Source organism: Streptomyces sp. CNT372 (assembly GCF_000377145.1).
In genome coordinates this window covers 41,969-270,364 of the sequence record NZ_KB897784.1, presented here as the reverse complement: position 1 = coordinate 270,364, position 228,396 = coordinate 41,969, and the positions used below count along the sequence as shown (strand labels likewise).

Sequence of the window (228,396 nt, the reverse complement as noted above, 5' to 3'; positions counted from 1 at the left end):
TGCGGCGGCCCGGCCGACGAACGAGGAACGGACTTCATGAACGACCAGCACGACCACGGAGCACTCGGTGACACCGAGTACGCGGAGTTCATGGAGCTCGCCGCGGAGGAAGGCTTCGACGTCGAGGACGTCGAGGGCGCCATCGAGGAGGCCGGGCACGGCCCGCTGCCCGTCCTGGCCGTCGTCGGCCGCCCGAACGTCGGCAAGTCGACCCTGGTGAACCGGATCATCGGCCGCCGCGAGGCGGTCGTCGAGGACAAGCCGGGCGTCACCCGCGACCGGGTCACCTACGAGGCCGAGTGGGCCGGCCGCCGCTTCAAGGTCGTCGACACCGGCGGCTGGGAGCAGGACGTACTCGGCATCGACGCCTCCGTCGCCGCCCAGGCCGAGTACGCGATCGAGGCCGCCGACGCGGTGGTCTTCGTGGTGGACGCGGTCGTCGGCCCGACCGACACCGACGAGGCCGTCGTCAAGCTGCTGCGCCGCGCGGGCAAGCCCGTGGTGCTGTGCGCCAACAAGGTGGACGGCCCCAGCGGCGAGGCCGACGCCACCGCCCTGTGGTCCCTCGGCCTCGGCGAGCCCCACCCGGTCTCCGCCCTGCACGGCCGCGGCACCGGCGACATGCTCGACGCGGTCCTGGAGGCCCTGCCGGACGCCCCCGCGCAGACCTTCGGCACGGCGCCCGGCGGCCCGCGCCGTATCGCGCTGATCGGCCGCCCGAACGTCGGCAAGTCCTCCCTGCTGAACAAGGTCGCCCGGGAGGAGCGCGTCGTCGTCAACGAACTGGCGGGCACCACCCGCGACCCGGTGGACGAGCTGATCGAACTCGGCGGCGTCACCTGGAAGTTCGTCGACACGGCCGGTATCCGCCGCCGGGTCCACCTCCAGGAGGGCGCGGACTACTACGCCTCGCTGCGGACCGCCGCCGCCGTCGAGAAGGCGGAGGTGGCCGTCGTCCTGATCGACGCGAGCGAGTCCATCAGCGTGCAGGACCAGCGCATCATCACCATGGCCGTCGAGGCCGGCCGCGCCATGGTGATCGCGTACAACAAGTGGGACACGCTGGACGAGGAGCGCCGCTACTACCTGGAGCGGGAGATCGAGACCGAGTTGGGGCAGATCGCGTGGGCGCCCCGGGTGAACGTCTCCGCCCTCACCGGCCGGCACATGGAGAAGCTGGTCCCGGCGATCGAGACCGCCCTCGCGGGCTGGGAGACCCGGGTGCCGACCGGGCGGCTGAACGCCTTCCTCGGCGAGCTGGTCGCCGCGCACCCGCACCCGATCCGGGGCGGCAAGCAGCCGCGCATCCTCTTCGGCACCCAGGCGGGCACCAAGCCGCCGCGGTTCGTCCTCTTCGCCTCCGGCTTCCTGGAGCACGGCTACCGGCGCTTCGTGGAGCGCAGGCTCCGCGAGGAGTTCGGCTTCGAGGGCACGCCGATCCACATCTCGGTGCGGGTGCGGGAGAAGCGCGGCCGCAAGAAGTGACGTGACGTCCGGCGGCGGACGGATGCCCGGACCGGTTCACCGGTCCGGGCATCGGCGCGTTCGGCCCCCGTGGAACGTCAGAGCCCGCGGCGGGGCGCCGGCGGCAGGGCGGCGTGCTGTCCGTGGTGGGGGCGGACGACCTGGTGGTACGGCTGCCAGTTGTTGCCCTGGTGGGCCACCGGGGCGAACTGGCCCGGGTGCCCGTCCGCCCGCCGCGCGTGCGCGCCCCGGCTGCTGTGCAGCCCCGTCGCTCCGAACGCCCGGAACCCGAGGTGCTCCTCGCCGCTGCGGTCGCCCGGGAGCGTCTTGAACGCTCTCAGGTACTCCGAGTACAGGGCGTCGTAGATCGGCGTCGGGGATTCCCCCGACGAGCCGTCACGCGCGAGGCGCATCGAGGGGATCGGGTTCTGGTACGGCTCGCGGGCTGGGTCGTATGTGTGCACGTACCTGCAACGAAGCGGGCGGCCCTGCGGATGCGGGCTGGGGGCGGTCGCGTTGTGGCGGGCGCGGTCAGCGCCCGGCGGGCACAGGGGCAGGGGCCCGGGAGCACACCGGCCGGACGCGGGGAACGCGCCGTGAAATGCCGCGATGCGCCACGGCCGCGCGGGAACTCCCGGGACACGCCCGCCTCATGGGGAGCCCGGCGCGCACGGCAAGGCGGCACGGGTGGCGCCGGGAGGGAGGGGGCTCCCGGCACCGCCCGTGCCGCCGGTCCGGGCAGACGGGGTGTCGGTCAGGTGCCGGCCAGCGGCATCGCCGCGGCCACCAGGCGGCCGTTCGCCGCCGCCTTCTCCAGCGCGTCCCGCAGCAGGTCCTCGCGGGGCTGCTGGCCGATGGAGCCGACCGGGGCCGCGAACACCAGGACCGTGTGGGTCCGGTTCGCCGCGGTGCGCCAGCCGTCGGTGACCTGGAGCGGCTGGTGCGCCTGCCACCAGGCGACCGGGCTGCCACCGGCCGTCCCCGGCTGGAGCACCGCGTGCAGCTGCCCCATGGCCACCAGCACCGACCAGCCCGGCAGCTGCGCCGGGACCTGCTCGACGTCGGAGACCGGGTGGAAGCCGTGCTCGATCAGCAGCGGCAGGAAGTCGTCCCCGCCGTTGCCCGCCGTGCCCGGCCGGGCGATCGGCGCGGTGGGCTCGACGACCAGCGCCGGGTGCAGATCGCCGTCGATCAGGACGAGGCCGCTGGTGACACCCAGCACCGCCTGCTGCGGAGCGGCCCCCGGAACCTGCGGCTCCTCGCCCGTGATGGAGCGGACGGCGCCCTGGAGCTGCTCCTCGGCGACATGGACCACCTGCGAGGGGATGCAGGTGGCGTGGGCGAAGGCCAGGACCGCGGTCTCGTCGCCCACGAACAGCACCGTGCTGGTGCGCTCCTGCTCCGAGTCGCCCGGAGTGCGGCAGGACGTGCAGTCGTAGCTGCCCGGTGCGTTGTGGCCGGCGAGCAGGCGCTCGGCCTCTTCGTCGCCGATCTCGGCGCGTACGTCCTCGCTGACATCGAGCATGCGCGGCACGGGTGGCTCCTCGGACTTGATGACGGGCGCCGGGCGGGTCCCGGCTCACAGAGGTCAACGGGGGACAGGGGGGAGGGGTCACGCGTCGGGGGCGACGATTCCCGGCCGATCGTGTCCGGCCCGCTCCGCCCGCGGGCCGCGCGGCCGTGGCGGGGGGCGCGCCGACCCGGGCCGCGCGGGCTCGTCGGACCGCGTCCGCCGCGCGGGCGGCGGGCGCGCGGGACCGGCGCGTGCGCGGGCGCCCGAGGGCGGGCCCTGCCCCGGCTCCCGGCCGGGGGCCGATCGGCGAGTACAGTCCTGGCGGGAACTCCCCCCGTGACCAAGGGGGGGCCACCGCTCGACGGAGTACCGCGCACCGCGTACCGGGACGTACGGCGCGCGACGGGACACCCGGCAACAGACGCACCACACCACACGCACGACACCAGGGGGATGCGGCGACGCATGCGTATGTCATTTCTGCTGCACAACGCGTACGGCATCGGGGGCACGATCCGCACGACCTTCAACCTCGCCGAGGAGCTGGCCAAGCGGCACGAGGTCGAGATCGTCTCCGTCTTCCGCCACCGTGACGACCCCACCATGGGAGCCCCAGCGGGTGTGACCCTCCGTCACCTCGTCGACCTTCGGCGCGACAGCCCCGGTTACGACGGGGACGACCCGCTCGCCGCCCGGCCCGCCAAGGTCTTCCCGCGCGGCGACGGCCGCCACCGCCAGTACAGCCGCCTCACCGACCAGCGGATAGCGGCCCATCTCGCCGCCCTCGACGCCGACGTGGTCATCGGCACCCGCCCCGGGCTCAATGTCCACATCGCCCGCCAGGCTCCGCGCGGGGTGGTCCGCGTCGCGCAGGAGCACCTCACCCTGGACAGCCACGGCTACCGCCTCAAGCGGGAGATCGGGCACCGCTACACCGTGCTCGACGCCGTCACCACCGTCACCGAGGCCGACGCCCGCGCCTACCGGACGCAGCTCTCGCTGCCGGGTGTGCGGATCGAGGCGGTGCCCAACAGCGTGCCCGCGCCCGTGGTCGAGCCCTCCGACCAGAGCGCCAAGTGGGTCGTCGCCGCCGGCCGGCTGACCCGGGTCAAGCGCTACGACGTCCTGATCGAGGCCTTCGCCCAGGTGGTCGCCGCCCGCCCCGACTGGAAGCTGCGCATCTACGGCAGCGGCGACGCGACCGGCAACGAGAAGGACGGCCTGCGGGCCCTGATCGCCGAGCGCGGACTCGACGACCACGTCTTCCTGATGGGCACGGCCCACCGGCTGGAGGCGGAGTGGGTGAAGGGCTCCCTCGCCGCCGTCACCTCCAGCCTGGAGTCCTTCGGCATGACCATCGTCGAGGCCATGCGCTGCGGCCTGCCGGTGGTGTCCACGGACTGCCCGCACGGACCGGGCGAGATCATCGAGGACGGCGTGGACGGGCGGCTGGTCCCGGTCGGGGACGCGGACGCGGTCGCCGGGGCCCTGCTCGAACTCATCGGGGACGACGCACTGCGCCGCCGCACCGCCCGCGCGGCCCTCGCCTCGTCGGCCCGGTTCGACCCCTCGGTGATCGCCCGGCGCCACGAGGAGCTGTACGCCGCGCTGGTGGCGGCCGGGGCCCGGGCCGGCGGGGCCGGAGCGGTCCGCGAGGCGTGGCACCGGGGCCGCAGCTCGCTCTATGACGCCGCCTACTCCCTGCGTTATGTTGCCGCGGAGGTGATCCGCCGGAGGAAGCGGCGGGGGTGATCCTCGCAGGCCCGGGGCTTCGCGGCCCCGGAGCCCCGCGCAGCCCCGGAGAAGGAAGAGCACATGAGCACGTCCACGACGACGGTCGGCCGTCTCACCGCCCGCGCCGACTGCGCCGCCGACGCGACCGGCGGCATAGCCTTCCGGGTCTCCGGCACCGGCGGGACCACCGCGCTGCTGCTGAGGCGGCTCGGCCCCGGACCCGCCGAGGAGCTGCGCCTGCCGCTGACCGCCGCCGGGGGCGGCACGGCCACCGCCCTGCTGGGGCCGGAGGACCTTCTGCCGGAGGGCCACTGGGAGGTGCTCACCGAGGACGGCCGGGCCGTCGTCCCCGGCGTCCGGGACCTGCGGGTCCTCGTCGACGGGCCGGCCCCGGACGCGGGCCGCGCGGTGATCCGGGTGCCCTATCCGCTCGCCGAGGACCGCCTCGCGGTCCGTTCCTGGGTCCGCACTCCGCACGCGGAGGCCGGGGCGCTCCGCGTCGACCGGGACCGCGGTGCCGTGACCGTCACCGGGCGGCTGCACGGCGCCGCGCTGGGGCCGGGCGCGACGGCCGAGGTCCGGCTCGCGGCCGCCGCCACCGTGCCCGGCCTGCCCGGCGGGGACTCCTTCCCCTCCGCCGTTCCCCTGGTGTCCGTGCCCCGGCAGCCTTCCCGGGCGGCGGCTCCCGCGGGCCGCGTCCACGACGCCTCCCCGGCCCCGGTCCACGAGCTGCCCGCCGACGGCGAGGGCGACGCCTTCTCCTTCACCGTCCCCTACGCCCCGCTGGTCCCGGCGGACGGCGAGGACCTGTACTGGGAGCTGTGGCTGCGTCCCGCCGAGGGCGCGGCCGCCGTGCGCGTCGCGCGCATCCTGGACGACGTGTGGGACCGGGCGGCCGTCTTCGTCTACCCCGAGCACCGCACGGGCTCCCACCGGGCGGCGCCCTGCTACACCCAGGACAACGACCTCTGCGTCCGCGTCCTGGCCGTAGCCGACTGAGCGATCCGGCTCGGCCCCGGCGGATCCCCCGGGGAGGAATAGGGCGATGCTGTGCTGAAAATGTGAATAGCCCGCGCGTGTCAATTCGTTCTGCCGGGGTATACGGGGAAATTTCTCCGTCAGGAATTTCGCATGATCGCGGAAAGTCCGGCAATTGTCGGCCGAACGAGTGCGGACAGCCCGTTCGGGTGAACGAGTTCGAGTCCGGAGGCGGCCGGAGGGCTGTCGAGATCCTGTGACACAAGCGTGACCGCCAGGGTACGCGATCATGCTCCGGGTGATCGGCCGCCCGCTTCCGTCACCGTCCGCTGCCGCCTACGGTGGGGTGCATGGCACCCATACCGACCCCGTCCGACGAACCCGGCGACGTCCCCGACTCCTATGTGGGACTCGGCGCCGAAGCGGCCGAGCGGCAGGCCCGTGAACGCGGCTGGTCGACCGTCAGGGCGCTCCCGCCCGGCTCGATCATCACCATGGAGTACCTGGTCGGCCGGCTGAACTTCGAGGTCCGGGACGGCATCGTGATCCGCTGCTGGAAGGGCTGACGCGCCCCGGTACCCGCTGAGGGCCCGGCACGACGGTGCCGGGCCCCCTGCGCGTGCCTGTGGTCCCGCCCGCTCAGCCGAACGTCAGCCGCCCGTCAGCGGCCGGGAGTGCGGCGGCCGGCGGCTCCCGGCCGGCGTCACCGGGGAACGCTCCGAGCGCGCGTGCGGCCGCGCCGGGTGCGTGCTCGTCCGCGTCGTACCGCCGCCGGACCGGGGCCCGCCCGCCACCGCGACGTGCTCCGGCGCGGGGCCGCCCTCCGGCTGCGGCATCCGGTCCGGCTGCGGCACCAGCCCGGGGCGCGGGCCGCCCGCCGCGACCGGCCGGGACGGCGTGAGCGTCCCACGGGCCCGCCAGCGGGCCCGCAGACCCAGGACCCACGCCTCGGTGCGCCCGATCAGCGGCTCGCACCAGGGCAGGCCCAGCAGGATCAGCAGCCCCGCCGCCCAGCCGAGGAGCACATCGCTCAGCCAGTGCGTGCCGATGTAGACGGTGGTGAGGCCGACGCCCAGGGACACCACGGCCGACAGGGCCGACAGGTAGCGGCGGGCCCTCGGCGTGGTGGCCAGGTAGGCCAGAATGCCCCAGGTCACCACGGCGTTGGCGGTATGTCCGGAAGGAAATATATCGCCGCCCGCGAAGAGCTCGGCCGAGCCGATCTCCGTCGCGTAGTGGGGGCCGAGGCGGCCCAGTCCGAGCTTGACCGCGCCCACCGTGACGTTCAGCAGCAGCAGGGCCGCGCCGAGCACCAGCAGGGGCCTGAGGGTGTGCTGGCGCCAGGAGCGCCAGCCCAGCCATGCCGCGACCATCACGGCTGTGGGACCGCGCTGGCCGAGCACCACGAAGTAGTCGAGAAACGCGTGCGGTTCGGGCCACTGCTCGTACGGCCGGAAGAGCATCAGCTTCCAGTCGAGGGTCACGAGCCACGTCGACGCCAGCACGGCGACGACGATGACCGCGTAGAACGCGGACGTCCCGCCGAAGAGGGCGAGACGGGTGCGGCTCATCCGCGGGATCTCTATCTTCGGCGGTTCCGGCTCCCGGTCCAGCCGGGCAAAGATGTCGGTACGCACCCAATCGACGTTACAGCGAGTGAGTGTGTGGTCCGGTCGATCCACTCCATTCGTGATGCCTATGTGATGTGGAGTCGGTCTCAGGTCCACGTGAATTCCCGGCCCGGCGGGAAAACGCCGAGGCGGATGTCCCTATTCGCCGCACGGGTGGTCCGGCCACGATTTCCGGGGTCCTCCGGGAAATGGTTCACCGGCCTCCCGCGCGGAATTCGTGTGCCGTTCAGCCGCCCCGCGCCGGCCGCCGGACCGCCGGGGGAGTGGCGTACGCCACACCGGGGCCGGTGACGCGGTGAGAGATCGACCACGCGCACCAGGCGGGAACTCGCGTACGCTGACGGCTCACTCGCCCGTCGATGCCGGGTGGCCAGGGGATTCCCCAGCAGTACGTCCCGGGCCGGTCCGCCGAGCGCGAGGAACTACGGGAGGTTCGTACATGTCCGTGACGACCACGGCCGGGGCACGCCTGCGCGCCGCCGGCGGCGGTGCCAACCGCTGGGTCGTCCTCTTCGTCCTCTGCGTCAGCCTGCTGCTGGTCGCCCTCGACGCGACCGTGCTGCATGTCGCGGTGCCCGCCGTCACGGAGGACCTGCGCCCCAGCGGCGTCGAGCTGCTGTGGATCGTGGACGCCTATCCGCTGGTCTGCGCCTCGCTGCTGATCATGTTCGGCACGCTGGGCGACAAGGCCGGCCGCCGCAGACTCCTGCTTCTCGGCTACGCGGTCTTCGGCGTCGCCTCCGCGTTCGCCGCGTTCGCGCCCGGCCCCGAGGTGCTGATCGCCGCACGCGCCCTGCTCGGCCTGGGCGGCGCCATGATCATGCCCGCCACCCTGTCGATCCTGCGGGACGTCTTCCCCGACCGGCGCGAGCGCGCCACCGCCATCGGCATCTGGACCGCCGTGGCCGCCGTCGGCGCGGCGACCGGACCGGTGCTCGGCGGCTTCCTCGTCGAGCACTTCTGGTGGGGCTCGGTCTTCCTGATCAACATCCCGCTGATGGCGCTGGTGCTTCCCGTCGGCCGGTGGCTGCTCCCGGAGTCGCGCGGCGGGACGGACGGCCCCTGGGACGTGCTCGGCGCACTGATGGCCGCGGGCGGCGTCCTCGGCCTCGTGCTCGGCGTCAAGCGCTTCGGCGCGGGCGCCGGACTCCTCGACGTACGGGCCACCGGGCCGCTCCTCCTCGGGGCCGTGCTGCTCGTGCTCTTCGTCCGGCGGCAGAAGCGGCGGCCGCATCCGCTGATCGACATGCGCCTGTTCTCCCGGGCCGCCTTCTCGACCTCCGTCGGCTGCATCGTCCTCGCGATGCTCGCCCTGGTCGGCCTGGAGCTCATCGCCGTCCAGTACCTCCAGCTCATCCTGGGACTGAGCCCGCTGGAGACCGGGCTGCGGCTGCTGCCCCTGACCTTCGCCGCGATGGCCGCCGGTGCGACCGGTTCGTACACCCTGCGCCGGGTCGGGCCGCGCCGGATGGTCGGCTGGGGCTTCGTCCTCACGGCCTGCGCCGTGCTCCTGCTGGTCCTGATGGGCCAGCACGACCGGCCGCTGCTGCTCACCACCGGCTTCGTGCTCCTCGGCTTCGGCCTGCAGACGACCCTGTTCGCGGCCTACGAGTCGATGCTCAGCGAGGCCCCGCCGGAGCAGGCGGGCGGCGCGGCGGCGATCGGCGAGACCTCGTACCAACTCGGCGCGGGCATGGGCATCGCACTCCTCGGCAGCGTGATGAACGCGGCCTACGGGCCGTCCGTCGCCTCCCTCGCCGGGGTGCCCTCCTCGGCCGCCTCCGCGGCGGCGAACTCGCTGGGCGAGGCGTACCAGGAGGCGGAACGGCTCGGCGGCGCGGCGGGGGAACTGCTGCGCACGACCGCCCGGCACTCCTTCGTGGACGGACTGCATCTGACCCTCGTGGTCAGCGCGGGTCTGCTGCTGCTCGGTGCGCTGGCGGCGGTGCGGCTGCCGCGCCGGATGGAGTCGGTGACGGCGTGCGCGGCGGCGGAGGCGTCGGCGCCGGGTGCGCCGGCCGCCGCCGGGACGGCGACCGGGCCGGTCCCGGCGGGCACCGCGCGGGAGGCCGTGCGCGTCCCGCCCGCCCGGGAGTCCGCGGCCCCGCACCTGCCGGGCGGCCACGGCGCCGGGCAACAGGCCACCGCCCCGGCCGCGGATCGTGCCGTGCGGGATCGTGCCGTGCCGGACCGCGCCGCTTCCGAACGCGCCGTCCCCGATCGCGCCGTCCCCGATCGCACCGTCCCCGGCGTCCGGAAGCCGGACGAGGCGCCGGTTGCGACCCGGTCCCGCGCGTGACACGGCGACGGGCTCCGCGCGGCGGCCAAGCCGCACCGCCCGGTGCGGCGGCCGGACCGCGACGGACCCGGTGCGGGGGCCGGAATGGCGACCGGCCCGGTCTGGACGCGCCGCACACTGAGCCGTAACGTCGAGTGCCGTAACTAGCACTGCTAGTTTTCGTCCGTCAGAGCTGCCGGAGGCCCCTCACCATGTCCGCACCCTCGAAGCCCCCGTCCTTCGACCCCGCCGACCCGCTGGGCATCGACGATCTGCTCGCCCCCGAGGACCTGGCCGTCCGCGACACCGTGCGCGCCTGGGCCGCCGACCGGGTCCTGCCGCACATCGCCGAGTGGTACGAGAAGGGCGAGCTGCCCGGCATCCGGGAGCTGGCGCGCGAGCTCGGCTCGATCGGAGCGCTCGGGATGTCGCTCGCGGGGTACGGCTGCGCGGGCGCCACCGCCGTCCAGTACGGGCTGGCCTGCCTGGAGCTGGAGGCCGCCGACTCCGGTATCCGCTCCCTGGTCTCCGTGCAGGGCTCCCTCGCCATGTACGCGATCCACCGGTTCGGTTCCGAGGAGCAGAAGCAGCGCTGGCTGCCCGGGATGGCCGCGGGCGAGCTGATCGGCTGCTTCGGCCTCACCGAGCCCGACCACGGCTCCGACCCGGCCGGGATGCGCACCCACGCCAAGCGCGAGGGTTCCGACTGGGTGCTGACCGGCCGCAAGATGTGGATCACCAACGGCTCGGTCGCCGCCGTGGCCGTCGTCTGGGCCCAGACCGACGACGGCATCCGCGGCTTCGTCGTACCGACCGACACCCCCGGCTTCTCCGCCCCGGAGATCCGGCACAAGTGGTCCCTGCGCGCCTCGGTCACCAGCGAACTGGTCATGGACGGGGTCCGGCTGCCCGCAGACGCGGTGCTGCCGGAGGTCCGCGGGCTGCGCGGTCCGCTGAGCTGTCTCAACCACGCCCGCTACGGCATCGTCTGGGGGGCGATGGGCGCCGCGCGCGCCAGTTTCGAGTCCGCCCTCGACTACGCCCGCACCCGCGAGCAGTTCGACCGCCCCATCGGCGGCTTCCAGCTCACCCAGGCGAAGCTGGCCGACATGGCCGTCGAGCTGCACAAGGGGATTCTGCTCGCCCATCACCTGGGCAGGCGCATGGACACCGGACGGCTCCGCCCCGAGCAGGTCAGCTTCGGCAAGCTGAACAACGTGCGCGAGGCCATCGAGATCTGCCGCACCTCGCGGACGATCCTGGGGGCGAACGGGATCTCGCTGGAGTACCCGGTGATGCGGCACGCCACCAACCTGGAGTCGGTGCTCACCTACGAGGGCACCGTGGAGATGCACCAGTTGGTGCTGGGCAAGGCGCTCACCGGCCTGGACGCCTTCCGCTGACCGCGCTGCCGGACGGCATTTCGCCTGCGGACGGACGGACGGAAGGTCGGAGGGACCGGCGGGTACGGCCGGCTCCGCGTCCGTCGGGGCCGGCTCCCGAAGACGCGGGGGCCGGCGGGGCACCCTGCTCAGCTCTGGTTGAAGAAACCGTCCTGCGAACGGCCCGCCGGGTCGCCCGTGACGATCTGCGTGTCCGCCGGGGTCAGCAGGAACACCCGCTGGGCCACCCGCTCGATCGAGCCGCGCAGGCCGAAGGCCAGACCGGCGGCGAAGTCCACGACGCGCTTGGCGTCGCCGGCCTCCATCGCCGTCAGGTTCACGATGACGGGTACGCCGTCGCGGAACAGCTCGCCGATGCCGCGGGCGTCGCGGAAACCGTCCGGGGAGACCGTCGCGATCCGGCGGCCCTCCTCCGCGGCGGACTCGGAGGCCACGCGCACACGGGGGTCGGTGACCCACGCGTCACCGTTGTCCGCACCCTCGGTGTACTCGTCGTCGTAGTAACGCCCGTCGTTGTCCTCGACGAGTCCCAGCCAGGCGCTCGCCTTGCGTACCGAACCCATGGACGCCTCCTTCCGCTGCTGCAGTGGTCCCACTGCGGTCTCTGTCGTATCCGCACCCCTATGGTCGTCCATAATGCGGATCGCGCGCCAAGTGGATAGTCGCCGCGCAGGGGATTCGTGACGGTACTGGTGCAGAAGATGTGGCGATTCGTCAAGGTTCTTCCTGTGTAGGGGGCATGGGGGGATCAAAATATAAAAGTCGGACCAGACGGGTGAGGCCGGGGGCGTACGGGTGAACGGGCACGTCGATACGATGCCCCCGATCTGTCGAACGACTCACGGGGGGCCGACTTGTTCGGAATCGTCAGACCGTGCGCGCACCGGCTCGGTGAGCGCCTGAAGGCCGAGTGGATGGCGCATTTGTGCGGGCTCTGTCTGGCGCTGCGCGCCGACCACGGACAGTTCGCCCGTATCGTGACGAACTACGACGGCCTGATCGTCTCGGTCCTGACGGAGGCTCAGGCCGCACGTGCCCCCGGGCAGCGGCGCACCGCCGGTCCCTGCCCGCTGCGGGCCATGCGCACCGCGCCCGTCGCCACCGGTGAGGGCGCCCGCCTCGCCGCCGCCGTCTCCCTGGTCCTGGCCTCCGCCAAGGTGCGCGACCACGTCGCCGACGGGGACGGGATGTTGGCCCGCCGGCCGGTCGCCGCGGCGGCCCGCCGGGTCGCGGCCGGCTGGGACCGGGCCGGCGCCCGCTCGGGCGCCGCCCTCGGCTTCGACACCGGCGTCCTCGTCGACGCCGTCGACCGGCAGGGCGGCATCGAGGCGCTCGCGGGCCCCGGCACCCCGCTGCTCGCCGTCACCGAACCGACCGAGACGGCCACCGCGGCCGCCTTCGCGCACACCGCCCGTCTCGCCGGGCGTCCCGCGAACGCGGCTCCCCTCGCGGAGGCCGGCCGCCTCTTCGGCCGGCTCGCGCATCTGCTGGACGCCGTGGAGGACAGGGAAGCTGACGCCGCGTCGGGTGCCTGGAACCCGCTCTCCGCCACCGGCACCTCCCTCGCCGAGGCGCGCCGCCTCGCCGACGACGCCCTGCACGGCATACGCCTGGCCCTGCGCGACGCCGACTTCGCCGACGACCGGCTCGTGCACGTCCTCCTCGCGCACGAGCTGCGCACCTCGGTGGACCGGGCCTTCGGCACGACGACCTGCTCCCACCAGCCGGGGCCGTACGCGCCCGGCAACCCCTACGCGCCCGGCGGACCGGGCGGCCCCGGCGGGCCGCTGCCCCCGGAGCCCCCGCGCCGCGACCGGCGCGGGCTGATCGCCGGCTGCCTGGTGTGGGCCGGACTCGCCTGCACCTGCCAGATGTGCTGCGGCACCTTCGAGGACCCGTGGAGCGGGCAGCGCCGCGAAGGGCTCTGCAACAGCTGCGACTGCGGAAGCTGCTGCGACTGCTGCTCCTGCTGCGGGGACGGCTGCTCCTGCTGTGAGGGCTGCGACTGCTGCGACTGCTGAGGTGGCGCGGGTGGGCGCGGGTGGGCGCGACCCGAGGCGATCGGCGCAGGGGGCGGGCCTCGGCTGCCTCGACCGGAGCGAGCGGCGCGCGAAGGCCGGCGGAGGATGGTCGGCGTCCATGTGCTTTCGGCGGGTGAACGGTCCCTTGCCGAAGAGTCGTTGGGGTCGTTTGGCGGTGAGGAACGCCCTCCGGCACACCTGCACACATCTGCACATCGGGCCCCCGTCCGGCTCCCCGGGCGGGGGCCCCGATGTGTGGCGGGGGCGTTTACTCCGAGGCCGTGCGGGGTTCCGGCGGGCGGCCGGAGCGTCCCGTGAACCTGTGAAGGCGCTGTGAACGGGGACGCGTCGTCGTGTGCGCGTCCGCTGCTCGGCCTTGTGTGCGACTGTGACGCGTCGCAATAGTGGGCCGCGTCATCCTCCGTGACGGGACACCCCACTTGTCCTGCCACGGCCCCCCACAGGAGGTCACTTTGAAGCACCGTCGCATACCCAGGAGAAAAGCTGCCGTCGCGGGTGGCGCCGTCGTCGCCCTGGTCGCCGCGGGCGCCACGTTCCAGTCTGCGAACGCCAGTGACAACACCGAGCAGTTCAGCGTCACGTCCCTCTCGGCCCCGGCGGCCACCTCGCTCGCCGTCTCCCTGGAGGCGGACCTCGGCGCGGACGGGGCCGGTGCCTACTACGACACCGAGGCGAAGGCCCTCGTCGTCAACGTCGTCTCCGAGGACGCGGCCCAGACCGTGCGCGAGGCGGGCGGCAAGGCGCGCGTCGTCCAGAACACCCTGAAGGAGCTGACCGGCGCCCGGCAGACCCTGACGGAGAAGGCGACCATCCCCGGCACCTCCTGGGCCACCGACCCGGTCACCAACAAGGTCGTCGTGACCGCCGACCGCACGGTCGAGGGCGCCGACTGGGCCAAGCTCCAGGACGTGGTGAAGGGCCTCGGTGCCAAGGCCGAGCTCAAGAGGACCGCGGGCGAGTTCAAGCCGTTCGCCTCCGGCGGCGACGCGATCCACTCCGGCGGCGGCCGCTGCTCCCTCGGCTTCAACGTGGTCAAGGACGGTGCCCCGCACTTCGTCACCGCCGGCCACTGCGGTGCGTCGGGCAGCTCCTGGTCCGACTCCGCCGGCGGCTCCGCGATCGGCACGATGGTCGACTCGAAGTTCCCGGGCGACGACTACGCGCTGGTCAAGTACGACGGCGCCGCCGAGGCCCCGAGCGAGGTCAACCTCTACAACGGCAGCGCCCAGGCCATCACCAAGGCCGGCGACGCCACGGTGGGCATGCAGGTCCAGCGCAGCGGCTCCACCACCCAGGTCCACGACGGCGAGGTCACCGGGCTCGACGCGACGGTGAACTACGGCAACGGCGACGTCGTCGAGGGCCTCATCCAGACCAACGTCTGCGCCGAGCCCGGCGACAGCGGGGGCTCCCTCTTCGCCGGTGACACGGCGATCGGCCTCACCTCCGGCGGCAGCGGCAACTGCTCCTCCGGCGGCGAGACCTTCTTCCAGCCGGTGACGGAGGCGCTGTCGGCGTACGGCGCGACGATCGGCTGACGTCACCCGCAACGCCGGTGCCCCACCCGTACCACCCGTATTACTCGCACCATCTGCACCACCCGCACGTGTTTCATGCGCAGGGGCCGTCCTCCAGGGGGCGGCCCCTGCCGCGTGTCACCGCGGCGTGTCACCGCAGGCCCGCGGTGCCGGCCGGGCGTCCCGGGCCCGGTCCGAAGCGGGCACGGGCCGGTCGGCCGCCTTCCCGGCGCGGCGGGTGCTGTCGTCGTCAGGGCCGCAGGCCGGCTGCCGGGGCGCCGGCGCGGTTTCGCCGAGCCCGTCCGCGCGGGCGCCGGCCGCGCGCTCGCGGAGCGTAGGCCCGGCCGCCGCACCCGCCCCGACTGCCGCCCTACCGGCAAGTTTTACCGGCACGTAACTTCCCTGTTGCGGTTACTCACTCGTACGTTGAATCCAGCGTTGTCGTGCGCACGGCAAACCACTCCCACAGCACTGCCATCGAACTCCCTTGAGCCGCAAGGAGAACGACCGATGCTGCCTTGGAAACGTGCGCTCAGACCGTTGTCGGCCCTGCTGCTGGCAACCGTCGTCGCCCTCACCCCCACCGCGACCGCCACCGCCGCTCCGACCGCTGCCGCCCCCGCCAGCGGCTGGAACGACTACCGGTGCAAGCCCTCCGCCGCCCATCCCCGCCCCGTCGTCCTCGTCCACGGAACCTTCGGGAACTCGGTCGACAACTGGCTCGTCCTCGCCCCCTACCTGGTGAAGCGCGGCTACTGCGTCTTCTCTCTCGACTACGGGCAACTGCCCGGCGTCCCCTTCTTCCACGGCCTCGGCCCCATCGAGGCCTCCGCCGCCCAGCTCGACGCCTTCGTCGACCGGGTCCGGGCCGCCACCGGCGCCCCCAAGGTCGACATCGTCGGCCACTCCCAGGGCGGCATGATGCCGCGCCACTACCTCAAGTTCCTCGGCGGAGCGGCCGAGGTGAACGCCCTCGTCGGCATCGCGCCCAGCAACCACGGCACCACCCTCGGCGGCTTCACCAAGCTGCTGCCCTATTTCCCCGGCATCGCCGGACTGCTCAACGAGCACACCCCGGCACTCGCCGCGCAGGTCGCCGGATCGGAGTTCATGACCCGGCTCAACGCGGGCGGCGACACCGTCCCCGGGGTGAAGTACACCGTCATCGCCACCCGGTACGACCAGGTGGTCACGCCCTACCGCTCCCAGTTCCTCAACGGCCCGGGCGTCCGGAACGTGCTGCTCCAGGACCTCTGCCCGATCGACTTCTCGGAACATGTCGCCATCGGCACCCTCGATCTGATCGCCTTCCACGAGGTCGCCAACGCCCTCGACCCGGCCAACGCGAGACCGACCACCTGCCTGTCGGTCCTCGGCTGACCCGTCCTCTTGTGTGATCCGCCCGGCTGTGCCCGGTCGGCACACGGACGAGGCCGCTGTACGCCCCGGGCAGGGGAGCGTACGGCGGCCTCGCGTCATGGACGGGCCGTGCCCGGTCGGTCAGCGGCTGTGGCGGCCACCGGCTGCCGAGGACCGGCGCCGGCCGAGGCCGAACAGCGCCGCCGCACCCACCGCGAGAGCCGCCGCACCGCCGGCGGCCATGTACGTGGTGCTGCTGTCGCCGCCCGTCGCGGCCAGCTCCTCGTCGGACGCGGTGGAGGTACCGGCGTCCCCGCCGGCCGCCTCGGGAGCGTTCGCCGAGGCCGGCTCCTCCGCCGACTTGGGCTCGACCGCGTTGCCGCCGGCCTCCTTCGCGGGCTGCTCGGCGCCGTCCGCGCCCTTGCCGCCGTGCCCCTCGTGCCCGGCGTGCTCGTCGCCACCGTGACCGCCGTGGCTCACGGTCGACTTGTCGGTACCGGCCTCGATGGCCGCGTCGGAGGGGGCCGAGGCGGTGGGCGCCGGGGCGCCGCCGCCACTGTCCTTCCCGAACACCACGTCGGAACAGGCGTAGAAGGCCTCGGGGGAGTCCGAGCGCTGCCAGATCGTGTAGATCAGGTGGCGGCCGGACTTGTCCGGCACGACGCCGTCGAAGGTGTACGCGCCGTTCTGCGCCTTGGAGTCGACGACCGTCTCGGCGATCGGCTTCGTCTCCAGGTCCGACCACTTCAGGGGCTTGGCCGGGTCGTAGCCGTCCTTGGTGATGAACAGCTGGATCTTGCCCTTGTGGGGCGCCGTCGCCTTGAACTGGAAGGTGCGGTTGCCGGCGGTCAGCGGCGACGACGGCCAGTCCGCCCGCGGCAGGTCGAGCCCCTGGTACTTCTCGCGGCCCGCGCTGCAGAGCTTCCCGTCCGGGATGAGCTGCTGGTGGTTCCCGGCCGCGTCGGCGATGTTGACCTCGTTCCAGTCGTAGAACGCCTGGGTGCCGCTGGCCGCGACCGCCGCCTTGCACGCCGCCGACTGCGGATTCTCCGGCCCCTCGGCGAAGCACGCGGACACCCGGCTGACCGGGTCCGTCAGCGAACCGTGGGCGACGGCCGGGGCGGTGGCCAGAGAGACCAGGGCCAGCGGCCCGAGACCGAGCGCGGCGACCGTGGCGACCTTGCGGCGAGCGGTCATGGTGGGGTTCTCCTTCGAACGTGGGTGGGGGGCGGGACCGGAACGAACCGGCGGCGCGGCCCCCCGTGGGACTACGGCGCCGACGGCTCCCACCGGCCCGACGTCTGAGCAAGCTAGCCCCTCGAAACCCCGAAATCGCCTGCTGGGAAAGGGATCCGGCGATCCTTATGGTCCCTTTAAGGCGGCGCTAAGAAGGGGCTCAGGAAGAGCGGTGTTCACGCTTGTCCGGCCACTGGGCTCGCGGTCGACCCGTCCGTGGGCGTCCAGGGGGAGCTGTCCCATGTTGTTGCGGGTGGCTCCCCTTGTGGCTCCCCGCGTGGGCCGAAGGGTGACGGCGGTCGCACGTGGGTGCCGTATATCTCTGCCGTAATGTCCGACTGGCCGTGGGTGGATGCTCGTTGTGGCACGGACCCTGGCACGACGCACCTGCGGTTGCTCCCGCTGACGGTTGTCCAGACCGGGCGATTGCTATGGACGGTATCTTCGGGAGTAACTTCAAGCTGTAGCGCCTAAGTTGGCATCTCGTGCGATGGCCCCACCCGCGGGGCGGTCCCATCGCTTTGTGTTCCAGCGGGCGCACTCCGGTACGTTCCCACAGGAGTCGATGCGCGATGACGAATGCTTCCTCCCCATGGCCCTGCTGTGATCGGGGCATAGAGTGCCGAGGAATACAGGTCCCTGGATACACTGCGTGCCTGGCCCACTTGAATGAGGCCGACCGCAACACTTACATCGCCAGCCTTACACCAGGCGCCGATATCGATCACCGTGGAACTGTTCTCTCCGAGGTCGTGCTTGACGTGCTAGTGGACGCTCTCCGCGTCCCCAGCACTGGCAAGCCGGAATTTGGTGCTGCCCGCTTCGCCGAGGCACATTTCGAGGGTGCTAATTTTGATGATGCGACTTTCCTTGCTGATGTGGAGTTTAATGGCGCTACATTCATGGGTGATGCCCAATTTGAACAGGTCACCTTTTGTGGAAATGCCCGATTCGGTGACACTTCCTTCCGTGGCGGAGCCGATTTTACTCGAAGCGTATTTGCATCTAATGCAATTTTTGCCGGGTCGCATTTCCAAAAAGCTGCTGGTTTCGTTGCTTCAGTCTTCAACCGGGATGCCCGATTTCGGGCAGTAATCTTCGATGGAAGTGCCGGTTTTGGGGAAGCAATCTTTTCCGATTCTGCGGACTTCAGTCTCGCTTCGTTCGCCAGCCATGTTGGATTCTATGGGGCCAGCTTTGCGTATATCGCAGAATTTGGTGACGCCAGGTTCGCTGGTGCGGCGATGTTCAATGCGTCCAAATTTTCTGATGAGGCCTGGTTTCACGGGGCCGCCTTCGATGCTCACGCACGCTTCGATGGTGTGAACTTCACAAAGCGCGCAGATTTTTCGGACGTGCGGTTCGAGGTGGCTACGACCTTTGGGCCTGTGGTTTGTGGTGACCGCTTGGACTTGTCAGGGGCAATTTTTCCTATGCCTATGACGCTGGAAATAGCTGCTCGTGCGGTGGATTGCCTGCGAACCCGGTGGGAGTCAACGGCGACTTTACGTCTCCGCTATGCATTCGTAGATCTCGCCCAAGCGGTGCTCACCTTCCCGGTTGCAGTTGCGTCCCATCCTGAGATGTTCACATTTCGCAATGGCCACGGAGAACTTGAAACGGCATGTGAGATTCTGCTGGAGGGCATTTCCCCGGAAGTGAAAGTTACTTCCATTCAGGGTGTGGACGCTGCTCACCTAGTGCTGGTCGACACGGATTTGAAAGAATGCCTCTTCTTTGGTGCTTTTCACCTAGACCAGCTTCGATTGGAGGGGCGCACTAAATTCTCACAACCGCCTGTTGGTATTCATCGCCGACCTCTGTGGTGGGCGACGCGACGCACGCTCGTAGAGGAGCATCACTGGCGTGCTGTGTCGGTGGGACAGCCCACCCTGCCGACAGGGCAAGCGCCGTCCTCTCGTCAGTGGCGGGTTGGCCCCCACCACCCTGATGAAGAGCGTGCTCCTGACCCTGAGGACGTTGCCGCCCTGTACCGACACCTGCGAAAGGCATTCGAAGACGGCAAGAATGAACCTGGGGCAGCAGATTTTTACTACGGCGAGATGGAGATGCGCCGCCTTGACCGAACCAGCACGTCAGCTGGCGAGCGGAGCTTGCTCTGGGCCTACTGGGTGCTCTCCGGCTACGGTCTGCGGGCTTCCCGTGCGCTGGGCTGGCTCGCTCTCGCTCTGCTTGTGACGATCATCCTGATGATGGGGTGGGGATTGCCTGACTCGTCTCCAAAGCAGACGGCAAGCGGCACTGTTCCCGCTAGCGGCGGGCGAGTGTCTCTCGTGTTGGATAAGCCCGATCCGGATCTCACCCTGCCATTCAGTCGACGTTTCACGGTCGAGCGCTTCGATAAGGCTGCGCAGGTGGTCTTGAACAGCGTCGTGTTTCGGTCCAGTGGCCAAGACCTTACTACCGTTGGCACCTACACTGAGATGGTTAGTCGCTTTGCTGAACCCACTCTCTTGGCGCTGGCTGTCCTTGCCATGCGTGCCCGCATCAAGCGCTGACCACGATCGACGGTTAGGGGAGGGATCGCCACACTTCACGCAGAGTCGGGCCGTTTGCTGTAGTAGGTGTACTTCATCGCAGTACTCACTTGGCCCACCTCGGCTCTGCCTCTGGCGACGGTGGGCGGGATGGGAGTCCTCCACGCACGCCACCGTGGTCCCGCAGTCGGCACCGGCGCCTCTGCATCACTGGACCGGTCTCGGCGCCGAAGGTGCAGAGAGGCCGAACCAACGGGCCAGCCCACGCCTCGCGTGGGGCGCTTCAATCGAGGTAGAGAAGGCACCCGATGCTTGACACTGCTTGTCTCGGCTGGCTCGGCGCGTGCATTGGGGTGTGGGAGGAGTTGTCGCCTGCAAGGCAGCTCATGGGACGCTTGAGTCAGACAACAGGTACGTAGGGAGAGGAGACCGAGTGTCGCAGCGGGTCAGCCCTCGCGGGACCTTCGCAAGAATCGCAGATGCCTTGAAGGCGGAGATTGAGGCCAAGCCTGAGATGACTGAGTTGCCGACGCTCGCGACTGTCACGGAGCAGTACGGGGTATCTCGGGGCCTAGCCCTGCGGGCCTTCAACGTGCTGAAGGAAGAGGGCGTAGCCGAACCGGTGCCCGGCGGGCGATGGCGCGTGATCAGGGACGGGCAGAACGTCGACCGTCGACCGCTGGCCGAGCGAATCGCCGACGTGATTACGAAGGACAACATTGCGGTAGGCGCACCGTTTCCCAGCACGTCGGCCCTCGCCGCCCGGTTCGGGGTCTCGCGGCCGACTGTGGCTAAGGCGCTGGACAAGCTCGAAGCTGCGGGGCTGCTCTCAGCGACGCGACAGGGAAAACAGCGCACTGTGCTGGCAGTGCAGAACAAGGAAGAGGAGGGGCCCAAGCTGTGAGCACATCGGGACTGACGGAGTGGGCGTACCCCCTCGCAGAGTCGCTGCTGGCCGAACCGCTGCCGCGCCGGTGGAAGCACTCGCTCGGAGTGGCCGAGCGGGCGCGGACGATCGCTCTCATCCTCGGGGAGGACGCCGAACTGTTGGAGGCTGCGGCCGTGCTGCATGACATCGGGTACTCGCCGGACCTTGCGAAGACCGGCTTCCATCCCATGGACGGGGCCCGATACCTGAGGGACCACACCGATGCGGACATGCGAGTGATCCGGCTGGTGGCTCACCACTCCTGCGCATGGATGGAAGCGGAGGCGCGGGGACTGCGCGATGAGCTGGAAAGCGAGTTTCCGCGCGAGCGCACGCAGCTCGGGGACGCGCTCTGCTACTGCGACATGAACACCACACCGGACGGGACCCCCACCAACCCGCTGGACCGTGTGAACGAGATCGCGGGGCGGTACGGGCCGGACAGCCTGATCGGCACGTTCATCCGTCGCGCCGAACCGGAGATCCTGGCCAGTACCGTCCGCGTCCTGGAGCGGGTTGCCGCCGCTAAGCGTCAGCCGATGTAGGGGACGGAGCGCGTCGTGTCCATGGCGTGCTCGATGCGCAGCCGCATCGTCGGGTGGATGTCGAGCTCCGTCAGGTCCGCTGGGGCGACCCAGCGGACCTGTGTCGTCTCGTTGCTCGTACGCACGTCACCGCCGACCGGTCGCGCCCGGAAGCAGATGCTGAACTGCTGTCGTGCCTCGCCGTCGTCGTACAGCATCACGTGACCGGGGTCGGTGTAGATCCCGGACATGTCGACGACTTCAGCCTTGATCCCAGTCTCTTCCCAGACTTCGCGCACGACTGTGTCGCTGATGGACTCACCCACGTCGTGCCCGCCGCCGGGTAGAGCCCACCGGCCGTTGTCGGACCGCTGGATCACCAGCACCTCGCCCGCGTCGTTCTGGACGAACGCGACGACGGACGGCACGACGGAGTTCGCCGGCGGGGCGTCAGGATCGTGCAGGTAATCAATGCGTCCCATGCTCAAGCTCCCGTGAGATCGTGGTCCGTCACCTGGCGCGCGCCTCCCCAGGTTTGTTCGATGCTATTCGCGTAGGTGTCGAAGAGCCCGCCGCCTGGCAGCCGCCGCAGGTGAAGGACCGGTGCCATGTACGCGCCGATGCCGTAGACGTGGGTGTTCACCAGCATTTCGTCATCCGCTCGGAACAGTGAGTTGTAGAGCGTCGCGTCGTGCAGTCGGAAGCCGATGTCCGGATGGCTCGCGAACAGCGGACGATAGTTCATGAGCGCATTGCGGATCTTGCCGTCCATGATCTGGTGACCCTCATCTATGCCACGCTGCTTGACCGCTGCGCAGCCCGGGTCACCGAGCAGGACGCGCACCTGGGCGTTCGCCTGCACCTTGGCCTTAAGCAGGTCGTGGAACAGCGGGTCTTCTGAGAGCCACAGTCCGGAGTAGACGAGAACGTCTATGTGCGACTGGGCTCGTCCATAGATCTCCCGCCACAGGCCGGCGGGCACCATGTGCCGGTGCGGGTAGACGGTCACGATCTCAGCTTTGCTCAGGTCGGAGGCGCTTTCGACCGAGCGCGAGTCCTCCCACAGCGTCGTGACGTCGACCTTGAGCAGTGACGCTGTCGCGTACTGATGGCGGCGATACGGGACCTTCCCTTGCGTGATCCAGCGTTCGACGGTCTTCGGGTTGACCTCGATCGCGTCCGCCAGGTCCTGAACGGTCATGCCCTGTGCCAAGAGGGCTGACCTTAAGCGCTCGTTGGACATCTCAACCCCTGGTGGGACGTCTAGGGACTTCCTGACCGTAGCGAGATCACCCCGAGGTGTCTATGCGTGAGGTGCACAACGCCCCTCACCTGCAGTAATTCTGATGGTGCGCCAAGAAGTTCCGGCGCGAAACGCGAAGAGTCCGGCAGCAAGCTTGACGGAACTCCATGCGGTACCTGTAATAGAGGTACTGCATGGGCTTCGGCTCGATCGCGGTTCTCAGCGTGCCTGTGCAACGGGTGCGCCGCTCAACAACTGGACAGTGTGATCCACCGCAGTACCACGGCCGTGAGGACGCCGGCCGAGGCGAGTGGAGACCAGCCGACCGAGACCGGGCCCGCGTCACAAACGGGCCCCACACCCCAGATGGGGGACACGCCATCGGCTTTAAAGAACCGCGTGGTTGACATTGACGCCGCGATGCGCTCCGGGAACCAGGCCTCCCCGGGGTCAGCGGCACCACGCGAGTAGGAGGTCTGAGCAACACCCCAGTCTTCCGCAGCCTCTCGGCTGCGGCCGGTTGCCTCCTCCGCCCGTCTCGTACGGGCGGGGCCGAGGGGAGCCGGATGGTTCCAGACGGCGAGAGGCCCCGGAGCGGCTACTCCGGGGCCTCGTTCGGGCCGTTCCTGCTTGGAAGGAGCTGACCCTATGAAGTCCATCATCACACTCCCGGCCAGGTCTGAGGCCCTGGCGTTCGACGGGGAGCCGTCGGCGGCGGAGCTGGACGCGATCGAGCGGGAGATGCCGCTGATCGAGGCGGAGCTCGACCTGCTCGACGCGCAGATCACCACCCTCGACCGGTCGGCCACGGCGCTGGACGGGCGCCGGATCCGCCGGGCCCGCAACCGGGTCATGACCGCGCGCCGGGACCTGGCGAACCGGGCCGCTGCGGAGCTGCTGGGCGGTGCGGCGTGAGGGCCCGCACGCTGACGGACCTGAGCACGCCGCTGATGACCCTGCGGCTGCTGGCTTCCGAGTTCCCGCACCTGCCGGCACCCTCAGTGTCGGTCTCGACGGTGTTCCCGGACCTGCTGGACCTGTCGTTCCACGACGACTTCGCCGGGTTCGAGGCGTGGCGTGAGGCCCTGGGCATCGACCCCGAGGATGTCGTTCACCACGTTCAGGGCAACGGGCACACGGGGGTTCTGGACGTTCACGGCATGTTCGCCGGGGCGCGTCTGCGGCTGACCGGCTACGCCACGATCCCGGCTCCGCGGCGCGAGCGTTCACGGGCGGTGGTGCCGTCGTGAACAGTGTTCAGATCCGTTCAGCCGACCGGGCCCTGTCGGTCGGGACCTGGCTGATCGTGGCCGGGGCGATGCTGTTCTCCATCCTCACCGTCACCCCGCTGATGGCGAAGCACACCCCGGACGGATGGCGCTGGACGGCCCCGATTTTGCCGCTGGTGGTGGACGCCGCGGTCGTCATCGTGGTCCGCCTCGATTCGGTTCTGGCGCGCCTGGGCGGGAACGGTGGCTGGTGGCCGGTCGTGCTGCGGTGGATGACCGGCTGCATGACCCTCGCGCTCAATGTGGCCGACTCCGCGCTGCGAAAAGACCTGGTCGGAGTGGCCGTGCATGCGGTCGCGCCGCTCCTGCTGATCGTCACAGCGGAGACCGGGCTCGCCTACCGGCGCGCGATCGCCGCCGCCGTCGCTCGGCTGGAGGCCGAGCAGCGCGCCGAACGGGAATCACAAGAGCGAGCCGCGACCGAGCGTCGGGAAGCCGCCGAGCGGCGGGCCCGGGAGGAGCGCGAGCACGCCGCGACGCTCGCCCGTGAACAGCGTGAACACGAAGCCCGTCTCGCCCGCGAACAGACCGAACGGGAGGAAGCCGCACGCCGCGCCGAACGGGCCGAACGCGAGGAGCGGGAGCGTGCCGAGCGGGAAGCCCGTGAACGCCGTGAACGCGAGCGTGAACAGCAGCAGCGCGAGCGTGAACGCCTTGAACGCGACGCTGAACAGCGCCGCGAGGCGGAGCGTCTGGCACGGGAGCAGGCGGCCCGCCGGGAGCAGGCGGAGCGCGAGGCCCATGAACGCCGTGAACGTGCCGCGCTGCTGTCCGGTGGACCGGTGGACGAGAAGCTGCCCGAGGACCGCGCCCGTGCCGTCGTGCACGCCGCGTTCGCCGAGGGGCTGCCGGTGCGGTCGGCCGCTGAGCTGTGCGGTTGGTCGATCGGCTGGGTCTCGACCCGCTACCAGGAACTCCGAGACAACGCCCCCGCCCGTCTTCTTGAAGGGGCCGCCCGGTGATCCCCACCTATCCGTGGCGGTGCGCCCCGGACGGGTTGGCGACGTTCCGGCAGCTCCGCGCGCAGGGTCTGCGCCCGGGTGGTCAGGACGTCGCCGCCCAGCTCGAACGCCCGCGCCGCCGGCGGGGCCCGCTCGTGGCCTACCTGTACCGGGTTGACCTGGCCAAGCCGGTCCGGCCCATGACCCCCGCGCGGCGGGCCGCCCTGGAGCGGGCGAACGCCGCGCGCCGGGTGTGCCCGGAGTGCGGGCGGGATGCCGGTTACCGCATCCCGCCCTCGCTCGGCATGTGCGCGTCCTGCGCGTTCCCCGACTCTGCGGCCGCGTGAGCGGCACCGAGGAGAATCCCGTGTTCGCGACCGTGTTCGTCCTGCTCTACGTCGGCCATCTGCTGGCTGACTACCCGTTCCAGACCGACCATCAGGCCGACCACAAGGCCGATCCGGGCGCCGCCGGGTGGCGGGCGAATCTCGACCACGCCGCTACCCACGTGGTCACCTGCGCCTTCTCTCTTCTGGCGGGGATGGTCGTGCTCGACCTGTCCGTGAGCACGTGGGCCGCGTACGGGGCTCTGGCGTGGATCGGCGTCACGCACGCGTTCATCGACCGCCGTTGGCCCGTCCGCTGGTGGATGGAGCGCTTCGGCCAGAGCGAGTGGGCCCGCCATGGCGGTGCCGCGCACGTCGACCAGACCGCCCATGTCGCCGCCCTCGTGGTGGCGGCGCTGGCTCTTGCTGCCTGACAGCCACAAGGGCCCGGCCGCTTCCTTCCACAGTCCCGGCCGGGCCCTCTCGTCTCCCAAGGGAGGTTCCCAGCATGACCGACCTCAGCGTTGAGCCGGTAGTGGCCGATCCGGCCACCGCAGCTCCTGAGCAGTCCCCCGCCCCCGAGGCCGCGCCGCAGAAGCAGGTGGTGGAGCACACGCCGGGCGGCTGGCCCGTGGTCCCGCTCGCCCTGACGGGGGCGAATACCACCGCGACCCTGCTCGCCGGTGCCGCGCTCGCCGGCGGGCCGGTCGCGGCGATCGTGGCGACGACCGGTGCCGTCGTCCTCGGCGCCGCCGCCCACCGCACCAAGAACAAGCCGCACCGTGCCGCCAAGGCCGCCGACAAGCCGGGCAAGCCCGGCAGTGGTGCTCGCCGCATGCTCGGTATGACCGGCGGCGGACGGACGCCGGGCGGGCGGGTGCCGTCCCAGCCCAAGCGCTCATCCGTCGGCGGTCGCCTCGGGGGCTCTGGGTCCCTCGGGGCGGCGTCGTCGAAGCGGTCGCCTGGCTCGGCGGGTGCCAGTGCTGCCGGTCGCCGTGGGACGACCGGTGCCAGGAAGTCCCGCGCCACCACGTCCGCCCACCCCTCGCCCGCACACGGCACCTCCAACGCTCGCGTCGTGAAAGGCAGGTTGGGGCAGGTTCGGGCGGTGCGGCAGGAGGCTCGGGCAGTGTCACCGTCGCGGGCGGAGCGCCGCGCGGGCACGACGTCGGCCCGGCGGCAGGTCGCGGACGCGCGGCGGGCGGCGAAGCAGCAGGCCCATACCGCGTCGGCGGCCTCGAAGGGGGCGGTCGGCCGGGCCGTCGCCCGGGGCACCGGGGCTGCCGGGAAGGCCCGTACGGCGGCGGCCGGCCGGTTGCGCACGGCCCGCGACGCCAAGGCGGCGTCCACGGTGGCCGAGCGGCGGGCGCAGGTCCGCAAGGCCGCCGTCCGCAAGAAGGCCCGTGTGGCGTTGTGGCGGTCGGCCGCCCGGTTCCAGGGCCGTCGGCTGCTCGCCGCCCTGCTCGGCGGTGCGCTCGGCATCGTCGGACTGGTGTCGACGCCGCTCGGGCGCAAGCTCGGCTGGCAGTGGCTGCAGCACCCTGGCCGGCGCCTGTACGCGCGGTTGGTGAAGCAGGCGCGGGCCGATCGTGAGGCCCGCGACGCCGCGATCCGCGCCCAGCTCGGCGCGGAGCTGGAGGCCGCCAGCACGGAGGCCGAAGAGCAGATCGGTGACCGGGCGGAGCGTCCCGCCGGTCACGTCCCCACCACCCCCATGGAAGGAGACGGCATGTCCGGGTTCAACTTCGAGGAGCAGGCGGCGGAGATGGAGTCCGCCGCGCAGAACTACGAGCCGGAGTCCGCCATGGAGATCCTGGCCATGGTCGAGTCCCTCCCGGCGGCCCTGACGTCGGTGGCGAACACGATGCGGATCCTGGCCGAGCGCTCCGACTCGGAGTTCCCGCTGGACAAGTCCGTGGCGGACGGCTTCAACGACATCTTCGGCGCCCTGATGAGCGCGGTCGCGGTCGCCGAGGACATGGGCCCGAGCTTCCGTCAGGCCCACGAGTACGACATCGCCCGCCACGAGGCACCCCGCAACGGCTACGAGGCCGAGAAGGGCTGGAACGTCTGATCATGGCTACCAACACCGCCGCCAAGACGGGGCCGGTGTGGGACTGGGCGGCCGGTCACGGACCCGTGACCGGCGCCCTGTCCGCCACCACCGGAGCCCTCGCCGTCGCCGCGACCGGCGCCGCCACCGCCATGCCCCCCGGCTGGGCGCTGGCGGCCGGCGCTGCCGGAGCGATCGGCCACACCGTCACCAGCCTCCGCGACCGACTGGCCGCCCGCACCATCGGCATGCGGGCCGCCTCATGGCTCATCGGGGCCGGGTGGACCACCTGGGCCATGACCACCGGCCCGTTCACCTGGGCCGCGCTCGGCTCGCTCGCCACCCTCGGCGTCGGGATCGGCGCCGCCGCCCGCTCCACCCTCCTTCACGAGGAGGCCCGGGAGCTGGAGGCCATCGCCACTGCCGAACGACAGGTCGCCCGCGAGCTGTCCGCCGAACGCCGGGCCATCGCCGCCGAGTGGGTCGACCGCGTCCAGCGCGTCTGCGCCATCACCCTGCGGGTCCTCGCCGTGGAGATGTGGCCCACCGGCACCGGGTTCACGATCGACGCCGAACTCCCCCCGGGCGGGGTCACCTACGAGCGGATCGCGCAGGCGGCGCCGCAGCTGTCCGCCGACGCCCGTCTGCCGCACGGCTGCACCGCGACCGCCTCCCAGGGCATCAACCAGGGACGCGTCCTCATCGACGTCACCACAGTGAACGTCCTGGCCGGTGAGATCGAGTACCCCACCGACTACAGCCCCCTGTCCCTCCACACCGGCCTGCCGTGGGGCGTCCGCCCGGACGGCCAGGAGGTGAGGGCCTACCTGCGCGAACAGTGCGCTCTGATCGTCGGCCCGACCGGCTCGGGCAAGACGAACTTCGTCCACGACGTCCTTGCCTCCTTCGCCCGCGCCACCGACATCCTGACCTGGGTCATCGACCTGAACGCCGGGTCCGCCGGCCTGCCGTGGGTCCGGCCCGCCCTCGCCGCCAACGGCGGTGCGGAGCCGGTGCGGCCGGGTATCGACTGGCTCGCCGCCTCCTACGAGGAAGCCATACTGATGCTCGACACCGCGATCGCGGTTGGCAAGCACCGCAAGGTCGCCTATCAGGACCTCATGGCGAAGGCGAACACCGACCTGCTGCCCATCTCCGCGCAGATCCCGCAGATCATGGTGGTGATCGATGAGGGTGCCGAGATCCTGGCGAGCAACGACCCCAAGATGCGCAAGCTCGCGGCGAGGATTCTGGAGGTCATCCGCCTGCTGCGGGCGATGGGTCTGCGCACCGTGCTGACCGCGCTCGGCGCCACCGGATCTGTGCTGGGCAACCTGATGATCCGCCGTGAGGCCAAGACCCGCGTCTGCCTGACCGGCGGCGAGGTCGAAGGCATGGACCTGTCCAAGGTGTTCCCCGGCTCACGCGGCCTGAAGGTCACCCAGGCCCCCTACAAGGGCGCCGGTTTCATGGGCACCCCGGAGTCCCCGGCCGGCCTGTTCAAGGCATGGCGGATCAAGCCCAACCAGATCGCCGACATCGTCCGCGCAACCAGCGCCCTCCACCCGCGCCTGGACGACGTCTCCGCCAAGGCCGCCGGCCCCGCCTACGCCCGACGCTGGGACGCCGACCGCATCGCCTGGATGAACGACGGCACCCCCACCCCCGACCAGCCCACGGACACGGCAAGCCCGACCGCGCCGACGCCCCGGACCGGCGGGCTGAACCTCTCCGCCCACCGCACCGAACAGCCCACCACCCCGGCAGACCCGGACGCCGACGCCCTCGCCGCTCAGTTCATGGCGCAGATCGACGCCCAGTTCGGCACCATCACCGAGCCCGACTCGAACGTGCCGAAGGAACGCGAGGAGCGGCCCGGGTTGAACCTGAGCGCGTTCCAGAACGGTCGGAACGAGGGCGCCGCCCACCAAGCCGCGCTCGACGTTCTCCTTGCCGCCGGCCCCGAGGGCACCGGAGCTTCGGCCATCGCCCGCGCGCTCGCCGACGAGCACGGCACAAACCGTCAGACGGTCGTCGGCTGGCTCAAGGAGTGGACCGAGCAAGGCATCACGGTCCGGATCGGGACCGGCACCAAGACCCGATACGTCCACCACCGTCACCACTCCGGCGACCCTGCCGAGGGGTGACCGGCACCGCTTGTCGCCCCCGCCCCAGGAAGGCCCTGGACGGCTTCCAGAGAGCCGGAAATGGCTTCTGACCTGGGAGACGACAAGCGACAAGACAAGACAAGCGACAAGCCGCACGACAAGCGACACGACAAGCAGGCCACCGGGCAGCAACCCACCTTCGGGGCGCTGCCCGGCCCGTTGAGAGGGGCACCTTGTGCACGAACCGACCGCGTACGAGATCACCACCCCCACCCCCTGGAACCCGCCCCCGGCCACCACCGACCGACCGGTGATCCTCCCCGCCGAGATCCCGCCCGGGGTCGACTGGGTCACCCTCCCCAATGGCGTGCGGACCCTGGCCTACACCCACCCCGCACCCCCGCACCAGATTCCGGTTACCGCCCCGCAGCCGATCCCGGCATGGGCCAAGACCACCGCCCTGCTCGCCCCGACCGTCGGCGGCGGGATCGCCGCGGCCGGCATCGGACTCTCCTACGCCGCCCCGGGACTCATCGCCATGAGCCACGCCCTGTGGTCCGCCGCTGCCCTCGTCGTCGCCGCCGTCATCGCCGTCCCCGTCCTGATCCGCACCGCCCGCCGCGCCACCGGCAACGAGACCGGCACGGGCGGGTCGACCACGCACATCACGCAGAACATCACCGCCACCGGCCTCTTCGGCCGCGCCAACGGCACCATCAACCACCGTTAGGAGAAACCGGCATGGCTGTCACCGTCTCCCTCGTCGTCCTTTTCGGCGTCTTGCTGTTCGTGATGCTGCGCGCGAGGAGCCTCGGGTTCGGGTCCGCGTTCGTCGCGGTGATGTTCGGCTTCTTCCTCGCCGCCACCGGCGCGGCCGAACCGATCCGCAGCATGGCCGCAGCCCTGGCCAGCGTCCTTCCCAGCCTGTGAACAGCCGAGGGCGGCCCCCGTCTCGCCAAAGTCCGGGGCCGCCCTCATCCACCCGTCCAACAGAACAGTGGAGGTCTCCAGCATGCCCCATAACCGCAAGTCCGCGCTGCTCGCCGCAGCGCTCGATGCCGCCGCCCGAGGGTGGCCGGTCCTGCCGCTGCGGCCCGGCGGCAAGCGCCCCGCGCTGCACGGCGAGAACGCCTGCACCCGCACCGGCCCGTGTGCCGGCGGGCATGTGAAGTGGGAGCAGCGCGCCACCACCGACCCCGACCGCATCCGCACCGCGTGGGCGGCGGGGCCGTTCAACGTCGGCATCGCGACCGGCCCCGCCGGACTCGTGGTCGTCGACCTGGACCAGCCCAAGACCAATGCGGACGCCCCTGGCGGGGCGACGACCTTTCGTGCGCTCTGCGAGCGCGCCGGGCAGGCGGTCCCAACCACCCGCCGCGTGCGGACCGCAACCGGGGGGACACACCTGTACTTCACCGCCCCGGCCGGTACCCGGCTCACCAACACGGCGGGCACCCTCGCCCCGCTGGTCGACACCCGCGCATGGGGCGGCTACGTCGTCGCCCCCGGCAGCACCACCCCCGCCGGAACCTACATCGTCGAAGACGACCGGCCCCCCGCCCCGCTCCCGGACTGGCTCCACACTCTCCTGACGCCCCGCCAGGCGTCTGCGGGACTGAGCATCGCACCGGCCGCCGTAAGCGCCTCTCGCGCCGCTGTGGCCGCGCTCACGGCCGAAACGGCCGCCGTCGCCGCCACGACCGAGGGCGGACGCAACGCGCGGCTGCTGGCCGGGGCGCGGGCACTCGGGCGGTTCGTCGCGTGGGGCGACCTCCCCCGGCACGTGGTGGAGGAGGCGTTTCAGGGGGCGGGCGAGGCTGCGGGACTGGCGCCGGCAGAGTGCCGCGCCACCATCCGCAGCGCCCTGAACTGGTCCATCCGCACCGCCCGGCCCCGGACGGGGGCCGCATGAGCAACCCGCCCCGCCCCGCCCTGAAAAGCCTCCCCGGGCTCCACGTCCGGATGGCCGCCCGCCCACCGGCCACCCACTGGGTCTGCGCCTGCGGGCACCACGAACGCGCGCTCGGCGAGGAAGCCGTGACCGAACTGACCGGCCGCGTACGCGTAGGCCACTGCCCGCACACCGCCGCCGAACAGACCGCCCCGGCGGCCGTAGGCGGCCCATGGGTCGCCGCCCGTCAGGGCGTCCGCACAGTCACTGACCTCCACCTGCCCACCCCCACCGCCACCAAGGCGGACAGGAGGACCGCCGCATGACCAGCAACAACCCGCCCGCGTCGTCCATCGACGGGGCCGCGCTGCTCGACGAGGTCGAGCACTTCCACCGCCGGTTCAACGTCTTCCCCACTCAGGCCGCCTACGTCGCGGTCGCCCTGTGGGACGCGCACGCCCATCTGCTCGACTCCTTCGACTCCACACCCCGCCTCGCGTTCCTCTCCCCCGAACCGGGTTCGGGCAAGTCCCGTGCGCTGGAGATCGTGGAAACCCTCGTGCCGCAGCCGATGGTGGCGGTAAACGCCTCCCCGGCCGCGCTGTTCCGGGCCGTATCCGGGACAGAGGGGCGGCCGACGATCCTCTTTGACGAGATCGACACTGTGTTCGGCCCCAAGGCCGGGGACAACGAGGAACTGCGCGGCTTCCTGAACGCCGGACACCGGCGCTCCGGGGTCACCTACCGCTGCGTCGGGGACGGCTCGAACCAGAGCGTGCAGCCCTTCCCCTCCTACTGCGCCGTCGCGGTCGCCGGTCTCGGCTCGCTGCCGGACACGATCCTGACCCGCTCCGTCATCATCCGCATGCGCCGCCGGGCCCCCAACGAGCACGTCCAGCCCTACCGGCAGCGCCGCGACGAGAAGGAAGGGCACGCGCTGCGGGACCGGCTCGCCCGCTGGGCCGACCAGGTGCGCGAGCCCCTGACCGGGGCATGGCCCGAGATGCCAGAAGGCGTCACCGACCGGCCGGCCGACGTGTGGGAACCCCTGCTCGCCGTCGCGGACGCCGCCGGGGGCGACTGGCCCGACCGTGCCCGCGCCGCCTGCCTGGAACTGGTCACCGCCGCCGCGCAGGACGACGAATCCTCGCTAGGCATCCGGCTGCTGACCGACCTGCGCGACACCGTGTTCTGCGGCATCGACCGCATGCCCACCGCCGCGATCATCGAGTGCCTGACCGCGATGGACGACGCCCCGTGGGTCGACATGGGCGGCAAACCCCTCACGCCGCGCGGACTCGGACGGCTGCTCAGCGGCTACATGACGTCGGCCAACCGGCCCGTCAAAGCCCGGCCCATCCGCACCCCCGGCGGCACCGTCCCGCGCGGCTACTACGCCGAGGACCTGGCCGACGCCTGGGCCCGCTACTGCCCCCCGGCCCCCGGAGAGTCCGCTACATCCGCTACATCTGCTACAGCCCAGGTCAGCGGGGGTGAATCCGTAGCAGAAGAGATCCCCGGAATCTGCTACACGACCCCGCAATCCGCTACGCCCGGCGCGGCAATCGCCGCCCCGTAGCAGCAGCTATCTGCTACATCTCGCGCATCTGCTACACGAAACAGGCCCCTGACCTGCGGTGTAGCAGATGTAGCGGATGTAGCGGATCTGAGAGACCGGGGCTGGGCCCCTGAACGTCCCGCGCCACGAAGGAGAGTCAGCCACATGGACACGGCCCCTGCCGCCTCCACACCGCAACGCCGCCTACACCGCGTGGAAGCCGCCGCGGAGGCGCTCGGCGTGAAGCGTTCAACCGCCTACGAGGAGATTCGCCTTGGGCGACTCCGCACGGTCCGAGTCGGTCGTCGTCGCCTCGTACCCACGGAGTACATCGACGAGTACGTCGAACTCCTCAAGCGAGAAGCAGCCGCAGCCGCCTGACAGACAGCTCACCACCCCTGTGGGGCCATGCCGACGCCGGCATGGCCCCACACCCCTTTGGAAGGCACAGATGACCGACGTAGGGCGCCGAAGCAAAGCGGGGAACGGAGAAGACTCGATCTACTGGGACAAGTCGAAGCAGCGCTTCATCGGTGCCGTGTCACTCGGCTACACCCCAGCAGGCAAGCGGAACCGGCCCAAGGTGTCCGGGAAGACCAAGACTGAAGTACGGCGCAAGCTCCGCGAACTGAAAAAGGACCTCGAAGCCGGAGTGAAGGCGCCTGCCAACTACAGCGTTGCTCAAGCCGTGGACGACTGGTTCTCTCAAGGACTCAAGGGACGTGCTGATAGCAGCGTCGAGACCTATCGAATCCTCGCGGACAGGCACATCATCACGGAACTGGGCAGGGGCAAGCTACGGGACCTTGAGGCCGACGATGTCGACGAGTGGCTTGACACGAAGTCCGAGATGCTGGCGAGCCAGTCGCTGAAGATGCTGCTCTCTATCCTCCGACGCTCGATCGCCCACGCGCAGCGCAGGGGAAAGGCCGTGCGCAATGTTGCTGACTGGGTCGAGGTGCCTGAGGGTCGGCCTGGTCGCCCCAGCAAGTCGTTGAGCCTTGAGCAGGCAGAGGCCGTGCTGCGAGCGCAGGCAGGTACCTGGATCCATGCCTATGTAGTCCTTTCCCTTCTGGTCGGGGTCCGTCCAGAGGAGGCGCGCCCGCTCACGTGGGCCCACGTGCACACACGCCCGTCCAGAGGCGCCAGACCGCACGTCGATGTCTGGCGGTCGGTGCGGCGGCATGGCGACACGAAGACTAGGAAGAGCCGCCGCTCGCTCGCCATGCCGGCGCAAGCAGCCTCCGTGATGGAAGCTCATCGCGTCAGGCAACGGATGGAGAGGGAGGCTGCTGGCCGCACGTGGGAGGAAGATGGCCTGGTCTTCCCATCAGACACCGGTGATGTCCGGACAGCGCTGAACGTCCGGCGCAACTTCCGTGTGCTGCTGGGCGAGGCTGGCTTCAAGGATGCCCATGCATGGACGACTCGGGAGCTCAGAACGAGCTTTGTGTCTCTGCTTTCGGACCACGGCATCCCGATCGAAGTGATTGCTCGCGTCGTAGGCCACAGCGGAACCAACACGACAGAGACCGTCTACCGTAAGCAACTTCGCCCGGTGGTGACCGAGGGAGCTGAAGCCATGGACGACATCTTCAAGCCGACCAAGCCGAATCAGTAGCCGCGCTCCCTCTCTCGGGGCGGTGGCTCCCGAATTGGCTCCCCCGGGGACTGCGTGCTGCGACCACCCACCCTTTCACCTGCCCATACGTGATGGGGGAGGGGGTCGTAGCCTTACGGTCCCTTTAAGGCGCGGCTAAGCGGGCACTGAGGATGAGGCGTCCGGGCCTGCCCGGCCGCACTGCGATCGCGGCGGCCCAAGGCCGGGTGCGCTCCGTGGCCGAGCCGCCTCCGACCGGGTGCACCCCGTGTCCGTGCCGCCTACGGCCGGGTGCACCCCGTGTCCGTGCCGCCTACGGTGGAAGAGACCCGACCGCGACGACGCGCAGGAGCCAGCATGGCCGGTGAGATCTCCTTCTTCGAGCTGGGGGTGGGCGACCCCGAGCGGGCCCGCGCCTTCTACGGGGGACTGTTCGGCTGGGTCTTCGAGGCAGGGGCGACCGAGGGCGGGGGGTACGCGATCCGGACCGAGGGGCCGTCCGGCGGGGTGCACGGGGAGGATCCCGGGGCGCGGCCGTATGTGTTCTTCCGGGTCGACGACATGGACGCCGCCCTCTCCCGGGTCCGCGAACTCGGCGGGCGGGTCGACGAGACCGAGCTCGGCGGGGACGAGGAGACCGTGGCCCGCTTCGGCCGGTTCCTGATCTGCGAGGACGACCAGGGCTCGGCGTTCGGGCTGCACCAGCCGCCCGCCGCCTGAGACAGCCGGGGGACGGGCGGCCTCAGCCGAGCGCCTGAGACAGCCGGGGCTCGGACGGCCTCAGCCGACCCGCCGGTAGCGCCGCTCCGGGCGCCCCGTCCCCCCGTACCGCAGGGTGACCTCCGCACGGCCCGTGTCCACGAAGTACTCCAGATAGCGGCGGGTGCTCACCCGGGACAGGGAGCCCGCCTCCGCGCACTCCGAGGCCGACAGATCGCCCGGGTGCTCCCGCAGGATGCGTTCCACCAGCTCGGCCGTGTGCGGCGCCAGCCCCTTCGGCAGCTCGCGCGACCCCGGCGGACGCGTGCCGAAGATCTGGTCCACGTCCTCCTGGCGTGCCTCGTCCAGCCGTGCCAGCCGTGACCGCAGCGAGGCCACGTGCCGCAGCTGCTCCCGCAGCGCCGCCTGGTTGAACGGCTTGATCAGATAGTGCAGCGCCCCCGCCCGCAGCGCGGAGCGCACCACCGCCGCGTCCCGGGCCGCCGTGATGAACAGGGCGTCCGCGCTCACCCGCCTGGGATCGGCCGCCTCCGCCGCGCGCAGCTCGCGCAGCACGGCGATGCCGTCCATGTCCGGCAGGTACACGTCGAGCAGCACCAGATCCGGCCGCAGCCGCTCGGCGGCGCGCAGCGCCTCCGCGCCGCTGTGCGCCACGCCCACGACCGAGAAGCCCTCCGTCTGGGACACATAGCGGCTGTGGAGCTTGGCGACCATGAAGTCGTCGTCCACCACCAGCACGTTCGTCACGCCGACACGGTAGGGCGCGACCACAAGGACCACAACGTCCGTTGATTGCGGAAGGGAGACAGCTTGTTCACACGCGGGCAACATGTGGGCCACCTCACAGGCGGCCGCGCGGGTGTGTTCCCGGCGGCCGGCACCCCCAGGTCACACCCACCCATCGCTCACGAGAGGCGTGCCCGTGCGTTTGCGCACCCCTATCGCCCTGCTCGGGGCCGCACTGCTGGTGCTCCTCGTGCCCCCGCTGCTCACCTCGGGCAGCGGGGCCGACACCGGCACGCAGATCCCCGGGCTGCGCTTCATGGTCCCCAACACCCCCGGCGGCGGTTACGACATCACCGCCCGCACCGCCGCCAAGAACGCCGAGGACGCCGGGCTCACACACGGCGTCGAGGTCTTCAACCTGCCGGGCGCCGGCGGCACCGTCGGCCTGTCCCGCCTCGTCGGCGAACGGGGCAACGGCAAGCTGGCCATGTCCATGGGCCTCGGTGTGGTGGGCGCCGTCCACACCAACAAGGCGCCCAGCACCCTCGCGGACACCACCCCGATCGCCCGGCTCACCGAGGAGCCCGACATCGTGGTCGTCTCCAAGGACTCCCCGTACCGGACGATCGGCGAACTGCTCGACGCCTGGCGGAAGAACCCGGGCAAGCTCCCCGTCGGCGGCGGCTCCTCGCCCGGCGGCCCCGACCACCTGGCGCCCATGCTGATGGCCCAGGCGGCCGGGATCGCCCCCCGGTCCGTCAACTACGTCCCCTTCGACGGCGGCGGCGAACTCCTCGCCTCGATCCTCGGCGACAAGGTCGCCTTCGGGGTCTCCGGCGTCGGCGAGTACCTCGACCAAATCCGCTCCGGCGAACTGCGGCTGCTGGCCGTCACCGGACCGGAGCGGGTGCCCGGCCTCGACGCGCCCACCCTGCGCGAGGCGGGCCTGGACACCGAGTTCACCAACTGGCGCGGCATCGTCGCCCCGCCCGGTCTCACCGCCGCCGAACGCGACAAGCTCATCGCCCTCGTGACCGCCCTGCACGAGACGGAGGAGTGGCGGGAGTCGATGAAGCGGAACGGCTGGGACGACGCGTTTCTGGCGGGCGACGCGTTCGGCGACTTCCTCGCCGAACAGGACCGCAGCGTGGACCAGGTGCTGAAGGAGCTGGGACTGTGACGACGACCCCCGGGCCCGAGCCCAGGCCCACACCCGAGCCCCGGCCCGCTCACGACCCCACCCCCGAGCCCCGGCCCGCCCACGCGCCCACGCCGGACGCGTCCGCCGGTCCCGCCGACGGGCCGGGCGGCCCGCGCCGGTCCTGGCTGCGCGAGCACTCCGAGCTGGGCGTCGGCCTGCTGCTGGCCCTCATCGGCGTCCTCGTCCTCACCGACGCGCTCACCATGGACGTCGACATCGCCCAGCGCGGCCCCGTCGGCCCCCGCACCGTGCCGGTCGTCGTCGGCCTCGGCCTGCTCCTCGTCGCCGCGCTGCTCACCGTCGACGTGCTCCGCGGCGGACGCGGGGAGTCGGAGGGTGGCGAGGACGTCGACCTCGACGAGCCGAGCGACTGGCGCACCGTCCTGCTCCTCGCCGGTGTCTTCCTGGGCTTCGCCGTGCTCGTCGGGCCCGTGGGCTTCCCCGTCGCCGGCGCCCTGCTCTTCTGGGGCGCGGCCTTCGCCCTCGGCAGCCGGCGCCCCGACCGTGACCCGCTGATCGCGGCCGTCCTCGCGGTCGTCACCTACGCCGTCTTCAACAACCTGCTCGGAGTGCCCCTGCCGGGCGGCCCGCTGATGGGAGTGCTGTAGCGATGGACTCTCTCAACTCCCTCATCGACGGGTTCGGCACCGCGCTCACCCCGACGAACCTGCTCTGGGCCGCCGTCGGCGTGCTCCTGGGCACCGCGATCGGCGTCCTGCCCGGTATCGGCCCGGCGATGGCGGTGGCGCTGCTGCTGCCCGTCACCTACGGGCTCGACCCGACCGGCGCGTTCATCATGTTCGCGGGCATCTACTACGGCGCGATGTTCGGCGGCTCCACCACGTCCATCCTCCTCAACACCCCCGGTGAGAGCGCCGCCGTGGTCGCCGCGCTCGAAGGCAACCCGATGGCCAAGGCGGGGCGCGGCGCCCAGGCGCTCGCCGCCGCCGCGATCGGGCACTTCGCCGGCGGCATGGTCGGCACGATCCTGCTGGTGGCCCTCGCCCCGACCGTCGCCGACCTGGCCGTGGGCATCGGCGCCCCCGACTACCTGGCGATCATGGTGCTGGCGTTCATCGCGGTGACCTCGGTCCTGGGCTCCTCGCGCATCCGGGGGCTCGCCTCGCTGCTGATCGGCCTCACCATCGGGCTGGTCGGCCTGGACCAGATGACCGGTCAGTCCCGGCTCACCTTCGGGTCCCTGCACCTCGCGGACGGCGTCGACGTCGTCATCGTCGCCGTCGGCCTCTTCGCGATCGGCGAGGCGCTGTGGGTCGCGGCCCATCTGCGGCGCACGGCGGGGGAGGCGATACCGGTCGGCCGCCCGTGGCTGGCCCGCTCGGACCTCCGGCGCACCTGGAGGGCCTGGCTGCGGGGCCCGTTCATCGGCTTCCCGTTCGGCGCGATCCCGGCGGGTGGTGCGGAGATTCCCACCTTCCTGTCGTATGTGACGGAGAAGCGGCTGTCGAAGCACAAGGACGAGTTCGGGCGCGGCGCGATCGAGGGCGTGGCCGGGCCGGAGTCGGCGGCCTCCGCCTCCGCGGCCGGGACGCTGGTCTCGATGCTGACGCTCGGCCTGCCCACGACCGCCGTGGCCGCCGTGATGCTCGCCGCGTTCCAGCAGTACGGCATCCAGCCCGGCCCGCTCCTGTTCGAGCGGGAACCCGAGCTGGTGTGGGGTCTGATCGCCTCGCTCTTCGTGGGCATGGTGCTGCTGCTCGCTCTCAACCTGCCGCTGGCGCCGCTGTGGGCGAAGCTGCTGCGCATCCCGCGCCCGTATCTGTACGCGGGCATCCTCTTCTTCGCCGCGGTCGGCGCGTACGCGGTCGGCGGGGAGGCGCTGGACCTGGTGATTCTGCTGGTCATCGGCCTCATCGGGTTCGGTATGCGCCGGTACGGGCTGCCCGTGCTGCCGGCGGTCATCGGCGTCATCCTCGGCCCGGCCGCCGAACAGCAGCTCCGCCGTGCCCTCCAGATCAGCGACGGCAGCGTGACGGGGCTGGTGAACACGCCGTTCAGCCTCACCGTGTACACGATCGTCGTGCTGCTGCTGGCGTGGCCGCTGCTGCGGAGGCTGTTCGCGGGGCGGCGGGCGGACCGGGGCGCGGACCGGCGGGCGGGGGTGTCCTGACGGGCCGCGCGCGGCCCGGGGCCCGGCCCCGGGCCGCGCCCGCGCGTCAGCCGAGCAGGGTCGCGAGGCCCCCCGGCGAGCGGGCCTGCCGTTCCAGCTCGTCGAGGGCCCGCTCGGCCGCCTCCGCCGCGCCCGGGTCGCGCTCCCGCAGGCCGCTCGCGGCGAACTCGTCCTCGTCCAGGCGCAGTACGGCGGTTCCGTCGGCCGCCACCCACAGGTCGAGGTCGAGGTCCTCCACCACCACCGAACCGCCCTCGGTCACGGCGGGCCGGGTCACATCGCAGTACCAGCCCTTGAGGACGCCCGTGCCCGTGCGCACCTCCTTGACCGCGTACCACCGGTTCCGCCAGTAGTGCTCGGTGAAGACATCGCCCGGCTCGAAGCGCACGAAGCCGAAGTCCCGTACGCCCGGGGCCGCCCAGGGAGCACGCAGGACGAGATGGCCGCCGTCGTCGCGCACCACCGCGGCCGGGTAGCGGATCTTGGTGACCCCGGCCTTGACGAGGACGACCTCCCTGACGGGGCCGGACCCGGCACGGGGGCCGGGGTCAGACGAGGGAGCGGACATGCCGGACCTCCGAGGCGCAGACCCGGTAACCGAACCAGGTGTTGACCGCAAGCATCGGCCCGTTGTCCGCGTCGTTGCTGGTGTACGCGTCCCTGAGTCCGGCCGCGCGCGCCCGGCGGAGCGAGTCGCTCTTGGCGATCCTGGCGTAGCCCCTGCCCCGGTGGGCACGGACGGTGCCGGTCATACCGCTCCAGTAGCGGGTCTCCCGGTCGGTCAGGGCGGCGGTGAACGCGGCCACCTCGCCGCCCACGACGACCACACTGGACAGGGCGCGGTCGAGGAGGGGGTTCTCCCAGGTGTGCCGGATCCAGTCCGCGTAGTCGGAGAGGTCCGCGCCGACATCGCTGGGTTCGTCCGAGGTGGCCTCCGCGTCCGCGAGGAACATCGGACGGGGGTCGTCCTCGTACGCGGCGGCGGTGCGCAGTTCCGCGCCGGGCGGCAGGGCGGGCGGCTCGGGGAGCGTGCCCGAGGTCAGGTCCAGGTGCAGGAAGTGTGCCGGCCGGCGTGGCCGGTAGCCCCGCTTCCTGGCGAAGGCGCGGGAGGCGGGGGTGTCCTCCACCCAGGAGAACAGGGAGACCGCTCCCGCCGCCGCCAGATGCTCCTCGGCCCTGCGCAGCAGCAGCCCGCCCGCGCCGCGCCCCCGGTGCGCCGGGTCCACGACCGGATTGGCGAAGGAGAGCCCGGGCTCGGAGGCCTCGTACGCGACCCCGGCATTGGCCGCACCGACGATCTCGCCGTCCTCCTCGGCGACCAGCAGCCGGAACCTCTTGTCGGGGTGGGCCGTGCGGACGCTGAACGCCAGGGACTCCGGGGTGGTCACGTCGAACGGCAGAGCGGCCCGCCGCACCCGGGTCACGGCGGCGCCGTCCTCCGGGCGGAAGTCGCGCACGATGACAGTCATGGTGCCGGAGGCTATGTGGTCCGCCACCATGTCGCCTCCCAATATCCGGGTGGTCAGGTTCATGTGGTCAGGTTCAGGTAGTCGGGTCGGGGTGGTCGGGTCCGGGTGGTCGGGAGGGTGGGTGGAGCTGAGGCACAATCAGCCCGTGACCTTGAACCTCACCATCGACCCGGCCGCCGCCGAGGCCCCGTACGAGCAGGTCCGCGCCCAGATCGCCGAGCAGGCCCGCTCCGGCCTGCTCCCCGTGGGCCACCGCCTGCCGACCGTCCGTGCGCTGGCGGAGGAACTGGGTCTGGCGGCCAACACCGTCGCCAAGGCGTACCGGGCGCTGGAGACGGACGGAGTGGTCGAGACCCGCGGCCGCAACGGGACGGTCGTGGCCGCGGCGGGCGACGCGGCGGACCGCCAGGCCGCGAACGCCGCCGCGGTGTACGCGGCACAGGCGCGCCGGCTGGGTCTCACCCGGGCCGCGGCGCTGGCGGCGGTGCGGGAGGCGCTGCGCGCGGAGTACGGCGACCGGGGCTGACGGCCGCCCGGTCCGGCTGGTGTGCCGACCGCCCGAGCCGCCCGACCGGTGTGCGACCGGTCGGGGTGCCGCGCCCGCCCGTATACAGCCCGTCCGGGCCCACCTGCGCTTTCGATGTCCGAAACGCCGGACCAATACCGGATCTTCACGTTCATCACGGCATACGCTTCATCTCCCGAAAACCCGTCGGTAACACCTTCGGCGTGAACGCTTCCCGCCAAGTGCGCGCGTTGCTACGAAAGTTGAAGCAGAGACAGACCCTGCCAACTGGGAGGTTCCATGAAGCTGTCCCGTATCGCGGCACTCTCGTCCTCACTCCTCCTCGGCGCCGTCCTCGCTCTCACCGGAGCAACCGCCGCCCAGGCCGACTCCTCCGCCCAGGCCGTCGACTACGTGGCCCTCGGCGACTCCTACTCCTCCGGCGTCGGAGCCGGCAACTACATCGGATCCAGCGGCGACTGCAAGCGCACCAACCGCGCCTACCCCGCCCTGTGGGCCGCCGCCAACGCCCCCTCCTCCTTCGCCTTCACCGCCTGCTCGGGTGCGCGCACCAACGATGTGACGGCCAATCAGCTCGGTCCGCTGGGCTCCGGCACCGACCTCGTGTCCGTCACCGTCGGCGGCAACGACGCCGGCTTCGCGGACGTCATGACCACCTGCGTCCTCCAGTCCGAGTCGACCTGTATCAACCGGATCAACCAGGCCAAGGCGTACGTCGACTCGACCCTGCCCGGCCGGCTCGACACCGTCTACTCCGCGATCCGCGCCAAGGCGCCCTCGGCCCGGGTGGTCGTCCTCGGCTACCCCCGCTTCTACAAGCTGAACGGCAACTGCCTCGCCGGGCTGACCGAGAAGGAGCGGGCCGCGATCAACGGCGCGTCCGACCATCTCAACGCGGCCATCGCCAAGCGCGCGGCCGACCACGGGTACGCCTTCGGCAGCGTCGTCGGGACCTTCACCGGCCACGAGATCTGCTCGGGCTCGGCCTGGCTGCACAGCGTCAACTGGCTGAACATCGGCGAGTCGTACCACCCCACTGCGGCCGGACAGTCCGGCGGCTATCTCCCCGTCCTCAACGCCAACGACTGATCGCTCCCGCTGGCATCGCGACCCCCGCGCCGGCCCCCTCACCGGGGCCGGCGTCCGGCGTTTCCCGCATGGCTGCTGGGCGGGCGTCCAAATCTCGGTGGACGTCCGGCTCCTGGGCGGGCGTCAGCCGCCCGTCACCGTCCAGACCAGCGCGGCCACCGCCGCCAGCAGCGCCACCACGCCGAGGGCCAGCACCGCCACCGGGCTCAGGCGGCCAGCCGGGCCGCCCGCCCGCCGGCCGTCGTCCGCGGAGCCGCCCGGGTCCGGCGTGGGGCTCCCGTCACCTCGGCCTCCGCCGCCGCCTCCGCCCGTCGCCTCGGACTCGGTGCGCGGGGCCGGCGAGGAGGGGGCGTCCGTACCCGGGCCCGGTTCGGGGCGCCCGCCGCTCGAGGCCGCCAGGCGCAGCCGGTGCTCCGCGTCCGCCGCGGACATCCGGTCCGCCGGGTCCGGCCTCAGCAGTCCCCCGATCACCGGGCCCAGCGCCTCCGCCCGCTCCGGGACCCCGGCCCCGCCGTCAGGTGCCCGGCCCGTCACCGCGGTGTGCAGCAGCGCACCCAGCGACCACAGGTCCGCCGCCGCGCCGTTCGCCACCGCCTCCGGCCCGCCGCCCGGGTCCGCCGCGCCGAAGCCGGTGACCAGCACCCGGCCGTCGTTGGCGATCAGGACCTTGGACGGGCGGACGTCACCGTGCACCACACCCGCCGCGTGGGCGGCCCGCAGTCCCGCGAGCGCCTCCGCCCCGAGCTGCGCGGCCCGCCGGGGCGGGAGCGCGCCCTCCGCCTCCAGCACCTCCGAGAGGGCCAGCCCGCGCACGAGTTCCATCACGATCCACGGCCGGCCCTCGCCCGTGGCGACATCGTGCACGGCGACCACGTTGCGGTGCGCGACCCGTCCGGCCCGGCGGGCGGCGTCCTCCAGACGTGCGTAGTGCGAACGTGTGGCCGCGGTGTCGGGGCCCGCCGGTACGCGGATCTCCTTGACGGCCACGTCCCGGTCCAGCAGCTCGTCGCGGGCCAGCCACGCCACGCCCGTGCCGCCCTCGCCGAGCGGCCCGATCAGGCGGTAGCGCTCCGCAATCATCCGACCCGATCCCGGTGCCTCGCTCATGCCGTTCCCCTGCCCGAACCGTCGGCCGCAACACGGTGAAAACTCCTCCAATCTAGTTGAACTCACGGAGAAATGAACCTCTGTGACGCTGCGTCAGTAGTTTTCCGGCCGGACCTGCGGGGAACCGTTCCGTCAACTCGCCCCGGATGCACCCGTATTCGGAGAGTGACCGTCAACCTCCCTACGCGTGTGCTGAATCATGGAGGCGGGATACACGGGTGTCCCGTCGGGGCGCTAGGGTTAATCTGCCCGGGCCGGGTGTCTCGTACGGGTGGGGAGTGACATGGATCAGATAACAGTTCGCAGCAGGCCGCGGGTGCCTGCCATCACCTGCGGGAGCGGCGCGACCAGTTCGCGTCTCGACCGCCACCTCGCTGTGCTCGGCGGTCCCGCCGTGCCACAGGGCGAGGCCGCCGAAGCGACCCTGCTGATGCGCGAGCTGACCTCGCGCGAGGTGACGCACGGCGGACGCAGGAGCAAGAGCGCACGCGTCTCGCTGTTCGCGCCGCTTCGGCGGCTGCGCCGCTCGCTCTTCGGCAGCCGCCGCTGACCCACCCCTCTCCCGCGCTCGTCACCCGAGCACACCCGGCCGGCCTTCGCGCGCCGGTCGCGCGCCGTACGCCGGTGTGCGACCGGCGCGCACCCGGTTCCGGGGCCCGGCGCGCATGCCGGGCCCGCGCGCCCCAGCCCGCCCTCCTGTACGCCCGCGCACTCCGGCATTCGGCCGGACGCCGTACGCCCACTCCCGCGCCCCGCACCACCGGCCCGCGCCCCGCACCACCGCCCTGCACCACCTCCCGCGCCCCGCACCACCGGCCCGCGCCCCGCACCACCGCCCTGCACCACCTCCCGCGCCCCGCATCACCGGCTCACGCCGCCCCGCACGGGACGTGCTCCCGGCCGGACTCGTGGAGGCCGGGGCATCGTCGGCACGCCGCCCCGAACCGGACGTGCTCACGCGCCCGCCCGCCGGCCGGGCCGCGCGACGACGCTCCTCCGGCGGGCCGCCCGGCCCGCCCGCGCGTCCTGCCACTGCGAACGTCCAAACTCCAACGCCACGGCTCCAACGCCCCGGGAACGCCCCAGCCTCAGCGCCCCGGCGGCGGCCCGCCCGCAGGAACACCCGCTGAGACAGCCGCGCCCCGGGCCGGCCCTCGCACACCCCCGCACGCCCCCGGCCTGCACTCGTCGTGCCCGCCGCGCCGCCCCCGGCGGCCCGCGCCGCCGATCAGGCGACCACCCCGTCCCGGCGCAGCGCGGCCGCTTCCTCTGCCGTCGTCCCCAGCGCCCGCAGCAGGGCGTCCGTGTGCTCGCCGAGCGCGGGAACCGCCCCCATCAGTGCCGGGGGCCCGCCCGGCAGGGTGATCGGGGGGAGCAGCGCCCGCAGCGGCCCGGCCGGTGAGCCGATCTCGCGCCACCGGTCGCGGGCCGCGAGCTGCGGATGCGCGGCCACGTCCCGCACGGTGTTGATCCGCGCGCACGCGATGCCCGCCGCCTCCAGCCGGCCGACCGCCTCCGCCGCGCTCAGCACTGCCAGCGCCCCGGCCACCACGGCATCCGTCCGCTCCCGGTTCGCCGTGCGTGCCGCGTTCGTCGCGAAGTCGGGGTCGTGGGCCAGTTCCGGCCGCTCCAGCACCTGTTCGGCCAGCCGCCGCCACTCGCGGTCGTTCTGCACGGAGAGCAGCACCCGCCCGCCGCCGGCCGTCGCGTACCCGTCGTACGGGGCGATCACCGCGTGCGCCAGCCCGGTCCGGCGCGGGGGCTCGCCGCCGTGCATCCCGTGGTGCAGCGGATGCCCCATCCACTCGGCCAGCGCCTCCAGCATCGAGACCTCCACCGGGCCGCCGCGGCCGGTGGCCGCGCGCCGCAGCAGCGCGGCCAGGACGCCGGAGAACGCGTACATCGCGGCGGCGATGTCGGCCGCCGGGATACCCGCCTTCACCGGCTCCTCGGGCGTTCCGGTCACCGAGACCAGGCCCGCCTCGCACTGGACGAGCATGTCGTAGGCCCGCTTGTGCGCGTACGGGCCGCCGGCCCCGTACCCGGAGATGTCCACGGCGACCAGCCGGGGGTGCCGGGCGCAGAGGGCGGCCGCGTCCAGCCCCAACCGCGCGGCCGCCCCCTGCGCCAGGTTCTGCACGAACACGTCCGCGTCCGCGACGAGCCGGTGCACGAGGTCCCGGCCGCGCGGGTCCTTCAGATCGACCGCGATCGACTCCTTGCCCCGGTTGCACCACACGAAGTGCGAGGCCAGACCCCGCGCGGCGGTGTCGTACCCCCGCGCGAAGTCCCCGCCGTCCGGCCGCTCCACCTTGATCACCCGCGCCCCCAGGTCGGCGAGCTGCCGTGTGGCGAACGGCGCGGACACGGCCTGCTCGACGGCGACGACAGTGACGCCGTCGAGGGGGAGGGGCTGCTGATCATCGTCCATGGGGTCTGCTTACCGCGCGGGCCGGGGGCCTGTCACCCCCCGGATCCCCCTGGGTTCCGGCCGGTTTCCGCTACGCGACGGCCGTTCCCTCCAGCTCCACCAGCTGGCCCGGGATCGCCAGCCTGGTCACCCCCAGCATCGTGGTGGCCGGTGCCGCCCCGGCGGCGCCCAGCCGCCCCGCCAGCCCGCCGTAGTGCCGGAACAGCAGGTCCACGTCGGTGGTGTAGACGGTGAGGCGGACGAGGTTCACGAGCGACATGCCGGCCTCGGCGAGCACCGCCTCCAGGTTCTCGGTGCTCAGCGCCAGCTGCGCCGCCATGTCGCCCTCGTGCAGGGGCTTGCCGTCCTCGCTCATCGCCGTCTGGCCCGAGAGGTACAGGGTCCGGGTGTGGCCGGAGACCAGTTCGCCCTGGTTGAACCCCAGCTCCACCGACCAGCCGACCGGGTTGACCGCCGTCCGTTCCACCGCCGTGTCCGTCCCCGTCGTGCGCTTCACCGCCGTGTCCTTCCCCGTCGTGCGCTTCGCTGTTCGTTCCATCGCGCCGTCAGCTCCTTCGGCTCGTCGTCGGACGTACCGGGCCGGGGGCGGCGCGCGGGGCGCCGGTTTCGACCTCGTGCCGACGAGCCTGCCGGTCATTCATGACACCCTCCGTCATGTATGGGACGCGGACTCCGTAGAGTTCCCGCCATGCGCGCGGACCGGCTGGTCTCCCTGGTGCTCCTGCTGCGCCGGCACGGCCGGCTGACCGCGGACACCCTCGCCCGCGAGCTGGGGGTCTCCACACGCACCGTGCTGCGCGACATCGAGGCACTGTCCACGGCCGGCGTCCCGGTCTACGCCGAACGCGGCCGGTACGGCGGGTTCGCGCTGCTGCCCGGCTTCCGGACCGAGCTCACCGGGCTGAACCACGACGAGGCCCTCGCGGTGCTGACCGCCGGATCGGCGCGCGGCGAGCAGGTGTTCGGCCTCGGCCCGGCGCTCGCCTCGGCCCTGCGGAAGGTGGCCGACGCGCTGCCCGAGGGACACCGGACCACCGCGAGCGACGCGGCCCGGCGCTTCCTCGTCGAGCCGGAGACCGACCTGCTCGCCCGCCGGCAGGTCAGGGACGAGGTGCCCCACGCCACGATGGCCGTGGTCCGCCGCGCGGTGCTCGCGGGGCACAAGCTGCGCATCCACTACGCGGCCACGGGCCGGGCCCCGCAGTGGCGCACGGTGGACCCGATCGGCCTGGTCACCGTCCGCGACCGCGCCTACCTCCTGGCCACGCGATCCGGCGCGGACCGCACCTACCGGCTCTCACGCGTCCTGACCGCCGAGGAAGTCCCTGAACCGGCCCTGCGCCCCGACCGGGTCGACCTCGACCGGATCTGGCGCGAGCGCTCCGCCCGCTTCCTCTCCGACGGCGACCACCTCACCGCCCTGCTCCTGCTGGACCCGGCCCGCCGCGAAGAACTGCTCGACACCGCCCTCGCCGTCCGCGCGCAGGAACCCGCCGAGGACGGCCGCCTCCGCCTGGAGGTCACCTTCCAGGACGCCCGCCACGCGGAGTGGGCCCTGTGGCAACTCGGCCTGGACGCGGAGGCCCTGACCCCACTCTCCCTGCGCACCGCCCTCCGGGCCCGGGGAGCCGCGATGGCCGCGCGTTACGGGGAGCCGTCCCGGGAGTGAGGGGCATCAGGAGGTGTCCGGCGGATCGGGGCCGGACACCTCCTACACCAGCGTCAGCTGACCCCCCGGCCCCTCCTCCTCCGGGTCGAGGACCGAGGCCGGGCGCCGGGAGGCCGGGGGCGCGGGCAGGACGCCCGCCGTGCGGAGGTCGGTGGCCGTCAGGGGAGGGGCGGTGGCCAACGCGGCCGCGCCGGGCCCGAGTTCGGCGAGCAGGGCCAGGACGGTGATCAGTTCCAGCAGCTCCGAGGTCCACTCCTGCGGCCAGGACTCCGGTCGCAGGGACGCCAGGGTGCCCGGCTCGGCCGGGGCGGTGCGGCGGGCGAACCACTGGCCCAGGACGCGGACACCGCCCGCCTCGGCCTCCCAGGCCGCCGCCGGGACGGGGGAGACGCGGCCGGTCGGGCCGATGAGCAGGGTCTCGTCGGCCGCGTCGTAGGACAGGGCGTCCGGGCGGGCCGGGATCGCCGCGCGGACGTACGGGCGGCGGCCGCCCGGGAGTTTCGGGCGCGGCAGGCCGTGTGCCCCGCGGAGCTGGACCTCCACCAGTCGGCGGCCCAGCGCCACGCCCTCCTCCCAGGCGGCCGGGTCCGCGGTGAGCGGGACCGCGCAGCCATGAGGTGTGGCGTGCGCCGCCGCGGTGATCCAGCAGAGCACGTCGCGTGCCGTGACGGGGAGCCCGTAGCGGTCCGCGAGATGCCCGGTGAGACCGGGTGCGAGGTTGGGCTCCAGGCCGCCGGGCCTGCGGTACAGCGGCCGGATCCGGCCCGGCCGCCCCGCCGGGGAACGCCCGTCGGGCAGGTGTGCGGTGACCGTCAGCGCGGGGCCGCCGGCCCGGGGGACCTGCCCCTGCTCGACGGCGAAGAGCTGGTGCGTCGCGTCGAGGACCCGCCACAACTCGGGCCGGGCCGCGTCGATCAGCCGGCTGTCCGGGAGGAGCCACTGCTCGTCGTACGCGCCGTGCAGCACCCGGACCGGCTCCGGGCAGCGGCCCGTCTCATGGGCGATGGGCCCGGTCCCGGCCGCCCGCTGCCCCGGCAGCCGCGCCACCGTGCTCCGCGGCCCCCGGGACCGGCTGACCTCGAACAGCGCCTCCCGCGCCGCCTCGTCCCCGGCCCCGAGCAGCGCGTCCCACCGCCGCCGCAAGGAGCCGGCGTCCGGAGCCATCACCCAGCCCCGCCCCAGCCGCAGGGGCGCGACCGACCACGGCATCAGCTCGTCGAGCAGCGGCGCGTCCGCGAGAAGGGCGTTCCCGGCGTCCCCGGCGGCTCCGGGGTCCCCGGGGTCCGGCCCGGTGGTGTGGTCGGTGCGTGCGGTGGTCACCGTCCGCATGCTAGTGGCGCGACGGTGACCGCGGGGGGCCCGCCCGGCGGTGGCCGGGGCCACGCCTCAGTCCGCCGCGTCCACCGTCACCGAGAAGGAGAACCGGTCCCCCCGGTACCGGATCCGGGCCACGTCCACGACCAGGCCCTCCTCGTCGTAGGTGACGCCCGTGTAGTGCAGGATCGGGCTCAGCAGCGGGACGCCGAGGAGTTCCGCGGTCTCCGGGTCCGCGAGGCGGGCCTCGACCGTGTCCGTGATGCGGCTGATGCGCACGCCGAGGACGTCCCGGAGGACCTTGGTCATCGGCCAGCGCTCCAGGTCCGTCACGTCCACCCGGGCCGCCAGGTCCGGGCCGAGCGCGTTCTCCGCCCAGTTCGTCGGCTCGCCGCTGTCGCCGTCGCGGCGCAGCCGCCGGAAGACGACCACCTCGTCCAGGCCGGGGAAGTGCTCGGCCAGGTCGGCGGGCACGGGACGCGGGCCGTGCCCGAGGACCGTGGTCCGCTCGCCCGACTGCTGGGCCACGATCGCGTCGATGGAGCCCAGCAGCCGCCGGGGCGCACTCGGCCGCGCCCCCGGCTCGATGAAGGTGCCCCGGCGGCGGTGCCGGCTGATCAGCCCCTCCTCCTCAAGCTCCTTGAGCGCCTGCCGCATGGTCAGCACGCTCACGCCGTAGTGCTGCGCGAGCTGCTCCTCGGTCGGCAGCCGCAGGGACGCCTCGGGGGCCCGGCCCAGTATCGAGGCGCGCAGCGACTGCGAGACCTGGTACCACAGCGGGAGCTTGCGGTTCAGGACCAGCGAGTCGGGGGCGAAGGAGGAGGGGGAGGAGGTCACGGCGTCTCCGTACGGGACGGTTCTCGGCTATGGCTGATACGGCGGGCTGCCACGACCGGCCACGGCTGTTCGGTTCCGCCGGGGCGAGAGACCGGCTACGGCCGGAAGTGGCGTTCGAAACCCTGCCACACGTTGTCGTACCCCTCCTGCAGATGGGCCGCCCCGGCCGCCTGTGCGGTGGCGGTCAGGGGCCACCGGGTCTCGAACATGAACGCCAGCCCGTCGTCGACCTTCTGCGGCTTCAGCTCGGCCGCGCTCGCCTTCTCGAAGGTGTCCCGGTCCGGGCCGTGCGCCGACATCATGTTGTGCAGCGAGCCGCCGCCCGGCACGAAGCCCTCGGCCTTGGCGTCGTACGCGCCGTCGATCAGGCCCATGTACTCGCTCATCACGTTCCGGTGGAAGTACGGCGGACGGAAGGTGTCCTCGCCCACCAGCCAGCGCGGCGCGAAGACCACGAAGTCGACCCCGGCCAGCCCCGGGGTGTCGGACGGCGAGGTGAGCACGGTGAAGATGGACGGGTCCGGGTGGTCGTACGAGATCGTGCCGATGACGTTGAAGCGGCGCAGGTCGTACACGTACGGGACATGGTTGCCGTGCCAGGCGACGACGTCCAGGGGCGAGTGGTCGTACGTCGCCGTCCAGAGGTTGCCGCAGAACTTGTTGACCACCTCGACCGGGCCCTCCACGTCCTCGTACGCGGCGGTCGGGGCCAGAAAGTCCCGGGCGTTCGCGAGGCCGTTGGCGCCGATCGGGCCGAGGTCGGGCAGCTCGAACGGCTGCCCGTAGTTCTCGCAGACGTAGCCGCGGGCCGTGTCGTCGAGGAGCTCGACGCGGAAGCGGACCCCGCGCGGGATCAGCGCGACCTCGCCCGGGCGGGCCGGCAGCAGGCCCAGCTCCGTCACCAGCAGCAGCCCGCCGTGCTCGGGCACGATCAGCAGTTCGCCGTCGGAGTTCCCGAACACCCGGTCCGTCATGGCGGCGTTGGCATGGTAGAGGTGCACGGCCATACCGGTGCGCTGCGCCGCGTCGCCGTTGCCGCCGAGGGTCCACAGACCGGCCAGCCAGTCGGTGCCGGGCGCGGGCTGCGGCAGCGGGTTCCAGCGCAGGCGGTTGGGGTCGGGGACGGTCTCGGTGAAGGGAGCCGTCCGCAGGGCGCCGTTGTCCGTGCGGACGTACGCGGGGTGCGCGGCCGAGGGGCGGATGCGGTACAGCCAGGAGCGCCGGTTGTGCGCCCGGGGCTCGGTGAACGCGCTGCCGCTGAGCTGCTCCGCGTAGAGCCCGAGGGGGGCGCGCTGGGGGGAGTTGCGCCCGAGCGGGAGGGCCCCGGGGACCGCCTCGGAGCTGTGCTCGTTGCCGAATCCGGAGGAGAAGGACTCCGGGGTCAGTCCTGCCACGATCTTCCGCGCCTGTTCGCTGCCGCTCATCGCCCGCTCCTGTGCCGTGTGCCGGGCGGGCCGGGCGGCCCGCACGTGGAACGCCTGCCGCGGGTGCCCCCGACCGCATTCCTATGGAGAACCGTAGGATTCCGGAGCGGGGCCGTCAACGGCATCGGGGCGGCATCATGGGACGCGTGTCCCCGCGCCCCCAGCCTTTCCTGCGCCATGCGCCCGTGCAGCGGCGCAGCGCCGACCGGCTCGCCCGGATTCTCGACGCCTGCGCCGAACTCCTCGACGAGTGCGGCTACGAGGACCTGACCACCCGGACGGTGGCCTCCCGGGCGGGGGTGCCGATCGGTTCGGTGTACCGGTTCTTCGGCAACAAACGCGCCCTCGTGGAGGCGCTGGGCCACCGCAATCTCGACCGCTACGGCGAGCGGATCGCCGCGGGTCTGGCCACCGTGCCCCGGGGCGACTGGAGGGCCTTCGTGGACGTGGTCCTCGACGAGTACCTCGCCATGAAGCGCACCGCGCCCGGCTTCGCGCTGATCGACTTCGGGGCGCAGGTGCCGGTGGGGGTGCGGGCCGAGGGGGCCGACAGCGAGGTGGCCGGCCTGCTCGGCGAACTGCTCGCCGCGCACCTCGGGCGCCCGGCGGACACGGAGCTGCGCCGTGTGGCCCTGGTCGCGGTGGAGGCGGCCGACGCCCTGCTGCAACTCGCCTTCCGGGCGGGGCCGCCGGGGGACGAGGGGATCGTGACGGAGACGCGGCGGCTGGTGCGGGCGTACCTGGCGGAGTACCTGGGGGGCGAGGGGAGCCGGGGGAGCCCGGGGGTGCGGGGGGTTCTGGGGGAGGGTGCGGGCTGACGGCCGGGGTTCGCCGCGGGGCCGTCCGGTTCGGGCCCTCCCGTCCGTGCGTACCGGTCGGTATGCTCGCGCGGGACGGTACGTCACCGCCGACACCGGCCGCCCCGGGAGGACCCGTGCCCCGCACCGCCCCGACCACCCCCGCCCCCACGCCCGGGACCGGCGCCCCCGGTCCGACGGCCGCCGACGGCCCCGGGACCACTCCTGCCGCGGGGCCCGGGACCACCCCGCGCACCGAAGCCGCCCCCGCCGACCGCCCCGGGCCCGCCCCGCGCACCGAAGCTGCCCCCGCCGACCGCCCCGGGCCCGCCCCGCGCACCGAAGCCGCCCCCGCCCCCGAAGCCGCCCCCGCCCCCGGACCCGGGGCCGCCCCCGAAGCCGCCCCCGCCCCCGGACCCGGGGCCGCCCCCGGGACCCGGACCGCGCTGCGGATCTGTCCGCTCTGCGAGGCGACCTGCGGACTCAGCCTCACCCTCGACGGCGACCGCGTCACCGCCGCCCGCGGCGACCGGGACGATGTCTTCAGCGCCGGGTTCATCTGCCCCAAGGGCGCCTCCTTCGGCGCCCTGGACGCCGACCCCGACCGGCTGCGCACCCCCCTCGTCCGGGAGAACGGCGTCCTCCGCGAGGCGAGCTGGGCCCAGGCCTTCGACCTGATCGCCGCCCGCGTCCCCGCCCTCACCGCCGAGTACGGCCGGGACGCCGTCGCCGTCGTCCTCGGCAACCCCAACGTCCACACCATGGCCGGCGGCCTCTACCCGCCCGTCCTCCTCGCGGCGCTGCGCACCCGGAACCTGTTCACCGCCTCCACCCTCGACCAGATGCCCAAGCACGTCTCCAGCGGACTCCTCTACGGCAGCGCCGGCGCCATCCCCGTCCCCGACCTGGACCGCACCGGCCATCTGCTGCTGCTCGGCGCCAACCCCGTGGAGTCCAACGGCAGTCTGTGCACCGCCCCCGACTTCCCCGGCCGCCTCAAGGCCCTGCGCCGGCGCGGCGGCACCCTCACCGTCGTCGACCCCCGCCGCACCCGCACCGCGCGGCTCGCCGACCTGCACCTGGCGATCCGCCCCGGCACCGACGCGCTGCTGCTCGCGGCCCTCGCCCACGTCCTCTTCGAGGAGAAGCTCACCGACCCGGGTGCCCTGGAGGCCCACCTCGACGGCGTCGACGCCGTCCGGGACGCCGTCGCCCCCTTCACCCCCGAGGCCGTCGCCGGCGCCTGCGACCTGGCCGCCGAGGAGATCCGGACCGTCGCCCGGGAACTGGCCGCCGCGCCCGCCGCCGCCGTCTACGGCCGCATCGGGAGCTGCACCGTCGACCACGGCACCCTGGCGAGCTGGCTCGTCGACGTCCTCAACATCCTCACCGGCAACCTCGACCGCCCCGGCGGCGCCCTCTTCCCGCTCGCCGCCACCGACCGCGCCGCGCGCCCCGCCGCCCCCGGCAAGGGCTTCACCCTCGGCCGCTGGACCAGCCGCGTCTCCGGACACCCCGAGGCCAAGGGCGAACTCCCCGTCGCCGCCCTCGCCGAGGAGATCGAGACCCCCGGCGAGGGCCGGGTCCGCGCACTGATCGCCATCGCGGCCAACCCCGTCCTCTCCGCCCCCGACGGCGACCGCCTCGACCGGGCCCTCGCCGGGCTGGACTTCATGGTCAGCGTCGACCCGTACCTCAACGAGACCTCCCGCCACGCCGATGTCGTCCTGCCGCCGCCCCCGCCCTCGCAGAGCGCCCACTTCGACTTCGCGTTCAACGCCCTCGCCGTGCGCAACCAGGTCCGCTTCACCCCGCCCGCCGTGCCCCTGGCCCCCGGGCTGATGGACGAGTGCGAGATCCACGCCCGCCTGGTCCTCGCGGTCTCCGGTACGCACGGCGCCGACCCGTCCGCCGTGGACGACACCGTGATCCGCGGGGCCCTCGCCAAGGCCGTCGCCGACCCCCACTCGCCCCTGCACGGCCGGGACCCGGAGGAGGTCGCCACCGCCCTCACCGGGCGGAACGGCGCCGAACGCCGGCTCGACCTGATGCTCCGCCTCGGCCCCTACGACCTCACCCTGGAGCGGCTGCGCGCCCATCCGCACGGCATCGACCTCGGCCCGCTGCGACCGCGCCTGCCGGGCGTGCTCCGCACCCGCAGCGGCCGGATCGAGCTGCTGCCCGCCCCGATCGCCGCCGACCTGCCGAGGCTCACCGCCGCCCTCGGCGAACGCGTCCAGGGGCTCGTCCTCGTCGGCCGCCGCCATCTGCGCTCCAACAACAGCTGGATGCACAACGTGCCCGCCCTGAACGGCGGTTCCAACCGCTTCACCCTGCACGTCCACCCCGAGGACGCGGCCCGGCTCGGCCTCACCGACGGCGGCCGGGCGGCCGTCACCTCCGACGGCGGCCGGATCGAGGCACCGGTCGAGGTCACCGAGGACGTGCGCCGGGGCGTGGTGAGCCTCCCGCACGGCTGGGGCCACGACCGGCCCGGCGTCCGCCTCTCCGTCGCCGCCGCCAACCCCGGCGCGAACGTCAACCAGCTCCTCGACGGCACCCGCCTCGACCCGCTCTCCGGCACGGCGGTCCTCAACGGCTTCCCGGTCTCCGTCGCCCCCCTCGACCGAGCGGCCTCCGGCGACGTGGGCCTCCAGGGCCTGAACCCCAACCGACCCACCCCGCGCCCCGGCTTCTACTGATCCCAACGCCGGGCTCACCCTCGCCCTGCTCACCGCGATGATCATGGAGGTGCCACCGACCCCGGTCACGGTCCTGTTCCTCCTCGTCGCCGGCATCCTCTCCGGGAACATCCGAGGTGCCGTTCGCGTCGCCGTACGACCGGGATGCCGTCCGAGTCCGCTCCGGGCGCCGCCGCCGACTCCCGGCGGCGGAGCCGGGGCGGTCCGCCCGCCCGCCGGCGGCAGGAACTCCCGTGCGCGGAAGGAACATCGGCCCGCCCCACCGGCTCGCACCGAACCGCCCCTGACAAGGGGCGATTTCCGGCCGGTCACCGTCCGCCGCCACATGAGCGCACGGTGCCTCAGATGTCCGCTCACGAACCTTTCGCGCGATCCATTCCCACCGTGCACGCGGTGGGCTAACTTCTGGCCCCTCGGCTGCTTCTCGCCGTCTTCTCCTCCTTCCTCACCCCGGGCGGGACCCCTATGACGCGCGCCATCGCTCTGCACAACGTCAGCAAGAGATACGGACGGGCCCCGCGCGCCGTCGACCGGTTCTCGCTCACGGTCGAACCCGGCGAGTTCCTGGTCCTTCTGGGCCCCTCCGGATGCGGCAAGTCGACCGTGCTGCGCATGATCGCCGGCCTGGAGGACATCACCGAGGGCGAACTCCTCCTGGACGGCGAGTACGCCAACGACATCCCGCCCCGCGACCGGGACATGGCGATGGTCTTCCAGAACTTCGCCCTCTACCCCAGCATGACCAACCGGGAGAACATCGGCTTCCCGCTCAAGCTGGAGAACCCGCGGGCCGACCGCAACCCCCGCGTGGAGGCCACCGCCCGCATGCTCGGCATCGAGGACCTGCTCGACCGGCTCCCCGGGCAGCTCTCCGGAGGCGAACGCCAGCGGGTGGCCATGGGCCGTGCGATCTCCCGGCGCCCGTCGGTCTTCCTGATGGACGAGCCGCTGTCCAACCTGGACGCCAAGCTCCGCAACCATCTGCGCGCCGAGATCGCCCGCCTCACCGCCGAACTCGGCGTCACCACGGTCTACGTCACCCACGACCAGTCCGAGGCCATGTCCCTCGGCGACCGGGTCGCGGTGATGCGCGGCGGGGTGCTCCAGCAGGTGAGCACCCCGCGCGACACCTACGCGCTGCCGGCGAACGTCTTCGTCGCCGCGTTCATCGGCACGCCCCGGATCAACCTCCTCCAGGCCGTGGTGCACGCCCCCCTCGACGGCCGGATGTCGATCGACCTCGGCCGGCAGCGGCTGCCGCTGCCCGAACCGCTCAGCGCGGACCACCAGTTGCTCCGCATCCAGCAGGGCCGGCAGCTCGTCGTCGGGCTGCGCTCCGAGGCCGCCCGTATCGCACCGCCGAGCCAGGCCCGGCCGGGGGAGGTGGCGATCAGCGGCATTGTCGAGCACCTGGAGTACCAGGGGCACGAGGCATTGGTGCACCTCAACACCGGTTCGCGGCCGGCCGTCGTCGCCGACCTGGAGTCCTCCCGTCCGCCGCAGGCGGCCCGCCGCCGTACGGCCGGGCCCGGCGTGCTGTCCCGGCTCAAGGACCGGGCCGTCGCCCAGGTCACGGGCCCGGTGGCCGTCCTCGACGCCCCCAGGACCGCGGCCCCCGACGAGCGCCGCTCCACCGCCCCCAGCGACCTCGTCGTCCGCACCGGCCCGGACCTGCGCCTGCGCACCGGCGCCCAGGTCCCGCTCCTGGTGGACCTGGCCCACCTCTACGTCTTCGACCAGCAGGGCCGCCGGATCTGCCCGGCCCCGGCGGACGCGCCGGGCCTGGACGTCTGAGAGGGCCCGTCCCCGGGGCGGGTGCGGCATTGCCCACCCGCCCTGGCGCACGAAAACCTACCGCCGCTAGTTTAGGTCGTGGACCGTGGCCAGGACCCGGCCGGGGCGACCCCGGCCCGTGAGGCGTGGAGGAGTGCGATGAAGGCACACGACGGCATGTACATCGACGGTGCGTGGCGGCCCGCCGTCGGGACGGAGACCATCGCCGTGGTGAATCCGGCCGACGAGCAGGTCATCGGACACGTGCCCGCCGGGACCTCCGAGGACGTGGACGCGGCGGTGCGGGCCGCGCGGGCCGCGTTCCCCGGCTGGAAGGCGACCCCGCCCGCCGAGCGCGCCGCCGTGCTCTCCGCGCTCCACGAGGAACTCGGCCGGCGCACCGAGGAGATCGCCGAGACGGTGACCGCCGAACTCGGCGCCCCGCCGCAGCTCGCCCTCGCCGTGCACGCCTCGATGCCCGTCCTGGTCGCCGGTTCCTACGCCGAACTCGCCGCGTCCCACCCCTTCGAGGAGACCATCGGCAACTCCACCGTGCTCCTGGAGCCCGTCGGTGTGGTCGGCGCGATCACGCCGTGGAACTATCCGCTCCACCAGGTCGTCGCCAAGGTCGCCCCCGCCCTCGCCGCCGGGTGCACCGTCGTCCTCAAGCCCGCCGAGGACACCCCGCTGACCGCACAGCTCTTCGCCGAGGCGGTCGACGCGGCCGGGGTGCCCGCGGGGGTGTTCAACCTGGTCACCGGCCTCGGTACGGTCGCCGGGCAGGCGCTCGCGGCGCACGAGGACGTCGACCTGGTCTCGTTCACCGGCTCCACCGCCGTCGGCCGGCAGATCGGTGCCACCGCGGGCGGGGCCGTCAAGCGCGTCGCCCTGGAGCTCGGCGGCAAGTCCGCCAACGTGATCCTGCCGAGCGCCGACCTCGCCAAGGCGGTCAACGTCGGCGTCGCCAACGTGATGGCCAACGCCGGCCAGACGTGCAGCGCCTGGACCCGGATGCTCGTCCACAGGGACCGCTACGAGGAGGCAGTGGAGCTGGCGACGGCCGCCGCCGCCAAGTACGTGCCCGGCGAGCGCCTCGGCCCCCTCGTCAACGCCCGCCAGCTGGAGCGGGTGCGCGGCTATATCGAGCAGGGCATCGCCCAGGGCGCCCGGGTCGTCGCCGGCGGCCCCGAGGCGCCGCTCGCGACCGGCTACTACGTCAGCCCCACCGTCCTCGCCGACGTCACCCCGGAGATGACCGTCGCCCAGGAGGAGATCTTCGGCCCGGTGGTATCGATCCTGAAGTACGAGGACGCGGACGACGCCCTCGCCATCGCCAACGGCACCGTCTACGGCCTCGCCGGCGCGGTCTGGGCCGGGGACGACGCCGAGGCCGTCGCCTTCGCCCGCCGGATGGACACCGGCCAGGTCGACATCAACGGCGGACGCTTCAACATCCGCGCCCCCTTCGGCGGTTACAAGCAGTCCGGTGTCGGACGGGAACTCGGGCCGCACGGCCTGGGCGAGTACCTCCAGACCAAGTCCCTCCAGTTCTGAGCCGGGAGAAGAGCATCGTGGTCCGTGCAGCAGTCCTGCCCGCCGTCGGCGCCCCGCTGGAGATCACCGGCATCACCCTGCCCGATCCCGGCCCCGGGCAGGTCCGTGTCCGTCTCGCCGCCGCCGGGGTGTGCCACTCCGACCTGTCCCTGTCCGACGGCACCATGCGGGTGCCCGTCCCGGCCGTCCTCGGTCACGAGGGCGCGGGCACCGTGCTCGCCGTGGGGGAGGGGGTGTCGCACGTCGCCCCGGGCGACGGCGTCGTCCTCAACTGGGCGCCGTCCTGCGGCGCCTGTCACCACTGCGGCCTCGGCGAGGTGTGGCTGTGCGCCGACGCGCTGACCGGCACGGGCCGCCTCCACGCCGTCTCGGCCGACGGGCGGGACCTCCACCCGGGCCTGAACGTCGCCGCCTTCGCGGAGGAGACCGTCGTCCCGGCCGCCTGCGTGCTGTCCGCCCCGGGGGGAGTCTCCCTCACCGACGCCGCCCTCCTCGGCTGCGCGGTCCTCACCGGTTACGGGGCCGTCCACCACGCGGCGCGGGTGCGCGCGGGCGAGTCGGTGGTCGTGTTCGGCGTCGGGGGCGTGGGGCTGGCCACCCTCCAGGCGGCCCGGATCGCCGGGGCGGGGACGGTGGTCGCGGTCGACGTGTCCCCGCGGAAGGAGGGACTGGCGCGGGCGGCTGGGGCCACCGAGTACGTCGTCGCCTCGGAGACCACCGCCAAGGAGGTCCGCCGGCTGACCGGCGGGCAGGGCGCGGACGTCGCGATCGAGTGCGTCGGCCGGGCCGTCACCATCCGCACCGCGTGGGAGTCCACCCGCCGCGGCGGCCGCACCACGGTCGTCGGCATCGGCGGCAAGGACCAGCAGGTGACCTTCAACGCCCTGGAGATCTTCCACTGGGGCCGGACCCTGGCGGGGTGCGTGTACGGGAACTCCGACCCGGCGCGGGACCTCCCCGTCCTCGCCGCGCACATCCGCGCGGGCGCGCTCGACCCCGGGGCGCTGGTGACCGACCGGATCGGCCTCGCGGACGTCCCGGCGGCGTTCGACGCGATGCGGGCGGGGCGGGGAGGCCGGTCGCTGGTCGTCTTCTAGCCGCTTCTGGCCGCTTCCAGCCGCGAAGCAGGTCCGGTGCGGCGACCGGACAGGTCACCGCACCGGGCGGGCCGGGCGGCCGGGCGGCCGGTGCGGGCCGTGGAGGGGCCGCGACACGACGCCGGCGCAGGGTGCCGTCCGCGCCGGGTCCGTGCGACGGCGTCGGGTGCCGCCCGCGCCGAGTGCGTGCCAGGGCGCCGGCGCCGGGTGCCTCCGCGCCGAGTCCGTTACCCGGCGCGCCGCCGGCCCCGGCCGCCGGGGGTGCTTCCGCGCGGCGTGCCGGGGCAGGATCCGATCACATCCACGTCGCGGCCCCCCCTCCCGGTAGGCTGCGAGATCCGGACGGCGAAGGAGATCCTGGTGAGACCGCCGCGCATGCTGGCGACGCTGGACGAGGTGGAACGCGGTGACCACGTCTGCTCGCTCCTCGACCCGGCGGACGGCTTCCTGGACTCCACGGCCGCGTTCCTCGCGGACGGTGCCCTCTTCGGCGACAAGGTCGTCGTGGTGGGCGCGTCGGACCGCCGGTTCCGCCAGCCCGACCTGGTCTTCCTCGACCCCGCCCGCCTGGAGGACTCCCTGCTCGCCGCCGTGCGGCGCGAAGCGGACACGGCCGACCGCCAGGGTTTCCGTGCGGTCCGCATCCTGCGCGAGGTGACCGCCGGGGAACCGGGCGCCACGACCACGACCGTGCTGCCCACCGAGCTCGCCCTCGACGAGTTCGCGGCGGACCGGGGCGCGATGGTCGTGTGCGCCTACCAGCGGGCCCAGTGGACGGCGCCCACACTGGAACACGTGATGTGCGTGCATCCCCAGAGTTTGGGCACCCGACCACCGGATCCCGGGTTTCGCCTGTTCGTCGAGAGGGGCTGCTGGAACGTGGCCGGAGTGATCGATTCCGAGGGGGCTCCGGCCTTCGGCGCCGCGCTGCGCGCGGTGGTGGCCGAGGCCGTGAGCACTCGGCTGGACTGCTCACGGCTGGAGATGATCGACGCGGCGGGCATGCGCGCCCTGCTGGACGCCGCCCACCACCTGCCCCACCGCAAGGTCGTGCTGCACAGCGCCAACGAGACCGTTCACCTCGTGTGGCAGCTCGCCGGCTACGACGAGCCCGACAGCCCGGTGGTGATCGCACCATGAGCGCCGCGCACGGACCGGCGGCTGTCCGGGAGGTGCCGACGGCCGTCCACCACGAGCTGTACCCGTACACGGGCGAGGACGCGTTCCTGTCCGCGACCCTGCGCTACATCGACGACGCGCGGCAGGGCGGCGAGGCGGTCGTCGTGGCGGTGCCGCCGGGCCGTGCGGCGCTGCTGCGCCGCGAGATGTCCCACACCCGGCCGGTCCACTTCGTCGACATGGCCGCCCTGGGCGCCAACCCGGGCCGCCTCATCGCCGGCTGGCAGTCCTGGATCGGCGAGTACGTGACCGACGGGCGGCCCGTGCGCACGATCAGCGAGGCCGACTGGGGCGGCGGCCGGACGGAGTCCAACGCGGCGGAGCTGCGCTACCACGAGTGGCTGCTCAACAAGGTTCTCGCCCAGACGCCCACCTGGTCCATGCTCTGCCCCTTCGACGTCACCGACCGGGGCCCGGAGGCGCTGCGCGCCCTCGGCCGCTGCCACCCGCTCGTCCTGCGGGACGGCCGTTCCGAGCCCAGCGGAGACTGGTCGGACGACGCCGGGTACAGCTTCGAGGAGCTCAGCCGGCCCTGCGAACCGCACGAGGAACTGCCCTACGCCCGCGGCGACCTGGCCGCCGTCCGTGACCGGATCACCCACTGCGCGACCGCGTCCGGCCTGAAGGGCCGCCGGCTGCGTGAACTGCACGTCGCCGCCACGGAGGTGGCGACCAACACCATCCGCCACGGCGGCGGGCACGGCACCCTGCGGATCTGGACCGACACCGACGCGCTCGTCTGCGAGTTCGAGGACGCCGGATACATCAAGGACCCGCTGGCCGGCCGCATCCGGCCCGCGAACGGCCAGCTCGGCGGCCGGGGGCTGTGGCTGGTACACCAGCTCTGCGACCTGGTGGAGATCCGTTCCACGCAGGAGACGGGCACCAGGATCCGGCTGCACATGGGGCTGCACGCCGGGGAGAGCTGAGGCGGACGCCGTCCTTCCGGCGCGGACCGGGCCCCGGCGGGGCCCGGTCCGCGCCCACCCGGGCCCCCATGTCCCGTGCCCGGGTCGCGTCCGCGCGCCCACCGGCCCGTGCCCACCGGTCCACGCCCACCGGCCCGCGCGCCGACCCGCAGCGCCCGCCGGTCCGCTCGCGAGCCGGCGCGCCCGTCGGGAAACGGCCCGGCGCCCTCCGGTCTGCCCCTCCCGCCTGCCCCTCCCGCAACTCCCGTTGTGCGGACCGTTGACTCCATACCCACCGGTCGGTACGTTCCCCGCACTCCTCGTCCCCAGCCCCACGGAGTGTGCACGCATGGACACCCCCGTCCCCGCCCCGGCCGCCGCCGACCCCCGTCGGCGCCGGGTCGCCACCGCCGCCGCGCTCGCCTCGGCCGTCGAGTGGTACGACTACTTCGTCTTCGGCATCGCCGCCGCCCTCGTCCTCGGCGACCTGTACTTCCCCTCCGGCAGCCCCTCGGCCGGAGTGCTCGCCGCCTTCGCCACCTTCGCGGTCGGCTTCCTCGCCCGGCCGGTCGGCGGCGTCATCGCCGGCCAGCTCGGCGACAAGCACGGCCGCAAGCCGATGCTGGTCCTCGCGCTGACGCTGATGGGCGTCGCCACGGCCGGCATCGGCCTGCTCCCCACGTACGAGCAGATCGGCATCGCCGCGCCCGTACTGCTGGTGTTCTTCCGCATCGTCCAGGGCCTCGCGGTCGGCGCGCAGTGGGGCGGGGCGATGCTGATGGCCACCGAATACGCCCCCGAGGGCAAGCGCGGCCTGTACGGCAGCCTCGTCCAGCTCGGCGTCCCGATCGGCGTGGTGACCGCCAACTCGGTCTTCCTGCTGGCCGGTTCGCTCACCGGCGAGGCCGCCTTCACCTCATGGGGCTGGCGGGTGCCGTTCTTCGTCGGCTTCCTCGTCCTCGGACTCGCCTGGTACATCCACACCCGAGTCGAGGAGACCCCGGAGTTCCGGGAGGCCGAACGGGCCCTCGCGGAGGCGGAGAAGTCGCAGCAGGCGCGGCGCTCCCCGCTCCGGACGATCCTGCGCGACCACCTCGGCACGGTGTTCCTGGCCGGCGGGTCCTTCGCCGTCAACACCGCGACCTTCTACATCATCATCACCGGCGTCCTGGACTACGCGACCAGGGAACTCGACATGGAACGCGGCGCGGTGCTGGCCGTCTCCCTCGGCGTCAGCGTCACCCAGCTCGCGCTGATCCCCGCCTCCGCCGCCCTCTCCGACCGCGTCGGCCGCCTGCGGATCTACGCGGCGGGTGCGGTGGGCCTGCTGCTCTGGGCGGTGCCGATGTTCCTGCTCATCGACACCGCCTCACTGCTGTGGCTGGCCGTCGGCACCTTCGTCACCTCCTGCTTCCTGAGCATCATGTACGGCCCCCAGGCGGCCCTCTTCGCCGAGCTGTTCACCGCCGAGATGCGCTACACGGGCGCCTCCCTCGGCTACCAGATCGCGGCCGTCCTCGGCGGCGGGCTGGCCCCGTTCGTGATGGTCCTGCTCCTGGAGGCGACGGGCACCTCGATGTCGGTCGCCGCCTACATCATCGGCCTCGCGGTGATCGCCCTCCTCTCCATCCGCATCCTCGCCGCCCGCGCCGCCACCCCGCCCCCACCCACCCCGGACCCGACCGCACCCCCGGTCGACGCCCACGCGGACTGACCGGTCCGGCAGTTGCCGGCCCGCGACCCGCCCCGGGACCTGTCTCCGGTGCGGGCGCAGGCCGCCGGCCGGATGGGCGGGAGGCTGCCTCCCGCGACCGCCCCCCGCCCCCGGATCAGCCGCCCGGCCGCCGTGCCTCCGCCGTCGCCTCGTACCGCAGGGTCAGCCCGTCGAGCAGCGCCGTCAGGCCCGTCTCGAACGCGCCCTCGTCGACCTGTTCTCGGTGCTCCGCGAGGAGGTGGGCGTGGCCCAGGTGGGGGTAGTCGGCGGGGTCGTAGGCGGTCGCGTCGTCGACGAAGCCGGCGGCGAAGGAGCCGAGGGCGGAGCCGGTGATGAAGTAGCGCATCAGGGCTCCGATGCGGGTGGCCTGGGCGGGGGGCCAGCCCGCGCGGACCATCGCGCCGAAGACCGCGTCGGCGACCTTCAGGCCGGCCGGGCGGCGGCCCGGGCCCCGGGCGAGGACCGGGACGGTGTGGGGGTGGGCGCGCAGGGCCGCCCGGTAGGAGAGGGCCCAGTCGTGCAGGGCGGTGCGCCAGTCGCGCGGGTCGTCCTCGTCGAACATCGACAGGTCGACACGGGCGCTGACCGCGTCCGCGACCGCGTCCAGGATCTCGTCCTTGTTGCGGAAGTGGTTGTAGAGGGACGGGCCGCTGACGCCCAGCTCGGCCGCGAGGCGGCGGGTGGAGACCGCCTCCAGCCCCTCCGCGTCGACCAGCGCGCAGGCCGCGTCCACGATGCGGTCTCGGCTCAGAAGGGGCTTGCGCGGTCGGGCCATGCGGCACATAGTAGGCCCTGCGCCCAATAAACTAGCAGTGGTAGTTAAACGTGGTCGGACGGACCTGGAGCGCGATCCGGAGCACGGCCGGGAAGGGGCCCCATGAACCTGGAACTCGGTGAGGAGCAGGAGGCCGTCCGGCGGCTCGCCCGTGACTTCGTCGCCCGCGAGGTCACCCCGCACGTCGTCGCCTGGGACCGGACCGAGAGCGTCGACCGGGGCATCGTGAAGAAGCTCGGCGCGCTGGGCTTCCTCGGGCTCACGGTCGACGAGGAGTACGGCGGGTCCGGCGGCGACCATCTCTCCTACTGCCTGGTCACGGAGGAACTGGGGCGCGGCGACTCCTCGGTGCGCGGGATCGTCTCCGTCTCGCTGGGGCTGGTCGCCAAGACGATCGCCGCGTACGGCACCGAGGAGCAGAAGCGTGCCTGGCTGCCGCGGCTGACCGCAGGGGACGCGGTGGGCTGCTTCGGCCTCACCGAACCCGGCACCGGCTCCGACGCGGGGAGCCTGGCGACCCGGGCCGTCCGCGACGGAGGCGCCTCTGGCGGCGACTGGCTGATCAGCGGCTCCAAGATGTTCATCACCAACGGCACCTGGGCCGACGTCGTCCTGCTGTTCGCCCGCACCAACGACACCCCCGGCCACCGGGGCGTCTCCGCCTTCCTCGTCCCCGCCGACGCCCTGGGCCTCACCCGCCGGGAGATCCACGGCAAGCTCGGCCTGCGCGGCCAGGCCACCGCCGAACTGGTGCTGGACGGCGTGCGGGTGCCGGACTCGGCCATGCTCGGCCCCGAGGGCAAGGGCTTCTCGATCGCCATGTCCGCCCTGGCCAAGGGCCGGATGTCGGTCGCCGCCGGCTGCGTCGGCATCGCCCAGGCCGCGCTGGACGCGGCCGTCGCGTACGCGGGCGAGCGCGAGCAGTTCGGGCGGCCCATCGCCCGCTACCAGCTGGTGCAGGAACTCCTCAGCGACATCGCGGTCGACGTGGACGCCGCCCGGCTGCTGACCTGGCGGGTCGCCGATCTGGTCGACCGGGGACGGGAGTTCGCGACCGCCGCCTCCAAGGCGAAGCTCTTCGCCTCCGAGGCGGCCGTGCGCGCCGCGAACAACGCCCTCCAGGTCTTCGGCGGCTACGGCTACATCGACGAGTACCCGGTCGGCAAACTCCTGCGCGACGCGCGGGTGATGACGCTGTACGAGGGCACCAGCCAGATCCAGAAGCTCATCATCGGGCGGGCCCTCACCGGGGTCTCGGCGTTCTGAACGCGCCCTCCGCGTGCGCAGGTTGAGTCCTCGGGTACGTCGGCTGAGTACGCGGGCTGAGTACCCGCACTCATGTGGCGCGGGTCACCGCTCGCGATGCTGTGCCCATGAGTGAGACACCGGTCAAGCAGCAGAACACGGCGGCCTACTACGGTCAGGCCGTGATCTCCTTCGCGATCGCCCTGGGCGCGGTCGCCATCGGCATCTACCACATGGACGCGGACGGCTGGGTTCGCGCCTTCATGGGCATCGCCGTCCTCTACCTCACCACCTCCGCCTTCACCCTGGCCAAGGTCGTCCGGGACCGCCAGGAGGCCGGGCAGATCGTCAGCCGGGTCGACCAGGCCCGGCTGGAGAAGCTCCTCGCCGAGCACGACCCGTTCCAGAAGCTCTGACCCGGGGCCGGGGCCGGGCGCCGCCGGTCCTGCGGCCCGGGACCGGGAGCCGGACCCGGACCGCCCCCGGACCGGGAGCCGGACCCGCCCAAGCCCAGGCCCGGGAGCCGAACCGTGACGCCCGTGGGCTAAGCGCTCGCTCACTGCCGGGGTATGGTGTTCGTCCTGTGCCAGGGAAGGGGCGAGTGATGACAGCGGCGGACCAGACGGCGACCGGCGGCGAGACGGCCGGCTCCGCGGTGACCGGCGGCGCGGCGGTGACCGCGACGGCGGCCGGCGACGAGAAGCCGTGGGACGAGGTCACCCCCGACGCCGCCCGGAAGCTGCTGATCGCCGCGGTCGAGGCGTTCGCCGAGCGCGGTTACCACGCGACCACCACGCGTGACATCGCGGGGCGCGCGGGGATGAGCCCGGCCGCCCTGTACATCCACTACAAGACCAAGGAGGAGCTCCTCCACCGGATCAGCCGGATCGGGCACGACAAGGCCCTGGAGATCCTCTCGGCCGCGTACGCGGGGGAGGGGAGCCCGAGTGAGCGGCTCGCCGGCGCCGTGCGGTCCTTCGTGCGCTGGCACGCCGGACGCCACACCACCGCCCGGGTCGTCCAGTACGAGCTGGACGCGCTGAGCGAGGCCCACCGCGCGGAGATCATCGAACTGCGGCGGGAGACGGACGCGGTGGTGCGCAGGCTCCTGGAGGAGGGCGTGGCCGCCGGGGAGTTCGACGTCCCCGACGTGCCGGGCACCACCGTCGCCGTCCTCTCCCTCTGCATCGACGTGGCCCGCTGGTTCAACACCCAGGGCCGCCGCACGCCCGACGAGGTCGGCGCCTTCTACGCCGACCTCGTGCTGCGCATGGTTCAGAAGAAGTAGCGGGAGACCGACTCCGCCACGCACACCGGCTTGTCGCCGCCCTCGCGCTCGATCGTGACGAGGGCCGTCACCTGCACGCCGCCGCCCGCCTCCGTGACGTCCTGGAGGACGGCCGAGGCGCGCAGCCGGGACCCCACGGGTACGGGCGCGGGGAAACGCACCTTGTTGCAGCCGTAGTTGAGGCCCATCTTCACGCCCTCCACCCGCAGTACCCGGGGGACGAGGATCGGCAGCAGCGAGAGGGTGAGGTACCCGTGCGCGATCGTGGTGCCGAACGGGCCCGTCTTCGCGCGCTCCGGGTCGACATGGATCCACTGGTCGTCGCCGGTCGCCTCGGCGAACAGGTCGATCCGCTTCTGGTCGACCTCCAGCCACTCGCTGTGGCCCAGTTGCTCGCCGACTCCGGCGCGCAGCTCCTCGGGGGAGGTGAAGATCCTCGGCTCGGCCATGTCCCTGGTCCCTGCCTTTCAGTGATCTCTGATCTCTCGGCGATCTCTCGGCGGTGTTTCGGCGGTCTCTCGACGTCGCGTGCCGTGTTGTCCGCACGCGCGCGGGGACATGTGCCCCGCCTGTCCAAGCGCTTGCTCAGCATGGTCGCGCGGGTGTCGGCTTGTCAACGGACGGCACCGGTCGGCGCCATGGCGACGTAGGGTTCGAGGAGTGCCACAGATTCCAGAGAAGATCCACGAGCTCACGGTCGGCCAGCTCTCTGCGCGAAGCGGCGCGGCCGTGTCTGCCCTGCACTTCTACGAGTCCAAGGGCCTGATCTCCAGCCGCCGCACCAGCGGCAACCAGCGCCGCTACACGCGGGACACCCTCCGCCGGGTCGCCTTCGTCCGGGCCGCGCAGCGGGTCGGCATCCCGCTCGCCACCATCCGCGACGCCCTCGCCGAACTGCCGGAGGAGCGCACCCCCGACCGCGAGGACTGGGCACGGCTCTCCGCGGCCTGGCGCAGTGAACTGGACGAGCGCATCCAGCGGTTGGGGCGCCTGCGCGACCACCTGACCGACTGCATCGGCTGCGGCTGTCTCTCCCTGGAGACCTGCGTGCTCTCCAACCCGGACGACGTCTTCGGCGAACGGCTCACCGGCTCCCGGCTGCTGCCCGAGGGCCGGCGCCCGGCCGCACGCGACGACAGCTGACCGCCGCCCCGCGCCGCCGACCGGCGCGGGCGACCGGCGCGGGCGAGCGGGCGCGCGGCGGTGCGCCCGGGCCCCGGAACCCTGCCCGGCACCGGGACCCCGCGGGCGTCAGGCGACCGAGGCGAGCGCGCCGCGTCCCGCCCGCCGGGCCGCGGCCACCGCCTCGGGGGTGAGCACCGGCTGCGGCACCACGATTCCGCAGCCCGTGCAGACCGGGCCCGAGGAAGGCTCGTGCTCCAGGCCGTGCCGCCACACGATGTGGGTGTCCCCGCACACCGGGCAGGCGTCGTCCGGGTCCGCCTCCAGCGCCCGGATCAGCCGGCGCAGCACCTCGCCCAGCGGCTGCGTCGGGTGTTCGCCGGGGGTGTCGCAGCGGGCGACCCCGTGGCCGCCCCAGGTCCTGCGGTGCCAGTCGTCGATGTGGCCGGGACGGCGCAGCCCCTCGTGCTTCTCGCGCTTGCGGCGGTCGGCGAAGTCCTCCTCGTAGGCGAGCCAGACCGCCCGGGCGTCCTCCAGTTCGTCGAGCGCGGCCACCAGCCGCGCCGGATCCGGGTCCCGGTCCTCCGGTCCGATGCCGTGCCTCGCGCACAGATGGTCCCAGGTCGCCCTGTGCCCGTAGGGGGCGAACCGTTCCAGGCACTTGCGCAGCGAGTACCTGCGCAGAGCCGTGTCGCACCTCGGGTCGCGCACCTGTCTTGCCAGACTGCGGAAACCTGCCATGGTCCCGGCACCTCCGTCACTCGTACACCGGCGTTGAGGAATGGACGTAGGAGTGCCCGTTCCGGCTCCGTCGAAAATGCCCGGAGGTGGATTGGGCCGGATCCGTGCCCTCGTTCCCCCCGTTCGGGTAACCCCCGTCGAAGCCTTGTACGCCTGGTGCACGCCCCCGGAGTGCGTCAGGTCCCGGGCAACCCCTGGCGGTGTGCGGCGGATCCCGGCCCGGTCCGCCGGACACCTCTCAGCGCCCCACGCGCCCCGCCGCCAGCACCACGCGGGCCAGTTCCTCGTGGCAGATGTCACTGTGCGCGCCCGCGGGCGGCCCGCCGCGCCGGACCACCGGTGCCGCGTCCACGCTCACGCACCCGGACCGGGGCAGCGCCCCGCTCAGCGCCTCCGCCAGAGTGATCCGGGCGGCGCCCGTCTCGGCCGGGATGCCGTCGTGGCCCATCGCCCACCAGCGGGGGTCCGCCCGCACCGCCGAGGCCGGGTCGCCCGCGAGCCCGGCGGCCAGCGGGTAGAAGACGCCCAGCGCGCTGTCGTACCGCGAGTGGCAGGCCACCACCGGGCCGTCCACCCGCTCATGGAGGGCAGCCAGCGCACCGCCGCTGTGCGGGGCGCCCGGCAGCCCGCAGGCGAACGCGTAGTGCGACAGCGCCCCCTGGAGGAGGACGAGGGACTTGACGTTCTCCGCCCCCTCCGGCAGCCCCCGAAGCGCGAAGGCCATCAGGCGCGCGCCGTGGCCGTGCCCCACGAGATGCACCCGCAGTCCCGGCGCGGTGCGCGCCAGCCGCCCGAGCAGCGGCCCGAGCCCCATCTCGCCGACCGCCCCGGCCCGCCGCTTCATCGCGTAGTACGTGGTCTGCCGGAGCAGTTCCTTGGCTCCCCGCCACGCGGGCGCCAGGTCGCCGGTGAAGGACGGCGGGCCGGGGGGCGCGCCCGGTTCCGCGTCGAGGGCGTCCGCGAAGCGGCGGCACAGGGTGAGCGCGTCCTCGTAGAGGACGGCGGGCGGGCCCTGTTCCTCGGACGGCAGGTCCTCCGCGAAGCCCGTCTCCAGGCCGCCCGGCGGGGCCGCCGCGAGCTGCCGGGCGAGCCGGCCGAACTCGCCGAAGGCGGCCCGGGACTCGGGCCGCTGGTCCAGCAGCAGGGCCAGCCGGCGCACGGTCGCCCGGTGGCCGGGGTGCAGCCCGGCCAGCACCTCCCGGGTCCACCGGTCGAGCCCCGGCCCGGCCGGCTGCGCGCCCGGCGCGGGGGAGGCCACGTCGGGTATCGGCTCGTCGCCGAAGCGCATCGACGGCCAGAGCACCCCGCCGTAGCCGAGCCGCGCCTGCGGTGTCTGCGCCGCCGACTTGGCGAACTCCGCGAAGAACGCCGCGTTCAGGCGCCGTGCCGTCGACGGGGTGTTGTTCCACCCGTGCGCGAACAGCACCAGGTCGGTGACCCCCTCCTCGCCCGGCCCGCCGCCGGGCCGCCCCTCGTACGGTTCCAGCAGATCGCCGTCCGCGTCGAAGACGACCTCCCGGTACGGCTGCACACCCGCCCCCGCCATGGCACGCCCCTCCCTCTTCCCCTCCTGACAGCATCCTGCGCAAGAAGGGAAACGGCCATACCCGGGCGGCCCTCAGAGCCGGTCGGCCGCCCGCACCCGGTGCAGGTGGATCAGGACGTCGTACGACGTGAGGAGGCGCACCGGTTCCGGTTCGGCGGGCCAGGCGTTGCCGATGTCCCGTGTCGGACGGGTCACTCCCAGCCATGCGCGGGCGGCCGGGGGAGCCGACCGCAGGTCCAGGTACCAGTCGCGGTCCGCAACCCGCGCCAGCGTGTGCTCGTTGCTCCCGGGCGGGGGAGGGCCGACGGAGAAGGTGCCCTGCGCCTCCTGCGGGTCGGTGAGGTCGAGGGCGTGGAACGAGCCGCTGCCGAAGGTGAACCCGATGCCGGCGTACCGGGTGCCGACGGCCTCCCGCAGGAAGGTGCCCTGGACCTTCGGGTACCGCTCGGGGTCGCTGGTCTCCAGCCGGATGTGGCCGTTGTGGGCGGAGACCAGCATCCGGTGGCCGGTGTGCCGCTGCCACCAGAGGGTGTTCTCGGCCATCACCCGGTCCCGGTAGCGCATGGCCGCGGCCGCGCCCGCCGGCTGGTGCAGGTCGAAGGAGAACTCGGTCCCGGTCTGGGCGATGGCGCGCGCGTGCTGGAGGACCAGGGCGTGGCGTTTCCGGTCCGGACCGGGCGGCAGGCTCTCCAGCAGGGCGAGGGCCGCCTGGACGTCGGCGGCCAGGGCGCGGCGCTCGGCGAGGGGGCGTGCCAGGGAGCGCTTGACGGCCTCGTGCACGCTCCCCTGTGGCCGGGAAGCGCGGTAGCGGTCCTCGAACACGGGCAGCAGACGCGGGTGGTGTTCGGCCACCCAGGCGGTCACCTCGTCGAAGAGCCGGGTGCCCGCGTGGGCGAGGTCGTTGCCCATGAACTGGACGGGCCGGTCGGGGTGGCGGAGGTTGTACGCCCGCATCCAGCGGATCAGGTCCAGGTGCTCACGGGTGTGCCAGATCAGATACGACTCCTGGAACTCCTCGCGCATGATCGTGCGCGGGTCGCCGTCGCCGTGCAGCACGTAGTCGTTGAGCCGCAGGCCGGCGCTCCAGGTGGCCTCCAGGGCGTAGGTCCGAAAGCCCCGGCGTTCCACCAGGTGCCGGAAGAGCCGGTGCTTGGTGGTGAAGAACTCGGCGGAGCCGTGCGTCGCCTCGCCGACCCCCACGATCGTCGCGCAGCCGATCGCCCGCTCCAGCGGCCGGAGATCGGAGAGCGGGTGGGCGGCACGGGCCAGGGCACGCACCGGGTCGGCGTCCCGCTGATGCGCGCGGGCCGGGGCGGTGAGCGCGATCAGGGCGAGGGCGCAGAGGAGGAGCAGCAGATGCCGCCGCAGGGGGTGGCGTCGTAACCGGTTCATGGTTCCACCCTGGCCGGACGCCCTTGAGCGCGGCCAGGGTGGACGCCCCCGTCCCCGGGGTGGGGTCCGCCCCACCCCGGAGGGCAGACGGCGGCCCGGGGCCCCGTCGGTGCACACCGGGCGGGGGCGCCGCGTCAGTAGCGCAGATGGCGCCTGCGTACGCGGCGGAACGCGGCCAGGTCGCCGGACCACGCCCCCACCACCTCGTCGGTGTCCGCGCCCGCGTCGATCAGGGTGCGCACCGACGCCGAACCGGTGAGCTTGTCGATCCAGTTGTCCGGCCGCCAGGCGAAGCCGCTCCAGCTCCGCTTCGCGGTCACCAGCAGCCCGATCCCGGTCCGCACCGGATCGAACGCCTGCCGGTCGTGGACGTGCAGCTGCACCCCGCCGACGGTCTTCCCCTGGAACTTGGAGAAGACCGGGGCGAAGTACGCCTCCCGGAAGCGCACTCCGGGCAGCTCCAGCGCGTTCGCCGCCTCGGCCCAGCGCCGGTCGATCCCCTCGGCGCCCAGCAGTTCGAACGGGCGGGTGGTGCCGCGCCCCTCCGAGAGGTTGGTGCCCTCGAAGAGGCAGGTGCCCGAGTAGACCAGCGCGGTCTCGGGCGTGGGCATGTTGGGGCTCGGCGGCACCCAGGGCAGCCCGGTCGCGTCGAAGAAGTCCGAGCGCCGCCAGCCCTTCATGGTGACCGTCTCCAGGTCGACCGGCCGTGCCGCCAGGAACTCCGCGTTGAACAGCAGCGCCAGTTCCGCGACCGTCATGCCGTGCGCCTGCGCGATGGGCTCCCGGCCGACGAAGGTCGCGAACGCCTTGTCCAGCACCGGCCCGAGCGCCGCCCGCCCGGTCACCGGGTTCGGCCGGTCCAGCACCACGAACCGCTTCCCGGCCCGCGCAGCCGACTCCATGCAGTCGTAGAGGGTCCAGATGTACGTGTAGAAGCGGGCGCCCGCGTCCTGGATGTCGAAGACGACGGTGTCCACGCCCGAGGCGGTGAAGATGTCGGCCAGCTCCTGACCGCTCTTCAGGTAGGTGTCGTAGACCGGCAGCCCGGTCGCCGGGTCGTCGTAGCGGCCCTCGGAGCCGCCCGCCTGCGCCGTGCCCCGGAAGCCGTGCTCGGGACCGAAAACGGCGCGCAGGTCCACGCGGTCGTCGGCGTGCATCACATCCACGATGTGCCGCACGTCGCGGGTGACGCCGGTGGGGTTGGTCACCACGCCGACGCGTTCACCGGACAGGGCCGCGTAGCCGCTCGCGGCCAGCCGCTCGAAACCGGTGCGCACCCGTCCGGCGGACGCCCCGTGGCCGCCGTGCGGGCCGCGGCCGTCCTGGGCGGCGGCGCCCGGGGCAGCAGCGGCGGTCGCGGCGAGTGCGCCGGTGCCCGCGGTGAGCAGACCCCGTCTGGACAGTCCCATCGGGCCACCTCCGTGATCGCTGTCTGTCATGGCCACGCAGGCTAGCGCTCCTGACCGCCGCCGGGAACGACCCCGGCACGCCCGTCGTGCCGCCCGGCCGCCCTCTTCCTCCCGTACATACCGACCGGTTAGTCTGACCTTCTGGCCGGACCATCCCGGCCGACCTTCCGGCCGGAGACCGACGGCCGGCACGGCACGGCAGGCGCCCACGGGCCGGCCCGCCGCGGGAAGCACGGCAGGGGAGAGGCGGAACACGATGAGTACGGTGCGGGGCGCGGGAGTTGTCGTCACGGGCGCGGGCGGCGGGATCGGGGCCGCGCTGGCCCGCCGGTTCGCCGCCGAGGGCGCACGGGTCGTGGTCAACGACATCGACGGCGCCAAGGCGAAGGCCGTGGCCGACGAGATCGGCGCCACCGCCGTGCCCGGCGACGCCTCCGGCATCGTCGAGGAGGCGCGCGACGCCCTCGGCGGCACCGTCGACGTCTACTGTGCCAACGCGGGACTCGGCTCCGGCGGCGACGCCTTCGCCGACGAGGACGTGTGGGCCGCCGCCTGGGACGTCAACGTGATGGCCCATGTCCGCGCGAGCCGCGCCCTGCTGCCCGACTGGCTGGAGCGCGGCAGCGGCCGCTTCGTCTCCACTGTCTCCGCCGCGGGCCTGCTCACCATGATCGGCGCGGCCCCCTACAGCGTCACCAAGCACGGCGCCCTCGCCTACGCGGAGTGGCTCTCGCTGACCTACCGCCACCGGGGTCTGAAGGTGCACGCCATCTGCCCGCAGGGTGTGCGCACGGACATGCTCGCCGCGACCGGATCGGCGGGCGACATCGTCCTCCAGCCCACCGCCATCGAGCCGGAGGCGGTCGCCGACGCCCTCTTCGACGCGATGCGGGGGGACCGCTTCCTCGTCCTCCCGCACCCCGAGGTCGCCGGCTACTACGCGGCGCGGGCCACCGAGCCCGACCGCTGGCTCGGCGGTATGAACCACATCCAGCGCACCTGGGAGAAGACCCGGGACGCCTGACCGGCCATCCCGGAACGCACCCGGCCCGGCCGCCAGGCCCGCCCCCGGCCGGCGCCCGGCGAAGGCCGGGCGGATGGCCGGGCGGAGGCCGCGCGGAGTCCCCGCGGAGGTCCGGTGGCGGCCGTCGGGCCGGGCGGATGGGAAGATCCTCGGGCGGGGTCCGCGCCGAGGGGGCGCGACCCCCACCGCGCGGGAGCCGCGCGGCGGACGACAGGCACAGCGGAAAGGCGGGTGGCGGCGATGGCCAAGGCGACGGACGGGGAGGGCACGCCCGTACCGCAGAGGCTGCTGGCCACCGCCACCCGGCTGTTCGCGGAGCAGGGGTACGACCGCACCTCCGTGCAGGAGATCGTCGAGGCGGCCGGCGTCACCAAGGGCGCGCTCTACCACTACTTCGGCTCCAAGGAGGACCTCCTCCAGGAGGTCTACGCCCGGGTCCTGCGCGTCCAGCAGGAACGCCTCGACGCGTACGCGGACGCCGACGCGCCCGTGGCGGAGCGCCTGCGGGGCGCCGCGGCGGACGTGGTGGTGACCACCATCGACAACCTCGACGACGCGGCGATCTTCTTCCGCTCGATGCACCATCTGAGCCCGGAGAAGCACAAGCAGGTCCGCGCCGAGCGCCGCCGCTACCACGAGCGCTTCCGCGCGCTGGTCGAGGAGGGGCAGCACAGCGGCGTCTTCTCCTCCGCCACCCCGGCCGACCTGGTCGTGGACTACCACTTCGGCTCGGTCCACCACCTCTCCACCTGGTACCGCCCGGACGGCCCCCTGACCAAGCAGCAGGTCGCCGACCACCTCGCGGACCTTCTCCTGCGCGCGCTGCGCCCGTAACCGCCCCCGGCCCCGGCCCGGCCCCCCAGGCAGGGCACCTCCGGTGACGCGGACGGGGCCCGGGCGAACCCGGGCCCCGTCACCGCACACGCGCCCCCTACAGGTACTGCTTCAGCTCCCGCCGGGCCAGCGAGCGCTGGTGCACCTCGTCCGGGCCGTCCGCCAGCCGCAGGGTCCGCGCCCCCGCCCACAGGTCCGCCAGCGGGAAGTCCTGGCTCACCCCGCCCGCGCCGTGCACCTGCACCGCCTTGTCGATGATGTCGACCACCGCGCGCGGGGTCGCGATCTTGATGGCCTGGATCTCGGTGTGCGCGCCCTTGTTGCCCACCGTGTCCATCAGCCACGCGGTCTTCAGCACCAGCAGCCGCAGCTGCTCCACCGTCACCCGCGCGTCCGCGATCCAGTTCTGCACCACGCCCTGCCGGGCCAGCGCCTTGCCGAAGGCCTCACGGGAGACGGCCCGGCGGCACATCAGCTCGATCGCCCGCTCGGCCATGCCGATCAGGCGCATGCAGTGGTGGATCCGGCCCGGCCCCAGCCGGGCCTGCGCGATCGCGAAACCGCTGCCGGGCTCGCCGATCAGGTTCGCCGCCGGTACCCGGGCGTCGGTGAACACCACCTCGGCGTGGCCGCCGTGGGAGTGGTCCTCGAAGCCGTACACCTGCATGGCCCGGCGGATCTCGACCCCCGGGGTGTCCCGGGGCACCAGGATCATCGACTGCTGGCGGCGGATGTCGTCGCCGTCCGGGTCGGTCTTGCCCATCACGATGAGGATCTCGCAGCGCGGGTTCATCGCCCCGGAGATGTACCACTTGCGGCCGTTGACCACGTACGCGTCGCCGTCGCGGTCGATCCGGGTGCGCACGTTCGTCGCGTCGGACGAGGCGACCTCGGGCTCGGTCATCGCGAAGGCCGAACGGATCTCCCCGGCGAGCAGCGGCTCCAGCCAGCGCTTCTTCTGCTCGTCGTCGCCGAACTGGGCCAGCACCTCCATGTTCCCGGTGTCCGGGGCCGCGCAGTTGAGGGCGGTCGGCGCGAGGTGCGGGCTGCGGCCGGTGATCTCGGCGAGCGGCGCGTACTGGAGGTTGGTGAGCCCGGCGCCGTGCTCCGCGTCCGGCAGGAAGAGGTTCCACAGGCCCTGGCGGCGGGCCTCGGCCTTCAGATCCTCGACGACCGCCGGGGTGTCCCACGGCGAGGCGAGCGCGGCCCGCTGCTCCCGCTCGACCTCCTCCGCCGGGTACACGTACGCGTCCATGAAGGCGAGCAGCCGGGCGCGCAGCTCCTCCGTGCGGGCGTCGAATGCGAAGTCCATGGCTGCTCAGCCTTCCTGAAGGGTGGTGAGACCGTGCTCGATGAAGACGGGGACGAGGTCGCCGATCCGGTCGAAGCCGGGCCCGACGGTCTGTCCCAGGGTGTACCGGTAGTGGATGCCCTCCAGGATCACGGCGAGCTTGAACCAGGCGAAGGCCGTGTACCAGGAGATGGCCGAGGCGTCCCGGCCCGAGCGCTCCGCGTACCGCGCGATCAGCTCGGCCGGGTCGGGGTGCCCGGCCGCGCCCGCGGTGGTGCTGATGGGGGAGCCCGCGAGTTCCAGCGGCCTGCTGTACATCACGAGCAGCCCGAGGTCGGTCAGCGGGTCGCCCAGGGTGGACATCTCCCAGTCGAGCACGGCCCGGATGCGGTCGTCCTCGCCGATCAGGACGTTGTCCAGCCGGTAGTCCCCGTGCACCACGGCCGGGGCCGGGGAGACGGGCAGCTCCCGGCCCAGGGCGGCGTGCAGTTCGTCCACGCCCGCCAGTTCCCGTCCGCGCGAGGCGGCCAACTGCTTCCCCCAGCGGCGCAGTTGCCGGTCGAGGAAGCCCTCGGGGCGGCCGAAGTCGCCGAGCCCGACGGACTCCGGATCGACGGCGTGCAGATCGACCAGCGTGTCGACGAGGGAGAGCACCGCGCCCCGGGTCCGCTCCGGCCCGAGCGGGGCGAGCTGCTCGGCCGTGCGGTACGGGGTGCCCTCGACGTACTCCATGACGTAGAACGGCGCCCCGATCACCGACTCGTCCTCGCAGAGCAGCACCGGCTCGGGCACCGGCACGGCGGTGGGGGCGAGCGCGCTGATGACCCGGTGTTCGCGCTTCATGTCGTGCGCGGTGGCGAGGACGTGCCCGAGCGGGGGCCGCCGGACGACCCAGCGGCCGGTGCCGTCGGTGACGAGGTAGGTGAGGTTCGACCGGCCGCCCTGCACGATCGTCGCGTCGAGGGGGCCGTTCACCAGCCCGGGGCGTACGCGGTCGAGATGTCCGCGCAGCGAGTCGGGATCGAGGCCCTGTGGGGCTGGGCTCATGGTGCGCACCTCCGGGGGCGGTCTGGTCGGCGGGCCGGGTGGTCGGCCCGGGCCGCGACCATGATGACCGACCAGTCGGTATGTCGTCCAGTGCGCCCCCCGAAGCGCCGCGCGGATCACATCCGGAGACAGCGCTCGGTCTCGTCGTGCACCGAGGGGTCGGTCACGCGCCCGTGACCGGGGACGACCACCTCCGCGTCCAGGGCCCGCAGCACCTCCATGGCCCGCAGCGAACCGCGCGGCGACCCCGTGGGCACGAACGGCGTCCCGCCCTGGGAGACCGGTCACCGGTGAACACCACGCCCCGGTCGGGCAGGTGCACCGCCGTGTCCTCGGTGGTGTGCGCCACCCCGCCCGGGTGCAGCGGCGCGGCGCCGGTGGCGCGCAGGGACGCGCGCACGGCCCGCGTGCGGGCCTCCGTGGCGGCGGTGTCGATCAGCAGGATGGAGCCGCCGTCGCTCACGAACCCCGCGTTGCTCAGGCAACAGCCGCCGTCGGGCTGGATGCAGGCGTGCACCCCGGGTGCGAGACGGGTGGTGTGCGGGTCCGTGGAGGGCGCGCGGTCGCCCCTGACGAGTCGTCCGGCGGGCCGGCCGGTCGTCGTCGCGTGCGGTCGCGTGGACTGCCGCTCAGAGCCTGCCAGTCGGGGCATCCGGGGGAGGGTAGGGCCGCCGGTCGGAGACCGGAAACAGGACGGCGGCGGCCGGAGCCGCCGCCGGGCCGGTCGCTCGGGTCAGTGGTCGTCCCAGTGTCCGTCGTGCTCGGCGTGACGGTGCCCGTCGTGCACGTAGTCCACGTGGTCGCCGTGGACGACCGCCGGGTGGCCGCAGCCGGAGCCGTGCCGATGGGCGTGACCGCTGTGGGACACGTGCTCGCCGGGCTCGCACTCGTCCCAGTGGCCCTCGTGCTCCCGGTGCAGATGACCGTCGTGCGCGTAGTCGAGATGGTCGCCGTGGCGGATCTCGGTGTGGCCGCAGTCCGGGCCGTGGGAGTGGGTGTGTGCGGGGTGCTCCTGGTGGAGGACGGTCATGACGCTCACCTTGATGTGGGGGATATGCGGCGTTCTGCCGCTTTCCAGGCTAGACCGGCCCGGGCCCCGGCACCCCTCACCGGGCCGCGCGCCCCGAAAGCCGGCCCACCACCGGCTGCCCGGCCCGCCGGGCAGCCGGCCGCCCACGAGCAGCCGGCCGGCCGAAGCAGCAAGCCGGCCCGCCGGACAGCGCCGTTCAGACCACGATGGCCACGGCGAACGCCGCCAGCGCCAGCGTGCACGCCACCGCCCCCAGGGCCTCCGCCCGGGTCAGCGGGGCGGGCCGGGCGGCGCCCATCGCCGTGATCCGCCGGTGCGCCAGCGCCAGGAAGGCCAGCAGCGCGGCCATGCACAGGGCAAGGGCGACCACGCCCGCCCACCTCACGCCGTCGTCCACCACCTGCCGTACCGCGAGCACGGCGACCACCGTCCAGCTCAGCGTGGTGCGCCGCCAGGAGAGCCGGGTGCGCTCCGGCTGGAGCCCCGGGTCCCGTTCCGGGGCCGTCCTCACACGTCCCCCAGCGCCACGACCACCACCATGACCACCGCCACCGCCGCCACCAGCAGGGCCAGCAGGGCGGGGAATCGGGAGACGGGCAGATCCTCGCCGCGGCGCATCGCCTGCTCGCAGCGCACCCAGTGGTTCACCGCCCGCACCGCGCACACCGCGCCCGTGGCGATCAGCGCCAGGGCCAGGGTGACGCGGACGGACCGGTGCAGGTCGGGCAGGAACTGGTCGACGGCGAAGCCGCCGCCGATCAGGGCGAGGGCGGTCCGGACCCAGGCGAGGAAGGTGCGTTCGTTGGCGAGGGAGAAGCGGTAGTCCGGTGTCACGCCCTCGTCCCGGACCCGTGCCGGGGCGAACCACAGCCGCAGGCCGCGTACCCATCCGCTCACGCTGCGCACCCTAACCGCGCCGTCCGCTCGGGAGGGCGAGGAGCCTGCGGTACGCGTGGAGGCCGTCCGGCGCCCACTCCCAGGGCCCGTCGAGCCGCGTGCCCAGCTCCTCGTCCGTCAGGAAGCCGTACCAGGCGACCTCCGACTCCTGCGGGTCGACGGGCAGGGTGCAGCGGACCTCGTAGACGGCCGACCACCAACTGCGGGCCGGGTCGCCGCCGTCCTCGTACAGGAACCGGAAGAGCGGGACGGGACGGGGGAGTCCGCGCACCCCGAGCTCCTCCTCGGCCTCGCGCAGCGCCGCCTCGTCGTAGCTCTCGCCCGCGCCCACGACCCCGCCGACGAACATGTCGTACCGGGAGGGGAACACCTGCTTCGCGGCGGTCCTGCGGTGCACGAAGACCCGCCCCTCCGCGTCCCGGACCAGCACGAACACGACCCGGTGGCGCAGCCCGCGCGCGTACACCTCGCCGCGCGGGGCCTGCCCGGTGACGCGGTCGTCCTCGTCGACGACGTCCAGCATCTCCTCGGCGGGATCGGGACGGGGGCCGGCGGGATCGGCGCGATCGGCGGCAGGGCCGGGACCGGCGGCAGAACCGGCGGGGCCGAGGCCGGCAGGGCCGGGACCGGGGGTGGCGGAGGCGGGCGCGGCGGGGGTCCGGGGAGCGCCGCCGCCGTCCAGCCGCTCCACCACCCGGAAGCGCTCCGCCACCACCATCGTGGTGTCGTCCACCGTGAACTCCGGGTCCCCCAGCGCCTCCCGCATCTCCTCGCCGTGCCAGAACGCCTCGTGCCCGGCCCGCCACTCGGCCACCGAGCGATGGCCCTCGCCCTCGTCGAGCGCGTGCCGGAGGTCGACCTCGCCGAGCGGGAGGACCCGCACCTCGGTCAGTTCCAGAACGGCGACCTCGCGGCCTGCCGAGTCGATGAGGGCGGACCGCTCGCCGACCGGCGGGAGTTCCTCGTCCTCCGCCTCGTACTCGGCGAGCAGCCCGGTCGTGGAGACCTTCTCGCCGCGCAGCACGGCGTCCACCAACCGGTCGCGCAGCGGGCCGGGGAAGGCCAGCAGATACGGCTTCAGGGCTTCGCGCTTCTCCATGGCCGCAATTCTGGCACCGGGGCACCGCCCGCCCCGCACCACCGGGCCCGCCCGCCCCGCACCTCCGGGCTCCGCCCCGGGTGCCGGAAACAGACCCGGCCCGGTCCGCGCGGGGGCGGCGGGCCGGGCCGGTCGTCAGGGGCGGTGCCGGGACCTACAACACCAGGGACAGCAGCAGGACGAAGACGATGCCGACGACCGAGATGATGGTCTCCATCACCGACCAGGTCTTGATCGTCTGGCCGACGGTCATCCCGAAGTACTCCTTCACCAGCCAGAATCCGGCGTCGTTGACATGGCTGAAGAAGAGCGAACCGGCGCCGATCGCGAGGACCAGCAGGGCCGCGTGCGAGGTCGACATGTCGGCGGCGAGCGGGGCGACCAGACCGGCGGCCGAGATGGTCGCCACGGTGGCCGAACCGGTCGCCAGCCGGATCGCGACCGCGATCAGCCAGGCGAGGAGCAGCGTCGGGACGGCCCAGTCCTCGGAGAAGTCCAGGATCATCCGGCCGACGCCGATGTCGATCAGGGTCTGCTTGAAACCGCCGCCGGCGCCGACGATCAGCAGGATGCCCGCGATGGGGGCGAGGGACTTCTCGACGGTGGAGCCGATCCGCTCCCTGGTGAACCCGGCCGCGCGGCCGAGGGTGAACAGGCCCACGAGCACGGCGGCGAGCAGGGCGATCAGCGGCGAGCCGATGACGTCGGTGACCCGCTGGACGGGGTTCGCCGGGTCGTCGACGACGATCTCGGCCAGGGCCTTCGCCATCATCAGGACGACCGGCAGCATGACCGTGACGACGGTGGCGGCGAAGCCGGGGCGCTTCTCCAGCTCGTCCGAGGCGCGCTGCGGGATCATCTTCTCCGGCGCGGGGATGTCCACCCAGCGGGCGGCGAACCTCGAGAACACCGGACCGGCGATGATCACCGTCGGTATGGCGACGACCAGGCCCAGGGCCAGGGTGACGCCGAGGTCGGCGCCGATGGCGTCGATCGCGACCAGCGGACCGGGGTGCGGCGGGATCAGACCGTGCATCACGGACAGGCCGGCCAGGGCCGGGATGCCGATCCGCATCAGCGAGTAGTTGCCGCGCTTGGCGACCATCAGCACCACCGGGATCAGCAGCACGATGCCGACCTCGAAGAAGAGCGGCAGACCGATGACCGAGGCGATGAGCACCATCGCCCAGGGCATCGCACGGCCGCTCGCCTTCGCGAGGATCGTGTCGACGATCTGGTCCGCGCCACCGGAGTCCGCGAGCAGCTTGCCGAGGATCGCGCCGAGGGCGATCAGCACGCCCACGCCCGCCACGGTGCTGCCGAGCCCCGCGGTGAAGGAGGCGATGGTCTCGGCCGGCGGCGCGCCCGCGAACAGGCCGAGGGAGAGCGAGCCGATGGTCAGGGCCAGGAAGGCGTGGAGCTTGAAGCGGGTGATGAGCAGGACGATGACGGCGATGCCCGCGAGCACGGCTATGCCGAGACGGGCATCGCCCGCCGAGGTGATCGGCTCGACGGTGTCCGCTGCCAGCATCTCGACGCTGAGACTGGTCACGGTGGTTCCTTCGTCACAGAGGGTCGGGGGAGTCACGGGGGATCGGGGGAGTCCGAGAGGGTCGGGGGAGTCACGGGGGATCGGGGGAGTCCGAGAGGGTCGGGGGAGTCACGGGGGATCGGAGGACTCCGAGGGGGCGGGGAGTCCGAGGGTGAATCGGGGTGGGGCAGGGGGACCCCGGGCCGGAGGGTCAGCCGTCGAGCCGGCGCAGCGCGGCGACGGCCCGTTCGGTGATCTCCTCGGGGGTTCCGGTCACCTCGACGGAGACACCCGCCTCGTCCTCGCCCAGCGGCTGCAGGGCGGCGAACTGGGAGTCCAGCAGGGCCGTGGGCATGAAGTGCCCCCGGCGCTGCGACATCCGGCGCTCGATGAGCTCCCGGTCGCCGGTCAGGTGCAGGAACACCGCGTCCGGCGCGGCGGCCCGCAGCCGGTCCCGGTAGTCCCGCTTGAGGGCGGAGCTGGACACGACACCGCCCAGGCCCGCCCGTTCGTGGGCCCAGGCGCCGATGGCGTCCAGCCACGGCCGGCGGTCCTCGTCGTCCAGCGGGGTGCCGGCCGACATCTTGGCGATGTTGGCGGGGGGATGGAAATCATCGCCCTCGGCGTAGGGAACGCCCAGTGCGGCGGCGAGCAGACGTCCGACCGTGGTCTTGCCGGTGCCTGCCACGCCCATCACCACAACGACGTGAGGGGTGCTCATCAGTGCCTCGCTGTTCGTCTTCGTCGACTCGGACCGCCGCCCGGGTGTGGCCAGGTGGCCGGAAGGCGTCGGTCCGTCGCGCTACTGAAACCTATGAGGTACGACGTATTCAAGAGTCTGAGACATAAACGTCATACTTTTTGGATCCGGCATTGTGTGCGGCCCGTTCCGGATGCCCGCGGCCGCCCTGCCGGGCCGCCCGCCGGCCGGCGGCCCGTACGCTTCGTCCATGACCACCGAAGGCCGAGGGCTTCACACGCACGTGCTCGACACCCTCGGCCTCGCCATCACGGCGGGCGAGTATCCGCAGGGCAGCGTGCTGCGCACCGACGAGGTCGCCCAGCGCTTCGACGTCTCGCGCACGGTGGTCCGCGAGGTGGTCCGCGTCCTGGAGTCGATGCGTCTGGTGGAGTCCCGCCGGCGCGTCGGCGTCACCGTGCGGCCCGCCGAGGAGTGGAACGTCTACGATCCGCGCGTCATCCGCTGGCGCCTGGCCGGCGCCGACCGCCCCCGCCAGCTGCGCTCCCTCACCGTGCTGCGCTCCGCGATCGAACCGGTGGCCGCCTCCCTCGCCGCCCTGAACGCCACCCCCGAGCAGTGCGCCGGCCTCACCGAGTGCGCCCTCGGCATGGTCGCCACCTCCCGCGGCCGGCAGCTGGAGGCGTACCTGGAGCACGACATCGCCTTCCACCGGATCGTGCTGAACGCCTCGGGCAACGAGATGTTCGCCCGGCTCGGGGACGTGGTCGCCGAGGTGCTGGCCGGGCGCACCCACCACCATGTGATGTTCGAGGACCCGGACCCGGCCGCCGTCACCCTGCACGTCCAGGTCGCCGAGGCCGTTCGCGAAGGCGACGCCGAGCGGGCGGAGCGCCTCACCCGGGAGATCGCCGTCGGCGCCCTGGAGGAGCTGGACGTGCTCGCCCCCTGAGCCCTCCCACGGTGCCGTCCCTCCCCGGCGGCACTGGTCAAGAGCACCCTCTCCCGCATGTCATCCTTGCTTCATCCCCTCGAAACCTCTGAAATACCTCAGATCTATGTCTGGGTGAGGCAGGCCGCTGCCAGAATCCCAGGGTTGCCTCGACGATGAGCCCCGGGCCCCGCGCCCTCGGGCCGCTCGGTGCTGATCACCCCGCATCGCTGGTGGTGATCACCCCGCATCGATCGGGGAGGCCGCCGGACGACGGCCGGGCACCGCACCAAACCCCTCACAAAGGCGAACACCACCCCCATGAGTGACCGCATCACGGCCGCGGCCGAGACGCCCGCCCCCTCGACGGGCTCCCCCCATGTCGACGCCGGGGACGCCGGGTACCGCAAGGACCTCAAGTCGCGGCACATCAACATGATCGCGATCGGCGGCGCCATCGGCACCGGCCTGTTCCTCGGCGCCGGCGGGCGCATGGCGAACGCGGGCCCCTCGCTCTTCATCGCCTACGCGGTCTGCGGCGTCTTCGCCTTCTTCGTCGTCCGCGCCCTCGGCGAGCTGGTGCTCTACCGCCCGTCCTCCGGCGCCTTCGTCTCCTACGCCCGCGAGTTCATGGGCGAGAAGGGCGCCTACACGGCCGGCTGGCTGTACTTCCTGAACTGGTCGACCACCGCCATCGCCGACATCACCGCGGCCGCCACCTACGCCCACTTCTGGGCCATGTTCAGCGACGTCCCGCAGTGGATCCTCGCCCTCATCGCGCTCGCCGTGGTCCTGGCCGCCAACCTGATCTCGGTGAAGTACTTCGGTGAGATGGAGTTCTGGTTCGCGATCATCAAGGTCGCCGCGCTCGTCCTGTTCATGCTCATCGGCATCTTCCTGATCGTGACCTCCCACGACATCGGCGGCCACACCCCGGGCTTCTCCACCATCAGCGACAACGGCGGCATCTTCCCCAGCGGCGTGCTGCCGATGCTGCTGCTGATCCAGGGCGTGGTCTTCGCCTACGCCTCCGTCGAGCTCTGCGGCGTCGCCGCCGGCGAGACCGAGAACCCCGAGAAGATCATGCCGCGCGCGATCAACTCGATCATGTGGCGCGTGGGCCTCTTCTACGTCGGCTCGGTCGTCCTGCTCGCCCTGCTGCTCCCGTACACCGCGTACTCGGCGGGCGAGAGCCCCTTCGTCACCGTCTTCGACAAGCTCGGCGTCCCCGGCGCGGCGGGCGTGATGAACCTCGTCGTCCTCACCGCGGCCCTGTCCAGCCTGAACTCCGGCCTCTACTCCACCGGCCGCATCCTGCGCTCCATGTCCCTCGCGGGCTCCGCGCCGAGGTTCACCGGTGTCATGAACAAGGGCGGTGTGCCCTACGGCGGCATCCTGCTGACCGCGGGCTTCGGAGTCCTCGGCGTGGTCCTCAACTACGTCATGCCGGGCGAGGCCTTCGAACTGGTGCTGAACTTCGCCTCCGTCGGCATCATCGGCACCTGGGCGATGATCATGATCTGCTCGCTGCTGTTCTGGCACCGCTCCCAGGCGGGCCTGCTCAGCCGCCCCTTCTACCGCCTGCCGTGGGCCCCGTACACCCAGATCGTCACCCTGATGTTCCTCGGCTCGGTGCTGGTCCTGATGTGGATGGACGGCGGGATCAGCCGCACCACCATCAACTGCCTGCCGCTGATCGCCGCGGCCCTGGTCGGCGGCTGGTTCGTGGTCCGCGGCCGGGTGAACGCCGTCGCCGCCGGGCACACGGAGCTCTGAGCCCCCGCCCGGATCCGCCGACTGCCTCCCGAGCCCTGCCCCGCCGCCCGTCACCGCACGGACGGCGGGGCCGCGCCGTTTCCACAACCCCGGCGCGCGCCGTGCGGAAGGGCCATAGTGGGGGACGACATCACCGCGCGAGGAAGGGCAGGCCACAGACATGCCGCAGCAGGTGAACGGTGTGATCGCTCCGGGGAAGGACGAGCCGGTACGGGTGGAGGCGATCGTCATTCCGGATCCCGGGCCGGGGGAGGCGGTGGTGAAGATCCAGGCCTGCGGGGTGTGCCACACCGATCTGCACTACAAGCAGGGCGGGATCAACGACGAGTTCCCCTTCCTGCTGGGCCACGAGGCCGCGGGTGTGGTCGAGTCGGTCGGCGACGGGGTGAGCGAGGTCGCTCCGGGGGATTTCGTGGTCCTGAACTGGCGTGCGGTCTGCGGCCGCTGCCGGGCCTGTCTGCGGGGCCGGCCCTGGTACTGCTTCGACACCCACAACGCGCGGCGGAAGATGACCGTCGCCGCGACCGGCGCGGAACTCTCGCCCGCGCTCGGGATCGGCGCGTTCGCGGAGAAGACCCTGGTCGCCGCCGGTCAGTGCACGAAGGTGGATCCGGCGGTGGCGCCCGAGGTGGCGGGGCTGCTGGGCTGCGGGGTGATGGCCGGGATCGGCGCGGCGGTCAACACCGGCCGGGTAGGACGCGGTGACACGGTCGCAGTCATCGGCTGCGGCGGGGTCGGGGACGCGGCCGTCGTCGGCTCCCGGCTCGCCGGTGCCGCGAGGATCATCGCGGTCGACATCGACGACCGGAAGCTGGAGACCGCCCGCGCGATGGGCGCCACCCACACCGTCAACTCCCGCACCACGGACGCGGTGGCGGCGATCCGGGAGCTGACCGGGGGCTTCGGCGCGGACGTCGTCATCGAGGCGGTGGGCCGCCCCGAGACCTACGAGCAGGCGTTCTACGCCCGCGACCTGGCCGGCACCGTCGTCCTCGTCGGCGTCCCCACCCCCGACATGAAACTCGAACTCCCCCTCCTTGACGTGTTCGGGCGGGGCGGGGCGCTCAAGTCGTCCTGGTACGGGGACTGTCTGCCCTCCCGGGACTTCCCGATGCTGATCGACCTCCACCAGCAGGGCCGCATCGACCTCGGCGCGTTCGTCACCGAGACCATCGGCCTCGGTGACGTGGAGAAGGCGTTCGCCCGGATGCACGAGGGCGACGTCCTGCGCTCGGTGGTGGTCCTCTGATGGCCGCCCGTATCGATCACCTGGTCACCTCCGGCACCTTCTCCCTCGACGGCGGCACCTGGGACGTCGACAACAACGTCTGGATCGTCGGCGACGACACCGAGGCCGTCGTCATCGACGCCGCCCACGACGCCAGGGCGATCCTTGCCGCCCTCGGCGGACGCACCCTGCGCGCCATCGTGTGCACCCACGCCCACGACGACCACATCGACGCCGCCCCGGCCCTCGCCGCGGCCACCGGCGCCCCCATCCTCCTCCACCCCGACGACCTGCCCCTGTGGAAGAGGACCCACCCCGACCGCGCCCCCGACGCCGACCTCACCGACGGGCAGCGACTGACCGTCGCCGGCACCACCCTGACCGTCCTGCACACCCCCGGCCACGCCCCCGGCGCCGTCTGCCTGCACGCCCCGGAGCTGGGCACCCTCTTCAGTGGCGACACCCTCTTCGCCGGCGGTCCGGGTGCGACGGGCCGGTCGTTCTCCGACTTCCCGACGATCATCGAATCCCTCCGCGACCGGCTCCTGACCCTGCCCCCGGAGACGGTCGTGCGCACCGGTCACGGCGAGTCGACCACCATCGCCGCCGAAGCACCCCACCTTCAGGAATGGATCGACCGCGGCCACTGAGCCAGCCGCAGCCCGCTGGTGAACCGGTGCTCCCGTCCGGTGACGGGGTCGGTGAACTCCAGCGCCCGCGCGAGCAGTTGCAGCGGGCGCCCGAAGTCCTCCGGCCCCTCCGCGCGGACCTCCGGGTACAGCGGGTCGTCCAGGATCGGCAGCCCCAGCGCGTTCATGTGCACCCGGAGCTGATGGGTCCGGCCGGTACGCGGCAGCAGCCGGTACCGGCCGAGCCCGCCGGCCGTCCCCACCAGTTCGATCCGGCTCTCGCTGTTCGGCTCGCCCGGCTCCTCCCGTGCCGCGAGGACTCCGCGCTCCTTCACGATCCGGCTGCGCACCGTGCGCGGCAGTGCCACCGCCGGGTCGTACGCGGCCACCGCCTCGTACTCCTTGCGCACCCGCCGCTCGGCGAACAGCGACTGGTACGCACCCCGGTCCTCCGGCCGCACCACAAAAAGCACCAGCCCGGCCGTCAGCCGGTCCAGCCGGTGCGCGGGCTGGAGCCGGGGCAGCCCCAGCTCCCGCCGCAGCCGGGCCAGGGCGGTGTCGGTGACATGGCTGCCGCGCGGCATGGTCGCCAGGAAGTGCGGCTTGTCCACGACCAGCAGCCGCTCGTCGCGGTGCACGATCCCGAGGCCGAACGGCACCGGGGCCTCGGGCGCGAGATCCCGGTGGAACCACAGCGTCCGCCCCGGGGTGTACGGCTCCTCCCCGCGGACCGGCCCCTCCCGGCCGACGAACCGCCCCTCCGCGAGCATCGCCGCCACCCGCTCCGCCCCGATCGCCCCGCCGTACCGCGCCACCAGATGCTCGCCCACGGTCGCCCAGGCCCCCGCCGGGTCCTCGGGCAGCCGCACCCGCACGGGATCGATCCCGTCCCGCTGGGGCAGCGGCGCGGGATCCCTGTGTCGTCGCCTCACCGGCCGGACTCTACGTCCTCCCACGTGGCTCCGGCCGTCGTATGGTTCGGGGTGATTTATGGTGACTCAAGGAGTACGCCCCGACCGGAGGTGCAATGATGCGCGCCGCGGCAGCGATCGTCTCCCTGGCTGCCGGCGTCGCGCTCGTCCTCACGACTGCGGCGTGCGACCAGGAGGGCCCGGACACGCCGGAGGCCCGCTACGGCGACTGCGCGGTCTCGGGACGGCACGGGGAGTTCGACCTGTCGCCCGTGACGGCGGGCGTCCTCACGGTCAGGACGACCCTGCCCGCGCCCGGCTGGTGGAACGGCGACACCCCGCAGTCCGTGCGGAGCGGCTACGAGTACTGCATGGCTGCCAACATCGCCTACCGCTCCGGACTCGACCGGGTGAAGGTGCAGAACGCCCCCTTCCCCGAGATCGTCTCCGGCCGGGCCAGGAACTTCGACCTGGCCCTGGCCCAGATCACCATCACCCCCGAGCGCAGCAGGGTCGCCGACTTCTCCCCGCCCTACCTCTCCTCGACCCTGGGAGTGCTGATCAGGGACGGCGAGGACATCGACGAGGACACCATCCGTGACGTGCGCATCGGAGTGGCCGAGGGCACCACGGGCGAGGAGTTCGTCGAGAGGCGGATCCGGCCGAGAGAGCCCGTCACCCCCTTCGCCAACGACCCGGCGATGGTCGAGGCGCTGGAGGACGGCCGGATCGACGCGGTCGTCCACGACACCACCATCCTGCTGCCGTACCTCCAGGAGCGGGAGGGCAGCGTGCGCCTCCTCGGCCAGTACCGGACCGACCAGGGGTACGGCGCCCTGTACCCGAAGGGCTCGCCCGAGAAAAACGAGCTGGACCGGATCATCCGGCAGCTCATCGACGACGGGACCCTGGCCAAACTGTCGGCCGTCTATCTCGGGGCCGCCTTCGGCCAGGACCCGGCCAGGATCCCGTACCTCACGGTCGACGGCGGCCCCTGAGCACGGGGCGCCGCTCCCGGCTGGACCGCTCGCTCCCCGCTGGACCGCTCCCGCTCCCTGCCGGCGCGGTGCCCGCCGCCCGCGCGCCTCACAGGTCCTCCATCAGAAGAACCCCCAGGTCCCCGGCCGCCTCCGCCCCGAGCGCCTGCTCAGCCCAGATGATCTTGCCGCGGTCCGTGTAGCGGGTCCCCCAGCGCCGGGACATCTGCGCCACGAGGAACAGCCCGCGGCCCCCCTCGTCCGTGAAGGCCGCGCGGCGCAGGTGCGGGGAGGTGCTGGTGCCGTCGGCGACCTCACAGATCAGGCTGTCCCGGTCACGCAGCAGCCGCAGACGGATGGGGCCCCTGCCGTACCGGATCGCGTTCGTCACCAGTTCGCTGACGATCAGCTCGGTCGTGAAGGCGGCCCCGTCGAGCCCCCAGGACTCCAGCCTGCGGGTTGCCTCGCCGCGGATCCGGGGGACGGCCGCGGGGTCGCCGGGCACCTCCCACTCCGCGACCTGATCCGGGTCGAGCAGCCGGGTGCGCGCGATCAGCAGGGCCACGTCGTCACCCGACCCGGTACGGAGCATCGCGTCGAGCACCGTCCCGCAGGTGTCCTCCAGGGAGGCGCCGGCCGTGTCGGCGAGCGCGTCCCTCAGCATGCCGAGGCCCACGTCGATGTCCCGGCCGCGGGCCTCGACCAGGCCGTCGGTGTACAGGACCAGCCGGCTGCCCGGTGCGAGCCGCAGCTCCGCCGTCTCCACCGGCAGACCGCCGCCCACGCCCAGGGGCGGCGCGACGGGGATCTCGGGGAAGGTCACGGCGCCGCCGGGCGGAACCAGCGCCGGCCCGGGGTGCCCGGCCCGGGCGAGAACGCACCGCCCGGAGACCGGGTCGTAGACCGCGTAGAGACAGGTCGCGCCGGTGACCGTCTCGGGGTTGCCCTCGGCCGCCGCGTCCAGGTCGATCCGGGTGACCAGGTCGTCCAGGTGCGCCAGGAGCTCGTCCGGCGGCAGGTCCAGGGCGGCGAAGTTGTGCACCGCGGTCCTCAGCCGGCCCATCGTCGCGGCGGCGTGCAGACCGTGCCCGACGACGTCGCCGACCACCAGGGCCACCCGGGCACCCGGCAGCGGGATGACGTCGTACCAGTCGCCGCCCACCCCCGCCTGGGCGGGCAGGTACCGGTGCCCGACCTCCAGGGCGGACAGCACGGGGAAGGTGCCGGGCAGCAGGCTGCGCTGGAGGGTGACGGCCGTGGTGTGCTCCCGGGTGTAGCGGCGCGCGTTGTCGATGCACACGGCCGCCCGGGCGGCGAGCTCCTCCGCGGGGGACAGGTCGTCCGGCTCGAAGGGGTTCTGCTCCGAACGCCAGAACTCCACGATGCCCAGCAACTGGCCCCGGGCCCGCAGCGGCACCGAGATCATCGAGTGGATGCCGTACTCGACGACCCGCCGGGTCCGCTCCGGTTCCTGGGCCCGCCACCCCTCGGCCAGGGCGAGGTGTTCCACCAGGACCGGCCGGCCGGTGACCATACCGATGGCCACGGGGTTGCCGGGCACATAACTGACCAGCGTCCCGGTGGGGTGGAGGGGCGCGTCCTCCCGGATGCCCGCGGCCGCGATGCGGCGCATCTCCGTACTCGCTCCCGTGGGCTCACCGCCCTGGAGGACGGACTCCACCAGCTCGACCGTGGCGAAGTCGGCGAAGCGCGGGACGGCCACCTCGGTCAGCTCCTCGGCGGTGCGCCTCATGTCCAGGGTGGTCCCGATCCGCGTGCTCGCGTCGTACAGCAGCTGGAGGCGCCCGCGGGCGACGTCCGCCCGGCCCGCGAGGGCGCTCAGCTCGGTCGTGTCCCGCAGGGTGGCCACGCTGCCGCCCCCCTCGCCGACCGGTCGCACATTGACCGCGAGCAAGGTGTCCCCGGCCAGGAAGACCCGGTCGGTGGCCGCCCGGCCCGATCCGAGCAGCCGGGCCAGGTCCGGGCTCAGCCCGAGCCCCGTGACCGGTTTGCCCTCCGGCTCCGGCGGCAGCGCGAGGAGCCGGCGGGCCTCGTCGTTGACCAGCAGCAGCCGCCCGTCGCCGGACAGGATGAGCACGCCCTCGCGGACCGCGTGCAGCACCGCGTCGTGGTGCTCGTACATCCGGGTCATCTCCACCGGCCCCAGGCCCCGGGTCTGGCGCCGCAGCCGCCCGCTGACCAGGGCCGACCCGCCCGCGGCCAGCAGCAGGGCGACACCGCCGGCGGTGAAGAGCACCGGCAGCTGGTGCTGCACCACGTTGGTCACCCTGCCGACGGTGACTCCCACGGTGACCAGGCCGACCGCGGTCCCGTTCTCGTCGAAGACGGCCACCGTCGAGTCGACCGCCTTGCCCAGACTGCTGTCGAATGTCGTCTGGTACGGCTCGCCGTCCAGGGCCTCACCGTAGGAGGTGGAGACATGCTTGCCGATCTGGTCCGGGTCCGGGTGGGTCCACCGGAAGCCGTAGGGGCTCAGTGCCACGACGTAGTCGACGCCGGTGTTGACGCGCACCGCCTCGGCCCGCGGCTGGAGTGCGGCCGTCGGGTCGTCGCTCTGCATCGCCTCCGCGGTGCCGGGGGCGTTCGCGAACGACTCGGCCGCCACCAGCGACCGGTCGCGGGCCTCCTGGATCGCACGGTTGCGGTCCTGGATCACGAGCACCACGACGGCGATGGCGACGAGCACCAGGACGACCACCAGCTGCAGCAGGAACACCTGCCCGGCGACGGTCCGCGGCTTCACCCGCGTCAGCCCCCGCCGCCACGCCCCACCGCGCCGGGCCCCCGGGCCGCCGTCCACGGGCCCGTCCCCCGGCGGCACACGCTCGTCCCGCCGGTCTGCCGGGGCGTTTCGCCCGATATTGCCCATTTCCTCAGTATCGGTGACCGACCGGACGGACGCGGCTCAGGGCGGGCGGACCGGGGAGGGGCGCGCCAACGCAAAAGACCCCAGATCGACTGGGGTCTCAGCTGGTGTCCGAGGGGGGACTTGAACCCCCACGCCCGATAAAGGGCACTAGCACCTCAAGCTAGCGCGTCTGCCATTCCGCCACCCGGACAAGGTGTCTGTCTCGCGGCCCCGGGCCGCTCCGACGTGGAAAACCATAGCAAACATTCGGCCCCCCTCGATCACACCCCCGAGCGCCCCGGCGCACCCCCGGTGCCCGGCCGGTGGCCGGTCCCGGTGGTGAACACGCTGTGACGGCCGGTGGCCGCCCTTGGGCGGAGGGCCCGGTGGCGGGAGGATGGGGAGCGGACCACCAGCAGCGACAGCGGGAGGAACGCGTGAGCGAGGACAGGACGGCCCCGGCGGTCTCGGGCGAGGACGAGGTCGCCGACCTCTGCCGTGAGCTGATCCGGATCGACACCAGCAACTACGGCGACCACTCCGGCCCCGGCGAGCGCGCGGCCGCCGAGTACGTCGCCGAGAAGCTCGCCGAGGTGGGCCTCGAACCGCGGATCTTCGAGTCGCACAAGGGCCGCGCCTCCACCGTGGCCCGGATCGAGGGCGAGGACCCGTCCCGCCCCGCGCTGCTCATCCACGGCCACACGGACGTCGTCCCGGCGAACGCGGAGGACTGGACCCACCACCCCTTCTCCGGCGAGATCGCGGACGGCTGCGTCTGGGGCCGGGGGGCGGTGGACATGAAGGACATGGACGCCATGACCCTCGCGGTGGTGCGCGAGCGGCTGCGCACCGGCCGCAAGCCCCCGCGCGACGTCGTGCTCGCCTTCCTCGCCGACGAGGAGGCCGGAGGCACCTACGGGGCGCGGTACCTCGTCGACAAGCACCCGGGCCTCTTCGAGGGGGTCACCGAGGCGATCGGCGAGGTCGGCGGCTTCTCGTTCACGGTCAACGAGAACCTGCGCCTCTACCTGGTGGAGACCGCGCAGAAGGGCATGCACTGGATGCGCCTGACGGTCGAGGGCACCGCCGGGCACGGCTCGATGACCAACGACGACAACGCCATCACCGAGCTGTGCGAGGCCGTCGGCCGGCTCGGCCGTCACACCTGGCCGGTCCGGGTCACCAAGACCGTCCGCTCCTTCCTCGACGAGCTGTCCGACGCGCTGGGCACACCCCTCGACCCCGAGGACATGGAGGCCACCCTCGCCAAGCTGGGCGGCATCGCCAAGATGGTCGGCGCGACCCTGCGCAACTCCGCGGCCCCGACCATGCTCGGCGCCGGCTACAAGGTGAACGTCATCCCCGGCCAGGCCACCGCCCATGTCGACGGCCGGTTCCTGCCCGGCTACGAGGAGGAGTTCCTTGCCGACCTTGACCGGCTCCTCGGCCCCCGGGTCCGGCGGGAGGACGTGCACGGCGACAAGGCCCTGGAGACCAGCTTCGACGGCGCCCTGGTGGACGCCATGCAGGTGGCCCTCAAGGCCGAGGACCCCATCGCGCGGGCCGTGCCGTACATGCTCTCCGGCGGTACCGACGCCAAGTCCTTCGACGACCTCGGCATCCGCTGCTTCGGCTTCGCGCCGCTGAAGCTGCCCCCGGAGCTGGACTTCGCGGGCATGTTCCACGGCGTGGACGAGCGGGTCCCGGTGGACGGCCTGAAGTTCGGCGTCCGGGTGCTGGACCGCTTCCTCGACGCCTGCTGAGTCCGGCCCCGGCCCGGCCCCGGCCCCGGCCCGGCCCCGGCCCCGGCCCGGCCCCGGCCCCGGCCCGGCCTCGGCCGGCCGCCGTCGCGGTTGCCGGAAATCGTCCGTCTGTCCGCCGCCCACCGGAAAGAGTGAACGGGGGTTTCGCCTCGTAGCCCCCGTGCCTCCCCCTCGTTACAGGTGATGCGGTCCGAGGTTGGGACCGTTTTGCCAACTAGGAGGAATAATGATCAAGAAGGTCGTCGCTGCTGCGGCTGCCACCGGTGGTCTGGTGCTCGCGGGCGCGGGAGTCGCCATGGCCGACTCGGGTGCCCACGGTGCCGCTGTCGGTTCCCCCGGCGTGCTCTCCGGCAACCTGATCCAGGCGCCGATCCACGTCCCGGTCAACGTGTGCGGCAACACCGTCAACGTGATCGGCCTGCTGAACCCGGCCTTCGGCAACACCTGCGTCAACGCCTGACGTTCATGTGACGTGACGGCCCGGACCACTCCAGGACCGGGTCGGATTCCGGGCGGCTCCGGAGTGCATGCCATGCACTCCGGAGCCGCCCGGTTCTCCTCCCCGGGCGTGCACCGGGGTACCGAAGGAAGTGGAAGGCAGGGCATCACCATGCGACAGGTCACGCGCAAGGGCCTGGTCACCGTGGCGGCCGCGGGGGGCGTACTCGCCCTCGGCGGGGGCTACGCGCAGGCGGACTCGGGGGCGAACGGCGGGGCGTCGAACTCTCCCGGCGTTCTGTCCGGCAACTCGGTCCAGGCGCCCGTGCACGTCCCCGTGAACGCCTGCGGGAACACCGTGAACGTCGTCGGGCTCCTGAACCCGGCGATGGGCAACAAGTGCGCCAACGTCTCCCGGGGCACGGGCGGCGGAGGCGGGGGCGGGGGCGGATCGCACGCGGACGGCGGGACGAGCAACTCCCCGGGCGTCGGCTCGGGCAACTCGGTCCAGGCCCCGGTCGATCTCCCCGTCAACGCGTGCGGGAACAGCGTCACCATCGGGGGGCTCCTCAACCCGTCGTTCGGCAACGACTGCGAGAACGGCCCCGGCACCCCCACGCCACCCGGCAAGCCGGGCACCCCCGAGGAGCCCGAGCCCCCCAAGACCCCCCAGAACCCGGTCTCGCCCGAGAAGCCGGGCGAGCCGGGCGAGCCGGGTGAACCGGGGACCCCGAACACGCCGGGCACCCAGACGGTCACGCCGCCGGACGAGCAACTCGCCGCGACGGGCGCGGGCGCTCTGGGCGTCGCCGCACCGGTCGGCGCGGGCCTGCTGCTCGCGGGCGCCGTGCTCTACCGCAAGGCGCGCCGGGCCGCCTAGGAGGTGTCCGGCGCGCACGGGGCGGCGGACGGTCAGGACCGGCCGCCCCCTCCCCCCACATGCGCACGCCCCACACGTGCGCGGCACGACGAGGAGCGGGTCCGTCTCCACGGGCCCGCTCCTTGCCGTCGACGCCGTGCCGGCCTCTACCAGGTGGCGCGCACCTGGCGGATGATGCGACGGCGGAGCCGCACACGGCGGCTGCCGTCCCTCAGCAGCGTCAGTCGGTCCAGCTCCCAGTGTCCGTACTCGGCGTGGTCGGTGAGCAGTCGCGCCGCTTCCCTGCGGGACACCCCGCGCGGCACATACACGTCTGTGAATTCGTATTCCGGCATCGCATCTATTGTGCGGGCAGCCGCCCGGTACGGATAGCGTGCGCACTATGTCTGATGCTGCGCAGCCCACCGCTGCCGAGGTACGTGCCGCCGCCGATGCGGTCAAGGCCGCACTGGACCGCCACCTCGCGGCGGTCGAGAACCGCACGGGCGACGACGACCCCGCCGTCTACGAGTCCTTCAACGCCCTCGCCGCCGCGGCCGAGGCGTACGACGAGCGGCTCTACGACCGCTACGACGAGGTGACCCCCTTCGAGATCCCCGGCGCGGACGACTCCCTGCCGCCGTACGCCGGCCCCGAGGAGCCCAACGCGCTCAGCGTCCTCATCCGCCGCGACTACGCGGTGGCCGAGCCGCAGCGGCTGCTCGCCCAGGCACAGCGGATCGCCGACCTCGACCCGGACGCCCCGGCCCGCCCCTCCGACGCGCCGGTCGTGGGGAGCAGTGTGCACGCGGCGCTGGGGGTCCTCTTCGGTGAGTTCGAGCCGGACGAAATCGCCTCGCGGCACAAGGAGTTCGGCCTGGAGGAGGGCGACTCCACCCTCTGGGTCGCCGCGGCGGACGAGCTGCCCGAGCCGGGGGAGTGGCTGAGCGCCCCCTTCGACCAGGCCGACCCGGAACGGGTGGTGTGCCGGTTCGACGTGAGCGCGGTCTTCGACGAGGAGGACCTGGAGGGCTTCGAGGACCGGGACGACGACGCCTGACGCCGCCCCCGACCGCGTCCCCTCGGGCGCCCCGTCCGGCTGCGGCCGGACGGGGCGCCCGTTCGTGTGCGGGACCTGTGGGCGTGGGGTGGCCGGTGGCGGCTCAGGGGGTGGGGGACGGCGCGAGCAGGGCCTCCAGCAGGGTGCGCAGCCTGGTCGACCGGGGCGCGTCCGGGACCTCGGCGACGGCCCGGGGGAGCGCCTGGTCGACGCCGTGGACCACCGAGACGTGCCGCTCGCCGCGTCCGAAGGCCGTGTAGACCCAGGGCCGGCTCAGGCCGGGCGCGGCGTCGCCCGGCAGCACCACCACGGCGGCCGGCCAGCGGGCCCCGGCCGCCTGATGGGCCGTCACGGCCCAGCCGTGGCGCAGCGCCGACTCCACTCGGGCCCGGGGCACCAGCACCGGGCGGCCCTCGCACTCCACCCGCAGCCCGTCCGCCTCGGCCGCGACCACGGTGCCGGTCAGGGTCCGGCCGGGGGAGTGGGCGTAGGCGACCCGGTCGCCCGGGTCGAAGCCGCCGAAGCGGCCGGGGCCGGGGTTCAGGCGCTCCTTGAGGGCCGCGTTCAGCGCCCGGGTGCCGGCCGCGCCGCCGTGGCCCACGGTGATCACCTGCGTCTGGCCGGCGGGGACGCCGATGGCGCGCGGCACGGAGTCGGCGACGAGTTGCACCGTGCGGTGGACGGCCTCGCCCGCGTCCCGCACGGGGACGATGACCAGCTCCTTGCCGGGTGCCTCCACCTGGTTCAGCTCGCCGACGCCGATGCCCGAGACCAGTTCGCCGAGGGGCCCCGGGTCCGGGGTGCGGGAGGCGATCTGCGGGCACACCCGGGCGGCGAGCAGATCGCCGAAGACCCGGCCGGCGCCCGCCGAGCCGAGGACCCCGGGGTCGCCGCCGAGCACCAGCCGGCAGCCGTCGGGCAGCGACTCGACGAGCATCGCGGCACTCTCCACGTCGAGCTGGGGGGCGTCGAGGACGACCAGCAGGTCCAGGGCGAGGGCCCCGTCCTCGTCCCGGCCGGGGCCCGCCGAGCCGCCGAGCAGTTCGGTCACGGTGACCGCGTCCGCCCCGGGGCCCAGGCGGCGGCAGCCGTTCGGACTGTGCACGGCCACCAGGGCGCGCAGTCCGCGCTCCCGGGCGTACGCGGCGAGCGCGACCGGCTCGGCGCGGGCCGCCTCGCCGCCGGTGTGCACGACGAGCCCGTGCGCGCCGGCGGCCCGGACCAGCTCGGGTCCCTCCCACTCCTCGGCGGGGCCGGTACGGGCGAGCCGGGCGAGCCCTTCGGCGAGGCTCTCCTCCGCCATCGCGTACCGGTCCAGCCCGAGGAATACGGGGACGGGGGCGGCGGGCTCCTCCTCGGGGGCCGCGTCGGCGGTCTCCTGCGCCCGGTCCTGGAAGGCGAACGCGGTACCGGCCTCGACCGCCAGTTCCACGGCCTTGTCCGGCTCGGGGACCTGGCGCTGTGCGAGGGCCGCGCGGACGGCGGAGACCTCCTGGACCGTGTGGCCGCGCACGGCGGCGTGCTCCAGCACCCAGGCCACCAGGGCGGCGGCCCGGCGCTCGTCCCCGGGGCCGCACTCGGGGCCGAGCAGCGCCCGGGCGAAGCCGTCGGCCTGCTCGGGGCGCACCTCGGGCACGGAGAGCAGGCGCCACGGGTCTTCGGCGAGCAGCCCGGCGGCGGATTCCCCGAGCGCCTCGGCCACGGGGCCCGCGAGACTCTCGGGCGCCCCGCCCCGGACGAGCACGGCCCGCACCTCGTCGAGCGCCCCCGGTGCGACCTCCCGCCGCGGGGCGGGCTCGGGCCGTCGTGTCACCTGCGGGGCGGGCCGCGGGGGCGCGGCCTCGAAGAACTCGGTCGCCGCGGCCGAACCGCTCTCGACCGCGCGCACGGCGGCGAGCAGATCGGCGGCGGTGCCGCTGAGCTTGCCCCCGCTCTCCACCGGCCCCTCCCGCTCGGCCCGCCGCCGAGCGATCCGCTCCCGCAGCTCCCGCTGCGCGGCGAGCTCGGCCTGCGCCTCACTGACCCCCGCGGCCTCGCCCTCCGCCGGGCCGTCCTCGCCCCCGGAGGTGGCCTCGCCCTCCGGGCCGCCGTCCTCACCCGCCGGGCCGGCCTCGCCCGCCGGGCCGTCGGCTTCGCCGGAGGCGGGCTCGCCCGCCGGGCCGTCCTCACTCGCCGGGTCGGCCTCGCCCCCCGCCGCGCCGTCCTCACCCGCGGAGGCGGGCTGGCCCGCCGGGCCGTCCTCGCCCCCGGAGGTGGCCTCGCCCGCCGGGCCGTCGGCTTCGCCGGAGGCGGGCTCCGCCCCCGCGAAGCCGTCGGCTTCGCCGGCTTCCGCGACCTCGGTGCCCTCCGGCGCGGGCGGGGCCTCCGCGGGCGGGGCGGTGGGGTCGTCGGGGGACGGCGGGGTCGGGGCGTTCACAGCGTGCTCCAGTCCTGGTCGGGATAGCGGTGCACGGGCGCGGACACATCGTCCAGCGCCTGGCAGATCTCGTCAGGAAGACTAAGCGCCTCCACCGACAACGCGGCCGTGAGCTGCTGCGCGTTGCGCGCGCCGAGGATCGGGGCCACGACGCCCGGGCGGTCCCGCACCCACGCGAGGGCCACCGCCAGCGGGGTCGACGCGAGGCCGTCCGCCGCCGTGGCGACCGCGTCGACGATGCGGGCCGCCGCGTCGTCGAGGTACGGCTCGACGAACGGGGCCATGTGCTCGGAGGCACCCCGCGAGTCCGCCGGGACCGCCGTGCGGTACTTGCCCGTGAGCACGCCCCGCCCCAGCGGCGAGGACGGCAGCAGCCCGATGCCCAGGTCCAGCGCGGCCGGCAGCACCTCCCGCTCCACGCCCCGCTGGAGGAGGGAGTACTCCATCTGCGTGCTCGCCAGCCGGGTGCGCGGCCCGGGCGCGGCGAGCTGCCAGGTGCCCGCCTTGGCGAGCTGCCAGCCGCAGAAGTTCGACACGCCCGCGTACCGTGCCCGTCCGCTGCTCACCGCGATGTCGAGTGCCTGGAGGGTCTCCTCCAGCGGTGTGTCCGGGTCGAAGGCGTGGACCTGCCACAGGTCCACGTACTCCGTGCCCAGCCGCGCCAGCGACGCGTCCAGCGCGGCGAGCAGATGCCCGCGCGAGCCGTCGAACCGGCGGTCCGGATCGCGCACGCTGCCCGCCTTCGTGGCGATGACCAGGTCCTGTCGGGGCACCAGCCGCTCGACCAGCTGCCCCAGCAGGTACTCGGCCTCGCCGCCGCCGTAGACGTCCGCCGTGTCGACGAGCGTGCCCCCGGCCTCCCAGAACGCCTTCAACTGCTCCGCGGCGTCGTGCTCGCCCGTGTCCCGGCCCCAGGTGAGGGTGCCGAGCCCGATCCGGGACACGCGCAGGCCGGTGCGGCCGAGATGCCTCTGCTCCATGGGCGCTGAGATTACTGGCCAGGGGCGCACGCTGAGAGACCCTGTGGACAACGTCCCCCTGCCGGTCGCCCCGCTCGCGCGCTAGAGTCCCCGGAAAGGGACGTTACTGATCAGTAAGAGGGAGTGACATGCGGCTCGGCATCAACCTCGGTTACTGGGGCGCGGGGATGGACGGCGACAACCTCGCGGTCGCGCAGGAGGCCGACAGGCTCGGCTACGACGTCTGCTGGGCGGCGGAGGCGTACGGCTCCGACGCCCCCACCGTGCTGAGCTGGGTCGCCGCCCAGACGGAGCGCATCGACGTCGGCTCCGCGATCCTCCAGATCCCCGCCCGCCAGCCCGCGATGACCGCGATGACGGCGGCCACCCTCGACTCGCTCTCCGGCGGCCGCTTCCGCCTCGGCCTGGGCGTCTCCGGCCCGCAGGTCTCCGAGGGCTGGTACGGCGTCAAGTTCGACAAGCCGCTGGCCCGCACCCGCGAGTACGTGGAGATCGTCCGCAAGGCGATGACCCGTGAGCGGCTGAGCTACGAGGGCGAGCACTGGACCCTCCCGCTCCCGGACGGGCCCGGCAAGCCGCTGAAGCTCACCGTGCACCCGGAGCGCGAGCACATCCCGCTCTACATCGCGGCGATCGGCCCGAAGAACCTGGAGCAGACCGGTGAGATCGCGGACGGCGCCCTGCTGATCTTCCCCTCCGCCGAGCACCTGGAGGAGACCGCGGTCCGCCACATCCGCGCGGGCCGGGAGAAGGCCGGGAAGACGATGGACGGCTTCGACGTCTGCCCGACCCTGCCGCTGGCCGTCGGCGACGACGTCACCGGCCTCGCCGACATGTTCCGCCCGTACACCGCGCTGTACGTGGGCGGCATGGGCAGCCGCAAGCAGAACTTCTACAACCAGCTCGCGCAGCGCATGGGCTACGAGAAGGAGGCGGCCGAGATCCAGGACAAGTACCTGGACGGGGACAAGGCGGGCGCGGCCGCCGCCGTGCCGCACCAGCTCATCGACCAGACCGCCCTGCTCGGCCCGGTCCAGCGCATCGCGGACCGTATGGCGGCCTACGCGGCAGCCGGGGTCACCACCCTCACGCTCGCCCCGGCCGGCTTCACGCTGGACGAGCGGATCACGGCCCTCCGGGCAGGCACCGAGGCCCTGGAGCTGGCCGGCCTCGCCTAGGTCCACCCGCACGGCAGCGGCCGGTCCCCGGGGCACGAGATGCCCCGGGGACCGGCCGTCCTCCTGGGAAGTTCTGCGGCCGTGGTGGGGGCTCGGGGGTCTTCCCCGCCACGGCCGTCACGCGGTACAACGCGCCGGCCGCGCCGTGGTTACTGCCTGCGTGCCACCGATTGACATCGCCCATTCGGGCGAGTCTGGTCCCCCAGGTGTTGGCTCGCCCGGCATGTCGCATGTGACCCTTTTCTCTGCGGTCGCCCCGAGGTGTCCGCGGTGAAGGAGGTGGCAGACATGCTCTCGGCACGCGGTCTCTTCCAGGAGATCATCGACAGCGACGACAGCTATCAGTTGTTCTGCTCCATCGCGGCCAGCGGGGAGGCCCAGGGCGGCTGGGAGAACGCCCGCATCGCCGCTCTGGTGCCCGAGAGCATGCGGGACATGGCGCCCAAGATCACCCGGCACGGCGCCGACGAGGACAAGCACGGGCGCATCTTCAACGCCCTGCTCAAGAAGCGCCAGCTCGAACCCGTGCCCGTCCCGCCGGACACCGACTACACGATGCTGCTGGAGCAGCAGGGCATCGGGCTCGCCCACGACAAGCTGCGGCGGGACGAGCCGCTGTCCGAGGAGGACATCGTCGTCTACCTCTCCCACAGCCGGGTCACCGAGCAGCGGGCCGCCGACCAGATGGAGATGCTGACGAGGCACTTCGGTGACCACCCCGAGGTCGGCAAGGCCATCCGGCAGATCTCCCACGACGAGGACAACCACCTCGCCTACTGCCACGAGGAACTGCTCCGCCTCGCGGCGGAGGGCCACGGCCGCACGATCCACCGGGTGCTCCGCGAGAGCGCGCTCGCCGAGATCAGGATCTACCGCGACGTCTCCCTCGCCGTGATGAGCCACATGGGCCGGGTGCTGAAGTGGCCCCGCGTCAAGTCCGCGGCGCTCGCGGCCGGCATCCACGCGATGTACGCGTACGAGCGGCTCGGCGGCTGGCACCGGATGATCACCCTGAGGATGCCCGAGCGGCGCGGCGCCCTCGACGGCCCCCCGGCTCCCGCCCCCGTCTTCTGACCCCCGCCCGCCCCCGGCGCACCGCGCCCGGGCCCGCACAGCCCGGACACCCCCGGCCTACCGCGCCCGCACGACCCGGCCGCCCCCGGCGCACCACGCGCCGGGGGCGGCCGGGCGCCGTCAGAGCCAGCCGTTCCGCTTGAACAGCCGGTACAGACCCGCCATCGCCCCCGCCATCAGCAGCACCACCAGCGGGTAGCCCCAGGTCTGCCGCAGCTCCGGCATGTGCTCGAAGTTCATCCCGTACACCCCGGCGACCATCGTCGGCACCGCGGCCATCGCCGCCCAGGCCGAGATCTTGCGCATGTCGTCGTTCTGCCGCACGCCCATCTGCGCCAGATGCGCGGCCAGGATGTCCGACACCAGCCGGTCAAGGCTCTCCACCAGCTCGTTCGCCCGGGTCAGGTGGTCGCTGACGTCCCGGAAGAAGGGCTGGGAGTGCTCGTGGACGAACGGGACCCCCGCGCTCGCCAGCCGGGCCATCGGCGCGGCGAGCGGGCCGGCCGCGCGGCGGAACTCCAGCACCTGCCGCTTGAAGGTGTAGATCCTCGCCGCCGTGTTCTTCGCGTCCCGGCCGCCCGGCGCGAAGACCTTGGCCTCCATCTCCTCCAGGTCCACCTGGAGTTCGGCCGCGACCTCGATGTAGTGGTCCACGACCGCGTCGCTGATCGCGTAGAGCACCGCGGTCGGCCCGTGCCGCAGCACCGCGGGCTCCGCCTCCAGCCGCTCCCGCACGGCGCCCAGGGGCGCGCCCTCGCCGTGCCGGACGGTCACGACGAAGGAGTCGCCTATGAAGACCATCAGCTCCCCGGCGCTGACCGTGTCGCTCTCCGTCTCGTAGACGATCGGCTTCAGGACGACGAACAGCGAGTCGTCGTAGACCTCCAGCTTGGGCCGCTGATGCGCCTTCAGCGCGTCCTCCACCGCCAGGGGGTGCAGGCCGAACTCCTCCGCGACATGGTCGAACTCGTCCTCCGTCGGCTCGTGCAGGCCGACCCAGAGGAACGCGTCGCCCGTCGCCCGCGCCTCGTCCAGGGCGTCGGAGAAGTCCGACGGGCCCTCGGTGCGGCGCCCGTCGCGGTAGATGGCACAGTCCACGATCACGGCGCGCATTCTTCCCCGTCCGGCCGGGGCGCACACGCCGGGCCGCCGTAGGCTTGCCGTCATGGCCACGCTGATCCTCGTACGGCACGGACGTTCCACCGCCAACACCGCCGGGGTGCTGGCCGGGCGGACGCCCGGCGTCCACCTCGACGAACGCGGCGCCGCCCAGGCCGCGGCCCTGCCCGCGCGGCTCGCCGCACTGCCGGTCGCCGCCGCGGTCTCCAGCCCCCTGGAGCGCTGCCGGGAGACCCTTCAGCCGCTCCTCGACGCCCGGCCCGGGCTCGCCCTGGAGACGGACGAGCGGATCAGCGAGTGCGACTACGGCGACTGGTCGGGCCGCAAACTCGGCGAACTCGCCGACCACCCCCTGATGGAGATCGTGCAGCAGCACCCCTCCGCCGCCGCCTTCCCCGGCGGCGAGTCGATGCGCGCCATGCAGGACCGCGCCGTGGCGGCGGTGCGCGACTGGAACGCGCGGATCGAGGCGGCGCACGGCGAGCACGCCGTCTACGTCATGTGCTCGCACGGTGACATCATCAAATCCCTGGTGGCCGACGCCCTCGGGATGCATCTCGACCTGTTCCAGCGGATCCAGGTCGAGCCCTGCTCGGTGACCGCCGTGCGCTACACCCGCACCCGTCCGTTCCTGCTCAGGCTCGGCGACACCGGCGACCTCGCCGCCCTGGCGCCGCCCGCCCCGGCCGACGGGGCGGCGGAGAACCGGGCCGGGGACAGCGGCCGGGCCGTCGTCGGAGGCGGCGCGGGCGCACCGTGATCGCTCCGCGCAGTAGGGTGGACAGGCCACGGTGCAGGGGGAACCCGTAGCCCGCGCAGGTGGACCGACAGCCCGATCCGAAGACCGATCCCAAGGGAGATCAGGACGTGTCCCGTCAGGTGTTCCTCTACGACCCGCCGGAACGATTCGTGGCCGGCACGGTCGGGTTGCCTGGACGCCGTACGTTCTTCCTGCAGGCATCCGCCGCAGGGCGCGTCACCAGCGTCGCGCTGGAGAAGACCCAGGTCGCCGCGCTCGCCGAACGGATCGACGAACTGCTGGACGAGGTCGTGCGGCGCACCGGGGGCAACGCCCCCGTCCCCGCGATGGCCCCCGCGGACGTCGCGGACACTGCGCCCCTCGACAACCCGGTCGAGGAGGAGTTCCGGGTCGGCACCATGGCGCTCGCCTGGGACGGCGAGGAGCAGCGCATGATCGTCGAGGCCCAGGCGCTCGTCGAACTCGACGCGGACTCCGACGAGGACCTCGCCGAGGCCGAGGAGCGACTGCTCCAGGACGAGGAGAACGGCCCGCCCATGCTGCGGGTGCGGCTCACCGGCGCCCAGGCCCGCGCCTTCGCCAAGCGCGCCCTGGACGTGGTGAACGCCGGCCGCCCGCCGTGCCCGCTGTGCAGCCTGCCGCTCGACCCGGAGGGACACGTATGTCCGCGCCAGAACGGATACCGGCGCGGAGCGTGACCGCGACCGGGCCCGCGGCCGGGGCCGACAGCGCGACCGGGCCCGCGAGCGAGGCCGGGACCGGGGCCGCCGCCGACACCATCGCCCTGCTCACCGAGGGCGAGCTGACCGTACGGGGCCGGGTCCGGGAGGCCTCCAACGCGGTCCTCTTCTGCACGGTCGCGCGCGACGGCGAGGAGGCGCACTGCGTCTACAAGCCCGTCGCGGGCGAGCGGCCGCTCTGGGACTTCCCCGACGGCAACCTCGCCCAGCGCGAGGTTGCCGCCTACGAACTGTCCGAGGCGACGGGCTGGGGCCTGGTGCCGCCGACCGTCCTGCGCGACGGCCCCTACGGGCAGGGCATGGTCCAGCTCTGGGTGGACACCGCCCCCGCCGGCGGTGACGGGCTGCTGGCCCTGGTGGAGGGCGAGGAGCCCGGCGCGGGCTGGAAGGCGGTCGGCTTCGCGGACGTGGGGGAGGGCCGCACCGCCCTGCTGGTCCACGCCGACGACGAGCGCCTGCGCCGCCTCGCGGTCCTCGACGCGGTGATCAACAACGGTGACCGCAAGGGCGGCCATCTGCTGCCGACCGGCGACGGCGGCCTGTACGCCATCGACCACGGCGTCAGCTTCCACACCGACGACAAGCTGCGCACCCTGCTCTGGGGCTGGGCCGGCGAACCCCTGACCGCCGACGCCCGCGAGGCCCTCGGCTCGGTGGCCGATTCCCTCACCGAGGGGGCGCCGCTCACCACCCGACTGGCCGAACTGCTGACCGCGGCCGAGGTGGCCGCCCTGCGCACCCGCGTCGGCACCCTGCTGGAGAGGGGCACCCACCCCGTGCCGTCCGGCGAGTGGCCCGCGATCCCCTGGCCGCCGGTGTGACCCCGCGGGGGGCCACCGGTCCCCGGCACCCCGCGCTGCCAGGCACAACGTGCCCCGGAGCGCAAGAGTGCCCAACCGGCCAACCGCACGGATCCGGTTCGTATCCGGAACCGGCGTCCGGTTAGGCTCGACGCATGCATGCCTGGCCCGCTTCCGAGGTCCCCGCCCTGCCCGGCAAGGGCCGCGACCTCAGGATCCACGACACCGCGACCGGTTCTCCCGTGACCCTCGACCCCGGTCCCGTCGCCCGTATCTACGTGTGCGGCATCACGCCGTACGACGCCACCCACCTGGGACACGCGGCGACCTACAACGCGTTCGACCTCGTGCAGCGCGTGTGGCTCGACACCAAGCGGCAGGTCCACTACGTCCAGAACGTGACGGACGTCGACGACCCCCTGCTCGAACGCGCGATCCGCGACGGGCACGACTGGGCCGACCTCGCCGAGCGGGAAACGGCCCTGTTCCGTGAGGACATGACCGCCCTGCGGATGCTCCCCCCGAAGCACTACATCGGCGCGGTGGAGGCGATACCCGGCATCGTCCCCCTCGTCGAACGGCTCCGGGACGCGGGTGCCGCCTACGAGCTGGAGGGCGACGTCTACTTCTCCGTCGAGGCGGACCCCCACTTCGGGGAGGTCTCCCACCTGGACGCGGAGGCGATGCGGCTGCTCTCCGCCGAGCGCGGCGGCGACCCCGAGCGCCCCGGCAAGAAGAACCCCCTCGACCCGATGCTCTGGATGGCCGCCCGCGAGGGCGAGCCCAGCTGGGACGGCGGCAGCCTCGGCCGCGGCCGGCCGGGCTGGCACATCGAGTGCGTCGCCATCGCCCTGGACCACCTGGGAATGGGCTTCGACGTGCAGGGCGGCGGCTCCGACCTGGTCTTCCCCCACCACGAGATGGGCGCCTCGCACGCCCAGGCCCTCACCGGCGAGCACCCCTTCGCCACGGCGTACGTCCACGCCGGCATGGTCGGCCTGAACGGCGAGAAGATGTCCAAGTCCAAGGGCAACCTGGTCTTCGTCTCCGCGCTGCGCCGCGAAGGCGTCGATCCGGCCGCGATCCGGCTCGCGCTCCTCTCGCACCACTACCGGGCCGACTGGGAGTGGACCGACACCGTGCTGCGGGAGGCCGTGGAGCGCCTCGCCCGCTGGCGCGCGGCGGTCTCCCGGCCGGACGGCCCGCCGGCGGACGCTCTGCTGGACGAGATCCGCGAGGCCCTCGCCGACGACCTGAACGCCCCCGCCGCACTCGCGGCCGTCGACCGCTGGGCGGAGCGGCAGCAGTCCGGGGGCGGCACGGACGAGGGCGCGCCCGGTCTGGTCTCCCGTTCGGTCGACGCGCTGCTGGGTGTGGCGCTCTGACGGCCCGTTCGCGTCCCTGAGCCCGGGCTCCGGGCGGGGCCCAGAGCCAGGCGCCCCGCCCGGAGCCCGGGCACGGCGGAGGGCGGCACCCGCGAGGCCGCCCCTCCGCCGTGATCCGGCTGACGGCGCGGGCACGACGAAGGGGGCGGCACCCGGCACGGGTGCCGCCCCCTTCGCCTGCGCACGTGGTGGCGCGGGCGGTCACTTCTCCCGGGGGTCGTCCTCGTCCGCGGCCTCGGACCGGCCGGTGCCGGTGTCCGCCGAGGTCTCGGTACCGCCCGTGCCCGCCCCGGTACCGGTGTCCGGTCCGGGGGCCGACGCCGCGTCCGGCGTCTCCCGGGCGGGCCCGTCGGCGGCCGGGCCGCCGGCCTGCGCGGGGTCGTCGCCGTCGCCCCGGCCCGTCTGCGGGCTCGGACCCGCGCCCTCCGCGTCGGCCCCGGTGTCCGGCCCGCTCTCGGGCCGGGACGGCATCGGCGGGCGGGTGCGGCCACCGGTGGCGGTGTCCCGCAGATAGGAGCTGCCCTCGCCGCCGTCCGTCGCGTGCCCGCCCGGGCCGCCGGGCCCGGTGCCGCCGTCCCGCCGGCGCAGATAGCGCTCGAACTCGCGGGCGATCGCCTCGCCGGACGCCTCCGGGAGGTCCGCCGTGTCGCGGGCCTCCTCCAGCGTCTGCACGTACTCGGCCACCTCGCTGTCCTCGGCGGCCAGTTGGTCCACCCCCAGCTGCCACGCCCGTGCGTCCTCGGGGAGTTCGCCGAGCGGGATGCGCAGATCGATCAGGTCCTCCAGGCGGTTGAGCAGCGCCAGGGTGGCCTTGGGGTTGGGCGGCTGGGAGACGTAGTGCGGGACGGCGGCCCAGAGGCTGACCGCGGGCACACCCGCGTGGGTGCACGCCTCCTGGAGGATGCCGACGATGCCGGTCGGCCCCTCGTAGCGGGTCTCCTCCAGGTCCATGGTGCGGGCGAGCTCGGGGTCGGAGGTGATGCCGCTGACCGGGACGGGCCGGGTGTGCGGGGTGTCGCCGAGCAGCGCGCCCAGGATGACCACCATCTCGACGCCCAGCTCATGGGCGAAGCCCAGGATCTCGTTGCAGAACGAGCGCCAGCGCATGGACGGTTCGATGCCCCGGACGAGTACCAGGTCACGCGGCTTGCCGCCGCCGATCCGGACCACGGACAGCCGGGTGGTGGGCCAGACGATCTTCCGCACGGTCCCGTCCAGGTACACCGTGGGCCGGTTGACCTGGAAGTCGTAGTAGTCCTCGGCGTCGAGCGCCGCGAAGACCTCGCCCTTCCACTCCCTGTCCAGGTGCGCGACCGCCGTGGACGCGGCGTCGCCGGCGTCGTTCCAGCCCTCGAACGCGGCCACCATGACCGGGTCGATCAGCTCGGGAACCCCCTCGAGCTCGATCACCCAGGCCTCCTTCCGAAGTTCCCTCTCGTACCGCCCCAACCTTACGGCTTTCCGGGTACCCCGCCGCAGCCCTCTTGCACAGCGGGGTGAACTTCCGGCCCGCGGGGAACCGGCCCGGCGACGGGTGCGGGGCGGCCCCTGCCGGAGCCGCCCCGCACCCGCCCGCCGGCGGCGGACGCACCCGTCGCCGGGGAACGCGTCAGCGCGCCCGGAGCATCTCCTCCACGCGGCCGCGGATCTCGTCCGTCGCCAGGCCCCGGATGGTGAGCGTGGTGCGGCGGCGCAGCACGTCGTCCGCGGTCTCGGCCCACTCGTGGTCGCGGGCGTAGGCGACCTGGGCCCAGATCTCGGGTGCGTCGGGGTGGACGCGCTCGGCCAGGGCCGGGTCCTCGGTCGCCAGGCGGGCGATGTCGAACGACAGGGAGCCGTAGTGCGTCGCCAGGTGCCGGGCGGTGTCGGCGGCCATCCGGGGGCCGGGGGTGCCGCCGTCCACCAGGAGCCGGTGGGCCACCGCGTTCGGGTTGGCGATACCGGGCAGCGGGAGCTTCTTCGGCAGCCGGGCGATGGGCTCCATGTCCTCGGCCAGCGGACGGCCCGGGAGCGCCGCCAGCTTGTTCATGATGGTGCGTCCGATGTGCCGGAAGGTGGTCCACTTGCCGCCGGCCACCGACAGCATCCCGCCGCGGCCCTCGGTGACCACGGTCTCCCGCTTGGCCTTCGAGGTGTCGCCCGGGCCGCCGGGCAGCACCCGCAGACCGGCGAAGGAGTAGGTGATCAGGTCCCGGGAGAGCTGCTGGTCGCGGATGGAGAACGCGGCCTCGTCCAGGATCTGCGCGGTGTCCTTCTCGGTCACCGCCACGTCCGCCGGGTCGCCCTCGAACTCCTCGTCCGTGGTGCCGAGCAGGAGCATGTCCTCCCAGGGCAGGGCGAAGGTGATCCGGTACTTGTCGATCGGGGTGGCGAGCGCCGCCTTCCACGGGGAGGTGCGCTTGAGGACCAGGTGGGCGCCCTTGGACAGCCGGATCGACGGGGCCGCGCCCGCGTCCTCCATCCGGCGCAGGTGGTCCACCCACGGTCCGGTGGCGTTGAGCACCAGGCGGGCGTCCACGCCGAACTCGGCGCCGTCCGTGCGGTCCTTCAGCTCCGCGCCGGTGACCCGGCCGCGGGTGAAGCGCAGTCCGGTGACCTCGGCGTGGTTGAGGACGGTGGCGCCCGCCTCGACGGCCGCGCGGACCGTCATCAGGGCCATGCGGGCGTCGTTCATCTGGTCGTCGCCGTAGACCGCGACGGCCTTGAGGTTGTCGGTGCGCAGCTCGGGCACGTCGGCCGCGGCCTTCGCCGGGCTCAGCAGGTGGCCGACGCCGTCGCCGAAGGCGGAGAGCGCCGAGTAGGCGAAGACGCCGGCGCCCAGCTTGGCCGCGCCGTGCGGGCCGCCCTTGTAGACGGGGAGGTAGAAGGTGAGCGGGTTCGCCAGGTGCGGCGCCACCTGGCGGGAGACCGCGCGCCGCTCGAAGTGGTTCTCCGCGACCAGCTTCACCGCGCCGGTCTGCAGGTAGCGCAGACCGCCGTGGAGGAGCTTGGAAGAAGCCGAGGAGGTGGCGCCGGCGAAGTCGCCGGCGTCCACCAGGGCCACCCGCAGCCCGGACTGAGCGGCGTGCCAGGCGGTGGAGATGCCCAGGATGCCGCCGCCGATCACCAGGAGGTCGTACGTCGCCGTGGAGAGCTGCTCCCGGGTCTCGGCGCGGCTCGCCGCCTTGAAGGAGGACACCGAGCCGGATGCCGGGTACGCCCCGGAGGGGGCGCTCTGCAGGGTGGTCATTGTCAGCTGCTCCTCGTCAGTTTTCCTCGTCGTCGAGCCAGCCCATGGTCCGTTCCACGGCCTTGAGCCAGTTCTTGTACTCGCGCTCACGCTGTTCGGCGTCCATGCGCGGGGTCCACTCGGCGGCCCGGCGCCAGTTGGCGCGCAGGGCGTCGGTGTCGGGCCAGAAGCCGACGGCCAGGCCGGCGGCGTAGGCGGCGCCGAGGCAGGTCGTCTCGGCGACCATCGGGCGCACCACGGGGGCGTCCAGGAAGTCCGAGAGGGTCTGCATCAGCAGGTTGTTGGAGGTCATGCCGCCGTCGACCTTGAGCGCGGTCAGCTCGACGCCGGAGTCCTTGGTCATGGCGTCGGTGATCTCGCGGGTCTGCCAGGCGGTGGCCTCCAGGACGGCGCGGGCGATGTGCGCCTTGGTGACGTACCGGGTCAGGCCGGCGATCACACCGCGGGCGTCGGAGCGCCAGTACGGGGCGAACAGGCCGGAGAACGCCGGGACGAAGTACGCGCCGCCGTTGTCCTCGACCGAGAGCGCGAGGGTCTCGATCTCGGCGGCGGAGTTGATGAGGCCCATCTGGTCGCGCATCCACTGCACCAGCGAGCCGGTGACGGCGATGGAGCCTTCCAGGGCGTAGACGGCCTTCTGGTCGCCGATGCGGTAACCGACCGTGGTGAGCAGGCCGTTGTAGGAGTTCACCGGCGTCTCACCGGTGTTCATCAGCATGAAGGTGCCGGTGCCGTAGGTGGACTTGGCCTCGCCCTTGGCGAAACAGGTCTGGCCGAAGAGGGCGGCCTGCTGGTCGCCGAGGGCGGAGGCGACCGGGACGCCGTCGAGGACGCCGCCCTTGGCGAGCCCGTAGACCTCGGCGGAGGACCGGATCTCGGGCAGGATCGCGGCGGGGACCTCCATGGAGGTGAGGATCTTGTCGTCCCACTCCATGGTGTGCAGGTTCATCAGCATGGTGCGGGAGGCGTTGGTGACGTCGGTGACGTGGACGCCGCCGTCGGTGCCGCCGGTCAGGTTCCAGATGACCCAGGAGTCCATGGTGCCGAAGAGGATCTCGCCGCGCTCGGCGCGCTCGCGCAGGCCCTCGACGTTGTCCAGCAGCCAGCGGGCCTTGGGGCCGGCGAAGTAGGAGGCCAGCGGGAGCCCGGTCTCGCGGCGGAAGCGGTCCTGGCCGACGTTGCGGCCCAGCTCCTTGCAGAGGGCGTCGGTGCGGGTGTCCTGCCAGACGATGGCGTTGTGGACGGGCTCACCGGTGTTCTTGTCCCAGAGCAGCGTGGTCTCGCGCTGGTTGGTGATGCCGATGGCCTTGACGTCGGCGGCGGTGATGCCGGCCTTCTCGATCGCGCCCGCCACGACCTCCTGGACGTTGGTCCAGATCTCGGCGGCGTCGTGCTCGACCCAGCCCGGCTTGGGGAAGATCTGCTCGTGCTCCTTCTGGTCGACGGAGACGATCCGGCCGTCCTTGTCGAAGACGATGCAGCGGCTGGAGGTGGTGCCCTGGTCGATGGCGGCGATGAACGGACCGCTGCCGTGGGACGAGGTGGTGGTGTGTGCGTCGGTCACGGTGTGCTCCTGCTCGGTGTCGTGGTGCCGGGATCGTGCGTGCTGCTGGATGTCAGGCGAACGCGAGGTTGTAGATACCCGCTGCGAGGGCCGCACCGATCAGCGGTCCGGCGACGGGAATCCACGCGTAGCTCCAGTCGGAGCCGCCCTTGTTCGGCAGGGGGAGCAGGGCGTGCACGATGCGCGGGCCGAGGTCGCGCGCGGGGTTGATGGCGTAGCCCGTGGGGCCGCCGAGCGAGAGGCCGATACCGACGACGACCAGGGCGACCATGAGCCCGCCGACCGGGCCGAGGCCCTTTCCGCTCTCGTTGAGGCCCTGCGTGAGGACGGCGAGGACGAGCACCAGGGTGCCGATGATCTCGGTCGTGAGGTTCTGCCAGACGTTGCGGATCTCCGGTCCGGTGGAGAAGACGCCGAGGACCGGGCCGGCCTGGGCCGAGCTCTCGTCGTGCGGGCCCTCGATGGCCTTCTCGTCGACCGGCTCACGGATGACCTCGCGGTCGGTGAGGTGGGCGTGGAACTGGCCGTAGTAGGCGAGCCAGACCAGGGTCGCGCCGATCATGGCGCCGAGCAGCTGGCCCGCGACGTAGACCGGGACGTTGCCCCAGTCGTTGTCCTTGATCGCGATACCGAGGGTGACGGCAGGGTTGAGATGGGCGCCGGAGAGCGCGCCGGTCGTGTAGACGGCGGTCATGACCGCGAAGCCCCACCCGAAGGTGATGGCCAGCCAGCCGGCGTTCTGCGCCTTGGAGCGCTTGAGCACGACGGCGGCGACGACGCCGCCACCGAGCAGGATGAGCAGGGCGGTACCTATGGTCTCGCCGATGAAGATGTCGGAGCTGGACACCCGCGACTCCTTTGTCCTTCGTCCAGGGGAAGGCGAACCCCGGGTCCCTCCGGTGGTCCGCGCCCTCAGGTGAGAGCGATGGTCGGCCCTTGGCGTTGTCACACTCTAGCGCTTATTGCCGTTTGGTGTTCGACAATGCCGACCGATGAACGGCAGTTTTGTCCTGGGTGAAGACTGCGTCAAGAGGTGTGGTGTCGAAAATCGGATCGTTATCCGATGATGCGCCCGACCGGCCGGGGGCGCCCGTCCATGGGCGGCGCCCACCAGGCCGCGACGGGCCCGGGCGCGGCGGCCGGGGGCGCCCGGCCCGGTCCCGGCCCCGGGCGCACCGCGGCCCCGGTGGCGCGCGGAGGCGCGACCGGGGCCGCGGCAGGGGGCGTGGCGGGTCGGCGGCGGCCCCCGGAGGGCCGGAGGTGGACCGGGCGGGGCCCGTGGCGGCCCCGGATGGTCAGAAGCGGCTCGCGCCCAGGTCGCGGGAGACCGCGCGGGCGCAGTCGCGCACCGCGGCGACCAGCTCCGAGCGCAGCTCCCCGCCGTCGCACACCCGCTCCACCGCACCGGTCACGGCCACCGCGCCGACGGGCATCCGCCGCCGGTCGTGGATCGGCGCCGCCACGGAGGCCACGCCCTCCCAGGTCTCCTCCACGTCCGCCGCCCAGCCCTTGGCACGGGTCAGGTCCAGCACCGACTCGAAGGCGTCCAGGTCGGTCACGGTCGCCGGGGTGAACGCCTTCCGCTCGACCTCCACCGCCTCGGTGTGCGCCACCGGGTCGTAGGCCGCCAGCACCTTGCCCAGGGCCGTGGAGTGCAGCGGCTGCATGGCGCCGACCTCCAGCACCTGGCGGCTGTCGTCCGGCCGGAAGACGTGGTGCACGACGAGCACGCCGTGCTGGTGCAGAACGCCCAGGTGCACGCTCTCGCCGCTGGAGCGCGCCAGGTCGTCCGTCCACACCAGGGCCCGGGCGCGCAGCTCGTGCACGTCGAGGTAGCTGTTGCCCAGGCGCAGCAGCTCCGCGCCGAGCTGGTAGCGGCCGGAGGCGGGGTCCTGCTCGACGAAGCCCTCGGCCTGGAGGGTGCGCAGGATCCCGTGGGCCGTGCCCTTGGCCAGGTCCAGTGAGGAGGCGATGTCCGACAGGCCCAGCCGGCGCTCGCCGCCCGCGAGGAGGCGCAGCATCGCGGCCGCCCGCTCCAGTGACTGGATGTTCTTCGCCATCGGATCGGCCCTTCTCCACTGCTGTTCGAGCGGGGTACGACGAGCAAGGTGCGCCAAGCGGTCCATCGGCTCCCGGCCGGTGGACGGGGCCGGCGGGCGCGGCGGAGGTCCCCCGCAGGGGGTTCGGCAATGCTGAACACTATCGGTCGATGCCGACCTTTGCTGCGGCGATGCGAGTATCCCCCGGAGGGCCGCGTCACGGAAACCCGCACGCACTCCACCGTCCGGCCCGCAAGACACGAGGACGCCGCGAGGGCACCCACGGCTACCCTGGCTCCGTGCGCCCTCCCCATCGGGGGCGCAAAGCCGACAGCCGTCGCATCCCAGGGAGCTCATCCATGGCCTCGTCGCCGACCCCGTCCCCCGACAGCCGGACCCGTATCGAAGCGCTCCGCGAGGCGCTGGCCACCCGGGTGGTGGTCGCCGACGGCGCGATGGGCACCATGCTCCAGGCGCAGGACCCCACGATGGAGGACTTCCAGCAGCTGGAGGGCTGCAACGAGGTCCTCAACGTGACTCGCCCCGACATCGTCCGCTCGGTCCACAGCGCCTACTTCGAGGTCGGCGTCGACTGCGTCGAGACCAACACCTTCGGCGCCAACCACGCGGCCCTCGGCGAGTACGACATCCCCGAACGCGTCTTCGAACTCTCCGAGTCCGGCGCCCGGATCGCCCGCGCGACCGCCGACGAGTTCACCGCCGCCACCGGACAGCAGCGCTGGGTGCTCGGCTCCATCGGCCCCGGCACCAAGCTGCCCACCCTCGGCCACGCGCCCTACACCGTGCTGCGCGACGCCTACCAGCAGAACGCCGAGGGCCTGATCGCGGGCGGCGCCGACGCCCTCCTCGTCGAGACCACCCAGGACCTCCTCCAGACCAAGGCCGCCATCCTCGGCTCCCGGCGGGCCCTGGAGGCCACCGGCACCAATCTCCCGATCATCTGCTCGGTCACCGTCGAGACCACCGGCACCATGCTCCTCGGCTCCGAGATCGGCGCCGCGCTCACCGCGCTGGAGCCCCTCGGCATCGACATGATCGGCCTCAACTGCGCCACCGGTCCGGCCGAGATGAGCGAGCACCTGCGCTACCTCGCCCGCCACTCCCGCGTGCCGCTCTCCTGCATGCCCAACGCGGGCCTGCCCGTCCTCGGCAAGGACGGTGCCCACTACCCGCTGACCGCCCCGGAACTCGCCGACGCCCAGGAGACCTTCGTCCGCGACTACGGGCTCTCCCTCGTCGGCGGCTGCTGCGGCACCACCCCCGAGCACCTGCGCCAGGTCGTCGAGCGGGTCCGGGACCTCGCCCCCGCCGCCCGCGAGCCGCGCCCCGAGCCGGGCGCCGCCTCCCTCTACCAGACGGTCCCGTTCCGCCAGGACACCTCCTACATGGCCATCGGCGAGCGCACCAACGCCAACGGCTCCAAGAAGTTCCGCGAGGCCATGCTCGACGGCCGCTGGGACGACTGCGTGGAGATGGCCCGGGACCAGATCCGCGAGGGCGCGCACATGCTGGACCTCTGCGTCGACTACGTCGGCCGGGACGGCGTGGCCGACATGGACGAGCTGGCCGCCCGCTTCGCCACCGCCTGCACCCTGCCCATCGTGCTGGACTCCACCGAGGTCGGCGTCATCCGCGCCGGCCTGGAGCGTCTCGGCGGCCGTGCCGTCATCAACTCCGTCAACTACGAGGACGGCGACGGCCCCGAGTCCCGCTTCGCCCAGGTCACCCGTCTGGCCCAGGAGCACGGCGCCGCGCTGATCGCCCTGACCATCGACGAGGAGGGCCAGGCCCGCACCGTCGAGAACAAGGTCGCCATCGCGGAACGGCTGATCGAGGACCTGACGGGCAACTGGGGCATCCGCGAGCCGGACATCCTCATCGACACCCTGACCTTCACCATCTGCACCGGTCAGGAGGAGTCCCGCAAGGACGGCATCGCCACCATCGAGGCGATCCGCGAACTCAAGCGCCGCCACCCGGACGTGCAGACCACGCTCGGCCTGTCGAACATCTCCTTCGGCCTCAACCCGGCGGCCCGGATCCTGCTCAACTCCGTCTTCCTGGACGAGTGCGTCAAGGCCGGCCTGGACTCGGCCATCGTGCACGCCTCCAAGATCCTCCCCATCGCCCGCTTCGACGAGGAGCAGGTCACCACCGCCCTGGACCTGATCTACGACCGCCGGTCCGAGGGCTACGACCCCCTCCAGAAGCTGATGGCCCTCTTCGAGGGCGCCACCGCGAAGTCCATGAAGGCGGGCAAGGCCGAGGAACTGGCCGCGCTGCCCCTGGAGGAGCGCCTCAAGCGCCGCATCATCGACGGCGAGAAGAACGGCCTGGAGGCCGACCTCGAAGCGGCCCTGGAGACCCGCTCGGCCCTCGACATCGTCAACGAGACCCTGCTCGACGGCATGAAGGTCGTCGGCGAGCTGTTCGGCTCCGGGCAGATGCAGCTCCCCTTCGTCCTCCAGTCCGCCGAGGTCATGAAGAACGCGGTCGCCCATCTGGAACCGCACATGGAGAAGACCGACGAGGCCGGCAAGGGCACCATCGTCCTCGCCACCGTCCGTGGCGACGTCCACGACATCGGCAAGAACCTCGTCGACATCATCCTGTCCAACAACGGCTACAACGTGGTCAACCTGGGCATCAAGCAGCCGGTCTCCGCGATCCTGGAGGCCGCCCAGGACCACAAGGCCGATGTCATCGGCATGTCCGGCCTGCTGGTCAAGTCCACGGTGATCATGAAGGAGAACCTGGAGGAGCTGAACCAGCGCAAGCTGGCGGCCGACTACCCGGTCATCCTCGGCGGCGCCGCCCTGACCCGCGCCTACGTCGAGCAGGACCTCCACGAGATCTACGAGGGCGAGGTCCGCTACGCCCGGGACGCCTTCGAGGGCCTGCGCCTGATGGACGCCCTGATCGCCGTCAAGCGCGGCGTCCCCGGAGCGACCCTGCCGGAGCTCAAGCAGCGCCGGGTGCGGCCCACCGCCAACGCGGTCGTCGAGGAGCGCCCCGAGGAGGGCCCCGCCCGCTCCGACGTGGCCACCGACAACCCGATCCCCGCGCCGCCGTTCTGGGGCACCCGCGTGATCAAGGGCATCCAGCTCAAGGAGTACGCCTCCTGGCTCGACGAGGGCGCCCTCTTCAAGGGGCAGTGGGGCCTCAAGCAGAACCGCGCGGGCGACGGGCCGAGCTACGAGGAACTGGTCGAGACCGAGGGCCGCCCCCGGCTGCGCGGCTGGCTGGACCGTCTGCACACCGACAACATGCTGGAGGCGGCCGTCGTCTACGGCTACTTCCCGTGCGTCTCCAAGGGCGACGACCTGATCCTGCTCGGCGAGGACGGCTCGGAGCGCACCCGGTTCTCCTTCCCGCGCCAGCGCCGGGGCCGCCGCCTGTGCCTGGCGGACTTCTTCCGGCCCGAGGAGTCGGGCGAGACGGACGTGGTCGGGCTCCAGGTGGTCACCGTCGGCTCCCGGATCGGCGAGGAGACCGCCAAGCTCTTCGAGTCCGACTCCTACCGCGACTACCTGGAGCTGCACGGCCTCTCGGTGCAGCTCGCCGAGGCGATGGCCGAGTACTGGCACGCCCGGGTCCGGGCCGAGCTGGGCTTCGGCGGGGAGGACCCGGCGGAGGTGGAGGACATGTTCGCCCTCAAGTACCGCGGCGCCCGGTTCTCCCTCGGCTACGGCGCGTGCCCGGACCTGGAGGACCGTGCCAAGATCGCCGAGCTGCTGGAGCCGGAACGGATCGGGGTCCAGCTCTCGGAGGAGTTCCAGCTCCACCCCGAGCAGTCCACCGACGCCATCGTGATCCACCACCCCGAGGCGAAGTACTTCAACGCGCGCTGAGCCCGGCCGGGGCGCGCAGGCCGTACACCTCCGGGCGCGCCCCGCCGGTCCGCGCCGGGGCGCGCCCGGAGGTATATCGGGGCACATTGATCGCGGCAGTCGTACACTGGTCGGTCCATGCAGGCCGGTCACCTGTCACCGCGGCACCGTCGCGGGCGAAGGGGTGGCCGGCCTTCTCGTCCCTTCCGGAGGTGTGCCCATGACCAGCACGGTCCCCGCGTCCCTGCCCCTGACGGCTGGGGGAGCAGCCCTGCAGGCCGTCTTCCTGGACATGGACGGCACCCTCGTCGACACCGAGGGCTTCTGGTGGGACGCCGAGGTCGCGGTCTTCGCCGACCTGGGGCACCGGCTGAAGGAGGAGTGGCGGGACGTGGTGGTCGGCGGGCCGATGGCCCGCAGCGCCGGCTATCTGATCGAGGCCACGGGCGCGGACATCTCCCTCGCCGAGCTGAGCGCGCTGCTCAACGACAAGTTCGAGGAGCGGATCGCCCGGGGCGTGCCGCTGATGCCGGGCGCCGAGCGGCTGCTCGCCGAGCTGGCCCGCCACAACGTCCCCACCGCGCTGGTCTCCGCCTCGCACCGGCGGATCATCGACCGGGTGCTCGACTCCCTGGGCCCGCACCGCTTCACCCTGTCGGTCGCGGGCGACGAGGTCGAGCGGACCAAGCCGCACCCCGACCCCTATCTGCTGGCCGCCCGGGGGATCGGCGCCGAGCCGGTGCGCTGTGCGGTGATCGAGGACACGGCGACCGGGGTGGCGTCCGCCGAGGCCGCCGGCTGCCGGGTGGTCGCGGTGCCGTCGGTCGCGCCGATCCAGCCCGCCGCGGGCCGAATCGTCGTTCAGTCCCTGGAGGAAATCGACCTGCGTTTTCTGCGCACCCTGATCACCTCACCGCACTGACGGGCGGGGCCGGTCGTCTCTCTGTCCCGGGGCGGAACTCAGCGCGCCGGGGCATGTATTTTCCGTGACCATCCACCTTGCCCAGCGGTAATCACCGGCGCGTTTCCCGGCGTGAGCTTCGTCACTGCGCGTACAGCCGCCCGGGGGTCGGCGGCGGCCTCCCGGGTGCCCGGCGACCGGTGTCCGGGGCTCCCGGGCGTCCGATTTGCCTGAGGAGCGGATGAAACCTCCGGGGTCGGAGTGCCTACGCGCAGGCATAGGTGATCACTCAGCGATTACGGCCCAACTCGGGCCCGTTCACGCTTTCCTGGCACCGCCGACTAATCTCGTCGCGAGAACTCCGCCGCCACGCCACGGTGTTCCGCCGACCCATCAGGACGACGGAAACACCTGGATCGATCGCTCTTGTGTCCCCGGCCCGATCGCACCGCCCAGACCGGGCGGAAGCGGCGCAGTGACGTGCCACACGCTGGAGTACCAGTGCCGGATGGATGAGGGAGAACGTCCACGATGAACCGCAAGACCCTGGTGCCGCTGGCCGTCACCGGCCTGCTCGCCCCCGTCCTCGTCGCATGCGGCAGCACGGACGGCGCCTCGGGCGGCGGTGACGCCATCGTCGTGGGCACCACGGACCAGTTCGTCGCGAGCGCCGATTCCCCCGCCCCGCTGGACCCCGCCTACGCCTACGACACCGGCACCTGGAACGTCCTGCGCCAGACCGTCCAGACCCTGATGCGCTCCCCGCGCGGCGGCGGCGAGCCCGTCCCGGACGCGGCCGAGTCCTGTTCGTTCACCGACAACGCCAGCGAGAGCTACCGCTGCAAGCTGCGCGACGGCCTCACCTTCGCCGACGGCACCCCGGTGACCGCCGAGGACGTCGTCTTCTCCATCCAGCGGGTCCTCGACATCGACGGCGACAACGGCACCGCCGCCCTGCTGTCGAACATCGACACCATGGAGACCAAGGGCGAGGACGAGGTGATCTTCCACCTCTCCACCCCGGACGCGACCTTCCCCTACAAGCTGTCGACGCCGGTGGCCGCCATCGTCAGCCCCGGGAAGTACGACGGCAGGAAGCTCCGCTCGGGCTTCGAGGTCGACGGCAGCGGCCCCTACACGATGAAGGCCGAGACCGACGGGGACCGGGTCAGCAAGATCGTCTTCACCCGGAACGAGAAGTACAAGGGCGGGGTCAAGCTCCGCAACGACCGGATCGAGCTGCGCTCCTTCGCCGACTCCGGGTCCATGGGCACCGCCCTGGAGGCCGGTGACATCGACATGATGACCCGCGCGATGTCCCCCGAGCAGATCCGGGAGCTGTCCGACAGCCCCAAGGAGGGCATCAAGCTCACCGAGGTCCCCGGCCTGGAGATCCGCTACCTCGCCTTCAACACCGCCGACTCCACGGTCAAGAGCAAGGCCGTCCGCCAGGCCATGGCCGCCGTCGTCGACCGCGGCGCGATCGCCGGACAGGTCTACGGCTCCACCGCCGAGCCGCTGTACTCGCTCATCCCGAAGAGCATCGCCGCGCACACCAACTCGTTCTACAACAAGTACGGCGATCCCGACCGCAAGAAGGCGGCCGGCATCCTCGCCCAGGCGGGCATCGACACCCCGGTCGAGCTGGAGCTGAACTACACCACCGACCACTACGGCGAGGGCACCGCCAAGGAGTTCGAGGCGCTGCGCGACCAGCTCAACGCCACCAAGCTCTTCGACGTGCGCGTCAAGGGCACCGAGTGGTCCGAGTTCCGCCCCGCCCAGAAGCGCGGCGAGTACGCCGTCTACGGCCTCGGCTGGTTCCCCGACTTCCCGGACCCGGACAACTACACCGCCCCCTTCCTCGACAAGGGCAACTTCCTCAACACGCCGTACGTGAGCCAGGAGGCCCGCGGCCTCATCCCGCAGTCCCGGCGCGAGGCCGACCGCACCGCCGCCTCCCCGGCCTTCCGGCGGATCCAGGACATCGTCGCCGACGAGGTCCCCTTCCTCCCGCTGTGGCAGGGCAAGCAGTACGTCGCCGCGCGCGAGGACGTCACCGGTGTCGAGTGGGCCCTCAACACCAGTTCCGACCTGCAGTTGTGGGAGCTGGCCCGCGGCAGCAGCTCCTGACCGGGCGCCCAGCCCGCCCGCGGCCGTCCCGGCCGGTTCATGTGAACCGGCCGGCTCCCGAGAACCGGCCGGCCACCCGTACCGGCCGGCTCCCGAGAAACAGAGGCACGTCCTGTGAAGGCTCTACTCACGAAGGGCGCGGCGCCCCTCGCCGCCGCCCTCTCCACGGCTCTGCTCGCCGGCTGCGGCACCGACCAGGGTGGCGGGGGCGGCGGTGACGGCGTCGTCGTCGGCATGTCCGACCAGGTCCTCGCCACCGACCCCGCGGACGGCTACGACCCCGGATCGTGGCTGCTCTTCAACAACGTCTTCCAGTCCCTGCTGAGCTTCCCCAAGGGCAGCACCACCCCGCGCCCCGACGCCGCCGAGGCCTGCGGCTTCGAGGGCAGCGGCAGCACCGTCTACCGCTGCGTCCTGCGCGACGGCCTCACCTTCAGCAACGGCAACAAGCTGACCTCGAAGGACGTCAAGTTCTCCTTCGAGCGGGCCCTGAAGATCGACAGCGACACCGGTCCGGTGCCGCTGCTCACCACCATCGACCGCATCGAGACCCCGGACGAGCGGACCGTCGTCTTCCGCCTGACCGCCCCCGACGCCACGTTCCCCAGCAAGATAGCCTCGGGCGCCGGCTCGATCGTCGACCACCGCGAGTACGAGGACGGAAAGCTGCGCACCGACGGCGAGGCCGTCGGCTCGGGCCCGTACAAGCTCGACTCCTTCAGCGAGGAGCGCGCCGTCTTCTCGGTCAACCCCGAGTACAAGGGCGACGCCGAGCCCCGCAACGGCGGCGTCACACTGACCTTCTTCGACGGCGACCAGAAGGCCCTCGCCGCCGCCCTCAGGAAGGGCGAGGTCGACATCGCCTACCGCGGTCTCACCGCGAAGGACGTCGCCGACCTCCAGAACGCCGGCTCCTCGGGCGAGGAGCGGATCTCGGTCGTCGAGGGCACCAGCGCCGAGGTCCAGCACCTGGTCTTCAACATGGACCACCCCGTCGCCGGCAAGCTCGCCGTCCGCCGCGCCTTCGCCCAGCTCGTCGACCGCGACGCCCTGGTCAGGGACGTCCACCGGGCGACCGCCAGCTCGCTCTACTCGATCGTCCCGGCGGGCATCGCCACCCACAACACCGCCTTCTTCGACCGCTACGGCGGCAGCCCCCAGCCCGACGAGGCCCGCAAGGAACTGCGCGAGGCCGGCATCACCGAGCCCGTCGAACTGACCCTCTGGTCCACCCCCAGCCGCTACGGCCCGGCCACCGACCAGACCCTGCGCGCCGTCGCCGCCCAGCTCAACAAGAGCGGCCTCTTCCGCGCCACCGTCGAGTCGGTCCCCTTCGACACGTACGAGAAGGACATCCAGGCCGGGAAGTACGGCGTCTACGTCAAGGGCTGGGTGCCCGACTACCCGGACCCCGACAACTTCACCCAGCCGTTCTTCGGCCCGGACAACGTCCTCGCCAACAACTACGAGAACAAGAAGATCACCGGGGACATCATCCCCGGGACCTCGGCGGTGACCGACCGCGCCGCCACCGAGGGCGCCTTCGGCGAGCTCCAGGACCTCGTGGCCGAGGACGTGCCCGTCCTCCCGCTGTGGCAGGGCAAGCAGTACGCCGTCGCCCGGGGGAACGTCACGGGTCTGGAGTGGACCCTCGACGCGTCGACGGTCTTCCGCTTCTGGGAGATCAAGAAGGGCTGACCGGTCCCGGCACCGACCGCCGGCACGACGAACGGGACGGCCCCCGGAGCTCCGGGGGCCGTCCCGTATCGGTTCCGCGCCGCCGGGCCGGGCTCACTGCGCCCCGGGACGCACCAGCCCGCTCTCGTAGGCGTAGACCGCGGCCTGCACCCGGTCCCGCAGACCCAGCTTCGTCAGCACATGGCCCACATGCGTCTTGACCGTGGTCTCGCTGACGAACAGGTCCGCCGCGATCTCCGCGTTCGACAGGCCCCGCGCCACCAGCTTCAGGACCTCCACCTCGCGCTCGGTCAGCGTGTTCAGCGCGTCCGGGACGGGCTCCTCGCCCGAGGGCAGATGGTCGGCGTACTTGTCCAGCAGGCGGCGGGTGACGCTCGGCGCGAGCATCGCCTCACCGGCCGCGACCACCCGGATCGCCTGCACCAGCTCGGTCGCCGGGGCGTCCTTGAGCAGGAAGCCGCTGGCCCCCGCGCGCAGCGCCTCCACCACGTACTCGTCCAGGTCGAAGGTGGTCAGCACCAGCACCTTCGCCGGGCCGTCCCGGCCAGGGCCGGTGATCTGCCGGGTCGCCTCGACGCCGTCCATCCGCGGCATGCGGATGTCCATCAGCACCACATCGGGCTGGAGGGCCCGCACCTGGTCGAGGGCCTGGAGGCCGTCCCCGGCCTCGCCGACCACCGCGAGATCCGGCTCCGCCTCCAGGATCATGCGGAAACCGGTGCGCAGCAGCGGCTGGTCGTCGACCAGCAGGACGCGGATAGCCACAGGGAGTCCTCCTTCAGACCGGGCCCATTCTGCCCTGGCCATCCTCCGCCGACGCGGCCGGGGAGACGCTCAGCGGATAGACCGGGGGAGTCCCGCCGAACTCGGGACAGAACTCCTGGTGGTCGCACCAGCCGCACAGCTTCGTCCGCCGGGGCCGCCAGTCGCCCGTGCGGGTCGCCAGCTCGATCGCCTCCCAGAGGGCGAGCAGCTTGCGCTCCATGCGCTCCAGGTCGGCCATCACCGGGTCGTACGTCAGCACATCGCCGCTGCCCAGGTAGACGAGCTGGAGGCGGCGCGGCAGCACGCCCTTCAGCCGCCACACCACCAGGGCGTAGAAGGTCATCTGGAACAGGGCGCCCTCGTTGTACTCGGGGCGCGGCGCCTTGCCCGTCTTGTAGTCGACGATCCGCACCTCGCCCGTCGGCGCCACGTCCACCCGGTCGATGACCCCGCGCAGCCGCAGCCCGGAGTCCAGCTCGGCCTCGACGAACAGCTCCCGCTCGGCCGGCTCCAGCCGCGTCGGGTCCTCCAGCGAGAACCAGCGCTCCACCAGCCGCTCCGCCTCACCGAGCCAGCGCGCCAGCCGCTCGCCCTCCGCGTCGTCCGCGAACAGCCCGGCCAGCTCCGGGCGCGACGTCAGCAGCCGGTCCCACTGGCCGGGCACCAGCGAACGGGCCCGCGGGGCGGTGCGCTCGGCCGCCGGGGCGTCGAACAGCCGCTCAAGGACCGCGTGCACCAGGGTGCCGCGGGTGGCCGCCTCGCTCGGCTTCTCGGGCAGCCGGTCGATCACCCGGAAGCGGTACAGCAGCGGGCACTGCATGAAGTCACTCGCCCGCGACGGCGACAACGACGAAGGCGGCGCCGCCACCCGCCCGCCCGCGCCCGGTGCCTCACCGGGCCGGTCTCCGTCCGCACCTCGTCCGCCCCCGTCCGTGCCGGACGCCGCCCCCGCCGCCGGCGACGCGCCGCTCTGTGCGGGGACGGCGGCGGCAGGGGCCCCCGCCGCCGCAGGGGGCCCGGCGGCGGCCCCGCCGCGGGGTCCGTCGGGGGACGGCTGACTCGTACTCATGACGTAAGACCCTACGGCCCGCCACCGACAGCCGTCGGCATACCATCGACGGCAGACCCCCCGGACCGGCATGCTCGAACGAGCGGAACCGGTCCGCAAGATCCTCGGCGACGAAGGGACCCCGTGAACGAGGACGACACGAGCGGCGAGCGCGAGCGGCCGCGGTCCGAAGCGGGCGGCACCCCCGGGAAGGACAGCACCCCGGAGACCCGGGGCACGGAGAAGGAGGGGGCGGCCACCGGCAAGGACACCGCGACCCCCGACCCCCACCGCTCCGCACCCGGCGGCGGCCTCCTCATGGGCCGCCCCTTCGGCGTGCCCGTCTACGTCGCCCCCAGCTGGTTCGTCGTCGCCGCCCTCATCACCTGGATCTTCGGCGGCCAGCTCGACCGCGTGCTCCCCGAACTCGGCGGCGCCCGCTACCTCGTCTCCCTCTTCTTCGCCGTCGCCTTCTACGCCTCCGTCCTCGTCCACGAACTGGCCCACACCGTCGCCGCGCTCCGCTTCAAGCTGCCCGTGCGCCGCATCCAGCTCCAGTTCTTCGGCGGGGTCTCCGAGATCGAGAAGGAGACCGAGACGCCCGGCCGCGAGTTCGTCCTCGCCTTCGTCGGACCGCTGCTCTCCCTCGTCCTCGCAGGGGTCTTCTACCTCGCCATGGCCGCCGTGGAGCCCGGCACCGTCCCCGGCGTCCTGCTCGCCGGCCTGATGATCTCCAACCTGATCGTCGCCGCCTTCAACCTGTTGCCCGGCCTGCCGCTCGACGGCGGCCGGATGCTCCGCGCGGTCGTCTGGAAGCTCAGCGGCAAGCCCATGACCGGCACCATCGCCGCGGCCTGGGTCGGCCGCGCCCTCGCCGTCGCCGTCCTCATCGGCCTCCCGCTGCTCACCCACACCGGCGCCCTCGGCAACGCCACCGAGGACATCGGCGGCATGGAGACGGTGATGGACGCCCTCCTCGCCGCGATCCTCGCCGCCATCATCTGGACCGGCGCCGGGAACAGCCTGCGGATGGCACGCCTCCGCGAGCACCTGCCCGGACTCGCCGCCCGCGCCCTCACCCGCCGCGCCGTCCCCGTCGAGCCCGACACGCCCCTCTCCGAGGCCCTGCGCCGGGCCAACGAGGCCGGCGCCCGCGCCCTCGTCGTCGTCGACGGCCAGGGCGACCCGACCGCCCTCGTCCGCGAGGCCGCCATCGTCGGCGTCCCCGAGCACCGGCGCCCCTGGGTCGCCGTGGGCACCCTCGCGCAGGACCTCACCGACGGCATGCGCGTCCCCGCCGAACTCGCCGGCGAGGCCCTTCTCGACCGGCTGCGCGCCAGCCCCGCCACCGAGTACCTGGTCGTCGAGGAGACCGGCGCGATCTACGGCGTCCTCTCCACCGCCGACGTGGAACGCGCCTTCGTCCAGGCCATGGCCCGTCCCGCGGGCTGACCCGGGGCCCGGAGGGCGTCCCGGGGCGCCGGAACGAGCCGGTACTCTGGTCACATGTCCGAACCGACCGGTGCCGCCCGCCGTCGCGGGCCCTTCAAGGTCGGGGACCAGGTCCAGCTCACCGACCCCAAGGGACGCCACTACACGTTCACGCTCGAGGCCGGGAAGAACTTCCACACCCACAAGGGTTCCTTCCCCCACGACGAGCTGATCGGCGCTCCCGAGGGCAGTGTTGTCCGTACCACGGGAAACGTCGCCTACCTTGCGCTGCGCCCCCTGCTCCCCGACTACGTCCTGTCCATGCCCCGCGGCGCCGCCGTGGTCTACCCCAAGGACGCGGGGCAGATCCTCGCCTTCGCCGACATCTTCCCCGGCGCGCGCGTCGTCGAGGCGGGCGTCGGCTCGGGCTCGCTGAGCGCCTTCCTGCTGCGGGCCATCGGCGACCAGGGGATGCTCCACTCCTACGAGCGCCGCGAGGACTTCGCCGAGATCGCCCGCGCCAACGTCGAGCGCTACTTCGGCGAGCCGCACCCCGCCTGGCAGCTCACCGTGGGCGACCTCCAGGACAACCTCACCGACGCCGACGTGGACCGGGTCATCCTGGACATGCTCGCCCCCTGGGAGTGCCTGGACGCGGTCTCCAAGGCCCTCGTCCCCGGCGGCATCCTCTGCTGCTACGTGGCCACCACGACCCAGCTCGCGCGCACCGTCGAGTCCATCCGGGAGATGGGCTGCTTCGCCGAGCCGCAGCCCTGGGAGTCGATGATCCGCAACTGGCACGTCGAGGGACTGGCCGTCCGTCCGGACCACCGGATGATCGGCCACACCGGCTTCCTCGTCACCGCCCGCCGGCTCGCCGACGGCGTGGAGCCGCCCATGCGCCGCCGCCGCCCCGCCAAGGGCGCCTACGGCGAGGACTACGAAGGCCCCAACAAGGGCTGATACCCCGCCCGGGGTGCCGACCGAACAACGCACCGGCGCCGCCGCCGAGTTCCCGCCGCCGCGCGGGGAACTCGGCGGCGGCGCCGTCGTCTTGACCGGGCGGCGCACACCGCCCCGTACCGATTGCGCACCCCCCTGTTCCCCGGGCGTGTGACGTGTGGCACGATGCTGGCCACTCCCACCGAGCACGACCCCTCAGGAGACAGCCGGCGTGCCACCTTCCGTCGTCCCGGACCTCGCGCACACCCACGCCCGCCCGGTGCACTGGCTGCTGACGGCGACGGCGATGGCGGCGGTCGTCGCGGCCGCTGCACTCCTCCAGCCGGAAGCCGCCACCGCGACCCAGAAGGCCCCCGGGAAGCCCCCGGCCGAGGCCCCCGCGGCCGCACCCGCTCCGGCGCCCGACCCGGCCCGCGCGGAGCTTCCCCTGGACTGCGGCGGGCTCGACAGCGTGATCACCCAGCGGGCCACCGGCGATCTGGACGGCGACCGCAACCCCGAGACCGTGGTGGCCGCCCGCTGCGACGCCGGCTCCGGCACCCCGCCGCACGGCGTCTACGTCATAGCCGCCGGACGCGACGGCACGCCCCGGACCGTGGCCACCCTCCTGTACCCGGCCCAGAAGAACAGCGTCGGCGAGCTGACCGTCGGCGACCGGGCCGTCACCGCGACCCTGCTCGGCTACTCCTCGCCCGACGTCCCGAGCTGCTGCCCCGACCTGCGCGAGCGGGCCGAATGGCGCTGGCAGGACGGGAAGTTCGTGCGGAGCCCCGCCGCCGAAGCGCTGGGTGTGTGATCCGTCACTCCGCGTCGGGGCCGTAGACCTCGACCTTGTCCGAAACGCGGCGTACATGGATGCAGTCGCCCGGGCACTCCTTGGCCGAGTCGACCACGTCCGTCAGCAGCGGCAGCGGCACCGGGGTCGTCGCGCCGGGGTCCTGGAGCAGCTCGTCGTCCCCGGACTTCACGTACGCCAGGCCGTCGATGTCCAGCTCGAACACCTCGGGCGCGTACTGCGCGCAGATGCCGTCGCCGGTGCACAGGTCCTGGTCGATCCAGACCTCCAGCGCCTCGGCGGCGCCATCGGTGGGAACCTCGTCCTGCACGGTCATATCTCCTGCCGTTTCCTTCGTCGGCCCCGCGGAACGAAGCAAGTCGCGCCAGCTCTGACGGGTGTTGAACGCTTCGACGATACAACCGACCGCTTTCGGATGTTGCCGGGTGGGTATCTCCTGGGTATTCCCTGGGCACGAGGGAGAGCGCAAGGGTGAAGATCGGACACACCCCTTCCGTCTTTGTGATCTAGGGGTTTCAATCACCACCCACACAGGTAGGGTCAGGAAGCGTCCAGCTCCCCTTGGAGGAGGTGAGGACCGTGGCAGCCCACGACGACGACATCAACCGCGGCATCCGGCCGGGGCGAGGGTCTGAGGACCCCGCCGGCCAGGTTGCCTATCTCGAGCAGGAAATCGCCGTCCTGCGCCGCAAGCTCGCCGACTCTCCGCGCCACACGAGGATTCTCGAAGAGCGGATCGTCGAGCTGCAGACCAACCTGGCCGGCGTGTCCGCGCAGAACGAGCGGCTCGCCAACACACTCCGTGAGGCCCGCGACCAGATCGTGGCCCTCAAGGAGGAGGTCGACCGGCTCGCACAGCCCCCCGCGGGCTTCGGAGTGTTCCTCCAGGCCAACGAGGACGGCACCTGCGACATCTTCACCGGGGGCCGCAAGCTCCGGGTGAACGTCAGCCCCAGTGTCGAGCCGGAGGAGCTCCGGCGCGGCCAGGAGGTCATGCTCAACGAAGCGCTCAACGTGGTCGAGGCCATGGAGTTCGAGCGCGCCGGGGACATCGTCACCCTCAAGGAGATCCTGGAGGACGGCGAACGCGCCCTGGTGATCGGGCACACCGACGAGGAACGGGTGGTGCGGCTCGCCGAGCCCCTGCTGGACATCACCATCCGCCCCGGCGACGCCCTGCTGCTCGAACCCCGCTCGGGATACGTCTACGAGGTCGTCCCCAAGAGCGAGGTCGAGGAACTGGTCCTCGAAGAGGTCCCGGACGTCGACTACGACAAGATCGGCGGCCTCGGCGGCCAGATCGAGATGATCCGCGACGCGGTCGAGCTCCCGTACCTCCACCCCGACCTCTTCAGGGAGCACGAACTGCGGCCGCCCAAGGGCATCCTGCTCTACGGCCCGCCCGGCTGCGGCAAGACGCTGATCGCCAAGGCCGTCGCCAACTCCCTTGCCAAGAAGGTCGCCGAGGTCACCGGACAGCCCCAGGGCAAGAGCTACTTCCTCAACATCAAGGGCCCCGAGCTGCTCAACAAGTACGTCGGCGAGACCGAGCGGCACATCCGCCTGGTCTTCCAGCGGGCCCGGGAGAAGGCGAGCGAGGGCACGCCCGTCATCGTCTTCTTCGACGAGATGGAGTCCCTGTTCCGCACCCGCGGCTCCGGTGTCAGCTCCGACGTCGAGAACACGATCGTCCCCCAGCTCCTCGCCGAGATCGACGGCGTCGAGGGCCTGGAGAACGTGATCGTCATCGGCGCCTCCAACCGCGAGGACATGATCGACCCCGCGATCCTGCGCCCCGGCCGGCTCGACGTGAAGATCAAGATCGAGCGTCCGGACGCGGAGGCCGCCAAGGACATCTTCGCCAAGTACCTGACCTCCTCCCTCCCGCTGCACTCCGACGACCTCGGCGAGCACAGCGGGTCCAAGGAGGCCGCCGCGAGCGCCATGATCCAGTCGGTCGTGGAGCAGATGTACGCGGAGTCCGAGGAGAACCGCTTCCTCGAGGTCACCTACGCCAACGGCGACAAGGAAGTCCTCTACTTCAAGGACTTCAACTCCGGCGCGATGATCCAGAACATCGTCGACCGGGCCAAGAAGATGGCCATCAAGCAGTTCCTCGACCACAACCAGAAGGGAATCCGCGTCTCCCACCTCCTCCAGGCCTGCGTGGACGAGTTCAAGGAGAACGAGGACCTCCCCAACACCACCAACCCCGACGACTGGGCCCGCATCTCCGGAAAGAAGGGCGAGCGGATCGTCTTCATCCGCACCCTGGTCACCGGAAAGCAGGGCGCCGACACCGGCCGGTCCATCGACACCGTCGCCAACACCGGCCAGTACCTGTAACCACCCTCGGTGACGCACGGCACACCGGCTGCGGATGCCCGTCCCCTGCCACGGCAGAAGGACTCCCAGCATCCGCAGCCGGTCGCATTCCGGCCAGGTGCGACCCGCGGTCGGCCACACCGGAGCAATGACGCAAACGATCTCCCCACCCACGCAGCGGCGCAATAGGCTCTCCGGTAGCGCCGAGCGGCGCGCGGCGGGGCAGTACACCGCACGCGCACCGGAGAGCAGCGGTATCTGAGCGCCACCCCGGCACGGGGGCGCCGCAGGGCAAGGAGGGCCGCATGACCGTACGGCGAGTAATGGGCATCGAGACGGAGTACGGGATCTCCGTCCCCGGTCACCCGAACGCCAATGCCATGCTCACCTCGTCCCAGATCGTCAACGCGTACGCGGCGGCGATGCACCGGGCGCGCCGCGCCCGCTGGGACTTCGAGGAGGAGAACCCGCTGCGGGACGCCCGGGGCTTCGACCTCGCCCGGGAGGCCGCCGACTCCAGCCAGCTCACCGACGAGGACATCGGCCTCGCCAACGTCATCCTCACCAACGGCGCCCGGCTCTACGTGGACCACGCCCACCCCGAGTACAGCTCCCCCGAGGTCACCAACCCCCGGGACGCCGTCCTGTGGGACAAGGCCGGCGAGCGGATCATGGCGGAGGCCGCCGAGCGGGCGGCCCAGCTGCCCGGCGCCCAGCCCATCCACCTGTACAAGAACAACACCGACAACAAGGGCGCGTCCTACGGCACGCACGAGAACTACCTCATGAAGCGGGAGACCCCCTTCTCGGACATCGTGCGCCATCTGACCCCGTTCTTCGTCTCCCGCCAGGTGGTGACGGGCGCGGGCCGGGTCGGGATCGGGCAGGACGGCCGGGAGCACGGCTTCCAGATCAGCCAGCGGGCGGACTACTTCGAGGTCGAGGTCGGCCTGGAGACCACCCTCAAGCGCCCCATCATCAACACCCGGGACGAGCCGCACTCCGACGCCGAGAAGTACCGCCGGCTGCATGTGATCATCGGCGACGCCAACCTCTCCGAGATCTCGACCTACCTCAAGCTCGGCACCACGGCGCTGGTCCTGTCCATGATCGAGGACGGCTTCATCACCGTCGACCTGGCCGTGGAGCAGCCCGTGCGCACCCTGCACGAGGTCTCCCACGACCCCGGCCTCCAGCACCTGGTCACTCTCCGCAGCGGCCGGATGCTCACCGCGGTCCAGCTCCAGATGGAGTACTTCGAGCTGGCCCGCAAGTACGTCGAGGAGCGCTTCGGGGCGGACGCGGACGAGCAGACCAAGGACGTCCTCACCCGCTGGGAGGACACCCTGAACCGTCTGGAGACCGACCCGATGAGCCTCTCCGGCGAGCTGGACTGGGTCGCCAAGCGGGAGCTCATGGAGGGCTACCGCCGGCGTGACAGCCTGGACTGGGACGCGGCGCGCCTGCACCTGGTGGACCTCCAGTACGCCGACGTACGGCCCGACAAGGGCCTCTACAACCGTCTGGCGGCCCGCGGGAAGATGAAACGCCTGCTGGACGAGGAGGCCGTGGAGCGGGCCGAGAGCAAGCCCCCGGAGGACACCCGGGCCTACTTCCGCGGCCGCTGCCTGGAGCAGTACGCGGACGACGTGGCCGCGGCCTCCTGGGACTCGGTGATCTTCGACCTCCCGGGCCGGGACTCGCTCCAGCGCGTGCCCACCCTGGAGCCGCTGCGCGGCACCAGGGACCACGTCAAGGAGCTCCTGGACCGCTGCCGGACGGCCGAGGACCTGGTGAGGGTCCTCTCCGGCCAGTGACCGGCGGCCCCTCGGAGGGCTGAAAGCACTCCCGTCCGGGAATCATGGAGATGGTCCCCGGACGTTGAGTCAAAGCACGGGGCCGATGTCGGACCCGGCTTGTAGGGTCTGATCTTGACCGAACGAACTCACGTCAGGGCACATAGAGCGGGGTGAGGGACATGGCGACCAAGGACACCGGCGGCGGGCAGCAGAAGGCCACGCGTTCCACGGAGGAGGTCGAGGAGCAGGCGCAGGACGCGCAGGCCGCGGAAGACCTCAAGGAGCGCCAGGAGAAGCTGAGCGACGACGTCGACTCGGTACTGGACGAGATCGACGACGTCCTGGAGGAGAACGCCGAGGACTTCGTGCGTTCCTTCGTGCAGAAGGGCGGCCAGTAGGTCGATTCGCCTTCGATCCGAAGGCGTGTGGAGGGTTGTGGTGGGCGGTGCGCGGCCCGGTTCCGGCCGGGTCGCGTGGCGTCCGCACATCCGTTCCGTTGGTCGGGCCGTTCATGTGGATCACCGCCGGAACGCGGGTAGGGTCCGTGGCACAGTCTGCTTCAACTGCAATTCGGCCACCGGCATGTTGGGGGGATCCACCCCCTTCACCCTGCGTCGGGCCGTCGCACACCTGGAGGGAAACGCGTGGAAGCCAACACTCGTAGCACCGGGCGTCTACCCGCTGCCTTCCTGACGCCGGGCTCGTCGTCCTTCATGGACTTCCTCGGGCACCACTCGCCCGAACTGCTTCCCGGGAACCGCGTCCTGCCGCCCCTCCAGGGGGCGATCGAGGCGCCGCACGGCACGACGATCGTGGCCGTGACCTTCCCCGGAGGCGTGGTGCTCGCCGGTGACCGGCGGGCCACCATGGGGAACATGATCGCCCAGCGGGACATCGAGAAGGTGTTCCCGGCCGACGAGTACTCGGCGGTGGGCATCGCGGGTACGGCGGGGCTCGCGGTGGAGATGGTGAAGCTGTTCCAGCTGGAGCTGGAGCACTTCGAGAAGGTCGAGGGCGCACAGCTCTCCCTGGAGGGCAAGGCGAACCGCCTGTCCACGATGATCCGCAGCAACCTGGGCATGGCCATGCAGGGCCTGGCCGTGGTGCCGCTCTTCGCCGGGTACGACCTCGACCGGGAACGCGGCCGGATCTTCTCGTACGACGTGACGGGCGGCCGTTCCGAGGAGCACGGGTACGCGGCGACGGGATCGGGTTCGATCTTCGCCCGCGGCGCCATGAAGAAGCTCTTCCGGGACGACCTGACCGAGCAGGAGGCGACCACGCTGGTCGTGCAGGCGCTGTATGACGCCGCGGACGACGACTCCGCGACGGGCGGCCCGGACGTGGCGCGGCGGATCTATCCGATCGTGACCGTGATCTCGGACGAGGGCTTCCGCCGGCTGTCGGAGGAGGAGACCTCGGGGATCGCGCGCGCGATCCTGGACGGCCGCCTCGCCCAGCCCGACGGCCCGCGCGCCGCGCTGCTCTGATGTTTTCGCCTTCTCCGAGAGAGCCTTCTCCGACAGAAAGGGACGGATAGCCGGTGTCGACGCCGTTCTATGTCTCGCCTCAGCAGGCGATGGCCGACCGGGCGGAATACGCCCGGAAGGGGATCGCCCGTGGTCGCAGCCTGGTGGTGCTGCAGTACGCCGACGGCATTGTGTTCGTCGGTGAGAACCCGTCCCGTGCCCTGCACAAGTTCAGTGAGATCTACGACCGGATCGGCTTCGCCGCGGCCGGCAAGTACAACGAGTACGAGAATCTGCGGATCGGCGGGGTGCGCTACGCGGATCTGCGCGGATACACCTACGACCGCGACGATGTGACGGCCCGTGGCCTGGCCAACGTGTACGCGCAGACGCTGGGCACCATCTTCTCCAGCGCGGGGGAGAAGCCCTACGAGGTCGAACTGGTCGTCGCCGAGGTGGGCGACTCCCCGGAGGGCGATCAGATCTACCGTCTCCCGCACGACGGCTCGATCGTGGACGAGCACGGCTCGGTCGCGGTCGGCGGCAACGCCGAGCAGATCAGCGGCTATCTCGACCAGCGGCACCGTGACGGGATGTCGCTGGCGGAGGCCCTGAAGCTCGCGGTGCAGGCGCTGTCCAGCCAGGCCAACGGCAATGACCGGGAGATCCCGGCGGATCGGCTGGAGGTGGCGGTCCTGGACCGCACACGGCCCCAGCAGCGGAAGTTCAAGCGGATCGTGGGCCGGCAGCTCTCCCGGCTGCTGGAGGCCGAGGAGGCGGCGACGACGCCGACGGACGCCCCGTCGGACGAGGCCGATTCCACGGATTCGACGGGCTCCACGGGCTCCACGGGCTCCACGGGCTCCACGGGCTCCACGGGCTCCACGGGCTCCAGGGATTCCTCGCCGGAGTAGCCGTACGGCAAGGCCGAACGGTGCCCCGGGCCGCCGCACACGGTGGCTCGGGGCACCGCTGTGTCCGGGCCCGGGCCGGGCTCCGGGCTCAGGCGGCGGCTGGGGGAGCGGTGGAGCCGCGGGGGACGAGTTCGACGGGGAGGTCGCCAGGGGCGGGCCGGCGGCCGTCGAGGACGGCGAGCAGGGCGCTCATGCCCCGCTCGCCGATCCGTTCCGCGGGCAGGCGGACGGTGGTCAGCTCGGGTTCCAGCGCGGTGGCCAGGGCGAGGTCGTCGAAGCCGGTGACGGAGAGGTCCCCGGGCACGCGCAGGCCGTGGCGGCGGGCCGCCTTGCAGGCACCGGCGGCCAGGATGTCGTCGTCGCAGACCAGCGCGGTGGGCCGGGGGCCCGGGGCGGTGAGAGCCGTCTCGGCGGCCCGGCGCGCGGAGTCGACGTCCAGGGCGGAGGGGGCGGTGGTCAGCTCGGCACCCGGGGCGGTGGCGAGCGCGTCGCGCAGGGCGCGGGCGCGGACGTCGAAGGTCCAGGAGGGCACGGCGGAGGCGAGGTGCAGGATGCGGCGGTGGCCGAGCCCTAGGAGGTGGGCGGCGATCTGCCGCATGCCGTCGGCGACGTCGAGGTTGACGTGGGCGGCGGCGTCGGTGCCCGCGGGGTCGCTGTCGAGCATCACCAGCGGGAGGTCGGTGCCGCGGATGGCGCGCAGGGCCTCGGCGGCCATGGAGGAGGCGATGACCCCGTCCAGGGCGGCCCGGGCGGAGGCGAAGGGGTCCCGTGCCGGGCCGATGCCCTCGGGGGAGGGGTAGAGCACCACGCCGAAGCCGTGGCGGGCGGCGAGGGCGGCCGCGCCGGTGTAGACGCGGGCGAAGTACTCGTTGGTGAGCGCGGGCACCACCAGGAGGGCGGTGCGGGTGTGCCCGAGGCGGAGGTTGCGGGCCGCGAGGTTGGGGCGGTAGCCGAGGTCGCGCGCGGTGTCGCGGACGAGGGCGGCGGTGCGTTCGGAGACCCGGCCGCGCCATTTGTCGCCGAGCACCAGGGAGACGGTGGCCTGGGAGACCCCGGCGGCCCGGGCGACGTCCTTGCTGGTGGGCCGGGCGGCCGCGGCCGGCGGGGACGGGCGTCCGGTGGGGTGTGCCATGGGTGCCCGTCCTCGGCCGCGCGGCGGGGTGGCCCGTCCGGGGCGGCGGCTCGGTGGACCCGCGGACTGAGGTCATGGTACGTATGAGGGAACACGTTATACGTAAAACTTCGAGTGATCCGAGATCGTTTCCGGGTGCGTGCGAGCGTTCCCGGGCCGGTGTCCGGCGGATCCGAGGGAGAGGGGCGGCCCCATGGCGGCCGGATACGCGGACATCCTCAAGGCGCCGCACGCGGCCCGCCTGCTGGCGGGCACCCTGGTGGGCCGGCTGCCCAACGCGACCGCGCACATCGCGATCGTCCTGTTCACCCGTGCCGAGGGCGGCAGCTACACCCTGGCCGGCGCGCTCGCCGCGGTGTACGGCCTGGCCACCGCCGTCGGCCAGCCCCTCCTCGGGCGGGCGGTCGACCTCTACGGCCAGCCGCGGGTGCAGCTGCCCGCCGCCGTGGTCTCCGCGGCCGGCATGGCACTGCTCGCCGCCGCGGGCACCGGCTCACTGCCCGTCGCCTATCTGGCCGTCACGGTCGCGGGCCTGTTCACGCCCCCGCTGGAAGGCGGGCTGCGGGCCCTGTGGCCGAGCGTCCTGGGGCGGGAGGACCGGGTGCACCGGGCGTACGCGATGGACGCCGTGGCGCAGGAGATCATGTTCACCCTCGGCCCGCTGCTGGTCACGCTGCTCGTCGCGATCTGGTCCCCGGCCGCCGCGCTGCTGGTGATCAACGCCATCGGCGTCGTCGGCGCCCTCTCGGTCGTGCTGTCCGAGCCCTCGCGGGCCTGGCGCTCCGCACCCCGGGAGGCGCACTGGCTGGGCGCGCTGCGCTCCCCGGGCCTGCTGGCCCTGCTGGGCGCGTTCTTCTTCGTCGGCCTGGCCCTGGGCTCCATCACGGTCGCGGGCGTCGCGTACGCCGACGACCAGGGCCGGGAGGCGGTGTACGGCTGGCTGATGGCGGCGCTGGGCCTGGGCGCCCTGATCGGCGGGCTCCTCTACGGCGCCCGCCAGTGGGCGGGGGAGCCGGAGCGCAGGCTGCGGATCATCACCGCCCTGCTGGCCCTCGGCTACCTCCCGCTGGTGTTCACCCCGGGGGTCGCGGCGATGACCGCCCTGTCCGCCCTCGCGGGCGTGTTCCTGGCCCCGGCCATCGCCTGCGCCTTCATCGTCGTCGACCGGCACGCGCCGCGAGGCACCGTCACGGAGGCCTTCTCCTGGCTGGTGACCACCTTCGGTGTGGGCGCCGCCGCGGGCACGGCGGTGGCCGGTCCCGCGGTGGAGATCGGCGGCACGGCGTGGAGCTTCGCGGTCGCGGGCGCAGGCGGGTTCGCCGCCCTGCTGGTGCTGACGGCCACTCAGAAAGTGCTCGCGGCTCCCGTGCGCACCGGCGCCCCGACGGGCCCGGAGACCCGGCCGGGAGCGGGCACTTCGGAAAATGATCGAAACGGGGCCGCTCAACCCGGTTTCAGCTCAGGCCGCGAGGCGTAATGTTCAGACATGGACCGCCGCATTTTCGGGCTGGAGAACGAGTACGGCGTCACGTGCACGTTCAGGGGACAGCGCCGACTGTCACCTGACGAAGTGGCGCGCTACCTTTTCCGCCGTGTCGTGTCATGGGGCCGCAGCAGCAATGTGTTCCTGCGGAACGGCGCCCGCCTGTACCTCGACGTGGGTTCGCATCCGGAATACGCCACACCGGAATGCGACAACGTGACCGAACTGGTCACCCACGACAAGGCCGGCGAGCGCATTCTCGAGGGCCTGCTCGTCGACGCCGAACGCCGCCTGCACGAGGAGGGGATCGCGGGCGACGTCTATCTCTTCAAGAACAACACCGACTCGGCGGGAAACTCCTACGGCTGCCACGAGAACTATCTCGTCGCACGGCACGGCGAGTTCTCCCGGCTGGCCGACATCCTGATTCCCTTCCTGGTCACCCGGCAGCTCATCTGCGGCGCCGGCAAGGTGCTCCAGACGCCCCGCGGCGCGGTCTACTGCGTCAGCCAGCGCGCCGAGCACATCTGGGAGGGCGTCAGCTCCGCCACCACCCGCTCGCGGCCGATCATCAACACCCGCGACGAGCCGCACGCCGACGCCGAGCGCTACCGCCGCCTCCACGTCATCGTCGGCGACTCCAACATGTCCGAGACGACCATGCTGCTCAAGGTCGGCGCCACCGACCTGGTGCTGCGCATGATCGAGGCGGGCACCGTGATGCGCGACCTCACCCTGGAGAACCCGATCCGGGCCATCCGCGAGGTCAGTCACGACATCACCGGCCAGCGCAAGGTGCGCCTCGCCTCCGGCCGTGAGGCGTCCGCCCTGGAGGTCCAGCGCGAGTACTACGAGAAGGCCGTCGACTTCGTGGACCGCCGGGGCATCCGCACCGGCACCGTCGCCCAGGTCCTGGAGCTGTGGGGCCGCACCCTGGACGCGATCGAGGCCGAGGACCTGGACCGCATCGGCACCGAGATCGACTGGGTCATGAAGTACAAGCTCCTGGAGCGGTACCGGGCCAAGCACAACATGACCATGTCGCACCCGAGGGTCGCGCAGATAGACCTCGCCTACCACGACATCCACCGCCGGCGCGGGCTCTACTACCTCCTGGAGCGCAAGGGCCAGGCCGCCCGCATCTGCAACGACCTGAAGATCTTCGAGGGCAAGTCCGTGCCCCCGCAGACCACCCGTGCCCGGCTGCGCGGCGACTTCATCCGGCGGGCGCAGGAGCAGCGCCGGGACTTCACCGTCGACTGGGTGCACCTCAAGCTCAACGACCAGGCGCAGCGCACGGTGCTCTGCAAGGACCCCTTCCGATCGGTCGACGACCGGGTCGAGAAGCTGATCGCCGGAATGTGATCGCGGGGGTGCGGTGGCCGGCCGCACCTCCCGGCAGGGTCGTCCAGCACACAGGACCGGAACGTCACCCGGGCCCCGTACGTTTCTCGTACGGGGCCCGGGTGACGCCCTAGAGTGTCCCGGACCGATTGACCGACCGTGCCGTCTGAGATCTGAGGAACACGTGCGCCGACTTGCCGGCCTTCTCGTCGTCCCGCTGCTGCTGTCGGCAGTGGCGTGCGGCAGCGAAAACAAGGACTCCGATTCCGCCTCGTCCACGAACGGGCTGCCCGCCATCACCAAGGGCGAGAAGTTCGGCGAGAAGCCCACGCTCGCCAAGGGCGAGGGCGAGCCGCCGAAGGAGCTGAAGAGCGAGGTCGTGAGCGAGGGCGACGGCGCCACGACCAAGAAGGGCGACCAGATCCAGGTCAACTACCTGGGCCAGACCTGGGACTCCGACCAGCCGTTCGACAACAGCTTCGACCGCGGCCAGCCCTTCGATCTCACGCTGGGCGCCGGACAGGTCATCAAGGGCTGGGACCAGGGCCTGGAGGGCAAGAAGGTCGGCAGCCGCGTCGAGCTGTCCATCCCGCCGAACCTCGCCTACGGGGACCAGGGCCAGGGGCAGATCAAGCCGAACTCCACGCTGGTCTTCGTCGTCGACATCCTGAAGTCGACCGCGGTGCCCAAGGTCGCCAAGGGCACCGAGGTCGCGCAGGACAACATCGACCTGCCCAAGGTCGGCACCAACACCGACGGCAAGGCCCCGTCGATCACCGTCCCCAAGAAGGACGCGCCCACCAAGCTCGTGTCGAACTACATCATCGAGGGCGACGGCGCCGCGGTGAAGAAGACCGACACCCTCGCCGTCGCCTACAAGGGCGTCCTGTGGAAGGACGGCAAGGAGTTCGACAGCAGCTACGCCCGCGGCGGCGCGCCGGTCAGCTTCCCGCTCGCCCAGGTCATCCCGGGCTGGCAGGAGGGCCTGGAGGGCAAGAAGGTCGGCAGCCGGGTGCTGCTGGTCATCCCGCCGGACAAGGGCTACGGCGACCAGGAGCAGCAGGGCATCCCGCCGAAGTCGACGCTCGTCTTCTCGGTGGACATCCTCTCCGCGTCCTAGGGAACACCCGGCCGGAGCCCGGGCGTCCGCCGCGCCGCCGTCCCGGGCGTCCGCCGCACCGGCGTCCCGGGCGTCCGCCGCACCGGCGGCCCGGAGATCGCCGCCCGGCCCCGGCGTCCGCGCCCCACCTGCGCGTTCTGCGAGAATGACCCGGCCCGCTCGACACGAGAGACACAAGGAGCACCATTCCGTGAGCATCGAGAAGCCCGAGATCGACTTCCCGGGCGGCGAGCCGCCGGCCGACCTGGAGATCAAGGAGATCTGGGAGGGCGACGGCCCCGAGGCCAAGGCGGGCGACACCGTCCAGGTCCACTACGTGGGCGTGGCCTTCTCCACCGGTGAGGAGTTCGACGCCTCCTGGAACCGCGGCACCCCGCTGCGCTTCCAGCTCGGCGCCGGCCAGGTCATCCAGGGCTGGGACAAGGGCATCCAGGGCATGAAGGTCGGCGGCCGCCGCCAGCTGACCATCCCGGCCCGCCTCGCCTACGGCGACCGCGGCGCCGGCAGCGCCATCGCCCCCGGCGAGACGCTGATCTTCGTCTGCGACCTGGTCGCCGTCTGAGAAACACCCCGTGCGCGGCCGCGCACGGTGACGAGGGCCCACGCCGTCCGGCGTGGGCCCTCGCTTTTGTCCGGACACCCCGGGGCGGTACGGTCGACGCTCACAGGGACGACACGAAGAGGTGAAGGGCGTCGATGGCCATCGCCAAGGCCGAGCGGCTGATGAACCTGGCACTGTGCCTGCTCGGCACCCGGCGCCCGCTCAGCAAGCGTGAACTGCGCGGGTCCATCGAGGCGTATCTGGAAGCGTCCACGGACGACTCCTTCAACCGCATGTTCGAGCGGGACAAGGACGATCTCCGTGAACTGGGCCTGGTCATCGAGACCGTGGAGGCCCTGGACGGTGAAATCGGCTACCTGGCACGCCGCGACAGCAACCGGCTCCCGCCGATCACCCTGGACGCCGAGGAGGCCGCCGCCCTGGGGCTGGCCGCCAGGGTCTGGCAGCAGGCCCGCCTCGCCGGCGCCGCCAGCGGAGCCCTGCAGAAGCTGCGCGCCGCCGGGATGCCCGAGGCGGACGACGCCTTCGAGGACCGGCCCGGCGCCCTGGAGCCCCGTATCCCCGTCCACGAGGCCGCGTTCGAGCCCCTGATGCTCGCCTGCCGCGACCGCCGGCCCGTCGTCTTCGACTACCGCAAGGCCAACGCGGCCCAGCCCGAGCAGCGCCATGTCGAGCCGTGGGCGCTGGAATGCTGGCGCGGCCACTGGTACCTCGCCGGCTACGACCGCGACCGCGGCGCCGAACGCGTCTTCCGGCTCTCCCGGATCGCCGGCCGTGTCAGGGCCCGTACCGGCGCCTTCACCGTGCCCGTCCCCGACGTGGTCACCGTCCGGGAGACCGTCGCCGAGTGGGCGGGCGAGACCGCGACCCGCACCGCCCTCATCCGGCTGCGCGCCGGCAGCGGCTACCCGCTGCGCGCCCGGGCCGTCGGCGTTCGGGAACTCGGGGACGGGTGGGACGAGTTGGAGATTCCGTACGGACACGGTCTGGACGCCTGGCTCGTCGAGCTGGGCCCGGACGTCGTCGTGCTGGAGCCCGCCGATCTGCGGGCCGACGTGGTCGACCGGCTGCGCGCCGTGGCCAAGGGCTGAGAGGGAGTCGTACGACCGTGGCCGCGAACGCCATCGACCAGACCCGGCGGATGCTGTCGCTGGTGACCTATCTGCGCGAGCGCCCCGGCGCCCGGATCGCGGACGTCGCCCGCGCCTTCGGCATCACCGAGGACGAACTCATCTCCGACCTCGATGTGCTGCCCATGTGCGGCACCAGCTTCCGCGGTGGCGATCTGCTCGACATCGACACCGACGGCGAGCGGATCTGGTGGCGCAACCCCGACGCCTCGGGGGAGTCCACCGCAGAGCCGCTGCGCCTCGCCGCCGACGAGGCCACCGCCCTGCTCGTCGCCGCCCGCGCCGTCGCCACCCTGCCCGGGCTGCGCGAGGGCGACCGGGACGCGCTGCTGCGCGCCACCGCCAAGATCGAGGGGGCGGCCGGCGAGGCGGCGGGCGCGAGTTCCCGGCTGTCGGTGACCTTCGAGGCCGAGGGCGGGGTCTTCGCCGAGGTGGACCGCGCGATCTCGGAGCGGCGGCGGCTGTGGCTGCGCTACTACTCGCCCGCACGCGACGAGCTCACCGAGCGGGAGGTCGACCCGATCCGGCTCTTCGCCGTCGGCCACACCTATATGGAGGCGTGGTGCCGGCAGTCCGAGGCGCGCCGCACCTTCCGGCTCGACCGGGTCGCGGAGATCCGGCTGCTCGACGCCCCGGCCGCGCCGCCGGAGATCGAACTGCGCGATCTCTCCGAGGGTCTGGTCCAGCCGTCCGCCGACGACCCCGAGGTGGTCGTCGAGGTCGGCCCCGGCGGGCGCTGGGTCGCCGAGTACTACCCCCACGACAGCGCGGAGGAGCTGCCCGACGGCGGTCTGCGCATCACCCTGCGGACCCCGGCGCCCGCCTCGCTGCGCCGGCTCGCCCTCAGACTCGGCCGGGACGGGCGGATCGTGTCCCCGCCCGAGCTGGCCGAGAGCGCGAGGACCGCGGCGCGGGACGCGCTCGCGGCGTACGACGGCCGGGACTGACGGCCGGGATCGAGGAGCTGCACACCGTATGACATCCGCATCCGCATTCCCCTCCGCACCTGCCTCCGTGACCTTCCCGTCGGCCGGGCCGCTCGGGCCCGTGCTCTTCAAGGCGGCCTGCCCCGACTGCCGGGCCCGGTTCGAACTGTCGGCGGGCGCGCTGCGGCTCGCGATCGGCGGGAGCCGGCGGACGACCTTCTACTCGTTCACCTGCCCCGAGTGCGGCACCGCGGTCCGCAAGCCGGCGGGTGAACGGATAGTGGAGCTGCTGACCGGCGGCGGGGTGCGGACGCTGCGGCTGCACTCGGCGGGTTGAGCGACGGGTGCGCGGTGCCGGGGCGGGGCCCGCGCGTACGGGGCGGCGGCCGACGCCTGGCTGGCGCTGAGCGGGACCGGTGCCCGCGCGTACCGGACGGCGGGCCGGACCGTCTAGGCTCGGCGCATGTTCTGGCCCATGCTCGCCGTCGCTCTCGGCTTCCTCGGGATCGCGGTGCTCGGTGTTCTCGGTATCAAGGTCTTCGTCGAGGCCCGCCGCCTCTCCCAGGAGGTCGCCCGCACCGCCCGCCGCATCGACAGAGCCGCCCAGGACCTGGAACGCGCGGCGACGGACCTGGCGCGCACGGGGGAAGCGCTGCGCTGACCTGGGGGAGCGCGGGGTTCGGGGGAGCTTCGGTGCCCTCTCCGCGAGCCGTGCCGGGAGCGGTAGGCTACCGGCGTCGGCCCCGGTGACGGAGCCGCCTGCCGCCGACGGGAGTACGCACGGGGATTGCGAAGCGTTTACCCGTGCGAGTTACGATCGCTGAGTCGTCCCGGACGCTGTCCGCTGCGACGTGCAGCCATGAGCCCCAAGCCGCCTCGGTGAGAAGGTAGAAACAGCTATGTTCCGACAGATCGGGCCCACCGAGATCATCATCATCGCCCTCCTCATCCTCCTCCTCTTCGGGGCCAAGAAGCTGCCCGACATGGCGCGTTCCCTGGGCAAGTCGGCGCGCATCCTCAAGAGCGAGGCCAAGGCGATGAAGTCCGACGGACAGCAGCAGTCCGCCACTCCGGCCGAGCCGCAGGACCCGGCCCAGGGCCAGGCCGCCACGACGCCGCCCCGGACGATCCAGGCCGCGCCGGGCGACGTCTCCAGCGCCCGGCCCGTGACCGAGCCCACTGACACCCCCCAGCGCTGACGACCCAAGGCCGTTCGCCGATGGCCTGCCGCACGAGATGAGGACGTGGGTTGCTCAAGCCTGCCCGCTCGAAGCAGAAGGAGAAGGACCCCGAGGGGCGTATGCCGCTCGCGGACCATCTGCGTGAGCTCCGCAACCGCCTCGCCAAGGCCACGCTGGCGATCGTCATCGCCTCGGTCGCGGCGGTGGCGTACAGCCAGGACCTGATGGACTTCCTTACGTCGCCCGTGCCGGCGTGCGGTCCCGACGGACCGAGGAAAGGCGGCGTCTGCGCCACCATCGTCTACACCGACCTCCTGTCGCCATTCACGACGACGGTCAAGGTCGTCCTGATGGCGGGCATCATCGTCTCCTGCCCGATCTGGCTCTACCAACTGTGGGCGTTCATCGCCCCGGGTCTGCACAAGGGCGAGAAGAAGTACACCTACATCTTCGCGGCTGCGGCCGCGCCGCTGTTCGCCGCCGGTGCGTGGTTCGCCTATCTGATCATGCCGGTGAGCATGCGGGTACTGCTCTCCATCACCCCGGCTCCGGCCGAGAACCTGCTCAGCGTCGACAAGATCCTCGACTTCACCGTCCGTATGGTGCTGGTCTTCGGGTTCTCCTTCGAGCTGCCGCTGCTGCTGATCATGCTCAACCTGACCGGTGTGGTGAGTGGCACGCGCATGCTCGGCTGGTGGCGCGGTGCCGTCATGGGGATCTTCGTGTTCGGCGCGATCGCGACGCCGTCCACCGACCCCCTCGGCATGATCGCGCTTTCCGGGCCGATCATCTTCCTGTACTTCTTCGCCGTCGGGTTCTCCCTCCTCAACGACCGGCGACGGGCCAGGCAGGACCCGGACGCCGGGCTCTCCGACGACGAGGCGTCCGAACTCGACCTCACACCGGCGGCCCTCGGCGGAGTCGATCCCGTCGCCCCGCCGCGGGCGCTCCCCGAGCAGGCGAGCGGCGAGTCCGGCCGGCGCGCGCCCGGCGGGTACGACGACGTCACCTGACGGCACCGGAAGCGTGCACGACGTGAAGGGCCGGGGCGACCCGGCCCTTCTTCGTGCGAGTTCCGGGACCGCCCCGACCACGCAGGCGAGCTGTACCGCTCGCGGCAAGCGGCCCCGTAAAGATCCGCTGAGTGTCCGAGGCGGCGGGTAGGCTCGAAGCAAGATGACCGAGGATCTCTCCCCCGCCGAGCGCTATGCCGCCGCCCGCGTCCGCGCCCGTGAGGAGGCCACCGCGCTGGCCTCCTTCCGCGCGATGTACGAGTTCGGCCTCGACCCCTTCCAGGTCGAGGCGTGCCAGGCCCTGGAGGCCGGCAAGGGCGTGCTGGTCGCGGCGCCGACCGGTTCCGGCAAGACCATCGTGGGCGAGTTCGCCGTCCACCTGGCGCTCGCCCAGGGCCGCAAGTGCTTCTACACCACGCCGATCAAGGCCCTGTCCAACCAGAAGTACGCGGACCTCGTGCGGCGCTACGGCCCCGAGAAGGTCGGCCTGCTCACCGGTGACAACTCCGTCAACTCCGAGGCGCCCGTGGTCGTCATGACCACCGAGGTCCTGCGGAACATGCTGTACGCGGGGTCCTCTTCGCTCACCGGCCTCGGCCATGTCGTCATGGACGAGGTGCACTACCTCTCGGACCGCTTCCGCGGCGCCGTCTGGGAGGAAGTGATCATCCACTTGCCCGAGTCGGTGACGCTGGTGTCGCTCTCCGCGACCGTGTCCAACGCCGAGGAGTTCGGCGACTGGCTGGACACCGTCCGCGGCGACACCCAGGTGATCGTCTCCGAGGAGCGGCCCGTTCCGCTGTGGCAGCACGTCATGGCAGGCCGCCGGATGTACGACCTCTTCGAGGAGAGCACCGACCACGGCGGCCGGGGCCGGACCAGGCGCGAGGTCAACCCGGACCTGGTGCGCCTGGCCCGGATGGAGAACCAGCGCACGTACAACCCGCGCGACCGGCGCCGCGGCAAGATGGTCCGCGAGGCCGACCGGGAGCGCGAGCGCCGTCAGCGCAGCCGCATCTGGACGCCGGGCCGGCCCGAGGTGATCGACCGGCTCGACGCCGAGGGGCTGCTGCCCGCGATCACCTTCATCTTCAGCCGGGCCGGCTGCGAGGCCGCCGTCCAGCAGTGCCTGTACGCCGGGCTCCGCCTCAACGACGAGGACGCGCGCGCCGAGGTGCGCCGGATCGTGGAGGAGCGCACCGCCGCCATCCCCGGCGAGGACCTGCACGTCCTCGGCTACTACGAGTGGCTGGAGGGCCTGGAGCGGGGCATCGCCGCGCACCACGCCGGCATGCTGCCGACCTTCAAGGAGGTCGTGGAGGAGTTGTTCGTCCGCGGCCTGGTGAAGGCCGTGTTCGCCACCGAGACCCTGGCACTGGGCATCAACATGCCCGCGCGGACGGTGGTGTTGGAGAAGCTCGTCAAGTGGAACGGCGAGCAGCACGCCGACATCACACCCGGCGAGTACACCCAGCTCACCGGCCGGGCCGGGCGGCGCGGGATCGACGTCGAGGGCCACGCCGTGGTCCTGTGGCAGCGCGCGATGGACCCGTCCGCGCTGGCCGGGCTCGCGGGCACCCGCACCTACCCGCTGCGCTCCAGCTTCAGGCCCTCGTACAACATGGCCGTCAACCTTGTGCACCAGTTCGGCCGGCACCGCTCCCGGGAGCTGCTGGAGACCTCCTTCGCGCAGTTCCAGGCGGACCGGTCGGTCGTCGGGATCTCCCGCCAGGTCCAGCGGAACGAGGAGGGCCTGGACGGCTACCGGGAGGGCATGACCTGCCACCTCGGCGACTTCGAGGAGTACGCGCGGCTGCGCCGGGAGCTCAAGGACCGGGAGAACGAGCTGGCCAAGCAGGGCGCCGCGCAGCGCCGGGCGGCGGCCGCCGCCTCGCTGGAGAAGCTCCGGCCCGGCGATGTGATCCATGTGCCGACCGGCAAGTTCGCCGGCCTGGCGCTGGTCCTGGACCCGGGGCTCCCGGCCGGCCGGACCAACGGCCACCGCGGCTTCGACCACCACGACGGGCCGCGCCCGCTGGTCCTCACCGCCGAGCGCCAGGTCAAGCGGCTGGCCTCGATGGACTTCCCGGTGCCGGTGGAGGCGCTGGAGCGGATGCGGATCCCCAAGTCGTTCAACGCCCGCTCCCCGCAGTCCCGCCGCGACCTGGCCTCGGCGCTGCGCACCAAGGCCGGGCACATCGTGCCGGACCGGCACCGCCGGGGCCGGTCGTCGGCCGCGGACGACCGCGAGATCAGCCGGCTGCGGACCGCCCTGCGCGCCCACCCGTGCCACGGCTGCGACGAGCGCGAGGACCACGCCCGCTGGGCCGAGCGCTACCACCGGCTCCAGCGCGACACCCGGCAGCTGGAGCGGCGCATCGAGGGCCGCACCAACACCATCGCGCGCACCTTCGACCGGATCGTCGCCCTGCTGACCGAGATGGACTACCTCCGCGGCGACGAGGTCACCGAGCACGGCAAGCGCCTCGCCCGCCTCTACGGCGAACTCGACCTGCTGGCAAGCGAATGCCTGCGCGAGCGCGTCTGGGAGGGCCTCGCCCCCGCCGAACTCGCCGCGTGCGTCTCGGCCCTGGTCTACGAGTCCCGCCAGGCGGACGACGCGGTGGCCCCCAAGGTCCCGGCCGGCGCGGCCAAGACCGCCCTCGGCGAGATGGTCCGCATCTGGGGCCGCCTCGACGCGCTGGAGGAGGACTTCCGGATCAACCAGGCGGAGGGCGTCGGCCAGCGCGAGCCCGACCTCGGCTTCGCCTGGGCCGCGTACCAGTGGGCCGCCGACCGCGGCCTCGACGAGGTCCTGCGCGAGGCGGAGATGCCGGCCGGCGACTTCGTCCGCTGGTCGAAGCAGGTCATCGACGTCCTCGGCCAGATCGCCGCCGCGGCCCCCAGGGAGAACAGCACCGTCGCGAAGAACGCGCGCAAGGCGGTGGACGCGATGCTGCGGGGGGTCGTGGCGTACAGCTCCCTGGGCTGAACGGGAGAACCGGCCCGACCCGCCCCGGTCACCGCCACAAGGCGGTGACCGGGGCGGCCGCGTTGTGCGGCGTCCCCGCGGGACACCGGTGCGAAAAGATTCCCGCCGGACCAATCCGATCACCCCCACGGCACGAATAGCACCCCGAGGGGCGGCTCCCAGCCGCTCGGAGGGAGCGGAATGCGAGCGACGGAGCGGCGGCGGACCGCCGTGGTGGGGGGCGGGGTCGCCGGGCTGACCGCCGCGTACATCCTCCAGCGGGAGCACGAGGTGACCCTGTACGAGGCGGACCCGCGGCTCGGCGGGCATGCGCACACCCATGACGTGCCGGGGCCCGGGGGGCGGCTGACGCGGGTCGACTCCGGGTTCATCGTGCACAACGAGCGGACCTATCCGCAGCTGCTGCGCCTCTTCGGGGAACTCGGGGTGGCCACGCAGGAGTCGGAGATGAGCATGTCCGTGCGGTGCGAGGGCTGCGGACTGGAGTACGCGGGTGCCCGCGGGCCCGCCGGGCTCTTCGCGCGGCCCCGGCAGGCGCTGCGCGGGGCGTATCTGCGGATGCTCACCGAGGTGCCCCGCTTCCACCGCCGGGCGCGGCGGCTGCTGGACGAGGAACGCGACGAGACGCTGACCGTCGGGCAGTTCATCGCGGACGCCGGCTTCTCCCCGTACTTCACGGCCCACTTCATGGCTCCGGTCGTCTCCTGCGTCTGGTCCTGCGACGCCCGCACCGCGCTGCGGTACCCGGCACTGCACCTGTTCCGCTTCCTCGACCACCACGGGATGCTCGCGATCTCCGGCTCCCCGGTCTGGCGCACGGTCACCGGCGGTTCGCGCGAGTACGTGGACCGGATCGGCAAGCAGCTCTCCGCCGTGCGCACCGGCACTCCCGTCCGGGCCGTGCGCCGGCACACCGACGGCGTCGAGGTCACCGGGGAGGACGGGGAGACGCGGGAGTACGACGGCGTGGTCGTCGCCACCCACCCCGACCAGGCCCTGCGCCTCCTCGCCGACCCGACCGCCGAGGAGACCCGGGCCCTCGGCGCGTTCACCTACTCCCGCAACACGACCGTCCTGCACACCGACGCCTCCGTCCTGCCGCGCTCCGCCGGGGCCCGGGCGAGCTGGAACTTCTCCATGCCGGACTGCGACGCGGGTGCCTCGGCGGTGCGGGTGAGCTACGACATGAACCGGCTGATGCGGCTGGACGCCCCCGAGCCCTACGTCGTCACCCTGGGCGGCGCCGAGGGCGTGCCCGAGGAGCGGGTGCTGGCGCGGATGGCGTACGAGCACCCGGTCTTCACGCCCGAGTCCGTCGCCGCCCAGCGCCTGCTGCCCGGACTCGGCGGGCCGGTCACCGCCTTCGCCGGGGCCTACCACGGCTGGGGCTTCCACGAGGACGGCTGCCGGTCCGGGGTGGCGGCGGCCCGAGCCCTGGGGGTGGAGTGGTGAGCAGCGCACCCGCCGCCCCGGCCCCCGCCCTGTACCCGTGCGAGGTCGCCCATGTGCGGACCGCGCCGAGCACCTACGCCCTGCGCCACCGCACCTATCTGTGGCTGGTCGACCCCGACTCCCCGCCCCGGCTGCCCCCGCCGCTTCGCCCCTTCGCCCGCTTCGACGCCCGGGACCACTTCGGCGGCGGCGCGCCCAGCATCCGCGCCGGACTCGCCGCGTTCCTCGCCGCGCGGGGCATCGACCTCGGCGACGCGCGCGTGCTGATGCTCGCCCACGGCCGCGTCCTCGGACATGTCTTCAACCCGCTGACCCTCTACTGGTGCCGCCGCCGGGACGGCACCCCGCTCTGCACCGTCGCCGAGGTCCACAACACCTACGGCGAGCGACACTGCTACCTCCTCCACGCCGACGAGGAGCACCGGGCCGTGGTGGACAAGGAGTTCTACGTCTCCCCGTTCCTCGACATCGAGGGCCGCTACCGGATGCGGCTGCCCGAACCGGAAGAGCGGCTCGCCCTGACGGTCCATCTGGAGCAGGGCGGAAAGCGCCCGTTCACCGCGACCGTTCGCGGCGAGCGCCGCCCCGCCACCACCGGCGCGGTGCTGCGCTGCGTACTGCGCCGCCCCCTCGCCACCCTCGCCGTGTCCGCGGGCATCCGCTACCACGGCATACGCCTCTACCTGCGCCGCCTGCCCGTGCGCCCCCGTCCCCGTCACAGCCCCCAGGAGGGTGTCCAGTGAGCGTGCCCGTCATCCCCGTCCCGCCGATCCCGGACCCGGCCTCGCCCCCGGCCCCGGCTCCGACCGCCGGTGCGGTGCGCGTCGACGCGGAGCGGTGGCCGGACGTCGCCGCGCCGCCCGAGGTGTCCCGGCTGCGTACGGCGGTCGCCGAGCGGATCGTCCGGCACGCCGTTCGGCCGCTGCCCCTGCGCGTCCGGATCGCAGGTGAGGACGAACCCCTGGGTCTGGGCGGTCCGTTGATGCGCGTCCACGAGCCGCGCGCCTTCTTCCGGCGCATCGCGGCGGGCGGGCTCATCGGCTTCGGGGAGTCCTACATGGCGGGCGAGTGGGACGCTCCGGACCTGGTGGGCGTCCTCGAAGTCCTCGCGGGGAACGCCGCGACGCTGGTGCCCCCGTCCCTGCAGCGGCTGCGCGGGCTCTGGGCACCCCGGCAGCCCGAGCGGCACCGCAACACCACCGACGTCACCCGCGCCAACATCAGCCACCACTACGACCTCTCCAACGAGCTGTTCGGCCTGTTCCTCGACGAGACGATGACGTACTCCGCAGGAGTGTTCCGCGCGCTGCCCGCAGAGCCGGAGCTGCTGGCCGCCGCCCAGCACCGCAAGATCGACCGGCTGCTGGACCTGGCGGAGGTCGGCGAGGGCACCCAGCTCCTGGAGATCGGCACCGGCTGGGGCGAACTCGCCCTGCGCGCCGCCCGCCGGGGCGCGAAGGTCGTCACCGTCACCCTCTCCGAGGAGCAGCAGCGCCTGGCCCGGCGGCGGCTGCGGGAGGCGCATCTCGCGGACCGGGTCACCGTTTTGCTGCGCGACTACCGCAAGGTGCTGGGCACCTACGACGCCGTGGTCAGCGTGGAGATGATCGAGGCGGTCGGCGCCGAGTTCTGGCCGGAGTACTTCCGGACCCTGGACCGGCTGCTCGCCCCCGGCGGCCGGGTCGCCCTCCAGGCGATCACCATGCCGCACGAGCGGATGCTCGCCTCCCGGGACACCCACACCTGGATCCAGAAGTACATCTTCCCCGGCGGAATGCTCCCCTCCAGCCAGGCGATACGCGAGGCCACCGAGGAGCACACCGCGCTGCGCGTCACGGCCTGCGACGGCTACGGACCGCACTACGCGGAGACCCTGCGGCTGTGGCGGGAGACCTTCACCGCGCGCGCCGCCGAGGTGGACGCGCTCGGCTTCGACGAGACCTTCCGCCGTATGTGGACCTTCTACCTGGCCTACTCGGAGGCGGGCTTCCGCTCCGGATACCTGGATGTGCGCCAGCTGCGGCTGACCCGGCCCGGCACGAACGGGGCGGCCCGGCCCGTCGCGAACGGAGGAACGGCATGACGGCGACGACCACCCGCCCGGCCCGCCGCCCGGCGACCGGCCGCCGTGCCGGCGCAGCCCAGCGTCTGGCACCTCTGGTCGAGGAGGTCCTCGGTGGCCGGCTGCCCCTGCGGCTGCGTGCCTGGGACGGCTCCACCGCGGGCACCGGCACCGGACCGGTGGTGGTGATCCGCTCCCGGCGGGCCCTGCGCCGGCTGCTGTGGCAGCCCGGCGAACTCGGCCTCGCCCAGGCGTACATCACGGGCGAGATCGACGTCGAGGGCGACCTCGCGGAGGGGCTGCGCACCGTCTGGGCCGCCGTCCGCGGGCGCGCCCTCGCCCCGCCGCGGCTCAGCCCCGCCGACCGGGCCCGGGCGCTGGGCACCGCGCTGCGCCTCGGCGCCGTCGGGCCCCGCCCGCCCGCGCCCGCCTCCCAGGCCCGGCTCAGCGGCGAGCTGCACAGCAAGTCCCGCGACCGGGCGGCGATCAGCCACCACTACGACCTGTCCAACGACTTCTACGCCCTGCTGCTCGACGACACCATGGCGTACTCCTGCGCGTACTGGACCGACGCCGGTCCGGGCGGCGGGCCGGCCGGGGGTGCGGGCGGTGGGCCGGGCGGGGAGCAGAGCCTCGGGGACGCGCAGCGCGCCAAGCTGGAGCTGATCTGCCGCAAGCTCGGACTGCGCGCCGGGGACCGGCTGCTGGACATCGGCTGCGGCTGGGGCTCGCTGACCCTGTACGCGGCGGCGGAGCACAAGGTCCGGGTCACCGCGGTGACCCTCTCCGCCGAACAGGCCGCCCATGTACGGCGGCAGGCCGAGGAGCGTGGGCTCGGCGAGCTGGTCGAGGTCCGGCACACCGACTACCGGGACATCGAGGACGGCGGCTACGACGCGGTGTCCACGATCGAGATGGGTGAGCACGTCGGCGACGCCGAGTACCCGGCGTTCACCGCCGTCCTGCACGGGACGCTCCGGCCGGGCGGCCGCGTCCTCGTCCAGCAGATGTCCCGGGGCGCCGACGCGCCCGGCGGGGGCGCGTTCATCGAGTCGTACATCGCCCCGGACATGCATATGCGCCCGGTCGGCGACACGGTCGGTCTGCTGGAGGGCGCCGGTCTGGAGGTCCGGTCCGTGGAGTCGCTGCGCGAGCACTACGCGCGCACGGTCGCCGCCTGGCACCGGACGCTGGAGGACCGCTGGGCCGAGTTCGCCGCGCTTGCCGGGGAGGAGACGGCCCGGGTCTGGCGGCTCTATCTGGTGGGCGGCGGGCTGGCGTTCGAGGAGCGGCGGATGGGGGTCGACCAGATCCTCGCGGTGCGGCCCGGCGCGGACGGCGCTTCGGGGATGCCCGCGACACCGAGGGAGTGGTACGCGTCATGAACGGTTTCTCGTGGGCCGCGTTCGCGCAGGGGCTGGGCCTCAGCGCGGGCGCCGCCCTCGCCGTGATGCTGGTGACCTTCGCCGTGGCGGTCCGCAAGGGGGTGCACCGGATCGTGGACGTCGCCTGGGGTGCCGGGTTCGCGGCGGTGGCCCTGACCTCGTACGCCGCCTCGGCCGGTGAGGGCGACGACCCTCGCCGGCTGCTGGTCACCGTACTGACCTGCGTCTGGGGGCTGCGGCTCGCCGCGCACATCGCGCGGCGCGGACGGGGCCACGGCGAGGACCCCCGGTACGAGCGCATGCTCTCCCGCGCCCCCGGCAACCGGAACCTCTACGCCCTGCGGATGGTCTACCTCCTCCAGGGCGCCCTGGTGTGGCTGGTCTCGCTGCCCGTGCAGGCGGCGCAGTACGTCCACGGCCCGGCCGGGGCCGTGGTGTGGGCGGGCTGCGCGGTCTGGCTCGCCGGTCTTCTCTTCGAGGCGGTGGGGGACGCGCAACTCGCCCGCTTCAAGGCGGACCCGGCGAACAAGGACCGGATCATGGACCGGGGCCTGTGGTCGTGGACCCGGCACCCGAACTACTTCGGGGACTTCCTGGTGTGGTGGGGCCTGTTCCTGTTCGTCTGCGACCAGCCGGCCGTGGCCGCGATGTGCCTGGTCAGCCCGGTGGTGATGAGTTTCCTGCTGACCCGGGGGAGCGGCAAGCGGCTGCTGGAGCGGCATATGGCCGACCGGCCGGGCTTCGCCGAGTACGCGGCCCGTACCAGCGGCTTCTTCCCGCTGCCGCCGAAGCGGGACGCGGTCCCCGGGGCCCGGCGGCCCTGAGCCCGGGCGGGCCCGTCCGCGCCCGGGCTCAGGGCCGCCGGGCCTGCCGGGTCGGGACCCGGACGCCGTGCCGGAGCGGCCCGGGGCCGGCCGGTGAACCACCCGGGGGCGGAGCGGCCCGGACTCTGCCGGTGAACCACCCGGTGTGGAACGCCCGTGACGGGGCAGCCGGAAGACGGACGGGTCCGCCCCCGGCCGTCCACTACGCGGGGAAGTCCATCAGGGCCACCGGCTCCGAGGTCGGCTCCGGTGAGCCGCCGGCCGGCTCGACGGTGATCCCCATGCCGGACGCGCCGCCCACCGGCCCCTCCATCAGCACCGCGCCGCCGGTCGCCGCCGGGTCCATCAGGCCCGCCGAGCGCATCGCCTCGCCGTCGTTGAACCAGAGCTGGTAGACCTTGCCCGCCGGGGGCTCGGGCATTCCCGACGCGAGGAACACGGCCCGGTCCCGGTCGCGCGAGACGACGACCGTGGCCCGCGCCCCGTCCGCCAGGTTCCCGCTCTCCACGACGGCGTCCGGGGCGGAGAGGACCGCCGTCAGTTCGTCCGTCCTGCGCTCGGCCGCCTCGGCGCGCTCCATCGCGTCCCGGGCCTCCTGGTACTGCCAGACCGCCACCCCGCCCAGCGAGGCCGCGGCCGCGACGCACGCCGCGAGGACGAACCGGGACACGGCCCGGCGCCGGCCACCCGTGGGCCGACCGGCCTGACGCGGGACGACGGGGCCCTCCTGACGCTCCGCCGGCAGCCGGGCCATCACCCGCCGCTTGAGCGCGGGCGGCGGGGTCACGGTCACGGCGGCGGCCAGCCTCCCCGCGGTCGCGGCCAGCTCGCGGACCTCCTGGGCGCAGGACGGGCAGGCACGCAGATGGCTCTCGAACTCCGCGCGCTCCTCCGGCGAGAGGGCGTGCAGCACATAGGCCCCCGTCAGCATGTGCAGATCAACGGTGTTCACGCGCTCACCCCCAGGCAGTCGCGCAGCCGGATCAGCCCGTCGCGCAGTCGGGTCTTGACCGTGCCGAGCGGCACGGACAGGAGTTCGGCGACCTCGCGGTACGCGAGGCCCCGGTAGTACGCCAGCGTCACGGACTCGCGCTGGAGCTCGGTCAGCCCGCCGAGGCAGCGGCGCACCTGCTCGCGCTCCAGGCGGGCCTCCACCTGCTCGGTGACCTCGTCGTACGCGGGTGTCCGCTCCAGCAGCGCGGCCCGCTGCTCCCGGTCGGTGGCCGCCTGGGCGGAGCGCACCCGGTCCACGGCCCGGCGGTGGGCCAGGGTGAGGATCCAGGTCTTCGCGGAGCCGCGGGCGGGCTGGTAGCGGGCAGCCGTGCGCCAGACCTCGACGAGGACCTCCTGGGCGACCTCCTCCGACTGGGCGGGATCGCGCAGGACCGTGCGCACCAGCCCGAGGACCGCACCGCTCACGGCGTCGTAGACCTCGGAGAAGGCGTCCTGGTCGCCTCTGGCCACCAGGACGAGCAGCTCCTGAAGATCGGGCCCCGCCGGGGCGGGGCCACCGATGTGGACGGCTTCTTTCACGCGGTGTTCCTCCATGGTGCGCACGGCCGGGACGCCCGTCGCGGACGTCCGTCGTGCCGTATTCGGTGCCGGGAGCGAAACGGATTGGTCCGGAGCGGACCGATGCGGAGCGGACCGCATCGATGCGCACCGGCCGCATCGGTCCGGATCGGACCGATGCGGGCCGGCCCGATCGGTTCTTGTCGGTCCGGCCCGGTGCGGACCGCCCGGTGTGCGCCGGCCCGGAGGCCGCCCGGTCCCGTGCCGCGCATCGTGTCACGCCTTGGGCCGCCCCGGTCGGCCGGGGCGGCCCGGGGTGGTGGACAGGTCAGGCCGCCGGCCGGTCCTGCTCGCGCTCCACCTGCTCGTTCCACTCGCGCTTGACGGCGCGCCACGCCTCGTCCGTCTTGCCGATCCGCCAGTAGCCCGAGATCGAGAGGCGGGCGAGCGGGATGCCGAGCTCCACGCGCAGATGGCGGCGCAGCTCCTTCACCGCGCCCGCCTCACCGTGCACAAAGGCGCAGACCTCCCCCTCGGGGAAGTCCAGCCCGGTCACGGCCTCGACCAGGGCGGCCCCCGCGGGCCGGTCGCCGCGGTGCAGCCAGACGACCTCCACCCCGTCCGGGGTGACGATCTTCTGCTCGTCCTCCGCGCCCCCGACCTCCACGAAGGCGTGCACCACCGCGCCCTGCGGCATCCGCTCCAGGGCGGCGGCGATGGCGGGCAGCGCGCTCTCGTCGCCCGCCAGCAGGTGCCAGTCGGCCGCCGGGTCCGGGGCGTAGCCGCCGCCGGGGCCGAGCAGGTACATCGGGTCACCGGCCCGTGCCCGCGCCGCCCAGGGGCCGGCCAGGCCCTCGTCGCCGTGGACCACGAAGTCGATCGTCGCCTCGCGGTGGGCCGCGTCCCAGGTCCGGATCGTGTACGTGCGGTTGGCGGGCCACTGCTCGCGAGGGAACTCCGCGCGGACGCGGTCCATGTCGAACGGCTCGGGGTAGCTCACGCCCTCGGGCGCGAAGAGCAGCTTGACGTAGTGGTCGGTGTACTCGTCGGCGCTGAAGGAGGTGTCCTCGGGGAGCCCGAGGACCACCCGCACCATGTGCGGGGTGAGCCGCTCGGTGCGGACCACCTTCGCCTCGTGGACCTGCGGTGCCTTGCGGGCCGGTTGTTCAGCCACGGTGTCTCCCCTGACGTGGTGCGTACTTAGGCTTGCCTAAGTTAACACCCGGGGTGCCGGAGCGCCCGCCGCTCAGCCCGCCAGGGCCGTCCGCAGCCGCACCACCGCGCCCCCCAGCCCCCACCGCTCGGCCAGCGCGTCCAGGGCGGCCGGGTCCCTCGGCTCCTTCGGCAGCGAGAGGTCGGCCTCGGGCAGCGGCACGTCCGAGGCGACGCGCACCACCTTCGGCGCGACCGCCAGATAGGGGCGCGCCTCGTCCAGCCGGCGGCGCTGCGCCGGGGTGAGCTTCGAGGTGCGGTCGTCCACCGCCGCCAGGATCCCGGCCAGGTCCCCGTACGCGTCCAGCAGTTTCGCGGCGGTCTTCTCGCCGATGCCCGGCACTCCGGGCAGGCCGTCGCTCGGGTCGCCGCGCAGCAGCGCCAGATCGACGTAACCCCGGCCGTCGACACCGTACTTCTCGCGCAGCCACGCCTCGTCGGTGGCCTGCAGGGTGCCGACGCCCTTCAGTGGGTAGAGCACCCGGCGCTTCCGGGCGTCGTCGACGAGCTGGTAGAGGTCGCGGTCGCCGGTGACGATGTCCACCGGGCCGGTCGCCCGCGCGGTCAGGGTGCCGATCACGTCGTCCGCCTCGTAGCCGTCCGCGCCGACACGGGCGATACCGACCGCCGCCAGCACCTCCCGGATCACCGGCACCTGCGGGTCCAGGGTGTCCGGGGTCTCCTCCACGTCCGGCCCCAGCGCCTGCTCCTCGGCGACCCGGTGCGCCTTGTACGAGGGGATCAGGTCCACCCGCCACTGCGGGCGCCAGTCGTTGTCCCAGCAGGCCACCAGGTCGTCGGGCCGGTGGTCCTGCACCAGCCGCGCGATGAAGTCCATCAGCCCGCGGACCGCGTTGACGGGTGTGCCGTCGGGGGCGCGGACCGAGTCGGGGACGCCGTAGTAGGCGCGGAAGTAGAGGGAGGCGGTGTCGAGGAGCATCAGGCGTCGCGTCACAGGCACGATGATGCCGCACCCCGCCGGCACTCCCCGCGTCGCGCGGTCGCCGCCGGTGTCTTCGTGGCAGGAGGCGTCCGCGCCCGGCTGGACGGGAACCGGCCTCGCCGGGAAGTGGTCCCCCACCGGAAAGCCGGGAAGTGGTAGCCGTGCGTATCCCGTAGCACACGGGGTGCGTTCAGAGGGGTGGTCCCCGCCGATCCGGCGGGGCCCACCCCTTTTGCGTCGCCATATCCGGCACCGCGGGCTCCCGGAGCCCTTGTCCTGCCGCTTTGGCGAGTACGGAGGGGCGGATGCTGCGTATGGTGAGACAGGACCCAGGGGAGGGGAGCCCACCCGATGGACGCGAAGGAAGCGAAGGACCCCAAGGAGAGGGAGGAACCTCTCCGCGTGGGGGCGACCGTGCGCAAACGCCGCCGCGCCCTGCGCCTCACCCTCGCCGCCGTCTCCGCCCGCAGCGGACTGTCCGTACCCTTCCTCAGCCAGGTCGAGAACGAGCGGGCCCGCCCGAGCGACCGCTCCCTCCAGCGCATCGCCGACGCCCTGGACACCACCGTCGGCACCCTGCTGGCCGCCTCCGACACCACCCGCACCGTGGACCTGGTCCGGGCCGGCGAGGACGCCCACCCCGGCGGACCGGAGGGCTCCCGTTCCCTGGTGCGCGGCCGGCACCAGCTGCGGGCCGTGGAGTTCAGCGGCGAGCACCAGACCGAGGGCGAGTTCAGCCACCGCAACGACGAGCTGTTGTACGTCGCCGACGGCGCGGTGGAGGTGGAGGCCGAGGGGCGCGCCCACCGGCTCGGCCCCGGCGACTCGCTCTTCCTGTCCGGCGGTGTCCGCCACCGCTGGCGCGCGACCGGCCCGGAAACCCGCATCCTGCTCGTCGCCGTCGCCGACCACATCTCCGCCACCCCGGCCCCCCGGACCTGACCGGTGCGCGTCGTCTCCCTGGTGCCCTCGCTCACCGAGGCCGTCGCCGTGACCGCCTCCGGGCTCCTGGTGGGCGCCACCGACTGGTGCAGCCACCCCGCCGGGCTCGAGGTGGCCCGGATCGGCGGCACCAAGAACCCGGACACCGCCGCCGTCGCCGCCCTGCGCCCCGATCTGGTGATCGCCAACGAGGAGGAGAACCGGGCGCCCGACCTGGACGCCCTGCGCGCCGCCGGCCTGCGGGTCCTGGTCACCGAGGTACGCACGCTGGAGACGGCCTTCACCGAGCTGCACCGGGTCCTGGCCGACGGCTGCGGTCTGGCCCGGCCCGCCTGGCTCGACGAGGCCGAGGCCGCCTGGGCCGCCGTCCGGCCCGCGCGCCCGGCGGCCCGGGTCGTCGTGCCGATCTGGCGCCGGCCGTGGATGGTCCTGGGACGCGACACCTTCGCCGGGGACGTGCTGGCCCGCCTCGGCGTCGCCAACGTCTACGCGGACCACGCCGAGCGCTACCCCCGCGTCCCCCTGGACGAGCTGCGCGCCTCGGGCGCCGATCTGGTCGCCCTCCCCGACGAGCCGTACGCCTTCGGCCCGGACGACGGCCCCGAGGCGTTCCCCGGGCTGCCCACCGCCCTCCTCGACGGGCGCGCCCTGACCTGGTACGGGCCCTCCCTGGTCACCGCCCCGGCGGTGCTGGGCGCGGCTCTCGCAGCAGCTCGCCCCGGAGCAGCCCCCGGGCCGTGAGCGCCGCCGCGACGGCCCACGCCGCGAGGAGGGCGGCGTACAGGGCGACGGCCAGCCAGGCGTACGCCGTCAGCCCGGTCCGCTCGGCCAGCACCTGCGCCCCCGTCACACAGGTGCCCACCGGGAAGGTGAACGCCCACCAGCCCAGCGTGAACGGCATCCCCGCGCGCCCCGCCCGTACCACCATCGCGACCGCGAGGGCCAGCCACAGCAGGGCGAAACCCAGCACCGGGACGCCGTGGACCACGGCGAGCACGGCGAGCCCCCGTGCGTACGGCTCCCCGATCGCGCCCGGCGCCGCGTCGGCCAGTTTGCCCACGGCCGTCGTCGACTGCCCGAGCGGGCCGAGGACCAGGAAGAGGGACGGCGTCAGCGCCAGGGGCAGCGGGCCGTGGTGCAGCAGCCGGGCGAAGACGACCGGCAGGATCAGCAGCGTTGCCAGCAGGCTCAGTCCGAACATCGCCCAGCAGCCCAGCAGCAGCGCCTCCCGGGCCTGCCCGGGGGGCAGGTGGGGCACCAGCAGCGGGCCGGTCGCCGCCGACACCATCGGCGCGACGACCGGCAGCAGCCACACCGGCGTCGCGCTCCCGGGGGCCACCCGGTGCCGGACCACCATCAGATACGGCACGGCCACGGCCACCACGAGACCGGTCGCGGTCCCGGCCGTGAACAGGGCCGCCGCGACCGGGAGGGCCGCCGGGCCCAGCAGCTCCCGGCCCGCCGTCGTGGCCCCGGCGCCCACCGCGAGCAGCGCCATCGACAGGCAGCCGTAGAACGGGGCCACCGCCGGGTCGAGCAGATCGGCCCGCACCTGGTCCGGGTACCGGGTCCGGTGCACGGCGCGCGCGGTGAGCAGGACGGCCAGCAGCAGGGCGGACAGGGCCCAGACTCCGGTCGCGCCGGTCCGGACGGCGGTGGCGGCGACCGGCGGGAGGCCGAGTCCGGCGAGCTGCGCGCCGCCCGGCGCGGCGGCGAGCCCCCAGCCGGCGGTGCCGACCGCCGCCGTGCCCATCACCGGGGCGTACCAGTTCGGGCCGAGGCGGCGGAGGGACGGCCGCCCCGGCCCCCGGTCCGCCGGGGACGGCACCGGCCCGAGGGGGACCGGGGGAGAGGCGGACGGAGCGGTGAGGGTGACCATGGCCGTCACTCTCGTGCCGGAACCGGGGACCCACCAGGGATCATGCCCCTATCACCTCATAAGCTGGTCTTATGACCGACCAGCCGGAGCATGTGCCGCTCGCCCACCGGGTGCCCGATCTCGGCGCCCTGGAACTGCTGCTCGCCGTCGCCCGGCACGGGAGTCTGGGCCGGGCGGCCCGCGAGGTCGGCATCACCCAGCCCGCCGCGAGCAGCCGGGTCCGCTCGATGGAACGGCAGCTCGGCGTCGCCCTCGTCGAACGCTCCCCGCGCGGCTCCCGCCTCACCGAGGCGGGGGCGCTGGTCACGGACTGGGCCCGGCGGGTGGTCGAGGCCGCCGAGGCCTTCGACGCGGGGGCACAGGCGCTGCGGGGGCGGCGGGACTCGCGGCTGCGGGTCGCGGCCAGTATGACCATCGCGGAGTACCTGCTGCCGGGCTGGCTGATCGCGCTGCGGGCCGGACGCCCGGACACCGCCGTCTCCCTGCTCGCCGGGAACTCCGCCGCGGTCGCCGAACGGCTCCTCGCCGGGGAGGCCGACCTCGGCTTCGTGGAGGGGCTGAGCGTGCCGGAGGGGCTGGACGGAACGGTCGTCGGCCACGACCGGCTCTTCGTGGTCGCCGCGCCCGGGCACCCGTGGGCCCGGCGGCGCCGGAGCCCGCTCACCCCGGCGGAGCTGGCCGCCGCACCGCTGGTGCTGCGCGAGCGGGGCTCCGGCACCCGGCAGGTCCTCGACTCGGCCCTCTCCGCGCACGGGGGCCTGGCGGCCCCGCTGCTGGAGCTGGCCTCCACGACGGCGGTCAAGGCGGCGGCGGTGAGCGGCGCGGGCCCGGCGGTGCTCAGCGAACTGGCGGTCACCGAGGAACTGGCCTCGCGCCGCCTGGTCCGCGTCCCGGTCGAGGGCGTCCGCCTCGACCGCGACCTCCGCGCCGTCTGGCCCCAGGGCCACCGTCCGACGGGCCCGGCCCGCGACCTGCTGGGGCTGACCCGGGGGTAGACGGGAGCCGGGCGGGGGGCGGGCTGTACGGCGGGGCCGGACCGGGCCGGTTCGCCGCCTGCGGCGTGGGCGGCCGGCCCCGCGGCGGGGCTGCCGGCCACGGGCCGCGTGGGCGTACGCGGGGACCGGTCCTGCGGCGGGGCGGGGCCAGGTCGGCCGCCGGCCGCGTGGGTGTACGCGTATGTGGGGCGGACTGTACGTCGGGGGGCGGAGGCCACGGTCAGCCGCCGGTTCCATGGCGGGCGGGCTCGGGCGGCCGTTGGCCGCGTACGTGCGGCGAGGGCGCGGGGCCCGGGCCGCGAGACGGGCACCCGGCGCGCGCCGCGAGGCGGTCGCGGCCCGTCAGGGCCCGGTCGCGGCCGCGATCAGGCCCGCCATCACCCGCGTGTCCGTGCCCATCTCCGGGTGCCACTGGACGCCCAGCACCCACCCCGGCGCCGGCGCGGCCCCGTCCGGCGGCGGCCCGGCCGTCTCGACCGCCTCCACCGTGCCGTCCTCCGCGTACGCGCAGGCCACCAGCCCCTCGCCGAGGCGGTCCACCGACTGGTGGTGGTAGGTGGGCACCGACGCGGCTTCCGGGACCAGCGAGGCGTACCGGGTGCCCGGCACGGGCTTGACCGTGTGCGCGCCGAAGAGGCCGAGGGTGGTGCCCGCCGGGCCGCCGGTGTGGCCGTCGAGGTGCTGGACGAGGGTGCCGCCGCAGGCCACGTTCAGCAACTGCATCCCCCGGCAGATCCCGAGCAGCGGAGTCCCCGCGTCGATCGCGGCCCGGACCAGGGCCAGCTCCCACGCGTCGCGCTCGGGGGCCGGCGGGCCGGTGCGGTCCGAGCGTTCTGCGCCGTAACGCGCGGGGTCCACGTCCGGGCCGCCCGCGACGACCAGGCCGTCCAGCCGGGCCAGGACCGCCGCCGCCCGCGCCGGGTCGTCCGGCGGGAGCATCACGGCGAGGCCCCCGGCCGCCCGCACCAGCCGCGGGTAGGCGGCCGGCAGCAGGGCAGCGGGCATGTCCCAGACGCCCCAGCGGGCGGAGGACTCCAGATAGGTGCTGATACCGATGAGCGGTGGGGTCACGAGCATGTCCTCAGGTGCGATCCAGCTCCGCCTCGGCCGCCGCCAGCGCCGCGAACTCCTCTTCGGGCGCCCGGGCGACCAGACGGTGTCGACTGTAGAGAGCGAAGTAGGCCAGGGCCACCGCGTACACGACGAGCGCGGTGAACGCGGCGTCCTTGTCCACCAGGAAGGTCGCCACCAGCGCGGAGAGCGCCAGCACGAGGGCGACCGAGGAGGTCGCGATCCCGCCCGGGGTGCGGTACGGGCGGTGCAGCTCCGGCTCCCGGCGGCGGAGCACGATGTGCGAGAGGGCCATCAGCGCGTAGCTGATCGTCGCGCCGAAGACGGCGATGTTCAGCATCCGCGCGCCGTTCCCGGTGCCCGCGGCGAGCGCGAAGCCGATCGCGCCCGGGATCAGCAGCCCGAGGTAGGGCGACTTGCGGCGGCTGGTGAGGGAGAGGAAGCGCGGCAGATAGCCGGCCCGGGAGAGGGCGAACAACTGGCGGGACCCCGCGTAGATCAGGGAGAAGAAGGAGGCGACCAGCCCGGCCAGGCCCGCGTAGTTGACGAAGCGGCTCAGCGGGGTCGGGTCGCCGTCGCCCTGGAGCGCGACGACCAGCGGGTTGCCCGCTTCCTGGATGGCCGCCGACCCGCGCGCGCCGCTCGCCGCGAAGAAGGTCAGCAGGGCCAGCAGCACCAGGATGCCCATGGAGACGGCCAGTGCCCGGGGCATGGACCGCACCGGGTCCTTCGCCTCCTCGGCCGCCAGCGGCACGCCCTCCACCCCGAGGAAGAACCACATCCCGAACGGGAACGCCGCCCAGATGCCCAGCAGCCCGTACGGCAGCCAGGAGTTGGCGCCGAACGCCTCATCGTCGACCGGGATGTCGGTCAGCCCGGAGGCCGAGAACTCGGTGAACGCGCCCACCGCGAAGATCAGCAGGGCGGCCACGGCGACCACCGTCACGATCAGGCTGAAGCGCAGGGCCTCGCCCACACCCCAGAGGTGGATGCCGATGAAGACGGCGAAGCAGGCGAGATAGACCGGCCAGCCGGACTCCAGGCCGAACAGTCCCAGGGACTCCACGTAGTCGCCGATGAAGATGGAGATCGCAGCCGGCGCCAGGATGTACTCGATGAGGATGGCGGTGCCGGTGAGGAAGCCGCCCCAGGTGCCCAGCGCCCGCCGGGCGAAGCCGTAACCGCCGCCCGCCGTGGGCAGGATGGCCGACAGCTCGGCCAGCGCGAAGACGAGACAGGCGTACATGGCGCCCATGAGGAGCATGGCGACGGCGAGTCCGCCGAAGCCGCCCTCGGAGAGCCCGATGTTCCAGCCGGAGTAGTCCCCGGAGACGACGTAGGCGACGCCGAGACCGGTGAGCAGCAGCCAGCCGGCGCTGCCCCGGCGCAGGGCGCGCCGCTTGAGATAGGCGTCCCCCTCGGCCTCGGCGGGGGAGGAGGCCGTGGACGCCGTGGACGGGGTGCGCGAGGTGGTGCCTTCAGCCATGGGTCGCTCCTGGCTCAGGTCAAAGGTTTGTGCGCACACCTTTGCGGTCCGGTGTCGGGGCGCGCAAGCCCCGTGCGTAAACGCGGTGTTACGGATCGGTCGCGGCGGCGGTCGCGGAACGCCCTCGGGCGCGGGCCCGCCCGGTCCCGGCTCAGGCGCGCCCCAGGAAGCCGCGCAGCAGGGCCGCGGTGCCCTCGCAGTGCTCCCGCATCACCTCGCGCGCGGCGTCCGCGTCCCCGTCCAGGACGGCCTCCACCAGGGCGGTGTGCTGGTGCTGGGAGTGCTCCAGGTTCCGCACCAGCAGCGGGATGCAGTCCAGCAGGTCGTTGAGGGTGGCCCGGACCGCCGCGTACCGGGCGGTCAGCGAGGGCGAGCCGGACAGTTCGGCCAGGGTCAGATGGAGCAGGGTGTCCTGCTTGCGGTAGTCGGCCAGCGGCGCGTCATGGGTGGCCGCCAGGGCCGCCCGCAGGCGCTCCGCGCCCGCCGCGTCCAGCCCGTGCGCGGCACACAGACCCGCCGCGCCCGTCTCCAGCACCTCGCGGAAGCGCAGGGTGTCCTCCACGTCCACGCCCGCGACCCGCCGGCGCAGTTCGTCCTCGCCGTGGCCGCCGGGGCGGTGCAGCACGAAGGTGCCCCCGTAGCGGCCGCGCCGGCTCTCCACCAGGCCCTGGTCGGTGAGGACCTTGAGCACCTCGCGCAGGGTGACCCGGCTGATGCCCATGCGCTCGGCGAGTTCGCGTTCCGCGGGCAGCCGCTCGCCGGCCGACACCAGGCCCAGCCGCAGCAGTTGCAGGATCTGCTCCAGGGCCTCCTCGAAGCCGTTGCCCGCCCGCACGGTGCCCAGCACCGCGGCCAGCCGGTCGGGTGCGGTGCCCTCCGGGCCGGTGCGGTCCGTCGCGGCGCCGCCGTTCCCGGGGCTGCCGCCGTCTTCCGTGCCGTCCGTTGTCGCCACCTCGCCGTTTCCCCTTCCCAATCAAAGGTCTTCCGCAATACCTTATGACTCCGGCCGACCGGTTGACCCCTAGGAGGCGTTGTCCCGTGGCAGACCGCACACCCCCGCTCGCTCTCGACGACCTGCGCGTGCGGGTCGAGCGAGGCGAGATCGACACCGTCGTCCTGGCCTTCCCCGACATGCAGGGACGCCTCCAGGGCAAGCGGTTCGCCGCCCGGTTCTTCCTTGACGAGGTCGCCGAGCACGGTACCGAGGGCTGCAACTACCTGCTCGCCGTCGACACCGAGATGAACACCGTGGGCGGCTACGCCATGTCCTCCTGGGAGAACGGCTACGGCGACTTCGCCATGCGTCCCGACTTCGCAACCCTGCGGCACATCCCCTGGCACGAGGGCACCGCCCTGGTCGTCGCCGACCTCGCGCTGCACGACGGCTCGCCCGTGCCCGCCGCGCCCCGCCAGATCCTCCGCCGCCAGCTCGGCCGGCTCGCCGAACTGGGCCTCAGCGCCCATGTCGGCACCGAGCTGGAGTTCATCGTCTTCAGGGACACCTACGAACAGGCCTGGGACCGCGACTACCGCGGCCTCACCCCGGCCAACCAGTACAACGTCGACTACTCCGTCCTCGGCACCGGCCGGATCGAGCCCCTGCTGCGCCGCATCCGCAACGAGATGGCCGGCGCCGGCCTCACCGTGGAGTCGGCCAAGGGGGAGTGCAACCCCGGCCAGCACGAGATCGCCTTCAAGTACGACGAGGCCCTGGTCACCTGCGACCACCACGCCGTCTACAAGACCGGCGCCAAGGAGATCGCCGCGCAGGAGGGCGTCTCGCTCACCTTCATGGCCAAGTACAACGAGCGCGAGGGCAACTCCTGCCACATCCACCTCTCCCTCCAGGACGCCGACGGGAACAACGCCATGGCCGGCGACGGCCCCGGCGGCATGTCCCCGCTGATGCGGCACTTCCTCGCCGGCCAGCTCGCCGCGCTGCGCGAGTTCTCCCTTCTCTACGCGCCGAACATCAACTCCTACAAGCGCTTCCAGCCCGGCTCCTTCGCCCCCACCGCCGTCGCCTGGGGCCACGACAACCGCACCTGCTCCCTGCGCGTGGTCGGCCACGGCCGCTCGATGCGCTTCGAGAACCGGCTCCCCGGCGGCGACGTCAACCCCTACCTCGCCGTCGCCGGCCTGGTGGCCGCGGGCCTGCACGGCGTCGAGCAGAAGCTCGAACTCCCCGACGCCTGCACCGGCAGCGCCTACGACGCCGGATACGACCGCGTCCCCACCACCCTCCGCGAGGCGGCCGAACTGTGGGAGGCCAGCGCCGTCGCCAAGGCGGCCTTCGGCGACGAGGTCGTCGACCACTACCGCAACATGGCCCGCGTCGAACTCGACGCCTTCGACGCCGCCGTCACCGACTGGGAGCTGCGCCGCTCCTTCGAACGCCTGTGAGGCCCCCCGTGTCCGACACCCCGCACGTCCCCGAGGCGCTGGACGTCCTCGACCCGGCCACCGAGAAGGTCGTCGCCACCGTCCCCGCGGCCGGCGCCGCCGAGGTGGACGCCGCCGTCGCCCGGGCCGCCACCGCCCAGCGCGCCTGGGCCGCCGCCGCCCCCGCCGACCGGGCCCGGCTGCTCCGCCGCTTCGCCTCCGTCGTCGACGACCACACCGAGGAACTCGCCCGGCTGGAGGTCACCGAGGCGGGCCACACCATCGGCAACGCCCGCTGGGAGGCCGGCAACGTCCGCGATCTCCTCGACTACGCGGCCGGTGGCGTCGAACGGCTGACCGGCCGTCAGATCCCGGTGCCCGGCGGCCTCGACGTCACCCTCCTGGAACCCCTCGGCGTGGTCGGCGTCATCGCCCCCTGGAACTTCCCGATGCCGATCGCGGCCTGGGGCACCGCACCCGCCCTCGCCGCGGGCAACGCCGTGATCCTCAAGCCCGCCGAGACGACCCCGCTCACCGCCCTGCGCCTCGCCGAACTCGCCCTGGCGGCCGGGCTCCCCGAGGGCCTGTTCCAGGTGCTGCCGGGGCGCGGCGGCATCGCGGGGGAGGCCCTGGTCCGCCACCCCGGCGTCGCGAAGATCGTCTTCACCGGCTCCACCCGCGTCGGCAAGCGCATCATGGCGCTCTGCGCGGAACGCGTGAAACGGCTCACCCTCGAACTCGGCGGCAAGAGCCCCAACATCGTCTTCGCCGACGCCGACCTGGAGAAGGCCGCGGCTGCCACCCCGATGTCCTTCCTGGACAACAGCGGCCAGGACTGCTGCGCCCGCACCCGCGTCCTGGTGCAGCGCTCGGTCTACGACCGCTTCCTCGGCCTGCTCGCCCCCGCGATCGAGTCCGTCGTCGTCGGCGACCCCGGGGACGAACGCACGCAGATGGGCCCGCTGATCTCCCGGGCCCAGCTCGACCGGGTCCGCTCCTACGTCCCCGAGGACGCCGAGGCGATCCGGGGCACCGCGCCCGCCGGGCCCGGCTTCTGGTTCCCGCCGACCGTCCTGACCGGCCTCGCGCCCGACGCCCCCGCCGCCTGCGAGGAGGTGTTCGGCCCCGTCGCCGTCGTCCTCCCCTTCGACGACGAGGAGGACGCCGTCCGGCTCGCCAACGCCACCGACTACGGCCTCTCCGGCTCCATCTGGACCCGTGACGTGGGCCGCGCCCTGCGGGTGTCCGGCGCGGTCGCCGCCGGCAACCTCTCCGTCAACTCCCACTCCAGTGTCCGCTACTGGACCCCCTTCGGCGGCTACGGGCAGTCCGGCCTCGGCCGGGAACTCGGCCCCGACGCCCTCACCGCGTTCACCGAGACCAAGAACGTCTTCATCAGCACGGAGGCCTGACCATGACCGACACATCCCTCTGCCGCCGCCTGGTCGGACGCACCGCCGTGATCACCGGGGCGGGCAGCGGCATCGGCCTCGCCACCGCGCGCCGGCTCGCCTCCGAGGGCGCGCACATCGTCTGCGCCGACATCGACGAGCAGGCCGGCAAAGCCGCCGCGGACGAGGTCGGCGGGACCTTCGTCCGGGTGGACGTCACCGACGCCGAGCAGGTCGAGGCCCTGTTCCGGACCGCGTTCGAGACCTACGGCAGCGTCGACATCGCCTTCAACAATGCGGGCATCTCGCCGCCCGACGACGACTCCATCCTGGAGACCGGCCTGGAGGCGTGGAAGCGCGTCCAGGAGGTCAACCTGACCTCCGTCTACCTCTGCTGCAAGGCGGCCATCCCCTACATGCGGCGCCAGGGCAGGGGCTCGATCATCAACACCGCCTCCTTCGTGGCGCGGATGGGCGCGGCCACCTCGCAGATCTCGTACACCGCGTCCAAGGGCGGCGTGCTGGCGATGTCCCGCGAACTGGGCGTGCAGTTCGCCCGCGAGGGCATTCGGGTCAACGCGCTCTGCCCCGGGCCGGTCAACACCCCGCTGCTCCAGGAGCTGTTCGCCAAGGACCCGGAGCGGGCAGCCCGCCGCCTGGTCCACATCCCGGTCGGCCGCTTCGCCGACGCGGAGGAGATCGCGGCGGCGGTCGCCTTCCTCGCGAGCGACGACTCCTCCTTCGTCAACGCGACGGACTTCCTGGTGGACGGGGGGATCTCGGGGGCGTACGTCACCCCGGTGTAGGCGGCCGTGACGCACGCGGCGGTGGCCGCGACGGGGGCGGGCAGGCACGGGGCGGGTGCGGGCGGCGCCGGCCGGGGGCGCGGCTAGGGTGGCCGCATGAGCATGACGACTCCGCCCGGCTGGTACCCGGACGCGCAGGCGCCCGGCACGGAACGCTGGTGGGACGGCACGGCATGGACCGCTCACGTCCGCCAGGCCCCGGCCGCTCCCGGGGCCCCCGGCACCTTCGGGGCCCCGCAGTCCGGAACCGCCGGGGCCGGCTTCGGCCCCGGCGGCTTCGGGCCGCCCGTCGCCCCGGGCACGCCCGGGGGGTCCGGCGGCCGGTCGCGGCGGACCGTCGCCCTGGTGGCCGCCGGGGCCGTGCTCGTCGCCGCCGTGGTCACCGGCGCGGTCCTCCTCCTCGGCACGGACGACGAGGACGGCGGACCGGACCCCGTCGCCTCCGGCGGCCCGGGGACCACCGCCGCCGCCCCGGCGTCCCCCGCCCCCGGCGGCTCGGCCGCGCCGTCCGCCGCACTCTCGGCGGACCCGGACGAGGGCCGGCTCGTCGACCAGCTCAACGGCGTCAGCCTGCCCGTGCCCGACGGCTGGGAGACGTCGGACCGCCTGATCGGCCCGGGCGCCGGCATGCACACCGACGAGACCTACGACTGCCCCGGCGGCGGCTCCTCCCTCTGCCGCCACGGCCGCGTCACCTCCCTCAGCGCCACCCCCTCGGCGGACGCCACCACCGCGAAGCAGGTCGCCGAGGCCGACATCGCCAAGGCGGCGGACCAGGCGTACGACGAGGACGTCCTCGGTACCCCCGCCTACGGGGGGCTCCGGGCCCACAAAGTGGTCAAGGCCCAGAACGTCGCCGTCGCCGGGCGGGCCGGATACCTGATCCGCTGGCGCGTGACCACCGGCAAGGGCCCCGGCGGCCACGTCCAGACCGTGGCCTTCCCCTCCACCATCGGCACCGAGTCCATGGTCGTCGTGCGCTTCGCCTTCGACGCGGGCCCGGACGGGCCCGACCTCGCCGGGATGGACGCGATCACCGCGGGAATCCGGCCCGTCGGAGCGGCGGGCGGGACCAGCGGCGGGGTCGGCAGCAGCATCGGTCCGGGCGACTGACTCCCCGGGGCCGGTCAGAGGAAGGCGCGGCCCTCGCCCCGGTAGGTCGGCACGCTCGCCGTGACCCGGTCGCCCTCGACCAGGTGCAGGGTCTCGAACCGCTCGCACAGCTCACCGGCCTTGGCGTGCCGGAACCACACCCGGTCCCCGATCAGGAGATCATCCGCCGGGGGCCCCAGCAGCGGTGTCTGCACCTCGCCCGCGCCCTCCCGGGGGTCGTAGCGCAGCCCCTCCGGCAGCCACGGCACGGGCGAACGGTCCTGGCCGGCCGCCCCCGACGCGGGGTAGCCGCCGCCCAGTACCGTCACCACGCCCACCCCGGGCCGGCGCACCACCGGCAGCGCGAACAGGGCGGCCGGACGCCCGTGGAACGAGGTGTAGTTGTCGAACAGGCGCGGCACGTAGAGGCCCGAGCCGGCCGCGATCTCGGTCACGGCGTCCTCGGCGGCCGTGTGCTGGACGCTGCCGGTCCCGCCGCCGTTGACGAACTCCAGCTCCGGCTCCACCGCGCGCACGGCCCGCACCACGGCCGCCCGGCGCGCGGCCAGTTCCCGGCGCGCCGCCCGCTGCATCAGCCGCACTGCACGCGACCGCAGCGGGGCCCCGGCCACCGCGTCGCCGACACCGGCCACATGCCCCTCGTACGCCATCAGGCCCACCAGCCGGAAGCCGGGTCTGCGGCTCACCGAGCGGGCCAGCTCCGCCAGTTCGGCCGGTTCCCGTAGCGGCGAGCGGCGCGCCCCGATCCGGACCCGGCCGCCGAGCAGACGCAGCGCGGTGTCCAGCTCCAGGCAGACCCGCACCTCCTCCCGGCCGCCCGCGCGCGAGGCGTCGATCAGGTCCAGCTGCGCCACGTCGTCCACCATCACGGTGACCGCGGCGGCGAGTTTGGCGTCCCCGGCCAGCTCCGCGAAGGCGGCGCGGTCGGCCGAGGGGTAGGCCAGCAGCACGTCCTCGAACCCGGCCCGCGCCAGCCACAGGGACTCGGCCAGCGTGTACGACATGATCCCGGCGAAGCCGTCCCGGGCGAGGACCCGCTCCAGCAGGGCCCGGCAGCGCACCGACTTGCTCGCGACCCGGACCGGCTTGCCGCCGGCCCGGCGCACGAGATCGTCGGCGTTGGCGTCGAAGGCGTCGAGATCGACGATCGCGAGCGGGGCGTCCAGCTGCGCGGTGGCCTTGTCGTAGCGGGCCCGGTCCGTTGCACGGGGAGTCATGGCCCGAGCTTGCCAGACCGGAATACCCCGGGGTAGGGGATGTTCTGGGCAGATCCCCCGGACCCCCGGCCATGGGACGACCACCCCACGTGCAGCCCGTTAGAGTGACACGCACGAGCTGACGAACGGGCCTGCCCCGGTGGGTGATCCGCCGGCGGCGAGCCGAAGACCAGGGGGCGGAATGAGCACGGAGGCGCAGCGCCCTTCGGGCGACGGGCCCCCGCCGCGCTCCCGTCTCGCGGACCTGACCCCACCCCCCGCCCGTCCGGCGGACGGCCCCACCGGCCCGGTCCCGCCGCCCGCGGAGGGCGGCGCCGCGCAGGAACCCGCCCGGGGCGCCGGGGTGCCCCCGCAGCCCGGCGCGTACGACGCCCCCGCCCCGCGCGGCGAGTCCACCACCCGGCTCCGCCCCCCGAAACCACCCACGCGCCCCGCCTCGGGCGCCCCCAGCCCCTCGGGCCCCCCGGCCCACCTCCCCCCACGCCCGGCGACCGCGCCGGGCACGATCCCGCCGCGTCCGCCCGTGGCTCCGGCCGTTTCGGGCTCGGGTGCGGCCGGGGCGCCTGCCGCCGGGGCCCCGGGCCCGCGTACTCCGGACGCCCCGGGTCCGGCCGTCGGCGGCCGGGTGGCGTCCGCGGCGGGTGCTCGCGCCGGGGAACGGCCCGTGGCGGGTGCGGCTGCGTCGGGTGCCCCGGCTGCGTCCGACCGTGTGGCCGCGCCGCCCGGCGAGGCATCGGCCCCGCCGCGTCCCCCGGTGGCTCCGGCCGCCCCGGGCTCGGGTGCGGCCGGGGCTCCGGGCCCGCGTACTCCGGGGGCCGCCGGTCCGGTGCCAGCGGGTCCCTCGGCCGCCGAGCTGCCGGTACGGCCCCCGGTCGTTCCCGCGGCCCCGGGCCCGCGTACCCCGGACGCCCCGGGTCCGGCCGTCGGCGGCCGGGCGGCGTCCGCGGCGGGTGCTCCCGCCGTCCCCGGCGCCGGCACGACACCCCGGGCGCCTGCCGGCGCCCCCGGCGTACCCGGGCCCCGCCCCACGCCCCCCGGAGGTGCCGGCGCCTCCGGCGCCGGTCGCCGGCCCGTGGGGAGTGTCGACATGACGCCGCGGCCCGGTGCGCCGCGGCCGCCCGCGCACGGATGGGCGGTGCCGCCGGAGGCGACCGCGTACGGATGGGCGGTGCGGCCGGAGACGCCCGCGGAGCTGACCACCCGATTGCGGCCCGTGCGGAGCCGGCGGCCCGTGCGGGCGGCCGCCGCGGTGGCCTGCGTCGTGCTCGGGCTCGGGCTCATCGGCGGGGCGGCCGCCGGGACCTGGCTGACCGGTGACGGGGCCGGCGGGGACGCCGGCCGTGACACCTACGCAAAGGTGCGCGGCATGTGGCACAACGTGCCCGTGGACACCCTCTTCCCGCGCACCCTCAAGGGCGCCAAGGCCGGCCCCGGCGGCGCCGAGCGCGTCTGGAACCGGGTCGCCGTCGCGCCCGACTCCGGCTGCGGCCCCGCGCTGGACCCGCTGCTGACCAAGACCCTCCAGCAGGTCGGCTGCGACCGCGTCGTGCGCGCCACCTACACCGACGCGACCGCCAGCAGCGTCGTCACCGTCGGCCTGGTCTTCACCGAGGCCGACCAGCAGGCCATGCTCGCCCTCCACAACCGCTTCACCACCGAACGCCTCGGCGAACGCCGCGACCTGATGCCCCGCGCCCTGCCCGCCGAGGGCACCCCCGCCGCCGGGTTCGGCAGCGCGCAGCGCGCCAGCTGGACCGTCGACGTGGTCACCGAGGCGCCCGTCGTCGTCTTCGCCGTGTCCGGCTTCGCCGACGGACGCCCCGTCACCGACCCCCAGCCCGCGCAGGCCGCCACCGCGGACGGCGCCACCTCCACCCAGGCCCAGTCCGGCCTGGGCCACGACGCCGCCGGAGTCGCCGCCGCCATCGAGCGCACCCTGCGCGCCGCCGCCCGCCAGGTCACGGAGAAAGCCGAATGACGCTCCCGCCGCGCCGCGGGCGCCTCCTCGCCGCGCTCGTCGCCACCGCCTTCGCCGTACTGCCCGCCGCGTCCCCCGCCCACGCCGACACCATCCGCGCCCAGCAGTGGGGCCTGGAGGCCCTGCACACCGACGAGGCGTGGCGGACCACCAAGGGCGAGGGGATCACCGTCGCCGTCCTCGACACCGGCGTGGACGACCAGCACCCCGACCTCGCCGGGGCGGTCCTCCCGGGCAAGGACTTCATAGGCTTCGGCGCCGGCCGCGGCGACCGCCCCTGGGCCCGCCACGGCACCGCCATGGCCGGCATCATCGGCGCCCGCGGCCACGGCCCCGGCCGCGAGTCCGGCGTCATCGGCATCGCCCCCGAGTCCCGGATCCTGCCCGTCCGCGTGATCCTCGAAGGCGCCGACCCCGCCCGCGACCGGGCCCGCAAGTCACGCGGGACGGCCCTCGCCCAGGGCATCCGCTGGGCCGCCGACCAGGGCGCCGACGTGATCAACCTCTCCCTCGGCGACGACAGCGAGTCGGCCCACCCCGAGGCCACCGAGGACGCCGCCGTGCAGTACGCCCTCGCCAAGGGGTCCGTGGTCGTCGCCTCCGCGGGCAACGGCGGCGAGAAGGGGGACCGGATCTCCTACCCGGCCGCCTACCCCGGGGTGATCGCGGTGACCGCCGTCGACCGCTTCGGCACCCACGCCTCCTTCTCCACCCGCCGCTGGTACGCGACCGTCAGCGCCCCCGGCGTGGACGTGGTGATCGCCGACCCGGACCGGAAGTACTACCAGGGCTGGGGCACCAGCGCCGCCGCCGCCTTCGTCTCCGGGGCTGTCGCCCTGGTGCGGGCCGCCCACCCCGAACTCACCCCGGCCCAGATCAAGAAGCTGCTCCGGGACACCGCCCGCAACGCCCCCGAGAACGGGCGGGACGACGCGCGCGGCTACGGCTTCGTCGACCCGGCCGCGGCGATCGAGGCGGGCGGGAAGCTGCGCCCCGCGGATCTCGCCGCCTCCTCCGGCCACACCCGCCAGTACTTCGGCAAGGGCCCCGACCCCGCAGAGGACGACACCGCGTCCCGGCTGCTCGCCCCGGCGGCCGGGGGCGTGGGCGTGCTGCTGCTGGCGGCTGCGGTCGTCCTCTGGCGAGGCGGCCCCCGCCGCGCCTGACACGACGCCGGCCATCGGCCCCCGCCGCACCACGTGCCCGGCCCGGCCCGGCCCACGCGGACCGGAGCCGACCGCCCCCACGGCCCCGGGCCGCCGGACCCCCTGGGCGCGAGCTTGGTGACGCGGGCCGGCCGACGGGGGCCGGGGCGGACCGGGAGCCCCGCGTCGGCGCCACCACGCGGGCGGCTAGGCTCGGTGCGTGGCGCTCAAGAACATCCCGGACCCCGGCTTCTCCGACGACGACGGCACCGCCGACCCGGCCCTGCAAGCGGCGCTCGCCGCCTGGGCCGGGGACCCCGCGGCCGAGGAGCCCGTCCTCGCCGCCCTGAAGGGGGCCCGGCTCCTCGTCCCCGTGGTCGCCGTGCTGGGCGAGGTCGAGGAGGACCCGGAGACCGGGCTGCGCCGCGAGAAGACCAGCGACATGGCCGTCCCCACCCTGACCGCCGGTGACCGACGGGCGCTGCCCGCCTTCACCTCGCTCGCCTCGCTGGCGCTCTGGGACCCCGCCGCCCGGCCGGTCGCCGTGCCGCTGCACCAGGCGCTGCAGGCCGCCGCGCACGAGAAGGCCGACACCCTGGTGATCGACCTGGCCGGCCCCGTCACCTACCAGCTCACCGGCCGGGCGCTGCTGGCCCTCGCGGAGGGCCGCACCAGCACGGACCCGCTGACCGACCCCGCCGTCGCCGAGGCCGTGCGCGAGGCGGTGGCCGGGGAGCCGGGCGTGGCGCGCGCCCACCTGGTCCCGGCGCGGGACGCGGACGGCACCCTCGCCCTGGTCCTGGCGCCGGACGCGGTGCCGGCCGAGGCGGCCCGGCGGGTGGCCGGGGCCCTGGCGTCCCACGACGTACTGAGGGCCCGCCTGGTGAAGGGCCTCGACCTGGCAGTGCTGCCGGCCGAGGCGGCCCCTCCGGGCGAGCCCTTGTTCGTGCGGTCCTGAGATCCCGCGGCCGGTCCGGCGCGCGGGACGGGGGCGGGCGCGGCCCGCGCCCCGCCGCGCGCGGTCAGCCGTAGACCGGACCGGTGTACTTCTCGCCCGGGCCCTGGCCCGGCTCGTCCGGGACGACGGACGCCTCGCGGAAGGCGAGCTGGAGGGACTTCAGCCCGTCCCGCAGCGGAGCCGCGTGGAAGGAGCTGATCTCGGTCGTGCTCGCGTCCAGCAGACCCGCCAGCGCGTGCACCAGCTTGCGCGCCTCGTCCAGGTCCTTGTGGGCGTCCCCGTCCTCGGTCAGTCCGAGCTTGACGGCGGCGGCGCTCATCAGGTTGACCGCGACCGTGACGATCACCTCGACGGCGGGGACCTCCGCGATGTCGCGGGCCATGGCGTCGAAGTCGGGGGAGTCCGGGGCAGTGGACGGGGCAGCGGACGGGGCACTGGGGTCGCTGGGGGAGGTCGCGTCACTCATGCCCCACACGATATGCCCCGCCGCACAGACGTCCGCCCTGGTCCCCGCGCGCGGCCGGCGCCCCGCCCCCGCCGGCACCGCGGGCACCCCGCGCGCCCGTTCCGGATGGTTCGCCGCATCCCCCGGGAGCTGCTAACCTTGTGTGACGACCGGCCGGACACCTGTGTGCCCGGCCCGCAAGTGGAGGCTCCGATCTCCCACCTGGCCGCCCTCCGGGCGGCGGGTCACCGGTCAGGCGGCGCCCATCGTTCCGTACGGACGATGGAAGCCGCCCGATGTGCGCCCCGCGATGTCCGCGGCGGTGTTCCGGTACCACGGAGCATCCGCCTGCGTCCCGTCCGGGGCATTTTTCGTGTTCCGGCGCGGTTGGTCTGACGAAACAGACGTTACGCGGCTGTCTGCCAGGCGGTCGTGTGGTGCTACTTAGGAGGATCCATCAGCGCCGAGCCCCGCATCAACGACCGGATTCGCGTTCCCGAGGTGCGACTTGTCGGTCCCAGCGGCGAGCAGGTCGGGATTGTTCCGCTTGCCAAGGCCCTGGAGCTTGCCCAGGAGTACGACCTCGACCTGGTCGAGGTGGCGGCGAACGCCCGTCCGCCCGTCTGCAAGCTCATGGACTACGGGAAGTTCAAGTACGAGTCGGCCATGAAGGCCCGTGAGGCGCGCAAGAACCAGGCGCACACGGTCATCAAGGAGATGAAGCTCCGGCCGAAGATCGACCCGCACGACTACGACACCAAGAAGGGTCATGTCGTCCGGTTCCTCAAGCAGGGCGACAAGGTCAAGATCACGATCATGTTCCGTGGTCGTGAGCAGTCCCGCCCCGAACTCGGCTTCCGTCTGCTGCAGCGTCTCGCTGCGGACGTCGAGGACCTCGGCTTCATCGAGTCGAACCCCAAGCAGGACGGCCGGAACATGATCATGGTTCTCGGCCCGCACAAGAAGAAGACCGAGGCCATGGCCGAGGCGCGTGAGGCCCAGGCCGCACGCAAGGCGGAGCGCCAGGGCTCGCAGGACCAGAGCTCCGACGCACCCGCGGAGAACACGCCCGAGGCGTGAACCGGGGGGCCGCTCCGGCGGCCCCGGGTTCCGCCCGGAACACCCACGACGATCTGACGCTCCCGCAGTCCGGTGCTCGCACCGGGGGAGCGCCACTGATGAGGAGACAACGGCGCGATGCCGAAGAACAAGACGCACAGCGGTGCCAAGAAGCGCTTCAAGATCACCGGCTCCGGCAAGGTGCTCCGCGAGCGCGCCGGCAAGCGCCACCTGCTCGAGCACAAGTCGTCCCGTCTGACGCGCCGCCTCACCGGCAACGCCGAGATGGCCCCGGGCGACGCCGCGAAGATCAAGAAGCTTCTCGGCAAGTGACGTCCGCCGTCCCCGCCCACGGGGACGGGACGCCGGGACCGGGACCTATTCGTTTCCGGGCCGTGTGATCATGAACCACGGCCCCGCTACAAGGAGTTAACAAGTGGCACGCGTCAAGCGGGCAGTCAACGCCCACAAGAAGCGCCGGGCGATCCTCGAGCAGGCCAGCGGTTACCGCGGCCAGCGTTCGCGCCTGTACCGCAAGGCCAAGGAGCAGGTCACCCACTCCCTGGTCTACAACTACAACGACCGCAAGAAGCGCAAGGGCGACTTCCGTCAGCTCTGGATCCAGCGGATCAACGCCGCTGCCCGTGCGAACGGCATCACCTACAACCGCTTCATCCAGGGTCTGAAGGCCGCCAACATCGAGGTGGACCGCAAGATCCTGGCCGAGCTCGCGGTCAACGACGCCAACGCGTTCGCCGCGCTCGTCGAGGTGGCCCAGAAGGCCCTTCCGAGCGACGTCAACGCGCCCAAGGCTGCCTGACGCTCGTCGAGCCGTCCGGACCCGCAGGCCCCCGGGCCTGCGGGTCCGCCGCGTTTCGCCGCGTGCACCCGGCCGCCGCGTTTCGCCGCGTGCACCCGGCCGCCGCGTTTCGCCGCGTGCACCCGGTCGCCGCCGTGCGCGCAGCCGTCACCGGCCACCCCGGTCGTCCCCCCCGCCGCCCGCGCCCACCGGGCGGCCGGCCGCACCCGTCCCGCCCCACAGCCCGTCCGACCGAGTCAGAGAGCCGCAGGCGCAGATGCCCACCCCCGAGCCGATCTCCCCGCGTTCCCCCCGCGTCACCGCCGCCCGGCGCCTCGCCAAGCGGAACTTCCGGGGGAAGGACCGGCTGTTCATCGCCGAGGGCCCGCAGGCGGTCCGCGAGGCCGTCGCCCACCGCGGGCCCACCGGTGAGCCGACCCTCGTCGAACTCTTCACCACCGCCGAGGCCGCCGAGCGGTACGCGGAGATCGTGGACGCGGCCCGCGCGGCCGGTGCCCGGGTCCACCTTGCCGACGCCGCCGTGCTCGCCGAGGTGTCCCAGACCGTCACCCCGCAGGGCCTCGTCGGCGTCTGCCGCTTCCTCGACTCGCCGTTCGAGGACATCCTCGCCGCCCGCCCCCGGCTCGTCGCCGTCCTCGCCCACGTCCGGGACCCCGGGAACGCCGGGACCGTGCTGCGCTGCGCGGACGCCGCCGGCGCCGACGCCGTCGTCCTCACCGACGCCTCCGTGGACCTCTACAACCCCAAGTCCGTGCGCGCCTCCGTCGGTTCGCACTTCCATCTGCCGGTCGCCGTCGGCGTCCCCGTCGAGCGGGCCGTCGCGGGACTGAAGGAGGCCGGGGTCCGGGTGCTGGCCGCCGACGGCGCGGGCGACGACGACCTCGACGCCGAACTGGACGCCGGCACCATGAGCGGCCCCACCGCCTGGGTGTTCGGCAACGAGGCCTGGGGCCTGCCCGAGGAGACCCGGGCGCTCGCCGACGCCGTCGTCCGCGTCCCCATCCACGGAAAGGCCGAGTCGCTGAACCTGGCCACCGCCGCTGCCGTATGTCTCTACGCCTCGGCGCGTGCCCAGCGCCGGGGACGCGGCACCGCCTGAGGGGGCGAGGACCACCCGCTCGGGGAGGGCCACTCGCTCAGGGGGTCCGCGGCGTCACTTTCAGCTAGTAGGGTGACGTGCTCGGGGCCCACTCGGAAGCGGAGAGGTGGGATTACGGGGCATGACCGTGGGGACCAGCAGGCCCGACCGGACACCGGAGGCCGTCCTGCGCCGCGCCGGGACCGCCGACGCGCCCGCGATCGACCCGGACGACCTCCCGGACGGGCTCGTCGTCGCGGACGAGACCGGCCGCGTGGTCTGCTTCAACGAGGCCGCCGCACGCCTGACCTCCGTACCCCGGGCCCGGGCACTCGGCGCGCCCCTGGAGACCGCCCTCCCCCTGGAGGACCTCAAGGGCCGCCGCTGGTGGGCCCTGACCGACCCGTACGGCGGGCTCAGCACCCGCGTCGCCCAGCCCGAGCGGAACCTGCTGCTCCCCGGAGGCCGGGAGGTCCTGGTCGCTGCCCGGTACGTCCGCGACACCCCCACCGGGCCCGTGCGCCGGGTCGTCGTCACCCTGCGCGGCACCGAGGCCCGGCGCCGTACCGAGCGCAGCCACGCCGAGCTGATCGCCACCGTCGCCCACGAGCTGCGCTCCCCACTGACCTCCGTCAAGGGCTTCACCGCCACCCTGCTCGCCAAGTGGGAGCGGTTCACCGACGACCAGAAGCGGCTGATGCTGGAGACCGTCGACGCCGACGCCGGCCGCATCTCCCGGCTGATCGCCGAACTCCTCGACATCTCCCGCATCGACTCCGGCCGCCTGGAGATCCGCCGCCAGCCCGTCGACATGCCCGCCGCCGTGCGCCGGCACGTCCAGGCCCACATCGCCGGGGGCCAGGACCCCGACCGCTTCGCCTTGCGTATCAGCCCCGCGCTGCCCGGCCTGTGGGCCGACCCCGACAAGGTCGACCAGGTCCTCGGCAACCTCCTGGAAAACGCGGTGCGCCACGGCGAGGGAACCGTCACCATCGAGGTGGCGCCGGTTTCGGCGGACCACGACGAGAAAGGCACGGCGGTCACCGTGAGCGACCAGGGCCCCGGCATCCCCGAGGAGTCGATGGGCCGTGTCTTCACCCGTTTCTGGCGGGGGAGCAAGCGCGGTGGCACGGGCCTGGGCCTCTACATCGTCAAGGGCATCGTCGAGGCGCACGGCGGGACGATCACCGTCGGGCGCGGCCCCTGCGGCGGCGCCGAGTTCCGGTTTACCCTGCCCGTCGGCACCCCGGCCCACCTCCTCTGAGCGGCCGCCGGGCGGCCCACGGGCTCATCCGCCTCCCACCACCCCGTTAGACTCGGCCTTTGGCACCTTTGCGTCCTCGGTCGTCCCTGGTCGACGTGCGGGGTCCCCAGCCAGCCCATTCGGAAGTACGGGAAGAGATGTCCGCACCCAATAAGTCGTACGACCCCGTCGAGGTCGAGGCACTGAAACCGGAAGAGATCGAGCGCATGCGGGACGAGGCGCTCGCCGCCTTCGCCGCCGCCGACTCGCTCGACGCGCTCGCCCACGCGAAGACCGCGCACACCGGTGGCACCTCGCCCCTCTCCCTCGCCAACCGTGAGATCGGCGCGCTGCCCCCGCAGGCCAAGGCCGAGGCCGGCAAGCGCGTCGGCCAGGCCCGCGGCCAGGTCGGCAAGGCGCTCGCCGCCCGCCAGGCCGAGCTGGAGGCCGAGCGTGACGCCCGCGTCCTCGTCGAGGAGGCCGTCGACGTCACCCTGCCGTACGACCGCGTCCCCGCCGGGGCCCGCCACCCGCTCACCACGCTCTCCGAGCGCATCGAGGACGTCTTCGTCGCCATGGGCTACGAGGTCGCCGAGGGCCCGCAGGCCGAGGCCGAGTGGTTCAACTTCGACGCGCTCAACATCGGCCCGGACCACCCGGCGCGCGGCGAGCACGACACCTTCTTCGTGAAGGGCGCGGAGGACGGCGCCGAGTCCGGCGTGGTGCTGCGCACCCACACCTCGCCCGTGCAGATCCGCTCGCTCATCGACCGCGAGCCCCCGGTCTACGTGATCTGCCCCGGCCGGGTCTACCGCACGGACGAGCTGGACGCCACGCACACCCCCGTCTTCCACCAGGTCGAGCTGCTCGCCGTGGACGAGGGCCTGACGATGGCCGACCTCAAGGGCACCCTGGACCACATGGTCCAGGCCCTGTTCGGCGAGGGCATGAAGACCCGGCTGCGGCCCAACTTCTTCCCGTTCACCGAGCCGTCCGCCGAGATGGACATGGTCTGCTACGTCTGCCGCGGCGAGTCCGTCGGCAACCCGGACCGCCCCTGCCGCACCTGCTCCAGCGAGGGCTGGATCGAGCTGGGCGGCTGCGGCATGGTCAACCCGAAGGTCCTCACGGCCTGCGGCGTCGACCCCGCGAAGTACAGCGGATTCGCCTTCGGGTTCGGCATCGAACGGATGCTGATGTTCCGCCACAACGTCGAAGACATGCGAGACATGGTCGAGGGTGACGTCCGGTTCACCCGGCCGTTCGGGATGGAGATCTGATGCGGGTCCCGCTTTCCTGGCTGCGGGAGTACGTCGACCTGCCGGCGACGGAGACCGGCCGCGACGTGCAGGCCAGGCTGATCTCCGCCGGCCTGGAGGTCGAGACGGTCGAGCAGCTCGGCGCCGGCCTCAAGGGCCCCCTGGTCGTCGGACAGGTGCTGACCATCGAGGAGCTGGAGGGCTTCAAGAAGCCCATCCGCTTCTGCACCGTCGACGTCGGGGGGGCCAACGGTACGGGTGAGCCGCAGGAGATCGTCTGCGGCGCCCGGAACTTCGCCGTCGGCGACAAGGTCGTCGTGGTCCTCCCCGGCGCCGTCCTCCCCGGCGACTTCGCCATCTCCGCGCGCAAGACCTACGGCAGGACCTCGCACGGCATGATCTGCTCCGGCGACGAGCTGGGCATGGGCGACGACGGGTCCGGCGGCATCATCGTGCTGCCGCCCGAGGTCGAAACCGGCACCGACGCGATCGAACTCCTGGAACTCGTCGACGAGGTCCTGGACATCGCCGTCACCCCCGACCGCGGCTACTGCCTGTCGCTGCGCGGTGTCGCCCGCGAGACCGCCACCGCCTACGGCCTGCCGCTGCGCGACCCGGCGCTGCTGGACGTGCCCGCCCCGAACTCCTTCGGGTACCCGGTGCAGGTGTCCGACCCGATCGGCTGCGACCGCTTCACCGCGCGCACCGTCGTCGGCCTCGATCCCGAGGCGCGCTCCCCGATCTGGCTCAAGCGCCGCCTGCAGAAGGCGGGCATGCGCCCGATCTCGCTCGCCGTGGACATCACCAACTACGTGATGCTGGAGCTGGGCCAGCCGCTGCACGCCTACGACCGCTCGCGCGTCGACGGGCCGATCGGCGTCCGCCGCGCCGAGCAGGGCGAGAAGCTGACCACCCTCGACGGCACCACCCGGGTGCTCGACGCCGAGGACCTGGTCATCACCGACAACCGCGGCCCGATCGGGCTCGCGGGGGTCATGGGCGGTGCCGACACCGAGATCGCCGACCACGAGGACGCCGCCGGCGCCAGCACCGAGGTCGTCATCGAGGCCGCGCACTTCGACCCGGTCGCCATCGCGCGCACCGCCCGCCGGCACCGGCTCTCCTCCGAGGCGTCCAGGCGCTTCGAGCGGGGCATCGACCCGGAGGCCGCGGCCGCCGCCGCGCAGCGCACCGTCGACCTGCTGGTCCTGCTGGCCGGCGGCACCGCCGAGGGCGGCGTCACCCAGCTCATGACGCCCTCCGCGCCGCGCACCGTCACCATGCCGGCCGACCACCCGGACCGGGTGGCGGGCGTCGCCTACGGCCGCGAGACCGTGGTCCGCCGCCTCCAGGAGGTCGGCTGCGACGTCTACGGCCAGGACGAGCTGGTCGTCACCGTGCCCTCGTGGCGGCCCGACCTCGCCGCGCCGAACGACCTCGCCGAGGAGGTCATCCGGCTGGAGGGCTACGAGAACCTGCCCTCCACGCTGCCGACCCCGCCGTCCGGCCGCGGCCTGACCGCCCGCCAGCGGCTGCACCGCCGCGCCGGCCGCGCGCTGGCCGGCGCCGGCTACGTCGAGGCGCCGAACTATCCCTTCCTCGGTGAGCAGGTCTTCGACCAGCTCGGCCTGGAGGCGGACGACGCCCGCCGCCGGGTGGTCACCCTGGTCAACCCGCTCTCCGACGAGGAGCCGGCGCTGCGCACCACGCTGCTGCCCGGCCTCCTCGCGGCCCTGCGCCGCAACGACGGCCGGGGCAGCCACGACCTGGCCCTCTTCGAGACCGGGCTGGTCTTCCGGCCGACCGGCGAGGAGCGGCCCGCGCCGCTGCCGCCCGTCGACCGGCGGCCCACGGCCGGGGAGATCGCCGCCCTGAACGCGGCCCTGCCGCGCCAGCCGCGCCGCGCCGCGGTCGTCCTCTCGGGCGCCCGCGAGCAGAACGGCTGGTGGGGCAAGGGCCGCCCGGCCGACTGGGCGGACGCGGTGGAGACCGGGCGGCTGCTCGGCCGGGAGGCCGGCGTCGACCTCGTCGTCCGCGCCGACCGGCACGCCCCCTGGCACCCGGGCCGCTGCGCCGCGTTCTACGCGACGATCAACGGTGAGGAGACCCTCGTCGGCCACGCGGGCGAGCTGCACCCGCGGGTCGTCAAGGCGCTGCACCTGCCCGAGCGCACCTGCGCGATGGAGCTGGAGCTCGACCTGCTGGAGCAGGCGGGCGGCGAGGCGGTCGAGGCCCCCCGGATCTCGGCCTTCCCGGTCGCCACCCAGGACGTCGCCCTGGTCGTCGCCGACGAGGTCCCGGCGGCCGAGGTCGAGTCCGCGCTGCGCGAAGGTGCGGGCGAACTACTGGAGTCCCTGCGGCTGTTCGACGTCTTCACCGGCGAGCAGCTCGGCGAGGGCCGCAAGTCCCTCGCGTACGCGCTCCGCTTCCGCGCCCCCGACCGCACGCTGACGGTCGACGAGGCGTCGGCCGCGCGCGACGCGGCGGTGGCGCTGGCCACCGAGCGCACGGGGGCGGTCCTCCGGGGCGTGTGACGCCACCCGGGCCCTCCGGGGCTCCGGCGCTCCCGCCTCTGAGGGGTGCGCCCCGGCTCACCGAGCCGGGGCGCACCCCTTCGGCATGGGGGCGGGATGCGGGACGCCGTGGGCCCGGCGGTGGCCCGGGCTTGACCTTGACACGATGACAAGGTCTTCACTGCGTCCCCAGGAGGTGGTCCCGATGACCGAGACCAAGCAGGACCCGGAGGTGGCGCGGGCGCTGCGGGGACTGGCGGACGGCCGCGCCTCGGTGCGGCTGAGGACGGCTCTGGCGGTCGGCGCGGCGCCCCGGCCGTGCCTGGTCGCACCCCTCGTCGAGCGCTGCGCCGTCGAACCCGACTTCTTCGTCCGCGACATGCTGACCTGGGCACTCACCCGCCACCCGGTGGCCCTCACACTCCCCGCGCTGCTGCGCGAGGTCCGCTCCGACCGGGCGCAGGCCCGCAGCCAGGCGCTGCACACCCTCTCCAAGGTCGCCGACCGGCGGGCGTATCCGGTGATCACCCCGGCCGTGCTGGCCGACCCGGACGAGGAGGTCGCGCGGAGCGCCTGGCGGGCCGCGGTCGTCCTCGTGCCGGACGGGGAGCGAGCCGCCCTGGCGGCCGTGCTGGCCGCGCAGCTGGGGCGCGGCGGGCAGCCGACGCAGCTCAGCCTCAGCCAGGCGCTCGTCACGCTGGGGGAGGAGGCCGTGCCGGTGCTGGACGCCGGGGCCGCGTCCGCCGATCCCCGGGTCCGGGCACACGCGATCGCCACGCTGCGCCTGCTGTACGACCCGGACGCGGGATTCGCCGCGGCGGTCGAGGAGGCCAGGCGTGTCGTGGCGCTCGCCGGCGCCCCCGGGACGGACGAGGAAGCACCGTGCTGATCGGTGAGGTGGCGCGACGGTCCGGGGTGAGCGCGCGGATGCTCCGGCACTACGAGTCGCTCGGCCTGGTGCGGCCCTCGGAACGCACGGGCTCGGGCTACCGGGAATACGCGGCCGAGGACATCCGGCGGATCTTCCATATCGAGAGCCTGCGGTCCCTGGGGCTCTCGCTCCGCGAGATCGGACTCGCGCTCGACGACCCCGCCTTCGCGCCCGCGGCACTCGTCGGGGAGCTCGTCCAGCGGACGCGCGAGCGCATCGCGGCCGAGACCGAACTGCTCCGGCGGCTCGACCGCATCCGGGCCGCGGACCCCGGCGCTGGGAGGACGTCCTCCAGGTCGTCGCCCTTCTGCAGGGGCTGGGTTCCGCGAGTGCCGGCACGCGCCAGCGGGCCGCCCTGGCCTCGGCGGGCGGGGTACCGGTGGAGGCCCTGGTGGAGGCGGCGCTGAGCGAGTCGGACCCGTATGTCGCGGGGGCCCTGCGGTGGGCGCTGGCGCGATCGGACGCCGACGGCGCGGGGCCGCTGCTGACCCGGGGGCTGGGCTCGCCGGTGGCCGCGGTCCGGGAGCGCGCCGTTCAGGCCCTCGCCGAACTGCCGGGCCCCGAGGCCACCGATGGGTTGCGGGTGGCTCTCGCCGCCCCGGACGCCGCGGTCCGGGGCCACGCGGCCGTCGCCCTCGGCGGGCGGGGCGAGGCCGACGCGGTCCCCGAACTCGTCGAGATGATCGTGGCCGGCCGGAACGACACCGACGCGGCCGACGCCCTCGGCGTCCTGGCCGGCGACGCGGCGACGGCCGAGCGGCTGGCGACCGCGCTCACCGCCCGCATCGCCCGCGCCGCGACCCCGGCGCCCGCCCGGGGCCGGCTGACCCAGGCCCTCGCGGGCATCCCGGGCCCGACGGCCACCCGGGCCCTCACCGAGCTGTCCCGGGACACGGACCGGGCGGTGGCGGGGACCGCGGTGTACCTCCTGAGGCTGCGCGCGTCACGGTGACGGGCCGCCCGGGCCGCGCGGACGGGCCGGGCGGAGCGGGGCGGGCCGCCGCCGGCCCGGGTGCCTGTGCGTGGCCGCGCGCGTCACGGGGACGGGCCGCCGCCGGCCCGGGTGCCTGTGCGTGGCCGCGCGCGTCGCGGTCGGCGGGGCGGCGCCGTCCCGGCCCGACGGCGGTCCCGGCCTCCCGCACGGGACGCGCCCGCGTCGCGGTGGCCCTGCGGGACGGGGCGGGTAGACCCGCGGCCCGGCCGGTGCGCGAGGCTCGGCGGCCGGACGCCGGTCGCCGCGTGTCGGCGGCGTGGCGCCGCAGTCCGCTCCGGGACGTCCTGTGACATCCGTGACTCCTGTGACCGCAACCGCCCTCCGGTCCCGTTCGGGCGTCCGGCCGGTGCGCGCGGCGCGGCGCACCCGGGTCGCCGCGTGTCGGCGCCGTGGCGCCCCCGAGGCGAGGGGGCGGCGGCCCGGCGGGGCGTGACGGCACCGCGCACCCGGCGCGCCGGTCCGGGGACCGGCGTCCAACCGGTGCTCGCGGGCGCAGCGCGCGCGGGGCGCCGGGAGGGGCCAGGGGGAAGACGCCCTCCCGGCTCCGCGCGCAGGGCCCGCCCCGGGCCCGCGCGGCAGGGAGTCGCAGCCGGCGCCGCCCGCCCTGCCACGGAGTGTCGGGCAGATCGGCAGGGCGGGCGGCACGAGGGGCCGCCGTGCTGTACGAGGGGGAGCCGGCGGCCCGGCTGCTCTTTCCGAGGGGACCGAGTCAACCGCCTCGCCGCCCCGCGCGGGAGCGTGCGAAAGCAGCGGAAAAGGACACACGATTCACACCCCGTGCGAATCGTCCTCCATTAGGCTGACGCGGACCGAGGGAAGGGGAGGGGACCCCATGCAACCCAACGTCCTGCTCGACGCGCTGCTCCACGAAGCGGGTGTCTCCCACGCCGGTCTCGCCGCCCGGGTCAACCGGGCGGGCCGGGCCCGCGGGCTCTCCCTGCGCTACGAACACACCGCTGTCGCCCGGTGGTTGAAGGGCCAGCGCCCCCGCGGCCAGGTTCCCGACCTGATCTGCGAGGTCCTCGCCGCCCGCCTGCGCCGTCCTGTCCACCTCGCCGATGTGGGCCTCGCCGCGTCCGGCGCGGCGGACGGCACCGGCAGCGCCTCCCTCTGCGGTTTCGTCGACCGGGCCAGCGCCCTCTGGCGCTCCGACGAGCAGCAGCGCCCGCATGTCGTCGACGCCCCCGCCGTCACCGGCACCCCCGCCGTCATCCCGGTCTGGGAGTGGGAGAACCCGCCGGAGGACGCCGATGTCTCCCGGGACGGCGCCGGCCAGGTCAGCGCCGCCGACGTGGAGATGCTGCGTTCCGCCCGCGCCCACTACGAGCTGATGTACCGCCGGGCCGGCGGTATCGCCACCCGCGCCCGCGTCGTCGGCTTCCTCAACGCGGAGACCGCGCCCCTGCTGCGCGGCACCTACGGCGACGCGCTCGGCCGCCGGCTGCACCGTGCGGCCGGCGGACTGGTCGCCGTCGCCGGGATCTGCGCGTACGACTCCGACGCCCAGGGCCTGGCCCAGGGCTACTTCCACCAGGCGCTGCGCCTCGCCAAGGCGAGCGGCGACCGGCGGCTGGGGGCGTATGTGGTCGCGCTGCTGGTCAACCAGTCGCTGTTCCTGTCGGAGCACCGCCAGGCGGTCGCCTTCGCGGAGGCCGCGCTGCGTTCGGCGGGCGGGCAGATCACCCCCGCCCTCGCGGCCGACCTGTACGCGATGCAGGCCAAGGCGTACGCCCACCTCGGCGACGGCGCGGGCGCGACCGCCTGCATCCGCCGCGCCGAGTCGGAGGCGGACCGCATCCGCCCCGGCGCCGAACCGGAGGAGACGGGCTACGTCCAGCCGGGCCTGGTGGACGTCCAGGTCGCCGAGGCCCTGCTCAGCCTGGGCGACCTCGTTCCCGCCCGCGCGCACGCGACCGCCGCCGTGGACACCCCCGCCCACGACCGCGGCCGGGTCCACCGGCTCGCCATGCTCACCCGGATCGAGCTGCGCCAGGGCGAGCCGGACCGGGCCGCGGGCACGGCGGCCGAGATGCTGGAACGGGCCCGGGGCATGGAGTCGCGGCGGTTGCGGGACCGGCTGCGCAGCGTCCGCGACCACCTGGCGGCGAGCGGCTGCGCGGAGGCGACCGAGGCCGCCGGAGCGATCGACGGGGCGCTTCGCGTCCCCCTGTGAGGCGCGGTGGGCCCAGGGCGCGCCGTCGGCCGGTTTCGCTCCGGCGCCGATTCCCCTGACGGCCCGCTGCTGCTGCCATGTTGCCACCGACGAGTCGGAAGGTGGCAGAAACGTGCAGTGGACGAAATTAAGCGAACAGACCATCTATGAGAACCCGTGGTTCCGGGTCAACCTCGCGGACGTCGCCCTCCCGGACGGCCGGCACCTCGACCACTTCCTCATCCGGCTGCGGCCCGTCGCGGTCGCGACCGCCGTCAACGGGGCGGGCGAGGTCCTGCTGCTCTGGCGGCACCGTTTCATCACGGACAGCTGGGGCTGGGAGCTGCCCGCCGGTGTGGTGGAGGACGGTGAGGACATCGCCGCCGCCGCGGCCCGCGAGATGGAGGAGGAGACCGGGTGGCGCCCCGGCCCACTGCGTCCTCTGCTGACCGTCGAGCCGTCCAACGGGCTGAGCGACGCGCGCCACCACCTCTACTGGAGCGAGGAGGCCACCTGGACCGGCCCGCCCCGGGACGCCTTCGAGTCCTCCCGGCGGGAGTGGGTGCCGCTCAAGCTGGTGCCCGACATGATCGCCCGCGGCGAGATCCCGGCCGCGAACATGGCCGCCGGCCTGCTGATGCTCCACCATCTGCACCCGCACCTGGGCTGAGGCTCGGACGCCCCGTTGCGGGCACCCTCACCCCGGCGAGCGCGGACGGCCCGGGCGGGGACCCCCACCCGGGCCGTCGGCGTCCGGGGCGTCAGGAGTAGACGTAGAAGCCCGATCCGGTCTTCCGGCCCAGCCGCCCCGCGTCCACCATTCGCTGGAGCAGCGGCGGGGCCGCGTACAGCGGCTCCTTGAACTCGGCGTACATCGAGTCCGCCACCGAGGCGACCGTGTCCAGACCGATCAGGTCCGACAGCTTCAGCGGCCCCATCGGGTGGGCGCAGCCCATCTCCATGCCGTTGTCGATGTCCTCACGGCTCGCGATGCCCGACTCGAACATCCGGATCGCGGAGAGCAGATACGGGATGAGCAGCGCGTTCACCACGAAGCCCGAGCGGTCCTGGGCGCGGATCGGGTGCTTGCCCAGCACCTGCTGCACCACGGCCTCGGCGCGCTTGATCGTCTCCTCGGACGTGGTGAGCGCCGGGATCAGCTCGACCAGCTTCTGCACGGGCGCCGGGTTGAAGAAGTGGATGCCGATGACCTGGTCGGGGCGCGAGGTCGCGACCGCGAGCTTCACCAGCGGGATGGAGGAGGTGTTGGAGGCGAGGATGGCGTCCGGCCGGGTCACCACCTGGTCGAGGACCTGGAAGATCTCCGTCTTCACCTGCTCGTTCTCCACGACGGCCTCGACGACGAGGTCGCGGTCGGCGAACTCCCCGAGGTCGGTCGTGAAGGAGAGCCGGGCCAGGGTGGCGTCCCGCTCCTCCTCGGTGATCTTGCCGCGCTCGGCCGCCTTGGTCAGGGAGTTGTGCAGCCGGGTGCGGCCGATCTCCAGGGCCTCGCCGGTGGTCTCGGCCACCATCACCTCGAGGCCGCTGCGGGCGCACACCTCCGCGATGCCCGCGCCCATCTGGCCGCAGCCCACCACTCCGACGCGTGCAATGTCGGCCATTGAGTCCGTCACCTCATGCCTTTCGATGGTCTTCACCCGGCGGGTCCCCCGTACGGTTCCGGCGCCCGCCGACCCACGACGTTACTCCGGATGCGCGGATGCCCGGGCGTCAGGGGCGGGCATGCTCCCCGGGCACGGGCCGGCCAAGGCCGGCACCCCGGCACAGAAGGAGGCGGGACAGTGGGGCGAATCGGGAGAAGAGGGTTCGTGGTGACGGCCGCGGCGGCCCTCACCGCCCTGGCCGCGGCGGGCGACGCGGCGGCCACGGGCCGCCCGGGGCCGGCGCCACGGCAGGGACCGGGCGCACCGCCCGGCGGGCCGCGCGCCGCCGGGGACTTCCGCGGCATGTGGCTGGCGAGCGTCGCCAACCGCGACTGGCCCTCCGCGCCCGGCCTCCCCGCCGCCGAGCAGCGCGCCGAACTGCTCGCGTATCTCGACACGGCGGTGGACCGGAGGCTGAACACGGTCGTCTTCCAGGTCCGCCCCACGGCCGACGCGCTGTGGCCCTCGCCCCATGAGCCGTGGAGCCAGTACCTCACCGGCACCCAGGGCCGCGACCCCGGGTGGGACCCCCTCGGTACCGCCGTGGCGGAGGCGCACGCCCGGGGCCTCGAACTGCACGCCTGGTTCAACCCGTACCGGGTGGCCCTGCACGCCGACCCGTCCCGTCTGGTCGCCTCGCACCCGGCGCGCCGCCACCCGGAGTGGGTGGTCCCGTACGGCGGGAAGCTGTACTACAACCCGGGTCTGCCCGAGGTGCGGTCCTTCGTGCAGGACGCGATGACGGACGCGGTCCGCCGCTACGACGTCGACGCGGTCCACTTCGACGACTACTTCTACCCGTACCCCGTGGCCGGCGAGCGGTTCGACGACGACGCCGCGTGGGAGCGGTACGGCGCGGGCCACCCGGACCGGGCGGCCTGGCGGCGGGCCAACACCGATCTGCTGATCCGGGAGATGCGCGAGCGGGTCCGGGCCCTGAAGCCCGGCGTCCGCTTCGGCGTCAGCCCGTTCGGCGTCTGGCGCAACGCCGCCACCGACCCGCTCGGCTCCGCTACCCGGGCGGGCGTGCAGACCTACGACGACCTGCACGCCGACACCCGCGCCTGGGTCCGGGAGGGCCGGATCGACTATGTGGTCCCGCAGGTCTACTGGCACCGGGGCTTCGCCGCCGCCGACTACGACGTCCTCGTGGACTGGTGGTCCGAGGTCGCCGCGGGCACCGGGACGGACCTGTACATCGGGGAGGCGCTCTACAAGGCCGGGGCCGCGGGCCAGCCCGCGCCCTGGCAGGACCCGGCGGAGCTGTCCCGGCACCTCACCTACGCCGCGGGGCGGGAGGAGGTGGCCGGTCACTGCTTCTTCTCGGCGCTGGAGGTGCGGGACGACCCGGTCGGCGCGATGGCGCGGGTGGTCGCGGACCACTACGCGGGGCGGACGCGCGGCGGGCGCCGCCACTGAGCCGCGGGCGCGGGGCTACGGCGGGCGGGGCCCGTCCGGGAGCCCCCGCGCCGCCCGTCCGCTCAGCCCTTGTCGTGGTGCTGGACGGTGCAGTCGGGGCCCGGTGACAGCACCGCCTCGTGGCCGTCGTCGAAGCGGACCCGGAAGGGCGGACTGCCCTTCTGCCCGAGCACTTCGAGGACTTCGGCGGACTTGTCGTGGTCTCCCACGGTCCTGCCGTGGACCAACAGGGTGTCGCCTACGTTCGCTTCCATCGGGAGTGACCTCCTCGACGTGTCCCGTTCGGTGGTGGCCGGTCCATTCGAGTCTACGGCGGACCGCCCGGCCGGGCCCTGCGCGTCCCCGCGCGGCAGCCGCCTCCCCGGCGCTGTCCGCTGGGTGACCGCGATGCACACCAGCACCGCGGCCGCGGCCGGCGGGGCCGCGGGGGAGAGGTCCTCCCCGAGCAGGGCCACCGCCCACACCAGGGTGAGCAGCGGCTGCGCGAGCTGGAGCTGACTTGCGCGGGCGATCCCGATGCCGGCCATGCCCCGGTACCAGACGTACAGCCCGAAGAACTGCGAACCGGCCGAGACCCAGAGCAGGCCCGTCAGCCCCCGCGCCGTGAGGTCGACCGGCTCGAACGCGAAGGCGACGGCCGAGCCCGCGACGCACAGCGGCAGGCAGAGCACCAGCGCCCAGCCGATCACCTGCCACCCGGGCATGACCGCGGCGAGCCGGCCGCCCTCCGTGTACCCGGCCGCGCACACCAGCAGCGCCCCGAAGAGGTACAGGTCCCCGGTGTGCAGGGTGCCGCCGCTCTGCTGGACGGTGAACGCGAGGACGACGGCGGCCCCGGCGAGGGCCGCGGCCCAGTAGGTGCGCGACGGTCGCTGCCCGGTGCGCAGGGCCGCGAACACACTCGTCGTCAGGGGCAGCAGCCCGACGACGACCGCCGCGTGCGCGGAGGTCGAGGTCCGCAGCGCCAGCGTGGTCAGCAGCGGGAAGCCGATGACCACCCCGCCGCCGACCACCGCGAGCCCGGCCCAGTGGCGGCGGTCCGGCACCGGGACCCGCAGGGCCAGCAGGAACGCGCCCGCCAGCAGCGCGGCCAGCACCCCCCGGAAGGCGACCAGCGACCAGGGCCCGAAGGAGTCGAGGCCCCAGACGGTGGCCGGGAAGGTCAGCGAGAAGGCGACGACGCCGAGTCCGGCGAGCAGGGTGCCGATCCGCGCGTCCGCGAGCGAGGGGCCGGCGGACGCACCGGGGCCCGGCCCGGACGGGGTGCCGACCGCTATCGGGGTGAGCGGAGTAGCGCTATTCTGTGCTCTCATGCACGAGCGTAGCAGTGTGGTGGAACTGGCGGATCTCCTGAAGGGTGAGCTGGAGCGCTATCCGGTCGGTGGAAAGCTCCCCTCCAGCCGGGAGCTGGTCGAACGCCATCGCGTCTCCCCGGTGACGGTCTCCCGGGCCCTCGCCCGGCTCGTCGCCGAAGGGCTCGTGGTGACCCGTCCCGGCGCGGGGGCCTTCCGCGCCGAACCGGCCGCCGCACCCCCGCCCGGGGACACCTCCTGGCAGGAGGTCGCCCTCAGCGCGGACGCCGCCGCCGAGGTCGTGCCGCGCGCCGTGGACGCCTCCGGTGTCCTCGTCACCCTGGCCGCGCCCCCGCCGGGTGTCATCGAGTTCAACGGCGGCTACCTGCACGCCTCCCTCCAGCCGGAACGCGCCCTGGCCGCCGCCCTCGCCCGGGCCGGCCGCCGCCCCGGCGCCTGGTCCCGGCCGCCCGCCGACGGCCTCCCCGAACTGCGCGAGTGGTTCGCCCGCGGCACCGGGGACACCCTCGGCCCGGCCGACGTCCTCGTCACCTCCGGCGGCCAGGCGGCCCTGACGACCGCGCTGCGGGCGCTCGCCCCACCCGGCGCGCCGGTCCTCGTGGAGTCGCCCACCTACCCCGGGATGCTCGCCATCGCCCGCGCCGCCGGACTGCGCCCGGTCCCCGTGCCGGTGGACGCGGACGGGCTCCGACCGGACCTGCTCGACGCCGCGTTCCGCGCCACGGGGGCGCGGGTGGTGGTCTGCCAGCCCCTGTTCCAGAACCCCACGGGAGCCGTCCTCGCCCCCGCCCGGCGCGCGGAACTGCTGCGGATCGCGCGGGAGGCGGGCGCGTTCGTGGTCGAGGACGACTTCGCCCGCCGGCTCGTCCACGAGGGCGCGGGCACCCTGCCGAGGCCGCTGGCCGCCGACGACCGGGACGGGGTCGTCGTGCATGTCAGCTCGCTCACCAAGGTCACCTCGCCCAGCCTCCGCGTCGGGATGCTCGCCGCCCGGGGCCCGGTCCTGGAGCGGCTGCGCGCGATCCATGTCGTGGACACCTTCTTCGTGCCGCGGCCCCTCCAGGAGGCCGCCCTCGAACTGGTCGGCTCGCCCGCGTGGAGCCGTCATCTGCGGTCGGTGTCGGCCGAGTTGAGGACCCGCCGGGACGCGCTGGCCGCCGCGCTGCGGCTGCGGCTGCCGGACCTCGACCTGCCGCACGTCCCGTCCGGCGGCCACCATCTGTGGCTGCGGCTGCCCGACGGCACGGACGAGTCCGCCCTCGTCGGCGCCGCGCTCCGCGCCGGGGTGGCCGTCGCCCCCGGACGCCCGTACTTCTGCGCCGAGCCGCCCGCCGGGCACATCCGCCTGAGCTTCGCCGCCGTGGCCGGTCCCGCGGACCTCACGGAGGGCGTGCGACGGCTGGAGACGGCGTACGGCGGCCCGCCGCGCTGACCCCGCCGGCCGGGCGCCCGCCAGGGCCCCGACCCCTTGACCAGGGGCCCGCCGACCAGCACCATCACGCCATGAGTGTCCGGGTCACCTTGGTCGCCGCGGCGCGCAGCTCCGCGCTGCTCACCGAGCGGTTCGACGACGACCGGCCGCTGGACCAGGCGGGCTGGCACGAGGTCCAGCTCGCCGCACACGCCCTCGTGCCGCTGAGCTCCGCCGAGCTGCGCTACTGCTCGCCGACCACCCGCAGCCGCGCCACCGGGGAGGCCCTCGGCTTCGCCCCCATCGCCCAGCCCGCCCTGCGCGACTGCGACATGGGCCGCTGGCGCGGCTGGACCCTCGCCGAGGTCACGGCCCGCGAACCGGACGCCGTCGACGCCTGGCTCTCCGACCCGCGCAGCGCGCCGCACGGTGGGGAGCCCCTGCTGGCCTTCATCTCCCGGATAGGGGGCTGGCTGGACACCCGGCCCGGCGACGTGGGCGGCGCGATCGTCGCCGTCGCCGAGCCCGCGGTGGTCCGCGCCGCGTTCGTCTACGCGCTCCGGGCCCACCCCTCGATGTACTGGCAGGTCGACGTCCGCCCCCTCTCCACCGTCACCCTCACCGGCAGCCCCGGCCGCTGGCACCTCCGTCTGGAGGCGGCGGCCTGACCCGCGGGCGCCGGTGGCCGGGGCCCCGGGCGGCTCACGCCCAGGCGGACCGCCGTTCCGTCAGCCCGTCGAGGACCAGGTCCAGGCCGATGCCGAACTCCTCCGCGTACGCGTAGTCCGGCTTCAGGGCGTGCTCGGTGATCAGCTCCGCGAGGTGCGGGAAGGCGTCCGGGGGCAGGTCGGCCGTGATCGAGGCGGCCACCTCCGCGAGTTCGCCGCGTCGCCCCGACGGGTCGAACGGCAGGCTCAGCTCCTGGAGGGCGAACCCGTACACATAGCTGTCCAGGACCGAGAACGCGTGGGCCGCCCCCGCGACCGAGAAGCCGCCCGTGCGGAGGCAGCCGAGGACCGCGTCGTGGTGCCGGAGGGTGGCGGTGCCCGGGTGGCGCCGGGAGTCCATCAGCCCGATCGCCCAGGGGTGCCGGATCAGCACCTCGCGCGCCGAGACCGACCGCAGCCGCAGCGCGTCGCGCCACCCGCCGTCCCGCGGCGGCAGCTCGATCTCGCCGAAGACCAGATCGACCATGCCGTCGAGCAGGGCCTCCTTGTTGCGGACGTGGTGGTAGAGGGACATGGCCTCCACGCCCAGCCGCTCCGCCAGCGCGCGCATCGTCGGCGTACCCCGGCCGCCCGCCTCGTCCGCCAGCTCCACGGCCGCGCGGAGCACCGCCTCCTTGCTGAGCGTCCGCCGGCGGGGCGCCGCTGTCGGGTTCTGCTCCTCGGTCACGGGTCCTCCCTGGTGTCTGCCCGGAGCCTGTGTCCTCCGTGCACGCGATTGACAACCTTACGACGTAAGTTGCATCCTTACGTTGTAAGGCAAGCGCGGGACGAGGGAGGCGGCATGGAACGGAACCAGGCGGCGGGCACGGGGTCCGGCGAGGGGGCGGGGCGGCGGGTCTGCGTCGTCGGCGCCTCCGGGAAGCTCGGGCGCTACATGGTCCGGCACGCCCTGGACCGCGGCTACGAGGTCGTCGGGGTCTGCCGGGAGAAGAGCGTCGGCAAGCTGGACGAGTTCGCCGGGCGCATCCGGATCGTCCCCGGGCAGACCGACGACCCGGCGGTGATCGCACGGGCGGTGGAGGGGTGCGACGGGGTCCTCACCGTGCTCGTCCCCTGGGGGGTGCACGGGTACGCCACGGGCACCGCGCAGGCCGTGCTCGACCACGCGCGGCCGGACGCCCGCCTGGTGTTCTCCTGCGGCTGGCACATCACCCGGGACGGGAAGGACGTGTACACCCGCCGGCTGCGCGCCTCCGTGGCGCTCGCCGGGCCGCTGCTGCGGCTGGCGCGCCTCATCGACGTGCGCGACCAGGTGGAGGCCTGCCGCCGGGTCTTCGCCAGCGGCCGTCGGTGGACCGTCGTCCGGGGGAGCGACCTGGAGGAGGGAGAGGCCCAGGGGCTGCCGGTGTGGAGCCGGCACGTGGGCGACCCCGTCCTCGCGAGCAACCGCACCCGCCGCACCGACTTCGCCCTCTTCATGGTGTCCGCCCTCGAGGACGAGGCCCTGGTCCAGGAGGCGCCGGCCATCGTCGGCCGCTTCACCCCGTCGGCCATGGCCCACAGGGCGGGGGCGCGGGACACTGCGGCCTGAACCCGGCTCTCCGTCCGGTGCGGGGCGCGCGTTGCCGGTGAGCGCCGCCCGGGCGCGTGACGCGTCCCCCACTCGGGCCCGGCCCGCCCCGCGCGTCTAACTGGCTGAGCGCCTCAGCTGGCGGATTGAGTGCTTCAGATGGCGGGGCAGGAGCGGCAGGTTTCCTCACCTGCGGTTCGAGGACTGAATCGACGGCGGCCGCAACGGACGGCCGACGCGGGAGACCGTCCACCGCATGCGCCCGGCGTGGCGGGCCCACAGGGGGAGGTGAGCGCCCGGCGGCCGGAACGCCGGGCGCCAACCCTTCGGTCATTTGATGGCGCCGCGGAGTGCGGCGGCGACAAAGCCCACTGCGGAGCCCAGCAGGAGCAGTGTCAGCACGCCCCAGCCCACGGGAATCGACCACATCGGCCAGCCGGCGGCCGCCTGCACCCACAGGGCCACGATGGCTGCGGCGCCTGTCCCGAGGCCGTGCCACCGCACGGCGGCTGCGGCCACCACCTGCCGCCGGCTGCGGCGGCCGAGCAGCCCCCACAGGCCGCCGATGAAGGCCACCGCCCCGAACGATATGCAGCCGATCGCCCCGCCGAGCCGGTCCTCCGGCCATCCCACTGGCCCGTCGGACGTCTGCTGCCGCCGCCCGGCGGCGTCCCGGACCTCGACAACATCCCCGTACCAGATCAGGCCGACGACCTTGTCGTCCGGCTCCATCTCCGACACGGCCGGATCGGCGTTGCGGAACGTCACGTGCCACAGCCTGCCGCTGGGCAACACCAGCTCCGCCTCCGGCGACTCGCCCTTCTTGCCGCGGTTCAGTGCGGCCTTGCGGACGGTGAAGTCCTGCTCCCACAGGCAGGCCGACACTTCGACCGGCGCGGAAGCGCAGTCCGGCGCAGCCCGGAACTCCCGCTCCCGCTCCAGCGCCCCGCGAACCTCGCCGGCCATCGCCATCCCGAGACCGGCCGCCAGCAGGGCGGCCAGCATCCAGACCACCGCCCGCAGTCCCGGCTTCCACGCCGCCTCAGCCATCCGTCTTCCCCGCGTTTCACCTAGATCTGTCGCGCAGCCCCCATGACCTGCGCCTTTCACCCTCGGCTCCGAGAGGAGCACAGTGTCCACCAGGAGAAGCGGGCAGGTAACGCGGACAGCGGGCAGAGCACCCAGGCCCCATGTTGCCGAGTCCCGGCAACCGCCGCGGTTCAGGCCGACCGACCGTCAGCGTCCTGCCAGTCAGCCCGCCAACGACAACGCACAGATCCGCCAACTCACACGCCCACTCGCCAACTGAAGCGCTCAGCCACAGTCCCCCGCTTCCGCCCCTGGAACTTATTGCATAAAACTGCGTTGATGCGTATAGTCATGCCATCGACGAGGAGGGTCCGATGGCAGTACGAGCGGCAGTCGCCGGAGCGAGCGGATACGCGGGCGGGGAAGTGCTCCGTCTGCTCCTCGCCCACCCCGGCGTGGAGATCGGCGCCCTCACCGGCAACAGCAACGCCGGCCAGGCGCTCGGGGCGCTCCAGCCGCAGCTGCCGGCGCTGGCCGGGCGGGTGCTGGAGGAGACCACGACCGAGGCGCTGGCGGGGCACGACGTGGTCTTCCTGGCGCTGCCGCACGGCCGGTCCGCCGCCGTCGCCGAGCAGCTCGGCGAGAAGGTGCTCGTGATCGACATGGGCGCCGACTTCCGGCTGAGGGACGCCGCCGACTGGGAGGCGTTCTACGGCTCCCCGCACGCCGGGACCTGGCCCTACGGCCTCCCCGAACTGCCGGGCGCCCGCGCCGAGCTGGAGGGGTCCAGGCGTATCGCGGTGCCCGGCTGCTACCCCACCGCCGTCTCGCTCGCCCTGTTCCCCGCGTACGCGGCGGGCCTGGTCGAGCCGGAGGCCGTGATCACCGCGGCCTCCGGCACCTCCGGGGCCGGCAAGGCGCCCAAGGCGCACCTGCTCGGCTCCGAGGTCATGGGCTCCATGACCCCCTACGGCGTCGGCGGCGGGCACCGGCACACCCCCGAGATGATCCAGAACCTGAGCGCGGTCGCGGGGGAGCGGGTCACCGTCTCCTTCACCCCGACCCTCGCGCCCATGCCCCGTGGCATCCTCGCCACCTGCTCCGCGAAGGCGAAGCCGGGCGTCGGCGCAGAGGAGGTGCGCGCGGCCTACGAGAAGGCGTACGCGGACGAGGAGTTCGTCCGGCTTCTGCCCGTGGGGCAGTGGCCCGCGACCGCCTCCGTGTACGGGTCGAACGCCGCGCAGGTCCAGGTCGCCCTGGACCCGGCCGCGGGCCGCCTCATCGCGATCAGCGCGATCGACAACCTCACCAAGGGCACCGCCGGCGGCGCGGTGCAGAGCATGAACATCGCCCTCGGACTTCCCGAGAGCACCGGACTTTCCACGATGGGAGTGGCCCCGTGAGCGTGACAGCGGCACAGGGATTCACGGCGGCGGGCATCGCCGCGGGAATCAAGGCGAACGGCAACCCGGACCTGGCCCTCGTGGTCAACAACGGTCCCCGCCGCGCGGCCGCGGGCGTCTTCACCTCCAACCGCGTCAAGGCCGCCCCCGTCCTGTGGTCCCAGCAGGTCCTGGCGGACGGCGAGCTGACCGCCGTCGTCCTCAACTCCGGTGGCGCCAACGCCTGTACCGGGCCGAAGGGCTTCCAGGACACCCACGCCACCGCCGAGAAGGCGGCCGAGGTGCTGGGCACCGGCGCGGGCGAGATCGCCGTCGCCTCCACCGGGCTGATCGGCGTCATGCTCCCCATGGACAAGCTCCTGTCCGGCGTCGAGCAGGCCGCGGCGCAGCTCTCCGAGCACGGCGGCGAGAAGGCCGCCATCGCCATCAAGACCACCGACACCGTGCACAAGACCGCCGTGGCGCGGGGCGACGGCTGGTGCGTCGGCGGCATGGCCAAGGGCGCGGGCATGCTCGCCCCCGGCCTCGCCACCATGCTCGTCGTCCTCACCACCGACGCCGACGCCGACGCGGCCACCCTCGACAAGGCCCTGCGGGACGCCACCCGGCTCACCTTCGACCGGGTCGACTCGGACGGCTGCATGTCCACGAACGACACCGTGCTGCTCCTCGCCTCCGGCGCCAGCGGAAAGGCCCCGGGTTACGCGGAGTTCGCCGACGCCGTGCGCGCGGTCTGCGAGGACCTCGCCCGCCAGCTCATCGGTGACGCCGAGGGCGCCTCCAAGGACATCCGGATCGAGGTCGTCAATGCGGCCACCGAGGAGGACGCGGTCGAGGTCGGCCGCTCCATCGCCCGGAACAACCTCCTCAAGTGCGCCATCCACGGCGAGGACCCCAACTGGGGCCGGGTCCTCTCCGCGATCGGCACCACCTCCGCCGCCTTCGAGCCCGACCGGCTGAACGTCGCCATCAACGGCGTGTGGGTGTGCCGCAACGGCTCGGTCGGCGAGGACCGGGACCTGGTCGACATGCGCTACCGGGAGGTCACCGTCACCGCCGACCTGGCCGCGGGCGAGGAGTCCGCCGTCATCTGGGCCAACGACCTCACCGCCGACTACGTCCACGAGAACAGCGCGTACAGCTCATGACCGGCGCCACGCGGAAGCACACCGCCCTCCCGAAGGCGCAGATCCTCATCGAGGCGCTGCCCTGGCTGACCCGCCACCACGGCAAGACCGTCGTCATCAAGTTCGGCGGCAACGCCATGGTCGACGAGGAGCTGAAGGCGGCCTTCGCCCAGGACGTCGTCTTCCTGCGCCACGCCGGCCTCAAGCCCGTCGTGGTGCACGGCGGCGGGCCGCAGATCTCCGCCGCCCTCGACCGGCACGGCCTGGTCAGCGAGTTCCGGGCCGGGCTGCGGGTCACCACCCCCGAGGCCATGGACGTGGTCCGGATGGTCCTCGCCGGGCAGGTCCAGCGCGAACTCGTCGGGCTGCTCAACCAGCACGGCCCGCTCGCCGTCGGCCTCACCGGCGAGGACGCCCGCACCATCACCGCCACCCGCCACCAGCCGCGCATCGACGGCGAACTGGTCGACATCGGCCGGGTCGGCGAGATCACCGCGATCGACACCGGCGCCGTGGAGGCGCTGCTCGCCGACGGCCGCATCCCGGTCGTCTCCTCGATCGCACGCTCCCAGGACGACGGACATGTCTACAACGTCAATGCCGATACGGCGGCCGCGGCACTCGCTGCTGCGCTGGGCGCCGAAACGCTGATGGTCCTCACCGACGTCGAGGGCCTCTACGAGGACTGGCCGAACAGCGACGAGGTCATCAGCCGTCTCACCGCCACCGAGCTGGAGAAGCTGCTGCCCGAGCTGTCCAGCGGCATGGTCCCCAAGATGGAGGGCTGCCTGCACGCCGTCCGCAACGGCGTCACCACCGCCCGCGTCATCGACGGGCGGGTCCAGCACTCCATCCTGCTGGAGATCTTCACCGACGAGGGCATCGGCACGATGGTCGTGCCCGACGGACAGGGGGAACCGTGAGCCAGGACCCGAATCCGCACCCGCACCCGAATCCGCAGCAGCCCGCCCCGCAGCCCGCGCCCACGGCGTCGGCCGCGGTGTCGCTGACCGGGCGGTGGCAGGGCGTGATGGCCGACAACTACGGCACCCCCGGCCTCGCCCTGGTGCGCGGCGAGGGCGCCCACGTCTGGGACGAGGACGGCACCCGCTACACCGACTTCGTCGGCGGGATCGCCGTCAACGCCCTCGGCCACGCCCACCCGGCGGTGGTCGAGGCCGTGTCCCGGCAGATCTCCTCCCTCGGGCACGTCTCCAACCTCTACGCCGCCGAGCCGCCGGTCGCCCTCGCCGAGCGTCTGATCCAGCTCTTCGGCCGCCCCGGGCGCGTCTACTTCTCCAACTCGGGCGCGGAGGCCAACGAGGCCGCGTTCAAGCTCGGCCGGCTGACCGGCCGCCCGCACATGGTCGCCACCACCGGCGGCTTCCACGGCCGGACCATGGGCGCCCTCGCGCTGACCGGCCAGCCGGGGAAGCGGGAGCCCTTCCTGCCGCTGCCCGGGGACGTCACGCACGTCCCGTACGGGGACGCGGAGGCGCTGCGCGCCGCGGTCACCGAGGAGACCGCCCTCGTGGTGATCGAGCCGATCCAGGGGGAGAACGGCGTCGTCGTGCCGCCCCGGGGCTATCTGGAGGCCGCCCGGGAGATCACCCGGGCCACCGGCACCCTGCTGGTGCTGGACGAGGTGCAGACCGGCATCGGCCGGACCGGCCACTGGTTCGAGTACCAGGCCCACCAGGGCGTGGAGCCGGACGTGGTGACCCTGGCCAAGGGCCTCGGCGGCGGGCTTCCCATCGGCGCGACCGTCGTCTTCGGCCCGGCGGCGGACCTGCTGCGGCCCGGCCACCACGGCTCCACCTTCGGCGGGAACCCGGTCTCCTGCGCGGCCGGCCTCGCGGTCCTCGACACCCTCGCCGCCGACGGGCTGCTGGACCAGGTCAAGCGCCTCGGCGAGAAGCTGCGCGACGGGATCGAGGCACTCGGGCACCCGCTGGTCTCCCATGTCCGTGGCAGCGGCCTGCTGCTGGGTATCGTGCTCACCGGGCCGCACGCACCACGGGTGCAGCAGGCGGCCCGGGAGGCCGGTTTCCTGGTGAACGCCCCCGCCCCCGAGGTCGTGCGGCTGATGCCGCCGCTGATCATCGGTGACGCGGAGGCGGACGCGTTCCTCGGGGCGCTGCCCGGCATCCTCGACGCCAGCGACGGTGAAGGACGAGCCGAAGAGTGAGACGACGATGACCGAGGGCCAGGAAACCGAGCACGCCGGGCCCGCCGTCCCGCAGACCCGTACGGCCCGCCACCGCCGGATCGTGGACATCCTCAACCGGCAGCCGGTGCGCTCCCAGAGCCAGTTGGCGAAGCTCCTCGCGGACAACGGGCTGAGCGTCACGCAGGCGACGCTCTCCCGCGACCTTGACGAGCTGGGCGCGGTGAAGATCCGCAACACCGGCGGCGAGCTGATCTACGCGGTGCCCAGCGAGGGCGGCTTCCGCACCCCGCAGGCCCCGCTGGGGGAGTCCGCCAAGGAGGAGCGGATGCGCAGGCTCTCCGGCGAACTCCTCATCTCCGCGGAGGCGTCGGCGAACCTGGTGGTGCTGCGGACCCCGCCGGGCGCGGCCCAGTTCCTGGCCTCGGCCATCGACCAGGCCGAACTTCACGACGTGCTGGGCACGATCGCGGGGGACGACACCCTGATGCTGATCAGCCGCGACCCGGCGGGCGGGCAGGCCCTCGCGGACCACATGCTGCGGCTGGCCCAGAACGACCGCTGAACCGCCCCTGAGCCGCTGTCACGGAGCGGGCCCGGGACGCCGACTGCGGCGTCCCGGGCCCGCTCCGTGACGTTCCCGCGCCACCGGGCCGTCTCAGGCCGTGCGGGGCGGCAGGGGCAGGGGGAGCGCCGGAAGGCCGTCCAGGCTCACCCCGACGTGCTCCTTCTTCTCGCAGTACGCGGCGAACTCCTCGTCCGACTTCCGCGCGAAGTGCTCGGCGTGCTGGGTGCGTTCCTCCCGGTAGTCCAGGAACGGGACCGCGAAGCCGCACGAGTCGCTGACCCGGACCGCGCGCACCACGACGATCGCGCGCGCCGACGGGCCGTCGACGCCGGTGAACCGGGCGATCCACTCGGACCAGCGCGGGTCGTCCCGGAAGATCGCCTCCCCGCGGCCGTGCACCCGGAGGATCTTCGGCGGCCCGGAGAAGGCACACCACATCAGCGTGATCCGGCCATTGCCGGGCTCGCGCAGATGGGCGACGGTCTCGGCACTGCTGCCGCCGAAGTCCAGGTAGGCCAGGGTCGCCTCGTCCACGACCACCAGCGTCCCGGCCCGCCCCTTCGGCGAGACGTTGACATGCCCGTCACCGGTCAGCGGCGCGGTGCCGGTGAAGAACACCGGCTGCTCCTCGATGAAGTCACGGATCCGGCCCTCGATACGTTCGTACGTTTTCCCCATGCTCGGATTATCCGGCCGCCGGGTGGGCGCTGGTCCGGGGCAGCCCCATGCGGTCGCGCATCAGGGACATGACGTAGTCGCTGAACAGATGGGTGGTACGGCGCACCAGCGCGTCCACCTCGGGTGACCGGCGCGGCACCACGTCCAGCCAGCGCCGCCCCTGCACGGCGGCCTCGCCGCAGCGGCGCAGCCGCGTGTCCGGGTCGTCGAGCACGGCCACGGCCGCCCGCAGCTCGCAGAGCCCGCCGTGCGCCCGCAGCAACCGGAAGGCGGCGCGGCGCAGGGGCGCGGGCCGGTCCGGGGCGAGCCGGCCCAGCAGGTGCTCCCCGGGCAGCACGCCCGCGTACGGCAGCAGGGCGCGGACCGCCTCCCGCGCGACGCCCGGCCCGGTGTCGTCCAGCAGCGGCAGGACGTCCGCCACCCGCACGGACTCCAGCAGCCGCAGCCCCGCGACGGCCCGGGCGCGGACCGCCGCGTCCGGGTGGGCGAGCAGTGCCCGCAGCAGCGGGGCGTCCTCGCGCCGCCCGCACTCGGCGAGACCGACCAGCGCCCACGGGTGGGCTGCGGGGTCCGCGCAGAGCGCGAGGGTGCGGGCGCGGGCGTCCCCGCCGCCCTGCGCGACCACCCAGCGGGCGCAGGCCCGCACCAGCCCCGACCGGTCCGCGAGGTACCCCCCGGCCTCCCCGGCCCGCCCCGCCCGGCGCAGGGCCGTCACTCCCGCGGACCGCACGGCGGGCACCCGCCCACCGAGCATCAGATCCACGGCTCCGGCGTGCACCGCATCCGGGGCCGCCCCGCCCGGCCCGTCCGCCTTCGCCAGCCCCGCCAGTGCCCCGTCCGCGAAGAGGCCGGCTGTCGTCGGGTCGGGTTCCGTCGAGGCGAGGCGGGCCAGTTCGAGGGGCGTGGGCAGGCCGGAGGCGGTGAGGACGCGGGCCGCCAGGCGGCGGGTCGCGGCGTAGCGTTCCGGGCCCAGCAGCCGGTACGCGGCGGCCGGCGACGCGGTGAGCGCCGAGACGACCAGATCGCGCGCCCAGGCGCCCTCCCGCCGCCGCGCCAGCCGCAGGACCAGCGGGGTCAGCAGACGCAGGGCGCGCCCCGGCTCGGTGCGCAGCAGCTCCGCGACCAGCGCCCGGGCCCGGGCGCGGACGGGCTCCGCCCAGTCCGTGCAGCGGACGACCGCGAGCGGCCAGAAGGCCGCCGTGCGCGGCCCGTCCGCCAGCGCCGCCTCCCGCACCCGCCCGTCCGGATGGCACAGCGCCGTCTCGGGCGCGGCGCGCAGCCGCGCCCGCGCCTCCACGGCGGTGGCGCCGTACGTGTGCCTGCCGTACGCCCGGACCCCTGCGTCGAAGGCGGTCCAGCAGTCCGGCGCCGCGGGGTCGAGCACCGCCTGTGCCGGTTCACCCGCGAGAAGCCGCTCAAGCGCGGCGTCGCCCGCTGCCGCGTCCCACCGCACCGGCCCCGGCACCGGTATCGCTCCCGGCCTTGTTCCCGTCGTCCGTGCCACCCGCCCGGCGTGCCTGTGTCCCACGGGCTTCCCCCTCCGCTCCTGGTCGGCGTCCGAGGGACGTTACGCCCCGCCGTGCCACGCTGACCAGCGAGTTTCCCCGGCGATTGACAAAACATACGGTCCAGCGCATAGTTATACCCATCAGCGTTTGCACCGTAAGGAGAAACCCCGTGACCGAGCGCGTCGTACTCGCCTACTCGGGCGGCCTGGACACCTCCGTCGCCATCGGCTGGATCGCCGAGGAGACGGGCGCCGAGGTCATCGCCGTTGCCGTGGACGTCGGCCAGGGCGGCGAGGACCTGGACGTCATCCGCAAGCGCGCGCTCGCCTGCGGTGCCGTGGAGGCCGAGGTCGCCGACGCCAGGGACGAGTTCGCCGAGGAGTACTGCCTCCCCGCGATCAAGGCCAACGCCCTCTACATGGACCGCTACCCGCTGGTCTCCGCCCTCTCCCGGCCGGCGATCGTCAAGCACCTGGTGGCCGCCGCCAAGAAGCACGGCGCCACCACGGTCGCCCACGGCTGCACCGGCAAGGGCAACGACCAGGTCCGCTTCGAGGCCGGCATCGTCGCGCTCGCGCCCGAGCTCACCTGCATCGCCCCCGTCCGGGACTACGCGATGACCCGGGACAAGGCCATCGCCTTCTGCGAGGCCAAGCAGCTCCCCATCGCCACCACCAAGAAGTCCCCGTACTCGATCGACCAGAACGTCTTCGGGCGGGCCGTCGAGACCGGCTTCCTGGAGGACATCTGGAACGGCCCGATCGAGGACATCTACGAGTACACCTCGAACCCGGCCGAGCAGCGGGAGGCCGACGAGGTCGTCATCACCTTCAAGGCCGGCGTCCCGGTCGCGATCGACGGCAAGCCCGTCACCGTCCTGCAGGCCATCCAGCAGCTCAACGAGCGCGCCGGCGCCCAGGGCGTCGGCCGGATCGACATGGTCGAGGACCGGCTCGTGGGCATCAAGTCCCGTGAGGTCTACGAGGCCCCCGGCGCCATCGCGCTGATCACCGCCCACCAGGAGCTGGAGAACGTCACCGTCGAGCGGGAGCTCGCCCGGTACAAGCGGCAGGTCGAGCAGCGCTGGGGCGAGCTGGTCTACGACGGCCTGTGGTTCTCCCCCCTCAAGCGGGCGCTGGACGGCTTCATCGACGAGGCCAGCGAGCACGTCTCCGGCGACATCCGGATGACCCTGCACGGCGGCAGGGCCGTCGTCACCGGCCGGCGCTCCGAGGAGTCGCTGTACGACTTCAACCTGGCCACCTACGACTCGGGCGACACCTTCGACCAGTCCAAGGCCCAGGGCTTCATCGAGATCTTCGGCCTCTCCCAGAAGATCGCCGCCAAGCGGGACCTCGCGTAGCGGCGGCACCGCCCGCGTAACCCCACCCCGCCGTCACGGCGTTGTACCCACCGACCGCCTCCCCGCACCACCGGCACCGCGCGGGGAGGCGGTCGCACACCCGAACCGTTCCACCCCCCGAGCGTTCCAAGGAGCAAGAGCTGTGAGCAGCAACAACGGTGACGTCCGGCTCTGGGGCGGCCGCTTCGCCGACGGCCCCGCCGAGGCGCTGGCGAAGCTGTCCGCGTCGGTCCACTTCGACTGGCGGCTCGCGCCGTACGACATCGCCGGCTCCCGCGCCCACGCCCGCGTCCTCGCCGGGGCGGGACTGCTCACCGAGGACGAGCTGACCCGCATGCTCGACGGGCTCGACCGGCTGGAGGCGGACGTCGCCGACGGCTCGTTCACCGGCACCATCGCCGACGAGGACGTGCACACCGCCCTGGAACGCGGCCTGCTGGAGCGGCTCGGCCCCGACCTCGGCGGCAAGCTGCGCGCCGGCCGGTCCCGGAACGACCAGGTCGCCACGCTCTTCCGGATGTACCTGCGCGACCACGCCCGGATCATCGGCGGTCTGATCGCCGACCTCCAGGACGCGCTGGTGGGCCTGGCCGAGGCGCACCCCGACACGGCCATGCCGGGCCGCACCCACCTCCAGCACGCCCAGCCGGTGCTCTTCGCCCACCATGTCCTCGCCCATGTCCAGGCCCTGTCCCGGGACGCCGAGCGACTGCGGCAGTGGGACACCCGGACCGCCGTCTCCCCGTACGGCTCCGGCGCCCTCGCCGGCTCCTCCCTCGGGCTGGACCCGGAGGCCGTCGCCAAGGACCTCGGCTTCGAGCGCGGCTCGGCGGGCAACTCGATCGACGGCACGGCCTCCCGGGACTTCGTCGCCGAGTTCGCCTTCGTCACCGCGATGATCGGCGTCAACCTCTCCCGGATCGCGGAGGAGGTCATCATCTGGAACACGAAGGAGTTCTCCTTCGTCACCCTGCACGACGCCTTCTCCACCGGGTCGTCGATCATGCCCCAGAAGAAGAACCCGGACATCGCGGAGCTGGCGCGCGGCAAGTCCGGCCGCCTGATCGGCAACCTCACCGGGCTGCTCGCCACGCTGAAGGCGCTGCCGCTCGCCTACAACCGCGACCTCCAGGAGGACAAGGAGCCCGTCTTCGACTCCTGCGACACGCTGGAGGTCCTGCTCCCCGCCTTCACCGGCATGCTGGCCACCCTCACCGTCCACCGGGAGCGGATGGAGGAACTGGCCCCCGCCGGCTTCTCCCTGGCCACCGACATCGCCGAGTGGCTCGTCAAGCAGGGCGTGCCGTTCCGCGTCGCCCACGAGGTCGCGGGCGAGTGCGTCCAGGAGTGCGAGGCGCGGGGGATCGAGCTGGACCAGCTCACCGACGAGCAGTTCGCCAAGATCTCCCCCCACCTGACCCCGGACGTCCGCACGGTCCTCGACGTCCCCGGCGCCCTCGCCTCCCGCGACGGCCGGGGCGGCACGGCCCCCTCGGCGGTCGCCGCGCAGCTCCGCGAGGTCAAGGCGGATCTGGTGATACAGCACGCGTGGGCCGGCGCCAAGGGCTGACCGGACAACCGCCCGCGGGCGACGGCGCGGCGGCGGACCCCGGTGGTCCGCCGCCGCGCCGTCGCCGTGCCGCCGTGCGGGGCCCGGCGGCCCGGGGCGCGTCAGCCCTGCTCCACCGCCCGGAAGGTGGCAGCGGTGCTCCGCCGCCCGGCCGCGTCAGCGCTGCTGTGCCGCCCAGTCGGCCAGCCGGTCGAAGTCCGGCCGGAGCAGACCGACCCGGGGGTCGATCGTCATCAGCAGCGCGGGCGCCAGGTGGTGCCGCTCCACGTACTCGTGGTCGTCGCGGGTGATGTCGTCGTCGAACCACGCGAACGGGCGCCTCGCCGCGTACTGAAGGATGTACTGCGTCTTCCAGCAGGTCCCGGCCGGGGCGCGCCCGTGCATCTGCGGCCAGTCCACGAAGGGCAGTTCCGGCAGGCCGAGCACCGGCCCGACCCAGGTGTTCGCCTCCCCCTTCCACGTCGTCGCCCACACCAGCTCGTAGTCCGCGGCGAGTTCCAGGAGCTCCTTGCCGTGCGCGGGATTGAGCCAGACGCGCAGGGGCCTGCCGTCCGACCACCCGGCGGGCCGCATCCGGTGCGTGCCGTACCCCTCCGGGCGGCGCTCCTGCTTCGCCGCGTACGGGTTGAGCGGGCCGTCGATGTCGATCAGCAGCAGTGGTTTCACAGTGGTCCCCCTGGGACTTCGGTGGTGGTGGAGGCTCCCGGGTCCGCCCGGCGGGCGGCAGGTTGCGCTCACGGGCCCGCCGGGCGGGTACGGGGCGGCGGCGGGCGGGCGCGATCGGCGCGGCACGGAGAGTGTGAGGGCGCGATCGGCGCGGCACGGAGAGTGCGAGGGCGGGACCGGCGCGGCGCGGAGGGTGCGATCGGCACGGCGCGGCGCAGAGATCGCGACGGCGTGCACGCGCACGCGGGCGAGGGAGCCGGGCCCATTCTGCATGACGCCCGGGCGCACCGCACCGGGTTTCCGGGCGGGGACGCCCACCTGCGGAATGAGACATCAATGTCTCACATGGGTTAGTGTTGTCCCATGGCTATGGATCGTGAACAGGTGCTGCGCGCCGCCGCCGCCCTGCTGTCCCGGAAAGCGACCGCCACCATGGACGAGGTCGCCCGGGCCGCGGGCATCGGACGCGCCACCCTGCACCGCCACTTCGCCGGGCGGGACGCCCTGGTCCGCGCCCTCGAAGCGCTGGGCATCCAGGAGTTCGAGGCCGCCCTCGAACGCGCCCGCCTCGACGAGGGCAGCGCCACCGAGGCGCTGCGCAGACTGATCGCGGAGGCCCAGCCCGCCGCCGACCTGCTCGCCTTCCTCTACACCGAGAACCAGCTCTTCGAGGGCGACAGGATGAACGAGGGCTGGGCGCGCCTCGACGCCCGGGTGGCGGACTTCTTCCGCGCCGGACAGGAGCGGGGCGAGTTCCGTATCGACCTCAGCCCCGCCTGGCTCACGGAGGCGCTCTACGGGCTGGTGGGCGCGGGCGCCTGGGCCGTGATGGACGGCCGGGTGGCCAAGAACGACTTTCCCTACATGGTCGCCGAGCTGATCCTCGGCGGAGCACGACGGAGCGTGGAGACATGAGCAGCACCCTCAGGCCCGGCCCCGAGGCGGAGACCCTGTACCGCCCCGGCCGCTGGCTGGCGCTGTCGGTCCTGGTCCTGGCGGTCCTCCTGGTGGCGGTCGACGCGACCGTCCTGGGCCTCGCCACCCCCTTCCTCAGCGAGGACCTGGCGCCCACCGGCAACCAGCTGCTGTGGATCGGCGACGTCTACTCCTTCGTCATCGCCGGACTCCTGGTCTCCATGGGCAGCCTCGGCGACCGCATCGGACGCAAAAAGCTCCTGCTGACCGGCGCGGTCGCGTTCGGCGCGGTCTCCGTGCTCAACGCGTACGCCACCACGCCCGAGATGATGATCGTGGCCCGGGCCCTGCTCGGTGTCGCCGGTGCGACGCTGATGCCCTCCACCCTGGCGCTGATCCGGAACATCTTCCACGACCCGCGCGAGCGCAGCATCGCCATCGGCATCTGGGGCGCCATGGCCTCCGCCGGCGCGGCGGTCGGCCCGGTGGTCGGCGGCTTCCTGCTGGAACACTTCTGGTGGGGGTCGGTCTTCCTGATCAACCTGCCCGTGATGGCGGTCCTGGTGGTCGTCGGCGCCAAGCTCCTCCCGGAGTCCAGGAACCCGGCGCCCGGCCCCTGGGACGTGCCCAGCGTCGCCCTCTCCCTGGTCGGCATGTTCGGCGTGGTGTACGCGATCAAGGAGGCGGCGAGTCACGGCATCGGCCTCGTCCCCGGCGCCGCCGCGCTGATCGGCCTCCTCGCGCTGTACGGATTCGTCCGCCGCCAGCTCGTGCTGCCGGCGCCCCTGCTCGATATGCGGCTGTTCCGGCACCGGGGCTTCTCCGGCGCCGTCCTGGCCGACCTGCTGACCATCTTCGGACTCTCCGGGCTGGTGTTCTTCCTCTCCCAGTTCCTGCAACTGGTGCAGGGCCGGGAGCCGTTCGAGGCGGGCCTCGCCGAACTCCCGGCGGCGGTCGGCGCGGTGGCCACCGGTCTGGTCGCGGGCTTCGTCGCCCGGCGCTTCTCGGTGCGGTCCGTGGTGGCGGGAGGCCTCGCGGCGGTCGGCCTCGCTCTCGCCGTGCTCACCGTCATCGGCCAGTCGACCGGCTATCCGCTGCTCGGCGCGGCACTGCTGGTGGTCGGCGCCGGCGCGGGCTTCTCGTTCACCGTCACCGCCGACGTGATCCTCTCCAGCGTCCCCAAGGAGCAGGCGGGTTCGGCCTCGGCGGTCTCGGAGACCGCGTACGAACTCGGCGCCGCGCTCGGCATCGCGCTGCTCGGCTCGGTGGTGACCGGCGTCTACCGGGGCTTCCCGGTGCCCGAGGGGGTGCCCGCGGGGGTCGGGGAGGCGGCCCACGAGTCGCTCGGCGGCGCCGTGGAGGCCGCCGGCTCGCTGCCCGCCGGGCAGGCGCAGGCCCTGGTCGGGGCGGCCCAGGAGGCGTTCACCGACGGGCTGCGGATAGCCGCGGGCGTCGGTGCGGCGGTCCTGCTGGCGACGGCCGTGGCGGCCTGGTTCCTGCTGAAGGGGCAGAAGCTCGCCGAGAACGTGGAGCACTGACGCCCGGGGACGCGGGGCCCCTGACGACACGGCGGCGGGTGCCGCGCCCGGAAGGGGCCGCACCCGTCGCCGTTCGCGTCGTCCGCTACGCGGCCTTCGCCTTGGTGGCGTACATGTCCACGTACTCCTGGCCCGACAGCCGCATGACCTCCGCCATCACCGAGTCGGTCACCGCCCGCAGGACGTAGCGGTCGCGGTCCATGCCCTCGTAGCGGGAGAACTCCATCGGCTCGCCGAAGCGGACCGTCACCCGGCCCGGCCGGGGCAGACCCGCGCCGCCGGGCTGGAGCTTGTCGGTGCCGATCATCGCGAACGGGACCACCGGCGCCCCCGTCATCAGCGTCAGCCGGGCGATCCCGGTACGCCCCCGGTACAGCCGGCCGTCGGGGGAGCGGGTGCCCTCCGGGTAGATGCCGAAGACCCGGCCCTCCTCCAGCACCCGGCGGCCGGTCATCAGGGCCGCGACCCCGCCGTTGGCGCCGTCGCGGTCGACGGGGATCATGCCGACGCCGGTGAAGAACCACGCCATGGCACGGCCCTTGAGGCCCTTTCCGGTGACGTACTCGTCCTTGCCGATGAAGTACACCGGCCGGTCGGTCACCAGCGGCAGCACCATCGAGTCGATGAAGGTGAGGTGGTTGCCCGCGAGGATCACCGGCCCGGTTCCCGGGATGTTCTCCGCGCCCTCCACCCGGGGCCGGAACATCAGGCGCAGGATCGGCCCGAGCACTGCCTTGATGAGCGTCAAGCGGGACAACGGGTCCTCCGTGTCGTGGGACGGGCCGGATGCGGGGCGCCGGTGCGGGCCGGCAGAAGTCCGTGCAGGTGAGGACGATACTCGCGGGTCACGGCAGAGCGCACATCGGGTTCACGGACCCGATACGCAGTGTTGACGTGTGTTTCTGTGCTGTTCGTCGTGGGTCTGCCGCGCGGAGGGCGGGCGCGCCTACCATCGGGCCTCGCTGACAGGGTGCGGGAGATCACAGGGAGGAACGTTTCATGACACAGGGCGCGAACAGCGGTCCGGCACGCCGTGCGCTGCTCGGAGCAGCCGTTCTCGGTACGGCGGCGGGAGCGGTCGGCGCGGGTGCGGGCGTCGCGCAGGCGGGTGAGACGGGTGGGACGGGTGAACGCCCGTCCGCCGACCGGGGCCGTCACGGCCGCGGCGGGTACCGGCACCTGCCCGTGCCCACGGTGATCGCGCACCGCGGCGCCAGCGGCTACCGGCCCGAGCACACCCTCGGCTCGTACCAGCTCGCCCTGGACATGGGCGCGCATGTGATCGAGCAGGACCTGGTGCCGACGAAGGACGGCCACCTCGTATGCCGTCACGAGAACGACATCACCGGCACCACGGACGTCGCCGACCGCCCGGAGTTCGCGGGCCGCCGGACCACCAAGTCGGTCGACGGGACCTCCTACACCGGCTGGTTCACCGAGGACTTCACCCTCGCCGAGCTGAAGACCCTGCGCGCCAAGGAGCGGATCCCCGCCGTCCGGCAGCGCAACACCCTCTACGACGGCCGCTGGAGCGTGCCCTCCTTCGAGGAGGTGCTGCGCTGGGCGGAGAAGGAGGGCCGCCGCCGGGGCCGCCCAGTGTGGCTGCATGTCGAGACCAAGCACCCCACCTACTTCCGCGGTCTCGGCCTCGGCCTGGAGGAGCCCCTCGCGAAGCTGCTGCGGCGCTACGGGCGGGACAAGCGTGACTCGCCCGTCTTCCTCCAGTCCTTCGAGCCGAGCAGTATGCGGCGGATGGCGCGGCTGGTGTCCTCCCCGCGGGTCGTGCTGCTGGGCGCGGCGCACACCCGGCCCTGGGACTTCGTCCGGGCCGGCGACCCCCGCACGGTCGCCGACCTGGTGAAGCCCGAAGGGCTGGACTGGATCGCCTCGTTCGCCCAGGGCGTCGGCCCCACCCTGGACCTGGTCATCCCCAAGGACGCGGCCGGGCGGCTGACGAAGCCGACCACCCTGGTGCGCGACGCGCACGCCCGCGGCCTGGTCCTGCACCCCTACACCCTCCGGAACGAGAACTCCTTCCTGCCCGCCGACTTCCGGCGCGGTACCGACCCGAACGCGTACGGGGACGTGTTCGGCGCGTACCGGACGTACTTCGCCACCGGGATCGACGGCATCTTCACCGACATGCCGGACACGGGACTGCTGGCGGCGGACGAGGTCTGAGGTCCCGGTCCCGGTCCGGTGCTCCCGTCCCAGCGGCCGCCCGGGGCCGGACCGGGACGGGATCACCGGCCCGGGCTCCGTGGCCACCGCACCCGTTCCGCCCGGCCGGAGGCGTCAATTACGTGCGTGTCACGCGGTTGACGCCCCCGGCCGGGCGCCGCAGGGCCCCCGGCCCGGCCCCGCACCCGTACGGGTGAGAGCCCGGCCCGGTGGAAACCACCGCACGGTCGCCGCACGTCAGGCGGGGCATGACCGTCGTACAGGAATCCGCCGCCCCGGGCGGCACGGGCGCAGTCGTCGGCGCCCTCGGCCCCCTCGTCGCGGCCGAGGCCATCGCGGAGGCCCCCGGCACCGCCGTCGAGGCGCGCGACCTCGAACAGGCCGTCTGGCTGCGCCTGCTGGAACGGCTCGACGGCAACGCCGGTCCGCCCGCCGACGCCGCCCGCTGGGTGCGCTCAGCGGTGCGCGCGGAGGCCCGCCGCGCCCGCCGCACCGCCGCCCGTGAACTGCCCTACCGTCATGAGCCGTCCGGCGACCCCGCCGTCGAGCACTTCGCCCCGCCGGAACGCGCCGCGCTCCACTCCGAGCGCCGCCGCTCCCTGCGCGCCGCCGTCGCCCGCACCCCCGGGCGCTGCCCCCGGCTGCTGATGGCGATGCTGGCGCCCGACGACCTCACCTACCGGGAAATCGCAGGGACGTTGGGTATCTCACAGGGGAGTCTGGGGCCGATGCGTTCCCGTTGCCTGGGATGTCTGCGCAGAATGCTCGCGGCAGAGGTTGCGGCTCCCGGGCATCGGGGAAGGGAGCGGTAGACAACCGGCGGATCAGGTGAGCGGGAGGCATGCGCACATGGGCATGAGCGTGACCATCTCAGCGGCGACCGAGCACGACGCGGAGCACATCCTCAAGCTCCAGTACCTGTGTTACCAGAGCGAGGCCGAGCTCTACGGCGACTACCGCATCGAACCCCTCACCCAGAGCCTCGCCGACCTGCGCGCCGAACTCACCGACGGCCACGCCCTGGTGGCCCGGCTGGGCGACGAGGTGGTGGCCTCCGTGCGCGGCCGGGTCGACGAGGACGGCACCGCCCGGATCGCCAAGCTGATCGTCCATCCCCGGATGCGGCGCCACGGTCTCGGCGGCCGCCTGCTGGACGCGATCGAGGCGCGGTTCGCGGCCGAGGAGCGCGCCGAGCGCTACCGCCTCTTCACCGGCCACCGCAGCGAGAGCAACCTCCGCCTCTACCGCAGCCGGGGCTACGCACCCGTCGCGACCGAACAGCGGGGCCCCCGGCTGACCCTGGTCACCCTGGAGAAGGAGGCCCCGGCCGCCGTCGTCGCCGGAGCCTGACCGGTCGGCGCCCGGCCGCCTGCTCTCAGGCGGCCGGCGCGGCCTTGCGCGCCCGGCGCAGCCAGAGCATCCCGGTGACCGGCAGCAGCACCGGGATGAACAGATAGCCCATGCCGTACTCCGACCACACGGTCGAGTCCGGGAAGGCCGAGGGGTCCACCACCGTCCAGGTCCCCACGATCAGCACGCCCGCCAGCTCGGCGGCGCAGCACACCAGCGCCGCCCGGCGGGCCGTCTCACCGCCGCGCACCAGGGTGTAGGTGATGAACGCGTACACCACGGCCGCGACCGCGGAGAGGACGTGCGCCAGGGGAGCGCTGCCGAAGTCGGTGAGGATCTGGTAGACGGACCGGCTCACCGCGCCGACCGACATCACGCCGTACAGCCAGACCAGCAACAGCCCCGGGCCGCCGACCAGCCGGGTGCGCCCGGGCGCGGAACCGGAACCGCCGGCGTCCGTGGTGCCGGCCGTGCCGGTGGTCTCCGTGTTCTCCGGGCTCCCCGTGTTCTCCGGGCTGCCCGTGCTCTCGGGGCTCTCCGTGCTCTCCGTGGTGCGCTCGGCCATGGTCAGCCTCCCCAGATGTCGTGGAGCCGCACTTCCAGCACGGCCAGGACCACCGCTCCCGCGGCCACGGTCGCCGAACCCCAGCGGGTGCGTTCGCCGAGCGACAGGAAGCCGGCCGCGGGCACCGCGAGGGCCGAGCCGATGAGGTACGCGAGGAAGATCGCCGTGCCCTCGTCGGCCTCCATGCCCCGTGCGAGCTGCACGATCCCGACGGCCAACTGGACGAGGGCGAGGAAGGACACCACGGCGATGCCGATGAAGTGCCAGTCCTTGGTGGGCTGATCGCGATACGCGGCGTGGCCGCACCACGCGGCGAGGGCGAGCGCGGTCACGGCCACCGCGATCGTCAGGGCGTCGAGCATGGCATCGAGCGTATTACGGCCCGGCCCCCACCCGGCCTCCGCCCCCCGCCCGGCCCCACCCCCGGCCCCACCCCGCCCCCCGGCTCCACGCGGCCTCCGCCCGGTCCCTCCGCCGGGCCCGGACCCGGCGCCGGGGCCGGATCCGCCGGGCCCGACGGCCGGTGGTCTTGACCACAGCCCACCGGCCGCGCCCATGGACCCGGACCCACCGGTTCCGCCCGTCTCCACGGCATCCGCGCAGGTGGCAGGCGGTGCGCCCGGCCCCGCCGGACCGCCTCGCGTCCACATGGCGCGACATTCTCGTCCGGAATGCGGACACCCGTGATGTGCTCGTCCGACCGTCTGCTTTACTTGCAGCCATGACCACGACGAGCAGCCGCACCCCTGCGACCGAGGCGATCACGACGCCCGGTGCTCGTTGTATGTGTCGAATGTGCGCCTTCTGAGGGTCCCCGCCAGTGCCTCGCGCCCCGAAGCGAGACCGACAGTCATGAGCTGAGTCCGACCCGCCCGCCGTCCCTCGGCGAGGCCCGGACCGAGAGCCTGCACCCCGCGCGCCCCCGGCCACCGGCCGAGCCCGTGTGCCCGCGGACGACTGTCCGAACCGAAACGCCCCGTGCCCGGCGGACACCGCGCCGCGCACTCGACAGTGACGGAAACCCTGTGATCACCACCAAGGGCCTGACCAAGGTCTACTCGTCGCGAGGCCGCGACGTCATCGCCCTCGACGGCGTCGACCTCCATGTCCGCGAGGGCGAGGTCTTCGGCGTCATCGGACAGAGCGGCGCCGGCAAGTCCTCGCTCATCCGCTGCGTGAACCTCCTGGAACGCCCCACCTCCGGCACCGTGACCGTCGCCGGGACGGACCTCACCGCCCTCGCCGGCCGCGGCCGGCGCGCCTCCCGCGAACTGCGCGCCGCGCGCACCCGTATCGGCATGGTCTTCCAGCACTTCAACCTGCTGTCCTCGCGTACCGTCCAGGACAACGTGGAACTGCCGCTGGAGATCCTCGGCGTGTCCGGCGCCGAGCGCTCCCGCAAGGCCCTCGAACTCCTCGACCTCGTCGGCCTCGCCGACAAGGCGCGCTCCTACCCCGGGCAGCTCTCCGGCGGCCAGAAGCAGCGCGTCGGCATCGCCCGCGCCCTCGCCGGGGACCCCAAGGTCCTCCTCTCCGACGAGGCGACCAGCGCCCTCGACCCCGAGACCACCCGCTCCATCCTCCAGCTCCTGCGCGACCTCAACCGCGAACTGGGCCTCACGGTCCTGCTGATCACGCACGAGATGGACGTGGTCAAGAGCGTCTGCGACTCCGCCGCCCTGATGCGCGGCGGGCGGATCGTCGAGTCCGGCACGGTCACCGGACTGCTCGCCACCCCCGGCTCCGAACTCGCCCGGGAACTCTTCCCCGTGGGCGGCGAGGCCAGCGGCACCGACCGGACCGTCCTCGACGTCACCTTCCACGGCGAGACGGCCACCCAGCCGGTGATCTCCCAGCTCTCCCGCACCTACAACATCGACATCTCCATCCTCGGCGCCGCCATGGACACCGTCGGCGGACGGCAGATCGGCCGGATGCGCATCGAACTGCCCGGCCGCTACGAGGAGAACGTCGTGCCCGTCGGCTTCCTGCGCGAACAGGGCCTCCAGGTCGAGGTGACCGACCCCGCGAACACCCCCGGCCCGTCCGCCGTTTCCGCCCCCGGCCCCGTCCCGGCCCAGGCCGGCACTCTGGTGAAGGAGATCGCGAAGTGACCTGGTCCGAGATGGAACCCCTGCTCACCCAGGGCACCCTCGACACCCTCTACATGGTCCTGTGGTCCACCCTCGCCACCGTGGCCGGCGGCCTGCCGCTCGGCGTGCTGCTCGTCCTCACGGACAAGGGCGGACTCCTCCAGAACACCCCGGTGAACAAGGTCGTCGGCGCGATCGTGAACGTCGGCCGCTCGCTGCCGTTCATCATCCTGCTGATCGCCCTGATCCCCTTCACCACCCTGGTCGTCGGCACCTTCATCGGCCCCACCGCCATGATCGTGCCGCTCGCCGTCGGCGCGATCCCGTTCTTCGCCCGGCTCGTCGAGACCGCGATCCGCGAGGTCGACCACGGCCTGGTCGAGGCGGTCCAGGCGATGGGCGGCTCCATTCCCACCATCGTCCGCAAGGTCCTGCTGCCCCAGGCACTGCCCTCCCTCATCTCCGGCGTCACCACCACCGTGATCGTGCTCATCGGCTACTCGGCGATGGCCGGCGCGGTCGGCGGCGAAGGGCTCGGCTCCAAGGCCGTCACGTACGGATTCCAGCGCTTCGAGACCCAGTTCATGCTGGTCACCGTCGCGATCCTGGTCGTCCTGGTGACCGCCGTCCAGCTGATCGGCGACGGCGCCGTGCGACTCCTCGCCCGCCGCGGACGCGCCGCCACCTGAGGCCGGAGCACCCCGGCCCGTTCCCACGGCTTTCCCTCCCACCGGCCCGCACTCCTTGTCCGGGCTTCGCACCACCACAAGAAAGAGGCACTTTTCGTGCGCAGGAACACCAAGCTCACCGCCGCCGCGGCACTCACCGCGACCCTCGCCCTCGGCCTCACCGCCTGCGGCACCTCCTCCGACCCGGCCTCCGCCGGCGACTCCGGCGCCGAGGCCGACGCGTCCAAGGCGCTCGTCGTCGCCGCCTCCCCGGTCCCGCACGCCGACATCCTCACCTTCGTGAAGGACGAGCTGGCGGCCAAGGAGGGCCTCAAGCTGGAGGTCAAGGAGTTCACGGACTACGTCCTGCCGAACACCGCCACCCAGCAGGGCCAGGTCGACGCCAACTTCTTCCAGCACAAGCCCTACCTGGACGACTTCAACAAGAAGAACAAGACGACCATCGTCCCGGTCGCCAACGTCCACCTGGAGCCCCTCGGCCTCTACTCCAAGAAGTCGAAGGACCTGAAGGACATCAAGGCCGGCCAGACCGTCGCCGTCCCCAACGACACCACCAACGAGGGCCGCGCCCTCCACCTGCTCGCCGAGAACGGGCTGATCACCCTCAAGGACGGCGCCGGCACCGACGCCAAGCTGTCCGACATCGCCGACGCCAAGGGCCTGAAGTTCAAGGAACTGGAGGCCGCCACGCTGCCCCGCGCCCTGGACGACGTCGACGCCGCGGTCATCAACGGCAACTACGCCATCGAGGCCGATCTCAAGCCCGCCCAGGACGCTTTGGTCCTGGAGAAGGCCGAGGGCAACCCGTACGCCAACTTCCTCGCCGTCAAGGACGGCAACGCGGACGACCCGCGGGTGCAGAAGCTCGCCAAGCTCCTGAACTCGCCCGAGGTGAAGAAGTTCATCGAGGACACCTACCAGGGCTCCGTGGTCCCCGCCTCCGGCGCGGTCGAGTAGCGCTCACGCGGACGGCCGGACGGCAGCCGCCCCACGGGCACCCGCGCGGGCGCCCAACCGGACACCGCCGCACGGCACTTGACGCCGGCCCCGGGCACCGATCAAGGTGCGCGGGGTCGCGTCGTGCCCGGACCCGGCCATTCACCGCCCACGGGCGGTGTTGCATGCTGTGTCCTCACGGCTACGGCCACGACACCCTCACGCAACGACCACCGGCGGTCCCGGCATGGAGCAGCGCATGACTCACACCTTCCCGGACGTGTCCATCAGCACGGAGCGGTTGGTGCTGCGCCCCTTCGAGGACGCCGACATCCCGGCCCACACCGAGATGATGAACGACGAGATGGTCACCGCGTGGACCACCGTCCCCCATCCCTACACCGCCGGTGACGCCGAGGACTGGGTCCGCCGCTTCGCGCCCGAGGAACGCGCCTCCGGGCGGGGAATCGTCTTTGCGGTGACCGAGTTCCTCACCCAGCGCCTCGTCGGCACCGTCCATCTGCGCAACACCGACTGGCGCATCCTCGCCACCGAGGCCGGCTATGTCACCGCGCCCTGGGCCCGCGGCGAGGGATACGCCACCGAGTCCCTGCTCGCCGTCGCCCAGTGGCTCTTCCGCGACCGCCGCTTCGAGCGGCTGGAGCTGCGGACCGCGGCCGGCAACACCGCCTCCCAGCAGGTCGCCCAGAAGATCGGCTGCATCAGCGAAGGCGTCCTGCGCAACGCCTGGACCGTCCGGACCCCGGCCGGCGGCGGCGCCTGGGAGGAGTCCCGCACCGACCTCATCGTGTGGAGCCTCCTCCCCGAGGACCTGGAGGCCGACCGCCTGGCCGAGGCCGGGTACTCCTCCTACACCGACTGGAACTGACCCCGGTCCCGCACCCCGGTGCCGCGCCCGCCTGCTCCCGGCCCCGGCCCCGGCCCGGAGCGCACCCGGCCGGCCCCCGCCTGCCCGGGCCCGCGCCCCGGCCGGACCCCCTCCGGCCGCCCGGCCCTCGACCGGTACCCTCGCCGTGCGGGACACCCTCCGCGACACCACCGGCGGCCCCCCCCCCCCCCCCCCCCGCCTGCCCGGGCCCGCGCCCCGGCCGGACCCCCTCCGGCCGCCCGGCCCTCGACCGGTACCCTCGCCGTGCGGGACACCCTCCGCGACACCACCGGCGGCCACCCCCGCCCCGCCCGCGCCCGCACACCCCCGCCTGCAACACCCCCAGGAGACTGACGCGATGGCCGACCGGGTCACGGTGATCGGATGGGACGGTTCGCCACTCACCCGGGCGGCCACCTCCGCGCTCTCCGCCGCCACGCTGGTGGCCGGAGCCCCCCACCACCTGGCCCTGCCCGAGGTCCCGCCCACCGCCGAACGCATCCGCCTCGGCAGCGTCGACCTCGCCGCCCGCCGGATCGCCGGGCACCGGGGCAGCGCAGTCGTCCTCGCCGACGGCGACCCCGGCTTCTTCGGTGTCGTCCGCACCCTGCGCGCACCGGAGCACGGTCTGGAGGTCGAGGTGGTGCCCGCCGTCTCCGCCGTCGCGGCCGCCTTCGCCCGCGCCGGGATGCCCTGGGACGACGCGCAGATCGTGGTCGCCCACCGCCGCACCCTGCGGCGCGCAGTCAACGTCTGCCGCGCCCACCCCAAGGTCGCCGTCCTCACCTCTCCCGGTGCCGGCCCCGCCGAACTCGCCCTCCTCCTCGACGGCGTCCACCGCACCTTCGTCATCTGCGAGGAACTCGGCACCGACCGGGAGCAGGTCACCGTCCTCACCTCCGACAAGGCCGCCGACCACGCCTGGCGCGACCCCAATGTGGTGATCGTCGTCGGCGGCGGGGGCACCGTCCCCGGCTCCGCCCGCACCGGCGCCGGATGGATCGCCGGGCACGCCCCCGCCTACCCGCCCGCACTGCGCGGCTGGGCCCTGCGCGCGGCCGACGGGAACCCGCGCCCGGCGGGGGAGGGCGAGCAGCCCGGACTGCGCGCCGCCCAGCTCGCCCGCCTCGGCCCCCGCACCGGCGACCTCGTCTGGGACATCGGCTGCGGCGGCGGAGCGTTCGCCGCCGAGGCGGCCGGCTTCGGCGCCGCCGTCATCGCCGTCGACGCCGACCCGGACGCCTGCGCCCGCACCCGGGACGCGGCCCGGCACCTCGGCGTCCAGCTCCAGGTCGTCCAGGGCGCGGCCCCGCACGTCCTGGAACGCCTCCCCGAACCGGACGTGGTCCGCATCGGCGGCGGCGGGGTCCCCGTCGTCGGCGCCGTCGCCGACCGCCGCCCCGCGCGGATCGTCACCCACGCCTCCACCCGCGACGAGGCCGAGGCCATCGGCACCGCCCTCGCCGCCGGGGGCTACGCGGTGGAGTGCGCCCTGCTCCAGTCCGTCGACCTCGACCCCGCCGACTGGAGCGAACGCGAGCGGACCGTCGTCTTCCTCCTCTGCGGACGGCACCCGGAAGCGGCCGCCCAGGCGGGGTCGTAGGCGGACCGGACCCGCGAATCGGGCCCCGCCCGCCACTCGGCCCCAATCCCCCCACAGCGGCACAGCGCGGTAGGCTGGCCGATCGTCGTACCGCAGCCGGGTGTTCGTCGTTTGGTTCGCCGATGTCCGGAAAAAGGGGTCGTTCCGACTCCGCTTCGCGGTACGCCGGGACCGGGGGGACGCGCGACGTGGCGCAGCCCACAGCGCACCGTGGCGGATCTTGCCGCCGAGGTCGCGAACGACGGCGACAATGCAGGGGTCGGGGGCCGAACGTGCCGCGCGGCGCACACGCTCGTTAGAAGTTCACGGGCGTCAGGTGTGCCGGTCGGACGCCCCGGGCGACGGGCGAAGGAGCTATACCGATGGGCGAGGGGTACGCATGACCGACACCGGCCAGGTCCCGGGCGAGGGGCAGCCGGAGAACGCAGGCATGGTGGAGCAGCCGGGCGTCCCCGCCCCCGGCGCGTACACCTACCTCGAACCCTCCGGGCACACCGCCGAGGAAGACGATCTGCTGCTCATGCCGGGCGCCCAGGGCGCCTGGAGCGAGCACCCCGCCGCCGCACCGGCCCCGACCCCGCCGCACGGTTCCCTCCTGGACCAGTACGCGGCGGCGCAGGCTTCCGTTCAGCACCAGCAGGGAGCCGCAGCGGCGGCCCCGCAGTACGGCGCAGAGTACGCGGCGGGTCAGCGGCCCGCCCCCGTCCAGGAAGCCGGTGTGCCCGCGCCGGCGGAGGCATGGCAGGCGCCCGCCGCACCGGAGTTCACCGAGGTGACCTCCGCCCCGCAGCCGCCCGCCGGGGCCGGATACACCCAGGACCCGGCCGGCGACGGCCCGGAGGCGCAGTACGCCCGGGCCGCCGAGGCGCAGTACGCGCAGGCCGCGCCGGGGGACTCGCTCGCCCAGGTGCAGGGGACGATGTCGGTCCTGCCGGGCGTCGCGCCGGACGCGGTGGCCGCCGCCGATGCCGCCGCCGTCCCGGAGGCGGGCCCGGCGCAGCCCGCGCCGGACGCCCCGTACGCGGGTGAGCAGCCGGTCGCCGCAGCCGCCGAGCCCGCCGCACCGGCCGAGGCCGTCGTGACCGCGCAGGCCCCCGAAGCCGCTCCCGCCGCACCGGCGACCGAGGCCGTGCCGGACCCGGTCGCGCACGAGCCCGCGGTGCCGGACCCCGCCGCGCACGAGCCCGGTGCGCACGAGACGGGTGGCCGGGACTCCGGCGCCGTCGACCTGGGCGCCGTCCGCGCCCCGGCGTCCGCCGCCTCCGCCATGCCGGCCCCGCAGCCCGCGCGCCGGCCCCTGCACATGGGACCGCCCGTCCCGGACCCGGCGAACTCCCTGGTGCGCTCGCTCGCGGACCGGGGGCCCGCGGGGGCGACCCCGCCGCACCCGATCGCCGTACCCCACGCCCCGGCGCCCCAGGGCGCGACGGGCGTCGAGTATCTGGACGTCCCCCGCGAGGAGCCCGGCGCCCAGCTGCCCGGCCCGTCCCTCGGTGACATTCCGCCGCAGGCCGGTGCCCCGTGGGACCCGCAGCCCCCGGCGGCCCCCGCGGCCCCCGTCGCCGAAGCGGAGGCGGAATCGGTCGTCCCGGCCGCCGCGGCGCCGGAGGCGGCTGTGGCCGGGGCACCCGCCCCGCCCGCCGAGGCAGCTGTCCCCGCACCCCGCGCGGGCGAGGGCGCGGCGCCGGACGCGGAGCCCGCCGCACCGGCCGGGGCCGTCGTGACCGACGCGGCCGCGGGGGCCCAGGCTGAGGCCCCCGCAGCGCCGACCGCCACCGAAGCGGAGCCCGAGGCGCCCGCCGCCGTCGCCCCGGACCCTGCCCCCCAGCCGGACCAGCCGGCCGACCCGACGTCCGCCGCCGAGTCCCAGGCCGTCCCCGTTCCGGACGCGGCCCCCGTGCCCGCGCCGGAAGCCTCCGCGCCGGAAGCCTCCGCGCCGGAGGCCGAGGCGCTGCCCCTCCAGGGCGCCCAGTCCCAGCACGCGCCCGCTCCGGCCACCCCGGAGCAGGCCCCCGCCCCGGCCGCCGGGGCCGCTTCCGAGCCCGCCCCGGAGGCGGCGGCCCCCGAGGCCGTCCCCGCACCCGAGGTGACCGCCGCCCCGGAGGCTGCCGTTCCGGCCGAGGACGCCACCCCGGAGGCCCCCGCCACGGACCCGGCCTCCGCAGCCGCCCCCGTGCCGGACGCCCCCGCGCCTGCGGCCGACAGCCCCGCACCCGAACCCGCGCCCGAGCCCGTGACCGCCCCCGCGGCGGACGCCGGCGCGGACCCCACCCCGGAGCCCGCTCCCGACGCCCCCGCCGAGCCCGAGCCGGGGCCCGCGCCCGCCCCGGAGGCCGCGCCCGCCCCGGAGGCCGTGAACGCTCCCGAAGCCCTCCCGGGCGCGCCCGCCATCGCCGCCGAGGAGGCCGTTCCCGAAGCTCCCGCCGAGCCCGAGCCCGAGCCCGTCACCCCCGCCGGCCCTCCCGCCCCCGGGTACGACGAGGCCGAGCGCGAGGCCGTCCTGCGGGTCATGCGCGAACGCAGGGACATCCGCAACGGCTTCCGCAGCGACCCCATCCCGCACGAGGTCCTGCTCCGGGTCCTCGAAGCCGCGCACACCGCGCCGAGCGTCGGCCACTCCCAGCCCTGGGACTTCGTGGTCATCCGCTCCGCCGAGACCCGGCGCACCATGCACGAACTCGCCCAGAGCCAGCGCGAGGCGTACGCCAAGTCACTGCCCAAGGGCCGGGCCAAGCAGTTCAAGGAACTGAAGATCGAGGCGATCCTCGACACCCCGGTCAACATCGTCGTCACCGCCGACCCCACCCGCGGAGGCCGTCACACCCTCGGCCGCCACACCCAGCCCCAGATGGCGCCCTACTCCTCGGCCCTCGCCGTGGAGAACCTGTGGCTCGCCGCCCGCGCCGAGGGCCTGGGCGTCGGCTGGGTCTCGTTCTTCGACGAGCGCGAGATGGTCCGCACCCTCGGCCTCCCCGACCACTTGGAGGTCGTCGCCTACCTCTGCGTCGGCTACGTCGACGAGTTCCCGGAGGAGCCCGAGCTGATGCAGGCGGGCTGGTCCAAGCGCCGCCCGCTGTCCTGGGTCGTCCACGAGGAGACCTACGGCCGCCGCGCCCTGCCCGGTGAGGAGCCGCACGACCTCCTCCAGGAGACCGTCACGGCCATCCGCCCGCTGGACGCCAAGGCCCTCGGGGAGGCGTGGGAGCGCCAGAAGCGGATGACGAAGCCCGCCGGCGCCCTCGGCATGCTGGAGATCATCTCCGCGCAGCTCAGCGGCCTGTCCCGGATGTGCCCGCCGCCGGTGCCCGAGCCCGCCGCCGTGGCGATCTTCGCCGGTGACCACGGCGTGCACGCCCAGGGCGTCACCGCCTGGCCCCAGGAGGTCACCGGCCAGATGGTCGCCAACTTCCTCGGCGGGGGAGCGGTGTGCAACGCCTTCGCCCAGCAGGTGGGCGCCGAGGTCTGCGTCGTCGACGTCGGCGTGGCCGCAGACCTGCCCGCCACCCCCGGTCTACTGCCCCGCAAGGTGCGCGCCGGGACCGCCGACTTCACCACCGGGCCCGCGCTCACCCGCGAGGAGGTGCTGGCCGCCATCGAGGTCGGCATCGAGACCGCGCGCGACCTGGTGGCCGCCGGCAACAAGGCCCTGCTCACCGGCGAGATGGGCATCGCCAACACCACCACCTCCGCCGCGCTGATCTCCGTGTACACGGGCGCCGACCCCGCCGAGATCACCGGCCGGGGCACCGGCATCAACGACGAGATGCACGCCCGCAAGGTCGACGTCGTCCGCCGCGCCCTGGAACTCCACCGGCCCGACCCCGCCGACCCCGTCGGCGTCCTCGCCGCCGTCGGCGGTCTGGAGCACTGCGCCCTGGTCGGCCTCATCCTGGGCGGCGCCTCGCTGCGTACCCCGGTCGTCCTGGACGGTGTGAGCACCGGCGCGGCGGCCCTCGTCGCGCGGGCTGTCGCCCCCGAGTCGCTGGCCGCCTGCATCGCGGGCCACCGCAGCGCCGAGCCCGGCCACGTCGCCGCCCTCGGCAAGCTGGGCCTGCGCCCGCTGGTCGACCTGGATCTCCGGCTCGGCGAGGGCACCGGCGCCCTGCTGGCGCTGCCGATCGTGCAGAGCGCGGCGCGCGCGATGCACGAGGTGGCGACCTTCGACAGCGCCGGGGTCACCGAGAAGTAGCCCGGCCCGCCGCGCCGCCCGGACGTCCTCGCGCCGCCAGGACGTCCGGGCGGCGCGAGGCCCGCCCGGCCTGCGCGGAAGCGCCGGGCCGCACCCGGCGCCCCGCCGCCGCACCCGTACTCTGGTGCCCAGGCCGTGTCCGCGTCCCCCGGTCCGCGGCCCACCGCCACCGGCGTCCCACCAGCCGCTCCACCGCCGCAGCGGCCCGCCACGCATCACCCCGCACGAGGAGCCGCACCGCCATGCCCGAGCCCGCCGAGCACCCCGCGTACCCCGTCGGACTCCGCCTGTCCGGGCGGCGCGTCGTCGTCGTCGGCGGCGGCCAGGTCGCCCAGCGCCGGCTGCCGGCCCTCGTCGCGGCGGGCGCCCGGGTCACCCTGGTCTCGCCCTCCGCCACCCCCTCCGTCGAGGCGATGGCCGGGGCCGGCGAGATCACCTGGGTGCGGCGGCGCTACGAGGACGGCGATCTCGACGGCGCCTGGTACGTCCTCGTCGCCGTCAGCGACCCGCGGGCCGCGGCCCGGATCTCCGACGCCGCCGAGACCGCCCGCGTATGGTGCGTGCGCAGCGACGACGCCGAGGCCGCCACCGCCTGGACCCCGGCGACCGGCCGCAGCGAGGGCGTCACCGTCGCCGTGCTCACCGGCCGCGACCCGCGCCGCTCCGCCGCCGTCCGGGACGCGATCGTCGAAGGGCTCCGTGACGGCACCCTCGCCGCCCCGCACCGCCGGGACAAGACCCCCTCCGTCGCCCTCGTCGGCGGCGGCCCCGGCGACCCCGACCTGATCACGGTGCGCGGCCGGCGCCTGCTCGCCGAGGCCGACGTGGTCATCGCCGACCGGCTCGGCCCCCGCGACCTCCTCGACGAACTCCCGCCCCACGTCGAGGTGATCGACGCGGCGAAGATCCCCTACGGCCGGTTCATGGCCCAGGAGGCCATCAACAACGCCCTGATCGAGCACGCCAAGGCAGGGAAGACGGTCGTCCGCCTCAAGGGCGGCGACCCCTATGTGTTCGGCCGGGGCATGGAGGAGGCCCAAGCCCTCGCCGAGGCCGGCATCCCCTGCACCGTCGTGCCCGGGATCTCCAGTTCCATCTCGGTGCCCTCCGCCGCCGGCATCCCCGTCACCCACCGGGGCGTGGCCCATGAGTTCACCGTCGTCAGCGGCCATGTCGCCCCCGAGGACCCGCGTTCGCTCGTCGACTGGGCCTCCCTCGCCAAGCTGACCGGCACCCTGGTGATCCTGATGGGCGTCGACAAGATCGGCGCCATCGCTCAGGCCCTGGTCGCCCACGGCAAGGCGCCCGGCACCCGGGTCGCCCTCGTCCAGGAGGGCACCACCACCGCCCAGCGGCGGGTGGACGCCACCCTGGCCACCGTCGCCGAGGTCGTCCGCGCCGAGGAGGTCCGCCCGCCGGCCGTCATCGTCGTCGGCGACGTGGTCGGCGTCGGCGTCCCGCCCCTCGCCTGATCCCGCGACCCAGCCCCCGCCCCGCGCACCACCGAGAAAGCAGCGACCCCGTGGCCGAAGTGATCACCGTCGACGACCCGGACGACCCCCGGCTGGCCGACTACACCGGCCTCACCGACGTCGAACTCCGGCGCCGCCGGGAGCCCGCCGAGGGCCTGTTCATCGCCGAGGGCGAGAAGGTGATCCGGCGTGCCCTGGACGCCGGTTACCCCATGCGGTCCATGCTCCTCTCCGCGAAGTGGACCGAGGCCATGCGCGACGTCATCGACGCCGCCGGCTCCCCGGTGTACGTGGTGGAGCCCGCCCTCGCCGAACGCGTCACCGGCTACCACGTCCACCGCGGCGCGCTCGCCTCGATGCAGCGCAGGCCCCTGCCCGACGCCGCCGAACTCCTGCGCTCCGCCCGCCGGGTGGCCGTCATGGAGGCGGTCAACGACCACACCAACATCGGCGCGATCTTCCGCAGCGCCGCCGCCCTCGGCATGGACGCCGTACTCCTCTCCCCGGACTGCGCCGACCCCCTCTACCGGCGTTCCGTGAAGGTCTCCATGGGCGCGGTCTTCGCCGTTCCCTACGCCCGCCTCGCCACCTGGCCCGCCGACCTCGCCGCCGTCCGCGAGGCGGGCTGCACCCTGCTCGCCCTCACCCCCGACGAGACGGCCGTGCCCCTCGACGAACTGGCCCCGCACCGGCTGGAGAAGGTGGCCCTGATGCTCGGCGCCGAGGGCGACGGCCTCACCGCGAGGGCCCAGCGCGCGGCCGACGAACGGGTCCGCATCCCGATGGCCCACGGCGTCGACTCCCTCAACGTGGGAGCCGCCGCGGCCGTCGCCTTCTACGCGGTCACCGCGGGCCGGCCCACCGCCTGACCCGGTCCGGGCCGGCCCACCGCCACGGCTCAGAGCTGCCGGGCCACCGGCTCAGAGCTGCTGGAGGGCCGCGATCCCCAGCGCCACGACCAGGGTCACCACGAAGAAGACGACGATGCGCTGGCGCAGCAGCCGGGGGTTGGCCGGCCGCCGGCCCGTCGAGGTCGTGCGCGCGCCGCCGGGCCGCGTCCCCGGGCGGCCGCCCGTGCGGCGCTCGGTGCCCCTGCCGCCGTTCGTCCGGCCGCCGTCGGTCCGGCCGCCCGGCCGTGACGGGTGCGCCCGGGAACCGCGCCCCGTCCGCGACGAGGAGGGGCGCGGCACCGACGAACCGCCGGTACGCCGCTCCCCGTGCTCGGCCCGCTCGCCGCGGCCGGCCGTATGCCGCTCGCGCCGGCCCGTGCTCCGATCGGCGCGCTCCGTGCGTTCGGCGCGTTCCGTCCGCTCGGTGTAGCGCGCGGTGGGGCGGCTCAGCTCCGCCCGCTCCCGCTCGCGCTCCCGGTCCCTCGGGGCGGGGGGACGGCTGTCGTGCAGGCCCTGCGCCTCACGGGCCGCGATCTCCTTCAGCCGCATGGACAACTGGAGGGTGCTCGGCCGCTCCTCCGGGTCCTTGGCCAGACAGGCGGCCACCAGGGGGGCCAGCGCGTCGGGCACGCCCTGGAGATGCGGCTCCTCGTGCACCACGCGGTAGAGCATCACCTCGGAACTGCCGTGTCCGAAGGGGGAGTCGCCCATCGCCGCGTACGCCAGGGTGGCGCCCAGCGCGAACACGTCCGTCGCCGGGGTGACGGCCGCGCCGCGCACCTGCTCGGGCGCGAGGAAGCCCGGCGAGCCGACGGCCGTCCCGACATGGGTCAGCGTGCTCGCGCCCGTCGCCCAGGCGATGCCGAAGTCGATGATGCGCGGGCCCTTGGGGGAGAGCAGGATGTTCGACGGCTTCAGGTCCCGGTGCACCACCCCGGCCTCGTGGACCGCGACCAGCCCCTCGGAGAGGGCGGCGCCCACGGCGGCCGTGTCCGCGGCCCGCAACGGGCCCTCCTCGACGACCTTGTCGTGCAGCGAGGGGCCCGGCACGTACTGGGTCGCGAACCAGGGGCGGTCCGCCTCCAGGTCCGCCGCCACCAGCCGCGCGGTGCACCCGCCCCGGATCCGCCGGGCCGCCGACACCTCGCGCGCGAAGCGGGAACGGAACTCCTGGTCCTCCGCCAGATCCGGCCGGATCACCTTCAGCGCGACCCGCTGGCCCTTGCGGTCGGACCCCAGATAGACGACGCCCATCCCGCCCGCCCCGAGCCTGCGGTGCAGCCTGAACGAGCCGACGACACGCGGGTCCTCGCGCCGGAGCCGCATCATCGCCATCGTCCGTCCCCTACCTCGGTGGGAGCCCCACCCCGCTGCCCGGTCACTCGGTCTGACGGGCCACAGCTTATGTGGCCCCGCGCCGGTGCGCTCATAGGCCGCGCCCTCGCGAGCGGATCGATTGTCAGTGCCCGGTGGGAGAATTGAGGAGTGGTCAGGGGAGGGCGGATCCCTCTCCCCAGGCCCGTGCGAGATCTCAACGGACCGTCGCAGAAGGGGGATTGGATCAATGAAGGGCGACCGCGTGGAGATAGTGGTGGACGCGGGTGACACGACCCGGACGTACGAAGTGGTGGCAAGCCGGGCGGGCCGCAGGGTGGAGACGGCGGTCCGGCGGGGGGTGGTCGAAGTGAGCGAAGTCACGAGATCGGGCACTGCCGTGCGCACCGCGCGCTTCATGGCGAACCGGGTGCTGGCGCTCGTCGAGCAGCCCGTCCCCCGGGAGGCCGAGCGGGAGGGCGGGCGTCCCCTCGGGGAAGACCCGGGTTCCCGGGCACGCGTCTCCACCCAGGGGAGTACGTGACCGGGGCACGGCTCATCCTCGGGGAGGCCGGTCAATCGGTACGCGGGCATGACGTCCGGGCCGTCCCGTTTCCCTAGTGTTGTCCTCAAGCGGCGGGTGCAGCACTCGTCCCCCGAGGCCAGACGCCCGCCGCTGCCCATCTGACAGGAGAGGGACCATGGCCGACACGGCAACGCGCAAGGCATACGCCGGGCTCGGCGTCCGTCCGGGCGGCACACGCCACCCGCTGGTGGCCACGGCCATGGTCCTTCCCCTGGCGGCACTGCTGGTGGTCGTCTTCGGCGGCTGGGACGCGGTGGTCGCACAGGCGTCGTCCGTAGGCATGATGCTGGGGCGCTGAGAGGCGCCCCGGGCCCGGAAGAGCGGTCCGGGCCGGGGACATCGGGCCACAGCCCCGTGGGGACGGGGGTGCGGCGGACGGCAGCGTTTGGCCGGTCGGCTGGGGAGCCGGCCGGCCATCGCGCGTACCCGCGCCCGTCCACAGCCCTCGGCCACGTGTCTCCGGCCGCCCGGCCGTGACCGCACCCCGCCCGGCCGCGACCGCTTCCGCCCACGGACCCCGCCCGGCCGTGACCGCTCGGGCTCCGCCCGGCCCGGTTCGACCGGCTGTCCTGCGTCGGCTCCGTCGGCCCCGTCGGCGCTCGGTCGGCACCGGACCGTCCAGGGGCCCCAACCGTCCGCCCGCCGGCCTCCGCCCGGCGGCGCTCGGTGACCGGCCGCGGCACGCTCCCGGCGCTCGGGCTCCGCCCGGCCGCCCGGTCGTGACCGCTGGGGCTCCGCCCGGCCCGCCCGGCGCTCGGGCGAGCACGGGCCCGGCCACCGGGCCGAAGCACACCCGCCGCCGGCGCCCGGGCCCGCCCCGGCTGCCCCGCGCCGGGGCGCCGCAGCCCGGTCGGCCACCGTCCCGGCCGAGCCCGGCCGCCCGGCCGTGACCGCACCCCGCCCACGCGCCCCGCCCGGCCGAGCCCGGCCCCCCGAACGCCGGGCCCTCGGTCCACGGGCGGATCCCCCGCCCGCCCGCGGGCCCCAGCCGCCCCCGCCCGGTGCTCGGCCGGCTCCACCGCTGCCTCGTGCCGAGTGCCTGTGGCCGGGCGAACACCGGCCCGGACCGCCCGGCCGGCACACGCCTCGCTCCGCCCGGGCCCTGCACGGGTAGCCTCCCCGCGTGACCGCCCCTCTCGTCCGTCGCCTCGCCCGTCTCGCCCGCGAGGCGGCCCATCCCGACCAGTCCGGCGTGCGGACGCGTTCCGCCTGTCCGGCCTGTGCGGTCGGCGACCCCGCTCCCGTGCTCGCCGACCGGCCGGACGGGACCGTCGTCCGGCACGGGGCGGCCGTCGCCAAGGCCCACGCCCCCGGTACGGACCCGGCCGCCCACCGCGTCCGCCTCGCCGTCGCCGCGCACCCGGCGCTCCACGGCATCCTGCTGCCCCCGCTGCCCGTCCCGCGGGCGGCCACGGCGGCCACGGCGGCCACGGCGGCCGCGGGCGACCGCCCCCTCACCGCCTGGCCGTACGGGACCCCCGTCGACCCCGCCGATCCCGACGCGGCCCCCTGGGAGGAGGCCGCGCGACTGCTCGCCCGGCTCCACCGCGTCGACCCCGCAGCCCTCCCCGGTCCCCTCCCGCCCATGCGCGGCCCGGCCAAGGCCGCCGCCGCCCTCGCCCGGATGGAGGCGGCCGCGGGCGGCCACCCCGCGGCCGAGGGCGTGCGCCGGGCCTGGGGCGGACTCCCGGCCTGGGCCCGCGGGGAGGCGGACCCGCGCCGCCGCCGTACCCTGTGCCACGGCGACCTCCACCTCGGCCAGCTCGTCCGCCACCCCGCCGAGGGCGGCGACTGGCTGCTGATCGACGTGGACGACCTCGGCCTCGGCGACCCGGCCTGGGACCTCGCCCGCCCCGCCGCCTGGTTCGCGGCCGGGCTGCTGCCTCCGGCCACCTGGCAGCGCTTCCTCCACGCCTACGCTCAGGCCGGCGGCCCGGCCGTCACCGATCCCGCCGACCCCTGGCCCGAGCTGGACACCGCCGCCCGCGCGCTCACGGTGCAGACCGCGGCCCTCGCCCTCGCCAAGTCCGCCGCCGAAGGCCGCCAACTGGACCAGGTGGAAAGGGAGATGATCGACACCTGTACCCGAATCGGGACACTCGCGCCCGAGTTGGATCCGCAGGGCGCGTCGTAGGGTGAAGTCACCGCCACCGGGCATGCATCCGGTGACGTCGACCGACCGGCGAGAGGCTGAGCAGAAGATGCAGTGTCCCAAGTGCCATGCGGCGATGCACACCTACAACCGCAACGGTGTCCAGATCGAGCAGTGCAGCGGCTGCCGGGGCATATTCCTCGACTACGGGGAGCTGGAGTCGCTGACCCGGCTGGAGTCGCAGTGGGCCCAGCAGGCCCCGCCGCCGCCCGCCCCGGGCGCCTACCCGGCCGCCCCCGCTCCCGCCGCACCGGCCTGGGGCGCCCCGCAGCACGGACATCACGGCCACCACGGCCACCACGGCCACCACCGCCAGCGCGGCTTCGGCCGGATGCTCTTCTCCTCCTGAAGCCCGCCGCGCCCTGACACCGCCCGCACGCCCACCGCGTGCGCGCACGACGAAGCCCCCGGTCACAGGGACCGGGGGCTTCGGCTGGTGCGCGATACTGGGATTGAACCAGTGACCTCTTCCGTGTCAGGGAAGCGCTCTCCCGCTGAGCTAATCGCGC

206 protein-coding genes, 2 tRNA genes and 4 pseudogenes are annotated in these 228,396 nt (G+C 73.5%); 141 read left to right on the top strand and 71 right to left on the bottom strand.

What is annotated here, in order from left to right:
* Positions 1–36 precede the first annotated feature (36 nt).
* The gene (der, locus tag C593_RS0120150; RefSeq protein ID WP_018849114.1) at positions 37–1,485 is read left to right on the top strand and encodes a ribosome biogenesis GTPase Der; all 1,449 of its coding nucleotides are present in this window, start codon (positions 37–39) and stop codon (positions 1,483–1,485) included.
* A 77-nt stretch (positions 1,486–1,562) separates the two neighbouring features.
* On the opposite strand, the gene C593_RS33400 is transcribed toward der, so the two are convergent.
* Together C593_RS33400 and C593_RS0120140 are read right to left on the bottom strand one after the other, a co-directional pair.
* A complete protein-coding gene (locus tag C593_RS33400) occupies positions 1,563–1,928 on the bottom strand; it encodes a hypothetical protein (RefSeq protein WP_018849113.1) in 366 nt (121 codons plus the stop codon).
* 290 nt (positions 1,929–2,218) lie between these two features.
* A complete protein-coding gene (locus tag C593_RS0120140) occupies positions 2,219–2,998 on the bottom strand; it encodes a hypothetical protein (protein WP_018849112.1) in 780 nt (259 codons plus the stop codon).
* Between the two features lie 444 nt (positions 2,999–3,442).
* Here C593_RS0120140 and C593_RS0120135 point away from each other — a divergent pair, with 444 nt between their 5' ends.
* The 3 genes from C593_RS0120135 to C593_RS0120125 all read left to right on the top strand — a co-directional run bounded on the left by C593_RS0120135 (position 3,443) and on the right by C593_RS0120125 (position 6,255).
* On the top strand, positions 3,443–4,729 hold the full coding sequence (locus tag C593_RS0120135; RefSeq protein WP_026277880.1) for a glycosyltransferase: 1,287 nt from the start codon (positions 3,443–3,445) through the stop codon (positions 4,727–4,729).
* A gap of 63 nt (positions 4,730–4,792) precedes the next feature.
* Positions 4,793–5,710 (top strand): hypothetical protein, encoded by a 918-nt coding sequence (locus tag C593_RS0120130; protein WP_018849110.1) that lies wholly within the window; start codon positions 4,793–4,795, stop codon positions 5,708–5,710.
* A 329-nt stretch (positions 5,711–6,039) separates the two neighbouring features.
* Positions 6,040–6,255 (top strand): I78 family peptidase inhibitor, encoded by a 216-nt coding sequence (locus C593_RS0120125; protein WP_018849109.1) that lies wholly within the window; start codon positions 6,040–6,042, stop codon positions 6,253–6,255.
* 84 nt (positions 6,256–6,339) lie between these two features.
* Here the strand turns inward: C593_RS0120125 and C593_RS0120120 are convergent, their stop codons facing one another.
* Positions 6,340–7,326, bottom strand: a complete 987-nt coding sequence (locus C593_RS0120120; protein ID WP_018849108.1) for a phosphatase PAP2 family protein — start codon at positions 7,324–7,326, stop codon at positions 6,340–6,342.
* A 433-nt stretch (positions 7,327–7,759) separates the two neighbouring features.
* Between C593_RS0120120 and C593_RS0120115 the strand changes: the two genes are divergently transcribed.
* Positions 7,760–9,619 (top strand): MFS transporter, encoded by a 1,860-nt coding sequence (locus C593_RS0120115; protein ID WP_018849107.1) that lies wholly within the window; start codon positions 7,760–7,762, stop codon positions 9,617–9,619.
* A 191-nt stretch (positions 9,620–9,810) separates the two neighbouring features.
* A complete protein-coding gene (locus tag C593_RS0120110) occupies positions 9,811–11,001 on the top strand; it encodes an acyl-CoA dehydrogenase family protein (protein ID WP_018849106.1) in 1,191 nt (396 codons plus the stop codon).
* A 128-nt stretch (positions 11,002–11,129) separates the two neighbouring features.
* Here the strand turns inward: C593_RS0120110 and C593_RS0120105 are convergent, their stop codons facing one another.
* On the bottom strand, positions 11,130–11,564 hold the full coding sequence (locus C593_RS0120105) for a cell division protein SepF (protein WP_018849105.1): 435 nt from the start codon (positions 11,562–11,564) through the stop codon (positions 11,130–11,132).
* Positions 11,565–11,855: 291 nt separating this feature from the next.
* On the opposite strand from C593_RS0120105, the gene C593_RS0120100 reads away from it, so the two are divergent.
* The 3 genes from C593_RS0120100 to C593_RS0120090 all read left to right on the top strand — a co-directional run bounded on the left by C593_RS0120100 (position 11,856) and on the right by C593_RS0120090 (position 15,940).
* Positions 11,856–13,022, top strand: coding sequence for a DUF5685 family protein (locus C593_RS0120100; protein ID WP_078521681.1), 1,167 nt, complete (start codon positions 11,856–11,858; stop codon positions 13,020–13,022).
* Between the two features lie 473 nt (positions 13,023–13,495).
* A complete protein-coding gene (locus C593_RS0120095) occupies positions 13,496–14,581 on the top strand; it encodes an alpha-lytic protease prodomain-containing protein (RefSeq protein WP_018849103.1) in 1,086 nt (361 codons plus the stop codon).
* Positions 14,582–15,070: 489 nt separating this feature from the next.
* Positions 15,071–15,940, top strand: a complete 870-nt coding sequence (locus tag C593_RS0120090; RefSeq protein WP_026277878.1) for an alpha/beta fold hydrolase — start codon at positions 15,071–15,073, stop codon at positions 15,938–15,940.
* Between the two features lie 120 nt (positions 15,941–16,060).
* Here the strand turns inward: C593_RS0120090 and C593_RS0120085 are convergent, their stop codons facing one another.
* Complete coding sequence (locus C593_RS0120085; RefSeq protein ID WP_018849101.1) at positions 16,061–17,116, bottom strand: lytic polysaccharide monooxygenase; 1,056 nt, start codon at positions 17,114–17,116, stop codon at positions 16,061–16,063.
* Positions 17,117–17,820: 704 nt separating this feature from the next.
* Here C593_RS0120085 and C593_RS31880 point away from each other — a divergent pair.
* The 3 genes from C593_RS31880 (at position 17,821) to C593_RS0120070 (ending at position 21,126) form a co-directional block, all read left to right on the top strand.
* Positions 17,821–19,674 carry a pentapeptide repeat-containing protein gene (locus tag C593_RS31880; protein WP_486591156.1) on the top strand — a complete coding sequence of 618 codons (1,854 nt, stop codon included), beginning with the start codon at positions 17,821–17,823 and terminating at the stop codon, positions 19,672–19,674.
* A gap of 463 nt (positions 19,675–20,137) precedes the next feature.
* On the top strand, positions 20,138–20,557 hold the full coding sequence (locus tag C593_RS0120075) for a GntR family transcriptional regulator (RefSeq protein WP_486591155.1): 420 nt from the start codon (positions 20,138–20,140) through the stop codon (positions 20,555–20,557).
* Positions 20,554–21,126, top strand: coding sequence for an HD domain-containing protein (locus tag C593_RS0120070; RefSeq protein ID WP_018849098.1), 573 nt, complete (start codon positions 20,554–20,556; stop codon positions 21,124–21,126). Before C593_RS0120075 ends, C593_RS0120070 begins: the two co-directional genes overlap by 4 nt.
* Here the strand turns inward: C593_RS0120070 and C593_RS0120065 are convergent.
* Positions 21,114–21,587: an NUDIX hydrolase gene (locus C593_RS0120065; protein ID WP_018849097.1), complete on the bottom strand. Its 474-nt coding sequence runs from the start codon at positions 21,585–21,587 to the stop codon at positions 21,114–21,116. The two genes, C593_RS0120070 and C593_RS0120065, sit on opposite strands and share 13 nt — an antisense overlap.
* A gap of 2 nt (positions 21,588–21,589) precedes the next feature.
* Entirely contained in the window at positions 21,590–22,348 is a 759-nt protein-coding gene (locus C593_RS0120060; protein WP_018849096.1) for a helix-turn-helix domain-containing protein, read from the bottom strand.
* 648 nt (positions 22,349–22,996) lie between these two features.
* On the opposite strand from C593_RS0120060, the gene C593_RS0120055 reads away from it, so the two are divergent.
* From C593_RS0120055 to C593_RS0119990, 15 genes are all read left to right on the top strand, one after another.
* On the top strand, positions 22,997–23,263 hold the full coding sequence (locus tag C593_RS0120055) for a DUF6284 family protein (RefSeq protein ID WP_018849095.1): 267 nt from the start codon (positions 22,997–22,999) through the stop codon (positions 23,261–23,263).
* A 35-nt stretch (positions 23,264–23,298) separates the two neighbouring features.
* A complete protein-coding gene (locus tag C593_RS0120050) occupies positions 23,299–23,598 on the top strand; it encodes a hypothetical protein (RefSeq protein ID WP_051093736.1) in 300 nt (99 codons plus the stop codon).
* A complete protein-coding gene (locus C593_RS0120045) occupies positions 23,595–24,599 on the top strand; it encodes a hypothetical protein (RefSeq protein WP_018849093.1) in 1,005 nt (334 codons plus the stop codon). Before C593_RS0120050 ends, C593_RS0120045 begins: the two co-directional genes overlap by 4 nt.
* On the top strand, positions 24,596–24,925 hold the full coding sequence (locus C593_RS0120040; RefSeq protein ID WP_018849092.1) for an RRQRL motif-containing zinc-binding protein: 330 nt from the start codon (positions 24,596–24,598) through the stop codon (positions 24,923–24,925). The genes C593_RS0120045 and C593_RS0120040 overlap by 4 nt, the downstream gene beginning before the upstream one ends.
* Before the next feature lie 20 nt (positions 24,926–24,945).
* Positions 24,946–25,338: a DUF3307 domain-containing protein gene (locus C593_RS0120035; RefSeq protein ID WP_018849091.1), complete on the top strand. Its 393-nt coding sequence runs from the start codon at positions 24,946–24,948 to the stop codon at positions 25,336–25,338.
* Positions 25,339–25,412: 74 nt separating this feature from the next.
* The gene (locus C593_RS0120030; protein WP_026277877.1) at positions 25,413–26,978 is read left to right on the top strand and encodes a hypothetical protein; all 1,566 of its coding nucleotides are present in this window, start codon (positions 25,413–25,415) and stop codon (positions 26,976–26,978) included.
* Between the two features lie 2 nt (positions 26,979–26,980).
* A complete protein-coding gene (locus C593_RS0120025; RefSeq protein WP_018849089.1) occupies positions 26,981–29,104 on the top strand; it encodes a hypothetical protein in 2,124 nt (707 codons plus the stop codon).
* Between the two features lie 196 nt (positions 29,105–29,300).
* Positions 29,301–29,795 (top strand): hypothetical protein, encoded by a 495-nt coding sequence (locus C593_RS0120020; protein WP_018849088.1) that lies wholly within the window; start codon positions 29,301–29,303, stop codon positions 29,793–29,795.
* A gap of 11 nt (positions 29,796–29,806) precedes the next feature.
* Positions 29,807–29,995 (top strand): hypothetical protein, encoded by a 189-nt coding sequence (locus C593_RS0120015; RefSeq protein WP_018849087.1) that lies wholly within the window; start codon positions 29,807–29,809, stop codon positions 29,993–29,995.
* Positions 29,996–30,077: 82 nt separating this feature from the next.
* Positions 30,078–30,977 (top strand): bifunctional DNA primase/polymerase, encoded by a 900-nt coding sequence (locus C593_RS0120010; protein ID WP_018849086.1) that lies wholly within the window; start codon positions 30,078–30,080, stop codon positions 30,975–30,977.
* Positions 30,974–31,282: a hypothetical protein gene (locus C593_RS30050; RefSeq protein ID WP_018849085.1), complete on the top strand. Its 309-nt coding sequence runs from the start codon at positions 30,974–30,976 to the stop codon at positions 31,280–31,282. Before C593_RS0120010 ends, C593_RS30050 begins: the two co-directional genes overlap by 4 nt.
* Entirely contained in the window at positions 31,279–32,535 is a 1,257-nt protein-coding gene (locus C593_RS0120000; protein WP_018849084.1) for a DUF3631 domain-containing protein, read from the top strand. Before C593_RS30050 ends, C593_RS0120000 begins: the two co-directional genes overlap by 4 nt.
* A gap of 144 nt (positions 32,536–32,679) precedes the next feature.
* Positions 32,680–32,895: an excisionase family DNA-binding protein gene (locus C593_RS31875; RefSeq protein ID WP_078521679.1), complete on the top strand. Its 216-nt coding sequence runs from the start codon at positions 32,680–32,682 to the stop codon at positions 32,893–32,895.
* A gap of 70 nt (positions 32,896–32,965) precedes the next feature.
* Complete coding sequence (locus C593_RS0119995) at positions 32,966–34,135, top strand: tyrosine-type recombinase/integrase (RefSeq protein WP_026277876.1); 1,170 nt, start codon at positions 32,966–32,968, stop codon at positions 34,133–34,135.
* A gap of 336 nt (positions 34,136–34,471) precedes the next feature.
* The gene (locus C593_RS0119990; protein ID WP_018849082.1) at positions 34,472–34,834 is read left to right on the top strand and encodes a VOC family protein; all 363 of its coding nucleotides are present in this window, start codon (positions 34,472–34,474) and stop codon (positions 34,832–34,834) included.
* A 60-nt stretch (positions 34,835–34,894) separates the two neighbouring features.
* Here the strand turns inward: C593_RS0119990 and C593_RS0119985 are convergent, their stop codons facing one another.
* Positions 34,895–35,572: a response regulator gene (locus tag C593_RS0119985; protein ID WP_078521685.1), complete on the bottom strand. Its 678-nt coding sequence runs from the start codon at positions 35,570–35,572 to the stop codon at positions 34,895–34,897.
* A 184-nt stretch (positions 35,573–35,756) separates the two neighbouring features.
* On the opposite strand from C593_RS0119985, the gene C593_RS0119980 reads away from it, so the two are divergent.
* Genes C593_RS0119980 through C593_RS0119970 form a run of 3 tightly spaced genes read left to right on the top strand, consistent with a single transcriptional unit; the run spans position 35,757 to position 38,892 of the window.
* Positions 35,757–36,740, top strand: coding sequence for a tripartite tricarboxylate transporter substrate binding protein (locus tag C593_RS0119980; protein ID WP_026277874.1), 984 nt, complete (start codon positions 35,757–35,759; stop codon positions 36,738–36,740).
* A complete protein-coding gene (locus C593_RS0119975; protein ID WP_018849079.1) occupies positions 36,737–37,369 on the top strand; it encodes a tripartite tricarboxylate transporter TctB family protein in 633 nt (210 codons plus the stop codon). Before C593_RS0119980 ends, C593_RS0119975 begins: the two co-directional genes overlap by 4 nt.
* 2 nt (positions 37,370–37,371) lie before the next feature.
* Positions 37,372–38,892, top strand: a complete 1,521-nt coding sequence (locus tag C593_RS0119970; protein ID WP_018849078.1) for a tripartite tricarboxylate transporter permease — start codon at positions 37,372–37,374, stop codon at positions 38,890–38,892.
* 46 nt (positions 38,893–38,938) lie between these two features.
* Here C593_RS0119970 and C593_RS0119965 read toward each other — a convergent pair whose 3' ends face one another.
* A complete protein-coding gene (locus C593_RS0119965) occupies positions 38,939–39,460 on the bottom strand; it encodes a ribonuclease FAU-1 family protein (RefSeq protein ID WP_018849077.1) in 522 nt (173 codons plus the stop codon).
* Positions 39,441–40,361, bottom strand: a complete 921-nt coding sequence (locus tag C593_RS0119960; protein ID WP_026277873.1) for a GNAT family N-acetyltransferase — start codon at positions 40,359–40,361, stop codon at positions 39,441–39,443. The genes C593_RS0119965 and C593_RS0119960 overlap by 20 nt, the downstream gene beginning before the upstream one ends.
* A gap of 145 nt (positions 40,362–40,506) precedes the next feature.
* Between C593_RS0119960 and C593_RS0119955 the strand changes: the two genes are divergently transcribed.
* A complete protein-coding gene (locus tag C593_RS0119955) occupies positions 40,507–40,887 on the top strand; it encodes a GntR family transcriptional regulator (protein ID WP_026277872.1) in 381 nt (126 codons plus the stop codon).
* 279 nt (positions 40,888–41,166) lie between these two features.
* On the top strand, positions 41,167–41,976 hold the full coding sequence (locus C593_RS0119950; RefSeq protein ID WP_018849074.1) for an SGNH/GDSL hydrolase family protein: 810 nt from the start codon (positions 41,167–41,169) through the stop codon (positions 41,974–41,976).
* A gap of 123 nt (positions 41,977–42,099) precedes the next feature.
* On the opposite strand, the gene C593_RS30045 is transcribed toward C593_RS0119950, so the two are convergent.
* Positions 42,100–43,083 (bottom strand): serine/threonine-protein kinase, encoded by a 984-nt coding sequence (locus C593_RS30045; RefSeq protein WP_078521675.1) that lies wholly within the window; start codon positions 43,081–43,083, stop codon positions 42,100–42,102.
* A gap of 283 nt (positions 43,084–43,366) precedes the next feature.
* On the opposite strand from C593_RS30045, the gene C593_RS0119940 reads away from it, so the two are divergent.
* Positions 43,367–43,633: a hypothetical protein gene (locus tag C593_RS0119940; RefSeq protein ID WP_026277871.1), complete on the top strand. Its 267-nt coding sequence runs from the start codon at positions 43,367–43,369 to the stop codon at positions 43,631–43,633.
* A gap of 678 nt (positions 43,634–44,311) precedes the next feature.
* Here the strand turns inward: C593_RS0119940 and C593_RS0119935 are convergent.
* Entirely contained in the window at positions 44,312–45,514 is a 1,203-nt protein-coding gene (locus C593_RS0119935; protein ID WP_018849071.1) for a CaiB/BaiF CoA transferase family protein, read from the bottom strand.
* A gap of 70 nt (positions 45,515–45,584) precedes the next feature.
* Positions 45,585–45,980 carry a RidA family protein gene (locus tag C593_RS0119930; protein WP_026277870.1) on the bottom strand — a complete coding sequence of 132 codons (396 nt, stop codon included), beginning with the start codon at positions 45,978–45,980 and terminating at the stop codon, positions 45,585–45,587.
* A gap of 222 nt (positions 45,981–46,202) precedes the next feature.
* Here C593_RS0119930 and C593_RS0119925 point away from each other — a divergent pair, with 222 nt between their 5' ends.
* Positions 46,203–47,183 (top strand): HTH domain-containing protein, encoded by a 981-nt coding sequence (locus C593_RS0119925; RefSeq protein ID WP_018849069.1) that lies wholly within the window; start codon positions 46,203–46,205, stop codon positions 47,181–47,183.
* 42 nt (positions 47,184–47,225) lie between these two features.
* Here the strand turns inward: C593_RS0119925 and C593_RS0119920 are convergent, their stop codons facing one another.
* The 3 genes from C593_RS0119920 to hmgA all read right to left on the bottom strand — a co-directional run bounded on the left by C593_RS0119920 (position 47,226) and on the right by hmgA (position 50,758).
* Positions 47,226–48,512 (bottom strand): type ISP restriction/modification enzyme, encoded by a 1,287-nt coding sequence (locus tag C593_RS0119920; RefSeq protein WP_018849068.1) that lies wholly within the window; start codon positions 48,510–48,512, stop codon positions 47,226–47,228.
* Positions 48,513–48,569: 57 nt separating this feature from the next.
* Entirely contained in the window at positions 48,570–49,334 is a 765-nt protein-coding gene (locus tag C593_RS0119915; protein WP_018849067.1) for a GntR family transcriptional regulator, read from the bottom strand.
* Positions 49,335–49,429: 95 nt separating this feature from the next.
* A complete protein-coding gene (hmgA, locus tag C593_RS0119910) occupies positions 49,430–50,758 on the bottom strand; it encodes a homogentisate 1,2-dioxygenase (RefSeq protein WP_018849066.1) in 1,329 nt (442 codons plus the stop codon).
* A 137-nt stretch (positions 50,759–50,895) separates the two neighbouring features.
* Here hmgA and C593_RS0119905 point away from each other — a divergent pair, with 137 nt between their 5' ends.
* The 8 genes from C593_RS0119905 to C593_RS0119865 all read left to right on the top strand — a co-directional run bounded on the left by C593_RS0119905 (position 50,896) and on the right by C593_RS0119865 (position 62,482).
* Positions 50,896–51,576 carry a TetR family transcriptional regulator gene (locus C593_RS0119905; RefSeq protein WP_018849065.1) on the top strand — a complete coding sequence of 227 codons (681 nt, stop codon included), beginning with the start codon at positions 50,896–50,898 and terminating at the stop codon, positions 51,574–51,576.
* Between the two features lie 425 nt (positions 51,577–52,001).
* The gene (locus C593_RS30040; RefSeq protein WP_106434707.1) at positions 52,002–54,257 is read left to right on the top strand and encodes a molybdopterin oxidoreductase family protein; all 2,256 of its coding nucleotides are present in this window, start codon (positions 52,002–52,004) and stop codon (positions 54,255–54,257) included.
* Between the two features lie 465 nt (positions 54,258–54,722).
* Positions 54,723–56,051 (top strand): ABC transporter ATP-binding protein, encoded by a 1,329-nt coding sequence (locus tag C593_RS0119895; RefSeq protein WP_018849063.1) that lies wholly within the window; start codon positions 54,723–54,725, stop codon positions 56,049–56,051.
* A gap of 138 nt (positions 56,052–56,189) precedes the next feature.
* Positions 56,190–57,584 carry an aldehyde dehydrogenase family protein gene (locus C593_RS0119885; protein WP_018849062.1) on the top strand — a complete coding sequence of 465 codons (1,395 nt, stop codon included), beginning with the start codon at positions 56,190–56,192 and terminating at the stop codon, positions 57,582–57,584.
* 14 nt (positions 57,585–57,598) lie between these two features.
* Positions 57,599–58,681, top strand: coding sequence for a zinc-binding dehydrogenase (locus C593_RS0119880; RefSeq protein ID WP_199790071.1), 1,083 nt, complete (start codon positions 57,599–57,601; stop codon positions 58,679–58,681).
* A gap of 360 nt (positions 58,682–59,041) precedes the next feature.
* Positions 59,042–59,821: an MEDS domain-containing protein gene (locus C593_RS0119875; protein WP_026277869.1), complete on the top strand. Its 780-nt coding sequence runs from the start codon at positions 59,042–59,044 to the stop codon at positions 59,819–59,821.
* A complete protein-coding gene (locus C593_RS0119870; protein ID WP_018849059.1) occupies positions 59,818–60,789 on the top strand; it encodes a sensor histidine kinase in 972 nt (323 codons plus the stop codon). The genes C593_RS0119875 and C593_RS0119870 overlap by 4 nt, the downstream gene beginning before the upstream one ends.
* 328 nt (positions 60,790–61,117) lie before the next feature.
* On the top strand, positions 61,118–62,482 hold the full coding sequence (locus tag C593_RS0119865; protein ID WP_018849058.1) for an MFS transporter: 1,365 nt from the start codon (positions 61,118–61,120) through the stop codon (positions 62,480–62,482).
* A gap of 115 nt (positions 62,483–62,597) precedes the next feature.
* On the opposite strand, the gene C593_RS0119860 is transcribed toward C593_RS0119865, so the two are convergent.
* Positions 62,598–63,257 (bottom strand): TetR family transcriptional regulator, encoded by a 660-nt coding sequence (locus tag C593_RS0119860; protein WP_026277868.1) that lies wholly within the window; start codon positions 63,255–63,257, stop codon positions 62,598–62,600.
* Between the two features lie 102 nt (positions 63,258–63,359).
* Here C593_RS0119860 and C593_RS0119855 point away from each other — a divergent pair, with 102 nt between their 5' ends.
* The 3 genes from C593_RS0119855 to C593_RS0119845 all read left to right on the top strand — a co-directional run bounded on the left by C593_RS0119855 (position 63,360) and on the right by C593_RS0119845 (position 65,790).
* Complete coding sequence (locus tag C593_RS0119855; RefSeq protein WP_018849056.1) at positions 63,360–64,523, top strand: acyl-CoA dehydrogenase family protein; 1,164 nt, start codon at positions 63,360–63,362, stop codon at positions 64,521–64,523.
* A 107-nt stretch (positions 64,524–64,630) separates the two neighbouring features.
* Entirely contained in the window at positions 64,631–64,918 is a 288-nt protein-coding gene (locus C593_RS0119850) for a YiaA/YiaB family inner membrane protein (RefSeq protein WP_018849055.1), read from the top strand.
* 188 nt (positions 64,919–65,106) lie between these two features.
* Entirely contained in the window at positions 65,107–65,790 is a 684-nt protein-coding gene (locus C593_RS0119845) for a TetR-type transcription factor C-terminal domain-containing protein (protein WP_018849054.1), read from the top strand.
* Here C593_RS0119845 and C593_RS0119840 read toward each other — a convergent pair.
* A complete protein-coding gene (locus C593_RS0119840) occupies positions 65,778–66,239 on the bottom strand; it encodes a MaoC family dehydratase (protein ID WP_018849053.1) in 462 nt (153 codons plus the stop codon). The two genes, C593_RS0119845 and C593_RS0119840, sit on opposite strands and share 13 nt — an antisense overlap.
* Before the next feature lie 211 nt (positions 66,240–66,450).
* On the opposite strand from C593_RS0119840, the gene soxR reads away from it, so the two are divergent.
* Positions 66,451–66,933 (top strand): redox-sensitive transcriptional activator SoxR, encoded by a 483-nt coding sequence (gene soxR / locus C593_RS0119835; protein WP_026277866.1) that lies wholly within the window; start codon positions 66,451–66,453, stop codon positions 66,931–66,933.
* Between the two features lie 108 nt (positions 66,934–67,041).
* Here the strand turns inward: soxR and C593_RS0119830 are convergent, their stop codons facing one another.
* From C593_RS0119830 to C593_RS0119815, 4 genes are all read right to left on the bottom strand, one after another.
* Positions 67,042–67,653, bottom strand: a complete 612-nt coding sequence (locus tag C593_RS0119830) for a hypothetical protein (protein WP_026277865.1) — start codon at positions 67,651–67,653, stop codon at positions 67,042–67,044.
* 238 nt (positions 67,654–67,891) lie between these two features.
* Positions 67,892–69,199 (bottom strand): hypothetical protein, encoded by a 1,308-nt coding sequence (locus C593_RS0119825; RefSeq protein WP_018849050.1) that lies wholly within the window; start codon positions 69,197–69,199, stop codon positions 67,892–67,894.
* Positions 69,200–69,271: 72 nt separating this feature from the next.
* Positions 69,272–70,591 (bottom strand): erythromycin esterase family protein, encoded by a 1,320-nt coding sequence (locus C593_RS0119820; protein WP_018849049.1) that lies wholly within the window; start codon positions 70,589–70,591, stop codon positions 69,272–69,274.
* A gap of 134 nt (positions 70,592–70,725) precedes the next feature.
* The gene (locus tag C593_RS0119815) at positions 70,726–72,000 is read right to left on the bottom strand and encodes a DUF1343 domain-containing protein (RefSeq protein WP_018849048.1); all 1,275 of its coding nucleotides are present in this window, start codon (positions 71,998–72,000) and stop codon (positions 70,726–70,728) included.
* A gap of 256 nt (positions 72,001–72,256) precedes the next feature.
* On the opposite strand from C593_RS0119815, the gene C593_RS0119810 reads away from it, so the two are divergent.
* Both C593_RS0119810 and C593_RS0119805 read left to right on the top strand, forming a co-directional pair.
* On the top strand, positions 72,257–73,024 hold the full coding sequence (locus C593_RS0119810; RefSeq protein ID WP_026277864.1) for an SDR family oxidoreductase: 768 nt from the start codon (positions 72,257–72,259) through the stop codon (positions 73,022–73,024).
* A gap of 240 nt (positions 73,025–73,264) precedes the next feature.
* Positions 73,265–73,858 (top strand): TetR-type transcription factor C-terminal domain-containing protein, encoded by a 594-nt coding sequence (locus tag C593_RS0119805; RefSeq protein ID WP_026277863.1) that lies wholly within the window; start codon positions 73,265–73,267, stop codon positions 73,856–73,858.
* Positions 73,859–73,955: 97 nt separating this feature from the next.
* On the opposite strand, the gene C593_RS0119800 is transcribed toward C593_RS0119805, so the two are convergent.
* The 10 genes and pseudogenes from C593_RS0119800 to C593_RS0119760 all read right to left on the bottom strand — a co-directional run bounded on the left by C593_RS0119800 (position 73,956) and on the right by C593_RS0119760 (position 81,474).
* Positions 73,956–75,170, bottom strand: coding sequence for an acyl-CoA dehydrogenase family protein (locus tag C593_RS0119800; RefSeq protein WP_018849045.1), 1,215 nt, complete (start codon positions 75,168–75,170; stop codon positions 73,956–73,958).
* 6 nt (positions 75,171–75,176) lie between these two features.
* The gene (locus C593_RS0119795) at positions 75,177–76,196 is read right to left on the bottom strand and encodes a phosphotransferase family protein (protein WP_026277862.1); all 1,020 of its coding nucleotides are present in this window, start codon (positions 76,194–76,196) and stop codon (positions 75,177–75,179) included.
* A gap of 122 nt (positions 76,197–76,318) precedes the next feature.
* Positions 76,319–76,713 (bottom strand): annotated as a pseudogene (locus tag C593_RS33875) (MBL fold metallo-hydrolase); the annotation flags it as partial.
* 216 nt (positions 76,714–76,929) lie between these two features.
* A complete protein-coding gene (locus C593_RS0119785) occupies positions 76,930–77,226 on the bottom strand; it encodes a hypothetical protein (RefSeq protein WP_018849042.1) in 297 nt (98 codons plus the stop codon).
* A gap of 196 nt (positions 77,227–77,422) precedes the next feature.
* A complete protein-coding gene (locus C593_RS0119780; protein WP_018849041.1) occupies positions 77,423–77,737 on the bottom strand; it encodes a DUF202 domain-containing protein in 315 nt (104 codons plus the stop codon).
* Positions 77,734–78,123 (bottom strand): DUF202 domain-containing protein, encoded by a 390-nt coding sequence (locus tag C593_RS0119775; RefSeq protein WP_018849040.1) that lies wholly within the window; start codon positions 78,121–78,123, stop codon positions 77,734–77,736. Before C593_RS0119775 ends, C593_RS0119780 begins: the two co-directional genes overlap by 4 nt.
* Positions 78,124–78,133: 10 nt before the next feature.
* On the bottom strand, positions 78,134–78,646 hold the full coding sequence (locus C593_RS0119770) for an NUDIX domain-containing protein (RefSeq protein WP_026277861.1): 513 nt from the start codon (positions 78,644–78,646) through the stop codon (positions 78,134–78,136).
* Positions 78,647–78,802: 156 nt separating this feature from the next.
* Positions 78,803–79,222 (bottom strand): annotated as a pseudogene (locus C593_RS33870) (ASCH domain-containing protein); the annotation flags it as partial.
* Between the two features lie 154 nt (positions 79,223–79,376).
* On the bottom strand, positions 79,377–80,774 hold the full coding sequence (locus C593_RS0119765; RefSeq protein WP_018849038.1) for a GntT/GntP/DsdX family permease: 1,398 nt from the start codon (positions 80,772–80,774) through the stop codon (positions 79,377–79,379).
* A gap of 190 nt (positions 80,775–80,964) precedes the next feature.
* Positions 80,965–81,474, bottom strand: a complete 510-nt coding sequence (locus C593_RS0119760) for a gluconokinase (RefSeq protein ID WP_026277860.1) — start codon at positions 81,472–81,474, stop codon at positions 80,965–80,967.
* 229 nt (positions 81,475–81,703) lie between these two features.
* Between C593_RS0119760 and C593_RS0119750 the strand changes: the two genes are divergently transcribed.
* The 4 genes from C593_RS0119750 to C593_RS0119735 all read left to right on the top strand — a co-directional run bounded on the left by C593_RS0119750 (position 81,704) and on the right by C593_RS0119735 (position 86,038).
* On the top strand, positions 81,704–82,405 hold the full coding sequence (locus tag C593_RS0119750) for an FCD domain-containing protein (RefSeq protein ID WP_026277859.1): 702 nt from the start codon (positions 81,704–81,706) through the stop codon (positions 82,403–82,405).
* 300 nt (positions 82,406–82,705) lie between these two features.
* On the top strand, positions 82,706–84,160 hold the full coding sequence (locus C593_RS0119745) for an amino acid permease (protein ID WP_018849034.1): 1,455 nt from the start codon (positions 82,706–82,708) through the stop codon (positions 84,158–84,160).
* A gap of 160 nt (positions 84,161–84,320) precedes the next feature.
* The gene (locus C593_RS0119740) at positions 84,321–85,409 is read left to right on the top strand and encodes an S-(hydroxymethyl)mycothiol dehydrogenase (RefSeq protein ID WP_018849033.1); all 1,089 of its coding nucleotides are present in this window, start codon (positions 84,321–84,323) and stop codon (positions 85,407–85,409) included.
* Entirely contained in the window at positions 85,409–86,038 is a 630-nt protein-coding gene (locus C593_RS0119735; protein ID WP_018849032.1) for an MBL fold metallo-hydrolase, read from the top strand. The genes C593_RS0119740 and C593_RS0119735 overlap by 1 nt, the downstream gene beginning before the upstream one ends.
* Here the strand turns inward: C593_RS0119735 and C593_RS0119730 are convergent.
* Positions 86,011–86,949 (bottom strand): pseudouridine synthase, encoded by a 939-nt coding sequence (locus C593_RS0119730; protein ID WP_026277858.1) that lies wholly within the window; start codon positions 86,947–86,949, stop codon positions 86,011–86,013. The genes C593_RS0119735 and C593_RS0119730 overlap by 28 nt on opposite strands.
* Positions 86,950–87,047: 98 nt before the next feature.
* Between C593_RS0119730 and C593_RS0119725 the strand changes: the two genes are divergently transcribed.
* Entirely contained in the window at positions 87,048–87,926 is an 879-nt protein-coding gene (locus tag C593_RS0119725) for an ABC transporter substrate-binding protein (protein ID WP_486591154.1), read from the top strand.
* Positions 87,927–88,014: 88 nt separating this feature from the next.
* Here the strand turns inward: C593_RS0119725 and C593_RS0119720 are convergent, their stop codons facing one another.
* Positions 88,015–90,795 carry a SpoIIE family protein phosphatase gene (locus C593_RS0119720; RefSeq protein ID WP_078521673.1) on the bottom strand — a complete coding sequence of 927 codons (2,781 nt, stop codon included), beginning with the start codon at positions 90,793–90,795 and terminating at the stop codon, positions 88,015–88,017.
* 102 nt (positions 90,796–90,897) lie between these two features.
* Positions 90,898–90,985 (bottom strand) — tRNA-Leu (locus tag C593_RS0119715).
* A gap of 226 nt (positions 90,986–91,211) precedes the next feature.
* Here C593_RS0119715 and C593_RS0119710 point away from each other — a divergent pair.
* The 3 genes from C593_RS0119710 (at position 91,212) to C593_RS0119700 (ending at position 93,855) form a co-directional block, all read left to right on the top strand.
* Positions 91,212–92,537 (top strand): M20/M25/M40 family metallo-hydrolase, encoded by a 1,326-nt coding sequence (locus C593_RS0119710; protein ID WP_018849028.1) that lies wholly within the window; start codon positions 91,212–91,214, stop codon positions 92,535–92,537.
* Between the two features lie 226 nt (positions 92,538–92,763).
* Complete coding sequence (locus C593_RS0119705; RefSeq protein ID WP_018849027.1) at positions 92,764–92,997, top strand: chaplin; 234 nt, start codon at positions 92,764–92,766, stop codon at positions 92,995–92,997.
* A gap of 150 nt (positions 92,998–93,147) precedes the next feature.
* Complete coding sequence (locus C593_RS0119700) at positions 93,148–93,855, top strand: chaplin (RefSeq protein ID WP_018849026.1); 708 nt, start codon at positions 93,148–93,150, stop codon at positions 93,853–93,855.
* Positions 93,856–94,001: 146 nt separating this feature from the next.
* Here C593_RS0119700 and C593_RS0119695 read toward each other — a convergent pair whose 3' ends face one another.
* On the bottom strand, positions 94,002–94,190 hold the full coding sequence (locus C593_RS0119695; protein WP_026277856.1) for a DUF5703 family protein: 189 nt from the start codon (positions 94,188–94,190) through the stop codon (positions 94,002–94,004).
* A 47-nt stretch (positions 94,191–94,237) separates the two neighbouring features.
* On the opposite strand from C593_RS0119695, the gene C593_RS0119690 reads away from it, so the two are divergent.
* Positions 94,238–94,894: a hypothetical protein gene (locus C593_RS0119690; protein ID WP_018849024.1), complete on the top strand. Its 657-nt coding sequence runs from the start codon at positions 94,238–94,240 to the stop codon at positions 94,892–94,894.
* Positions 94,895–94,997: 103 nt separating this feature from the next.
* Here C593_RS0119690 and C593_RS30030 read toward each other — a convergent pair whose 3' ends face one another.
* Together C593_RS30030 and C593_RS0119680 are read right to left on the bottom strand one after the other, a co-directional pair.
* Positions 94,998–97,310 (bottom strand): helix-hairpin-helix domain-containing protein, encoded by a 2,313-nt coding sequence (locus C593_RS30030; RefSeq protein WP_018849023.1) that lies wholly within the window; start codon positions 97,308–97,310, stop codon positions 94,998–95,000.
* Positions 97,307–98,290 carry an aldo/keto reductase gene (locus C593_RS0119680; RefSeq protein ID WP_018849022.1) on the bottom strand — a complete coding sequence of 328 codons (984 nt, stop codon included), beginning with the start codon at positions 98,288–98,290 and terminating at the stop codon, positions 97,307–97,309. Before C593_RS0119680 ends, C593_RS30030 begins: the two co-directional genes overlap by 4 nt.
* A gap of 128 nt (positions 98,291–98,418) precedes the next feature.
* Between C593_RS0119680 and C593_RS0119675 the strand changes: the two genes are divergently transcribed.
* Both C593_RS0119675 and C593_RS0119670 read left to right on the top strand, forming a co-directional pair.
* Positions 98,419–99,468, top strand: a complete 1,050-nt coding sequence (locus C593_RS0119675; protein ID WP_018849021.1) for an LLM class F420-dependent oxidoreductase — start codon at positions 98,419–98,421, stop codon at positions 99,466–99,468.
* Between the two features lie 288 nt (positions 99,469–99,756).
* The gene (locus C593_RS0119670) at positions 99,757–100,542 is read left to right on the top strand and encodes a hypothetical protein (protein ID WP_018849020.1); all 786 of its coding nucleotides are present in this window, start codon (positions 99,757–99,759) and stop codon (positions 100,540–100,542) included.
* Positions 100,543–100,662: 120 nt separating this feature from the next.
* Here the strand turns inward: C593_RS0119670 and corA are convergent, their stop codons facing one another.
* Complete coding sequence (gene corA / locus C593_RS0119665; RefSeq protein ID WP_018849019.1) at positions 100,663–101,655, bottom strand: magnesium/cobalt transporter CorA; 993 nt, start codon at positions 101,653–101,655, stop codon at positions 100,663–100,665.
* 52 nt (positions 101,656–101,707) lie between these two features.
* Here corA and C593_RS0119660 point away from each other — a divergent pair, with 52 nt between their 5' ends.
* The 4 genes from C593_RS0119660 to mshC all read left to right on the top strand — a co-directional run bounded on the left by C593_RS0119660 (position 101,708) and on the right by mshC (position 105,346).
* Positions 101,708–102,421 (top strand): histidine phosphatase family protein, encoded by a 714-nt coding sequence (locus tag C593_RS0119660; RefSeq protein ID WP_018849018.1) that lies wholly within the window; start codon positions 101,708–101,710, stop codon positions 102,419–102,421.
* Positions 102,422–102,528: 107 nt separating this feature from the next.
* Positions 102,529–103,119, top strand: a complete 591-nt coding sequence (locus C593_RS0119655; protein WP_018849017.1) for a DUF3090 domain-containing protein — start codon at positions 102,529–102,531, stop codon at positions 103,117–103,119.
* A complete protein-coding gene (locus C593_RS0119650; protein ID WP_078521670.1) occupies positions 103,083–103,982 on the top strand; it encodes an SCO1664 family protein in 900 nt (299 codons plus the stop codon). The genes C593_RS0119655 and C593_RS0119650 overlap by 37 nt, the downstream gene beginning before the upstream one ends.
* Before the next feature lie 134 nt (positions 103,983–104,116).
* Complete coding sequence (mshC, locus tag C593_RS0119645) at positions 104,117–105,346, top strand: cysteine--1-D-myo-inosityl 2-amino-2-deoxy-alpha-D-glucopyranoside ligase (protein ID WP_018849015.1); 1,230 nt, start codon at positions 104,117–104,119, stop codon at positions 105,344–105,346.
* A gap of 201 nt (positions 105,347–105,547) precedes the next feature.
* On the opposite strand, the gene C593_RS30025 is transcribed toward mshC, so the two are convergent.
* From C593_RS30025 to C593_RS0119620, 5 genes are all read right to left on the bottom strand, one after another.
* Positions 105,548–106,756, bottom strand: a complete 1,209-nt coding sequence (locus C593_RS30025) for a PAC2 family protein (RefSeq protein ID WP_018849014.1) — start codon at positions 106,754–106,756, stop codon at positions 105,548–105,550.
* Between the two features lie 199 nt (positions 106,757–106,955).
* Positions 106,956–108,575: a glycerol-3-phosphate dehydrogenase/oxidase gene (locus C593_RS0119635; RefSeq protein WP_018849013.1), complete on the bottom strand. Its 1,620-nt coding sequence runs from the start codon at positions 108,573–108,575 to the stop codon at positions 106,956–106,958.
* 16 nt (positions 108,576–108,591) lie between these two features.
* On the bottom strand, positions 108,592–110,139 hold the full coding sequence (glpK, locus tag C593_RS0119630) for a glycerol kinase GlpK (RefSeq protein WP_018849012.1): 1,548 nt from the start codon (positions 110,137–110,139) through the stop codon (positions 108,592–108,594).
* Positions 110,140–110,191: 52 nt separating this feature from the next.
* The gene (locus tag C593_RS0119625) at positions 110,192–110,986 is read right to left on the bottom strand and encodes an MIP/aquaporin family protein (protein WP_018849011.1); all 795 of its coding nucleotides are present in this window, start codon (positions 110,984–110,986) and stop codon (positions 110,192–110,194) included.
* A gap of 448 nt (positions 110,987–111,434) precedes the next feature.
* Positions 111,435–112,199 (bottom strand): IclR family transcriptional regulator, encoded by a 765-nt coding sequence (locus C593_RS0119620; protein WP_018849010.1) that lies wholly within the window; start codon positions 112,197–112,199, stop codon positions 111,435–111,437.
* 338 nt (positions 112,200–112,537) lie between these two features.
* Here C593_RS0119620 and metH point away from each other — a divergent pair, with 338 nt between their 5' ends.
* The 4 genes from metH to C593_RS0119600 all read left to right on the top strand — a co-directional run bounded on the left by metH (position 112,538) and on the right by C593_RS0119600 (position 120,761).
* Positions 112,538–116,050, top strand: a complete 3,513-nt coding sequence (gene metH, locus C593_RS0119615; protein ID WP_018849009.1) for a methionine synthase — start codon at positions 112,538–112,540, stop codon at positions 116,048–116,050.
* Positions 116,051–116,249: 199 nt separating this feature from the next.
* A complete protein-coding gene (locus C593_RS0119610; RefSeq protein WP_018849008.1) occupies positions 116,250–116,951 on the top strand; it encodes an HAD family hydrolase in 702 nt (233 codons plus the stop codon).
* Between the two features lie 510 nt (positions 116,952–117,461).
* On the top strand, positions 117,462–119,063 hold the full coding sequence (locus tag C593_RS0119605; RefSeq protein ID WP_018849007.1) for an ABC transporter substrate-binding protein: 1,602 nt from the start codon (positions 117,462–117,464) through the stop codon (positions 119,061–119,063).
* Positions 119,064–119,177: 114 nt separating this feature from the next.
* Complete coding sequence (locus tag C593_RS0119600; protein ID WP_018849006.1) at positions 119,178–120,761, top strand: ABC transporter substrate-binding protein; 1,584 nt, start codon at positions 119,178–119,180, stop codon at positions 120,759–120,761.
* A 93-nt stretch (positions 120,762–120,854) separates the two neighbouring features.
* Here the strand turns inward: C593_RS0119600 and C593_RS0119595 are convergent, their stop codons facing one another.
* Both C593_RS0119595 and C593_RS0119590 read right to left on the bottom strand, forming a co-directional pair.
* Complete coding sequence (locus tag C593_RS0119595; protein ID WP_018849005.1) at positions 120,855–121,526, bottom strand: response regulator transcription factor; 672 nt, start codon at positions 121,524–121,526, stop codon at positions 120,855–120,857.
* Between the two features lie 13 nt (positions 121,527–121,539).
* The gene (locus C593_RS0119590; protein ID WP_018849004.1) at positions 121,540–122,346 is read right to left on the bottom strand and encodes a PD-(D/E)XK nuclease family protein; all 807 of its coding nucleotides are present in this window, start codon (positions 122,344–122,346) and stop codon (positions 121,540–121,542) included.
* A 372-nt stretch (positions 122,347–122,718) separates the two neighbouring features.
* Here C593_RS0119590 and C593_RS0119585 point away from each other — a divergent pair, with 372 nt between their 5' ends.
* The 3 genes from C593_RS0119585 (at position 122,719) to C593_RS0119575 (ending at position 125,764) form a co-directional block, all read left to right on the top strand.
* Entirely contained in the window at positions 122,719–124,026 is a 1,308-nt protein-coding gene (locus tag C593_RS0119585; protein WP_018849003.1) for a site-2 protease family protein, read from the top strand.
* Between the two features lie 54 nt (positions 124,027–124,080).
* Positions 124,081–124,968 carry a tRNA (adenine-N1)-methyltransferase gene (locus C593_RS0119580; RefSeq protein WP_018849002.1) on the top strand — a complete coding sequence of 296 codons (888 nt, stop codon included), beginning with the start codon at positions 124,081–124,083 and terminating at the stop codon, positions 124,966–124,968.
* Between the two features lie 211 nt (positions 124,969–125,179).
* Positions 125,180–125,764, top strand: coding sequence for a hypothetical protein (locus C593_RS0119575; RefSeq protein ID WP_018849001.1), 585 nt, complete (start codon positions 125,180–125,182; stop codon positions 125,762–125,764).
* A gap of 4 nt (positions 125,765–125,768) precedes the next feature.
* On the opposite strand, the gene C593_RS0119570 is transcribed toward C593_RS0119575, so the two are convergent.
* Positions 125,769–126,080 carry a ferredoxin gene (locus tag C593_RS0119570; protein WP_018849000.1) on the bottom strand — a complete coding sequence of 104 codons (312 nt, stop codon included), beginning with the start codon at positions 126,078–126,080 and terminating at the stop codon, positions 125,769–125,771.
* Between the two features lie 263 nt (positions 126,081–126,343).
* Here C593_RS0119570 and arc point away from each other — a divergent pair, with 263 nt between their 5' ends.
* The 6 genes from arc to prcA all read left to right on the top strand — a co-directional run bounded on the left by arc (position 126,344) and on the right by prcA (position 132,271).
* Positions 126,344–128,110, top strand: a complete 1,767-nt coding sequence (gene arc, locus C593_RS0119565; RefSeq protein ID WP_018848999.1) for a proteasome ATPase — start codon at positions 126,344–126,346, stop codon at positions 128,108–128,110.
* Positions 128,111–128,394: 284 nt separating this feature from the next.
* Positions 128,395–129,906 carry a depupylase/deamidase Dop gene (dop, locus tag C593_RS0119560; RefSeq protein WP_199790064.1) on the top strand — a complete coding sequence of 504 codons (1,512 nt, stop codon included), beginning with the start codon at positions 128,395–128,397 and terminating at the stop codon, positions 129,904–129,906.
* 161 nt (positions 129,907–130,067) lie between these two features.
* A complete protein-coding gene (locus C593_RS0119555; protein WP_018848997.1) occupies positions 130,068–130,286 on the top strand; it encodes a ubiquitin-like protein Pup in 219 nt (72 codons plus the stop codon).
* A 25-nt stretch (positions 130,287–130,311) separates the two neighbouring features.
* Positions 130,312–130,581, top strand: coding sequence for an endonuclease domain-containing protein (locus C593_RS31860; protein ID WP_486591153.1), 270 nt, complete (start codon positions 130,312–130,314; stop codon positions 130,579–130,581).
* On the top strand, positions 130,533–131,378 hold the full coding sequence (gene prcB, locus C593_RS0119545; RefSeq protein ID WP_026277854.1) for a proteasome subunit beta: 846 nt from the start codon (positions 130,533–130,535) through the stop codon (positions 131,376–131,378). Before C593_RS31860 ends, prcB begins: the two co-directional genes overlap by 49 nt.
* 53 nt (positions 131,379–131,431) lie before the next feature.
* Entirely contained in the window at positions 131,432–132,271 is an 840-nt protein-coding gene (gene prcA / locus C593_RS0119540; protein WP_020610356.1) for a proteasome subunit alpha, read from the top strand.
* A gap of 88 nt (positions 132,272–132,359) precedes the next feature.
* Here prcA and C593_RS0119535 read toward each other — a convergent pair whose 3' ends face one another.
* Positions 132,360–133,403: a LacI family DNA-binding transcriptional regulator gene (locus tag C593_RS0119535; protein ID WP_018848994.1), complete on the bottom strand. Its 1,044-nt coding sequence runs from the start codon at positions 133,401–133,403 to the stop codon at positions 132,360–132,362.
* 193 nt (positions 133,404–133,596) lie between these two features.
* On the opposite strand from C593_RS0119535, the gene C593_RS0119530 reads away from it, so the two are divergent.
* The 16 genes from C593_RS0119530 (at position 133,597) to C593_RS0119455 (ending at position 150,877) form a co-directional block, all read left to right on the top strand.
* Complete coding sequence (locus C593_RS0119530) at positions 133,597–134,880, top strand: MFS transporter (RefSeq protein WP_018848993.1); 1,284 nt, start codon at positions 133,597–133,599, stop codon at positions 134,878–134,880.
* Between the two features lie 9 nt (positions 134,881–134,889).
* Complete coding sequence (pafA, locus tag C593_RS0119525) at positions 134,890–136,251, top strand: Pup--protein ligase (protein ID WP_026277853.1); 1,362 nt, start codon at positions 134,890–134,892, stop codon at positions 136,249–136,251.
* A 163-nt stretch (positions 136,252–136,414) separates the two neighbouring features.
* Positions 136,415–137,350 carry an FKBP-type peptidyl-prolyl cis-trans isomerase gene (locus C593_RS0119520; protein ID WP_018848991.1) on the top strand — a complete coding sequence of 312 codons (936 nt, stop codon included), beginning with the start codon at positions 136,415–136,417 and terminating at the stop codon, positions 137,348–137,350.
* Between the two features lie 190 nt (positions 137,351–137,540).
* Positions 137,541–137,912, top strand: coding sequence for an FKBP-type peptidyl-prolyl cis-trans isomerase (locus C593_RS0119515; RefSeq protein ID WP_018848990.1), 372 nt, complete (start codon positions 137,541–137,543; stop codon positions 137,910–137,912).
* Between the two features lie 134 nt (positions 137,913–138,046).
* Positions 138,047–139,003 carry a WYL domain-containing protein gene (locus tag C593_RS0119510; protein WP_018848989.1) on the top strand — a complete coding sequence of 319 codons (957 nt, stop codon included), beginning with the start codon at positions 138,047–138,049 and terminating at the stop codon, positions 139,001–139,003.
* A gap of 17 nt (positions 139,004–139,020) precedes the next feature.
* A complete protein-coding gene (locus C593_RS0119505) occupies positions 139,021–139,989 on the top strand; it encodes a helix-turn-helix transcriptional regulator (RefSeq protein ID WP_018848988.1) in 969 nt (322 codons plus the stop codon).
* Positions 139,990–140,017: 28 nt separating this feature from the next.
* On the top strand, positions 140,018–140,305 hold the full coding sequence (locus C593_RS0119500) for a hypothetical protein (protein ID WP_020610355.1): 288 nt from the start codon (positions 140,018–140,020) through the stop codon (positions 140,303–140,305).
* A 126-nt stretch (positions 140,306–140,431) separates the two neighbouring features.
* Entirely contained in the window at positions 140,432–140,629 is a 198-nt protein-coding gene (locus C593_RS0119495) for a hypothetical protein (protein ID WP_018848986.1), read from the top strand.
* A gap of 238 nt (positions 140,630–140,867) precedes the next feature.
* Positions 140,868–141,167: a Sec-independent protein translocase subunit TatA gene (gene tatA, locus C593_RS0119490; RefSeq protein WP_018848985.1), complete on the top strand. Its 300-nt coding sequence runs from the start codon at positions 140,868–140,870 to the stop codon at positions 141,165–141,167.
* A 101-nt stretch (positions 141,168–141,268) separates the two neighbouring features.
* Positions 141,269–142,162 (top strand): twin-arginine translocase subunit TatC, encoded by an 894-nt coding sequence (gene tatC / locus C593_RS0119485; RefSeq protein ID WP_037746429.1) that lies wholly within the window; start codon positions 141,269–141,271, stop codon positions 142,160–142,162.
* Positions 142,163–142,325: 163 nt separating this feature from the next.
* Positions 142,326–145,154, top strand: coding sequence for a DEAD/DEAH box helicase (locus tag C593_RS0119480; RefSeq protein WP_018848983.1), 2,829 nt, complete (start codon positions 142,326–142,328; stop codon positions 145,152–145,154).
* A gap of 180 nt (positions 145,155–145,334) precedes the next feature.
* A complete protein-coding gene (locus tag C593_RS0119475) occupies positions 145,335–146,606 on the top strand; it encodes an FAD-dependent oxidoreductase (RefSeq protein WP_018848982.1) in 1,272 nt (423 codons plus the stop codon).
* Positions 146,603–147,349, top strand: coding sequence for a DUF1365 domain-containing protein (locus C593_RS0119470; protein WP_018848981.1), 747 nt, complete (start codon positions 146,603–146,605; stop codon positions 147,347–147,349). The genes C593_RS0119475 and C593_RS0119470 overlap by 4 nt, the downstream gene beginning before the upstream one ends.
* A complete protein-coding gene (locus C593_RS0119465) occupies positions 147,346–148,689 on the top strand; it encodes an SAM-dependent methyltransferase (RefSeq protein ID WP_018848980.1) in 1,344 nt (447 codons plus the stop codon). Before C593_RS0119470 ends, C593_RS0119465 begins: the two co-directional genes overlap by 4 nt.
* Positions 148,686–150,053, top strand: a complete 1,368-nt coding sequence (locus C593_RS0119460; protein ID WP_018848979.1) for an SAM-dependent methyltransferase — start codon at positions 148,686–148,688, stop codon at positions 150,051–150,053. Before C593_RS0119465 ends, C593_RS0119460 begins: the two co-directional genes overlap by 4 nt.
* Positions 150,050–150,877: a DUF1295 domain-containing protein gene (locus C593_RS0119455; RefSeq protein ID WP_018848978.1), complete on the top strand. Its 828-nt coding sequence runs from the start codon at positions 150,050–150,052 to the stop codon at positions 150,875–150,877. Before C593_RS0119460 ends, C593_RS0119455 begins: the two co-directional genes overlap by 4 nt.
* 202 nt (positions 150,878–151,079) lie before the next feature.
* On the opposite strand, the gene C593_RS0119450 is transcribed toward C593_RS0119455, so the two are convergent.
* The 4 genes from C593_RS0119450 to C593_RS0119435 all read right to left on the bottom strand — a co-directional run bounded on the left by C593_RS0119450 (position 151,080) and on the right by C593_RS0119435 (position 154,541).
* Entirely contained in the window at positions 151,080–151,829 is a 750-nt protein-coding gene (locus C593_RS0119450) for an anti-sigma factor (RefSeq protein ID WP_018848977.1), read from the bottom strand.
* Positions 151,826–152,410: a sigma-70 family RNA polymerase sigma factor gene (locus C593_RS0119445; protein ID WP_026277852.1), complete on the bottom strand. Its 585-nt coding sequence runs from the start codon at positions 152,408–152,410 to the stop codon at positions 151,826–151,828. Before C593_RS0119445 ends, C593_RS0119450 begins: the two co-directional genes overlap by 4 nt.
* Positions 152,411–152,717: 307 nt before the next feature.
* Positions 152,718–153,563 carry a siderophore-interacting protein gene (locus C593_RS0119440; protein WP_018848975.1) on the bottom strand — a complete coding sequence of 282 codons (846 nt, stop codon included), beginning with the start codon at positions 153,561–153,563 and terminating at the stop codon, positions 152,718–152,720.
* 72 nt (positions 153,564–153,635) lie between these two features.
* Positions 153,636–154,541: a 5'-3' exonuclease gene (locus C593_RS0119435; RefSeq protein WP_106434705.1), complete on the bottom strand. Its 906-nt coding sequence runs from the start codon at positions 154,539–154,541 to the stop codon at positions 153,636–153,638.
* Positions 154,542–154,895: 354 nt separating this feature from the next.
* Between C593_RS0119435 and C593_RS0119430 the strand changes: the two genes are divergently transcribed.
* Positions 154,896–155,486 carry an XRE family transcriptional regulator gene (locus C593_RS0119430; RefSeq protein WP_018848973.1) on the top strand — a complete coding sequence of 197 codons (591 nt, stop codon included), beginning with the start codon at positions 154,896–154,898 and terminating at the stop codon, positions 155,484–155,486.
* Positions 155,487–155,489: 3 nt separating this feature from the next.
* Positions 155,490–156,227 carry a helical backbone metal receptor gene (locus C593_RS0119425; RefSeq protein ID WP_018848972.1) on the top strand — a complete coding sequence of 246 codons (738 nt, stop codon included), beginning with the start codon at positions 155,490–155,492 and terminating at the stop codon, positions 156,225–156,227.
* Here C593_RS0119425 and C593_RS0119420 read toward each other — a convergent pair.
* Positions 156,160–157,365: a TDT family transporter gene (locus C593_RS0119420; protein ID WP_018848971.1), complete on the bottom strand. Its 1,206-nt coding sequence runs from the start codon at positions 157,363–157,365 to the stop codon at positions 156,160–156,162. The genes C593_RS0119425 and C593_RS0119420 overlap by 68 nt on opposite strands.
* 71 nt (positions 157,366–157,436) lie before the next feature.
* On the opposite strand from C593_RS0119420, the gene C593_RS0119415 reads away from it, so the two are divergent.
* Entirely contained in the window at positions 157,437–158,360 is a 924-nt protein-coding gene (locus C593_RS0119415) for a LysR family transcriptional regulator (RefSeq protein ID WP_018848970.1), read from the top strand.
* Positions 158,361–158,702: 342 nt separating this feature from the next.
* Here C593_RS0119415 and C593_RS0119410 read toward each other — a convergent pair whose 3' ends face one another.
* From C593_RS0119410 to C593_RS0119400, 3 genes are all read right to left on the bottom strand, one after another.
* Complete coding sequence (locus C593_RS0119410; RefSeq protein WP_018848969.1) at positions 158,703–159,437, bottom strand: gamma-glutamyl-gamma-aminobutyrate hydrolase family protein; 735 nt, start codon at positions 159,435–159,437, stop codon at positions 158,703–158,705.
* A gap of 4 nt (positions 159,438–159,441) precedes the next feature.
* The gene (gene eat, locus C593_RS0119405; RefSeq protein ID WP_018848968.1) at positions 159,442–160,917 is read right to left on the bottom strand and encodes an ethanolamine permease; all 1,476 of its coding nucleotides are present in this window, start codon (positions 160,915–160,917) and stop codon (positions 159,442–159,444) included.
* Positions 160,918–161,068: 151 nt separating this feature from the next.
* The gene (locus C593_RS0119400; RefSeq protein ID WP_018848967.1) at positions 161,069–161,869 is read right to left on the bottom strand and encodes an FCD domain-containing protein; all 801 of its coding nucleotides are present in this window, start codon (positions 161,867–161,869) and stop codon (positions 161,069–161,071) included.
* Between the two features lie 86 nt (positions 161,870–161,955).
* On the opposite strand from C593_RS0119400, the gene C593_RS0119395 reads away from it, so the two are divergent.
* From C593_RS0119395 to C593_RS0119380, 4 genes are all read left to right on the top strand, one after another.
* A complete protein-coding gene (locus C593_RS0119395; RefSeq protein WP_018848966.1) occupies positions 161,956–163,320 on the top strand; it encodes a glutamine synthetase family protein in 1,365 nt (454 codons plus the stop codon).
* An 8-nt stretch (positions 163,321–163,328) separates the two neighbouring features.
* A complete protein-coding gene (locus C593_RS0119390; protein WP_018848965.1) occupies positions 163,329–164,711 on the top strand; it encodes an aldehyde dehydrogenase family protein in 1,383 nt (460 codons plus the stop codon).
* 2 nt (positions 164,712–164,713) lie between these two features.
* Positions 164,714–165,496: a 3-oxoacyl-ACP reductase gene (locus C593_RS0119385; RefSeq protein WP_018848964.1), complete on the top strand. Its 783-nt coding sequence runs from the start codon at positions 164,714–164,716 to the stop codon at positions 165,494–165,496.
* A 102-nt stretch (positions 165,497–165,598) separates the two neighbouring features.
* Positions 165,599–166,609, top strand: coding sequence for a DUF2510 domain-containing protein (locus tag C593_RS0119380; protein ID WP_020610353.1), 1,011 nt, complete (start codon positions 165,599–165,601; stop codon positions 166,607–166,609).
* Between the two features lie 14 nt (positions 166,610–166,623).
* Here C593_RS0119380 and C593_RS0119375 read toward each other — a convergent pair whose 3' ends face one another.
* Positions 166,624–167,826: an amino acid deaminase/aldolase gene (locus C593_RS0119375; protein WP_018848962.1), complete on the bottom strand. Its 1,203-nt coding sequence runs from the start codon at positions 167,824–167,826 to the stop codon at positions 166,624–166,626.
* Between the two features lie 1,087 nt (positions 167,827–168,913).
* Here C593_RS0119375 and C593_RS0119370 point away from each other — a divergent pair.
* The 3 genes from C593_RS0119370 to C593_RS0119360 all read left to right on the top strand — a co-directional run bounded on the left by C593_RS0119370 (position 168,914) and on the right by C593_RS0119360 (position 171,907).
* Positions 168,914–169,804, top strand: a complete 891-nt coding sequence (locus C593_RS0119370; RefSeq protein WP_037746384.1) for a hypothetical protein — start codon at positions 168,914–168,916, stop codon at positions 169,802–169,804.
* Positions 169,801–170,970: a type VII secretion-associated serine protease mycosin gene (mycP, locus tag C593_RS0119365; RefSeq protein WP_018848960.1), complete on the top strand. Its 1,170-nt coding sequence runs from the start codon at positions 169,801–169,803 to the stop codon at positions 170,968–170,970. Before C593_RS0119370 ends, mycP begins: the two co-directional genes overlap by 4 nt.
* A gap of 199 nt (positions 170,971–171,169) precedes the next feature.
* The gene (locus C593_RS0119360) at positions 171,170–171,907 is read left to right on the top strand and encodes an SseB family protein (protein WP_018848959.1); all 738 of its coding nucleotides are present in this window, start codon (positions 171,170–171,172) and stop codon (positions 171,905–171,907) included.
* Positions 171,908–171,971: 64 nt separating this feature from the next.
* On the opposite strand, the gene C593_RS30015 is transcribed toward C593_RS0119360, so the two are convergent.
* Positions 171,972–172,373: a DUF1844 domain-containing protein gene (locus C593_RS30015; RefSeq protein WP_026277847.1), complete on the bottom strand. Its 402-nt coding sequence runs from the start codon at positions 172,371–172,373 to the stop codon at positions 171,972–171,974.
* 411 nt (positions 172,374–172,784) lie between these two features.
* Between C593_RS30015 and infC the strand changes: the two genes are divergently transcribed.
* The 11 genes and pseudogenes from infC (at position 172,785) to C593_RS0119300 (ending at position 185,071) form a co-directional block, all read left to right on the top strand.
* Positions 172,785–173,432, top strand: a complete 648-nt coding sequence (infC, locus tag C593_RS0119350; protein ID WP_078521664.1) for a translation initiation factor IF-3 — start codon at positions 172,785–172,787, stop codon at positions 173,430–173,432.
* A 117-nt stretch (positions 173,433–173,549) separates the two neighbouring features.
* The gene (gene rpmI / locus C593_RS0119345) at positions 173,550–173,744 is read left to right on the top strand and encodes a 50S ribosomal protein L35 (protein ID WP_018848956.1); all 195 of its coding nucleotides are present in this window, start codon (positions 173,550–173,552) and stop codon (positions 173,742–173,744) included.
* A gap of 103 nt (positions 173,745–173,847) precedes the next feature.
* Complete coding sequence (rplT, locus tag C593_RS0119340) at positions 173,848–174,231, top strand: 50S ribosomal protein L20 (RefSeq protein ID WP_016642495.1); 384 nt, start codon at positions 173,848–173,850, stop codon at positions 174,229–174,231.
* 256 nt (positions 174,232–174,487) lie between these two features.
* On the top strand, positions 174,488–175,330 hold the full coding sequence (locus C593_RS0119335) for a TrmH family RNA methyltransferase (protein WP_018848955.1): 843 nt from the start codon (positions 174,488–174,490) through the stop codon (positions 175,328–175,330).
* Between the two features lie 121 nt (positions 175,331–175,451).
* Complete coding sequence (locus C593_RS0119330) at positions 175,452–176,573, top strand: ATP-binding protein (protein ID WP_018848954.1); 1,122 nt, start codon at positions 175,452–175,454, stop codon at positions 176,571–176,573.
* Positions 176,574–176,710: 137 nt separating this feature from the next.
* Positions 176,711–177,832, top strand: a complete 1,122-nt coding sequence (gene pheS / locus C593_RS0119325) for a phenylalanine--tRNA ligase subunit alpha (protein ID WP_018848953.1) — start codon at positions 176,711–176,713, stop codon at positions 177,830–177,832.
* Positions 177,832–180,345: a phenylalanine--tRNA ligase subunit beta gene (gene pheT, locus C593_RS0119320; protein ID WP_018848952.1), complete on the top strand. Its 2,514-nt coding sequence runs from the start codon at positions 177,832–177,834 to the stop codon at positions 180,343–180,345. Before pheS ends, pheT begins: the two co-directional genes overlap by 1 nt.
* A 184-nt stretch (positions 180,346–180,529) precedes the next feature.
* On the top strand, positions 180,530–181,213 hold the full coding sequence (locus C593_RS0119315) for a hypothetical protein (protein ID WP_018848951.1): 684 nt from the start codon (positions 180,530–180,532) through the stop codon (positions 181,211–181,213).
* Positions 181,207–182,207 (top strand): annotated as a pseudogene (locus tag C593_RS30010) (HEAT repeat domain-containing protein). Before C593_RS0119315 ends, C593_RS30010 begins: the two are co-directional and overlap by 7 nt.
* Positions 182,208–183,081: 874 nt before the next feature.
* Positions 183,082–184,422, top strand: coding sequence for an NsdA family TPR-like regulatory protein (locus tag C593_RS0119305; protein ID WP_018848950.1), 1,341 nt, complete (start codon positions 183,082–183,084; stop codon positions 184,420–184,422).
* Positions 184,423–184,534: 112 nt separating this feature from the next.
* Entirely contained in the window at positions 184,535–185,071 is a 537-nt protein-coding gene (locus C593_RS0119300) for an NUDIX domain-containing protein (protein ID WP_018848949.1), read from the top strand.
* A 91-nt stretch (positions 185,072–185,162) separates the two neighbouring features.
* Here the strand turns inward: C593_RS0119300 and C593_RS0119295 are convergent, their stop codons facing one another.
* Positions 185,163–186,023: a 3-hydroxybutyryl-CoA dehydrogenase gene (locus tag C593_RS0119295; protein WP_026277846.1), complete on the bottom strand. Its 861-nt coding sequence runs from the start codon at positions 186,021–186,023 to the stop codon at positions 185,163–185,165.
* Between the two features lie 180 nt (positions 186,024–186,203).
* Here C593_RS0119295 and C593_RS0119290 point away from each other — a divergent pair, with 180 nt between their 5' ends.
* The gene (locus tag C593_RS0119290) at positions 186,204–187,484 is read left to right on the top strand and encodes a family 10 glycosylhydrolase (protein ID WP_026277845.1); all 1,281 of its coding nucleotides are present in this window, start codon (positions 186,204–186,206) and stop codon (positions 187,482–187,484) included.
* A gap of 62 nt (positions 187,485–187,546) precedes the next feature.
* Here the strand turns inward: C593_RS0119290 and C593_RS33865 are convergent, their stop codons facing one another.
* Positions 187,547–187,738, bottom strand: coding sequence for a DUF1918 domain-containing protein (locus C593_RS33865; protein WP_486591160.1), 192 nt, complete (start codon positions 187,736–187,738; stop codon positions 187,547–187,549).
* A gap of 114 nt (positions 187,739–187,852) precedes the next feature.
* Positions 187,853–188,797: pseudogene (locus C593_RS30005) on the bottom strand (DMT family transporter); the annotation flags it as partial.
* On the opposite strand from C593_RS30005, the gene C593_RS0119280 reads away from it, so the two are divergent.
* Together C593_RS0119280 and C593_RS0119275 are read left to right on the top strand one after the other, a co-directional pair.
* A complete protein-coding gene (locus C593_RS0119280) occupies positions 188,796–190,229 on the top strand; it encodes an aminotransferase-like domain-containing protein (RefSeq protein ID WP_037746374.1) in 1,434 nt (477 codons plus the stop codon). The pseudogene C593_RS30005 and the gene C593_RS0119280 overlap by 2 nt on opposite strands.
* Before the next feature lie 71 nt (positions 190,230–190,300).
* Complete coding sequence (locus C593_RS0119275; RefSeq protein ID WP_020610352.1) at positions 190,301–190,876, top strand: histidine phosphatase family protein; 576 nt, start codon at positions 190,301–190,303, stop codon at positions 190,874–190,876.
* 34 nt (positions 190,877–190,910) lie between these two features.
* Here the strand turns inward: C593_RS0119275 and C593_RS0119270 are convergent, their stop codons facing one another.
* Positions 190,911–191,603, bottom strand: coding sequence for a TetR/AcrR family transcriptional regulator C-terminal domain-containing protein (locus C593_RS0119270; protein ID WP_018848943.1), 693 nt, complete (start codon positions 191,601–191,603; stop codon positions 190,911–190,913).
* 114 nt (positions 191,604–191,717) lie between these two features.
* On the opposite strand from C593_RS0119270, the gene C593_RS0119265 reads away from it, so the two are divergent.
* Positions 191,718–192,467 (top strand): NAD(P)H-binding protein, encoded by a 750-nt coding sequence (locus tag C593_RS0119265; protein WP_018848942.1) that lies wholly within the window; start codon positions 191,718–191,720, stop codon positions 192,465–192,467.
* A gap of 309 nt (positions 192,468–192,776) precedes the next feature.
* Here the strand turns inward: C593_RS0119265 and C593_RS0119260 are convergent, their stop codons facing one another.
* Complete coding sequence (locus C593_RS0119260) at positions 192,777–193,496, bottom strand: hypothetical protein (protein WP_018848941.1); 720 nt, start codon at positions 193,494–193,496, stop codon at positions 192,777–192,779.
* A 353-nt stretch (positions 193,497–193,849) separates the two neighbouring features.
* Between C593_RS0119260 and argC the strand changes: the two genes are divergently transcribed.
* The 5 genes from argC to C593_RS0119235 all read left to right on the top strand — a co-directional run bounded on the left by argC (position 193,850) and on the right by C593_RS0119235 (position 198,737).
* Positions 193,850–194,878 (top strand): N-acetyl-gamma-glutamyl-phosphate reductase, encoded by a 1,029-nt coding sequence (gene argC / locus C593_RS0119255; RefSeq protein ID WP_026277844.1) that lies wholly within the window; start codon positions 193,850–193,852, stop codon positions 194,876–194,878.
* The gene (gene argJ / locus C593_RS0119250) at positions 194,875–196,026 is read left to right on the top strand and encodes a bifunctional glutamate N-acetyltransferase/amino-acid acetyltransferase ArgJ (RefSeq protein ID WP_018848939.1); all 1,152 of its coding nucleotides are present in this window, start codon (positions 194,875–194,877) and stop codon (positions 196,024–196,026) included. The genes argC and argJ overlap by 4 nt, the downstream gene beginning before the upstream one ends.
* On the top strand, positions 196,023–196,928 hold the full coding sequence (gene argB / locus C593_RS0119245) for an acetylglutamate kinase (protein ID WP_018848938.1): 906 nt from the start codon (positions 196,023–196,025) through the stop codon (positions 196,926–196,928). Before argJ ends, argB begins: the two co-directional genes overlap by 4 nt.
* A 77-nt stretch (positions 196,929–197,005) precedes the next feature.
* Complete coding sequence (locus C593_RS0119240) at positions 197,006–198,193, top strand: acetylornithine transaminase (protein ID WP_026277843.1); 1,188 nt, start codon at positions 197,006–197,008, stop codon at positions 198,191–198,193.
* A gap of 7 nt (positions 198,194–198,200) precedes the next feature.
* Positions 198,201–198,737 (top strand): arginine repressor, encoded by a 537-nt coding sequence (locus C593_RS0119235; protein ID WP_018848936.1) that lies wholly within the window; start codon positions 198,201–198,203, stop codon positions 198,735–198,737.
* A 93-nt stretch (positions 198,738–198,830) separates the two neighbouring features.
* On the opposite strand, the gene C593_RS0119230 is transcribed toward C593_RS0119235, so the two are convergent.
* Positions 198,831–199,418 carry a pyridoxamine 5'-phosphate oxidase family protein gene (locus C593_RS0119230; RefSeq protein WP_018848935.1) on the bottom strand — a complete coding sequence of 196 codons (588 nt, stop codon included), beginning with the start codon at positions 199,416–199,418 and terminating at the stop codon, positions 198,831–198,833.
* Between the two features lie 7 nt (positions 199,419–199,425).
* Positions 199,426–200,883, bottom strand: a complete 1,458-nt coding sequence (locus C593_RS30000) for a hypothetical protein (RefSeq protein ID WP_018848934.1) — start codon at positions 200,881–200,883, stop codon at positions 199,426–199,428.
* A gap of 212 nt (positions 200,884–201,095) precedes the next feature.
* On the opposite strand from C593_RS30000, the gene C593_RS0119220 reads away from it, so the two are divergent.
* Both C593_RS0119220 and argH read left to right on the top strand, forming a co-directional pair.
* Positions 201,096–202,289, top strand: coding sequence for an argininosuccinate synthase (locus C593_RS0119220; protein WP_018848933.1), 1,194 nt, complete (start codon positions 201,096–201,098; stop codon positions 202,287–202,289).
* A gap of 142 nt (positions 202,290–202,431) precedes the next feature.
* On the top strand, positions 202,432–203,859 hold the full coding sequence (argH, locus tag C593_RS0119215) for an argininosuccinate lyase (protein WP_018848932.1): 1,428 nt from the start codon (positions 202,432–202,434) through the stop codon (positions 203,857–203,859).
* Between the two features lie 156 nt (positions 203,860–204,015).
* On the opposite strand, the gene C593_RS0119210 is transcribed toward argH, so the two are convergent.
* Positions 204,016–204,525, bottom strand: coding sequence for an HAD domain-containing protein (locus C593_RS0119210; protein WP_018848931.1), 510 nt, complete (start codon positions 204,523–204,525; stop codon positions 204,016–204,018).
* A gap of 363 nt (positions 204,526–204,888) precedes the next feature.
* Here C593_RS0119210 and C593_RS0119205 point away from each other — a divergent pair, with 363 nt between their 5' ends.
* Positions 204,889–205,440: a TetR/AcrR family transcriptional regulator gene (locus C593_RS0119205; protein ID WP_026277842.1), complete on the top strand. Its 552-nt coding sequence runs from the start codon at positions 204,889–204,891 to the stop codon at positions 205,438–205,440.
* Positions 205,437–206,978, top strand: a complete 1,542-nt coding sequence (locus tag C593_RS0119200) for an MFS transporter (protein WP_018848929.1) — start codon at positions 205,437–205,439, stop codon at positions 206,976–206,978. The genes C593_RS0119205 and C593_RS0119200 overlap by 4 nt, the downstream gene beginning before the upstream one ends.
* Before the next feature lie 85 nt (positions 206,979–207,063).
* On the opposite strand, the gene C593_RS0119195 is transcribed toward C593_RS0119200, so the two are convergent.
* Complete coding sequence (locus C593_RS0119195; protein WP_026277841.1) at positions 207,064–207,735, bottom strand: lysophospholipid acyltransferase family protein; 672 nt, start codon at positions 207,733–207,735, stop codon at positions 207,064–207,066.
* Between the two features lie 242 nt (positions 207,736–207,977).
* Here C593_RS0119195 and C593_RS0119190 point away from each other — a divergent pair, with 242 nt between their 5' ends.
* From C593_RS0119190 to C593_RS0119180, 3 genes are all read left to right on the top strand, one after another.
* Complete coding sequence (locus C593_RS0119190; RefSeq protein ID WP_018848927.1) at positions 207,978–209,159, top strand: glycerophosphodiester phosphodiesterase; 1,182 nt, start codon at positions 207,978–207,980, stop codon at positions 209,157–209,159.
* 248 nt (positions 209,160–209,407) lie between these two features.
* Complete coding sequence (locus tag C593_RS0119185; protein WP_018848926.1) at positions 209,408–209,971, top strand: sigma-70 family RNA polymerase sigma factor; 564 nt, start codon at positions 209,408–209,410, stop codon at positions 209,969–209,971.
* Positions 209,972–210,008: 37 nt separating this feature from the next.
* Complete coding sequence (locus C593_RS0119180) at positions 210,009–210,509, top strand: GNAT family N-acetyltransferase (protein ID WP_018848925.1); 501 nt, start codon at positions 210,009–210,011, stop codon at positions 210,507–210,509.
* Between the two features lie 25 nt (positions 210,510–210,534).
* Here C593_RS0119180 and C593_RS29995 read toward each other — a convergent pair whose 3' ends face one another.
* Both C593_RS29995 and C593_RS0119170 read right to left on the bottom strand, forming a co-directional pair.
* Positions 210,535–210,882, bottom strand: coding sequence for a hypothetical protein (locus C593_RS29995; protein ID WP_486591159.1), 348 nt, complete (start codon positions 210,880–210,882; stop codon positions 210,535–210,537).
* A 194-nt stretch (positions 210,883–211,076) separates the two neighbouring features.
* Entirely contained in the window at positions 211,077–211,436 is a 360-nt protein-coding gene (locus tag C593_RS0119170) for a hypothetical protein (RefSeq protein ID WP_018848923.1), read from the bottom strand.
* Between the two features lie 663 nt (positions 211,437–212,099).
* Between C593_RS0119170 and C593_RS0119165 the strand changes: the two genes are divergently transcribed.
* From C593_RS0119165 to C593_RS0119130, 8 genes are all read left to right on the top strand, one after another.
* The gene (locus C593_RS0119165; protein ID WP_018848922.1) at positions 212,100–213,188 is read left to right on the top strand and encodes an ATP-binding cassette domain-containing protein; all 1,089 of its coding nucleotides are present in this window, start codon (positions 212,100–212,102) and stop codon (positions 213,186–213,188) included.
* Positions 213,185–213,856: a methionine ABC transporter permease gene (locus C593_RS0119160; protein ID WP_018848921.1), complete on the top strand. Its 672-nt coding sequence runs from the start codon at positions 213,185–213,187 to the stop codon at positions 213,854–213,856. Before C593_RS0119165 ends, C593_RS0119160 begins: the two co-directional genes overlap by 4 nt.
* A 96-nt stretch (positions 213,857–213,952) precedes the next feature.
* Complete coding sequence (locus C593_RS0119155; RefSeq protein WP_018848920.1) at positions 213,953–214,813, top strand: MetQ/NlpA family ABC transporter substrate-binding protein; 861 nt, start codon at positions 213,953–213,955, stop codon at positions 214,811–214,813.
* 238 nt (positions 214,814–215,051) lie between these two features.
* Complete coding sequence (locus C593_RS0119150; protein WP_018848919.1) at positions 215,052–215,681, top strand: GNAT family N-acetyltransferase; 630 nt, start codon at positions 215,052–215,054, stop codon at positions 215,679–215,681.
* 358 nt (positions 215,682–216,039) lie between these two features.
* Entirely contained in the window at positions 216,040–217,284 is a 1,245-nt protein-coding gene (gene cbiE / locus C593_RS0119145; protein WP_018848918.1) for a precorrin-6y C5,15-methyltransferase (decarboxylating) subunit CbiE, read from the top strand.
* 379 nt (positions 217,285–217,663) lie between these two features.
* Positions 217,664–221,473, top strand: a complete 3,810-nt coding sequence (gene cobT / locus C593_RS0119140; RefSeq protein WP_018848917.1) for a nicotinate-nucleotide--dimethylbenzimidazole phosphoribosyltransferase — start codon at positions 217,664–217,666, stop codon at positions 221,471–221,473.
* Between the two features lie 242 nt (positions 221,474–221,715).
* Complete coding sequence (cobA, locus tag C593_RS0119135; RefSeq protein ID WP_018848916.1) at positions 221,716–222,945, top strand: uroporphyrinogen-III C-methyltransferase; 1,230 nt, start codon at positions 221,716–221,718, stop codon at positions 222,943–222,945.
* A 50-nt stretch (positions 222,946–222,995) separates the two neighbouring features.
* Positions 222,996–223,814, top strand: coding sequence for a TrmH family RNA methyltransferase (locus tag C593_RS0119130; protein WP_018848915.1), 819 nt, complete (start codon positions 222,996–222,998; stop codon positions 223,812–223,814).
* Positions 223,815–223,865: 51 nt separating this feature from the next.
* On the opposite strand, the gene C593_RS0119125 is transcribed toward C593_RS0119130, so the two are convergent.
* Positions 223,866–225,170: a serine/threonine-protein kinase gene (locus C593_RS0119125; protein WP_018848914.1), complete on the bottom strand. Its 1,305-nt coding sequence runs from the start codon at positions 225,168–225,170 to the stop codon at positions 223,866–223,868.
* 229 nt (positions 225,171–225,399) lie between these two features.
* On the opposite strand from C593_RS0119125, the gene C593_RS0119120 reads away from it, so the two are divergent.
* The 4 genes from C593_RS0119120 (at position 225,400) to C593_RS0119105 (ending at position 228,236) form a co-directional block, all read left to right on the top strand.
* Positions 225,400–225,693: a hypothetical protein gene (locus C593_RS0119120; RefSeq protein WP_018848913.1), complete on the top strand. Its 294-nt coding sequence runs from the start codon at positions 225,400–225,402 to the stop codon at positions 225,691–225,693.
* A gap of 157 nt (positions 225,694–225,850) precedes the next feature.
* Positions 225,851–226,033 (top strand): hypothetical protein, encoded by a 183-nt coding sequence (locus tag C593_RS0119115; RefSeq protein WP_018848912.1) that lies wholly within the window; start codon positions 225,851–225,853, stop codon positions 226,031–226,033.
* 825 nt (positions 226,034–226,858) lie between these two features.
* Positions 226,859–227,869, top strand: a complete 1,011-nt coding sequence (locus C593_RS0119110; RefSeq protein WP_018848911.1) for an aminoglycoside phosphotransferase family protein — start codon at positions 226,859–226,861, stop codon at positions 227,867–227,869.
* Positions 227,870–227,936: 67 nt separating this feature from the next.
* Entirely contained in the window at positions 227,937–228,236 is a 300-nt protein-coding gene (locus C593_RS0119105) for a TFIIB-type zinc ribbon-containing protein (protein WP_037746367.1), read from the top strand.
* A gap of 85 nt (positions 228,237–228,321) precedes the next feature.
* On the opposite strand, the gene C593_RS0119100 is transcribed toward C593_RS0119105, so the two are convergent.
* Positions 228,322–228,396, bottom strand: a tRNA-Val gene (locus C593_RS0119100).

Coding starts and splice junctions, on each gene's coding strand:
- der (WP_018849114.1), top strand. CDS start 37: ATGAACGACCAGCACGACCACGGAGCACTCGGTGACACCGAGTACGCG.
- C593_RS0120135 (WP_026277880.1), top strand. CDS start 3,443: ATGCGTATGTCATTTCTGCTGCACAACGCGTACGGCATCGGGGGCACG.
- C593_RS0120130 (WP_018849110.1), top strand. CDS start 4,793: ATGAGCACGTCCACGACGACGGTCGGCCGTCTCACCGCCCGCGCCGAC.
- C593_RS0120125 (WP_018849109.1), top strand. CDS start 6,040: ATGGCACCCATACCGACCCCGTCCGACGAACCCGGCGACGTCCCCGAC.
- C593_RS0120115 (WP_018849107.1), top strand. CDS start 7,760: ATGTCCGTGACGACCACGGCCGGGGCACGCCTGCGCGCCGCCGGCGGC.
- C593_RS0120110 (WP_018849106.1), top strand. CDS start 9,811: ATGTCCGCACCCTCGAAGCCCCCGTCCTTCGACCCCGCCGACCCGCTG.
- C593_RS0120105 (WP_018849105.1), bottom strand. CDS start 11,564: ATGGGTTCGGTACGCAAGGCGAGCGCCTGGCTGGGACTCGTCGAGGAC.
- C593_RS0120090 (WP_026277878.1), top strand. CDS start 15,071: ATGCTGCCTTGGAAACGTGCGCTCAGACCGTTGTCGGCCCTGCTGCTG.
- C593_RS0120085 (WP_018849101.1), bottom strand. CDS start 17,116: ATGACCGCTCGCCGCAAGGTCGCCACGGTCGCCGCGCTCGGTCTCGGG.
- C593_RS0120065 (WP_018849097.1), bottom strand. CDS start 21,587: ATGGGACGCATTGATTACCTGCACGATCCTGACGCCCCGCCGGCGAAC.
- C593_RS0120060 (WP_018849096.1), bottom strand. CDS start 22,348: ATGTCCAACGAGCGCTTAAGGTCAGCCCTCTTGGCACAGGGCATGACC.
- C593_RS0120055 (WP_018849095.1), top strand. CDS start 22,997: ATGAAGTCCATCATCACACTCCCGGCCAGGTCTGAGGCCCTGGCGTTC.
- C593_RS0120050 (WP_051093736.1), top strand. CDS start 23,299: ATGACCCTGCGGCTGCTGGCTTCCGAGTTCCCGCACCTGCCGGCACCC.
- C593_RS0120030 (WP_026277877.1), top strand. CDS start 25,413: ATGACCGACCTCAGCGTTGAGCCGGTAGTGGCCGATCCGGCCACCGCA.
- C593_RS0120025 (WP_018849089.1), top strand. CDS start 26,981: ATGGCTACCAACACCGCCGCCAAGACGGGGCCGGTGTGGGACTGGGCG.
- C593_RS0120015 (WP_018849087.1), top strand. CDS start 29,807: ATGGCTGTCACCGTCTCCCTCGTCGTCCTTTTCGGCGTCTTGCTGTTC.
- C593_RS0120010 (WP_018849086.1), top strand. CDS start 30,078: ATGCCCCATAACCGCAAGTCCGCGCTGCTCGCCGCAGCGCTCGATGCC.
- C593_RS30050 (WP_018849085.1), top strand. CDS start 30,974: ATGAGCAACCCGCCCCGCCCCGCCCTGAAAAGCCTCCCCGGGCTCCAC.
- C593_RS0120000 (WP_018849084.1), top strand. CDS start 31,279: ATGACCAGCAACAACCCGCCCGCGTCGTCCATCGACGGGGCCGCGCTG.
- C593_RS31875 (WP_078521679.1), top strand. CDS start 32,680: ATGGACACGGCCCCTGCCGCCTCCACACCGCAACGCCGCCTACACCGC.
- C593_RS0119995 (WP_026277876.1), top strand. CDS start 32,966: ATGACCGACGTAGGGCGCCGAAGCAAAGCGGGGAACGGAGAAGACTCG.
- C593_RS0119990 (WP_018849082.1), top strand. CDS start 34,472: ATGGCCGGTGAGATCTCCTTCTTCGAGCTGGGGGTGGGCGACCCCGAG.
- C593_RS0119970 (WP_018849078.1), top strand. CDS start 37,372: ATGGACTCTCTCAACTCCCTCATCGACGGGTTCGGCACCGCGCTCACC.
- C593_RS0119965 (WP_018849077.1), bottom strand. CDS start 39,460: ATGTCCGCTCCCTCGTCTGACCCCGGCCCCCGTGCCGGGTCCGGCCCC.
- C593_RS0119960 (WP_026277873.1), bottom strand. CDS start 40,361: ATGACTGTCATCGTGCGCGACTTCCGCCCGGAGGACGGCGCCGCCGTG.
- C593_RS0119950 (WP_018849074.1), top strand. CDS start 41,167: ATGAAGCTGTCCCGTATCGCGGCACTCTCGTCCTCACTCCTCCTCGGC.
- C593_RS30045 (WP_078521675.1), bottom strand. CDS start 43,083: ATGAGCGAGGCACCGGGATCGGGTCGGATGATTGCGGAGCGCTACCGC.
- C593_RS0119940 (WP_026277871.1), top strand. CDS start 43,367: ATGGATCAGATAACAGTTCGCAGCAGGCCGCGGGTGCCTGCCATCACC.
- C593_RS0119935 (WP_018849071.1), bottom strand. CDS start 45,514: ATGGACGATGATCAGCAGCCCCTCCCCCTCGACGGCGTCACTGTCGTC.
- C593_RS0119925 (WP_018849069.1), top strand. CDS start 46,203: ATGCGCGCGGACCGGCTGGTCTCCCTGGTGCTCCTGCTGCGCCGGCAC.
- C593_RS0119920 (WP_018849068.1), bottom strand. CDS start 48,512: ATGCGGACGGTGACCACCGCACGCACCGACCACACCACCGGGCCGGAC.
- hmgA (WP_018849066.1), bottom strand. CDS start 50,758: ATGAGCGGCAGCGAACAGGCGCGGAAGATCGTGGCAGGACTGACCCCG.
- C593_RS0119905 (WP_018849065.1), top strand. CDS start 50,896: ATGGGACGCGTGTCCCCGCGCCCCCAGCCTTTCCTGCGCCATGCGCCC.
- C593_RS0119895 (WP_018849063.1), top strand. CDS start 54,723: ATGACGCGCGCCATCGCTCTGCACAACGTCAGCAAGAGATACGGACGG.
- C593_RS0119885 (WP_018849062.1), top strand. CDS start 56,190: ATGAAGGCACACGACGGCATGTACATCGACGGTGCGTGGCGGCCCGCC.
- C593_RS0119870 (WP_018849059.1), top strand. CDS start 59,818: ATGAGCGCCGCGCACGGACCGGCGGCTGTCCGGGAGGTGCCGACGGCC.
- C593_RS0119865 (WP_018849058.1), top strand. CDS start 61,118: ATGGACACCCCCGTCCCCGCCCCGGCCGCCGCCGACCCCCGTCGGCGC.
- C593_RS0119860 (WP_026277868.1), bottom strand. CDS start 63,257: ATGGCCCGACCGCGCAAGCCCCTTCTGAGCCGAGACCGCATCGTGGAC.
- C593_RS0119855 (WP_018849056.1), top strand. CDS start 63,360: ATGAACCTGGAACTCGGTGAGGAGCAGGAGGCCGTCCGGCGGCTCGCC.
- C593_RS0119850 (WP_018849055.1), top strand. CDS start 64,631: ATGAGTGAGACACCGGTCAAGCAGCAGAACACGGCGGCCTACTACGGT.
- C593_RS0119845 (WP_018849054.1), top strand. CDS start 65,107: ATGACAGCGGCGGACCAGACGGCGACCGGCGGCGAGACGGCCGGCTCC.
- C593_RS0119840 (WP_018849053.1), bottom strand. CDS start 66,239: ATGGCCGAGCCGAGGATCTTCACCTCCCCCGAGGAGCTGCGCGCCGGA.
- C593_RS0119830 (WP_026277865.1), bottom strand. CDS start 67,653: ATGGCAGGTTTCCGCAGTCTGGCAAGACAGGTGCGCGACCCGAGGTGC.
- C593_RS0119825 (WP_018849050.1), bottom strand. CDS start 69,199: ATGGCGGGGGCGGGTGTGCAGCCGTACCGGGAGGTCGTCTTCGACGCG.
- C593_RS0119820 (WP_018849049.1), bottom strand. CDS start 70,591: ATGAACCGGTTACGACGCCACCCCCTGCGGCGGCATCTGCTGCTCCTC.
- C593_RS0119815 (WP_018849048.1), bottom strand. CDS start 72,000: ATGGGACTGTCCAGACGGGGTCTGCTCACCGCGGGCACCGGCGCACTC.
- C593_RS0119810 (WP_026277864.1), top strand. CDS start 72,257: ATGAGTACGGTGCGGGGCGCGGGAGTTGTCGTCACGGGCGCGGGCGGC.
- C593_RS0119805 (WP_026277863.1), top strand. CDS start 73,265: ATGGCCAAGGCGACGGACGGGGAGGGCACGCCCGTACCGCAGAGGCTG.
- C593_RS0119800 (WP_018849045.1), bottom strand. CDS start 75,170: ATGGACTTCGCATTCGACGCCCGCACGGAGGAGCTGCGCGCCCGGCTG.
- C593_RS0119795 (WP_026277862.1), bottom strand. CDS start 76,196: ATGAGCCCAGCCCCACAGGGCCTCGATCCCGACTCGCTGCGCGGACAT.
- C593_RS0119785 (WP_018849042.1), bottom strand. CDS start 77,226: ATGACCGTCCTCCACCAGGAGCACCCCGCACACACCCACTCCCACGGC.
- C593_RS0119770 (WP_026277861.1), bottom strand. CDS start 78,646: ATGCTGGACGTCGTCGACGAGGACGACCGCGTCACCGGGCAGGCCCCG.
- C593_RS0119760 (WP_026277860.1), bottom strand. CDS start 81,474: ATGAGCACCCCTCACGTCGTTGTGGTGATGGGCGTGGCAGGCACCGGC.
- C593_RS0119750 (WP_026277859.1), top strand. CDS start 81,704: ATGACCACCGAAGGCCGAGGGCTTCACACGCACGTGCTCGACACCCTC.
- C593_RS0119745 (WP_018849034.1), top strand. CDS start 82,706: ATGAGTGACCGCATCACGGCCGCGGCCGAGACGCCCGCCCCCTCGACG.
- C593_RS0119740 (WP_018849033.1), top strand. CDS start 84,321: ATGCCGCAGCAGGTGAACGGTGTGATCGCTCCGGGGAAGGACGAGCCG.
- C593_RS0119735 (WP_018849032.1), top strand. CDS start 85,409: ATGGCCGCCCGTATCGATCACCTGGTCACCTCCGGCACCTTCTCCCTC.
- C593_RS0119725 (WP_486591154.1), top strand. CDS start 87,048: ATGCGCGCCGCGGCAGCGATCGTCTCCCTGGCTGCCGGCGTCGCGCTC.
- C593_RS0119720 (WP_078521673.1), bottom strand. CDS start 90,795: ATGGGCAATATCGGGCGAAACGCCCCGGCAGACCGGCGGGACGAGCGT.
- C593_RS0119705 (WP_018849027.1), top strand. CDS start 92,764: ATGATCAAGAAGGTCGTCGCTGCTGCGGCTGCCACCGGTGGTCTGGTG.
- C593_RS0119700 (WP_018849026.1), top strand. CDS start 93,148: ATGCGACAGGTCACGCGCAAGGGCCTGGTCACCGTGGCGGCCGCGGGG.
- C593_RS0119695 (WP_026277856.1), bottom strand. CDS start 94,190: ATGCCGGAATACGAATTCACAGACGTGTATGTGCCGCGCGGGGTGTCC.
- C593_RS0119690 (WP_018849024.1), top strand. CDS start 94,238: ATGTCTGATGCTGCGCAGCCCACCGCTGCCGAGGTACGTGCCGCCGCC.
- C593_RS0119680 (WP_018849022.1), bottom strand. CDS start 98,290: ATGGAGCAGAGGCATCTCGGCCGCACCGGCCTGCGCGTGTCCCGGATC.
- C593_RS0119675 (WP_018849021.1), top strand. CDS start 98,419: ATGCGGCTCGGCATCAACCTCGGTTACTGGGGCGCGGGGATGGACGGC.
- C593_RS0119670 (WP_018849020.1), top strand. CDS start 99,757: ATGCTCTCGGCACGCGGTCTCTTCCAGGAGATCATCGACAGCGACGAC.
- corA (WP_018849019.1), bottom strand. CDS start 101,655: ATGCGCGCCGTGATCGTGGACTGTGCCATCTACCGCGACGGGCGCCGC.
- C593_RS0119660 (WP_018849018.1), top strand. CDS start 101,708: ATGGCCACGCTGATCCTCGTACGGCACGGACGTTCCACCGCCAACACC.
- C593_RS0119650 (WP_078521670.1), top strand. CDS start 103,083: ATGTCCGCGCCAGAACGGATACCGGCGCGGAGCGTGACCGCGACCGGG.
- mshC (WP_018849015.1), top strand. CDS start 104,117: ATGCATGCCTGGCCCGCTTCCGAGGTCCCCGCCCTGCCCGGCAAGGGC.
- C593_RS0119635 (WP_018849013.1), bottom strand. CDS start 108,575: ATGACCACCCTGCAGAGCGCCCCCTCCGGGGCGTACCCGGCATCCGGC.
- C593_RS0119620 (WP_018849010.1), bottom strand. CDS start 112,199: ATGGCGAAGAACATCCAGTCACTGGAGCGGGCGGCCGCGATGCTGCGC.
- metH (WP_018849009.1), top strand. CDS start 112,538: ATGGCCTCGTCGCCGACCCCGTCCCCCGACAGCCGGACCCGTATCGAA.
- C593_RS0119610 (WP_018849008.1), top strand. CDS start 116,250: ATGACCAGCACGGTCCCCGCGTCCCTGCCCCTGACGGCTGGGGGAGCA.
- C593_RS0119605 (WP_018849007.1), top strand. CDS start 117,462: ATGAACCGCAAGACCCTGGTGCCGCTGGCCGTCACCGGCCTGCTCGCC.
- C593_RS0119590 (WP_018849004.1), bottom strand. CDS start 122,346: ATGCAGTGCCCGCTGCTGTACCGCTTCCGGGTGATCGACCGGCTGCCC.
- C593_RS0119580 (WP_018849002.1), top strand. CDS start 124,081: ATGTCCGAACCGACCGGTGCCGCCCGCCGTCGCGGGCCCTTCAAGGTC.
- C593_RS0119570 (WP_018849000.1), bottom strand. CDS start 126,080: ATGACCGTGCAGGACGAGGTTCCCACCGATGGCGCCGCCGAGGCGCTG.
- dop (WP_199790064.1), top strand. CDS start 128,395: ATGACCGTACGGCGAGTAATGGGCATCGAGACGGAGTACGGGATCTCC.
- C593_RS0119555 (WP_018848997.1), top strand. CDS start 130,068: ATGGCGACCAAGGACACCGGCGGCGGGCAGCAGAAGGCCACGCGTTCC.
- C593_RS0119535 (WP_018848994.1), bottom strand. CDS start 133,403: ATGGCACACCCCACCGGACGCCCGTCCCCGCCGGCCGCGGCCGCCCGG.
- C593_RS0119530 (WP_018848993.1), top strand. CDS start 133,597: ATGGCGGCCGGATACGCGGACATCCTCAAGGCGCCGCACGCGGCCCGC.
- pafA (WP_026277853.1), top strand. CDS start 134,890: ATGGACCGCCGCATTTTCGGGCTGGAGAACGAGTACGGCGTCACGTGC.
- C593_RS0119510 (WP_018848989.1), top strand. CDS start 138,047: ATGGCCATCGCCAAGGCCGAGCGGCTGATGAACCTGGCACTGTGCCTG.
- C593_RS0119500 (WP_020610355.1), top strand. CDS start 140,018: ATGACATCCGCATCCGCATTCCCCTCCGCACCTGCCTCCGTGACCTTC.
- C593_RS0119495 (WP_018848986.1), top strand. CDS start 140,432: ATGTTCTGGCCCATGCTCGCCGTCGCTCTCGGCTTCCTCGGGATCGCG.
- tatA (WP_018848985.1), top strand. CDS start 140,868: ATGTTCCGACAGATCGGGCCCACCGAGATCATCATCATCGCCCTCCTC.
- tatC (WP_037746429.1), top strand. CDS start 141,269: ATGCCGCTCGCGGACCATCTGCGTGAGCTCCGCAACCGCCTCGCCAAG.
- C593_RS0119480 (WP_018848983.1), top strand. CDS start 142,326: ATGACCGAGGATCTCTCCCCCGCCGAGCGCTATGCCGCCGCCCGCGTC.
- C593_RS0119475 (WP_018848982.1), top strand. CDS start 145,335: ATGCGAGCGACGGAGCGGCGGCGGACCGCCGTGGTGGGGGGCGGGGTC.
- C593_RS0119460 (WP_018848979.1), top strand. CDS start 148,686: ATGACGGCGACGACCACCCGCCCGGCCCGCCGCCCGGCGACCGGCCGC.
- C593_RS0119455 (WP_018848978.1), top strand. CDS start 150,050: ATGAACGGTTTCTCGTGGGCCGCGTTCGCGCAGGGGCTGGGCCTCAGC.
- C593_RS0119435 (WP_106434705.1), bottom strand. CDS start 154,541: ATGCTCCTCGACACCGCCTCCCTCTACTTCCGCGCCTACTACGGCGTC.
- C593_RS0119430 (WP_018848973.1), top strand. CDS start 154,896: ATGGACGCGAAGGAAGCGAAGGACCCCAAGGAGAGGGAGGAACCTCTC.
- C593_RS0119420 (WP_018848971.1), bottom strand. CDS start 157,365: ATGGTCACCCTCACCGCTCCGTCCGCCTCTCCCCCGGTCCCCCTCGGG.
- C593_RS0119415 (WP_018848970.1), top strand. CDS start 157,437: ATGACCGACCAGCCGGAGCATGTGCCGCTCGCCCACCGGGTGCCCGAT.
- C593_RS0119410 (WP_018848969.1), bottom strand. CDS start 159,437: ATGCTCGTGACCCCACCGCTCATCGGTATCAGCACCTATCTGGAGTCC.
- eat (WP_018848968.1), bottom strand. CDS start 160,917: ATGGCTGAAGGCACCACCTCGCGCACCCCGTCCACGGCGTCCACGGCC.
- C593_RS0119385 (WP_018848964.1), top strand. CDS start 164,714: ATGACCGACACATCCCTCTGCCGCCGCCTGGTCGGACGCACCGCCGTG.
- C593_RS0119380 (WP_020610353.1), top strand. CDS start 165,599: ATGACGACTCCGCCCGGCTGGTACCCGGACGCGCAGGCGCCCGGCACG.
- C593_RS0119375 (WP_018848962.1), bottom strand. CDS start 167,826: ATGACTCCCCGTGCAACGGACCGGGCCCGCTACGACAAGGCCACCGCG.
- C593_RS0119370 (WP_037746384.1), top strand. CDS start 168,914: ATGACGCCGCGGCCCGGTGCGCCGCGGCCGCCCGCGCACGGATGGGCG.
- mycP (WP_018848960.1), top strand. CDS start 169,801: ATGACGCTCCCGCCGCGCCGCGGGCGCCTCCTCGCCGCGCTCGTCGCC.
- C593_RS30015 (WP_026277847.1), bottom strand. CDS start 172,373: ATGAGTGACGCGACCTCCCCCAGCGACCCCAGTGCCCCGTCCGCTGCC.
- rpmI (WP_018848956.1), top strand. CDS start 173,550: ATGCCGAAGAACAAGACGCACAGCGGTGCCAAGAAGCGCTTCAAGATC.
- C593_RS0119335 (WP_018848955.1), top strand. CDS start 174,488: ATGCCCACCCCCGAGCCGATCTCCCCGCGTTCCCCCCGCGTCACCGCC.
- C593_RS0119330 (WP_018848954.1), top strand. CDS start 175,452: ATGACCGTGGGGACCAGCAGGCCCGACCGGACACCGGAGGCCGTCCTG.
- pheS (WP_018848953.1), top strand. CDS start 176,711: ATGTCCGCACCCAATAAGTCGTACGACCCCGTCGAGGTCGAGGCACTG.
- pheT (WP_018848952.1), top strand. CDS start 177,832: ATGCGGGTCCCGCTTTCCTGGCTGCGGGAGTACGTCGACCTGCCGGCG.
- C593_RS0119315 (WP_018848951.1), top strand. CDS start 180,530: ATGACCGAGACCAAGCAGGACCCGGAGGTGGCGCGGGCGCTGCGGGGA.
- C593_RS0119305 (WP_018848950.1), top strand. CDS start 183,082: ATGCAACCCAACGTCCTGCTCGACGCGCTGCTCCACGAAGCGGGTGTC.
- C593_RS0119295 (WP_026277846.1), bottom strand. CDS start 186,023: ATGGCCGACATTGCACGCGTCGGAGTGGTGGGCTGCGGCCAGATGGGC.
- C593_RS33865 (WP_486591160.1), bottom strand. CDS start 187,738: ATGGAAGCGAACGTAGGCGACACCCTGTTGGTCCACGGCAGGACCGTG.
- C593_RS0119280 (WP_037746374.1), top strand. CDS start 188,796: ATGCACGAGCGTAGCAGTGTGGTGGAACTGGCGGATCTCCTGAAGGGT.
- C593_RS0119275 (WP_020610352.1), top strand. CDS start 190,301: ATGAGTGTCCGGGTCACCTTGGTCGCCGCGGCGCGCAGCTCCGCGCTG.
- C593_RS0119265 (WP_018848942.1), top strand. CDS start 191,718: ATGGAACGGAACCAGGCGGCGGGCACGGGGTCCGGCGAGGGGGCGGGG.
- C593_RS0119260 (WP_018848941.1), bottom strand. CDS start 193,496: ATGGCTGAGGCGGCGTGGAAGCCGGGACTGCGGGCGGTGGTCTGGATG.
- argC (WP_026277844.1), top strand. CDS start 193,850: ATGGCAGTACGAGCGGCAGTCGCCGGAGCGAGCGGATACGCGGGCGGG.
- argB (WP_018848938.1), top strand. CDS start 196,023: ATGACCGGCGCCACGCGGAAGCACACCGCCCTCCCGAAGGCGCAGATC.
- C593_RS0119235 (WP_018848936.1), top strand. CDS start 198,201: ATGACCGAGGGCCAGGAAACCGAGCACGCCGGGCCCGCCGTCCCGCAG.
- C593_RS0119230 (WP_018848935.1), bottom strand. CDS start 199,418: ATGGGGAAAACGTACGAACGTATCGAGGGCCGGATCCGTGACTTCATC.
- C593_RS0119205 (WP_026277842.1), top strand. CDS start 204,889: ATGGCTATGGATCGTGAACAGGTGCTGCGCGCCGCCGCCGCCCTGCTG.
- C593_RS0119200 (WP_018848929.1), top strand. CDS start 205,437: ATGAGCAGCACCCTCAGGCCCGGCCCCGAGGCGGAGACCCTGTACCGC.
- C593_RS0119190 (WP_018848927.1), top strand. CDS start 207,978: ATGACACAGGGCGCGAACAGCGGTCCGGCACGCCGTGCGCTGCTCGGA.
- C593_RS0119185 (WP_018848926.1), top strand. CDS start 209,408: ATGACCGTCGTACAGGAATCCGCCGCCCCGGGCGGCACGGGCGCAGTC.
- C593_RS0119180 (WP_018848925.1), top strand. CDS start 210,009: ATGGGCATGAGCGTGACCATCTCAGCGGCGACCGAGCACGACGCGGAG.
- C593_RS29995 (WP_486591159.1), bottom strand. CDS start 210,882: ATGTCGGTCGGCGCGGTGAGCCGGTCCGTCTACCAGATCCTCACCGAC.
- C593_RS0119170 (WP_018848923.1), bottom strand. CDS start 211,436: ATGCTCGACGCCCTGACGATCGCGGTGGCCGTGACCGCGCTCGCCCTC.
- C593_RS0119150 (WP_018848919.1), top strand. CDS start 215,052: ATGACTCACACCTTCCCGGACGTGTCCATCAGCACGGAGCGGTTGGTG.
- cbiE (WP_018848918.1), top strand. CDS start 216,040: ATGGCCGACCGGGTCACGGTGATCGGATGGGACGGTTCGCCACTCACC.
- cobT (WP_018848917.1), top strand. CDS start 217,664: ATGACCGACACCGGCCAGGTCCCGGGCGAGGGGCAGCCGGAGAACGCA.
- cobA (WP_018848916.1), top strand. CDS start 221,716: ATGCCCGAGCCCGCCGAGCACCCCGCGTACCCCGTCGGACTCCGCCTG.
- C593_RS0119125 (WP_018848914.1), bottom strand. CDS start 225,170: ATGGCGATGATGCGGCTCCGGCGCGAGGACCCGCGTGTCGTCGGCTCG.
- C593_RS0119120 (WP_018848913.1), top strand. CDS start 225,400: ATGAAGGGCGACCGCGTGGAGATAGTGGTGGACGCGGGTGACACGACC.
- C593_RS0119115 (WP_018848912.1), top strand. CDS start 225,851: ATGGCCGACACGGCAACGCGCAAGGCATACGCCGGGCTCGGCGTCCGT.
- C593_RS0119105 (WP_037746367.1), top strand. CDS start 227,937: ATGCAGTGTCCCAAGTGCCATGCGGCGATGCACACCTACAACCGCAAC.